Origin of the sequence: Pseudomonas germanica, assembly GCF_019614655.1 — a bacterium.
In the GTDB taxonomy this organism is placed as follows: domain Bacteria; phylum Pseudomonadota; class Gammaproteobacteria; order Pseudomonadales; family Pseudomonadaceae; genus Aquipseudomonas; species Aquipseudomonas neuropathica.
The window spans coordinates 2781926-3009834 of the sequence record NZ_CP071586.1 but is presented as its reverse complement, the minus strand read 5'-3'; the positions used below and the strand labels follow the sequence as shown (position 1 = coordinate 3009834).

Genomic DNA, 227909 nt, shown 5'->3' with positions numbered 1-227909 from the left:
ACCTTCCCACCGGATCTGAGCATTCTTCCGCGTCTGCTCGCGCCAGCGGTGGAAACCTTGCAGATCGCCATTTGGGGCACCCTGCTCGGCGTGTTGCTGGCGATTCCACTGTCGTTTCTCGCGGCACGCAATTTGAGCCGCAACCGCTGGGTATTTCACGCCACGCGTCAGGCACTGAATTTCACCCGCAGCATCAATGAACTGATCCTCGCGCTGATCTTCGTCTCGGCGGTTGGACTTGGCCCGTTCCCCGGCGTATTGGCGCTGGCGTTGCATGGCCTGGGCATGCTTGGCAAGTTCTTCGCCGAGAGCATCGAAGAGATCGACCAAGGCCCGATTGAAGCGCTGCAAGCGACCGGTGCGCGACCACTGCAGGTGATCGTGTTTGGTGTGCTGCCGCAGGTCATCACCGCATGGATTGCGGTGATTCTGTACCGCTTCGAAGTCAACCTGCGCTCGGCCACGGTGCTGGGCATGGTCGGTGCTGGTGGCTTGGGTTTCGAACTGGTGAGCAGTCTCAAATTGTTCAAATACCAGGAAACTGCGACCTGCATCATCGTCATCACCTTCATGGTGATCGTCGCCGATGCCGTTTCCGGCCGGTTGCGTGCCGCCATCCAGAGCGGTTCGGCGCACTAGCGTAAAGCTGTTATCGGCTGAGCCGATTCAAACCTGCGAATTATCGATTTGAGCCGTTGTCGACGGGCGCTGAGTATGGCGCCACACGACAACAACAAGAAGGATTCACCATGACTGCCCGCTACCAGAACCCCGTCGATACCCGTTTCGGCTGGGGCAGCCTGCAAGACCTCGCCGCCCTCACCGAACAGCAGACCGTGGCCCTCGTTACCTTTCCCGAAGCGCGAGGGCTGGGGCTGGTCGATCGCCTGCAAGCCTTGCTCGGTGAGCGTCTGGTCTATGTGTTCGAAGACGTTCAGCCCAACCCGGATGTCGCCCATCTGCGCAGCACTTACGCGCATTTCTGGCAGCATGCAGGGGCTTGCGACGTGGTGCTCGCGGTGGGTGGCGGCAGCGCCATCGATACTGCCAAAGCGTTGATCGTCGGCACCGAATCCGGCCATTTCGATGAACTGTTGAGCCTGCTGTCGAGCGGCAAGCCCTTCACGCCAGCCCGGTGCAAACAACTGATCGCCGCACCGACCACCGCCGGCACCGGCAGCGAAGTCACCCCGTGGGCGACGATCTGGGACAGCGCCAGCCAAAAGAAATATTCGCTGCACCTGGACTGCACCTGGCCAAGGGTGGCGATCATCGACCCGCAACTGATGCTCACCGTACCGGCCGGCGTCACCGTTTCCACCGGGCTCGATGCCCTGTCCCATGCGCTGGAAGCGATCTGGAACGTCAACGCCAACCCGGTCTCAGACACCTTTGCCATTTCCGCGATTGAAGACATTCTCGAATGCCTGCCGCGTTTGCACAAAGATCTGTCGAGCCAAGAGTTGCGCACGCGCATGGCCCTCGCCGCACTCAAGGCCGGGCTGGCATTTTCCAACACCAAAACCGCGCTGGCGCATTCGATTTCCTATGAGATGACGTTGCGCCACGGTTTGCCCCACGGCATCGCCTGCTCCTTCACCTTACCGCTGGTTTTGGGTTTGGCCTGGGGCCACGACGCCACGCGCGACCGTACCTTGCAACGGGTATTTGGCGCGGACCTGGGCAAAGCCCAACAGCAACTGCGCGAGTTCCTGCACAGCCTCGGGGTGAAGACCGAGTTTGCCGATTACGGCGTCTCGGCCAAGGACGCCGAAGCCATCATCCAGCTCGCGATGCAGGGTGCGCGCGGCAAGAACTTCATCGGTTCACAAGCCGCCTGACGCCTGATAACACCCGAGTCACCCAAGCACCGCCAGCGGCATGCAGCCGCGGTGATTTCCTGTCGCACCAAAAAAGAGTGCACCCCGCCGACGACACCCGGCGGGAACCGACAACAATAAGGAAAAGATCATGAATCGTGCCGAAACAATGCCTGGTCTCGCCGTCCGTTCCGCCTCGTTCCGGGTCGCCCAGTGGCGCATGCTGCTGGCGGCGATGTTCTGTTACCTGTTTTTCTACACCGGTCGGCAGACCTTCGGTTTTGCCATTCCGGGGATTCAGGCCGAGTTCGGCTTGAGCAAAGAAACCCTCGGCTGGGCCTCTGCGGCGATGCTCTGGGCCTACGCGATTGGCCAGGCGATCAACGGCAACCTCGCCGACAAATTCGGTGGCCGGCGCATCATGACCCTCGGTGCGGTGCTGTCCTGCGCGGCGAACTGGGCAACCAGTTTTGCCAGTGGTTTCACCAGCCTGATTCTGCCGTGGGGCGTCAACGGCTACTTTCAGGCCTTGGGCTGGGCGCCGGGCGGTCGGCTGATTGCCAATTGGTGGGCGGCGGGTGAGCGCGGCAAGGTTTACGGTTTCTACACTTTCGCCGCCGGCTGCGCGTCGATTCTGTCGTACGTCACCTCTATCGTCGTGCTCGAAGTGCTGCAACTGGAATGGCGCTGGATCTTCCGTTTGCCAGTGCTGCTGATGCTCGCCGGCGGGATCATTTTTTATCTGGTTGCCCGCGAACGCCCGCAGGATCTGGGCTTCGAGCCGGTGGGTGATACCGGCGTGGCCAACGCTGACGACAAACATCAGGAAGCGGCACAGGGCGAAGTCGAATCCTCGGCACATCGCTACAAAGCCGTGCTGAAGAACCCTCGCCTGCTCATCGCCGCGCTGTCACTGGGCTTTCAGAACGCGGCGCGCTACGGCTTGATCGTCTGGGTGCCGGTGCACTTTCTCGGCGCTGACTGGAAAAGTGGTGACGGCATGATCGATCCGAAATGGATCACCGTCGCCCTTCCCGTCGGCATGGCGGTCGGCGCATTGAGCAACGGCTGGGTATCGGACAAGTTGTTCGGCTCCAAGCGCTATCTGGCGATCATGCTTTATATGTTCCTCGGCGCCGCGACCAGCCTGTGGATGTGGAGCCTGCCCCCACACAGCGTCATCGGCCTGATCGCCCTGTTCCTTTGCGGCTTCTTCGTCTACGGCCCAGCCTCGAGTTTCTGGGCGCTGTGCCCGGATCTGGTCGGGGCCAAACGCGCCGGTACGGCGACCGGGATCATGAACTTTTCCTCGTACCTGTTCGCCGGATTGGCCGAGCCACTGATCGGGCGTCTGCTTGACACCACGGCAAATACGTCTCTGATCTTCATAGTGGTCACCAGCGCCTGCCTGTGCAGTGCGGCAGTGGCCTTGTTCATTCGACGCTGACGGGGCTTGCATGTACCAGTATCACAAGTGGTTGCGTTCATTTCATGCGGTGGCCAAGACCGGCAGCTTTACCCTTGCTGCCGAGTTTCTCAGCGTCGGTCAGCCGACCGTCAGCGAACAGGTCAACGCTCTGGAGAAGACCTTCTCGGTCGAGCTGTTCCATCGCCGTGGCCGCTACATCGAAATGAGCGCCGCCGGGCACAAGCTCTATGCGATCACTCAGGGCCTGTTCGGTCAGGAGGATGAAGCCGTGCAACTGTTGCAGAGCTTCAAGCAGCGCAAGACCGGCATGCTGCGCCTCGGCGCGGTGTCACCGCCAATTGCGATGAACCTGACCTATGAGCTGATGCAGCGCCACCCGGATATCGAACTGGAAACCTCGTTTTCCTCGGAAAAGGACACCCTGGCGCGGTTATTCAACTTCGATATCGACGTGGCGATTCTGGCCTTGTCGGAATTCGATGAGCGCTTCCACACGCGGCTGTATCACCGTTATCCGATCATCGCCGTGGTCCGCGATGACCATCCGTGGGCAAGTCAGGCGCAAGTTCACATCAGTGAAATCAGCGGCGAAAAATGGGTGATGCGCGAATCCAGTGCGCGCACCCGGCAACTGGTGGAAGAAAGCTGCAAGCGCCTCAATATCGATCTCAATTGCGTCATGCAACTCAACAGCCGCGAAGCCATCGTCCACGCGATCGTCAAGGGCATCGGCATCGGGTTTGTCTCGGCGGTCGAGTACGCCGAAACCCCGGGCACCAAGCCGATCACCTTTGTCGATCACCCGTTTTTCATCGAATACCACCTGTGCTGCCTCGGCATCCGCCGCAACCGACCGGTGATTGCCGAACTGTTTGATGCGAATCCACCGCTGACCTGATCAGCACTGACCCTTGAACCGCCTACCTCATTGCCGAGGGACGGCCCACGCTTACCTGAAAACGGAGATTGACCATGCAGTACCAACAACCGACTCACCTGCAAGCCGCGATCCTCGACTGGGCCGGCACCGTTGTCGATTTCGGCTCGTTTGCGCCGACGCAGATTTTTGTCGAGGCCTTTGCCGAGTTCGGCGTCGCGGTGTCGCTGGAGGAAGCGCGCGGGCCGATGGGCATGGGCAAGTGGGATCACATCCGCACGCTGTGCAACTTGCCACAGATTGCTGAACGCTATCGTGCAGCGTTTGATCGCTTGCCGAGTGATGACGATGTAACGGCAATCTACGAACGTTTCATGCCGTTGCAAATCGAGAAAATCGCCCTGCATTCGGCGCTGATTCCGGGCGCACTCGAAGCCATTGCGGCATTGCGCGACAAGGGTTTGAAAATCGGTTCGTGCTCGGGCTACCCGGCGGTGGTGATGGCCAAGGTCGTCGAACTGGCGCGGGAAAATGGCTACGTCGCCGACCATGTCGTCGCCACCGATGAAGTGCCCAATGGCCGGCCGTATCCGGCGCAGGCCTTGGCCAACGTGATTGCCCTGGGCATCGATGACGTGGCCGCCTGCGTCAAGGTCGACGACACCTGGCCGGGGATTCTCGAAGGGCGCGCAGCCGGCATGTGGACGGTGGCATTGACCTGTTCCGGCAACGCACTGGGCCTGACCTATGAGCAATACAAGGCGTTGCCGTCGGATCGACTGGCGGAAGAGCGTGCGCGAATCGGCAAGATGTTCGCCCCTTCGCGCCCGCACTACCTGATCGACACCATCGCCGAGCTGCCCGAAGTGATCGACGACATCAATGCGCGCCTGGCCCGGGGCGAAACTCCGCAGTCCTGCTAATTGATCGTCCGCACCCCGCGCTGATCGTTCCCACGCTCTGCGTGGGAATGCAGCCCGTGACGCTCCGCGTCACTGGACGCAGAGCGTCCCTAGAGGCATTCCCACGCAGAGCGTGGGAACGATCAACAGCCAGATCGCGGGCAAAAAAAAGCTGCCAAAAATGGCAGCAAAAACTTTAAGAACACGCGATGTATTGACCGCAGCATAGACGCCGGATAATGACAGTGTCATGACAGCCGAAAATTCATTCAACCGCCCCGCCCCCGTCATCAGGATGTCATCAAGATCACGGCAGAATCCTCGCAAACCGTCTTGAGCCTCGCGACGGATGCTCTGCAAGGATTCCCATGAAAGACGACGCCTCGCTGTTTGCCGCCATCGACCTGGGTTCGAACGCCTTTCGCCTGATGATCGGCCAGTCGGTGCGCAGCCGCAAAGGCTTGCAGATTCAGGAAGTGAAAACCCTGCGCGAGCCGGTGCGCCTTGCCGAAGGCTTTGACGGTGGTGCGCTGGATGCACTGGCACTGGATCGCGGCTGGCAGGCGTTGGCGCGGTTCGGCAAGAAGCTGCGTGGTTTCGAGGCCGGCCGTGTTCGTGCGGTGGCCACCAGCGCGGTGCGTGAAGCGGACAACGCGCAACTTTTTCTGGCCAGTGCCGAGCGGCATCTGGGCTTTCCCATCGACGTCATTTGCGGCCATGAAGAGGCGCGGCTGGTCTACGCCGGCGTAACTCACGCCTTGCCCAGCGCCGACGACCTGCGCCTGGTAGTCGACATCGGCGGCGGCTCCACCGAGCTGATCCTCGGCCAGGGCTCACAACCCTTGTTAACCGAAAGCATCGCCATCGGCAGCGGCACCTTGAGCACGCGATTCTTTCGCGGCGGCGATGTGTCCGCCGGCGCGCTACAGGAGGCTGAACGCTTCGCCATTCTGCAGTTTGAACATGTCGCCAAGCGCTATCGCGCGCAAGGCTGGCAGCAGACCATCGGCTCTTCCGGCACCGCGCGCATGCTCGCCAAAGTGCTCAAGACCAATCGCCTCAACGACTTCGGTCAGGACGGCATCACCTACGGCGGACTGCTGCGCCTGTCGCTGCTGTTGTTGAAGGTAAACAACGTGCAACAACTCAAGCTTGCCGGTCTGCAACCACACCGCCAGAGCATTCTGCCCGGCGGTCTGGTGTTAATGCTGGCGGCATTCAAAGTATTCGGTATCGCACAAATGCTGCCCTCCGAACCGGGCCTGCGTTTGGGCGTATTGCACGGTTTGATGAGCCAACACTAATCCTCGCCACGGCAGATTCGTCTCCCCTTCAGCGGCTCGATCGACTACCATGCCGCCGTCGGTTCCCGAACGGGACTAATAGGGAATCCGAGGTGCTTGCACAGCACTGATCGGAACTGCCCCCGCAACTGTAGGTGCCGAGCCTGCTCCACGACTGCCACTGGGTGAATCCCGGGAAGGCCGGAGCCAGGCGATGACGCATCAGTCAGGAGACCTGCCGGCACAGTAATTACTAACCGGCGGGGTGTCCGGGAAGGACATCGTGCCGTGCGCGTCTTCGTTGGCTGCCCGGCCTTGCGCTGTTTTCCTGACCGCGTTCGATGGTGTGTTTCCAGACCGTACTCTCCCGCTCCCCGTACGGTTCCCCTGGAGACTGCCCCATGCTGCTGCCCCGCGTTGCCACCCTCTTTACCGGCCTGAGCCTTGGCGCCCTGGCGCAGGCGGCACCGACTGTCTATCCACTGACGGTCGAGAACTGCGGCAGCACCCTGACCTTCCAGCACGCACCGACGCGCACCGTGACCATCGGCCAGGCCGGCACGGAAATGCTCTACGCCATGGGCCTGGGCGACAAAGTCGTCGGCACCTCGTTGTGGTTCAACAATGTGCTGGCCAAATACAAAGCGCAGGATGACAAGATCGAGCGTCTGGCTGACAACGAACCGAGTTTCGAATCGGTGATCGGCAAGCGTCCGGAACTGGTCGCCGTGGAACTGGAATGGATGGTCGGCCCGCAAGGCGCGGTGGGCACTCGCGAGCAGTTTCATGAACTGAAGATTCCGACCTATCTGCTGCCTTCCGATTGCGAAGCCAAGGACAACCTCGTCGGCGCCGATGGCACGCGACTGGCGCCGTTTCGCATCGAGACGATTTACAAAAGCGTGAGCCAACTGGCGCAGATCTTCGATGTTCAGGAGCGTGGCCAGCAGCTCAATGATCAACTCAAGGCCAGTCTCGCCAAATCGATTGCCACCGCCCAAGGCAAACAGCTCAAAGACGCCAGCGCGCTGGTGTGGTTCTCCAGCGCACAAATGGACATCGAGCCGTTCGTGGCCGGGCACAAAGGCGTTCCCGATTTCATGCTCAGCACCCTCGGCGTGCGCAACGTGGTGGCGTCCGATGAGGAGTGGCCAACCGTCGGTTGGGAAACCATCGCCAAGGCCAATCCGACCTTCCTGGTCATCGCGCGCATGGATCGTCGACGTTTCCCCGCCGACGACTATGAAAAGAAACTCGCCTTCCTGCGCAGTGATCCGGTGACGCGCAACATGGACGCGGTGAAGCACAACCGCATCATCATTCTTGATGCCATGGCCATGCAGGCCAGCCTGCGCATGTTCGAGGGCATTGAGCAATTGGCCACGGCCATCAACGGCTATGACCTGTCGCAATGAGTGCCAGCCTGATCCGCACGCTCCTGGCCCTGGCGACCCTGTTGATTGCAGTGGTCGCCGGCGTGGCCATCGGTGAAACCTCGATTGCACCGGACGTGGTGTTGCAAGTGCTAGCGAACAAATTGTGGGGCGCCGGGCATGTCCTCGACCCGATCGATGAAGGCATCGTCTGGAACTACCGCCTGACCCGGGCATTGGTCGCGGCGGCATGCGGTGCCGGCTTAGCGACCTGCGGAGTGATTTTGCAGTCGCTGCTGCGCAATCCGTTGGCCGATCCGTATCTGCTGGGCATTTCTGCCGGCGCCTCGACCGGGGCCGTGATGGTCGCGCTGCTTGGCGTAGGTGCCGGGATCATCTCACTCTCGGTCGGTGCCTTCGCCGGCGCGGTCACGGCGTTCGTGCTGGTGATTGTGCTGGCGCGGGTCAGCGGCTCCGCCAGCGGTACCGGGCAGATCATTCTCGCGGGGATCGCCGGTTCGCAGCTGTTCAATGCGCTGACGGCGTTTCTGATCACCCGCTCGGCAAGCTCCGAGCAGGCACGCGGGATCATGTTCTGGCTGCTGGGCAATCTCGGCGGCGTGCGCTGGCCGTCGGTGTGGCTGGCGGTGCCAGTGGCCGTGTTGGGGTTGGTTGTGTGCCTGTGGCATCGGCGGGCGCTGGATGCATTTACCTTTGGTGCGGATTCGGCGGCGTCGCTCGGCATTCCGGTGCGGCGTGTGCAGATTCTGCTGATCGGTTGTGCGGCGCTGGTGACGGCAGTGATGGTGTCGATTGTCGGTTCGATCGGTTTTGTCGGTCTGGTCATTCCTCATGCCGCGCGTCTGTTGCTGGGCACCGGTCATGCGCGGTTGCTGCCGGCCAGTGCGTTGGGTGGCGCGGTGTTTCTGATAGCCGCCGATGTGCTGTCGCGCACCCTGATCAAGGGCCAGGTGATTCCGGTCGGAGTGATTACCGCGCTGGTCGGCGCGCCGGTGTTCGCCTTGATTCTGGTCGGCCGCAGGTCGGCGCGATGAACAGTGTTTTGAGTTGTTCCGGCCTGAGCTTCAGGGTGCGCGGCGCCGAGTTGCTCAACGGTGTCAGCCTTGAGGTTCAGCGTGGCGAAACCCTGGGCATTGTCGGGCCGAATGGCGCGGGCAAATCCACTCTGTTGAAGTTACTGGCCGGGCTGCGTGAACCGAGCGCTGGCGAGGTGCTGCTCGATGGTCAACGCCTGGGCAAAATGGCCCGACGCAGCATTGCGCAAAAACTCGCGGTGGTTGAACAACAAGCCGACACAGATGACGGTATTCGCGTGTTCGACGCTGTCGCGCTGGGGCGCACGCCCTGGCTGTCGGCGCTGCAACCGTGGTCGGCGGCCGACGACGCCATTGTTCAGCAGGCGCTGACCGACGTCGACGCGATGCACCTGCGCACCCGTCTCTGGCGCAGCCTGTCCGGCGGTGAACGGCAGCGGGTGCACATCGCCCGGGCATTGGCGCAGCGCCCGCAGATTCTAATGTTGGACGAGCCGGCCAATCACCTCGACATTCAGCATCAACTGAGCATTCTCAACGTGGTGCAGGCGTTGCCGGTGACCACGCTGATCGCGTTGCATGATCTTAATCAGGCGTTGAAGTGTGATCGTCTGGCGGTGCTGGAACGCGGGCGGCTGGTGGCGTTGGGCAAGCCGCTGGAGGTGCTGACACCGCAGCGCTTACAGGAGACGTTCGGGGTCAGGGCGCATTACCTGACGGACCCGTTCGATGGGGCGCAGATTCTCAGATTTCACTCATGACGTTGTGCATGTGGGTTGTTTGCCAGACCGGGTCAGCGTCGACGTCGATAATCTTGAAGCCCTGCCGTTGCCAGAACGCGATGGCCCCCGGTAAAAACGGATGGGTGTGCAGGTAGATCAACTCGACGCCGTCAGCGAGTGCCAGATCCTTGAGTGATCGATACAGTGCGCCGGCCAGCCCGGATCGCCGCTGTGAAGGCACGACGAACAGGCGCACGATTTCCACCACATTGCGGTCGGGATAATCCAGGTTCGGGAATCGCCGGTCGTAAGGAAGATAGCCGATCGAGGCCACGATCTGCCCTTCGTGGCGAGCAATCAGAAAGCGCCCTGCCCCACGCAGATAAACCTCGGCAAAACGCGCCAGATCGTCGGGCATGCCCGTTGCGCTGAGCTTGGGGAAAAGCTCGGCACGGGCCTTTAGAACAAAATCCAGCACCTCGGGAATGTCTGCGTCAGACACGGTTTGGATAACGGGTTGATCACTCATGTAGCGGCAAACACCTGAACTGCGGCTGGCCACAGTAGCAACAACAGGCCCCGCGAGGCCATTCAGAATCTCATGACTTGCCCAAAACCTTGTGGGAGCGAGCCTGCTCGCAAAGGCGGCAGATCATTCAACAATGATGTTGACTGACAGGACGCTTTCGCGAGCAGGCTCGCTCCCACAGGTGTTTTATTTCATGCAACCCGAGCGTTACGCCAGCTCTTTACGCAGCTGCCGGGCGGCGGTAACCATGTGCACCAGCGCCGCCTCAGTCTCTGGCCAGCCACGGGTTTTCAAACCGCAATCCGGGTTGACCCACAGCCGCTCGGCCGGAATCCGCATGGCAGCCTTGCGCAGCAAATTAGCCATTTCCGAAGCATCCGGGATGCGTGGCGAGTGGATGTCGTAGACACCCGGGCCGATTTCGTTCGGATAAGCGAAGGCTTCGAAGGCATCCAGCAACTCCATGTCGGAACGCGAGGTTTCGATGGTGATCACGTCGGCATCCATCGCCGCGATGGACTCGATCACATCGTTGAATTCGCTGTAGCACATGTGCGTGTGGATCTGCGTTTCGTCGCGCACACCGGAGGCGCACAAACGGAACACTTCCGTCGCCCAGTCCAGATAAGGCTGCCACTGCGCCTGACGCAACGGCAGACCTTCACGGAACGCCGCTTCGTCGATCTGCACGATCTTGATGCCGGCGGCTTCCAGATCGACCACTTCATCGCGGATCGCCAGCGCCAGTTGCCGGGCCTGCACTTCACGGCTGACGTCTTCACGCGGGAACGACCACATCAGCATGGTCACCGGGCCGGTCAGCATGCCTTTCATGACCTTGTCGGTCAGACCTTGGGCGTAGCGGATCCACTCGACCGTCATGGCTTTCGGGCGGCTGAGGTCGCCGAAGATCACCGCCGGTTTCACGCAACGCGAACCGTAGCTCTGCACCCAGCCGAAACGGGTGAACACGTAGCCATCCAGTTGCTCGGCGAAGTACTCGACCATGTCGTTACGCTCGGCCTCACCGTGTACCAGTACATCGAGGCCCAGACGCTCCTGGATTTCCACTGCGTGGCGGATCTCGCTGTACATGGCTTCAGTGTATTCAGCTTCGGTCAGCTTGCCCTGTTTGAACGACTGGCGAGCGAGGCGGATCGACGCGGTTTGCGGGAACGAACCGATCGTCGTGGTCGGGAACAGTGGTAGATCAAGACCCGCGCGCTGTTTGGCGATGCGCTGGGCAAACAGCGACTGACGCTGGCTGTCCTTGGCCGTGATCGCCGCAACCCGCGCCTGAACCGCAGGTTTGTGAATGCGCGGCGAAGCAGCGCGAGCGGCCTGCACCGACCGGCTTTCAGTCAATGCTCGCAGCACTTTCGGCGCTTCCGGCTGGTTGACGGCATGCGTCAGAACAGCCACTTCTTCACACTTCTGAACGGCAAAGGCCAGCCAGCTTTTCAGCTCGGCATCGAGTTTGTCTTCACGGCCCAGATCCACCGGGCTGTGCAGCAGCGAACAGGACGGCGCGACCCACAGACGCTCACCCAGACGCTCATGAGCATGGCGCAACGTCGCCAAGGCATTTTCCAGATCGCAGCGCCAGACATTCCGCCCGTTGACCACGCCCAGGGACAACACTTTGTAGGCCGGCAGACGATCGAGAATGGTCGGGTACTGCTCCGGTGCGCGCACCAGATCAATGTGCAGACCATCGACCGGCAGGTTCGCCGCCAGACCAAGATTTTCTTCCAGACCACCAAAGTAAGTAGCGAGCAGTTTCTTCAGTGGATCACGCTGAATCTGGTTGTAGGCACGCTCGAACGCGTTCTTCCATTCCTGCGGCAGATCAAGCACCAGAATCGGCTCGTCGATCTGCACCCATTCCACGCCTTGAGCGGCGAGGCGCGCGAAGATCTGGCCGTACAGCGGCAGCAAACGATCGAGCAATTCCAGCTTGTCGAATTCCGCGCCCTTGGCCTTGCCCAGCCACAGATACGTCAGTGGGCCGATAATCACTGGTTTGACGTTGTGGCCCAGCGCACGGGCTTCTTCGACTTCTTCGAACAACTGCTCCCAACCCAGCTGGAACTGTTGATCAGCACTGAATTCCGGGACGAGGTAGTGGTAGTTGGTGTCGAACCACTTGGTCATCTCTTGGGCGTGGGCACCGCCGCAGCAACTGTCGCTGATGCCACGGGCCATGCCGAACAGGGTCTGCAGAGTGGCTTTGCCGTCGTGTGGACGGAAGCGTTCCGGGATCACACCGAACATCAGCGAGTGCGTCAGGACCTGGTCGTACCAGGCGAAATCGCCGACCGGCAGCAATTCCATACCGGCGTTTTTCTGCAAGTCCCAGTGGGCCTTGCGCAGCTCACGGCCAACATCTCGCAGGCCGGCCTCGTTCAGTTCTCCTTTCCAGAACGCCTCTTGCGCTTTCTTCAGTTCGCGGTCGCGACCGATGCGCGGAAATCCAAGGGAATGGGCCAGTGCCATAACAAACAACTCCAATGTCCTGTTGATGGCGGCCATTGTCGGCATCGGTCGCTAGTGAGACAAACTCATTTTAATCGCGATCAACACGAGTTTCCCTCATGATCAAAATATTGCTGCTTGTCACTTGTAAACACTCCGGAGCCGAGAGCGCGCGTGAAGGCTGAACGGTTTTTTGCGCCGGGGATTTTCTCGCCAATTCAAGCTGTTCGTCGCCATGAAGACGCCCTTTGAAAACTCAATGACGCCTCTGTGTAAACGCACTCGAGCCCGCCCCGGCAGGTCTCTGATTTCGATCTATCGTTAGATCGAAATGGCAGCATTTGCGGCCGACTAAAGGTTGCGACAGAGGATGTCTGAGCCTATGTTGCACGCGAGTCTTTTCCCCGCGATTGGAACGCGATCAACACCATTAAGAGGTGAAGAAATGTCAAAGGAATCACGCCCTGCCGTACTTGGGCTGATAGGCAACACTCCGCTGGTTCAAGTCACTCGTTTCGATACTGGCCCGTGCACACTGTTTCTCAAGCTCGAATCGCAGAACCCCGGTGGTTCGATCAAGGACCGTATCGGTCTGGCCATGATCGACGCTGCCGAGCGTGATGGTCGTCTGCAACCCGGCGGCACCATCGTCGAAGCCACCGCCGGCAACACCGGCCTGGGCCTGGCACTGGTTGGCCGCGCCAAAGGTTATCGCGTGGTGCTGGTGGTGCCGGACAAAATGTCCACCGAGAAAGTCCTGCACTTGAAGGCCATGGGCGCCGAAGTGCACATCACCCGCTCCGACGTCGGCAAGGGTCATCCCGAGTATTACCAGGATGTCGCCGCACGTTTGGCGAAAGATATTCCCGGCGCATTTTTCGCCGACCAGTTCAACAACCCGGCCAACCCGCTGGCCCACGAATGCAGCACCGCGCCGGAGATCTGGGCGCAGACCGAACATGACCTGGACGCAATCGTCGTCGGTGTCGGTTCGGCCGGTACGCTGACGGGCCTGAGCCGCTTCTTCAAACGCGTGCAGCCGGATCTGGAAATGGTCCTAGCCGACCCGGTCGGTTCGGTGATGGCGCAATACAGCCGCGACGGCTCTCTGCCCAAGCCCGGTTCATGGGCGGTGGAAGGCATCGGCGAGGACTTCATTCCGTCGATCACCGACCTCTCCAGCGTGCGCCACGCCTATTCGATCAGCGATGAAGAAAGCTTCGCTCACGCCCGCCAATTGCTCAAGGCCGAAGGCATTCTCGGCGGCTCGTCGACCGGCACTCTGCTCGCTGCGGCGCTGCGTTACTGCCGCGAACAGACCGAGCCGAAACGTGTGGTCAGCTTCGTTTGCGACACCGGCACGCGCTACCTGTCGAAGGTTTACAACGACCAGTGGATGACCGATCAGGGCCTGTTGCAGCGCAAGGGCTACGGCGATTTGCGCGACCTGATCGCCCGGCGTTTCGAGGACGGCCGCGTGATCAGTGTCGGCCCCGACGACACTCTGCTGACCGCGTTCCAGCGCATGCGCCTGGCGGATGTCTCACAATTGCCAGTGCTGGTGGAAGGCAAGCAACTGGTCGGCGTGATCGACGAATCGGACATCCTGCTGGCGGTGCACGAAGACGCCGCCCGCTTCAGCCAATCGGTGTCCAGCGTGATGACCGACAAACTGCAGACCCTCGCCCCTGGCGCCAGCCTTGCTGAGCTGGAAGCGGTGCTCAGCCGTGGCCTCGTCGCGATCATTGCCGATGCATCGGGCTTCCATGGCCTGATTACCCGCACCGACATGCTCAACCAATTACGGAGATCCCTCGCATGAGTCAGCACGACGATAAATCCCAAGGCTTCGCGACCCGGGTGATCCACGCCGGGCAGGAACCGGACCCGACCACCGGCGCGCTGATGCCGCCGATCTACGCCAACTCCACCTATCTGCAAGACAGCCCCGGCGTGCACAAGGGTTTCGATTACGGGCGCTCGCACAACCCGACGCGTTTTGCCCTGGAGCGTTGCGTGGCGGACCTGGAAGGCGGCACCCAGGCGTTCGCGTTCGCCTCCGGGCTGGCAACGATTTCCACGGTGCTCGAACTGATCGATGCCGGTTCGCACGTCATCTCCGGCAATGACTTGTACGGCGGCACGTTCCGCCTGTTCGACAAGGTCCGTCAGCGCAGTGCCGGACACCGTTTCAGCTACGTCGATCTGACTGACCTGGCGGCGTTCGAAGCGGCGCTGCAGGACGACACCCGCCTGGTGATTGTCGAGTCACCGACCAACCCGCTGCTGAGCCTGTCGGACCTCGCCGCTATCGCCCGTATCTGCCGCGCTCGCGGGATCATCAGCGTGGCCGACAACACCTTTGCCAGCCCGTATATCCAGCGGCCGCTGGAGCTGGGTTTCGACATCGTGCTGCACTCGACCACCAAGTACCTGAACGGTCACTCCGATGTAATCGGCGGCATCGCCGTGGTCGGCCAGAACCAAGAACTGGCCGAGAAGCTGGGCTTCTTGCAGAACGCGGTCGGTGCGATTGCCGGGCCGTTCGATGCATTTCTCACCCTGCGCGGGGTGAAGACTTTGGCCCTGCGCATGGAACGTCATTGCAGCAACGCACTGGATCTGGCGCAGTGGCTGGAGCAGCAGCCGCAGGTCAAACGCGTCTACTACCCGGGACTGGCCTCGCATCCGCAGCATGAGTTAGCCAAGCGCCAGATGCGTGGTTTTGGCGGGATGATTTCTGTTGATCTGAACAGCGATCTGGCAGGTGCGCGGCGGTTTTTGGAGAACGTGAAGATCTTTGCGTTGGCGGAAAGTCTGGGCGGTGTGGAGAGCCTGATCGAGCATCCGGCGATCATGACTCACGCGACCATTCCGGCTGATACCCGGGCGAAACTGGGGATTGGCGATGGCCTGGTGCGTCTGTCGGTTGGCGTTGAAGACGTCGAAGACCTGCGCGCCGATCTGGCGCAGGCGCTGCAATCGATCTGACCTGGCAGGAACGACAAAGCCCGCACGACGCGGGCTTTGGTGTTCGAGTAGGCGGCCAGTGCTGGTCTCTGGCTTACAAGGTTTATCGGGCTTCCCACAGTACCGGGTCAAATTGAAAGTTAGTGCCTCGGCTGCTTCACACGGCATAAGGGCTGGATCTCAGCGCGGAGATCTTTCTAACCGTGTACCTTTCGGAGCGCGCCCCACGCCCCCTTGCTATCCGATTGCGCATCAGTCTGCGTCTTCGCCTACATCTTTGAGCCTAGCAAAGGCTCGCCGACGCGGGTCAGTGTTTTTAGACTGATTCGAGCTTTGCCCGAATCGGGCAGGAAGAGAAGCGCCTAACGGCCGTCGCCCCCCCACTGCACTAGCACATTTGTGCTAATCGACCGCCCTTTCCGCTGGCGTTATATTCCTCCGCACCCCTCGATGCTCCTCAACGTTGCCTGTTCGCAGCGTACGGGATCGTTGTGCCTGGAAATCAGAACAACACCAAGGAAGAAACACCATGAAAACCCTGATCGCAACACTCACCCTCAGCGCCCTGTTCCTCACTGGCTGCGCCACGCCGAAACAATGGGAAGCCACTGGCGGCAGCAAAAACGATGGCGTCGTCCAGGTCTCCTATGAACTGGGCCAATTCGAAAGCGGCCAGACCAGCGCCGAACAAGGCCTGACCGTCGCCGCACAACGCTGCAAGACCTGGGGCTACAAAAACGCCGAAGTCACTGGCTCCGAAAAAAACATCTGCCGGACCATGGGCCAGTACAACTGCCTGCAGACCACCATCACCCAGGATTACCTGTGCAAGCGCTGAACAAGCACTAACTTTGTAAGAGCTGTCGAGTGCAACGAGGCTGCGGTCTTTTGATTTTTATCCTGAAAATGAAGAGCAAAAGATCGCAGCGTGCCGCAGCTCCTACACGGTTTGGGTTTCGCAGTCACGCAGGGCTCGTAGGGTCGCGCGCAGTTCGGCCGGGCGTACCGGTTTGGACAGAATGGCGATCTGGCGGTCTTGCAAAGCCGCCTGGATTTTTTCGACGTCGTGCCCGGTGATGATCATTGCCGGAACCGCCCAGCCTCTCCGCTTGCGGACATCGTCAATGCACTCGATGCCAGTGGCGTGGGTGCCGAGGTCATAGTCGGCGACGATGATGTCGCAGTCGGTCATCAAATCCTGCCCGCTCAGTTCCGCTTGAACTACACAGCCCCAACGCTCCAATAGCGCCGAAGTCGCGAGCAATACGTTGCGATCATCCTCCACCAGACATACCTTCAACCCGGTGAGCAAACCGACCTGACGTGCGTCATCACGATTGGCCATTACCTGCGGCGGCGCGGTGATTGGCAAGCCGTACAAAGTCACCGCCGTTCCCCGCCCGAGCCGCGAGCGCAGGGCAACACCGACTCCGATCAATTCACCCAACCGCTTGACGATCGACAACCCCAATCCCACGCCCTCAACGTCTTTATCGCGCACTTGCCGTACCCGATAAAACTCCTCGAATACCTTGGCCAGATGCTCTTCGGCAATACCGTTGCCGCGGTCATAAATCACGATGGCCAGCCCTGCCCCGCGCCGGCGCACACCGATCAACACCGGCCGGTGCGCACCGTATTTGAAGCAGTTGGAAAGCGCGTTCTGCACCATCGTCGCGAGCAACGCCGGATCGGTGCGCACCCAATATTCACAGGGGCGCAAACGCAGCTCGACCCCGGCCCAACGCGCTGCTTCAGCGTTCTGGCGAATCAGATCGGCGAGCCACTCACCTAAATTAACGGTTTGCAGTTTGGGCAGAACCCGGCCGTTATCGAGGGTGTACAGATCGAGAATCGAGCGGAACAGTTGCGAAACGTTGAGCAGCGATCGGTCGATGTTATCGACCAGACGCCGCTCCTCATCGCCCAACCGCGACTCCCGCAGGCACGCGGTAAACAGCCCAATCGAATGAATCGGCTGGCGCAGATCATGACTGGCCTGGGCGAGAAACCGCGACTTTTCCAGATTCGCCGCCACCGCTTCTTCGGAGGCCTTGCGCGTGCGTTCCAGCAACAAGTGCGCATAGAACGGAATCACCGTGCTGGTGAGCATCAGCATCAACACCATGAACGGTTGCGCTTGCCACACCGGCGTCAGGCGATACACACACAGCAGCGCGAGCAACGCCAGCCCGGTGGCAATCGCTAGATAGCGCGAGCCGTAGCGCATGCCGTTGCCAAGGTTGACCCAAATGATCACCGCATACAGTGGCAACGCCGCCTCGCCACCGACCACCAGACCGAAACAGGTGCCGGTGTAATCGTGGACCATGGAAAAAATCCGTCGCGTCGGGTAATGCCCAGGCCAGCGCGCAATCGCCTGACGCAGGGCAATCGAGGCCAACAAAAACAGAATGATGTAGGTGACAACTGGCAGATAAGTATCGAAGCGTTGGCCTGGTAAAAAACCCAGTATGAACATGTAAACCACGGCGATACTGGCAATGATAATGCGCAGGTTGGCCTGGTCGAGTTCGGTGTTTTTCTCGAACTTCATGGTAAACGTCCTTGTGCGGCAATCGTCAGATTCCGAATCAGCCTACAGGCAAGCTTCGCCCCCGGTGCTAAGGTGCAGCCTTGAATAACGCTTGACCCAGGGAGGGTCACGCCATGACATGCCGAATTATCATAGCCGACGATCACCCGCTGTTTCGCGAGGCGATGCTGCGCACGGTTCAGCGGTTGTTGCCCGAAGCCGTTATCGACGAAGCCGGTGATCTCGACGCGGTGCTGGCGCTGCTGCCTTTGGGTGACGAACCAGACACCTTGATTCTCGACCTGCGTTTCCCCGGACTCACCGGTGTCAGCCAGCTCGCCGAGCTGCGTCAGCGCTTGCCGCGCACCACGCTGATTGTGGTGTCGATGGTCGATGATGAGTCGCTGATCAGCGAAGTCATGGCCGCCGGTATCGACGGTTTTATCGGCAAAAACATCGCTCCGGACGAAATCGGTCAGGCAATTCTGGCAATTCGCGAAGGTGATGTACTGGTGAAGTTCGCGCCGTCAGGCCTGCTGCCGCTGGAAACCGGCGCCGCTCTCACGCCTCGTCAGCAAGACGTACTGCGCTTGATTGCCCAAGGCAAGACCAACAAGGAAATCGCCCGCGAACTGGAGATCTCACCGTTCACGGTACGGATTCATGTGTCTTCTTTATTACGCACGCTGAACGTGCCCTCGCGAGCAGCCGCCGCCGTGAAATACACGGGGACTCTGTAGCTGCAGCAATTCCATGGCCCCAGAGGAAAATCGGTAGGTCTTGTCACTCCCAAGCACGATCAGCCCCACTTCCCCCAGACGCTTGAGCACTTCACGCACACTGACGAACGACAGCTCGGGCGATGAAGACTCGACAAACGCATGTACACCATTCACCCCGATCCCATGTCCATCACGGCCGGCCACCACCAGTGCATTGATGACTTTGAAGCGGATCAGACTGGTGCGCAGCTCAAAGTGGCGCAGCAGTTCGCGAATATGCGCATTGGCGCTGCGATCACACTCAAAAGCCAATGGGTTGTTCGCTGTCCGAAAAGCCAACGGTGCATTTACCGCCCCCACGCCTGGGTGGTTAAACATGGCGAATACTCCTTTTCTGAAAGGTTCAGGCGGACAGCAATTGCTGCCCGCATGCCGGACCACGTCTCGGACAGCTAACGTGATCGTGAAACTATATATAGAAGGAAAATCGGTAACCGCCGTTGGCGACCGTTACGCCCTGCCCGTTCACATCAGAAATCGACCGTGGCCGACAACTGCAAGGTCCGTGGATAGCCCGGAGAGAATGCGCCGTAGGACGCCACGCCCGACCAGTACTCACGATCGAAGACGTTCTGCACGGTGGCGCGGAACGTCGTTGGCCGGCCTTCGATTTTGGTCGCATAACGCGCGCCGGCGTCGACGCGGGTCCAGGCATCCAGCTCCTGAGTATTGGCCTGGTTGACGTACTGGCTGTCGGTGTAGATCGCCCCGCCGGTGAGGGTGAAGCCTTCAAGCCATGGCGTGTCCCATTCGGCCCATACGTTGGCTTGCACGTCCGGCACGCCAACCGGTTTGTTGCCGCGGTTGGCCTGGGTCGCCGAATCGGTCAGCTCGCCGTCGAGCACGGTCACGCCGCCCATCAGGCGAGTGCCCGGCGCCACTTCGCCGAACATGCTCAACTCGACACCACGGTTGCGTTGTTCAGCCTGCACAGAGAACACGTTGTCGGCACCGACTTCACCGCTCGGCTTCTCGATCTGGAACAACGCCAGCGTGGTCATGAACGTACCGTGCTCGTACTTGACGCCAATCTCATGCTGCTTGGATTCGTACGGGGCGAAGGTTTCGCCGGCATTGGACGCCGTGCCCGGGGCGATGTCGCCCTTGCTCAAGCCTTCGACATAATTGTAGTAGAGCGAAACGTCTTCCCAAGGCTTGACCACCACGCCGACCAGCGGGCTCGTGGCGTTGTCCTTGTATTTCGAACTGACCGCACCGGCCGCGTTGTAGTTACGCGATTCGATGTCCTGACGACGCACGCCGAGGGTCAACTGGAAGCGGTCATCGAGCATCGACATTGTGTCGGTCAACGCCACGCCGGACAGCTCCGATTCGGAAACGCGCAACACCTTTGGCGAGTTGATGTACTGCTGCGGCCTGTCGATCGGGTGGTAGATATTCGACAGGATGGCCGTGCCGTTGTTGATGCCGCGTGACAGCTCATCCTGATACCGGGTCGCCATGACCGTGGTGGTGTGAGTGATCGGGCCAGTGGCAAACACACCACGCATACCGACGTCAGCCGTCGAGCGATCAACGTTGAATTTGTAGTAGCCGGGAATGTTGCTGGTATCACCGGCGTCGTTGAGGATTCTCGGCACCTGGTCGGACAGGCGTTTGACGTCGGACTTGCCGCCACCGGCATGGGCGAACACGGTGACGTTGTCGGTCAGGTCATATTCGCCACCGAGCAACGCCGACTGCTCTTTGGTATCCGACCAGCCCCAGTCCTGCGAGTGGTTGGTGCGGCCGTTCGGCGCAGACGGCACATCAACGCCCGGCGCAATGGTGAAGGGCCGCGAAGCGCCCTCCCAGCTTTCTTTCTGGCTGATGTAATCGAGGTTCAGGCGCAGACGCTCGCCGCGATAATCCAGGGCGATCGCGCCGACACCGAGGTCGCGATGCTGATCATCGACGGCGGTATCGCCACCCTGCAGGTTGCCGTTGAAACGCACGCCGAACTGGTTCTCCGAACCGAAGCGCCGGCTCAGATCCAGATGCCCACCGACCTGAGAATCCGAGGCATAGGTGCCGGTGAACCGGGTCAGGTCTTCATCCAGCGGACGCTTGGGCACGATGTTGATCACGCCGCCGACGCCGCTGTTCGGCGAGATGCCGTACATCAACGCACCCGGCCCCTTGAGCACTTCAACGCGCTCGGCGTAGTCGGTGAACACCCGATAATTCGGCGCGACACCGTAGACGCCGTCGAACGCCAGCTCACCAAGGTTGCCTTCGCCAATCGGGAAGCCACGGATGAAAAACGAGTCGACGATACCACCAGTCTGCCCGGTCGAGCGCACTGAAGGATCACGTTCCAGCGCATCGGCGACGGTCACGGTTTGCAGATCGGCGAGGGTTTTGGCGGTGTAACTGGTGACGCTGAACGGCGTGTCCATCACGTCTTTGTTGCCCAGCATGCCCAGCCGTGCGCCGCGCGCCACCTGACCACCGGCGAGGGTTTCCGGCAAGGCAGTCGCACCGTTGTAACGGGCGTTGACGTTGGTGGTGTCGAGGGTCAGCGCGTCCGGCGCGGCGTTCGCAGTCGGGTCGGCGGCAACGCCTGGTTGCTCGGGGCTGGCGGCCCAAGCGTTGGCGCTTCCTGCGACCAAAACGAAATTCAGCATGGCGGTACGCACGGCGAGTGCTAACACCCGCTCACCGCAAGGACGACTGACAACAGGCATGACGTGAGGATCCTTTTCATCGAGGGAAAATGGTAATCACTCCTATTGCCAGTCGATCTGCGAAAAAGTATCACCCGCAGTAAAGTTTTTTTCCGTCGCCCGATCAGGGTCAGGCGTAGAGGCGCTCCAGCGGAATCGCGACCAGCGGCAGCGCGGGGTCAAACGCGTGCCGGGTGGTCTTGTACGGAAAAATCTCGCCGCGAGCGATGGTGGTGAAAATCCGCGCCACCTCGAACGCTTGTCCGGTTTGCCAATGCCGCACACAGACGCGCGGATCGGAGTAGTCGAGCTGGATGCACGGCACCCGTCTCAAGCCCAACTGCAACGCGGCGGTGAAACGGTGATTGCCGTCCATCACGATGCCGCGCGAACGCTCGACGATGATCGGTTCCAGCCAATGCCCGGCACGGACAATCGACTCGCGCAGCAGCGTCACGTTTGCTGGATCAACCTGCTCCGACTGCAACACTTCGCACAGTGGCCGCAGCGCAATCTGATAACCGTGGTCCATGGTGATCTCCTGATTCGCCGGGGATTCAGCAGGCATCGGCGCGGGCCAATGGCGCATGCTGACTGGCCACATCGAGCAGGCGTTGGGCGTGTTCGATCAGCGGCAAGTCGACCATCTCGCCGTCCACCTGCACCGCGTGACTGCCCGTGGCCACCGCTCGCATCACTCGATCGGCCCACGCCAGTTGGCGCGAGTCCGGCAGGAAGGCGCGCTGCACCGTCGCCAGTTGCCCGGGATGGATGCACAGCTTGGCGCCGAAGCCCAGCGAACGCGCGTATTGCGCGTCTTGGGCAACCACCGCCAAGTCGTTGATTGCCGGCGTCACGCCGTCGATCGGCGACGGCAGATCCGCCGTGCGCGACGCCAGCACGATGCGGTTGCGGGCAAACAGAAACGCCTCGGGCACTTGGCTGCAGTTGATATCGAGCGAGAAATCCAGCGAGCCAAACGCCAGCCGCGCCACGCCCGCAATCGCAGCGATCGACTCGACCTGCTGCAGACCTTTGGCGGTCTCGATGATCGCGACGATCGCCAGCGTCGGTTGCCACTCCAGCAAGCGCTCGACCGCCCGCGCCAGCGTCTCGGGACATTCGGCCTTGGGCAGGAAAATCCCGCTGCAACGCTCGGGGTAACGCATGTCGCTGAGCCAGCTCAGGTCCTGGCGAAACAGCGAACTGCTGACGCTGTTCAGGCGAATGTAACGCTCACAAGCAACGCTCGGCGTTTTCTCCTGCCACGCCTGGATGGCGTCACGGGCGGCGGCTTTGCTGTCAGGATGAACGGCATCCTCGAGGTCGAGAATGATCGCGTCCGGCCCTGCTTCGCAGGCTTTGGAGAAACGCTCGGGACGGTTGCCCGGCACGAACAGGTAGCTGATCGCGAGTGGCGCTTTGCGGCTGAGTCGATCGGATTGCATGGCGTTGCTCCTTTGACGTGAACCCGTCGTGGTTTGTGAAAATTTTCAGGCCCGTTCAACGGCAGATTTGCCTGCCGTTCCGAGGCTTATCGCAACAGCCCTTAACGCCTTATTGATCAAGCAATTAAGAGACTTTTTAATCTAGGGACGAACGAGTCCTTGAGCGTGTAAATACACGTTCATGGATTCGCCTTGAGCAGGTCGGCATTGAAAAATATTTGAAAACCTTACTTGATAATCGTTCCTGTTCGCAATATTGTTCACGCCGCCAAGAGGAACTATTCTCGTTTCAAAGCAAGTCTTCGGTATCTGCAAAAGTACCTGTCAGTGATGTCACTTAAACATCAGCTACAGGCTGTTACAGGGCAATGGCCAGCAACTAATGGCCATTCAATACATCCGCGCAAACCTTATGGAATGGGGTTCTCATGCAATTGTTTTGTGAACCATTTATTACGATCAGGGCTACAGATCCAATAGCGGATTTCACTTGGCATCCGCCTCCAAGTTGTTTAAAGCCTCGACGCTGACGAGCAAAAAAGACGACCTGCATCGATAACGATCGGTGATCGAACTATCAATGGCGACGTAACTTTCGACGCCAGGGGTTAACTATGCCTACAACAAATAAATCTGCTGTTGAGCAGCCGTATAAAGTTCATCACCCGGAGATGTTAACGCCGCTGATCGACCCGGTTATTTCCACGTTTATCAACAAGTTCCCGAACAAACTTACAGACTTGGTGGAACAACATGGCTCGCCGTTAAATCTGGTCTGGCCCCATGCGTTTGAATTAAACACGCAAGCGCTGCTGAACGTGTTGAAGCAATACCTGGTTCCCCATGCCATTTTCTACGGGGCCAAGGCCAACAAGTCGCAAAGCATGCTCGGCGCTGCAGCGGATTCGGGGATCGGCGTCGATGTGTCGAGCATTCACGAGTTGAATGCTGCCCTGCGCGCAGGTGTGCCGGGCACCAAAATCTGCGCCACAGGACCGGCCAAAACAGCCGTTTTCCATCAAGCGCTGATCAGCGCCGGTTCATTGATTTGTGTGGATTCGCTAGAGGAATTCGATCACCTGCATAGCGTGATCCCCACACAACCGGGTCCGACGAAAACCAGAGTGCTACTGCGTTACAGACCGAAAAGCAGTCAGAACAGCCGATTCGGGATGGGCTCGCAAGACCTGTTGCAATGCCTGCAACGGTTGACAGAAAAACCTGAGCTTTTTCATTTTGAAGGTTTCCATTTTCACCTCGGCGGCTATGGATTCGAATCCCGCGCACAGGCCTTCCGTGAGGCCAGCGGATTTATCGAGGCGGCCAGGGAAATGGGCTTGAATCCGCAGATGATCGACATCGGTGGTGGCTTACCGATTCGTTATGTCGAACCTGAGACCTACGCTCAGTTCCTGCAAAATGACAATAACCCGAGCCACTATTACAACCAGAAAGTTCCCGCCACTTATTATCCTTACGGCAGTGAACTGACCGCGACACAATGGCTGACGTTATTGCTCGAAGCCGAGCATTCGCAAGGTTTGTCGATTGCCAATTACTTGCAGACTCAGAATATAACGCTCGCACTCGAACCCGGCCGAAGTCTGGTCGATCAAGCCGCCATGTCAGTATTTCGCGTCACGCGAAGCAAACAATTGGCTGACAATAAAACCGTGATCTTCGTGGAGGGCAGCAGTTTCAGCGCTTGCGAAACCTGGTTTGCCTCGGAATATCTGGTAGATCCGATACTTATCAGCACCACACACCAGCCACACCCCCCGATTCAAGCTTATATCGCCGGCCATAGTTGCCTGGACGATGACGTCATTACCCATCGCCTGATCAACTTTTCGACGGCACCGCAAGCCGGTGACTTATTGATTTATATCAATACCGCTGGTTACCAGATGGACTTGCTGGAAAACGAGTTTCATCGCCATCCCTTGCCCCGGCGGTTGACGGCGACCTGTTGTACGGAAGGTAACTATGCATTTTCACCTGACTACTAAAGGGAACAATTGCAATGATCTTGAATAAAGTCTCTGACCTTATTGGTAATACACCGATGTTGGGCATCGATGTTCCGGATACCAACGCGCGTTTGTTATTGAAGATTGAAAAGAACAATCCCGGCGGCAGTATCAAAGACCGCATGGCGCGCAACATGGTGCTGGCGGCGCTCAAGTCCGGTCGCCTGAAACCCGGCGGTGTGGTTGTCGAATCGTCGTCGGGCAATACCGGGATTGGCTTGGCCATGGCCGCAGTCGAGTTCGGCCTGCATTTCATTGCCGTGGTCGATCACCACGCCGCGCAAGACAAGATCGCCGTGATGAAGGCCCTCGGTGCCGACATTCGTTTCGTCAAAGGCACCTATCGCGAAGACGAAGTCGCGGTGGTCGAGCGCCAACAGATGGCCGCCGAACTGGCCAGCGAGATTCCCGGCGCGGTGTTCATGAACCAGTCCGACAATGCGGCCAATGCCGGCGGCTACAGCGATTTCGTCCGCGAAACCATTGTGCAGGCTGAAGGCGCGGTCGGCGCTTACGTCGGCTGCGTCGGCACCGGCGGTTCGATGACCGGCATCGCACGCGGCTTGAAAGTGCACAACCCGGACACCGTCACCGTCGCGGTGGAACCGGCCGGTTCGATTGTCTTCGGCCACCCCGGCTACCCGTACTACCAATCCGGCACCGGTACGCCGGCCGGCGACACCGTGGGTCTGGTGCTCGACTACAGCTGTATCGATCTGGGCGTGCAAGTCAGCGACTCGCAGGCGTTCGAAACCGCCCGCTACATCGCGCGTAACTTCGCCCTGCTAGTCGGCGGCTCCACTGGCGGTGCGATTTTCAAGGCACTGGAGTTGATCCACAAAGGTGTGCTGAGCGGCAACGTCGTGGTACCGATTGCCGACGGTGGCGAGAAATACCTGCACACCGTGTTCGATGACAAGTGGCTGCAGGAGCGCGATCTGATCGACCCGAGCATCGCCCCGCAACTGGACGCCTGGCTGGGCAAGACCCACTGGCTGGACAGCGTTTCCGCGCCGCTGCAACTGAGCGTCGCATGACCCACCCCTCACACAGGAACGCCTCTCGATGAATCTGTTGAAAGTCGCCATCTGTGGTGGCGGCAGGACCGGCCATCTCAACGCCATCCTGTTCAAGCAGCTACCCAATGTTCAGGTTTCGATGCACACCCATAATCAGGAGGTCATCGAACAACACGCTCGCCAGACGCCGATGCAGGCGCTGCTGCCCGACGGCTCGACCCTGAGCGCCCGGTTGGATCGGGTGACCAGCGACGCGAAAGCCGCGGTGGAAGATGCCGACATCGTCATCATCACTGTGCCGGCCCATGCGCGTCCGCAAACGTTGAAAGACATCGCGCCGCATCTGACCACCAGCAAACCAGTGTTCATCGGCGCTATTCCAGGTTTCTGCGGTTTCGACTGGCTGGCCGAAGCCACCCTGCCCGATCGACCGAATGTGGTGATCTGGGGCATGAAAGATGTGCCGCACACGGCGTTCGAATTGACCCCGGGACGCTCGATCAAAATGGGCGGCGGCAAAAGCCAGTTGTACGTCGCTACCCACGCCCGGGAGCCACAAACCGCGCGCCGCCAATTGGAAAAAATACTCACGCGGCTGTACGGCCCGTGCGTGACGATGCTCGAGCATTTTCTGGAAATCACCCTGACGCCGGGCAACCCGATCATGCACAGCTCGGTGATCTACGGCCTCATCGGCCCCTACGGCCAGTGGCACCGCAAGATCTTCCCGCAGCGCATGTGCTGGTGGACCGAATGCCCGGAACTCGGCGCGTACTTCCTTGAACGCATGGATCAGGAAAGCCAGGAACTGTGTGCGGTGATCAGTCAGCGACTGGGCATCGACCTGTCTTCGGTGAAATCGCTGAAACAGGAAATTGTCGAGGCTTACGGTGAGCAGATCCGCGACCCGAGCAGCATGCTGTCGATCCTGCGCACCAATCAGGCCTACAACGACATCCTTGCGCCGATGGTACCGGCCGCGGACAACCGCGCCGGTTACGTGATCGAGCGCGAGAGCCGTGCCTTCAACGAAGACGTCGCCTACGGCCTGGTGCTGCTGGTGGAAATGGCCAAGCGTTTCGACCTCAAGGTGCCTTACATCGAGGAAGTCCTGCAGTGGAGCGTGGCCTACATGGAAGGCCTGCGCGACTCGGCACTCGACTATTTCCCGCGCCAATGGCCGCACACGACAAGCGCCGCCGCTTGATCTTCTTATTCAATTTTCGACGAGCAGACCGCTGATATGGATGACTTCAAGACACTGATCGCCTACTCCCGCAAAAACGCCATGCGCCGTCTGGTGCGTTGCCTGTTTGCGGAAAACATCCTCGACCGAGCGGCCCTGAGCTTTTCCGTCGAGGGCCACCAGGCCACGTATCCGCTCAAGGGCGGCCGCGCCCACCTGGCTTTTTCCGACATCGCCAAAGGCCCGGCCGATACCGTGGTCAACGACGGCGACGTGGTGTTGGTCACCGATGAAGGCGTGCGCCAGGTGATCACCAGCCACCAGGACATGCTCGATGTGCTGCGCGACAGTTTCGACTTCGCCCCGACCGACGAAGGCGTGGCCGGGCTCAAGTCCGACATGGAAAACAGCCTGACCAACGACGCCCACGCCCGTCAGCATCGCCAGCACTGGAACGCCCGACTGGCACAAGCCGCCAAGGATCAAGGACTGCACAGCTTTACTGATTACTTGCGCCAGCACGCCAAAACCAAGGACGCCGCGATCCTGCTCGACCAGTGGGGTTCGCTGGAAGGCCACCCGTATTACCCGACCTGGAAAGCCCGCCCGGGCCTGACCGATGAAGAGGTCGAGCAACTGTCGCCCGAGTTCAACGCACAGGTGCCGCTGCGCATCGCCGCACTGCGCGCCGACAACGCGAAAAGCGAAAGCATGCCGCACGTGATCGATTACCGCGCCTGGTTCGCCGAGCATTTCCCGACGCAATGGGCGCAATGGAAAGCCTCGCTCAACAGCAAGGGGCTGGACGAAAACCAGTGGCTGCCCTTGCCGATCCACAGCTGGCATTTACAAGCCTACGTGCTGGAAACCTTCGCGCAGGAAATCGCCGACGGCATTCTGATCACCGATGGCCCGGACCTGCCAACCCTGCCGACCATGTCCTATCGCACGATGATGCCGCTACTGGACGAATCCGCGCCGCTGATCAAACTGCCCATCGCGGTATGGATGACCAGCGAACTGCGCAGCCTGCAAGCCAAGTCGATTCACATGGGTCCGCGCATCAGCACGGTGATCAGCAAGATTCTCGAGACGGAAAACGGCTTCGATCAGCGCCTGGAAATCTTCCCGGAAGAAATCGGTGTGCGTTACAAAAACGCGGTGACGCAGGACGATCACCCGGGCCGTCATCTGTCCGTGGTTTATCGCGCCAGTGCGCCAGCGTTTGAACGCAACGATGAATGTCTGCCGATAACCGTGGCTTCACTGTTCACCCGTTTGCCCGGCAGCGGTCGTCCGCTGTTCACTGATCTGATTGAACGCGACGGCGTGCGCGCCAATGCTGCGCAGGTCGAGAACTGGTTTCGCGAGTACGCGAAAGTGGTGACTCACCCGGTGGTGGCAATCTACTTGATGTACGGCATCGGCCTTGAGGCGCACCAGCAAAACACCATGGTGCTGTTCTCCCCGGACGGCAAAGCACGTAGTCTGCTGATCCGCGATTTCGGCGATGGCCGCACTTACGCGCCGCTGCTCGAGGGCCGTGGTTACAGCCTGCAACCGCACGTGCAGCCGGGTATTCTGCCGACGGTGTTCTCCGGTGATATCGAGCCGGTGCGCATGTTTGTGCTCGACGCGGCGTTCCTCACGCACCTGCATGAAATGGCCCTGTGGCTGACCAAGGAATACGCTTTCAACAACACGCGGCTTTGGCAAATCTTGCGCGAAGAAACCGACCTTGCCTTCGAAGCGGTGCGTGACCGGGTCGCGGCAGACGTGTGGGAAACCGAGCACAAGGCGTTCGTCGAAGAGCCATGGCCAACCCGTTCGCTGTTGCGCATGCACTTGATGCAGTACAGCAACTATCGTTTGCAACACACCCTGACCAACCCGCTCGCTAGCGTTTAACCGAGGCTGACTCATGTCCCAAGCAGGTGCCATCCAGGGTTCGAGAGTAAGAATCCTGATTTATCTTCTATTTGCGATCCAGTTGGTATCGATGGGCGCGATGGAAATGAGCGGGCCGTTCTGGCCTGTCCACCTGCGTGGGCTGACGACGTCAGAGTCGCTTTTCAGCTTCGCCAGCATCGCCGTGTACGTCGGGCCGATGCTGGGCATTATTCTCACCAGTGCATTCTGGGGCCGGATCGGTGATCGCTACGGCCACAAGTTGATGATGATCCGCGCCCTCGCCGGTTTGTCGTTGACCCAGCTTGGGCTGGCGCTCTTCAGTGATATCTGGGTGATTCTGATCCTGCGCTTTCTGCAAGGCGCGTTTGCCGGCTATATCGCGCCGGCACAGGCCTACGGTGTCAACATTGAAGCGCCGTCGCGGCGCGCACGGCTGTTCGCCATTCTGCAAATCTCGACCAACGTCGGCTCGCTGCTGGGTGCGGTGGTCGGCGGTTTGATCCTCGATTACGCGACGTTCTTCTGGATCAACATCATTGCTTCGGCGCTGTGTGCGGTGTGTACCGTGATCGCCGCCGTGACCTTGCCGGACGTGCCGCCGGTGAAGAAAGCCGTGGCCGTCGACAAAACTGCACCGGCGCGTTCCGGCAGCCTCTGGCAAGGCTCACCATTGCTGTCGCTGCTCGGTGTGATGGGCATTCTGTTGCTGGCGCGGATGCTGCCGCAGACCTCGTTTTCGCTGTATGTCAGCTCGGTGTTCGAGGTCAGCAATTCGGTGGTCGGCCTCTGCTACGGCTTGCTGGCGCTGGGCTTCATTCTGTCGGCGACGGCGTGGTCGCGTTATTTCGAACACCGTGGTCAGCAGGACACCTTGCAGCGCATGACTTACGTGGTCATCGGCTGCATCGTCCTCACTGCGGTGGCAGGCGTCACCCACAACCCGGTGGTGTTCGTCATTGCCTACTTCATCTGGGGCGTGCTGCTCGGTGCGACTACACCCGTGTTGATGGCGCTGATCTCGAAAACCGCCGACAGCTCGCGACAGGGTCATGTACTGGGCATCGCTCAGGGCACTGCGCAATTCGCTTCGATTGCGGGGATTTCCGCCGGCGGCCTGCTCAGTCAGGTCTACGGTTTGCAGTACACCTATCTGTTTGTTTGCCTGGCTTACGTCGTTGCACTGATCCCGATCGTCGCGTTGCGCTACTGGCCGGCGGTGATGCAACCGAGCCCAGCCCCAGACGGGGAATGATCAAGGAGTCTGCTTTTGAACATTGAACAACTGCGCGCCGACACCCCCGCCGTCGCGCAACTGATCCACTTCAACAATGCCGGCGCGGCGCTGATGCCCGCGCCGGTGATCGAAACCATGACCCGTCATATTCAGCTTGAAGCGAATCTGGGCGGCTATGAAGCTGCCGGACGGCAATCGGCCAACCTGGAAAACGTGTATGGCGCCATCGGCCGTTTGATCAACGCTCAGCCTGACGAAATTGCGGTGATCGAGAACGCGACCCGCGCCTGGGACATGGCGTTCTATTCGTTGCCGCTGCAACCCGGCGATGTGGTGCTGACGTCGACCACCGAATACGCCGGCAACTACATTCCCTATCTGCAAATGAAGCAGCGGCGTGGCATCGAGATTCGGGTCATCCCCAACGATGAACACGGCCAGGTTTCACTGTCGGCGCTAACGGCCATGCTCGACGATGATCGGGTCGCGCTGATCTCGCTGCCGGTGATCGCCACCAATGGCGGCCCGGTGCAACCCATCGAGCAGATCGGCGCCCTCGCCCGTTCGGCTGGCGTGCTGTTTCTGCTCGATGCCTGTCAGGGTGTCGGGCAGATGCCGATCGACGTGCAGAAAATCGGCTGCCACATGCTCGCGGCCACCAGCCGCAAATACCTGCGCGGGCCGCGCGGGATGGGTTTTTTGTATGTCGAAAAGTCTCTGTGCCAGAACCTTGAGCCAGCGTTTCTCGACTTGCATGCCGCCTCATTGCAGGACGCCCAGACTTTCAAGATCCGCGCCGATGCCCGACGTTTCGAGAACTGGGAATGCAACGTCACCGCCAAACTCGGCCTCGGTGCGGCAGTGGAATACGCGCTGGCGCAAGGCATCGAACCGATGTGGCTGCGGATTCAGCAACTGGCTGATTACCTGCGCCGACAACTGGCAGATATTCCTGGCATCACGCCGCGAGACCTCGGGGTGCAGAAGTCCGGCATCGTCACGTTTACTCATCGCGACAGCAGCGCCACGCACGTTCAGCAGTGGCTGGCCGGCCAGGAAAAGCGCATCAACGTCAGCACCTCGACGTTCCGCTCGACCCTGCTCGACATGCAGCACAGGGACTTGCTGGAGGTCAGCCGTGCGTCGGTGCATGCGTACAACACTGAGGCGGAAATCGACACAATGGTTGCTGCACTGCGCGGTTTGCAGGGCGCCTGAACAGGACACCAATCGGCGCTTGCGTCAAAGAGGGGTTGTAAACTAGCATTGGGAATACTTCTCAATTGCATGAAAATCTGCAGCCATGAGCGAAACCCTTCCCGCGAATAATGCCAATCACCTGCGCGCGATCGAAGCCCTGTACAGCGGCCATCACGGCTGGCTGTACGCGACGCTGAGAAAAAAACTGGGAAACGCCATGGATGCGGCGGATCTGGCGCAGGACACCTTCACCCGCATCCTCGCCTCGCAAGTCACCGTCATTGAGCAACCGCGTGCGTATCTGAGCTGCGTGGCCAAAGGCATTCTGGTCAACTGGTATCAACGCAAGGCGCTGGAACGTGCCTATCTGGAAGCCCTCGCCCATGTGCCGGCGCCGGAAGTGCCTTCGCCAGAATTGCGTTTCATGGTGCTGGAAACCCTGCACGAAATCGACGCGATGCTCGACGCCCTGCCGCCACTGGTCAAACGCGCCTTTCTGTTGTCGCAGATCAGCGGGCTGAAATACGACGACATCGCCGAGCAGTTGGGCGTATCGCTGATCACCGTCAAACGCTACATGAAGCAAGCCTTCGTGCAGTGCCTGTTGCTGGTGGAGTGAATGCTCAGCCGCCGCCATGAGCCGCATCTCGATCACCAGGCCTTGGAAGAAGCCGCCGACTGGTTGATCCGCATGAGTGAAGGCGAACTCAGCGACAGCGAACGCGGCGAATGGGAATACTGGAAAGCCAGCACGCCCGAGCGCGGTCGTGCCTGGGCGCGGGCGCAGTTGTTGCAGAGCAAACTCGGCGGCCTGCCACCGTCACTGGCGATGTCGGCGCTCGATCGCCCGAGCAGCCCGGAGCGCCGTGTGGCGCTGGGCAAACTGGCGATGATTCTGGCGATCCTGCCGGCCGGTTGGGGCAGCTGGAAGCTGGCAGAGTCGCAGCAATGGTCAGCCGACTATCGCACTGCCGTTGGCCAGCAACGCGAACTGACCCTGGCCGACGGCTCGAAAATCACCCTGAACACCGACACCGCCATCGACGTGCTGTTCGACGCCAATCAACGCCTCATCCACCTGCGCGAAGGCGAAATACTGGTGCAGACCGCGCCGGACATTTCACCGTTGGCGCGACCGTTTCTGGTCAGTACCCGTCAAGGTCGGATGCAGGCGCTGGGCACGCGTTTCACCGTGCGCGAACTGCAACCGCGCACCCACCTCGCCGTGCTGGAAGGCGCGGTCAAAGTCGAGCTCGCGGACAATCGCCAGACCACGCCGCTGATCGTCAACGCCGGTCAACGCACTGATTTCTCTTCCTACACCTTCGGCCAGCTCAGCGTTGCCGACCGCTACGTCGGCGCCTGGAGCCAAGGCATGTTGATGGCTGACAAGATGCGTCTGGCCGATTTTGTCGACGAACTCACGCGCTATCGCCGCGGCTTCGTGCGCCTCGACCCGGTGATTGCCGATCTGCGCATTTCCGGCGCCTACCCGATCAGCGACAGTCAACGCACCTTGAACATGCTGGCGCAAACCTACCCGATCCTCGTCAGCGGCCATTTGAATGGCTACTGGGTCATGCTCTCCCCGGCCTGAGTGAAAAAAATAATTGCCGCTGCGGTGATACTTTTTTCGATCTCGACTGGCTATTGGGGAGAAGCACATTTTCGTCCTGTTTATAGGCTCATTCATCCATGCTTGCCGCACGCCATCTGCGCCCGGAACGTCAGCTCAAACCCGTTGTTCGCAGTGCGTTGCTAAGCCTTGTCCTGATCGGTGCCGTTTGCCCGTTTGCCTTGGCCGCCGTGCCGGTGCAACTGGACGCTGTCACGGTTCGTGCCTACAACATTCCCGCCGGGCCGCTGGGTGCGACCCTGTCGAGCTTCGCCGTGGACGCCAACATTGCCCTGTCGTTCGAGCCCTCGCTGGCCGAAGGCCTGACCAGCGCGGCGCTGATCGGCAATTACTCGACGCAGGAGGCGGTCAATCGCTTGCTGGCCGGCAGTGGCCTGGACATGGTCTTGCGCAGCGACGGCAGCTACGCATTGGTGCAGCGCCGGGTGACGCTGGATGAAACATCGATCATCGGCACCGAAAAGCGCGCCGATTCCCTGCCAGAAGTGTATGCAGGTGGACAAGTGGCCAACGGCGGGCGCCTGGGCATTCTTGGCAATACGGATGTGATGGACGCGCCATTCAGCGTCAGCACCTACACCTCGGCGCTGATCAAGGATCAACAGGCCGTCACCGTCGGCGATGTGCTGGAACGTGATTCTTCGGTGCGTTCCACTGGCCAGACCGGAGGGATTGTCGACTCGTTCTTCATCCGTGGCTTTCCCGTCGGCGAAGGCAACCTCGGTGAACTGGCCTTCGACGGCGTTTACGGTGTGGCGCCCAACTATCGGGTTTTCACCGAATACGCCGAGCGCATCGAACTGGTCAAAGGCCCCGGCGCCTTGCTCTACGGCATGTCTCCCAACAACGCGGTGGGCGGCGTGATCAACGTGGTGCCGAAACGCTCCCTCGATGAAGACCTGACCCGTTTCACCGCCAGTTACGCCATGGATGCTCAGGCCGGTGGCCATCTCGATGTCAGTCGACGTTTCGGTGAAGAGCGTCGTTTTGGCGTGCGCTTCAACGGCAGTACGCAACTGGGCAACACGGCGATCGACGATCAATCGCGGCATGTCGATATTGGTGCGATCTCTCTCGATTATCAGGGTGAGCGCCTGCGCACGACCTTCGACTGGCTTAGCCAAAAAGAAAGCTTCGACGCTGCCTCGCGACCATTTCTCATTGCTTCGGGCGTGGACATTCCTTCCGCCGCCAACGGTCGCAGCAACGTCAGTCAGGATTGGGGCTGGTCGAAAACCCGTGACAAATCGGCGCTGCTCAGCGGCGAATATGACCTCAGCGACGCATTGACGGTGTTCGCCCATGCCGGCGGCGGCAAATCGGATGTGGCGCGAATGTCCGACCAGACGCCGACCATTATCAATGCCGCTGGCGACACCTCGTCGATCCCCGGCTACTACAAGTTCGAAGTCGAGCGTTACACCGTTGATGCCGGTGCGCGGCTGCGCTTCGATACCGGGCCGATCAGTCACCGCACCACCGTGCAAGTCAGTCGCTATCGCGATGTGTTGGCGCGCGGGATCATTTCCGGCGCACCGATCCTGTCGAACATTTATCACCCGATGGATCGCCCGCAACCTTACATCCCCAAGCCGGATACGCCGAAAGTCTCGCAGAGCGAGCTGACTGGCGTGGCGCTCGCCGACACGCTGTCGATTCTCGATGACCGCGCGCAGGTAACCCTGGGCTTGCGCAAACAGAACATCAAATCCGACAACTACAACGCCGCCGGCGTGGTGACCACGTCCTACGACGACGGCCGGACGACCCCGTTGTTCGGCGCGGTGATCAAGCCTTGGGATCACGTTTCGTTCTACTACAACTACCTCGAAGGGCTGAGCAAGGGCGACATCGCGCCTTCCACCGCGTCCAACGCTGGCGAGATCTTTGCCCCTTATGTTTCCCGCCAGCACGAACTCGGGGTCAAAGCTGATTACGGCACGTTCACCTCCACCATCAGCCTGTTTCAGATCACCAAACCCAGCGGCGAACTGGCCTCCGGGGTGTTCTCGGTGCAGGGCGAACAACGCAATCGCGGGCTGGAGCTGAACGTGTTCGGCGAAGTCACGCCGGGCACTCGCCTGCTCGGCGGCGTGACCCTGCTCAATGCCGAACTGACGAAAACCGGCGTGGCCGCCAACCGCGGCAACAAACCGGTCGGCGTGCCCGAGGTTCAGGCCAACCTCTGGGCCGAATGGGACACCTCTTGGGTCGAGGGGCTGACACTGACCGGAGGCGCGATCCACACCGGCAGCCAGTACGTGAACCAGGCCAACACACAAAAACTCGATGACTGGACCCGCTTCGATGTCGGCGCCCGCTACAGCACACGCATCGATGATCGACCGACCACGTTTCGCGCCACCGTGCAGAACGTGTTCGACCACGAGTACTGGTCGGGCGTCGCTTCCTACGGCGCGTTCTCCCAAGGCTCACCGCGCACCGTATTACTGTCGGCGACTGTCGATTTCTGAAACGTTCAGCCGGCCAGCGGTGTGAGCTGTTGGCCGAACTGACCTTTGCAAAGGCTTTGACCATGGTGATTTTCGATCGACGCAGCCTCGCGATGGCTGCGCTGTTACTGGCAGGACTGCTGAGCCTGTCTGCGCTGGCGCCGCGCAATGCAAACGCCAGCGAAGCGGATACGGCGCGCACCGAGGTGACCGATCTACTCGGGCGCAAGGTCAAGGTGCATCTGCCGGTCAGGCGGGTCATCCTCGGTGAAGGCCGGCAGTTGTATCTGGTCGCTGCACTGGACACACAAAACCCGATCGAACGCATCGTCGGCTGGCGCAAGGATCTGATCCAGTCGGACCCGGACACCTACAATGCCTACCTGCGAAAATTCCCCGGCATTGCCAAAATCCCCACCTTCGGCGGCTTTGAAGACGGCACCTTTGATATCGAACAAGCGATCTCGCAGCGACCGGACGTGATCATCCTCAATATCGAAGCGCAGCACGCCACCGAAGATGCGCGCTATATCGAGAAGCTCGACGCTTTGGGCATCCCGGTGGTGTACGTCGATTTTCGCAACAACCCGATGCAGAACACCGAACCGACCATGCGCCTGTTCGGCAAACTGTTCGGTAAAGAGCAACGCGCCGAAGCCTTCATTGATTTTCGCAACCAGCAGATTCACCGCGTCACCGACGTCATCGAGAAACAGCACCCACCGCGTCCAAGCGTGTTCATCGAGCGCATCGGCGGCTACACAGACGATTGCTGCCTGAGTTTCGGCAACGAGAACTTTGGTCTGTTTGTCGACATGGCCGGCGGCAACAATATCGCCCGGGGGATTATCCCGACCACGTTTGGCCAGTTGAATCCCGAGCAGGTCATCGTCGCCAATCCGGCGCACGTGGTGGTCACCACGGCCAACTGGGAAGCCTTTGCACCCGGTGGCCATTGGGTCGGTGTCGGGCCCGGCGCCGACATGAACCAGGCGCGGAAAAAACTCGCGTGGTATACGCAGCGTCCGGCCTACGCCGGGATCAAGGCTCAGGAGACACAAGCCTTCCACGCCATCTGGCATCAGTTCTACAACAGCCCTTACCAGTTCGTGGCCATTCAGCAATTGGCCAAATGGTTTCACCCGGAGCTGTTTGCCGATCTCGACCCGGACGCCTCCTTCCGCGAACTGCACGAGCGTTTTCTGCCCGTGCCGTATGAGTCGGGCTACTTCGTCAGCCTGCGCAATCCTGAGGTCAAACCATGAGTTCTTTGACCGACACCGTCGAGGTGCAGCGCGAAACCTACCGGCGACTGGTGCTGCGTAAACGCCTGATCCTCGCCGGGCTGGTCGTTCTGTTGCTGTGCAGCGTACTGCTCGATCTGGCACTGGGCCCGGCGAGTTACAGTTTCAGCGAAGTGCTCGGCGCCCTGTTTTCGCCGGACAGCGCCTCGCCACAAGTGCGCGTGGTGATGTGGGACATTCGTCTGCCGGTGGCACTGATGGCGGTGGCGGTCGGCGCGGCGTTATCGCTGGCCGGCGCGCAGATGCAGACGATCCTCAACAACCCGCTGGCGAGTCCGTTCACCTTGGGCATTTCCGCTGCCGCCAGTTTCGGCGCGGCGCTGGGCCTGGCGTTCGGTGTGGCGTTGTTCCCGCTGGCCGCGCAATTCATGGTGCCGCTCAACGCCTTCATCATGGCCATGCTCTCGGCGCTGTTGATTCACTTTCTGAGCATGCGTCGTGGCGTCACTGCCGAAACCATCGTGCTGCTCGGCATCGCGCTGGTGTTCACTTTCAATGCGCTGCTGGCGCTGGTGCAGTTCTTCGCCACCGAGCAAGCCGTCGCCGCCGTGGTGTTCTGGACCATGGGCAGCCTGACCAAAGCTACTTGGCCGAAACTCGGGGTGATCTGCCTGGTGATCCTGATCACCCTGCCGATCTTCGCCAAACGCGCCTGGGCCCTGACCGCCCTGCGCCTGGGCGACGACAAGGCTGCCAGTTTCGGCATCAACGTGCGCAGCCTGCGCTTTCAGACGCTGATCATGGTCAGCCTGCTCGCCTCGTTTCCCGTGGCCTTCGTCGGCACCATCGGCTTCATCGGTCTGGTCGGGCCGCACATCGCGCGCATGCTGATCGGTGAAGATCAGCGCTTCTTTTTGCCGGCCTCCTTGCTCACCGGCTCGTTGATTCTCTCGGCCAGTTCGGTGGTCAGCAAGACCCTGATCCCCGGTGCGATTTTCCCTATCGGCGTGGTCACCTCGCTGATCGGCGTACCGTTCTTCATTTCACTGATTCTCGGCGGGAAGAAAAACTCATGGTGACGCTGCAACTGGACAATCTGGGCGCGCGCTACGGCCAGCGCGAGATCATTCGTGGTGTCTCGACGGCAACGTTTTCTGGCGGTCAGGTGGTTGCCGTGGTCGGGCCCAATGCGGCCGGTAAATCGACCCTGTTCAAACGCATGGCCGGGCTGATCGATGGCCCCGGGCAAGTGATTTTGCAGGACTCGAAAAAAGGCCCGAGCGGCATCAGCTACATGCCTCAAGGCCTGAACGCCAGTGCGCGTTTGACGGTGTACGAATCCGTGCTGCTGGCGCGCAAGCAACTGACCCCGGGCTGGGTGGTCCACGATGATGAGCTGAAACTGGTCGACGAGATTCTCGCCGCGCTGGGCATCACCGGGCTGTCGTTCCGTAACCTTGGTGAACTCAGCGGCGGTCAGCAGCAGTTGGTCTCCATCGCCCAGACGCTGGTGCGCGAACCGGAAATCCTGCTGATGGACGAACCGACCAGCGCCCTCGACATGCATCGACAAGTGCAAGTACTGAATTTCATGCGCAGCCTCGCGCGCAAACGCGAGGTGATTGTGTTCATTGCCATCCATGATCTGAATCAGGCGTTGCGCTTCGCCGATCAGGTGCTGGTGATTGCCGATGGCACCAGTCAGGGCAGCGGCCCGAGCAATGAGGTGATCACCGAACAGATGCTGCGCGAGGTCTACAAGGTCGAAGCACGCATCGAGCAGTGCAGCAAAGGGCTATCGCATATCCTGATCGACGACATCGTCTGATCTCCCCGCCCCTGTAGGAGCTGCCGAAGGCTGCGATCTTTGTTTTTTAAAAGACAAGATCAAAAGATCGCAGCCTGCGGCAACTCCTACACGGTGGGGTGTGTTATGGATCGACTTGCGCCATCAGCTCTGGCACCGATTCCGGGCGCTTGGCGTAGCGCTGAGCGAGCACCGCACAGACCATCAACTGGATCTGATGGAACAGCATCAGCGGCAGGATCAGCACGCCAATCGTGCTGCCGGCAAACAACACCTGCGCCATCGGCACGCCAGTGGCCAGACTCTTTTTCGAGCCGCAGAACAGAATGGTGATGCGGTCTTCCTGGCTGAAGCCGAACGCCTTGCCCAACAGCGTCGACGCCAACAGCACCAGCGCCAGCAGAATGCAGCAGACCACCACCAGCCCCAGCAACTCGAACAGCGGAATCTGATGCCAGATGCCTTCGTTGACGGCCTCGCTGAACGCGCCGTAAACCACCAACAGAATCGAGCCCTGATCGACGAACTTCAGCCAGTTCTTGTTGCGTCCGACCCACGCGCCGATCCAGCGACGGGCGATCTGCCCGGCAATGAATGGCAGGAGCAATTGCACGCTGATTTTCAGGATTGCGTCCAGCGTCGAACCGCCATCACCGTGTACGTCGAGCAGCAGCGTCACCAGCAGCGGCGTGAGGAAAATCCCGAACAGACTCGATGCCGCCGCGCTGCAAATCGCCGCCGGAATATTCCCCCGCGCCAGCGAGGTGAAAGCGATAGCCGATTGCACCGTGGCCGGCAACGCGCACAGGTAAAGCATGCCCATGTACAACTTGTCGCCGATCAGCGGGGACAACAGCGGTTTCAGCGCCAGCCCGAGAATCGGGAAAAGGACAAAGGTCAGGCCAAACACCAGCAAGTGCAGACGCCAGTGACCGGCACCGGCAATGATCGACTCGCGGGAAAGCTTCGCGCCATGCAGGAAAAACAGCAGCGCGATGGCGATGTTGGTCAACCAGCCAAAGCCGACGGCGACCTGGCCGCTGGCCGGCAGGAAACTGGCCAGCAGCACGACGCCGATCAGCGTCAGGGTGAAGTTGTCGGGCAAAAAACGTGGGCGAGTCATGGTCGGTTCATCCGGGGGTTGCCAGTGCGTGCTGACGACTCTAACGTGACGGCCAATTACCGACTAACGCCGAAGGGCCACAAGATGCCGCCTAAAGGACATGAGAAAAGCGTCCGTCGCAGCATTCCCGGGCTGCCCAGCCTGCCGCGCCCACTCTACGGACGCACCGAATCGCTGCCCAATCGCGCCCTGACCCGACGCCACAGCCACCCGTGGGTACAGTTGTCCTACGCGATTCAGGGCGTGCTGGAAATCCAGACCAGCGCCGGCCGCTTTGTCGCTCCGCCGGAGCGCGCCGTGTGGATCCCGGCGGGCGTGCCGCATCGGGTGTTCAGTTCGCCGCGCACGGAAATGCGCAGTCTCTACATCGATTGCAGCGTCGCCGGATGGGCGCTTGAGCGCTGCCATGTGCTGGGCGTCAGCGACCTGCTCCGGGAACTGATTCGCGCGTTCAGTGAGGTTCCGGTGGAATACGAGCAAAGCGGCCCGCACGGACGTCTGGCCCAGGTCATCCTTGATCAATTGGCCGAGGCGCCGCAGATCGATCTGATGCTGCCGTTGCCGCAAGACGCCCGCTTGAAGCAGATCTACCAGAGCCTGGAGCAACACCCGGAACAGCAGACCACGCTGAGCCACTGGAGCGAGAAGTTCGGCGTCACCGAAAAGACCCTCACCCGCCTGTTTCAACGTGACACCGGCCTGACCTTCCGCGCCTGGCGCCAGCGTTTGCGCCTGCTCGGTGCGCTGACACCGCTGGAAAAAGGCGAACGCGTCACCGACGTTGCGCTGGCCTGTGGTTACGACTCGACCTCAGCGTTTATTGCGGCGTTTCGCCAACAGTTCGGGGAAACGCCCGGTGAGTTTTTTCGCTGATCAGCGATCCGCCAAGTCCTCCAGCAAATCCGCCGACGGCACGAAATACAGGCTCCCAGTAACAGCCGTGCTGAAATCCAGCAACTTGTCGTAGTTACCCGGTGGCTTGCCGACGAACATGTTTTCCAGCATCTGCTCGATCGGCTCGGGCGAGCGCGCGTAACCGATGAAGAAGGTGCCGAACTCCGCTGCCCCCGGCCGGCCGAACGGCATGTTGTCACGGAGGATTTTCACTTCCTCGCCGGCCGCGTTGGTAATGGTGGTCAGCGCGCTGTGCGAGTTGCTCGGTTTGGCCGCGTCGTCCAGTTCGATATCGGAGAGCTTGGTGCGACCGATAACGCGCTCCTGTGCTTCAACGCTCAGGCCGTTCCACGCGGCCATGTTGTGCAGGTATTTCTGCACCAGCACGTAGCTGCCGCCGCTGAAGTCGGGGTCTTCGTCACCGACAATGGTGAAGTTGACCGCTTTGCGCCCGACCGGGTTTTCCGTGCCGTCGACAAAACCGATGATGCTGCGCATGTCGAAATAGCGAAAACCTTGCACTTCGTCGACCACCGTCACTGCATCGCCGAGAACCGCCATGATTTGCGTGGCCAGTTCAAAACACAGGTCCATTTGATCGGCGCGAATGTGCAGCAGCAGATCGCCCGGGGTTGCCGGAGCGTGCCGCCCCTCCTCGCCAAACTCGCGAAAATCGTGCAGCGACGCCGGGCGCGGATTGCCAAACAGGCGATCCCAGGCGTTCGAGGAAAAGCCGCAGATGCAGGTCAGATTGCCGGTCGGTACGCGCTTGCCAACCGAGCGCACCAGCCCGGCGACATCGCCGCACCAGTCTTTGACGGTTTGCGCTGCTTCAGGCCCGGCATTCAGCGTCGCGACGATGAATATTGCGCTGCTGGTGATCGGACTGCACACCGCTTGAGGTTCGAGAATGTCGGTATTCATCGCTGAAAACATTGCTCCGTAAAAAATGCCCGGGCTGATAACGAGGGCAGATAGTTCGTTTTTATCGAACTGTTGTGCAGAAATAAACGATTTTTCTTTGCCGCAAACTCGTCGCTAGCATGGCCTCGTCTGACCCCAATCCAAGAATAGACAGGGAGCGTGACATGCCTGCCACAAACATCAATATCGGCGAACCATGGATGTGGGGCGCCTTCATCGTCTTCGTGCTTGCCATGCTGGCATTGGACCTGTTTGTCTTCGGTGGGCGCAAGGCGCATCGGGTGTCGGTTCGCGAAGCCTTGTCCTGGGTCATCGCCTGGTGCCTGCTGGCACTGAGTTTCGCGGCGCTGCTCTGGTGGTATCTGCACGGCGCGTTCGGCGCTGACATCGCCCGGCAGAAAACCCTCGAATTCCTCACCGGTTATCTGATCGAGCAATCGCTGTCGATCGACAACATGTTCGTCTTTGTGATGATCTTCAGCTACTTCGCCGTGCCACCCGAGTTGCAGCGCCGAGTGCTGTTGTACGGCGTGCTCGGGGCGATCGTAATGCGCGCGGTGATGATTTTTGCCGGGGTGTGGCTGGTGTCGCAGTTCGAATGGCTGCTGTATGCGTTCGGGGTGTTCCTGATCTTTACCGGGATCAAGATGCTGGTGTTTGCCGACCACCAGCCGGATCTGGACAAGAATCCGCTGCTGCGCTGGGTGCGCGGGCATATGCGCATCACCAGCAGCTTTCACGGCGAACGCTTTTTCGTCCTGCAGAACGGCGTGCGCTGGGCCACGCCGATGTTTCTGGTGCTGGTGCTGATCGAGGCCAGTGACTTGATGTTTGCGGTCGACAGCATCCCGGCGATCTTCGCCGTGACGACTGATCCGTTCATCGTCTTCACCTCGAATATCTTCGCGATCATGGGCCTGCGCGCGTTGTATTTCCTGCTGGCGGACATGGCGGACCGCTTTCATCTGCTCAAGTACGGGCTGGCGATTGTGCTGGTGTTTATCGGCGGCAAGATGGTGTTGATGCCGTGGTTGCACATCCCGGTGGAGTGGTCGTTGGCGGTGGTGGGTGGGGTGATTCTTGGCTCAGTCCTGCTGAGTCTGGTGATGACCAGAGAAACCGAACGCAGCACGGAATGACACCGCACAAAACCCTGTGGGAGCGAGCCTGCTCGCGAAGGCGTCGGACCAGTCAACATCGAAGTTGAATGACACTCCCCTTTCGCGAGCAGGCTCGCTCCCACATTTGGATTGCGGTGGTGGTTACTTATCGGACTTGATGTTGGTCCACACCCGTGTGCGCACGCGCTCAAGCTTCTGCGGCAACGGCTGCACGACGTAGAGATTTTTCAGCGCTTCAGGCGTTGGCGTCAGGTTCGGGTTGTCAGTGATTTCCTTGTTGATCAGCGGTATCGAATCCTTGTTCGCATTCGGGTAGCCGAGGAAGTCACTGATCGGCGCGATCACCTTCGGATCGAGCAGGTTGTTGAGGAACTCATGCGCTTCCTCGACGTTCTTCGCGCTCTTCGGAATGGCGAAGGTGTCGAACCAGATCGGCGCGCCCTCCTTCGGCAAGCGCCAGTCGACCACTACGCCGTTGCCCGCTTCTTTGGCGCGGTTGCCGAACTGGTAGAAGCTGCCGGAATAACCGATGGCCACGCAGATGTCACCGTTGGCGATGTCGGTCATGTATTTGGCCGAGTTGAAATAGGTCACGTACGGACGAACCTTGAGCATCAACTCCTTGGCCTTTTCATAGTCGGCGGGGTTCTGGCTATTCGGGTCGAGACCGAGGTAATGCAGGGCCAGCGGCAGGATTTCCGTCGGCGAATCAAGCATCGCTACACCGCAGGATTTGAGCTTTTCCATGTTCTCCGGTTTGAACACCAGATCCCAGCTGTCCACCGGCGCGTTGTCGCCCAGTGCCGCCTTGACCTTGGCCGGGTTGAAACCGATCAGCACGGTGCCGACCATGTAAGGCACGCCGTACTGGTTGCCCGGATCGTTCTTGCCCAGCAGTTTCAACAGTTCCGGGTCCTGGTGGCTCCAGTTCGGCAGTTTCGATTTATCCAGCTTCTGAAACACGCCGGCCTTGATCTGCGTTTCAAGGAACTGGTTCGACGGCACTACCAGGTCGTAACCGGAGTTGCCGGTCAGCAGTTTGGCTTCCAGGGATTCGTTGGTGTCGAAGGTGTCCCAAGTCACTTTGATGCCGCTTTTTGCGGCGAAATCCTTGGGCACGGACGGCAGGATGTAGTCCGCCCAGTTGTACACCCGCAGTTCGCGTTGCTCGGCCTGGACGGCGCTGGCCAACAGCGTCAGCCCACATACGGTGGCACCCAGAATGCGTTTCATCGTGACCATGGTTGTTCCCCAAAAGGCAGCGTGAGTTCGATGGTTTTTATGTTCTGTACACGGCAGCGGCTGTAAAGGTAGCCAAGGGTAAAAAAGGTTCAGCGTCTGGTTATGGTTTTGATTCTTGCTGACAGCGTAGACGGATCACAGTGGGGGATGGGCCAAAAGGGGATCGATGTGGCCAATTTGATTGACCGTCGGGATGCGGAAACAACAATGCCCGGCACTTGGCCGGGCATTGTCGAGTAACGGATCAGCTCAGTCGGTGTAACCCAATCTCGCCGCCCTGCTCTGCTGTGTCTGGCTGCGTGTGGCCAGGCAGTAATACAGCGGAACGGTGACCACCAGGCCGACCAGCCAGGACAAGTCCGCGCCCTCGACCAGATTGGCGTACGGCCCGACGTATAGCGAGGTGTTGGCGAACGGCAACTGCACAATAATGCCGATGAAGTAGGCAATGATCGCGTGCAGATTAAAGCGCCCGTAAACCCCGCCATCAGCGTGGAAGATCGAGGTGATGTCGTAGCAGCCGCGCTTGATCAGGTAGAAGTCGATCAGGTTGATCGACGCCCACGGTACCAGCACCAGCAGCAGCGCCAGAATCAAACCGATGAACTCGGAAATGAAGTCCGCCGACGCGCCCAACGCAACCACGCAGCAACCGGCCAGCACCACGCTCGACAACACCACGCGCACCTTGATGCTGGGCGTCCATTGGCTGGCAAACGTCTGAATCGAGGTAATGATCGACAGCACCGCGCCATACAGATTCAGCGCGTTATGGCTGATGATATTCAGCAGAAACAACACCATCAGAATCGGCCCGAGCCAACCGGTCGATTGCTTGACCGCGACCATCGCTTCGGTGCCTTCCGGAGTAGCCAGTACGGCAACCGCACCGAAGCTGAACGACAGAATCGTGCCCAGCGTCGCGCCCAGATAAGTCGCCCAGAACGGCTTGGCAATGCCGATATCCGCAGGCAGGTAGCGCGAGTAATCGGACACGTACGGCGAGAAACTGATCTGCCAGATAATCCCCAACGACACCGTCGCCAGCCAGCCGGACAGGTTGAAACTGCCGCGAGTGAGGAAGTCCGCCGGCAAATCATGGGCAAAGATATAGATGAAACCGGCGAGCAACGCGCCGCCCATCACCCAGGTGCCAATGCGGTTCAGCGTGTGGATGAAGTTGTAGCCGATCACGCCAATCGCCGTGGCCGCCAGTGCACCGATCAGAATGCTCAACGGCGCCGGCACCGATGGCGCGATGCCGACGATGGATTTACCCGCCAGGACGATGTTGGAAATAAAGAAACCGATGTAGATCAGCGCGGCAAAGAACACGATCAGCAGCGCGCCGTAGCGACCGAACTGGCCGCGACTCTGGACCATTTGCGGAATACCCATGCGCGGGCCTTGCGCCGAGGCCAGCGCGATCACCACGCCGCCGATCATGTGCCCCAGCGCAATCGCCAGCAGCCCCCAGAGCAAATCGAGATGGAACACCTGAACCACCATGGCGCCGGTGACGATGGGCAGTGGCGCAATGTTGGTGCTGAACCAAAGAGTGAATAGGTCGCGGGCCTTCCCGTGGCGTTCCGCGAGTGGGACGTAGTCGACCGTATGGTTCTCGATCAACGGATCTTGCCGGGACATCTGGGACATATGCATGAACTCGAGTTTGTCTGTTCTTATCGTTGTATGAAGCCAAACCGGGGGGACTCTGTGGCCGCCCCTCAGATGCAGACCATATTATGGTATTCCAAACAATTCACAAGACTGATCCGTAGTTTGCGGCGCCAACTGATACGCCATCCTCGCTGAAACCGGGGCCTGCAGACCAGCCGAAAGCCCCGTAAATACTGAGTTTCCGACGAACGCGGCACGTTTATCGGTTCAGCTTAAAAGGCCTTGCAAAGATCGAATACTGGTATACCATCAGACCAACAAACACATAAAAATAGCAGCACCACACCCGAGGACCGACCAATGATCGATGCCGCCATCTACAAACAAGTCATGGGTTCGTTCCCGTCCGGCGTAACCGTTATCACCACGCTGGACGATGACGGCCAGATCGTCGGCCTGACGGCCAGTGCGTTCAGCTCGCTGTCGATGGACCCGGCGCTGGTGCTGTTCTGCCCCAACTACAGCTCTGATTCCTACCCGGTGCTGATCAAGAACAAGCGCTTTGCCATTCACGTTCTGTCCGGCGGCCAGCAAAGCGAGGCCTACGCCTTCGCCCGCAAAGGCAAAGACAAGGCGCAGGGCATCGAGTGGACCTTGAGCGAACTGGGTAACCCGATCCTCGCCAACGCGACAGCTATCATCGAGTGTGAACTGTGGCGCGAATACGAAGGCGGCGACCACGCCATCATGGTCGGCGCGGTGAAGAACCTGATCGTCCCCGAGCAAATCGCCGGACCGCTGGTGTACTGCCACGGCAAGATGGGCGCCCTGCCCGTCCTGGCCTGATCGTCAGCCCCGCACAAATCAACTGTAGGAGTGAGCCTGCTCGCGATAGCGATTTATCCGATGTCGATATGTTTTCTGACACACCGCCATCGCGAGCAGGCTCACTCCTACAAGTTTTGTAGCCTCAACAACAAAAGATCCGAGGAAGCGTCATGAAATTTTCCCTGTTCATCCACATGGAACGCTGGGACGAAAGCGTCAGCCACCGCCAACTGTTCGAAGACCTCACCGAACTGACCCTGATGGCCGAGGCCGGTGGTTTCAGCACCGTGTGGATCGGCGAACACCACGCCATGGAATACACCATCTCGCCCAGCCCGATGCCTTTGCTCGCCTACCTCGCCGCCAAAACCACCACCATCCACCTCGGCGCCGGCACCATCATCGCGCCGTTCTGGCACCCGTTGCGCGTTGCTGGCGAATGCGCGTTGCTCGACGTCATCAGCAACGGTCGCATGGAAGTCGGCCTGGCCCGTGGCGCCTATCAGGTTGAATTCGATCGCATGGCCGGCGGTATGCCTGCCTCCAGCGGTGGCCAGGCACTGCGGGAAATGGTCCCAGTGGTCCGCGCCCTGTGGCAAGGCGACTACGCACACGACGGCGACATCTGGAAATTCCCCACCTCCACCAGCGTGCCGAAACCAATTCAAAAGCCCAACCCGCCAATGTGGATCGCCGCCCGCGACCCGGATTCGCACAACTTCGCTGTGGCCAACGGCTGCAACGTGATGGTCACGCCGCTGATGAAGGGCGACGAAGAAGTCCTCGACCTGAAGAACAAATTCCAGACCGCCCTTGATAACAATCCCGGTGTACCGCGCCCGCAACTGATGGTGCTGCGCCACACCCACGTGCACACCGCTGACAATCCTGATGGCTGGAAAGTTGGCGCAAAAGCGATCTCACGTTTCTATCGCACCTTCGATGCGTGGTTTGGCAACAAGCAAACGCCGGTCAACGGTTTCCTCGCGCCGAGCCCGGAAGAGAAGTTTGCCGGGCGTCCGGAGTTTGAGCTGGAGAGTTTGCACAAGACGGCGATGATTGGTACGCCGGAAGAGATCATTCCACGGATCAAGTACTACCAGGAATTGGGGGTGGATGAGTTCAGTTTCTGGTGTGACAACAGCTTGCCGCATGAGGAGAAGAAGAAATCGTTGGAGCTGTTTATCAAGCATGTGGTGCCGGCGTTTCGCTGAGTCACTGCTGATTGCCTGCCCCAAATAAAAAAGCCCCGAGCAGTTCGGGGCTTTTCAGTTCAGCATGCAAATATTCTTTTGGGATATTCCCACCGCAGAATCAAAACTCAAAAAATCTACCTTGTGAAATCCGCCTCTATACCTGGTCAATCATCAACTCCTGTTGTTGTTGACTCATGGCCGCCTGCGAAAAATTGGCCTTCATCGCCAGAGTCAATTTATATCCAGCAAAAATCAGGTGTAATCTCACAAGCGACCCCAGCTGATACAAGAATATTTCTAACCCGTAGGACCGACTTCGCCTGACCGCTAAACACCAGAGTAGAGCCTTGCTGGAGCATATCTCTCGACATTAAAAAATTGTGACCTGTCACCTCGGAAACCGCCCTTATCTGTGTTTGATTCCAATAGTCGCCGCGACAGCGAACCTCATACCTGCACTCATCCAGTTGGATGCCGGGCATATTGGTGGTAACTACCGACCAGCCACACAGATCGCAGCGTGTTCCCTGAGTGCTACCCTCATTGAAGACAACTAATTCGCCTCTACACTGCTCGCATGCTGTTGGATAGGATTCATTCATTATGGGTTACCACGGTCAATAATCCAAAAAAAAAAACGGGAATGGACCACATTTTCGGAGTGCTGTCTAAATGTGGTCTGTCCCCATTCCATTCCAAATGGTTCAGACTTCGATGAGGCTACGTTGACTTCGAAACGGTGGAAAACGGGGCTAGCTGACATTTCCAAATGCTCGCTAAACGTACTCTCCACCTATCAATTTCATACCACTATACGGATCAGCGATATTACTACCCAGCTCAGCAATTGCCTCTTTGATCTCGATAGCCACTTCTGACGAAAGCTCACTGACATTCTGGCTTGATATAAAGTCAAACAGTTCCGCCAATCCAAGGTGTGCCGCAACGACGATCGCCCCCTGAGCAAAATCAAAATCAAACCCATCCCACTCATTGATCAAGGTTTTTTCTATTTGAGTCTTTAGTGACTCGCACAACTGTTCATAGGTGTGCCACTGACGATCGCTGAGTTCTAACAGAGCCTGTAAAAAATCAAACTTTGATTTTCCAGAAAAAGGTTTCTCGATCAGCAGTTCATGAAACTCGTTTGCCACATCTTCTACAGGCATCGAGTCAGGAAGCGATTGATAATAGAAAAAATTCTTCATCATTTATGATCTACACGCGATAAACCCGGGATTTAACTCAATTAGCGCGAATCCCCGAGAATCTTTACCCATTTTTCCCATTTTCTCTCTATCCTTTCTCAAGAAGCCCACTGGGTTTTCTCAGGATACTCGCCTTTTACGAAAAGCTGAGCGAGCTTCATACCCGCTCTTTCCGACCATTTTCCGCTTCCATCCAACGGGCACTCTTTAATGACGCTTATAGTTTCCTTTATTTTATCTAGCTGTATCAGACCCACGTCACCGCCCCGGCCAAACGTATATTCCACATATGCTTCAGTCTCTACAACCTTATCCATCTCTATATAAATAGCCACGTACACCTCATATTCATTCACCCACTCAATCTATTGAAATTCTTGACGAACAGGGGTGAACTGGGGACAGACCACATTTTCGGAATACTATCTAAACGTGGTCTGTCCCCATTTACACCCTTTAAGATTTTCAACTCAATCGTGAACAGAGCCTGTCGAACTGAATCCAAGTTTATGAACAACGACTAAATGCCAAACGAAGTGCCGCGCCAACCTCGTTACAGGCACTAGTAGCGGAAATAACGACATAGTCTTTGTCAGTTATCCCCTTGCCACTCCAGGCCTCCAGTTTCTCATGATGACTGGGACGAATTGTTACAAGTCCATTAACGGCGTCCAGTGAGCAGATTTTCATATCCTTAAACAGTTCACGTTTGGTTTTGTAGCCAAATTCCTTCATTAGATTAGCTATCCACTCATTATATTGAGTGACCACGCGACCTCTAAAATCAAAAAACTCTGGATTTTCCTTCGGGTCAATCATTCGGCTAACGGCCAAGGCCGCCAAAACACATTCTCCCAGTTCGCTATCTTCACAGGTGTGCAACAGCAAAGACCTCTTCCCCTCAGGATCCGGCAGACAATTAAAATAGCCGGAGTAGGTCTCAATGAAAATAAAATCCTTATTAAACTTAACGTAAGCCCAAGCTTTATTATTCAACTGACTCATTTGCCTCACCGAACCTATGCTTACTTTTACGCCATGAGATCAACCATACTTTATCGCGTGATTTTTTTGAAGCCATTGCACCGAATTCTTACCTGCAGGAACAGCGACAGAAAGAAAAGAAAGAAAAGAAAGAAAAGGGGACAGACCACGTTTTCACTAAATGATCGATTTTTTTGGCCGTCCCGGGCTCCCTCGCTGCACGCGACGACCGATCTTTTCCTCGACATCAACAGCAAACTCTGAACCGCCAAAAACATTATTTCCATTGGTCGCGTCACGAATCTGGTCAACCAATTCTGATTCTAAGTCATTTTTGAACAGTTCGCGGTAAGCATCTGCCGGCTGCCCGCCCTGCCCTCCAAGCGCCAAATACTGAGCATGAGGAGTAACAGTGTGTGATCGCTCTGATTGTGCGTTAACACGGTAACTTGACCAGCGATATTCTGCCGGATGATTTACCATTTTCGCTCTGACGGGATTCATTTCGATGTATCGATAACAACACAACAAATATCGTTCACTCTCAACAAGGCATGAACGAAACCGGCCTTCCCACAAACTTCCGCTGCGACTATACGTACGATTTATATATTGGACGTATCGCTGCCCGACACCTTTCATCAGCAGGCTTGCGCTGTTGGCATTATGAGGACTGACTAACAAGTGAACATGATTGGTCATTAGGCACCACGCATGAATATCACATTCATTTTTAGAGGCCTGTTCGTCTAAAAGCTCCAGATAAAAAAGATAGTCTTCGTCGGTAAAAAAACACACAGACCTATTGTTCCCTCGCTGAATCAAGTGCAACGGAACGCCTGGTATCAAAACTCGTGGTCTACGCGGCATCGATGAATCCTTTCAATTGGTCGAACTGAAAGCTTAGCGGGCCGCAAGGCACAAATGACGGCAAATTTTTACGTATTGTTGCAGCCAACTACATTAAAGTGGTCTGACCCCATTTATCTGACCCCATTTATCTTGTGACCAGCCATGCCGCTGCCAACTCTACAACTTTTCAATACCTTCAATTACGCCACCCACTGCCCCCCGAGGCAGCAACGCCTCATGGAACATAAAAAGGGGACAGACCACGTTTTCAGAGCGCTTTCTAAACGTGGTCTGTCCCCATTTATCCTTCCCAAGTTCTTTTGCACCGCCTAAGCAACCGAGAACGATGAAAAATAAAACGATAATTTTCTATCTTCAAGATCATTCAATTGATAACGCATCCTATCAAAGCCAGAATCTAGCTTATTAACCTTCATATGCATCAACTGAGTTAATCCGCCGCCAAAATCACGGGACGTAACCTGGCTAACATCAAGGAACTTGATACGCACGACATCAGCCCCGATCTTCTCGGAGGCCGAAATCGATAGCGACAAATCATAAGCCACCCCATCCACATCCACATCCACATCCAACTCAATACTAATTGCATGTAAGCAATTGTGAGCAATAAGCAATTCATTCAACTCTGGAAGACTAATCACTGTTGACCCTCGTCTCTCTCCCATTGGAGCCATAGCCTGGACCATATTCATAGGGGTAAAAAAGGTACAGACCACGTTTTCAGAGTGCTTTCTAAACGTGGTCTGCCCCCATTTATTCGCTCCCCCATTTATTCGTTCCAACTAATAACGGGTAAAAAGGGGACAGACCACCTTTTCGGAATGTTTTCTAAACGTGGTCTGTCCCCATTTATCCCGCTCTTTTTGAGCTCAATTGGGCAGCTGTTAAGTAAACACCGTTCAGATCCGACTTTTTTATACACTAATAGCGAATCCATTTCCCTGTAGGTATCAATTCCGGGCTATTAGGATCAACCAAATAGAGCCATTCCGGATCATGCCCTAATGTACCTACCAAAACACCTAACGCATCTGGGTTCGCTGGTGTATCCGCGTAGTGCACTATTCCAATATAGCTTCCTATACCGTAGGAACTTTGCAATTGAAAACGCAAAGAGCCATCAGCATTGTAAATCGCCGCATTATTAGGACAGTCAAAAAACCAAGGAAATCCAGGCGTACTAAATTTTGAAGGTTTCTCATTAAAAACCACCAAAACCCCTCTTCTGTCTTCAAGGATATAGGGCGTCTCACCGATTTGAAGGCGTATTTCAACGCCATTTTCAAGAACCAGATATTGTTCTAAATGTACGACTGGGTGCTCTTGCGCATATAGCATATTTTTTTTTGTGTCTTCGAAGCTGGTAGAGGTTCCGTTCCAGCTGACAAACGACTCGAAGAGCGCTCCATCATCGCACTCCCACCTCGTTCTAATTTCGCTGATCAACTGATTCACTGCAATGTCCTCACCGACTTCATATTAACTTCATAAAGCTCTGGATTAGTTCGGGGCGCTTTATCCATGAAATTCACTTGATGGCCGCCACCAGGCAAGCGACTGTTATTTTTCGGAAAAAACGGGGAAAAAATGAAAGAAAAGGGGACAGACCACATTTTCAGAGCGCTTTCTAAACGTGGTCTGTCCCCATTTATCTGTCCCCATTTATCATTCCTTTTGCACCAAAGCCTGCTTACTCTTCATAGCGAGAGTCTTCTCGCATAAGCCGTAAAACCTCAGACCAGTTCCACAACACCCCTGGAATGTGACTCTCTGGAACTAACTTCCCTCGCTCACTCTCAGGAAAACCATCCATTGCTGTTTTGCAATGGCGATAGAACAGATTGAAACACTCACCTGAGACCTTATCTAAAATGATAAAGCTCTGTGCCTGCCCATCTAGCGCTTCGTATATTGCTCTCATACAGCTTTCTTGGTTTTTAGTGAAAAAATTTCTTGTGCCTTCAACAATACAATCAAAAACACCACCTGACGTTCCCCAACCCGACTTGTCATTTATCGATATATACATACCCATAATTTTCACCGCAGAATTAATATTTTATCTTGCTGTTCCGGGGTTAGCAATTTTATCCAGCCGTTAACCATACCCTGATTTCCGGGTGTAAGATTCCTATAATCAATTGGAACGATATCCGCCTTATCCAAATGGTCTATAAGTTGCCTTTGATTTTGCGATGCATTGTTTGTAAAACGGGGACAGACCACATTTTCAGAGCGCTTTCTAAACGTGGTCTGTCCCTGAGGGATCCCCACAAATCTACTCCAGGCTCTGCGCCTGATGATGCACCTCATCACGCAGAGCTTTCTCCAATGTTTCCCAGTCTCCGCTGTTTCCGAACTCCATGCATCTACGCCAATACTCCAGGCCCAGTCGCCACAATGAGAGCACGCGTCTTTCTCTGAGACTGTTGCTTTGATAGCACCGCTCAAGGTTACTTTTTCGAGCCTGAAGTCCTGTTAAAAAGAGCAGGTAATTGGCGAGAGCGGCAATCAACAGCAGTATCTCAATACGATGCAGGCAATGGCTGCGATGTAGATTCAGCCCCAATCCCAAGTGCTCACTTTTCACATCCCTGAAACCCTCCTCAATTTGCATACGGCGTTTGTAAACCGCCACAATCTTTGCCGGATTCCACTCGCCCTGAACTAAATTGCTGGCCAGCAACCACGGTTCACGCTCACGTCTTGCGGACTGTCGACTGAGCTTACTCTTGGCAATTGACCCCGTAACGCGTTGGTGTTTGCGGCCCTTGGCGCAGTGTCGTACGCAATACAAATCGATGAAGTGTGGGGCGCTTCGCGTCATCTCGACACGGCCAAGTGCCTTGGGTGAGGCGGCGGCCAATGCATACAAATTCTTCACCGGTTGCCAGTCAGTTTGATCGCGACGCTAAAGTTCGCGATTCCTTATCCGCGCGACGTAATACCAGCCCTGCGCGGCGACAGCCTTCATCCACGGTCGCCGAAAACCCGCATCGGTGACCAGAATCGGGATGCAGTCAACAGGTAGCAATTCGGCCAGCGTTTTGAGTAGGCGATTTTGATACTTGGGACAGCTCTCGCGCTCATGAACGCTTTCATAAACCGGAAATGAGCTTCCCGCCAGAGGGATCGATGCTCTTAGCAAAAAGGCTGTGCCTGAAGCGTCAATTCGAGACCAGTCGACCAGGATCAAAGGATGCTTCAACGAACCCAGCAATGCCCGAAGCATTACCCAATAGAACAATGGACGCTCTGATCTCAAGTGTTGATTGCCCAACAACCGATCCACGCGCTTGATCGAATGCTTGGGATAAGCACGCCCCGTCATGAAGCGACCAAGAGCGGTCAGTGTCAGGCGACGTCCATGCAGTAACGAACTGACACAACTCATCAGTGATGTCAGGCGGCGAGAATGGATAGAGGGCAGTGCTTGAGCGAGCGCTCTGTGCAAAAATCGGATGGCTTGCATGGGTTCGGTTTCTTGTATTTGTGTGGTGCAAACCAAGTTGCCGACTCATGCAGGTCTCTTCAATGTTCCAACTTCTTGATTTTCTGTAAGAAAAATCGGGGATCCCTCAGGGACAGACCTCGTTTTCGGAGTACTTTTTAAACGTGGTCTGCCCCCATTTATCTTGCATGCAGGCCTTTCATCCCTGAATTACACAAATAGCTGTAATAAGCTGGTTAGGCTGCTCCTCCAGAGGAACCCCCCACCCCGTAACTTCAAGGGCACCATAATCACCACCGGTATAAAACCACTCTTCGGCCTCATCAAACTCTAAGCTAGTGAATGGCAAAATATCAGATACAAGACTTCCCAAACCTATGCACTCCGACAAAAGCCCCTTGTAAACAAATCTATGCGCAGGCTCGCCTGGAAAGCTAAAGTCATAAACCTTAACTGCGTACACCCTCCCACTACGAATAAGAACAGATAATGCAGGAACTCCTTTTTTTAACTCACTGACAATTCCATCATCAAAAATTGAAAAAGAATAACCACCATTACCGCGCTCATCCAGACCATACCCACTCAAACAAAGGTCTGGCGCCCCTTCAAACCTATACCGCAAAGAATTCTTATCAGTCAAATATTTCGAAAGCACAGCCTCCAGATCGACAGCACTAGCATGCAACGGTATTCCTGCAAGTGATACACCAGGAATAATTGAAGCGTCCCAAACTATAGAAAAACTATCTAGCGGCATCATTCGGAAATCCACGCATTGGTTGCAGGGTTAAATTTCACTTTCTGACCTTGCGGATTCAAGTATGTCGTATTTGCATCATAAATGGGCTTAGAAGGCCCCTGGAATGTCGGTCTGTAGGTCGCAGGATCAATAACCTTAGCCTTACTACCATCAACGTATGTAATTTTATAGTACTCACCCACATGCACTGATTTGACCGAGACATCAACAGTAGATGGACTATATTGAATCTCTTTAATGCCAGTTGTGCCACCTTCAACTTTGTACACCTGCGCGTTACCAGATGTTCCAGTTTTCGGCGGCACATATGTGAGCTTGGCACCATCCATCTTGAACGACTGCTGAATATCATCAATGGATTTCCCCCAAACATTCGCCGGAGCTTCCACCATATTTCGAGGGATTCCGGCTTGCGCTGCAAGGTCTTCCCGCAGTCCTACCCGTGCAGTTGCAGACGTAGCCGGTACTTCAGTTGCACCAGTCGCTTTTGCACCATTAATCCGTCGCTCAGCCTCCGCCAACTCAGCAAGATTACCGCCCACCTTCGGCTTCAGTCCATTGCCAGTGTCGAAATAGAGCTGTCCATCTGGTGCAAGAACCTCAGCATTGCCCGTTCTGATATTCAATACACGTCGGTATCCATCTGGCAGGCCGTCAGTTTTATTGAAGGAGGCGCCTGCTGAGCTGTCTTCGCGGTACCAAGCGGGAAGGACCGGCTTATCAGTATTCGACGCTCCAATGACGCCGTCGGCTACTACCCCCTCCTTCTTCACACCAGATACCAAAATCGAAGACCCGGTTCCCTCCAAGTACTTCCCTGCACCTTTCAGTAGCACCATTTCCACTGCAGCTTTCGCAGCTTCCGTACCGTAATCACGAAGCGGGTTCACATCGCCCGGATAGGTTTCACTGCTGAAGGACGCGAGCACCCTGTCGCCCTGGGTGTATTCATATGGTGCAAACAGTCTTCCAGTAGCTTCCCAGCTCTCCAGAAAGGAGGCTGCACCCGCTGCCGCGGACATACCAGGCAGGGCGCAACCAACAAGAGTCACGCAGGCCGGGCTTGTGAGTATCGCGCCGCTGTAACCTGCAACAGCGCCCGCGGCTCCGAATATCGCTCGGCCGGCGTTGCCTGTGCGTTGAGCACTTTCTTCATTGCGCAGCAGGCCGTCGTTGACCTGATCCCATTTCGAATACTCGTCAAAAGCTCCGGTAGCGAACAGCGCGCTTTGAGCATCCTTGAAGCCACTGCCATCGGCTTCCAGCTTTGTGAGTGCATCATAATTTTTTTGGTCATCAGGGTGAACCGAGGCACTGCAATGAACTATCGCGCAAGCTGCCGCCTTGAGTTGGTACGCTTTTTCGGGATTCTCTTCTTGCAGCTTTTCCAACGCCAAGACTTCTTTTTGATGAAGCTGGCGGTTGTACTCGTCAGCCATCAAAGCAACCCACGATGCCTTGTTGATGTCTGCGCCGGCCAAACCAGCGGCGGTCAAACCAACTATCTGGGAGAACGCCTGGCGTAAATTCGGCTGATCGTTAAATGTCGAGTTAAGCGCGCCTGCCATGGCTTGGCTTGCGCCGGCGGCAATTGCTCCGCTTTTGAAGTCACCACCGGTAATGCTGGAGACGGCGCCCCCCATCAACGCGTGCAGAGCGGTGCGAGCGGCACCACCTTCGGCCCATATGGACATGCCGACCGAGTCACCGGCATTTTTCGCTATTTGCCAGTTTTTCTGAGCGTAACCGCCTACAAAGTTGAACGCGGTAGCGGCAACGACATTTCCTGCCTGAAAGATCAGGCCCTCTTTCAGATTCTGGCTATAGCTACCACCGCCTATGATCGTTTTAATGCCGGCCGAAGCGAACCCCTGAGCGCTCGCATGGATGGCAAAACCACCGATACCTTCAAGCGTATTAAGGTTAAAGCCCTTGGTGAGGTTGTTGAACGGCACCGTTTGGCCGCCAAGGTATGGATCGATAAAGCCTTGAGTCAAGCCGGCGGTGGCTCCGGCAATCGCGGCATTTCTCAAACTTTCTTTGCTGAAGGTGTCTTTGACGACCGCCCCAAGTTTCCCCTTGTTGCTGATTGCGCTATTAGCAGCCGTTGTTTCAAGGGACACGAACATGGTGTTGGCAATGCCTGCAAACAACGAGCCCTCGGCCGCTCCCACTAGCGCAGCACCTGCACCTCCGGTGATCGCCGCTAAAAGAATGGCCAAAACCAGTTGTGCTCCTGCGCCAAGCCCGGAGTGTTCATATTTGAAGGTCTTGTGTATTTCCTCTACCTGATGCCAGTCGATGTCGCCTCGTGCTTGTGCCTGCTTCAACCAGGCAAGATTCGGATCGGCAGCGACCATTGCATCCACGGCCTGACTGACACTTTGTTCGTTTACCCTATTGATATCGATCTTCAGTCCATCAACCGCTTTGATGGTGATCGATCCGTTGGCAATCAGGGCACTCTGACGCAACGTTTCGTCAGTCCTGCCCTCCCCCTTCATGGAAGTCCACGCCAGGTTATCGCTGCTCTTTACATGACTCTCGTCATGCAGGTCCTTCACCCCTTCAAAGGTGATGGAGCCGCCGCTGTCGAGAACGAGGTCCTTGCCGCTGTCGAGCTCCGCCACCTGATAGCGCTGGTCTCCCTCGCTGACAAGTGTGAGATTGCCCCCAGTCTTGATCTGGCTCCCCACATGAGTGATCTGGGTGACTTCGTCACGCTGCATCTTATTTGCGCCGAAACCACCCTTCTCCTTCATATCGTAAAGGGTGTAATCCTTGTTCTGCGCGGCCAGCAGGTTCAGGTCGTTGCCCGCGTAGACGTAGGCTTCGTTGCCCGCGCTGATCTTGCTCGCGACCAGTGTGGTGTCGCGGCCGGAGTTGGTTTTTACGTCGCCGCCAGCGATGAATTCAGCGGCTTTCTGGACGGTGTGGTTGTCCTCTTGGTGGACGCGTTCCCTGCCGTCCTTGCTGCGGGTTTCGACGTTGTGTTCATCGCCGGCCGAAACCAGATTCAGGTCACGTATTGCGTCGGCTATAAGATTGCCTTTGGCCTCAGCGGTACTGGCGATGACATTAATGTCACGTCCAGCGTCCATAGTCAGGTTGCCACCGCTTTTCACCGTCGACTCAAGGTTTTCCACGGTGGTGGTGATGACGGAGCGATGGCCGCCATTGAACACTTCGTGCAGTTCGTTTTCGTTGCGCGTCGCCAGCAGGTTGATGTCGCGGGTGGCGCTCAGGCTGGCGTCGCCGCCGCTGCTGATTGAGGACGAATTGACCAGATCATTGCCGGACTTAATGGTCAGGCTATCGCGCGCAGTGATGTTGCCGCCCTCATCGACGAGGGTGCGCATGCCGTTGCCATCACGCACCGCGATGGCGGTACGATCGTTGACGATGTCGCCCTTGAGGCTGGTCAGTTCGACCTGGTTGCCACGGATTTCGCCGGCCAGTGCGTTGCGAATGCTGTCGGTGGCCATCAGCTTGATGCGCTCATTGGCTTCGACCAGGCCGCCCTGATAGAGGCTGCCCTTCACATCGACAGAAACGTCTTTGCTCGCGCTCAAGGTACCGACGTTGACCAGATCGTTACCGGCCAGCAGTTCCAGATCGCGGCCCTGAATCAGGCTGCCGCCACGCACGTTGCGCGATTCGGCCTGGGCCAGGTAGAGCACAGGCACCAGCACTTTCTGACCATCGACGACGCGCTCTTCCATCCAGACGATGTCGTGGGTCAGTGCGGCAACTTGCGCGGAGGTCAGGCTGACGCCGACCGCCAGGTTCAGTTCGTTCTTGCTGGCGAGCGCGTTATCCATCAGGTAACGGAATTGCTCGTAGTCGTTCTCCAGGCCATTGGCGAGGAAACGCTGGCCCGTCTGGGCCATCACCGCATCACTGATCAGACGCGATTCGTAGCGACCATCGCCGAGGCGGCGTGCGGCTTCATCGGCGCTGAAATTGAGTTTGCCGAGCAGGTAGTCGGAACTCATGAACGCCGTGGTCTGGGTCAGCTCCGGGTTGGTTTCGATCAGGTAACGGCTCTGCGGATTGGTGCTCTGCACGAACATGCCGTATGGGCCTTTCGGCAAACGGAACGTCGAAGACGCCGTCGGATCAACCGCCGCAAACGGCACACCTTTGAAGTCGGCCGGAACAAAGCTGATCTGCTTCACGCCGTCGGCATCGACATGCTCGATGCGAGTCACGGCGGTCGGTGCCTGGACACTGGCATCGGTGCTGCGCTTGCCCAGATTGATGTTGATGCCACCGACCGCATCGGTCTGGTCGCTGGACAACGAGCCGGTCAGTTGGCCATAAGTGTTCTCGTACAACGTGCCGTTCTGAATGCTGTTGGTCACATCCAGCTTGACCTTGCCCCCGGCCTGGAGCACCGCCGCGTAAACATTGTTGCCGTTGTCATTCCAGGTGGTGACGTCGCTGGTTTGAGCAAAGCGCGAATCGCTGGAGCGGCTGACCAGTTCTTCGAAACGAGCTTCATCGAAATTGCCCGCCGCAGTCGCCGCGTTGAAGGCCGGGATATCGATGAACTCCATCTGATCCCACAGGCTGTTGTCGATGTGCCCCGGCGTGCCGATCTGCACCACGCGATGGCCCGAACGCGACACCGCGCCTTTGTTCAGCAGGCTGTCGGCCGTAATGCTCAGATCACCATTTGCTGCCAGCAGGCTGTAACGGTTTTCCACCTGATTGGCGTGAATGGTGAAGTTCTTGCCGGCGACGAAACGCGCCGCACGGGAGTCTTTGAGGACCCGGTCGTCGAAGTCGGTGGTGATGGTGATGTAGCCGCGTTTCCAGCCGTCACCGCCGCCGCAATGCTGACCGCAGACCCAGCTGAGGCTGCCGGACGACTGCCCTGAGGTTATCTCGAATTCCGCCTTTGCGTTTTCCACCGAGACCGCGTTGATGTCGATATCACCCTCGCCTTCGACGGTGCCCGACAGGTTGCTGAAGACTGCAGCACGACCACCACCGACCGCATCGAATGTCAGGTTGCCGCGGCTGTAGATGTCGCCATAGAAGTTGTTCAGGCTGTTGCCGTGCAGCTTCATCGTGCCGCCGCTGAACAGCAGCGTATCGGCGCCGTTGTAAATGCCGTTGGCGGCAGTGAATTCGAGGTTACCTTGGGCGCCGAGGGTGCCTTTGTTGTTGATCTGCGCCGCCGTCACCATGAGGCTCTGGTTGGCGATGAGGCGGCCGAGGTTGTCCAGCGTGCCGCGCAGGGTCATGACGGTATCGCCACCGCTGACCAGTCGACCGTCCTGTTGAATCACGTCGTTGGCGTTGATCGTAAGCTTTTGCTGCGTCGAGACTTTTCCGCTGTTGAGCAGGTTACCCCCCAGGTTCAGCGTCAGGTCACCATCGCTTGCCAATTGCCCGGCGTTGTTCAGGTTGGCGACATTCAGATTCAGTGTCGAAGCACTGGCGATCCGGTCGCCGGCGTTGAGCATCAGGTCCTGCGCGCTGGTGTAAGTCAGCCCGCCGTTGAGCTGCCAAGTGCCAACGCCATTGACCGCGCCGACATCCCACACGCCCTTGCCCAGACCGGTGAGGCTGCCCTGGCTGCCGATCAGTTGGCTCAGGTCCAGATCGAACAGACCCTGCGCCGCGTGGCGCACGTTGCCGCTGAGGTTATTCAGTTGCGCGCCGGACAGCACCAAGTCCTGGCTGCCGATTTCGATCACGCCGCTCTGATTGTTCAGGTTCCCGGTCAGTTTGATCTGACTTGCGGCGCCACCTAGCGCACGGATCTGGCCGCCAGCGCTGTTATCCAAGCCGCCGGCAGTGAGTTTGAGGCTGTTGGCCGATTCGATCAGGCCGCCCTGATTGAGAATCTGCCCGACCGCTTCGAGGCCCAGTTGATTGCCACTGATCTCGCCGCCGGTGTTGTCCAGGCTGGTGCCGGTGAAGATCAGCTGATCCTTGCCGAACAGTTTGCCGGCGCGGTTGGTCAGACGGGTTACGGTCAGCGTCAGGTCATCGATCAGGCTGGAAATCAGCCCGGCCTTACCGTTGACTGCGCTGTTGTCGAGGTCGGCACTGGTGATGTCCAGCGAGTCGGCTTGCAGGGTGCCGCCCTGGTTCCGCAGGCTGCCGGTGCCCAGCGCCAGTTCGGCGTGGCTGCCGTTGGCGAGGATGATGCCCTGCTGATTGAGCAGGATCTTGCCGGTGATTTTCAGGCCATCGCTGCCGGCGATGATTTGCCCGCCTGCGTTGTTGTTGATTGCGCTGCTGGTGATGTCCAGACGCTTGCCTTGCAGGGTGCCGCCACGGTTGTCCAGCGAAGTGAGCTGATCGAGCAGCAGACGCTGATCGCCGGCATCGACCACACCTGTCAGGTTGCTGAATACACCGGCAATGTTGAGGACAACATCACCGCCGTTGCCGACGATGCCGCCCTTGTCGTTGTTGCTCAGTTGCGTGGCGTGGATGTCGATGGTGTTGCCGAGCAGGACGCCGGCGCTGTTATCGACGACGTCGCTTTCGATGTGCAGGTCGGCGTCGCTCTGGATCCGGCCCTTGTGGTTGAGCAGTTGCGATTGGCCCGGCGCGGTTTGCTTGAGGATCAATCGCGCGCCATCGGCACCCGCCGCCAACAGGCCGCCGTCACTGTTATCGAGGCTGCCTGCTTGCAGCTTGAGACCGTCGGCGATCATGCGCCCGCCACGGTTGTCGACGTGGCCGTCCTTCGCCACCAGCAACAGTTGTTTCGCGGCAACCACACCTCCACGGTTGTCGACCGAACCGGCCTGAATCTCGACGTCCGCCTGACTGGATTGCAGCCGTCCCAAAGCGTTGTTCAGGTGCTGTTGGACGACCAGCGTGAGCTGGGCGGTTTCGGCGCTGATCGTGCCGTCTTTGTTGCCTGTGAGATTGCGCAGGTTTGCATCGACCACGCCACCGAGCAGTTTGCCGCTGGCGTTTTGCAGATCCTGCGCGGTCAGATTGAGGCGATCAGTACCTTGAATCAGACCCTGGCTGTTGTCCAGGTCTGCGCTGGTGATCAAAGTGTCAGCGGAGGAAATCGTGCCTTGGGCGTTGTCGAGCGCGCCAACGTTGGTCACCTCAAGGGTCTTGCCGGTCAGGCTGGCGTTGCGGTTGTTGATGCTCTGCGCGGCCACCGTCAGGCGTTCCGACGCCTGCACTTTGCCATCGTGGTTATTCAGATCCTGCGTCAGCGTCAGTTCGGCTGTACCGTTTTCGGCACTGATGACACCTTTGTCGCTGTTATCGAGGCGCGCCGCGGTGACCTTGATCTGGTCAGCCGCCAGCGTACCGCCCTGATTGAGCAATTCGCCGCCAGACACTGCCAGTGTGGTTTTCGCCTGAAGCTTGCCTTTGCCGTTGTCCAGACGCTCACGGGCGACCACTTTGGCGTCGCTCTGGCTGGCGCCGATCAGGCCGCTGCTGTTGTCGAGTTGACGGGCATCGATGTCCAGGCGCCCGGCAATGATTTTGCCGTCGGTGTTTTTCACATCTCGGGCATTGAGCTTGAGACTGCCACCAGCGATTTCAATACGCCCGTGACGGTTGTCCAGGCTGTCGACGATCAGGCTCGCCGCTTGCCCATCGGCAAAACGGATCAGGCCGTTGAGGTTGACGATGGCCGGAGCGCTCAAGGCCAGGTGGGTCTCACCGTAAATGCGTGAATTCAGCCCTTGGTTGACCAGGCGCGCAGCGTTGAGCGTGACGGTTTTTGCCTGAACGATGCCGTTCTGATTGTCGAACACGGTCGCAGCGGTGGCGTTCAGGGTGCGGCTGGCCAAGACACTACCCGTGTTGCTCACGGCGGCGCTGTTGATCGACAGATCACCGGCGGCATTGCGGCTGTTATCGGCGTTGACCCCGGCTTCAATCACACCTTGGTTGGTCAGCTTGCTGCCGCTGCTCAGGCTGACGCTGTCGCGGGCGGCCAGGCTTTGGCGGTTGATCAGTTGTTCGGCGGTTTGCACGACCAACTGCGTACCGGCGTAAACCGGCCCCTGGGCATCGAGGCTTTTCGCTTTGACGGTGATGGCATTGCTGGCCGTGACCTTGGCAATGCTCAACTGGCCATTGGCGTCGATCTGGATGTCACCGGCGCTGGCCGCCAGATCACCCGCCAGCTTCACGCCGACGCCCTGCTCGGTCCCCACCAGTTTGATCGCCCCGGCATACATCCCGCCGAGCGCCGAAGAGTCGATGGCCAGTTGCGGTTTGGCGCTGCCATCATCGGCGCGCGCGGTGGCGTTGAGGGTATCGGCGTTGACGTCGTTGCGCCCGGTGGTGATGTTCAGGCGTTTGGCGTGAATCTGCGCGTTGATTTGCGTACTGCGGGTGATGATTTCGAAGCTGTCGACAGTGCTGGCATCCAGGCCTCGGCCATCGATGGAAACGCTGCCCTGATCAACCTGAAAGTGATCGAGCCGACCGTCGTCGAGTACCGGTCTACCAGTGGTCAACGTCACTCGTGGCGCATTGATGAACCCGCAACCGTTGCAGGTGATGCCGTAAGGGTTGGCGACGATCACTCGCGCCGATTGCCCCGCCACTTCGGTATAACCGCGCAGCTGACTCGGGCTGCCGCCGTTGACTTCGTTGAGGATGGTTTGTGCAGCTGCACCGCGCAGGTTCGGGTTACCGAGAATGATCCCGCCCAGTTGCGACTGCTCTGTGCGTGCCGTGACGTTGTTGAGAATTACGCCCTGCGCGCCGACGTTGTAATCGTGAAACTGGTTATGCGACAGCCCGCTGGCGTTGGGCGTGGCAATGTTGATGATCGGCACGCCATTACCGGCGCGATCCAGCGAGGTATTCGGGTTGGCGACGACAATACCGTCAGCCTGCGCCCACATCGGTTGCCAGAACATGACGTTCGCCAACAGAAACGCCAGCCCGCGTTTCGGCATGCCGAGGAAGAGTTCGCGGTTTTTTTCGGCAGCAGCAGGCTGGCTGGCCAGAGGGGCCAGTTGACGAATGTCCATTTCAGAATCTCGGGGCGGGCGGTATTAGAGGAAGAAATCCAGGCGGAAGTAGATCGGTGCTTCACGCTCGGTCAGCGCATCCGGGCGTTCCAGGGAATGAGCAAACGTCACCCCGGCGGACAGGTATTTGCCACGGGCGAACAGGTCCAGCGAGTTGCTCGACATGCGCCCGTGCTGATCGCCGTTGTAGCGACCGTTCTGGATCACACCCTGGTCGTAACCGAGGCTGGTGCCGTATTCGGAGAACACCGGTTGCAGCCATTCGATGGTCACCGGGCGCGACCAGCGCAGATCGTTGCGCCAGTAACCACCGCTGTCGCCCGACAGCGACTGATCCTTGTAACCACGAATCGACGACGAGCCACCAAGGCTGGTGCGTTGCGGGCTGAACAACACATCTTCACTGCGCTGGCCGGTCATCAGGCTGCTGAAGCTGAACGACTCGCCCCACAACTTGAACGGCTGCAGGTAGCTCAGGGTGGCGGTGTATTTGCGGTAGCGTGCATTTGGCTCACCCGGGCCCGGATCATGACTGCCTTGAGCGTCGAAGGCGCCAATGCCTTCTTGCATGCCCGCGTCAAAGTTGACGAAAGCACTGCCGACCCGACGACCGTGGTTGAAGCCAAACTGCGCTTCGCTAATGCGGTTGCTGCTCAGTTTGAGTTTGCTGTCTTCGATGAAGTTGTTGGTGCGCAGGTACGACAGACCGGCGCTGAGCGAGGTCTTGCTGACGGCGTCGCGGTGGATCACCCGCTCGGCGCGCAACTGATGGTTTTCGCTGTCACCGGTCTGTTTGAAGTTGTAGAGGTTGGCGGCGATTTGCGAGCGGTATTCGCTCTGGCTGTAGGTGTAGCTGAACGTCCACCAGCCCCACGGCAAACTGTAATTGAGCATGGCGTTACGCGAGGTGTGCTGATGGTCAGTCATCGCATCGTGACCACCGCGTAGGCTCAACTGATCGGCCAGGCCAAGCGGGCTGTCCCAGTCAAACGTGGTGCCCCACTGCTGCTCACCGGTGCTGCGCTGGCCGTCGTTGTTGCGTGACAGCCCGACTCGCCATGGCTTCTGCGGGGTGTTGTTGACCAGCACTGCACTGCCACCGACATTCTGCCCGGGCGCCAGCTCCATTTTTGCCTGATTGGATGGCAGACGATTGAGCTGATCGACCATCTGCTCGATCTCGCGCAGATTGACCAGGTCACCGGTTTTGCCGGGGAAAGCCATGGCCAGTTCGCGCTCCGAGAGCTGGCTGTTTTCCGCGCCTTTCATGCCTTCAAGTTTGCCTTCGACCACCAGCACTTGCAGATGCCCGGTGGACAGATCCTGCTGTGGCAGGTAGGCGCGGCTGGTGACCAGGCCTTTCTCGATGTAGTGATCGGTGATGACTTTGAGCAGCTCGTTGAGCTGCGGCACACCGAGGCATTCACCGATATAGGGTTTGAGCAGACGAGTCTTGTCGCGCTCGGAAAGACTGTCGGCCCCTTTGAGTTCGATGTCTTTGATCGGGAAACAGCGGGTATCGGTGGGGGCTGCCGGTTGCGCAGGCTTGGCGTCCTTGCCGGGCAGATCCTTGAGTTCTTCGAGGCGCCGCTGCTGCTCTTCGAGCAGGCGGTTCTGGCGATCACGGATGAGGTCGGTGTCGCCGGGTGTAGGGGCGGCAACGGCAATCTGGAGTGGAGAAAGGCACAGCAACGCTACGCACAACCTCGCCACGAGGGCGGGTGAGGACATGTTCGATCCCTCGATACGAAAGTGACATCAAAATAGTGGCGCGATATTAGATGGCCATCATTTTGACGTCAAACTATCGTTTAAACCTTTTGTCGGGTTTGTATCAAGAATTGAACAAACGGGGCCATTGCAGCCCCGCGATGCTTCTGACTGGCTTACCCGCGAATACGGTGCTCATCAAAAGCATAATCTTCCTGGCAATCCGCCGAAGGGCCTTTCTCCACATTGACGTAATGCACCGTGTCAGCATCAGTAAGCTTGTAGGTGTAAACATCAGGCGCAGCGACGCCATTGGTTCTCAGCACACTCTTGCCATTGGTAGCTGTCCAGGTGCCATGCTCGGTTTGCACCTTCTGTGTCTGCTTGGCGTCGCGGAAAAAGGTTATGGAGAAAGTACCGTCGGCGTTGAACTGGTTTTTCCAGGACATGAACTGGCATTTGCCGTTTTCGTCGCGCAGACCTTTCCATGAACCGACCAGCGATGGGTCAACGACCGGCTTATTAGTGGCGCAGCCAGACAATGTGGCGGCCAGAATGATAAGTGCCAGGGAGAGATTCCGTTTCACAGGGTATTTCCTTTTTTTCGATAAATTCAGTGCGCTGTGCGTGCCGACTCAACTCTTTACGAGCGTGCGCTGCCGGGGCTGAGTAACGTCATAAACATGCTGTTCGCAATGCTCACCGCTGAACTGGAACTCCACCTGGTAGACCTTGCCACGCTCGGGAGTGAAAACAGTGGTCAGCGGCCCACAGGTATAAATCCCCCCCGTAACCCGGCTGTTCGAATACCCCGAAATTTCAAAGGGCTTGTCGGCATCCGCTTGTGCCTCCACTTGTGGGAAGCGCTTGACCGTGGCGCTGTTGGCCACTTCATTGAGCTTGGCGATCCAGCCGAAAACATGGCCCCGACCTGAATCGACGACGGTGCCAAGCACCTCCATGCGACGGTCAGGGTCATCCGCACGCCGGATGGAAAACTCCACCGGATTGGTGCCACCCGTGGCCTTCATGATGACCTTGGCGTGCTGGTCATCCGTGGCAACGGTGTTCTGGCCCAACTGAACACCGTCTTTGAGCAGGCTCGGGGAGGAATCCCGAACAGTGGAATGGCAGCCTACAAGCGTGAAAATCACAGCCAGAGGCAGTAATGCGCGTTTATTCACGGACGAAGTTTCTCGATTAAGGACTGGCGCCAAGGATGACATCAGAATAGCGGCGCGATATTAGTTGGCCATCATTTTGACGTCAAACTTTTGTTCGTCAGTGCTCAACACCCAGTCGCGTCGCGACGTCATCGGGTGCAAGCAGGCGACCATCGGCCGAGGTCAACGCCAGCTTGCGAATCGGCTGACGATCCTTTGCATCAACCATCACCGACCCCGGCTCACCCGGCGCGTACATGAATTCACCGCCCCACTGCGACAGCGCGACGATCACGGTCTGCAAGGCTTTGCCACGCTCAGTCAGCACGTATTCCTTATAAGCGCCGCCGTCGGCGGCTGGCATCGCTTGCAGAATCCCCTGCTCCACCAGCCCCTTGAGGCGCGCGCTGAGCATGTTTTTCGCGATATCCAGACTCTTCTGGAAATCATTGAAACGCCGGATGCCATCCAGCGCATCACGAATGATCAACAACGACCACCAGTCACCGATCAGATCCAGCGTGCGGGCAACCGGGCAGGCATTGCCCTGCAGACTTTTGCGTTTCACGTAAACGTACTCCCTCGATTCAGTGGGCGGCCGGGCGGCCTTGAGTTGCATCATACAACTCTGGCGCGGATCCACGACCGAGCTGACCTAAAACCAGCACCTGCATACAAGTAGCCGGATCGCTTTGCGTTGATAGTGAATGTCGCCATTTCGGCATCACTCGCGATCCCTGACGCAGGAGTTTCCATGAGCACCTTCACCACGCAAGACGGTACCGAGATTTACTACAAGGATTGGGGCAGCGGTAAACCTGTGCTGTTCAGCCACGGCTGGCCGCTGGATGCCGACATGTGGGAATACCAGATGGAATACCTGAGCAGCCGTGGCTATCGCACCATTGCCTTTGATCGTCGCGGTTTCGGCCGTTCCGATCAGCCGTGGACCGGATATGACTACGACACCTTCGCCGATGACATCGCGCAGCTGATCAACCATTTGGACCTGCGTGACGTGACGCTGGTGGGCTTTTCCATGGGCGGCGGCGACGTCAGCCGCTACATCGCCCGGCATGGCAGCGAGCGCGTTGCCGGTCTGGTGTTGTTGGGCGCGGTGACACCGCTGTTCGGCAAGAAAGCCGACTTCCCGCAAGGCGTCGATACTTCAGTGTTTGACGGCATCAAGGCCGGCCTGCTGCAGGATCGTGCGCAGTTCATCGCCGATTTCGCCGCGCCGTTCTACGGCACCAACCAAGGCCAGAAAGTCTCTGACGGCGTGCTCACGCAAACCCTGAATATCGCCCTGCTTGCCTCGCTCAAAGGCACCGTGGATTGCGTCACGGCGTTCTCGGAAACCGACTTCCGCCCGGACATGGCCAAGATCGACGTGCCGACGCTGGTGATCCATGGCGACGGCGACCAGATCGTACCGTTCGAAACCACCGGCAAGCAGGCGGCGGCGCAGATCAAGGGCGCTGAACTGAAGGTTTACGCCGGGGCGCCACACGGTTTTGCGGTGACGCATGCACAGGCCTTGAATGAGGATCTGCTGGCATTCCTCCAGCGCTGAAAAACCCCACGAACAAGTCCGTCAGATCACTTTGACGGACTTTTTGCGGCTCTGCGTCTCGACCGAGACGATCTATCGTCGGGGCATTACCGAGTAAAAGGGAGTCGGCATTTGCTTGCGTTTTGCCGATAATGGCAACCGCACGGACTGCGTGAAGGTCCGCTGCAAACGCACCCAGACGATCATTACGCCGTTTTGACATTTTTTTCCCAGTCCGCTTCGTAGGGTGCGTTATCCGGCCAAACAGGAACCTGCCCATGCCCCCTTCCGACTGCAACGAAATAGACGAAGACATCGCTAACCAAGCCGCTGACTGGTGCATGCGCCTGCACGATAACAATTGCCCGCTGGCTGAACGTCAGGCTTTCCAGCACTGGATCCAGCTCGACCCGCGCCACGCTTTTGAATACGCAAAAATGCTCGAAATCTGGGATCTCAGCGGCCAATTGCCGGATGAACCCGAAACAGCGAAAAAACTCCTGACCGGCGACAAACCAGCGCACAAAGGTTCGCGCGAAATATAGGGGCCACGCTCGCCCCTCTCTCCCTCGCTCCAACAACTGAAAGCCGCGTATTCAAAGGCTTTGGCCCTTCTGCATCAGAATTTTATCTTCACATCCCAGCTTAATAATATTTTACCGATATCCCCCTCCTCCCTAGTCTGACCTCAAGCCAAACGGACAAGCCAACAGCGGCCCGAATCCCACTGCCTTGCTAGGAAGGATGTAGAGATGACCCCTGAAATAATAAAAACAGACACGCTGATCGTGGGTGCCGGCCAGGCAGGCGTCGCCATGAGCGAGCACCTGAGCAAACTCGGCGTGCCGCACCTGGTGCTGGAGCGCAATCGCATTGCCGAACGCTGGCGCACCGGGCGCTGGGACTCGCTGGTGGCCAACGGCCCGGCGTGGCACGACCGCTTCCCGGGGCTAGAATTCGATGACGTCGATCCCGACGGTTTCGCCCCGAAAGAACGTGTGGCTGACTATTTCGAAGCCTATGCGAAGAAATTCAATGCGCCGATCCGTACCGGCGTTGAGGTGAAAAGCGTGGTGCGCAATGTCGGTCGCCCGGGTTTCACTGTCGAGACCTCCGAAGGTGTGATCGAAGCCAACCGTGTTGTCGCCGCTACCGGGCCGTTTCAGAAACCGGTGATCCCGGCGATTGCCCCGCAAGACGAACGTCTGTTGCAGATCCATTCCGCTGACTACCGCAACCCGCAGCAACTGCCGGCAGGCGCAGTGCTGGTGGTCGGTGCCGGTTCTTCCGGCGTGCAGATCGCCGATGAGCTGCAACGTTCCGGCAAACAGGTTTACCTGTCGGTCGGCGCCCATGACCGCCCGCCCCGCGCATACCGCAACCGGGATTTCTGCTGGTGGCTCGGCGTGCTCGGCGAGTGGGATCAAGCGGCGATGAAACCCGGTCGTGAGCACGTGACCATCGCAGTCAGCGGCGCCCATGGCGGTCGCACCATCGATTTCCGTGGTCTGGCCCATCGCGGCATGACCCTGGTCGGCGTCACCGAATCGTTCAATAACGGCGTGGTGACTTTCAAGCAGGACCTGGTCGGCAACCTCACTCGCGGCGACGAGAATTATCTGACGCTGCTGGATGCCGCCGATGCCTACATCGAGCGCAACGGCCTCGATCTGCCGGAAGAACCGGAGGCGCGCGAAACCTATCCGGACCCCGAGTGCGTGAAAAATCCGCTGGCCGATCTGGATCTGGCCAAGGCTGGCGTCACCGCGATCATCTGGGCCACCGGATTTGCCGTGGATTACTCGTGGTTGCAGGTCGCAGCGTTCGATAACAAGGGCAAGCCCGTGCATCAGCGCGGCGTGTCGAGCGAGCCGGGGGTGTATTTCCTTGGTTTGCCGTGGCAGTCGCGCCGTGGCTCGTCATTTATCTGGGGCGTTTGGCACGACGCCAAACACGTCGCCGACCACATCGCCACCCAGCGCAAATACCTCGACTACCGCGATGCCGAACAGCGTGAAGCCGAGCTGCACCAGAACAGCCACAGCAAAGCCGCCGACACCGTCGACGCTTGATAGCCCTTTACGCCCCGGCGCCGATTGCGTCGGGCATACCTTCTTCAGGAGCTTTCCATGAGCCAGCCCACCCACACTCGCATTCGCATGTTCAACACCAAGGACACCTACCCGAACCAGACGCTGGACAATGACCTGTGCCAGGCCGTGCGCGCCGGCAACACGGTGTATGTGCGCGGCCAGGTCGGCACGGATTTCGACGGCAATCTGATCGGCCTGGGTGATCCGCGTGCGCAGGCTGAACAAGCGATGCGCAACGTCAAGCAACTGCTCGAAGAAGCCGGCAGCGACATGAGCCATATCGTCAAGACCACCACGTACCTGATCGACCCGCGTTATCGCGAGGCGGTGTATGGCGAAGTCGGCAAGTGGCTCAAGGGTGTGTTTCCGATTTCCACCGGACTGGTGGTGTCGGCACTGGGGCAGCCGCAGTGGTTGATGGAGATTGATGTGATTGCGGTGGTTCCTGAGTAAGGCATCACACCGAGTCGCGGCTATCGCTGGCAAGCCAGCTCCCACAGGGTTTGGAGTTGTTTGAAGGTTTTTTGATCGACCCCAAACCTGTGGGAGCTGGCTTGCCAGCGATGAGGCCCTCAAGGACAACATCTTCCTAGTAAGGAGTAAGCAGATGACCTTTTCAATCACAGCCCGCTGCGCCGAAACCGGCCAGTTCGGTGTCGCCATCAGTTCCTCCAGCATCGCCGTCGGTGCCCGTTGCCCGTGGCTGCTGCCGGGTGTTGGCGCGGTGTCGAGCCAGAACATCACCCTGCCGTCTCTCGGCCCGGAAGTCCTCGCGCTGATGGAGCAAGGTTTGGCGCCGGACGATGCGCTGGATAAAGTCCTCACGCGCAACGGCTACAGCCAGTACCGCCAGATCACCGCGATCAACCACCTCGGCCAGACCGCACATTTCAGCGGTGCGCAAACCCTCGGTGTGCACAACGCCGTCAGCGGCGAACAGTGCGTCGCCGCCGGCAACATGCTTGCCGGGCGTTCGGTGATCGAAGCCATGGTCAGCGCCTTCGAGGACGGCGAAGGTCAACTCGCTGATCGTCTGCTCAAAGCCCTGCACGCCGCACAAGCGCTCGGTGGCGAAGCCGGCCCGGTGCACTCCGCCGCTGTTGTGGTGGTCGGCGAGCAGACCTGGCCGATCGTCAACCTGCGCGTCGACTGGGCTGATGAAGACCCGATCGGTCAGTTGCAAAAACTCTGGAACGCTTACGAGCCTCAGCTTCAGGACTACATCGACCGCGCCCTCGATCCGGCCAAGGCGCCGGGTTATGGCGTGGCCGGTGATGACCGATGAACAGCGTCGAGTTGCTCAAGGCGCTGGTGGCGTTCGATACCACCAGCCGTGAATCCAACCTGCAACTGATCGAATTCGTCCGCGATTACCTCGCAAGCTTCGACGTACCCTGCGTGCTGATCTACAACGATGAGCGCAGCAAAGCCAACCTGTTCGCCACGATCGGCCCGGTGGATCAACCGGGCATCGTGCTGTCCGGGCACACCGATGTGGTGCCGGTCGATGGTCAGCCGTGGACGCTGCCGCCGTTCGAACTGACGGAACGCGACGGCAAGGTGTTTGGGCGCGGTACCGCGGACATGAAGGGGTATATCGCCTGCGTGCTGGCCTTGGTGCCGTTGCTGGTTAAAACGCCGCTGCGCATGCCGGTGCACATTGCCTTGTCCTATGACGAAGAAGTCGGCTGCCTCGGCGTGCGTTCGTTGCTCAAGGTCTTGCAGCAACGCCCGATCAAACCGTTGCTGTGCATCATCGGCGAACCGACCGAATTGAAACCGGTGCTCGGCCACAAGGGCAAACTGGCAATGCGCTGCGATGTGCAGGGCCATCCTTGCCATTCGGCCTATGCGCCGCTCGGGGTCAACGCGATTGAATACGCCGCCGAACTGATCGGCGAACTGGGTCGCCTCGGCCAGCAACTGAAAGCGCCGGAGCATCACGATGCGCGCTTCGACCCGCCCTACAGCACGGTGCAGACCGGTGTGATCAGCGGCGGCAAGGCCTTGAACATCGTGCCCGCCGATTGCCGTTTCGATTTCGAGATCCGCGCCCTGCCCTCGCAGGATCCAGCGCTCGTCGCCGAAGCACTGAAAGCCTACGCCGAGCGCGAAGTGCTGCCGCGTATGCGCGCGGTCAGTGCGCAGAGTGATATTCGCTTCAGCGCCTTATCGGCGTATCCGGGGCTGGCCACCGATGCGCAAAGTCAGGCCGCTGAGTTGATCTCTGCGTTCTGCGGTTCAACGGATTTCGGCACCGTGGCCTTCGGCACTGAAGGCGGGTTGTTTGATGCGGTGGGCATTCCCACCGTGGTGTGTGGCCCCGGCAGCATGGATCAGGGTCACAAGCCCGATGAGTTTGTCAGCCTCGATCAGTTGCAGGCGTGCGATCAGATGCTTCAGCGCATGCTTGCGTTTATCAGTGATTGAACCCCGGCCCGACCGCCCTCACGGGTGCACTCGGGCCAGTTCTTCGCGGCAATGATCGACAAACAACTGCGCCGGTTTGGTCAGTTGCACCCGGCGCAGCCAGGCCGCCGACAATCCCGAACCGGTGACGTTTTCCGCCAGCGGCACGCACACCACTTGCTGGCCGTCGTAGGTGTAGTCGCTGAACGGTTTGGTCACCAGAATCGAAAAGCCGAAACCGTTGCCGACCATACCGCGCACCATCTCGATCGACGGTGAGCTGAAGACGATGTTCGGCGTCAGCCCGCGTTCCTCGAAGATGCTCACGAAGTAGGTGCGGCTCGGCACCACGTCGAGCAGGATCATCGGTTCCAGCACCAGATCATCCAGCGAGACCTTTGCCTGTTGCGCAAAGCGGTGGCTGGCCGGCAGCAACGCATAAGGCTGCTGCGGTGGCATCAGCGGCGTGGTTTCGATGGTGCTGTCCAAGTCGTGTTCAAACATCATCGCCACGTCGATGCTGCCGGCGGTCAGGGCCTGTACCAACTCTTGTTGTTCGCCATCACGAATGCGGATTTCCACCCCTGGCCAGCGCGCCTTGAAGCCGGCGATCAAGCGCGGCAAGTACAGCGGTGCGACGGTTTCGAAACAGCCGATATCGATCTGCCCCGCGACCACGTCATTATCGGCCAGCGCGTTTTGTTCAAACTCGTGAGCCACCCGCAGCAGCTCCAGCGCCTTGCGATAAAAGCGCGAGCCACTGGGCGTCAGCGAGACGCCTTGGGCGTGGTGACGGATGAATAACTGCACGCCGAAGCTTTCTTCCAGATGCTTGATCGCGGTGGAGACCGACGGCTGCGCGATGTAGAGCTTGCGCGAGGCCTCGGCGACGCTGCCGCAGTCGGCCGTGGTGACGAAGTATTTGAGCTGGCGCAGGTTATAGGCAGCCATGTGAGTCTCCCGAAGAGCGCGAGTGTTCGCCCTGTTTCCCTGGCGCACGATCAAGCTTGAACATACCGGACGCGGGCGCCAGCCGAAGCATATTTTTTTTAAGGTCTGTAGCAACAAACTTACTAATTTATCAATCCCGACGCTTTGCACATGATCACTTCAACAAGAAATGCGCCGCCCGTGCCGGCGCTTGCCGAAGTACGTCCACGTACTCATCCTTGCCTTGGAGTTCGTCATGGCTATCCCTGCAGCAACTTCCGCTCCGCTGATTGAAAAACACACGATAGGATACGTGCCCCCCGAAGATCGCCACGGAAAGGTCAGGGATCTGTTCACGCTGTGGTTCGGCGGCAATATCGCGCCGTTGCCCATCGTCACCGGTGCACTGGGCGTGCAGTTGTTTCACTTGAATCTGCTCTGGGGCATCGTCGCAATTCTCGTCGGCCATCTGGTCGGCGGCGTGTTGATGGCGCTGCACTCGGCGCAAGGCCCGCAGATGGGCATCCCGCAGATGATCCAGAGCCGTGCGCAGTTCGGCTCCCTCGGCGCGTTGCTGGTGGTGTTGATTGCCGGCGTCATGTACATCGGCTTTTTCGCCTCCAACATCGTGCTGGCCGGCAAGTCGCTGCATGGCGTGGTCGACAGCGTTCCGGTGCCGGTCGGCATCGTCATCGGCGCAGTCGGTTCTGGGATTATCGGCATCATTGGTTACCGCTTCATCCACGTGCTCAACCGCATCGGCACGTGGGTGTTGGGGATCGGCATCGTTGTCGGTTTCGGCTACATTTTCACCCATATTCAGACTGACGACTTCCTCACTCGCGGCAGCTTCAACCTGTCCGGCTGGCTGGCCACTGTGTCGTTGGCGGCGTTGTGGCAGATCGCGTTTGCGCCTTACGTGTCTGATTATTCGCGTTACTTGCCGGCGGACGTTAAAGTCTCGTCGACGTTCTGGACCACGTATCTGGGTTCAGCGCTGGGGTCGAGTCTGGCGTTCATCTTCGGTGCCGTCGCAGTGCTGGCGACACCGGTGGGCATGGACACCATGGACGCGGTGAAACTCGCCACCGGTTCCATTGGCCCGCTGATGCTGGTGCTGTTCCTGCTCAGCGTGATCAGCCACAACGCCCTCAACCTCTACGGCGCGGTGCTGTCGCTGATCACCCTGGTGCAAACCTTCGCCTACCGCTGGATTCCTACCGCCAAAAGCCGCGCGGTGATCTCGATCATCGTGTTGCTGGCCTGCTGCTTTGCCGCCGTCGGCGCCTCGAAAGACTTCATCGGCCACTTCGTCGACATGGTGCTGGTGTTGCTGGTGGTGTTGGTGCCGTGGACGGCGATCAACCTGATTGACTTCTATGCGATCCACAAAGGTCAGTACGACATCCAGTCGATCTTCCAGGTCGACGGCGGCATCTACGGCCGCTACAACCCGCAGGCGTTGCTGGCTTACGCGATCGGCATCGCCGTGCAGATCCCGTTCATGAACACGCCGCTGTACGTCGGCCCGGTGTCGGCGCACATCAACGGCGCGGACCTGTCCTGGCTGGTGGGGCTGCTGGTGACCTCGCCGTTGTACTTCTGGCTGGCTAACCGCGACACGTCCTATCGGCGGCGGATGATGGGCGGGAAACTGGCGAGCAGTCTGTGATTTTGACCTGATGAACAACCAAGGCCCGCCCAGTGCGGGCCTTGTCTATTGCGGTGTGGTATTACTTCAGGCCTGACGATTATTGGGTAAGGGAAATCCAATGCTGCGAATACTGGGTAAAGCCTCATCGATCAACGTGCGCAAAGTCCTGTGGACTTGCGCTGAACTGCAGATTCCTTTCGAGCGTGAAGACTGGGGTTCGGGATTCAGATCGACGCACGATGCGCAGTTTCTCGCGCTCAATCCCTGTGCCATGGTGCCGGTGATTCAGGACGGCGACTTCACGTTGTGGGAATCGAACACGATCATTCGTTATCTGGTGTCGCGCTACGACGGTTCGCACCTCTACCCGACTGACGCGCAAACACGGGCGCGGATTGATCAGTGGATCGACTGGCAAGCGTCGGAGCTGAATCGCTCGTGGTCGTACGCTTTTCTGTCTCTGGTGCGACAGTCGCCTGAGCATCAGGACAGCGCCGCACTGGCGGTCGGGATTGAGCAATGGTCGAAGAACATGGCAATCCTCGACCGGCAACTGGAGAAGACCGGCGCCTACGTCAGCGGCGAACAGTTTTCCCTGGCGGACATTCCCATCGGGCTGTCGGTGAACCGCTGGTTCGAAACCCCACTGGCTCACCCGGATTTTGGCGCAGTGAAAGCCTATTACAATCGCTTGAACCTGCGCCCCGGCTACGTGCTGCACGGTCGCAACGGCACGCCGTGATCGCGGTTATTTGCTTTTGAACGCCTCACGCCGCGCCTGTCGCTCGGCGGCATAGGCTGCTTGTGGCTGGCTGATCAGATCTTCCCGACGCAACGCTTCGCCGCAGTGCTCGCACAGCGGCCCGAGACCGGCGCTGTGGTTGCAGTTCTTATGGGTCATGTTCACCGCCAGCCCCTCCTCCGGAGCCTTGCACCAAGTCTCTCCCCACGCCCGCAACGCGATGATCACCGGGTAGAACGCCTCACCTTTCGCCGTGAGGTGGTACTCGTAGCGTTTCGGCCGTTCGTTGTACAACCGGCGCTCAACCAGCCCCTCCGCTTCCAGGCATTTCAGACGCGCGGCAACCATCTGCGGCGTACCGCCGGTCTGCGCCTGGATCTCGTCATAGCGATGATTGGCCATGAACAACTCGCGCAAAACCAGCACGGTCCAGCGGTCGCCGACGATCGTCTCGGCCCGGGAAATCGGGCACAGCGTATCGGGAAGACTATCGTTTACTGCCATCAGGGCTTGCCTCTTTTACAGTTACTATGATTATCATATCTACACGATGCCGGGACAAGCCCTGTGCACCGATAATCCCATTGCCGGAGCAAGCAGCCATGTCGAATACCCCCTATCCGCTGGACAGAACCGCCTACCTGTTGGTCGATCCGTACAACGATTTTCTCTCGGAGGGCGGCAAGATTTTCCCTTTGATCAAACCCATGGCCGAGCAGAACGGCCTGCTCGACAACCTGCGCAAACTCGATCGCACGGTGCGCGACCTGAACATTCCGGTGGTCATCGTACCCCATCATCGCTGGGAAAAAGGCGACTACGAAACCTGGGACCACCCGACCCCGACGCAATGCAAAATCATGCACATGCATCATTTTGCCCGGGGCGAATGGGGCGGCGAATGGCACCCGGATTTCGCCCCGAAGGATGGCGATATCGTGGTTCAGGAACATTGGGGTTCCAGTGGATTCGCCAACACCGACCTGGATTTTCGCCTGAAGCAGCAAGGCGTCACCCACGTAATCATCGTCGGCCTGCTGGCCAATACCTGCATCGAAGCCACCGCGCGCTATGCCTCGGAACTGGGCTACCACGTCACCCTGGTACGCGATGCAACAGCGGCCTTCAAAGCGGAAATGATGCACGCCGCTCACGAACTCAACGGCCCGACATTCGCTCACGTGATTGCCAGCACTGACGAACTAATTGCCAACCTCCAATCCCAGGGTGAAGCGCAATGAATCTGACCGGCCATTTGCTGATCGGCGCGGCGGATGTCGCCGCCACCGAAGGCACGATGAAAGCGCTGAACCCGGCCAGCGATCAACGGATAGAACCGGACTTCGCTTTCGGCGGTGCGGCACAGGTTGATCAGGCTGCGACACTCGCCGATGCCGCGTTCGACCACTACAGCCACACCTCGCTGGCCGAGCGTGCCGCGTTTCTCGAGAGCATCGCTGACAACCTCGATGAGGTTCGTAGCGAACTGGCGGCACGCGCGGCACTGGAAACCGGACTGCCCGAAGCACAGCTTGAGGGCGAAGCTTTGAGAGCCGCGATCCAGTTCCGCCAGTTCGCCGATGTGGTGCGCCGGGGCCGCTTTCTACAACTGGCGATCGACCCGGCACAACCCCAGCGTCAGCCACGTCCACGGATGGATCATCGCTTGCAAAAAATCGCCATCGGCCCGGTGGCGATTTTCGGCGCGAGCAACTTCCCGATTTCCTATTCGGTGGCAGGTGGCGATACCGCGTCGGCACTCGCGGCCGGGGCACCGGTGATTCTCAAGGCACACAACGCGCATCCCGGCGCCTCGGAAATCCAGGCCCGCGCCATTCGTAAAGCCGTGCAGGCGCATGGCTTGCCCGAAGGTGTTTTCTCGATGGTGCGTGGTGGCGGCAATGCCATTGGCGAAGCGCTGGTCGATCATCCGCTGATCAAGGCTGTGACGTTTACCGGATCTGAACAGGGCGGCATGGCGCTCTATCGCCGCGCGCAATTGCGCCCCGAGCCGATCCCGGTATTCACCGAAATGACCAGCGTCAACCCGACCTTCATCCTGCCCGAGGCCATGGCGGCTCGCGGCACCGAGATCGGCGACGGCTTTATCGAGCGCATGCTGGTCAACGTCGGTCAGGCCTGTTTGTGTCCGTCGATCCTGATTGCCATCCGTGGTGCCGGGTTTGAAGAGCTGCGCAGCGCCATGCGCAAACGGGTCAGCGCGGCACCGGCGCGGACGATGCTGACGCCGGGCATTCATGGCGCCTACGTCGAGGGTCTGATGGTGATGGAAGGTGCCGGCGCGCAGGTGATCGCGGCAGGCACGCCGGCCGATGCCACATTCGCCGGACGCGCTGCGTTGCTGGAAGTCGAGGGACACCAATTGCTCAGTGAACCGGGATTGGCCCACGAAGTGTTCGGCCCGTCGGCGCTGCTGGTGGCGGTCACTGATGCCGAGGAACTGCTGGCGGTCGCCCGCTCGTTCAGGGGACAGCTCAGCGCTGCCATCCACCTTGAAGAGGTGGACCTGGAACTCGCGCGGCGCCTGCTGCCGATCCTCGAACGCCGCACCGGACGCATCGTGGCCAACGCCTTCGCGCATCCACAGGAAGTGACGTACGCCACGGTGCACGGCGGGCCGTTTCCGGCGACGTCGGACAGCCGTTTCACCTCGGTCGGCATGACCTCGATCGAACGCTTCTTGCGTCCCGTGACTTATCAGGGTTTTCCGGATGAGTTGTTGCCACAGCCGTTGCGCGAGGGCAATCCGCTGCAACTGCCACGTAGCGTCGACGGGCAATAACAGCGATCCAGTGCGCGGCGGACGCGATCATGCATCTGCGCGCACCACCCCGCGCTCTTCCAGCAAGCGCACAAACATGCTCAGACTGCGCGATACCGTGCCCCGTCGCCACACCAGCCAAGTGGTCAGATAACGAAAGTCCGCGGCCAATGGCCAGACGCTGACGGTCGCGCTGCCGGGCATGCTCTGCAGCATTTTGCGCGGCATCAGCGCCAGACCTGCACCGGCGCTGACGCAGGCGAGCATGCCGTGATAGGACTCCATTTCGAAGATCTTGCCCGGTACAGCGGCGTCGGTGCTGAACCATTTTTCAAAGTGGTGACGGTAGGAACAGTTGGAACGGAAGGCATAAATATTCTCGCCGTTGACATCCGCCGCGCGCTTGACGGGCGCGTGGCTGATCGGGGCGATGATGACCATTTCTTCCTCGAACGCCGGCACGCCTTCCAGCGTCGGATGCAGCACCGGGCCGTCGACAAACGCTGCAGCCAGACGCCCGGACAGCACGCCGTCGATCATCGTGCCCGAGGGGCCGGTCGAGAGGTCGAGATCGACCTTGGGGTGCAATTGGTTGTAAGCCGCGAGCAATTCGGGAATGCGCACCGCTGCTGTACTTTCCAGCGAACCCAACGGAAATGCGCCCTGCGGTTCCTCCCCCGCCACCGTCGCCCGGGCCTCTTGCACCAGGTCGAGAATCCGTCGCGCGTATTCAAGAAAACTCCACCCGGCCGGCGACAGGCGCAAACGGCTTTTCTCGCGGATAAACAGATCAACGCCCAGATCCTGCTCAAGCTGCTTGATCCGCGTGGTCAGGTTCGACGGCACGCGATGAATCTGCGCGGCGGCGGCGCTGATGCTGCCGTGCTCGGCAACGGCTTTGAAGATTTCCAGCTGCACCAGATCCACAGTCATTCTCCAATCGTGAAAGAAACGATCTTTATTATTCAGTTTCCAGAAAACAAACACCACCCTACTCTAGGCCCATCCGACGAACATGCAGGACGATGCCATGAGCCAGATTTCCAGCCAGACCCACGCCATCTCGATCAACCCCGCCACCGGCGAGCAGATCGGTCACTACGCGTTTGAATCCGCGCAAGCGCTCGACGCCGCACTGACCCGCGCCGCTTATGGCTTCGGCAAATGGAAGCGCAAGCCGTTGCAGGATCGCTCGCGTTTGTTGACCGCCCTCGCCGGTGCGCTGCGCGAAACCAGCGAAGCCATGGCCACCATGATCACTCAGGAAATGGGCAAGCCAATTGCTCAGGCCCGTGGCGAAATCGAGAAATGCGCCAAGCTTTGCGAGTGGTACGCCGAACACGGCCCGGCCATGCTCGACGCCGAACCAACGCAAGTTGAAGGCGGCAAGGCGCGCATCGAATACCGTCCGCTCGGCCCGATCCTCGCAGTGATGCCGTGGAACTTCCCGATCTGGCAAGTGCTGCGCGGCGCTGTACCGGCGCTGATCGCCGGCAACACGTACGTGCTCAAACATGCGCCGAACGTGATGGGCAGCGCCTACCTGTTGCGCGACGCGTTTACTCGCGCCGGTTTCGCTGATGGTGTGTTTGAAGTGATCAATGTCACCCCGGAAGGCGTTTCCAGCGCGATTGCCGATTCGCGCATTGCCGCCGTGACACTGACCGGCAGCGTGCGTGCCGGCATGGCCATCGGCGCTCAGGCCGGTGCCGCGCTGAAGAAATGCGTGCTGGAACTCGGCGGTTCCGATCCGTTTATCGTGCTCAACGACGCCGATCTGGATGAAGCCGTGCAAGCGGCGGTGATCGGTCGCTACCAGAACTCCGGTCAGGTCTGCGCAGCAGCCAAACGGCTGATCATCGAAGAAGGCGTGGTTGAAGAATTCACGCGTAAATTCGTCGAAGCCACGCGCAAGTTGAAGGTCGGTGATCCGCTGTCCGCCGAGACCTACATCGGTCCGATGGCACGTTTCGACCTGCGTGATGAACTCGACCAGCAAGTGCGCGACACCCTTGAAGAAGGCGCAACGCTGTTGCTCGGCGGCGGCAAGTCTGAAGGCCCGGGCAACTACTACGAGCCGACCGTGCTGGCCGATGTCACCGACCGCATGACTTCGTTCAAACAGGAACTGTTCGGCCCGGTCGCCTCGATCATCACCGCCCGCGATTGCGCGCATGCCGTGGCCTTGGCCAACGACAGCGAGTTCGGCCTGACCGCGACCATTTACACCGCCAACGTGGCACTGGCCCAGCAACTGACCAGCGAACTGGACACCGGCGGCGTGTTCATCAACGGCTACTCCGCGAGCGATCCGCGCGTGACCTTTGGCGGCGTGAAGAAGAGCGGTTTCGGACGTGAACTGTCGCACTTCGGCGTACGCGAGTTCTGCAACGCGCAGACCGTGTGGCTGGATCGTAAATAATCCAGACACCGGAAAACCCTGTGGGAGTGAGCCTGCTCGCGATAGCGGTACATCAAGCGATGAAGATGCTGAATGCACCGGCCCCATCGCTGGCAAGCCAGCTCCCACAATGACTGCGGTGTAACCACTGATGCTGCAGACACCCTGGAACCCTGTGGGAGCTGGCTTGCCAGCGATAGCGGTGCATCAGTCGATATTTATGCCGACTCATACTCCGCTTTCGCGAGCAGGCTCGCTCCCACATTGAGTTTATGCGGCAGCCTGTTGTGGCTCCGCGACGCTGCGATCCTTGCTTAACAACCCCAGCACCACCGCCGCCGACACCAGCGTGATCACCGTCAGGATGTGCAGCAGATACTGAAACGCCGCCGCGTATCCTTGCACCAGACGTTCGTTGGCCAGACCTGGCACGGTATTGATCGCATGCGCCATATCGCCGGTGGTTACCCGGTGCGCGGTCTCGGCAATCAACGAGGCCTCGGCGCTACCCGTCACCGCGTGCACGGCACTCGACAGATCGGCGTGCAGCAATGACGCCAGCACCGCCGCGACAATCGCCAATGCAATCCCCTCACCCGCCACTCGCACAGTGCTGAAAATGCCCGCCGCCATGCCTGCGCGCTCTTTCGGCACGACACTGACCGACAAACCATCCATCAGCCCCCACGGTAAACCGGCGCCCATGCCGATCAGCAGCATCGGCACCACCAAGGCGATTTTCGGCTCACCGACGTTGTACAGACTCAGCCAATGCAAGCCCACAGCGGCCATCAGGAATCCGGCACCGGACAAGATGCCGGCGGAAACGAACCGCGCCAGCGATGCGGCCAGCATCGGCACCACCAGCATCGGCGCCGACAAGGCCAGCAACAGCAGACCGGCATCGATCTCGCTCAAGCCCTCAACGCCGATGAAGCGCAGCGGCAACATCACCACCAGCACGATGTAGCAGAAACAGGTGCCGATCGGCAGCATCTGCACGCCGATGAATCGCGGATAACGAAACAGCGTCAGATCCAGCATCGGCCGTTCGACACGCATTTCGACGATCACGAAGGCGGCCAGCAGCACCGCCGAAGCGCACAGCAAACCGAGCACAAGTGGACTGTCCCAACCACTGTCCGGCGCCTGGATCAGGCCAAACGTAAACAGCGCCAGCATTGCGCTGAACAGCAGCGTGCCCGGCCAGTCCAGCCCTTTGGCATGCGGGTCGCGGGTTTCGCGCATGCGCGGCACAGCGAAGACCATCGCGATCATGCCGATCAACGCGGTAAAGACAAAAATCGCCCGCCAGTTGAAGGCCTCGATCAGCGCACCGGCCACCAGCGGACCGAAAGCCAGACCAATGCCGAACGTAGTGCCGAGCACGCTGTACGCCCGGGTCCGGGCATGGCCTTCGAATTCTTGCGCCAGCGCCGCCGAGCCGCTGGCCAGCGCCGCCGCTCCCGCCACTCCTTGAACCGCGCGCAACACATCCAGACAGAACACCGAAGGCGCCAGACTCTGCGCAAACGACGCGGCGGTAAACAGCAACATGCCGAAGGTGAACAGGCGTTTTCGTCCGTAAACATCCGCCAACGCGCCGGCGGCCATGAGCAGGCTGCCGAACGACAACATGAACGCATTGGTGATCCAGGTCAGCGCCACCGGACTGCCGCCCAGATCGCGGCCAATGGCCGGCGTCGCCACCGCGCCTCCGGTAAAACTTAACGGCAGCACCAGCGCCGAGAGGCACACGGCCGCCAGTATGAGCAACTTGTCGCGCGTTCCGTGCGGCGGAGTCATAGCGTTCATCATTCCATCCCTTGAGCAATCACAATGCTGCATAACGCAGCGAATAAGGCGCGAAAACCGCAGAAAAATCCACCGAAGTTTGCGCACCAAAAAGATGAGAGCGAGCAACCTCGCTCTCACAGCTCCGGCGTTCAGTTGGCGAAATCGGTAGACAGCGCCAGCTCATTCCACTCGGCCAGTTCTTGCGCCACCAACCGATTCTTCGCCTCGATCCGCGCCACCGTGTCACTGCCCAGCGCCAGGCGTTGCGGCGGATTTGGCGCATTGACCAGCGCCAGCATCGCCTCGGCAAACTTCTGCGGATCACCCGGTTGCGCATGGTTGGCCGCCTCGGCGAACGCACGCATCTTGCCAACGGTTTCGTCATAGTCCGCCAGCTCAAGCCGGGTTTTGATCAGCGACTGTTCATCAAGGAAATCCGTGCGGAAGAAGCCCGGCTCGACCACCGTGGCTTGAATGCCCAGCGGCGCCAGTTCCTGGTGCAACGCCTCGGTAATGCCCTCGACGGCAAACTTGGTCGAGCCATAAACACCCCAGCCCATATAAGCCTGGTAGCCGCCGATCGACGAGATGTTGATCACCCGGCCACTGCGTTGCGCCCGCATAGGCGGCAACACCGCGCGGGTGACGTTGAGCAGGCCGAACACATTGGTGGCGAACAGGCGCTCGGTCTCGCTGGCACTGGTTTCTTCCACCGCGCCGAGTACGCCAAACCCGGCGTTGTTGATCAGCACATCGATACGGCCAAACCGCTTGATGCCTTCAGCAACCGCTTGGTGAGCTTCGTCTTCACGGGTGACGTCGAGACGCACCGCCAGCAGGTTCGGTTGCTCGCCGAGACGGTCAGTGATGTCTTGCGGGTTACGTGCAGTGGCGATCACCGCATCGCCGGCATGCAGGGCGCGTTCTGCAATGAGGCTACCAAAACCACGGGAAGCGCCAGTAATGAACCAGGTACGCATATCAACCCCTCCTGTCTGCGACCCTAGCGGTGGTGCCGGGGTCTTCTTGATGAGTTGAAGCGACTTTAAGGCCGTGTTACTGATGTGATAATCTCAACAAATTTGCATGACTTTGTGAAAGGCATTCACAGATGAAAACCCCTTCAGCGGCAGATCTTTCGGTATTCCTCTGCACCGCTCAGCAGTTGAATTTCAGCAAAGCGGCAATCGAGCTAGGCCTGACGCCGTCCGCGTTAAGCCATTCGATAAAGGCACTAGAGAATCGTCTTGGCGTGCGCCTGTTCAATCGCACCACTCGCAGCGTGGCATTGACCGAGGCTGGCGAGCGTCTGTATGCGCGGCTGAAACCGGCGTTTCGCGACATCGACGATGCGCTGGAAGACCTCAACCATTTCCGCGATAAACCCTCGGGCAACCTGCGCATCACCTGCGGACGGCAAGCCTGTGAACTGGTGCTGCTGCCGATTGCCAGCGAGTTTTTGCTGGCCTATCCAGACATCCGTCTGGAAGTGGTAGAGAGCGATGCGCTGCTGGATATCGTCGCTAATGGGTTCAATGCCGGCGTGCGCTTCGGCGATCGCCTTGAGGCTGACATGGTGTCGCTGCCGATCGGCCCGACAATGCGTTCAGTGGTCGTTGGTTCACCGGCGTTTTTTGCACGCCACGCAGCACCGCAAAAACCCGAAGACCTGCACGGACTGCCGTGCATCCGCCACCGCTTTCCCAGCGGCTCGCTGTATCGCTGGGAACTCGAACGCGGCGGCATCGCCCAGGAAATCGAAGTCAACGGCCCGTTGACCCTCGGCGATGTCAGCCTGATGGTCGGGCCCGCGCTGCAAGGGCTGGGCCTGGCCTATGTGTTCGAAGACATGGTCAGCGAACACTTGGCCAGCGGGCGTCTGCTGCAAGTGCTGGGAGACTGGTGCCCGTTCTATCCGGGCCTGCACCTGTACTACCCGAGCCGGCGCCACGTACCGGCGCCGCTAAAGGCGTTTATCGATTTCGTGCGCCACCGGCGTTAGGCATTTACAGGTATTTCAACCAGGCGATGTCGCGGCGACGCGCCTTCAATGCCGAGAACCAGCGCACGGCCGGGTACAGCGCAATCGACAGAAGCGCTGCCGCCAGCCAGATCGCCGCCACCGACGAAAAGCCGAAATAGCTGCCCTGATTCAGCCCGAACAGGGCCACACCGATCAGGTACAACACCTTCAACGCGTACAGATGCAGCAGATAGAAAAACATCGGCGCCGAACCGAACACAGTCAGCCAGCGAATCCAGCGGCGATCCTGCACACGCTCGAAGGCCAGCAGCAGCAACAGCCCGACGCTCACGGTCAGCGCGATAAACAACAACGATGGCGGGTACTTGGTGATGTTGAAAAAACTCATCAGGGTTTGCACCGACGTGTCACCCACGGCCCATGGTTTTTCGCCATAGCCGTTGATCAGCCGCAACCCGACAAAACCCAGCAGCCCCGCGCTACCCGCGATCAGCAGGTGGCACTGACGCAAACCTGCTTCAACGCCACGAGCAAACCACGGCCCGAGCGCATAACCCAGACCGATCACACCGATCCACGGCAGTAACGGATAGGAGGTGCGCAGGCGCAGATTTTCGCTGACTTCGATCCAGCCGCGATCATGCAAAATCGCCCACGGCACATGCAGCGCCGACTCCACCGGGAAATGCACCGCGTCGAGCAGGTTGTGTCCGGCGATGATCATCAGGCTCAACGCCAGCAACAACCAGCGCGGCAGCCACACCAGCAATGACAAGGCGATCATGCTCAAACCGATCGCCCAGATCACTTGCAAATAAATCACGCTCGGTGGCAGTTGGAAGGTCCACGCGAAGTTCACCAGCGTGAACTCCAGCACCACCAGAAACAGACCGCGCTTGAACAGAAACGCACTGACATCGGCCTTGCCTGCGTACTTTTCGCCGAACAACCACGCCGACAATCCCGTCAGCAGTACAAATACCGGCGCACACAGATGCGCCAGCGTGCGACTGAAAAACAACGCCGGTTCAGTGCTGGCAATGTCCATCGGGTCGGCGACCTGGCGGTGCAGCAAAAAAGTTTCGCGCACGTGGTCCAGCAGCATGAACAGAATGACCAAGCCTCTGAGGGCGTCAATGGACAGCAGCCGGCCAGTGGGCGTGGCAGAACGGGGGAGCGCAATTGTCATGAGCGTTTCGCAATCGAAGGGTTAACAGCGGGCGCCGACAAGGACTGCCCTGAAAATTTTGCGTTACCTTATAACACTAAAAAGCAAAATCCAAAGCCCAATCGATAGCAATTCTCAGAAAACCGCAGCCGATCACACCGACCAGGTTGCCCAATGGCCTCAGGCTTCTATAGTGATCAAGTCCCCCTGCCCTTGCGGCCTGTTGTCGAGCGTTGTCCATGGTCAACACCGAACACCTGATCATCTGCGAGCACTGCGACTGCGTTTACGAAAAAGCCGTGCTGGGCAAACACCAGAAAACCTCGTGCGTGCGTTGCGGCGGTGTGCTCCAGCGTTTCAACGGTTTGACCGTCGAACAGCGCCTGGCACTGACCTTCACGGCGGCGATGCTGTGGCTGTTTGCCAATTTCTATCCGGTGATGAGCATCAGCCTCAAAGGCCTGAAAAACAGTGCGACGCTGTGGGATTCGGTGCTGGCGCTGAGTCAGGGGCCGATCACCTTCATAGCGATGGTCGCGGCGATTTCGATCATTATTGCCCCGGCATTTCAACTGGTCCTGCTGACCTGGGTGCTTAGCTTCGCCCTGTCATCGCGACGCGCACCGGGCTTCAAGGTGTGCATGCGCTGGCTGGAAACCCTGCGGCCGTGGAGCATGCTCGAAGTGTGCCTGCTGGGGGCGATGGTCGCGGTGTTCAAACTGGCGGGATTGCTCGACGTGTTGCCCGGCATCGGCCTGTTCGCATTGGCCGTGCTGAGTTTGATGATGATCAGGATTGCCGGCCGCGATATCCGCGACCTATGGGACATTCCATGAACCGACCCGCGACTGCCAGCGAACTCAACCTGTGCCTGTGCCACAGCTGTGGCCTGGCCTGCGACATGACCGACGAGCCACATGAATGCCCCCGTTGCGACGCGCCGCTGCATCGGCGCAAGACTAATTCACTGGCGCGCACCTGGGCCTATATGCTCGCGGCGCTGGCGTTTTACGTGCCGGCCAATCTGCTGCCGGTGATGAACACCACCATGCTTGGCAGCGGCGCCGACAGCACGATCATGAGCGGCGTGCTGGAGTTCTGGCAGCATGGCGCGTGGGACATCGCACTGATCATCTTTATCGCCAGTATCGCCGTGCCGGGCGTCAAGTTCGTCGCCCTGTCGCTGTTGTTGATCACTGTGCAACGCGACAGTGGCTGGGCACGCCGGGAGCGCTCGAAAATGTTCCGCTTCGTCGAGCTCATCGGCTACTGGTCAATGCTCGATGTGCTGGTGGTCGCACTGGTCGCAGCGTTGGTGAAGTTCCAGACACTGGGCGATATCGAACCGCGACCGGGCATCCTGTTCTTCGGCATGGTCGTGGTGCTGACCATGCTCTCGGCAATGAGCTTCGACCCTCGGCTGATCTGGGACAACGCTCCAGACGATGAACCACTCAGCGACGCAGAGCCGTCAGCAACACCTGCAACGGATGGCGCAGTGCCTGATCCGACTGGCGCTTGACCTGACTGCGGCAGGAATACCCCGTGGCCAACGCTTCGCCCTGCTCTGCCGGCGCCGCCACCTGACGGGCCCACGACTGCTCGTAGATCACCGCTGAAGTTTCACGATTGCGCGCCTCGTGGCCATACGTGCCGGACATGCCGCAGCAACCGGTGGCTTGCGTGGCCAGTTTCAACCCTGCGCGCTCGAACACTTGCTCCCACTGCCGAGTCGCGGCCGGGGCGTTGGTTTTCTCGGTGCAATGGGCGAGCAGTCGGAACGAGGCGTTTTTATCCTGCGGCGCCTGCTCCGGCATCACCTTGAGCAACCATTCCTGCACCAGTGCCACCTCCGGGCATTGCTGCATTCCCGGGACTTTCAGGTATTCCTGGCGATACACCAGCGTCATCGCCGGATCGAGGCCCAGCAACGGCACACCGATGTCCGCCAATTCGCGCAACTGCCGGGCATTGCGCAGCGCCGCGCGGTTGAACGCCGAGAGGAAGCCCTGCACGTGCAGCGGCTTGCCGTTGGCGCTGAACGGCGCCAGATACACCTGATAACCCAGACGTGAAATCAGTTCGACCAGATCCGCCAGCAACGGCGCTTCGAAGTAACGCGTGAAGGCGTCCTGCACGATGACCACACTGCGCTCGCGTTGCGCCGGGGTCAGCGCCGACAAGGTCGAAACCGTCGCTGGCTGCACCTGCCAACGGCGCATTGCCGCGTGGAAATCGAAGCGACTGAGCAGCGGCACGTCGATCATGCCGCCGACGCGTTCCAGCAGCCCGCGAACCCATGCAGCGCCCATCAACCCGTTGTACAACGCCGGAATCCGCGCCATGTACGGGATGCTGTATTCCAGCGAGGCGATCAGGTAATCCCGCGCCGGGCGCAGATAACGGCTGTGATACAGCTCAAGAAAACGCGAACGAAACTCCGGCACATTGACCTTGACCGGGCACTGTCCCGCACAGGATTTGCACGCCAGGCAACCGGCCATGGCGTCGTAGACTTCGTGGGAGAAGTCTTCGGCCTGCGCACGACTGTTGCGCCAGCGCTGCCACAACGTGCTGAAAAACGCCGGCTTGCGAATCGCCTCGGACAACACATCGACACCCGCCTCACCCTGCAAACGCAGCCACTCGCGGATCAACGAGGCACGGCCCTTGGGCGACTGAGCGCGCTCGCGGGTGGCTTTCCACGACGGGCACATGGCGTCGTCGGGGTCAAAGTTGTAGCAGGCGCCGTTGCCGTTGCAGTGCATGGCCGCGCCGTAGCTTTGCCAGACCTTTTCGTCGATCTGCCGATCCAGTTCACCGCGCAAAGTCACTTCGTCGATTTTCAGCAGCGCCGCGCCGGTGTTCGCTGGGGTAGCGATCTTGCCTGGGTTGAACTGGTTGAACGGGTCGAACGCGGCCTTCAAGGCTTGCAGCGCCGGGTAGAGTTCACCGAAGAAGGCCGGTGCGTATTCCGAGCGCAGGCCTTTGCCGTGCTCGCCCCACAACAGGCCACCGTAACGCTGGGTCAGCGCCGCGACGCCATCGGACACCGGGCGCACCAGCGCCGCTTGCTGCGGGTCTTTCATGTCGAGGATCGGCCGCACGTGCAGCACGCCTGCATCGACGTGACCGAACATGCCGTACTGCAAGCCGTGGCTGTCGAGCAGGTCGCGTAATTCGGCGATGTACTCGGCCAAATGCTGCGGCGGCACCGCTGTGTCTTCAACAAAAGGCTGCGGCCGCGCTTCTCCGGCGACGTTGCCGAGCAGGCCTACCGCACGTTTGCGCATGCCGTAGACCTTGTTTACCGCCGCATGACCGACCGCCAGCGTATGGCCCAAACGCTCAACCGTACGGTCGCTGCTCAAGTGCTCGACGAATGCTTCGACCCGGTGCTGCAAATCCTCCGGATCGTCGCCGCAGAACTCCACCAGATTGATGCCCAAGGTCGGCCGCTCGGCGCTTTCCGGGAAATACTCGGCGACGCCGTGCCAGACAATGTCCTGCATCGCCAGCAGCAAGACTTTCGAGTCAACGGTTTCGATCGACAACGGTTTGAGCGCCATCAAGGCGCGGGCGTCGCGCAGTGCGTCCATGAACCCGGCGTAGCGGATGTTCACCAACATCGTGTGTTTGGGGATCGGCAACACATTCAACCGCGCCTCAACGACAAAACCCAACGAGCCTTCAGCACCGCACAGCACGCTGTTGAGGTTGAAACGGTTATCCGCCTCACGCAGATGCGCCAGGTCATAACCGGTCAGGCAGCGGTTGAGATCGGGGAAACGCTCTTTGATCAGATCACCCTGCTCATCAATGATCTGCCGCGCGCAGCGGTAGACTTCACCGACGCGATCTTCGCGGGCGCACTGGGCTTCGAGTTCGCTTTCCTCAAGAGGCAGACCGTGCAGACGCTCACCGCCGCGCAAGATCATGTCGAGTTCGAGCACATGGTCGCGGGTCTTGCCATAGGTGCAACTGCCCTGACCACTGGCGTCGGTATTGATCATGCCGCCGACGGTGGCGCGGTTGGAGGTCGACAGTTCCGGGGCAAAAAACAGCCCGGCGGATTTCAGCGCGGCGTTGAGCTGATCCTTGACCACTCCGGCCTGCACGCGCACCCAGCGCTGCTCGACGTTGATTTCCAGAATGCGGTTCATGTGCCGCGACAGGTCGACGACGATGCCGTCCGTCAGCGATTGGCCGTTGGTGCCGGTGCCGCCACCGCGAGGGGTGATCACCACTTGTTGATAGGCCGGTTCGGCGATCAGCCGCGCCACCCGTGCCACGTCATCAGCGTCCAGCGGAAACACCGCCGCTTGCGGCAGGCGCTGATAGATCGAGTTGTCGGTCGCCAGCACCACACGGCTGGCGTAATCGGCGCTGATTTCACCGCGAAAGCCGCTGGCTTTCAGGGCTGTGAGGAACTGCTGGTAATCGTTGGCCAGGGCTTTGGCGGGGGACAGCTGGGCAATCATCGGTCAGGGTATCTCGGTCAAATCGGGCCGTGTGGCGGTGAACAGTTGTACGCAACGAATGATTGCGTCAGGCTCCGCCATCTCATGGTGCCCATGTTCATTGCTGGCGAACGCAGGGACAACCGTAAATTCGACCCGCTATTGATGACTTTTACGAATGAATCCGCGCACGCTCACTCCTTCCATGTCGTTATTGCTGGCTTTCGAGGCCGCCGCGCGCAATGAAAGCTACACCCGCGCCGCCCACGAACTGTCGCTGACGCAGAGTGCGGTCAGCCGTCAGGTGCAGATTCTCGAGAAGATGCTCGGCATGCGTTTGTTCACGCGCGAAGGCAGGCAAGTGGTGCTGACCGATGTCGGGCGCATGTATCAGCGCGAACTCGCCGAAGCGCTTGGGCAGATTCGCAGCGCGACCTTGCAGGCCATGGCATTTGGCTCGGGCATTCACAGCTTGCGCCTGGCAACGCTGCCGACTTTCGGTTCGAAGTGGCTATTGCCGCGACTCAAGGATTTCTACACCGTGCACCCGGGTATGACCGTGCATTTACATTCGCGGATCGAAGCGATCGATTTCGATACCAGCGAAATCGATGCGGCGATCTGCGTCGGCGGCGGGGACTGGCCGGGGTTGACCGCCCTGCCCTTGCACACCGAGGAACTGGTGGTGATCGCCAGTGCGCAGTTGTCCGACGCCGAACGCGACGACGCCGAACAACACATCGCCGGGCAACTGCTGCTCAATGTCAGCAGCAATGCCCAGGCGTGGGCGGAGTGGTTCAGCCATCAAGGTCTGCCGCACCGCAGCATGCGCATCGGGCCGAGCTTTGAAATGACTTCGCACTTGATTCAGGCAGTGCGGGCCAATATTGGTGTGGGTTTGGTGCCGCGGATTCTGGTTGAGGATGAGTTGTTGAGTGGTGAGTTGTTGCAACTGGGCGAGCCGATTACCAGTCGGCGCAGCTATTACCTGGTGTATCCGCCGCGCAATGAGAATTTACCGTCGCTGAAAGCGTTTCGGGATTGGCTGGTAAAAACGTTGTGAACATGAGGACGCCAATCGCGAGCAGGCTCACTCCTACAGGGAAGCGCATTCCAACTGTAGGAGTGAGCCTGCTCGCGATGGCGTCAAATCAAACACCTCAAAACCGTGGCTTGACCGCCTTCCAGTCCGGCTTGTAGCGCTGCATCTGCCGCACATCATCACGCTGACGAATCCCGCACGTCAGATACTGATCATGCAGCTTGCCCAACTGCTCATGATCCAGCTCCAGCCCAAGCCCCGGCGCGCGGGTGATCTTCACGCAGCCATCGACAATCGGCAGTTTGCCACCCTTGATCACTTCCTCATCCGGCTCCTGCCACGGGTAATGGGTGTCGCAGGCGTAATCCAGATTCGGCACCGCCGCCGCCACATGGGCCATTGCCATGAGGCTGATACCCAGGTGCGAATTGGAATGCATCGACACGCCAACGCCGAACACATCGCACATTTTCGCCAGCGTCTGCGTGTCGCGCAGGCCGCCCCAGTAATGGTGATCGGCAAGCACGATCTGCACACTGTTCTGCGCAACGCTGCGACGGAACTCGTCGAAATCGGTGACCACCATGTTGGTCGCCAGCGGCAGACCAGTGCGCTTGTGCAGTTCGGCCATGCCGTCGAGGCCCGCGGTCGGGTCTTCGTAATACTGCAAATCATCGCCGAGCAATTCGGCCATGCGAATCGAGGTTTCCAGCGACCAGTTGCCGTTCGGATCGATGCGCAACGGGTAGCCGGGGAAGGCCTTTTTCAACGCCTTGATGCACGCCACTTCATGCTCCGGTGGCAACGTACCGGCCTTGAGCTTGATGCTCTTGAAACCGTACGCCTCGATCATCCGTGCAGCTTGGGCAACGATCTGCTGCTCGCTGAGTGCTTCGCCCCAGTTGTCCGGTTTGTAGGGCGAATCGACATGCTGCGTGTACTTGAAGAACAGATAGGCGCTGAACGGCACCTGATCGCGAATCGCGCCACCGAGCAGGTCCACCAGCGGCACATTCAGGTAATGCGCCTGCAAATCGAGGAACGCCACTTCGAACGCCGAATAAGCATTGCTCACCGCTTTGCTGGCATGAGAACCGGGCGCCAGTTCGGCACCAGCAATGCTTGCAGGTTTGTTCGCGGCAACGGTGGCCTGCACGATCGCGCGCAACTGGTTGAGGTTGAACGGGTCAAGGCCGATCAACTGCGCCTGCAACTGCTGCTGAATCGCCAGCGCCGGGGCATCGCCATAGCTTTCGCCGAGGCCGATGTAGCCGTTATCGCTTTCGATCTCGATGATCGAGCGCAGGGCAAAGGGTTCGTGGATGCCGCTGGCGTTGAGCAGCGGCGGATCGCGAAAGGCAATCGGGGTCACAGTTACGCGGGTGATTTTCAAGATAAGACTCCTGACAGATCAACAATCAATTCAATGGCTCGCGGCCGGGCTGGCCGTCACGACAACGGCGGTCTCGTCATGCGGCTTTGCCGGGGTTTTGCCTTTGGCTCCTGGCGCCGTGCGGGCGAAGAAGATCACCACCGCCGCGATCAGCGACGTCGCCGCCAGGCCATACAGACCGCCCTCGATCGAGCCGGTGGTTTCTTCGAGGAAGCCGAACGCGGTCGGCGCAACGAAACCGCCGAGGTTGCCGATGGAGTTGATCAGGGCGATCACCGCAGCGGCGATACGCGCATCCAGATAGCTTTGCGGAATTGGCCAGAACAATGCCGACGCAGCCTTGAAGCCGATGGCGGCGAAGCAGATCGCAACGAAGGCGAAGATTGGCCCGCCAGTGGTCGACATGAACATCCCGATCGCCGCGATCACCAGCGTCAGCGCGACCCAGGCTTGCTGAAACTTCCACTTGCCGGCCATCGCCGCAAAACCGTACATGGCAACAATCGAAATGATCCACGGAATCGAATTGAGCAGGCCGACCTGGAAGTCACCGAGGTTGCCCATCTTCTTGATCATGCTCGGCAGCCAGAACGTCGCGCCGTAAATGGTCAGGGCAATGGAGAAGTAGATGAAACAGAACAGCGCAATCTGCCGATCCGCCAACAACTTGAACATCGACGGTTTGGCCACTTGCACCGCTTCACGGGCACGCTGCTCCTCGGCAATCGCCGCCACCAGCGCTTCGCGCTCCTCTTCGCTCAACCACTTGGCCTGACGCGGATGCGATTGCAGCCAGAACCATACAAATGCGCAGAGCACCACCGATGCGGCACCCTCGATCAAGAACATCCACTGCCAGCCATGCAGGCCGAGGCCGCTGATGTGCAGCAACGCACCGGACACCGGGCCGGAGATCACCGAGGCAATCGCCGAACCGCTGAGAAACACCGCCATGGTCTTGCCGCGCTCGGAGGCTGGCAGCCATTGGGTGAAGTAATAAATGATCCCCGGAAAGAACCCTGCCTCGGCCGCGCCGAGAATAAAGCGCAGCACATAGAAACTGGTTTCTCCTCTAACGAACGCCATGGCCATGGCGGCCGCGCCCCAGGTGAACATGATCCGCGTCAGCCAGACCCGTGCGCCGTAACGTTGCAGGAGCATGTTGGACGGCACTTCGAACAGCGCGTAGCCAACGAAGAACAAACCGGCACCGAGGCCGTAAGCCGCCGCACCGATGCCCAGATCGGTTTCCATGTGACTGCGCACAAAACCGATGTTGACCCGATCGATGTAGTTGACGATGAACATCACCACGAACAGCGGCAGCACGTGGCGCTTGACCTTGGCGGCGGCACGGGCGAGAACCGTGACGTCCAGCGGACTCTGGAGGGTTTTCAAGGGGCGACTCCCGATCTTGTTTTTTTAGGGATGGCGTAAAGCGATGGGTCGATCATGGACGGCGATCATTGATCCCGTCTAATCTAACTTGGCATTCGATTGATACCCGGATTAGATCAATGTTCGAACTGACCCAGCTACGCTGCTTCACCACCGTCGCCACCGAACTCAACTTTCGCCGCGCCGCTGAGCGACTGAACATGACCCAGCCGCCACTGAGCAGGCAGATTCAGTTGCTTGAGCATCACCTCGGTGTCGAACTGTTTACCCGCAGCACTCGTAGCGTCGCTCTCACCGCAGCGGGCCGAGCATTCTTCATCGAAGCACAGAACCTGCTGGAGCGCGCACAGCAAGCAGCCGTCACTGCCCGACGGTTCGCAGAGGGCGACATCGGTACGGTGAACATCAGTTTTGTCGGCAGCGCGGTGTATGAATTTCTGCCTAAGGTGATTGCCGAGGCGCGCCTGAAACAACCGCAGGTGAAAATCGATCTGTCGGAGATGAACACTTACCAGCAACACGAAGCCCTGCGCGCACGACGCATTGATTTGGGCATCGCCCGCGCGCCGCTATTGGAGCCTGGCTACGCGACTGAATGTCTGGTGCGCGAGCCGTTTGTACTGGCAGTACCGAGCGGTCATCCATTGGCGAGCGCGGCTGAAGTCGCCGTAAGCGATCTGGATAAGCAGCCATTTCTGATGTATTCCCACGCCGCTTATCCGCCGTTCAACGAACTGCTGACCGGCATGCTGCGCTCGGCCCGGGTTGCACCGGATTACGTGCAGTGGCTGGGCTCATCGTTGACGATTCTGGCACTGGTGAATGCCGGGATGGGCCTGGCGCTGGTACCGCGTTGCGCCACCAGTGTGGTGTTCAAGAATGTGGTATTTCGCGATATCGATCTGGGCGAAGGGGTGCAGAGCGAGCTGCATCTGATCTGGCGCGAGAACAACGACAACCCGGCGTTTGCGATGTTGCTGGAAGCGATTCGCCGGGCGGTGGCTGAGGGTTGGGGGTGAAAGGCTGACGGTGCTGATCAGCGCTTTGGTGGAGGGGGTGCGCTCGGCCCTTTGACCAGCGGTTTTGCCAATGGCTTGCCGTCTGGGCCCACGAAGAGACGTGCCACGTGAGGTGGCATGGGATTGGGTGCTTTTGCGCTCATGAAACAACCTCCTCGACAGAATTGAATTCGACCCACTGAACTTTTGAGGAATCTATCACCATTAATTCGGCGCCAAAAGTAAACACCTCGCCACCATCGCCAAGCCATTGTGGATTCAGCAAGATAAATTGCCCCTCCGAGGGACTGGAAGGCCACTCCAAAGGCCAGCCAAACAATCGCCTCTCGTCATTCAGTTGCAAAGTGACAAGGCAATCCTGTCGTTCAAAAGCGCTGTACCACTCGCTAGGATGGGAGCTTTTGCGTGTCAGGTGTCGCTTGCGTAGCCACACATGCAACATCCCGTTTGAAGCCAAATAACAGAAAAGCCCGGCGAGACATACTGAAACAATAAATGCCCACAATGCTTCCGCCCGAGCATCCCATTTTCCTAAAGAAAAGCCTTTCGAACCCACCCACAGACAAATTGCCCCAATCCCCAATACCGCGCCCTGAATCACAAACGTAAAAATCAGCGCCTGCACAATCTGCCCGAACGTATCCGGTCGTTTGAACGCCGTCAGCGAGTAAAAAATCCACGCCGACAAAAAGCCGGGAATCAGGTACTGCAACAACGGAATAACTTCTTTGACCAGATCATCCATGATCCGAGGCTCCTTGAAAGACCGGCCGATCTGACTATCGACCGCCCAGCAAAAGCCTAGTGCACACGGAGGAAACCCTTCGTGCGCAACTGTCACCGCTCATTTCGCGAATCAGATCCCACCTTATCAGTCTCCAGGCAGGCAAAAAAAAGCAGAAACCGACGATACGGCTTCTGCTTTTTTGTCTATGCAGGCGTCGTTACAGGCAATCACGCACCGATTGGCGCAACGACCCGGACTTGGCCCAAGGCGGCCCCTGATACAACGAAACCCGGCTGCCATCCTTGTACTTGACGATGTCGAGGATCTCGTCCGCAGTGATGATGCTTGGCGCCGTGATGCGGTAGCCGTTGGAAATCGATGTCTGCGAAGTCTTGGCCACATCCTTCTGCCACAACGGTAATAAACACGCAGCATAGTCCTTGGGCGACTTGGCGCTGGTTTTGCTGATATTCGGCTCACCCGGCACCAGCGATGCCGGCAACGAGCAACCTGCCAACAGGGTCAACGCCAGACTCCCGATCCATATCCGCATGGTGTATTCCTGATCTGAAAAAAGTGAATGTAGCGTGTAAGCGGCGCTACATCCATCGTGGCACCGCGCCCTTGGCGCAATCTGCACAACTTTTCACAACCGTTCAGCGTGCTGACGAACAGGCTTTGCCCATCGACGAAAAATGCGACTACTCTTTTCTACCGAGAATGTTCTGGAGGTGATCATGCGGCTCAATGAATATGAACACGAACTTCAACGCGACCTGCAAAGCGTTGCATCGGACTTGAGATGGTCGGCGGTCGACCTCAAACGTATCGCAGAACAACTGCGCAAATCCGGCAACGAGGCAGATGCGCAAAGCGTGCTGAGATCCTGTGAGGTGCTGCAAAGCGATGAGGAACGGCTGCAACTCTATGCCAAGGAAGTGAAAGCCCGCGCCATCAGTCGAACCAAGGTCCACTGAGACCCACCCGCCTACCTCAAACAAAAGCCCCGACACATGCCGGGGCTCTTTCGTTACAGCCTGCCTGTCAGTGGGTTTTGTGACTTTGCGCGCGCGTCGAGCGTTTTTTGTAGCCAGGCAGTGCGGCGGCATAGGCCAGTGCTTCCTCCTGGCTGCCAAACGACGCCAGCCGATCGCCCTGGGTGCAAACCCGCCATGGGCCATTGTTCACGCTTAGCACGTCATAGCCGTTCATGTGCATCTTGATCAACATCGGCATGCTCATGGACACCTCCATTTTTGCTAACGGTCAGATCCAGCTTCACGCTTTTACCTTACACCCTGATCCGCCCGAAATGCCGACCGGGTGTCGCAAGCCGCGTCCGCCATGGCTCTGGCACTTTTCCCCGCCGCAAACGCTCCAAACTCCAATGAAACCTTTGTTGCTGGCTCCGGCTCAAATATTGCAGTTTTATTACCATTTCGTGACAAGCAATAAACAGGTAACAGATGAAAGTACGCGCAACCGTTATATGCGAACAGGATCGCCACGTTCTCCTGGTACGCAAACCCCGCTGCCGCTGGACATTGCCCGGCGGCAAGGTCGAGCCTGGGGAAACCCGAGCGCAGGCTGCCGTACGTGAACTGCGAGAAGAAACCGGCCTGGACGCCGACGATGTGTTGTATTTAATGGAATTGCAGAGCGGCAGCACACAGCATCATGTCTACGAGGTCTCCGTGCTGGACTTCGAGCAATTGCGGCCGCAGAACGAGATCATTGATTGCATCTGGCATCCGCTGGACGCGGTGCGCAATCTGCACACCAGCGAGGCGACGCTGCGCATCGTTGAAGCGTTTCAACGGCGTTTATGAGGTGTTAGCCCGCGAAGGCTCGACGGCCAGCGCTCATTTCGGTGCGTAATTCACCGATGAAGTTGGAAATGTCACGGATCGTGACGAGGTGTTCCGGGGAAACGCCAGTGAGCAGCAATTCGACGCGCTCGCTGTCAGCCTCATAAACCTTGATCTGCAGCAGGCCCTGCGAATTCGGAATGCACTCGCACTTGAACGCAGGAAAGCCGGATTCGACAATCCGGCAAATTTCGTTAATGGCAAGCATGAGTGCACGCCTCGCAGGCGATGGGTCGGTCGACTCGTTGAGCATAGATGAGCCAGTTGTGGCTTGCCCGATACAAAATGCCAACCCGATCACAACTTTCCACCCCGCCCTCAGTGCGCGTCGTGATCCCATATCCAGTTCCACATCCCCGGCAAGCTCACCGGCTCTGAGCTTTTTTCTACCGTACGAGCCAATGCGGCTTTCTCAAGCTCAGCGTGATCATCGTAGAAAGGCTTGTCAGCCAGCTTCACGCCCGTGGCGGCGGCGCTATCGAGCAGAATCTGCAGGTATTCGCGCGTGTGCCGCGCGGTATAGCGGTTGAGATCATGAAACGTCACCACCACCGGAATCACCCCGTCCACAGTCGGCAGCTCGCCGAGGGCAATCCGTTCACGGACTTCCGATAACTGCCGCAATAGGTTGGCCCGGCGCCTCGGGCTGGCATTGAAGCCCCAGATCTTGCCGTCGTTGGTACTTAAATCCGTGAGCAACACATGCAAGCCGTGCTGCTGATAGGCGGCAAAGGTACGTTTGTCGTAATTCCAGAACGGCGGGCGCAGCAACTTCGGCGGCGCGCCAGTGATGGCAGCGATATCAGCCGTGCCGTTGGTCAGCGATTCTTCGAGTTCTTGCGGGTCGAGCAAACGATGATTGGTGTGCCAGTGGGTGGCCGTGTGAAACGCCAGTATGTGGCCCTCCTCATGCTCACGCCGCATGATGCCGCGACCGATGTCACTGTTGCCCGCTCGCGGTGCGCGCGTCTGCACGAAGAACACCGCTTTGATATTCGGCATCAGCGAATTGTCCTTGAGGCTGTCGAGCACCGTCGCCGACGGATTCCAGAAACTGGATGCGCTGGGGCCGTCATCGAACGTCAACAGGAAGCGCACCGGTGCCTGGGCTTTCAGGCGCGTTTCGGTTTGCGCGGTCATTTCTATCGGGGCGGCGATACAACCGGCCAGCCCGAGGACGATGAGCGCTGCACAGAGAAGCTTGAATCCGGATGTCATGTTTTGCCTTGAGCACGGCGGCTGCCGTCATGTTGTCGATTGGCAAAACTCCCTCGCCCTTATCCATCCCTGCGCTCCGATACGCGAGCGGAGGTTGGATAAGGTACACAGGGTTTGGTTCCGGCGCTCGCTCAGTGAGCCAATGCCTGTTGAAAAGACGTGTCGATAATGCCAGCGGTGGCCAACGGAGCCGGCAGCGCTTTCACTTTGAACAGGAAATCAGCAGTACTTTGCAGGTCTGAAGCCGCCTGCTCGTCTACAGGTCCCACAGTCATGTGCGCCTGACGCAACCAGTGCCGAGACACCTGCTGATCGAGATTGGCTTTCTTTGCCCACAGATCGGCGTAGTCATCGGTGTGGCTGTCGACCCAGGCTCGCGCCTGTTTCAAACGGCCGAGGAAATCCGCGATGGCGGCACGCTTGCTGTCAATCGACGGCGTGGATGCCGCGATTGCACTGAGCCCCGGCATCAGATTTTTTGCGGTCAGGATCGGCCGCGCGCCGGAGAACACGATCTGCTGGGAAATGTACGGTTCCCACACCGGGAAAGCGTCAATACTGCCCTGTGGCAACGCTGCGGCGGCATCGATCGGCATTAGCTTGACGAAATCGACGTAGTTTTCCGGCAGACCGCCCTGCTCCAGTGCGCGCAAGGTCAACTGCTGGCTCCAGGCACCGGGCCAATAGGCGACTTTCTTGCCCTTCAGATCAGCGATGGTTTTTACCGGCGAGTCCTTCGGCACGAGTAACGCGATGGTGTCCGGATTCTGCCGCGATACGCCAATCAGTTTCACCGGCGCCTGCTTGGCAGCCAGAAACAGAAAACCGGAATCGCCCAGAAAGCCCAGATCCAGCGAACCGGTTTGCAAGGCTTCCGCCAAGGGTGCAGCGGCCTGGAAGTGCTTCCAGTCGACGGTATAAGGCGCGTCTTTCAACACGCCGGACGCCTCCACCGAGGCACGGATGTTGTAGTAGTTCTGATCGCCGACGTGGAGGACCAAGGGCTCGGCTGCGTAGGAAAGCGGCGAGGTAAATAATGCAGTGATTAACCCACTGCCGAGGAAACGAGAAAGCTTCATGGCGAGTCCTGCGAAAGTAATTGCATAGACCATAACGCTGTTGATTCGCGGTTTTGAAATTCGATAAATGCATAAGCTCATCACGGTTGATACTTGCTGTTTGCTTGGCAACAGTTGCGAACCACACTGTTTCCCACGCAACAGCTGAAATCCTGCACCTGGCGTTAAAACCCTTATAAACCGGCGCTCTCAAGCACATGGCACAGAGCCTGCAATATTCCATTCATGCAGGAAGCATTCGATAAAAATATCTTTTTGGACATAAGAAACCTGTGCCTTTGCCGGAGCGCCCCCATGACATCGTTCTTTCCCCGACTCAAAACCCTGCTGGCTGCCAGCGCCATGGTGCTGAGCCTGCAACCGCTCGCCCACGCGGCTGAAACCGCGCCGGCTGAAGTGCATCTCGACTACGCCTATTACTCGCCAGTCAGCCTGGTGCTTAAGCACTTCGGCTTCCTCGAAAAGGCCTTGCCGCAAACCAAAGTCAGTTGGGTATTGAGCCAGGGCAGCAACCGCTCGCTGGAATACCTGAACAGTGGGGGCGTGGATTTCGCCTCCAGCGCCAGCCTCGCCGCCGTGCTAAGCCGGGCCAATGGCAGCCCGATCAAATCGGTCTACGTCTACAGCCGCGCCGAATGGACAGCGCTGGTGGTGCGCAAGGATTCACCATATCAGACCGTCGCCGACCTCAAGGGCAAGAAGATCGCCGCCACAAAGGGCACCGACCCGTACCTGTTCACCCTACGCAGCCTGCAACAGGCCGGACTCAAAAAAGACGATGTGGAACTGGTTCATCTGCAACATCCAGATGGCCGCACCGCGCTGGAAAAAGGCGATGTCGACGCCTGGGCCGGCCTTGATCCCCACATGGCCGCCAGTCAGGTGCAGGCCGGTTCGCGCCTGCTCTACCGCAACCCGGCGTTCAACAGCTACGGCGTGGTCAGCGTCACTGAGCAATACGCCAAAGAACATCCGCAGACTATCGAAACCGTGATCAAAGCCTACGAACAGGCCCGCGACTGGGCGCTGAAAAATCCTGATGAGTTCGCCGCCCTCCTCGCCAAGGAGTCCGGCTTGCCGCTGGACGTAGCCAAGTTGCAACTGTCGCGTACCGATCTGAGCAGCCCGCAACTGACCCAACAGGACATCAGTGCCTCCAAGGCAGCGGCGCCGATTCTGGTCTCCGAGGAACTGGTGCGCCGTGGGGTGAATGTCGATCAAGTCATCGATCAATTGCTCGACAGCAGTGTGCAGCAAGCCGTCGCCCGCCAGTAACCGATCAGCCTCAGGACAAATCCGCGCCCGTCGCGGATTTGTTGTGAGCGGAGCCAAAAACCATGACCACTCACAGCAAAGACTTGCCCGCGCCACTTGCCGTATCGCGCCAGCGTCCTGCGCGTTTAAATCCGGCATGGCAGCGCCGCTGCAAGGGCCTGGCCCTGCCGCTGCTGATCATCGTTGCGCTGGAAATTATCGTACGCATCGGGTGGCTGCCGTCCTACCAGATGCCGGCACCGAGCGAGATTGCCCTGACCCTCACCGACCTCGCTGAGGGTGCGCTGTGGAAACACATCGGCGCCAGCCTGATACGCGTGCTGCTGGGGTTTGCCATTGGCGCCAGTCTGGCGCTGGTGTTTGCCGCCTGGGTCGGTTTGAGCCGCGAAGCCGAGGCCTATCTGGAACCGACTTTCGCCGCCCTGCGTTCAATCCCGAGCCTGGCCTGGGTGCCCTTGCTGTTGTTGTGGCTGGGCATCGACGAGACCTCGAAAATTGTCTTGATCGCCATTGGTGCGTTCTTTCCGGTGTACGTCAACGTCGTCGCGGCCATACGCAACATTGACCGCAAACTGGTGGAAGTCGGCCGCATCTATGGCTTCAGCCGCTTGCAACTTGTGCGACGAATATTGCTGCCGGCCGCCCTGCCCGGCCTGTTCACCGGGTTGCGCAGCGGCATGAGTCTGGCGTGGATGTTTCTCGTGGCAGCGGAACTGATCGCGGCCACCAAAGGCTTGGGTTATCTGCTCAGTGACGGCCGGGAAACCTCGCGGCCGGACATCGTGCTGGCCGCGATCATCGTGCTCGCCTTGCTCGGTAAATTCAGCGACGGCCTGCTCGCCATGCTCGAACGCCGCTGGTTGAACTGGCGCGACACATTCACCGGTCAGAGCGCCAGCGACTAAGCTGAAAACTCCAACCGGAGATCGGCCCATGTGCGGAAGACTCTCGCAGTACCGTGGCATTCACGACTTTGTCGCGGTGCTGAGCATTCCCGACGCGTTGATCAACCACGTTGGCGATGCGCCGCTTGATCGCTATAACGCGGCGCCGACCACCGCGCTGGCCGTCCTGCATCAACAAGAGCAACACCTGCAAGCCGACAATCTGCGCTGGGGCTGGCGCCCGCATTGGGCCAAGGATCGCCCACCACCGATTAATGCCCGGGTAGAGAAAGTCGCCCACGGACCGTTCTTCCGGGCGATCTGGCGACATCGCTTGATTGTGCCCGTGGACAACTGGTTTGAATGGGTTGATAGCGAAGACAAATCCCGACAACCGTGGCTGATTCGTCGGGCGGATCATGGGGCGGTTTTCTGCGCTGCCATTGGCCAATTTCCGACAGCCGAAACAGCGGCCCGAGACGACGACGGTTTCGTGATCATCACCGCCGATGCCGCCGGCGGCATGCTCGATATCCACGATCGCCGACCGGTGGTGTTCCGCGCAGAGTTGGTGCGCGAATGGCTCGACCCCGCGACACCCGTTGAACGCGCCGAGCAAATGCTGTTGTTCGAAGGTGAAGGCAGTGAAGTGTTCGAGTGGTACAAAGTCGGTAAAGCCGTCGGTAACGTGCGCAATCAGGGGGCCAGTTTGATTATCGAGGAGACTTAAACATTTACCGCCTTGACGCGTCTATCCATGTAGGAGCTGCCGAAGGCTGCGATCTTTTGACGCAGTGTTAGAAGAATAAAACTATTGCAACCTTCAGCGACTCATAAAGGCGAATCACTGCCGTTACAAACTCTGTTTCATCTTTGAAACGCTGCAAATAAAACACACGTTCGAGTGAACAAACCGCCTGTCTGACATTTCAACCGTCATACATACATTTAGATGCACTACGGCTAGCATGCGCGCCGCCTTTCCGATTGGTATACCAGTTGACCAAAGAGTCAACAAACCAGGAATCCCCACAACGTCTACAAGCCTTGCAGAGAAATAAGTTGCGCGACGATTTTGCAATCAAACAGGTCAGCGGCCTGGAGTGTATTTATCTGTCCATGACAGAACGCTTTGAACTCGACTGTTTTATCGGCCACTACATCAAGACCCGAAACCTGCGTGCCGTTCCCGATATCGAACGCATCCTGCGCACCACCCTCGAAGGGTATCCCGGCCACGCGCCGGTGATGGTCAACGAGCTGAATGCATGGATCGACCGAACATTGGGATATCGGGCTTCACACCCCGATTTCACGCAGCTGGACGATCTCTGAACCCAAAAAAAGCCCCGCATGTGCGGGGCTTTTTCGTAAAAATCTTCAAAACTTGCGGTCTGGATCTGAAAGCTCTGTGGATTCATCGCGCTTCCAGGTCTGTTCGTTGTGTTTCTCCCGCTCTATTTCTTCTTGCGTCGGTTGATCCGTGTCTTGGTCATCCGTCTCTGGCTGCTTTGGCTCAGTCGTCATGTACACCTCCCGTCATCAGTTACCCGTCATCCTTGAAGCGTAGAACAGTTTCAAACGCACAACTTACAACCACCACCGCAGCAAAAAGAAGAACGCCATGCTCAACAACATACTGAGCAAAGTACTGCGCGTGTAAATCACCAGAGCGATCGCTACCAGCGAACTAAGCAGGTACGGATTGTCCCACTGCAGATTCAGCTGTTTGTCCGGCATGAAGACAATCGGCCCGCAGATCGCGGTGAGCATCCCCGGTACTGCAAAACCGAGAAACTGCCGCGCATTACTACTCAAGCGCACCGGCAAACGCGGTTCAAGAAACACGTAGCGATTGAGAAACACCAGAATCCCCATGCCGAAAATCACCGCCCAAACCATCATGTGCGCTCCCGATACAGCTTGTTGCAGATAAACCCTGCCGTCATCCCGGCCAGACCGGACAACACCAGCGCCGAGCCCCATTGCCAGTAACTGAACAACACCGAACAAAACAGCGACACTGCCACGCAAACCACCGTCGGCACGTTGCGCACTACCGGTGTAATCAGGGCAATGAAGGTGGCGGCAATCGAGAAGTCCAGCCCCAGGTGCTCAAGCCCCGGAATGCTGCTGCCAAGGACAATGCCGGCGAGGGTGAACAGGTTCCAGGCGATGTAGAACGTCAGGCCGACGCCGAGCGCATACCAGCGATTGAATTGTTGACGATCATGTTGACTGGTCAGTGCAAACAACTCGTCGGTGAGCAAAAAGCCCAGACCGATGCGCCAGCGCCCCGGCAGTGGCGAAATCACCGAACGCATGCTCATGCCATACAGCAAGTGCTGTGAAGTCAGCAGCAGCGTGGTCAACAGAATCGAAAAAATACCCGCCCCGCCCTTGAGCATACCGATCGCCACCAATTGCGCCGCCCCGGCAAACACGATGCTCGACAAGCCTTGGCCTTGCAGCGGCGTAAGGTTGGCTTCGATCGCCATCGAGCCGGCCAACAGTCCCCACGGCGCGGTGGCCAGAGACAACGGCATGATCGCCACAGCGCCGCGAAGGAACGCACTGCGCGGCATAAGTGAATCAGACATAAACGTTCTTCAACCAGGAAAACGGTCGAAGACTGTGCCAGCCATTTCGCTTTTCTGGCTTGAACAATCTTGCGCACTTGTGGGAAATCGGCCGGATGCGCGCGCAATTCGCTGACTTTCGCACTGACCTTTAATGCCCTGAGCGGCGTAACATAGCGCCATTCACAACCGCGTCAGGGAGACGACATGCTGTACCGAATCGCAGCCGACGGGCTGGTGCTGTTTCATTTGTCCTTCATTCTGTTTGTGCTGTTTGGCGGGCTGCTGGTCCTCAAATGGCCACGGGTGATGTGGCTGCATTTGCCGGCCGCTGCTTGGGGCGTGGCGGTCGAAGTGCTGCATCTGACCTGCCCGCTGACTTACTGGGAAAATCTCATGCGCCACGCCGCCGGGCAGACCGAATATGCCGGCGGCTTCATCGAGCATTACATCTGGCCGATCATCTATCCGGCCGGGCTCACCCCGCAGATTCAACTGGCGCTCGGCAGCGTGGTGCTGGCGGTCAACCTGCTGGTGTACGGGCGGGCAATTCGCTCATGGAAACATCGTCGCGCCGCTTCGCCGCTTTAATTATCCTCGCCGACTGACTTGAAGCGGGCCTCGAAATCCGCTGCCAGGTCCGCCAGGGTGATGCCGCCCAACCGCGCCAGCAACAGCGCCTGCGCCTCATCGAAGGTTCGGGTCAGTGCGGCGTTCACCGCTTGCTCGACCAGACACTCCGGGTGATCCGTCGACAAACCGATGGAAAAAATCGACTGCGTGCCCAACGCTTGGTGGATATCCAGCAGGGTGATCTGCGCCAGCGGTTTGGCCAGCGCCCAGCCGCCCTGATGGCCCTTCTCTGACGTCACAAAACCCTGCTCCTTGAGCAAACCCATGGTGCGCCGCACCACTACCGGGTTGGTGCCAAGCATGCCGGCGATGGTTTCCGAGGTCGCGCGCTTTTCATGGCGGGCCATGTGAATCAACACATGGAGCATGCGCGATAACCGCGTGTCGTTTCTCATCGATGATCCTTTTTTCAAGCCTTTGAGAAGATGCGCCGAGTATCGCTTGCAAGGTCTGAAGTTACGAGACTATTGACAGCAATATTTCTCGTAACTTACGGTGTGCCTTGAAAACTCAAGAGGAGATTCGCTCATGGTGTACGACGTCATCATCGTTGGCGGCAGCTATGCCGGGCTGTCCGCCGGCCTGCAACTGGCCCGCGCCCGACGCAATGTGCTGGTGCTGGATTCGGGCCTGCGACGCAACCGTTTTGCCGAAACATCCCACGGTTTCCTCGGCCAGGATGGACGTGCTCCGGAGCAAATTGCTGACGAAGCACGCGCACAATTACTGGCTTACCCCAGCGTGCAATGGCTAACGGATACAGCAGTTGAAGCGACTCGGACTGACAGCGGATTCGATTTGCGCACAGAGAGCGGCCAATGGCTCAGCGCCAAGCGACTGATCCTGGCCTCGGGCGTCATCGACGAGTTGCCGGACATCGACGGTCTCAGGCAACGCTGGGGCCAAAGTGTTTTCCATTGCCCCTACTGCCACGGTTATGAACTGAATCAAGGCGCGATCGGCGTATTGGCGACGTCACCCATGTCGATTCATCACGCCCTGCTACTGCCGGATTGGGGTCCGACCACGTTCTTCACCAACGGTGTCTTCGAGCCGGATGCCGAACAATTGGCGGAACTGGATCGCCGCGGTGTAATTCTGGAAACCCGGCCGGTCAGTCACATCCGTGGCGAGCGTGCGGACGTGGTGCTCAGCGATGGTCAGGTCATCGCCGTTGCAGGCCTGTTTGCCATGCCGCGCACACGCATGGCCAGCCCGCTGGCTGAACAATTGGGATGTACATTCGAGGATGGCCCGATGGGGCCGTTTATTCAGACTGACGCGACACAACAAACCAGCGTCGCCGGCGTATTTGCCTGCGGAGATGCGGCATTGGCTGCCGGTTCAGTAGCGCTAGCAGTTGGCGATGGGGCCCGCGCCGGTGCAGGCACTCATCGCTCAATGATCTTTGGCTGAAACTTATACTGCGGACGTTTCAGCGCGAAGTTGGCTTCAACGCCTCCAGCCAGGCCGGATCCAGGCGCGTCTGCTCGGTATCGAGTCCCAGCGCCTGCATCCGCTCCTTGTGCGTTTCAACTTCTCGCCACAGTTGCCCGTGATCACTGGAGTTGCCGTCCAGTTCGTGCATTTGCGTTAACCCGAGATGGTAAAAGCGCAGAACCTTCATGGCCGTCGGATCATTCTGCTCCACGGCTGCAGTGACCTGATGCATGACGTTGGTGATGCTCATCAGATTGCGCTTGAGCCGCCAGCTGTACACCGCTGGCGCCATCCAGCTCTGATTCCAGAAGCGCCCGCGCAGTAACGCTGCGGTCAGCAGAAACGCCACAAACACGCCGCCGACATTGAAGCGCAGGTTATCGCCGCCAGGCTCGCCGAACAGCGCCACCGCCACGCTGGAAAACAACATCGCCAGCACCAGGAACAGCACGGCGATGATGATCGTGCTGCGGCGGGTCTGCTGGCGAAAAGTGGCGGCATCCATCGGCTGAATCTCGAACATCACAAATGACTTCCTTGAGCGACAAAAGGGCTAACTGAAAAAACCGGCCGGCGCATTATCGCCTCTACCGCGGATTTAGCTATGCTGGGGCTCCTTTTCATCTTTTCAGCGTCCAACGGGGACATGGCGGTACAGCGCAGATCGTGCCATCTTCATTCATGGATACACACTATTCGGATGCCATCGCCTAGTCTTGAGATGACATCGTTTTAAGGATCATTGCATGACCCAACGACACGTAATCAATGCCTCGGTCAGCCCGAAAGGCAGCCTGGAAACCCTTTCTCAACGTGAAGTTCAGCAACTGAGCGAAGCCGGATCCGGCAGCACCTACACCCTCTTCCGCCAGTGCGCCCTGGCCATCCTCAACACCGGCGCCCATGTCGATAACGCCAAGACCATCCTCGAAGCCTACAAGGACTTCGAAATCCGCATTCACCAACAGGATCGCGGCGTACGCCTGGAGCTGCTGAACGCTCCGGCCGACGCCTTCGTTGACGGCGAAATGATCGCCAGCACCCGCGAAATGTTGTTCAGCGCCCTGCGCGACATCGTCTACACCGAAAACGAACTCGACAGCCAACGCATCGACCTGAGCACCTCGCAAGGCATCAGTGATTACGTCTTCCACCTGCTGCGCAATGCGCGCACGTTGCGTCCGGGTGTCGAGCCGAAAATCGTCGTGTGCTGGGGCGGCCACTCGATCAACACCGAAGAATACAAATACACCAAGAAAGTCGGCCACGAACTGGGCCTGCGCAGCCTCGACATCTGCACCGGCTGCGGCCCCGGCGTGATGAAAGGCCCGATGAAAGGCGCGACCATTGCCCACGCCAAACAGCGTATTCATGGCGGTCGTTACCTGGGTTTGACCGAGCCGGGCATCATTGCTGCCGAAGCGCCGAACCCGATCGTCAACGAGCTGGTGATCCTGCCGGACATCGAGAAACGTCTGGAAGCCTTCGTGCGCGTTGGCCACGGCATCATCATTTTCCCAGGCGGCGCCGGTACGGCTGAAGAGTTCCTCTATCTGTTGGGCATCCTGATGCACCCGGACAACAAGGGGCTGCCGTTCCCGGTGATCCTCACCGGGCCGAAACATGCCGCGCCGTATCTGGAACAACTCGACGCCTTCGTCACCGCGACCTTGGGCGAAGCGGCCAAGCAGCACTACGAAATCATCATCGACGACCCGGCCGAGGTGGCGCGGCAGATGACTCAAGGCCTGAAAGCGGTGAAGCAGTTCCGCCGCGAGCGTAACGATGCGTTCCACTTCAACTGGCTGCTGAAAATCGACGAAGGCTTCCAGCGCCCGTTCGATCCAACCCACGAAAACATGGCCAACCTGAAACTGCACCGCGACCAGCCACCGCACGAACTGGCGGCCAACCTGCGCCGAGCGTTCTCGGGCATTGTCGCCGGCAACGTCAAGGACAAGGGCATTCGCCTGATCGAAGAACACGGGCCGTACCAGATCCGTGGTGACGCGGCGATCATGCAACCGCTCGATGCGCTGCTCAAAGCCTTCGTCGCCCAACACCGGATGAAACTGCCGGGCGGCGCGGCGTATGTGCCGTGTTATCGAGTGGTGGCGTAACTCTTTCGGTTACCACGCAACAAATGTAGGAGCGAGCCTGCTCGCGATAGCGGTATATCAGTCGCTGTGATGTCGACTGATCCACCGATTTCGCGAGCAGGCTCGCTCCCACAGGGTCTGGTGTGTAGCGCAAAGGGTGTTTACAACCCAAGTCCCCCTGTGGGAGCGAGCCTGCTCGCGAAGAGGCCCGAAAGAACACTATCAACCTTATCCCACCAACCGCGCCGCCAACGCCTTGGCCTGCAACGCCACATCCGTCACCGCCGTGCTTTCCCACCACATCCCGCGCAATGGCGGCCCCATGGCAAACAATCGGTCAGCCGCAAGCCCCTCGGCATCCAGCACCGCGCCATCCACTGCCGCTGCGATTCCCAGCGCCAATGGCCCCGGCTGCACCAGACCACGCGCCAGCACCTGCTGCGGCAACGGTCGCGCCACTCGGCGCCAGTCGTATTCGATACCGCTGGAATTGATCAACGCGGCGCCTTGCACCACGCAGGTTTGCGACTCACCGCGCCGCCGAATGCGAATACGGACGCCACCGTCCGGACTTGCCTCAAGCCCTTTGAACGAAGCTGCCTGAATACGCAATCGCCCTTCTTTATAAAGACGCTCAACCAGCGCCGCACTCAACGGCGGCGAACGGTGGTGATGACTTTCCCACCACGGACGTACATGCCGTACGAATTGTCGACGCTGCGTGTCAGTCGCCTGGCTCCATAAGCGGGCGATGTGCACGCGAACCGTGTCCAGCGGCGCTTGCCAATCGATGCCTTGTGCGATGGCTGCCTGGCATTGCCGACGCAATTCGCGCAACAGCTGCCGAGGCGTGCACAGGCTGTGATCGTCGCCAAGAAAATCCATCCAGGCCGGCGGTTGTCGGCGCACATGGGGCAACAAACCGTGCCGGGAAAACACTTCAATTGGCCCGCGATGCCCGGCTTGTTCCAGTGACACCACGGCATCGACCATGGTCAGGCCGGAGCCGATGATCAGCACGGTCGATTGCGGGTCGAGTTGACGCATAGCAGCGACGTCCCAAGGATCGAGCGCTGCGGCGTTGAGACCACTGGAGGTTTTCTGCGGGGTTCGCGCGGCCGGGAACATTCCAGTCGCCAGGACCGCGTAGCCACCGCGCAGTGCCTGACCATTGCTCAGTGTGATCTGCACTGAATCGGCCTCGACTTGCAGGTCGACGACCTCCGCGCGAAGGTGTTCAACGCTTGAGCCATTTCTCGCACCGACAAGGCGCGCTTCGGCCAAGCGCTGCTGCACATAGACCCCGAACAATCCACGCGGCGGAAACAGTTCACTGATCGGCACCTTCTGCTCGGCAGACTCTGGCCAGCCGCCAGCAGTAATGTGCTCGGTGAGCCACTGCGTCAGGTCATCGGGATTATCCGGATCAACGCTCATCCGCGCGGCGTTGCCGTTGAGCGTGTGACCCAACTCGACCGCGCTATAGGCCTCGCCTCGACCGATCTCGGCACGCGGTTCGATAATCAGGACATGGCGCCGGCCCGGCAGACGCAACAATTGCACGGCCAGCATCGTGCCGCTGAGGCCGCCGCCGATAATCAGGATGTCTGCACGCTGATTCATTCAAATCACCACATTACGAACAAACCGCGCCGGCACATCCCCATCGTTGCGATAGGAGTGCGGCTGGTTACTGGCAAACATGAAAAACTCCCCAGTGCCGATCTTTTGCGGCTGATCGCCGAGCATCAGCGTCAGGCAACCCTCAAACACAAAAATCTGCTCGCTCCAGCCCTCGGCATCCGCTTGCGACGGGTAGACTTCACCCGGTTGCAGGCACCATTCCCATTGCTCGACTTCGCGGGTAGCCGTGGCTTTGGAAAGCAACACCGCTTTGCTGCCCGGGTGGGTGCCCGCCCATGCCACCTCGTTGATGCGGCTCGGGTCGCGGGCATCCGGCGCCTGGATCAGATCGCTGAACGCCACATCAAGCGCCTCGGCGACGCGATCCAGCGTGGTCAGGCTGACATTCTTCTCGCCCGCCTCGATCGCCACCAGCATGCGCCGGCTGACCCCGGATTTTTCCGCCAGCGCAGTCTGGCTCATGTCGGCGGCATGACGTAGGCGTCGCACATTCAGGCTGACGTGTTGCAGGACGGACGCCCGTTGCGTTGAATCTTTGTGCACTATATTGCTCACTCGGTGAGGTTGGGCAGTATACTGCGCAACGTTGGGCGCATTGTGCGGCCTCCTTTTTATAGTGCGCAAGGTCATGACGTCGCAGAACAGCTCCCCCACTCCCCTTCGTTTCTCTCGTTTCAGCAAAGCCGAGTGCGTGCTGGTGCTGATCACCATGATCTGGGGCGGTACTTTCCTGCTGGTTCAGCATGCGATGACCGTCAGCGGCCCGATGTTTTTTGTCGGCCTGCGCTTCGCCGCTGCGGCGGCTATCGTCGCACTGTTCTCATGGCGTCATCTGCGCGAACTGACGCTGTTCGAACTCAAGGCTGGCGCCTTCATCGGCGTGGCGATCATGCTCGGTTACGGCCTGCAGACGGTCGGACTGCAAACGATCCCGAGCAGTCAGTCGGCGTTCATTACTGCGCTGTATGTGCCGTTCGTGCCGTTGCTGCAATGGCTGGTGCTCGGGCGTCGTCCGGGCCTGATGCCGAGTATTGGCATCATGTTGGCGTTCACCGGTTTGATGCTGCTGTCGGGGCCGTCCGGGGCTGAGCTGAATTTCAGTCCAGGTGAAATCGCCACATTGATCAGTGCGATCGCGATTGCCGCCGAAATCATTTTGATCAGTACCTACGCCGGCCAGGTGGATGTGCGTCGGGTCACCGTGGTGCAACTGGCCACGACTTCGGTGTTGTCGTTCCTGCTGGTGGTGCCGACTGGCGAATTGATACCGGATTTTTCCTGGACCCTACTGGTGACCGCGCTGGGGCTGGGCGCAGCAAGTGCGGCTATTCAAGTGGCGATGAACTGGGCGCAGAAGAGTGTTTCGCCAACCCGGGCGACGTTGATCTATGCCGGTGAGCCGGTGTGGGCCGGGATTGTCGGGCGGATTGCCGGGGAGCGGTTGCCGGCGATTGCGCTGGTGGGCGCCGGGTTGATTGTCGCGGCGGTGATTGTCAGTGAATTGAAGACCAAGGGTAAGGTTGCAGAAGCCGAAGCAGAGCTGGAGCGAGAAACTCAAGGTTAATCTGCAATATCTTTAGTGCCTGGACTATAGCTATCGCGAGCAGGCTCACTCCTACACTTGAAATGCGTTCCCCCCTGTAGGAATGAGCCTGCTCGCGATGAGGCCATTCCAAGCAACATCGATCTACCTGAAACAATGCCAAACAGAAAATTCCAGACTACTTTGTAGGATTCTGAGACATCCTGGCGTTTGGTGATCGGGGAGCTGGCACGTATGATGCTTCACAAACTTCCGCAGATTAGAAGCCTATGTCCCTGATAGTTCTACTGCTTCTGCCATTCATTGGCAGCTGTCTGGCAGCGGTGCTGCCTCACAACGCGCGTAATACCGAATCCCTGTTGGCAGGTCTGGTCGCTTTGATCGGCACCGTCCAGGTCGCGATGTTGTACCCGCAAATTGCCCACGGCGGCGTGATCCGCGAAGAGTTCATGTGGCTGCCCAGCCTCGGTATGAACTTCGTTCTGCGTATGGACGGTTTCGCCTGGCTGTTTTCGATGCTGGTACTTGGCATCGGCACGCTCGTTTCTCTCTATGCCCGTTATTACATGTCGCCGGACGATCCGGTGCCGCGTTTCTTCGCGTTTTTTCTGGCGTTCATGGGCGCCATGCTCGGTCTGGTCATCTCCGGCAATCTGATTCAGATCGTGTTTTTCTGGGAGCTGACCAGCCTCTTCTCGTTCCTGTTGATCGGTTACTGGCACCACCGCGCCGACGCCCGTCGCGGTGCTTATATGGCGTTGATGGTCACCGGTGCCGGCGGGTTATGCCTGCTGGCGGGGGTCATGATTCTCGGCCATGTCGTCGGCAGCTATGACCTCGACAAGGTCCTGGCCGCCGGCGACATGATTCGCGCACATTCCCTCTACCCTATCCTCCTTCCCCTTATTCTCATTGGCGCCCTCAGCAAAAGTGCGCAGTTCCCTTTCCACTTCTGGCTGCCCCACGCAATGGCGGCGCCGACACCGGTTTCGGCCTATCTGCATTCGGCGACCATGGTCAAGGCCGGGGTTTTCCTGCTCGCGCGTCTGTGGCCGTCGCTGTCCGGCAGCGAAGAATGGTTCTACATCGTCAGCGGCGCTGGTGCGTGTACGCTGTTGCTCGGCGCCTATTGCGCGATGTTCCAGAACGATCTCAAAGGCTTGCTGGCTTATTCGACCATCAGCCACCTCGGCCTGATCACGCTGTTGTTGGGTCTCAATAGCCCGTTGGCCGCTGTGGCGGCGGTATTCCACATCCTCAATCACGCGACATTCAAAGCCTCGCTGTTCATGGCCGCGGGCATCATCGACCATGAAAGCGGTACTCGCGATATCCGCAAACTCAGCGGCCTGATCAAACTGATTCCCTTCACAGCGACGCTGGCCATGGTTGCCAGCGCCTCGATGGCAGGCGTGCCGCTGCTTAACGGCTTCCTGTCGAAAGAGATGTTCTTCGCCGAAACCGTGTTTATCAATGCCACGGCGTGGGTTGAAGCGGCGCTGCCGATTGTCGCGACCATCGCCGGTACATTCAGCGTTGCCTACTCGTTGCGCTTCACCGTCGATGTGTTCTTCGGCCCGCCGGCCACCGACCTACCCCACACCCCGCACGAGCCACCACGCTGGATGCGCGCGCCAGTGGAACTGCTGGTATTCACTTGCTTGCTGGTGGGGATTTTCCCGGCGCAGATCGTCGGCCCATTGCTCGCGGCAGCGGCATTGCCCGTCGTCGGCGGCGAACTGCCGGAATACAGCCTGGCGATCTGGCACGGTCTGAACGCACCGATGATCATGAGCCTGATTGCCATGTCCGGCGGCATCGTCGTCTATCTGTTGTTGCGCAAACAGCTCAAGCGCGGGCGCTTTAAATACCCGCCACTGGTGGGGCGCTTCAACGGTAAGCGCCTGTTCGAGCGTAGTCTGGTCGTCATGATGCGTATGGCCCGACGCTTGGAGCGACGACTCGGCACCAAGCGCTTGCAGATGCAATTGTTCCTGATGGTAATGGCGGCGGTACTCGCCGGCCTGATCCCGATGTTGCACAGCACGCTGAGCTGGGGCGACCGGCCGAAAATCCCCGGTTCCATTGTCTTCGTGACCCTGTGGTTGCTGGCCATCGCCTGCGCGCTCGGCGCCGCGTGGCAAGCCAAGTATCACCGTCTCGCCGCCCTGACCATGGTCAGCGTCTGCGGCTTGATGACCTGCGTGACCTTCGTCTGGTTCTCCGCACCGGATCTGGCCCTGACGCAACTGGCAGTGGAAGTGGTCACCACCGTACTGATTCTGCTCGGCCTGCGCTGGTTGCCACGCCGCATCGAAGAAGTCTCGCCACTGCCGAGCAGCCTGCGCAAGGCACGCATTCGCCGCCTGCGCGACTTACTATTGTCGATTGCCGTCGGCGGTGGCATGGCGCTGCTGTCCTACGCGATGCTGACGCGGCAAACGCCGAACGACATCTCCTCGTTCTACCTCAGCCGCGCCATGCCTGAGGGCGGCGGCAGCAACGTGGTCAACGTGATGCTGGTGGATTTCCGTGGCTTCGACACCCTCGGCGAAATCACCGTGCTGGTTGCCGTGGCGCTGACCGTATTCGCCCTGCTGCGGCGCTTCCGTCCTCCAAAAGAAAGCCTGCAATTGCCAGCCCAGCAACGCTTGCTGGCACCGGACGTGGTCACCGATCTGGTCAACCCGCGTTCCGCCAGCGATACCGCGCTCGGCTTCATGATGGTGCCGGCAGTGCTGGTGCGTCTGCTGCTGCCGATTGCGCTGGTGGTGTCGTGCTACCTGTTCATGCGCGGGCACAACCAACCGGGCGGCGGTTTCGTCGCCGGCCTGGTGATGTCGGTGGCTTTCATCCTGCAATACATGGTCGCCGGTACACAGTGGGTCGAGGCACAAATGAGCCTGCGGCCGTTGCGCTGGATGGGCACCGGATTGCTATTCGCCACCGCTACAGGTCTGGGCGCGATGCTGGTCGGTTATCCGTTCCTGACCACACACACCTGGCATTTCAGCTTGCCAGTGCTGGGTGACATCCATGTCGCCAGCGCGCTGTTCTTCGACATTGGCGTGTACGGCGTGGTGGTCGGTTCGACGCTGTTGATCCTCACCGCCCTCGCCCACCAATCGGTGCGGGGTCACAAGACCGCATCGCTGCCCAAGTCCGTCGCTAGTAAAGGAGCCGTCTGATGGAAGAAGTCATCGCAATCGCCATCGGCGTGCTCGCCGCGTCCGGCGTCTGGCTGATCCTGCGGCCACGGACATTCCAGGTGGTCATGGGCCTGTGCCTGCTGTCGTATGGCGTCAACCTGTTCATCTTCAGCATGGGCAGCCTGTTCATCGGCAAGGAGCCGGTGATCAAGGACGGTGTCACCCAGGATTTGTTGCACTACACCGACCCGCTGCCACAGGCACTGGTACTCACCGCGATCGTCATCAGTTTCGCCATGACCGCGCTGTTCCTCGTCGTGCTGCTCGCTTCACGCGGTTTGACCGGCACCGACCACGTTGACGGCCGGGAGCCTAAGGAATGATGGCGATGACTCACCTGATCGCCGCACCGATCCTGCTGCCGCTGCTGACCGCCGCCATCATGCTGATGCTCGGCGAGCGGCACCGACCGTTGAAGGCAAAAATCAACCTGTTCTCCAGCCTCGTCGGCCTGTTCATTTCGGTGCTGTTGCTGCAATGGACGCAAACCACCGGCGTGCCCGGCTCCATCGGGGTTTACCTGCCGGGCAACTGGCAGGCGCCGTTCGGCATTGTGCTGGTGGTTGATCGTCTGTCGGCGCTGATGCTGGTGCTGACCGGAATCATCGGCGTCAGCGCCCTGCTGTTTGCCATGGCCCGTTGGGATGGCGCCGGTTCAAGCTTCCACGCGCTGTTCCAGATTCAGTTGATGGGCCTGTACGGCGCGTTTCTGACGGCGGATCTGTTCAACCTGTTCGTATTCTTCGAAGTCTTGCTCGCCGCGTCTTATGGCCTGTTGCTGCACGGCTCGGGTCGGGCACGGGTCTCGTCGGGGTTGCATTACATCTCGATCAACCTGCTTGCCTCGTCGCTGTTTCTGATTGGCGCGGCCCTGATCTACGGTGTCACCGGCACGCTGAACATGGCCGATCTGGCACTGAAGATTCCGCTGGTACCGGAAGCCGACCGCGGCTTGCTGCACGCCGGCGCGGGGATTCTCGCTGTCGCCTTCCTGGCCAAGGCCGGCATGTGGCCGCTGAACTTCTGGCTCGTACCCGCCTATTCTTCCGCCAGTGCACCGGTGGCGGCGATGTTCGCGATCATGACCAAGGTTGGCGTGTACACCCTGCTGCGTCTGTGGACCCTGTTGTTTTCCGGCCAGGCCGGAGCGTCGGCATTCTTTGGTGGCGACTGGCTGATCTACGGCGGCATGGCGACGATGGCCTGTGCGGCGCTGGCGATTCTGGCCGCGCAACGGCTGGAGCGCATGGCCAGCCTGAGCATTCTGGTGTCGGCGGGGATTCTGTTATCGGCCGTCGGTTTCGCCCAGCCAAACCTGATCGGCGCGGCGCTGTTCTATCTGGTCAGCTCGACCCTGGCGCTGAGTGCACTGTTCCTGCTGGCAGAACTGATCGAACGTTCGCGTTCGGCCAACGAGATCCCGCTGGAAGACGAAAGCGAACTGCTGCCACGCCCACAGGAATCCCTGCAACCGCCCAAAGGCATCAACCTCGATGACGAGCAGAAAGCCGTGGTCGGCCAGGTTATCCCGTGGACTATGGCGTTTCTCGGCCTGAGCTTCATCGCCTGCGCTTTGCTGATTATCGGCATGCCGCCGCTGTCCGGATTTATCGGCAAACTCAGCCTGATCGGCGCCTTGCTCAATCCGCTAGGCCTGGGCACCGGCGCGCCGATATCCAACGCGGCCTGGGCGTTGCTGGTACTGCTGATCCTCACCGGGCTGACGTCGTTGATGGCGTTCTCGCGCCTCGGCATCCAGCGCTTCTGGACCCCGGAGGAGCGCCCTTCGCCGCTGCTGCGCAAACTCGAATGCGCGCCGATCTTCCTGTTGCTGGGGCTGAGCATCGTCTTGACCTTCAAGGCTGAGCCGCTGCTGCGCTACACCCAGGCCACCGCCGAGGCACTGAACAACCCGCAGCAATACGTCATGGCGGTGCTCGGCACCCGCGCCGTCCCGAGCCCGGAAGCCAAATCGGCGATGCTGGAGGTGCAGCCATGAAGCGCGTGTTTCCTGCACCTTTATTGTCGTTGGCGCTGTGCGCCTTGTGGCTGACCCTGAACCTGTCGATCAGCCCGGGCAATCTGCTGCTCGGCGCGATACTGGGTTTTGCTGCACCTTTGATGATGCGCAAACTGCGCCCGAAACAAGTTCGCATTCGCCGTCCGGGAACGATTCTGCGCCTGTTTCTGCTCGTCGGTCGTGATGTGGTGATGTCCAACCTGATCGTTGCGTGGGGCGTGCTCAATGCTGGTCGGCGCCCTCCGCGCTCGGGCTTTGTCAAAGTCCCGCTGGACCTGCGCGATGCTCACGGCCTCGCAACGCTGGCGATGATCTGCACGGTGGTGCCCGGCACGGTATGGTCAGAGCTGGCGCTGGATCGCAGCATTTTGTTGTTGCACGTCTGGGATCTGGATGACGAAGCGCAGTTCATCGAGCACTTCAAGAGCACCTACGAGCGGCCGCTGATGGAGATTTTCGAATGAGCCCATTACTGTCGAACGCGATCCTGCTGACGCTGTTCCTGTTCTCGCTGGCGATGGTGCTGACCCTGGTGCGCCTGTTCAAAGGCCCTTCGGCGCAAGATCGGGTCTTGGCGCTGGACTACCTGTACATCGTCGCGATGCTGATGATGCTGACCCTGGGCATTCGGTATTCCAGTGACACTTACTTCGAAGCGGCGCTGCTGATTGCGCTGTTCGGCTTCGTCGGCTCGTTTGCCCTGGCGAAATTCCTGCTGCGTGGCGAGGTGATCGAATGAACGCTGAATTGTCGCTATGGATCGAGATTCCGGTGGCGATCCTGCTGGTGCTCAGCGGGCTTTTTGCGCTGATCGGTGCGATCGGATTATTGCGTATGAAGGATTTCTTCCAGCGCATGCATCCGCCGGCACTGGCTTCGACGCTAGGCGCATGGTGTGTGGCGCTGGCATCGATCATCTGTTTTTCGGCGCTGAAGTCCGGGCCGGTCATACATGCCTGGCTGATTCCGGTTTTGCTGGCGATTACTGTGCCGGTGACTACTTTGCTGCTGGCGCGGGCGGCGTTGTTCCGCAAGCGCATGGCTGGGGATGATGTGCCGGCAGAAGTCAGTAGCCGCCGCACCGAGAGTGGTAGCTGAAGATTTGTAGGGGCTGATATGACGCCATCGCGAGCAGGCTCACTCCTACAGGGGAACGCATTCCAAATGTAGGAGTGAGCCTGCTCGCGATAGCGATATCCGACTCACCTCAAACCCAAGCCACCGCCAACAACCCCGCCCCCAAGACCGCACACAACGGCGAATACACCCAGGTGTCCAGTCGCGCAAACCGCGAATCCTTCACGTCCTTGAAGAATCCGACCAGATTCGAATCACCAATCGCCCGGGCAAACATCAACAGCGCGATCGCGCTGATCACCCATTGCAGCGCTTTGTGTGTCACCGCCGGCACTCCCCAGCCAACCCGCATACACACCAACGCAGCAATCACCAGCAACGCCGCCGCCACGATCAACGTGAGCCAGCCTGACGGCTTGAACGCCGGCCGCACCGTTGCGACAAATCCGCGCACCGGCACCTGCGGCACCACCACCGCTGCCGCCCACTGCCCACCCAGCGCCCAATACACGTGCATCAAGGCGATCACCGCAAACGTTGTCACCAGCCATTGAGCCAATACAAAGGTCATGGTTGAAATCCTTGGAAAGGGATTTGAACAAATCAGCCTAGTCGCATTTTTTCCAAGTGCACGACCGATCAGCGGTACGGTAAAGTGCCGCCCCATGAAATTCTCCCGTTCCGATCGCTCACTACTGGCCTGGATGCTTTATTGCTGCGTCCTGTTCAACGTGTTCGCCTGCAGCATCGGTCACGGACAAATGGTCGGCATGCAGCTGAACGGTATCGGCGGCCAGTTCTGTACAGTCGACCCGGCCACTCAAGCGCCGCTCGCCAGCAACCCCACTGAAGAACAACTGCCGACCCTGTCCAAGGCATTTGGCTGCCCGCTGTGCTCGGTCGGCGGCGGCATGGGCCCGGCGTTCAACTCCAGCCTGACGCTAGCGATCCTGCCCGAACAACACAGCCCACCACTGGCGCCCATCGTCAGCGCCGACCTCCCTGCCCGCTTCACCTGGCCGTCGGCCAATCCTCGCGCCCCACCGCTCGCCTGAGTGTCTCTGCCTTTTTGATTTGTCAGCCCACTGCGCCAACGCGCGGCGTTTGCCTGTGCGCTGACTCCTAGACAAGCATTCAGGATTCAATGATGAAACAACTCACTCTGCTGGCGAGCCTGTGCGGCTGCCTGTCCGTTAACGTCTGGGCGCAATCCACCGTGGATCTGGCGCCGATCACCATCGATGGCGAGTCCGGCGCAGAACCGGGTCTGAGCCTCGACCAATCCAGCGGCATGGCCTCGCGACTGGGTTTGAGCGTGCGCGACACGCCGGCCTCGGTGGCCATCGCCAATCGCAATGACATCGAACGCCATGGCGCGCAGAACTTCCAGGACGCCGCCAACACCTTGCCTGGGGTCAACGCCAGCGCACCGCCGGGGTTCGGCGGCTTCGTCTCCTATCGTGGCTTCACCAGCAGCCAGATCACCCAGATGTTCAACGGCATCAACGTCTCCGGCGGACTCGCGCGGCCCGTCGATTCATGGATCTATGATCGTGTGGAACTGGTCGGCGGCCCGTCGTCGCTGATCAACGGCGCAGGCTCGGTGGGGGGATCGCTGAACTACGTGACCAAACTCGCCACCCGTGATGAACAAGCGGTTGAAGGCCGGGTCAGCTACGGCACCTACGACACCAGCGAAACCGCTTTCGGCCTCAACCACGCCCTCACCGACCCGAGCGCCGACGTGCAGCACTACGCGCGCCTCGACGTCAGTCACAACACCAGCAACGGCTACATCGACCGCCAGGAGCGCGATGCCTGGAGCGTGGCGTTCTCGCTGCTCAGCGATCTCACACCCGACCTGTCGCACACGTTGGCCCTGGAATATCAGGATGAACACGAAGACAGTCCGTACTGGGGCACGCCCGTGCTCAATCCCAAGGCCGGCGAGTTGAAGATCGATAAACACAACCGCTTCAATAACTACAACGTCGAGGACGGTCGCTACGAGCAGCGGACGATCTGGGTCCGTTCGATCATCGACTACCGGATCAACGACAGCACCACCCTGCGCAATACGCTGTACCACCTCGACAGCCAACGCGATTACCGCAACCTCGAAACGTACCAGTACAACGCCGACAACACCGCGGTGAATCGCTCCACTGCGTATCAGGTGCGTCATCAAGGCGAGCAGAACGGCAACCAGTTCGAGTTGCGCCATGACAACACGCTGTTCGGTCTCGATACGACGTGGTCGGGGGGCTTCGAATACAAGGTCAACCAGACCACCAACTCGCCGCTGAACGTCAAAGGCGCTAGCTCGGTTGACCCGAACAACTACCGTCCGGGGCATTTTTACGACATCCCGGGCACCAACCCCAAGCTGATCAGCGACAAAACCAACGAGGTCACCACCAAAGCATTGTTCGTGGAAAACCGTTTAGCGTTGACCGACAAACTGTCGCTGCTCACCGGCCTGCGCTATGACGACATTGACCTCGACGTGACCAACCATCGCACGGTAACCGCCACCAACCCGAAACACCTCAAGCGCAGTTGGGAACCAGTCACCGGCCGCGCCGGCCTGACTTACCAATTCATTCCGTCGGCCAACGTCTACGTGCAATACAGCACCGCCGCCGAGCAACCGAACGGCACGCAGGACTTCGACGTTTCCACCGGCAAACAATGGGAGATTGGCAGCAAATTTGATTATCTGAACGGGCGCGGCTCGGCGACGATTGCGGCCTACACCATTGAGCGAAAGGACTTCGCCGTGACCGATCCGCTGGACCCGACCAGCAGTATTCCGGTCGGTCAGCAGACGTCGAAAGGTTTAGAGATCGCCAGCTCGTTGCGGATCACCGACAAGCTGCTGGCTGAAGGCAACTTCGCTTGGGTCGATGCGCAATACGATGATTTCACCGAAAAGAATGCCGCCGGCGTGGTGGTATCACGCAAGGGCAACACGCCGACCAACGTGCCGGATCGGGTTGGCAATCTGTGGCTGACTTATGATTTTTCGCCGCAATGGCAAGGTGGGGTGGATGCACGATATGTGGCGTCGGTGTATGCCGATACTGCGAATACCATGACCGTGCCGTCGTACACATTGTTCGGCAGCTTTCTCAGCTACAAGGTTGATTCGCATACCACCGTCACCGGGCGCTTGCGTAACCTGACCAATGAGGTGTATGCCGAATTTGCGCATGTTTCGCCGGCGTATTACCTCGGAACACCGCGCACCTTCGAACTGGCCGTGCAGACGAAGTTTTAAAAGCATCGCGGGCAAGCCCGCTCCCACAGTGTTTGGTGTCGTACATAAAATTTGCATTCAACGACAATACCTGTGGGAGCGGGCTTGCCCGCGATGAGGCCGGGCGCTACAGCCTCTATTTCAGATCAGCGGATACCTTATCCGCCACATCCTTCGGCAACCAGGCCTGCCACACATCCGGGTGGGCCTTCATGAACGCCACCGCCGCATCACGCGGCGCCGTGTGCTTCTCGCTCATCTCGGCCAACGCCTTGTTCAACGGCTCGATCGGAAAGTCCACTTTGCTGAAGAATTCGGCAATTTGCGGATATTGCTTCTGGAACGGCGTAGACACACCAATCGACAGCTTCGAAGCCAGCGACCGGGTCGGTTTCGGATTGGGATTATCCGCATCGGTTAGCGTCTTCCAGGCTTCGGCATCAAATGGCGGCTCTTCCAGTTGCACCAGTTTGAACTTGCCCAGTAGCGGTGTTGGCGACCAGTAGTAAAACAGCACCGGCTTACCGCGACGAATCGAAGAACTGATCTCAGCGTCCAGTGCCGCACCGGAGCCACTGCGGAAATTGGTGTAATCGTCCTGCAGACCATAAGCCGTCAACTTCTGCTTGTTGACCACTTCCGACGTCCAGCCGATCGGACTGTTGAGGAACCGACCCTTGCTCGGATTTTCTGCATCTTTGAACACGTCCTTGTACTTTTTCAGATCACTGACGCTGCGCAGATCCGGCGCCAGCGGCTTGATGCCTTTGGCCGGATCGCCCTTGATCACGTACTCCGGCACCCACCAGCCCTCGGTAGCGCCTTTGACGGTATCGCCCAGGCTGACGACTTTGCCTTCGGCCTCAGCCTTGACCCACACCGGACTGCGCCCGGCCCACTCCTCGCCAATGACCTGAATGTCATTGTTGGCCAGTGCGGTTTCCAGCGTGATGGTGGTGCCGGGCAACGTGTCGGTCGGCAAGCCGTAGCCCTTCTCGACGATGACCCGCAGAACATCGGTAATCAGGCTGCCGCTTTCCCAGTTCAGGTCGGCAAAGTGGATCGGCGCCTGCGCGGCCATCACCGATGGCGCTGATGCCAGCAAACCAAACGTGGCCACGCTGGCGGCCAATAACCGTCGAAATCCGTTCATGCATTGCACCTCGTGCTGTTCACAGCAATGGCAGGTTGGCCTGACAGAAGACCGCAAGCCTCTGAATACTCAGTCAACTGACTGTAGCCGAGGTTCCTGCTTTTTCCGGGTCATGCTGCGGACGAGGTTATGAATCAGACTTTTCCTGCAAGCTTTGCAGCTCGCGCCTGACCATGCTGGCGTATTCCGCGGGGCGCAACTGATAGATCTGCGCAGCCAGCCAATTCAGCCAGGCACCTTGCTGCTCCGCTTTGGCGGCGAACAGCCGCTGGGCTTCCTCGCGTGCAGTGTCGAGGTTCTGCGCATGGAAATCCGCGCGGCTCACTCGCTGGCCTTGAACGTCACCAGCTCACCCTTGCGCCACTTGGCGGCTTTGGCCGTAACGGCTTTCAGGGTTTTGGTCAGGCCTTCCTGCAATTGCTCATGGGCGGCGAACACGGTCACCACGCTATGGCCTTCCTTGAACAGGATTGCGTGCCCGTCAGCGGTTTCGACGAAAGCGTAATCACCCAGTCCATAGACCGTGAGTTTGATTTCGCGAAAACGCAGATCCATCTTGCCGCCTTCGCGGCTGGGCAAGACCGATGCACTGAAATGATCGCCGACCTTGAGCTTGAGCCCCGGTTTGTCATCGACCACCAAGGCACTTTCGGTGTCGATCTCGGCCACGTAAACGCCTTCGGCGTTCTGCTCGGTGATGTAAACAAAACGCGACTGGAACAGCTTGACCAGCTTTGCACGCAAATCACCCAACACGAACAAAGCATGCATATCGAGATTACTGACTGCCAAAGAAACATCCCCACATCTGAAAAAACCGCACACGGAAAACGCGCACGGCAAAAAAACGGCCAGGCCGATGTCACTGCAAACAAATCAATAAAGCCCGAATCGAGCAGAGTGCTCATTCAACGCGAGGTTGGTAAGACTACTGGATTGTCACTCGGGAAACTCATCCCGATGTCGCCAAAACCTGAAGGAAAATTCCTCAGCGTCAGCAAGAGCAGTCTGACTACGAACTTTAGGGAAAATTCTCACGAAAAAAAGCACTTCTCCGACATATCGCTGGCGAAAAATTGCTTTAGATAAGCCTGTCGTCAACAGGTACTGGCGATTCTAGAGCAGCGATGCTCATTCCGACTACCCGAAACGGCCGGTAAATACCGGCCAACTGATGAAAAGGACTTCATATGTGCACTCGGACTCACTTTGCCATGACCGTTGACGCCCGGATCGAATCGTCGCTGATACTAAGTGCCACCACGATCAACGACGATTACCCGCGTTTCCAAGTGGTACCCGCCGGCAACGCTTTCTTCCATATAAAGGAAACATCGACCGGGCGCGTAAGAGGTTTCCGTGAAGATCACAACGAAGCCTGCGCCCTCGCCCGCTCACTTGAGTCGAAGATCGAACTCCTGGCGAATGGCTGCCTCAGATAAAGAGAGCGACCGATTGTGCCATCCCGGCGCAAATCAAAAAGGAGAACACGATGGATCTGGAAGGTTATAACTTGAAAACTCTGTTCGATCAGTTAGGTCTTCCTTCAGAAGGACCGGAGATCGACAGTTTCATCGACGCGCATCCTCTCGACGCTGACACCAAACTAGTCGATGCCCATTTCTGGTCGGACTCTCAAAGGCAAACGCTACAAGAGTGGATCAGCAAAGACGATGACAGGGCAATCGTCTTCGACGAGCTGAACGTACGCCTTCACGACGGCAAGTAACCGAACTCAGTGCAGGCTGTCACCACACTCGGCTTGCAATTGCGCGAGCCACGCAGCCTTGCACTCCTCGGCCTCGTTACGACTGGCAAACGCGGTGCCGCGACGCTCGCCATTGAGCAAAACCACCCAGCACACGCTCTGCCCCAACGCGCGCAAACCGGCCGGTACGCCACTGCCGATCATCACGGCAACATCAACTCTGCACTGCATGCAGCCCCCGAAATCATTAGCAACCTAACTAAGCGGGCAGATTAATGGTTTCTTTCGAGCGGAAACAGCAAGCTCCGTGCACAGATTCATTGCACCGCAAGTAACAATCTCTCAGCGCGGTTTCTCCGGCTTATAGCCCAGGCGCAATCCACCCCAGTGCCGGCCCTTGATCATGATCGGCACCGACAGGTCATGCATCAGTTCACCGGTGTCGCGGGTGTAAGTCTGCAACAGCACCGGTTGCTGATGGTTGCCGCAGCGAATACCGGTGCGATCCGCGAACTTGCGTTTGGTGCGATTGTTCACCGCGTCGACCTGCGCATCGCCAGTCAACGGCTGACTGAACAGCTGATTGTGCGTCGGCACATAACCTTGCTGCGTGCAGGCAATAGCGAACACCAACCCCTCGTGACGCGGCAACAATGGCTCCTGAATCGCCGGCAGCACCTGATCGGTGTAACGGTCGAAAAGGGTTTGAAACTTCGCCGGTTGGGTATTCGGGATCGGCTGATACTGGCGATCGAACAGATCCTCGAGGCTAATCTTTCCTTGTTCGACATCCGCCTCGAAACGCGCGGCAATCTGGCTCGCCCCTTCGCGGGCCAGATCGTAGATGCGCTGGTGATAGTCATCCAGACCGACTTCGGCCAGCCGCTCGCTGATGGTTTCCGCCTGCCCTTCCATTTGCACCGCCGCTTCAGCGAGGCGGCGAGTCTGTTGATCGCTGATCGCCAGATCGCTACGCATTTGCTCGATCGCCTTGAACAGGCTGTCGAGTTGCTCGCGATTGGTTTCCGCGCCCTGAGCGATTTCACAGACCTGAGTTTCCACCCCGGCTGCCAGTCGCGCGATGTTCTCCAGATGCTGACCGGTGTGTTCGACCTGCTCGACACCGATCTGCAGATCACTCGACAACTCGCGAATCTGCTCCACCACCTGCGCCGTGCGTTGTTGAATGTCGGCGACCATCTCACCCACTTCACCGGTGGCCGACGCCGTGCGCGCCGCTAATCCACGCACCTCATCCGCGACCACGGCAAAACCGCGACCATGCTCTCCGGCTCGCGCTGCCTCGATCGCCGCGTTCAATGCGAGCAGATTGGTTTGACTGGCAATCGACTGAATCACCAGGGTCACGCGCTGAATATCGTCACTGCGCAGGCTCAAGGCTTCGATCAACTCACGGCTGGTATTGGCGCGCTGACTGAGCTGATGCATGCGCGCGATCGAATCCACCAGTTCCGTGCGCCCCGCCGCGCTGCTGTGATGCGCCTGACTCGCTGCTTCAAGCGCGGCACGGCTGAGTTGTGAAGTGGCGTGTTCAGTCGCGATCATCACCTCGGCGTTGCTGACGATCTGCGCCGCCGCATCGAGTTGCGATTCAAGTTTGCTCGCCAGTTCCTTGACCGAAAATGCCACGCCAGCCGCCGACAAGGCGTTATGACTGGTGGTGTAGGAAAGGTCTCGGGTCAACTCAGAAATGGCGCTGCCGCTGTCGGCAGGCTGAACATCGGGGATGGCGCGGGAACGCAAGCGCGGTAGCCAGACAATCAGCACCGCCAGCGGCATGCCAATGTACAGCGACCATTCGGCCAGGCTCATGCCGGCCAGCAACAACATCAGGGCGATGCTTTGCAGGGTCGGTGCGATCCAGCGGTTTTTCGGCAAAAGCACTGGTGCAGGCAAAGCCCCAACCAGAGATCCGTCTCTCGTCATATCAACACCCCACGCTTGTTCTCATTATTGTGACTGCATTAAACGCCACTACAACGCCATTATCCATGGTCCGTTAGTCGTGGGGTCTGTGGCAGGTCAATGGAACGGCGCGGGCTTATTGCAGACGAGCAAAAACAAAGATCGCAGCCTTCAGCAACGCCCATGTAGGAGCTGCCGAAGGCTGCGATCTTTTCAAGGTGCCCCTGTTGAAAGGGTCACCCCACAGAATCAGGCCTGACGCTGGTGCTTGTCGATCTGCTCGTGACGCTCTTGAGCTTCGATGCAGTACTTGGTGGTCGGGCTGATCAGCAGGCGCTTCAGGCCAATGGCCTCGCCGCTATCGTCGCACCAGCCAAAGCTGTCTTCCTTGATGCGCTCAAGGGCTTGTTCCAGTTGCGGCAGCATGCGCTGGTCGCGATCGATCGCGTTCACCAGCCAAGTGCGCTCTTCTTCAACCGAAGCCGCGTCCGCCGGGTCAGCCGGGGTGTCCAGGCTTTCGATGGCGATACGGTTTTGCTCAATGCGCTCGTGGGTTTCGACTTTCATGTTCTGCAGCAGCTCAGTGAAGAAAGCGTGCTGCTCTGCATTCATGTAGTCATCTGCCGGCATGGCCAGCAACTTGTCCTTTGTCATTGATATCTCTATAAAAAAACGTGCATTAAGGCGAATTAGGGAGCGTTTCGGCGAACCGCGTGCGGTCGGCGAAAAGGCATCGTTTATTGCAAATGCCACCCGGCACTCAATTTACGAGGGGCGGCAGTCTAAGGCCCGATCGAGGCCTCAGCAACTGTAAATACAGGGAATTTGTCCGACAACGCCCGGAAACTGCTCTGACACAGGGTTCACACGGCCATCGGAGTGCGTTTATAGCAAGAAATTCAGTCGAGCGGCTGTATATAGAAGACAAACGGCTAACGACACAGCGCTCAGACGCAATTTTTTACCACGCACTGCATCGTTTCAGCAAAGCAGAACCGCAAAAGCCCCCCTAATATCAGGCCCACCGTGTGATCAATCAGCCTGAAGGATGACCTATGCCCCGCCCCGATCTGCCGGCCACCGACGAGGTTTCACTCGCCAGCCCCCCGATCAATGCCGAGCGCCTGCTGCAACTGATCACCGACGAATACGACGCCCTGCCGCGCCAGCTCAAACGCATCGCCAGCTACATCAGCCAACAGAGCGACCGGATCATGGTCGACCGCATCAGCGACATCGCCCGCGAGTGCGAAGTGCACCCGTCCGCCATCGTGCGCTTCTCGCAACGCTTCGGTTTCAGCGGCTTCAGCGAAATGCAGGCGCTGTTCCGCAGCGCCTACACGCACAAAGCCTCGCCGGTGCAAAACTACCAGCAACGCATCCGCAGCATGATCGCCGACCAGTCGCAGCAAGCCAGCGCCGGCGACCTCGCCCGCGAATGCATCGACGCCACCCGCTCCGGCATCGAACGCCTGGGCCGCGAACTCGACGACGCCGCCTTCGAAAAAGCCGTCGAGCTGATCGTCAACGCCGACAACATTTATGTCGTCGGCGTGCGCCGCTCCTTCGCCGTCGCCGACTACCTCGTTTACAACTTGCAACACACTCAGAAGCGCATTCACCTGGTTTCGGGGCTGGGCGGTAGCTATCGCGAGCAAATGCGCAGCGTGCGCGCCAACGATCTGGTCATCGCCATCAGCTTCGTGCCCTACGCCAAGGAGACCCAACACTGCCTGCGCTTCGCCCGCCAGCAACAGGCCAACACCCTGATCCTCACCGACAGCCAGCTCTCGCCGCTGGCAAAACTCGCCAACAGCGTATTGCTGGTCAACGAAGGCAGCGCCCTCGCCTTTCGTTCGCTGAGTGCGACGTTGTGTTTGTGTCAGGCGCTGTTTGTGGCAGTGGCGTATCGGCTGGAACTGAATGTTGATGAGATTCACGAACAACCCGGCTTCGACGACTGACAATTGCCTCAGCGTCGGCTAGGTTATGCCTTCCCACCGGTTTGACTTGAAGGAACGCGTCATGAAACTGATCGGCATGCTGGACTCCCCTTACGTGCGCCGCGTGGCGATCTCCGCCAAACGCCTTGGCATCGACCTCGAACACGAGTCAGTCTCGGTGTTCCGCCACTTCGAGCAATTCCAGCAGATCAACCCGGTGGTCAAAGCGCCCACGCTGATCCTCGACGACGGTATGGTCCTGATGGACTCGACCCTCATCCTCGACTACCTCGAAGCCAGTTCCGGCAAAAGCCTGCTCCCCGCCGACCTGAAACAACGCGCCCACGCCCTGCGCCTGATCGGCCTCAGCCTCGCCGCCTGCGAAAAAGCCGTGCAGCTCTACTACGAACGCAACCTGCGCCCAGCCGACATTCAATACCAGCCGTGGGTCGAACGCGTCGAAGGCCAACTCGCCGCCGCGTTCACCGCCCTCGAGCAAGAACTGGAAAAAACCGGCCTGCCCACCGACGGCACCCTCACCCAGGCCGGCATCAGCCTCGCCGTCGCCTGGAGCTTCACCGACCTCGTCGTCCCCGACCAGATCGACACCCGCCGCTACCCACACATCGCCCAATACACCGCCTACGCCGAAACCCTCGAAGCGTTCGTCAGCACCCCGATGACCTGACCATGAGCACCACCGACACCGCCGCCCCGGCGTTAAAGGAAATCTTCAACGCCGAGCGCTTGCAACACATCGCCCGCGAAATGAGCGCCGTGTACCCGGCGTTCAAGGCCAAGGCGTTTCTCAAACATGCCCAGGACGGACTCGCTGAATTATCAGTGATGCAACGCATGGCCCGTGTCAGCGAAAGCCTGCACGCCGTATTGCCGCTGGACTACGAGGATTCCCTCGATGTATTGCGTGAACTCGCGCCAAGGCTGAACAGCGGATTCGTCAGCATGTGTTTGCCGCACTACGTCGCCAGCTACGGCGGGCACGCGTTCGACACCTCCATGGACGCCCTGAAGTACTTCACCACCTTCGGCTCCTCCGAATTCGCCATCCGCCACTTTCTGCGCAGCGACCTCGAGCGCTCGCTGGAACAGATGCACGACTGGACCCGAGACGAAAACCACCACGTCCGACGCCTCGCCAGCGAAGGCAGCCGCCCTCGCCTGCCTTGGTCGTTTCGGTTGGAAGCGGTGCAGGCGGATCCGCAGTTGGCAGCGGGGATACTGGATCGGTTGAAGGCGGATGAGAGTTTGTACGTGCGCAAGTCAGTGGCGAATCATTTGAATGATGTGACGAAGGTGCATCCGGAGTGGGTGCTGGACACGATTGAAGGTTGGTCGTTGGAGAACAAGCATACGAGCTGGATTGCCAAGCATGCGTTGCGGAGTTTGATTAAGCAGGGGGATTTAAGGGCGTTGACGGTGATTGGTGCGGGAGCGAAGGCTGAGGTTGAGTTGTTGGATGTGCGGGTTGAGCCGGCGGTGGTGCGGTTGGGGGAAGCGATTACGTTGTCGTTTGTGGTGAAGTCGACGGTGGCGCATGAGCAGCGGTTGGTGATTGATTATGCGATTGACTATGTGAAGGCGAATGGTGGGGTTTCGAGGAAGGTTTTTAAGTTGAAGACGGTGGGGTTGGCGGGGTTTGGGAGTTTGGTTGTGGGGCGGAGGCAGGTGATTAAGGATTTTACGACGCGGAAGCATTTTTTGGGGCGGCATGGGGTGAGGGTTATGGTTAATGGGGAGGTTTTGGGGAGTGCTGCGTTTGACATTGTTGCTGATTGATACCGCTAATGGATTCCGCTGATCTGGCAGTACTCGGACTGATAGGGAATTACGGATGGGGCAGCTTTCGGCCAATAGCTGCCATTCATAATGAGCAGTAAACCTCCCATTGCAGCCGGTCGCGCCCGACGCAGTCGATCAAAATCATCTGCTCATTCACGGTTGTGAGGGGGCGGAAAAAATCCAGACGCCTTGAAGGTCGATGTCTCAGTCCCTGTAGAGTAACGCTTCAACTACAACGCCAAACGCTGATGAGTGTTCGCGACGATTGGGGTAGTAGAGATGGTAACCGGCAAAGGGTTGACACCAATCTTCCAACACCCGCACAAGGCTACCGTCCGCAAGTTCCTTCGCCACCATGTCCTCTGGCAGGAAAGCCAAGCCACATCCCGCCACGGCCGCACGCAGAATTGGCACGCTGCTGTTGAATGTCCATTGGCCCTCGACGCGGGCCTTGAGCTCGTGGCCATCCTTTTCGAAATCCCATTGCATCAGGCTGCCGTGAGTCGGTAGGCGCAGGTTAATGCAGTTGTGCGCCGCCAGATCTCCCGGTTCCATCGGGTAAGGCCGATGCTGGAAATACTGCGGCGAGCCGACAACGGCGATGCGCAACGATGGCCCAATCGGTACGGCAATCATGTCCTTGGCTACCTGTTCGCCCAGGCGCACCCCCGCGTCATACCGCTGCGCGACGATGTCGGAAAGGGCGTAATCGACGGTGATTTCGACCCTGATGTCCGGGTAGTCGGGCAGCACCTTCAGCAGCTTCGGCCAGAGAATATTGTTCGCCGCATGCTCGGACGCCTGAATCCGCACATTGCCGGCGGGGGTGTCGCGAAACTCGCTGACGGCGGCCAGTTCCAGTTCGATCTCATCGAACCTCGGTGCCATCGATTGATACAACCGCTGACCCGCCTCGGTCGGCGAGACGCTGCGTGTGGTGCGCGTCAGCAGGCGCACACCCAAGCGGCTTTCCAGTGCGCGCATGGTGTGGCTCAGCGCCGACTGCGAGACGCCGAGTTGTGCGGCAGCACGGGTAAAGCTGCCTTCGCGGGTGATGACCACGAAGGCTTGCAGGTCGTTGAGATTGGCGCGGGACATTGATGAGAACCTCTCATGAGGGGGCGCGTGATTATTCCATGAAAGCAGGTCGCACACAGATGCGCGACCCCCAGAGAGTTGATTACAAGGTACGGGCGTAGAACGTGGTCAGTTTGCCAATCGCGGCATCGACATAACGCGGCACCCAGTAGGTTTCAATGTGGGTGGCGCCATCGAGGATGAACACTTCCTTGTCGGTGGTGCCGGTGGCTTTGGGGAACGCATCCTGGGTCATGTACAGGCTGTCGGCCTTGCTGCCGGCGATCATCAGCAACGGTTGATTGATCAATTCGATATGGTCGGTGGCGTCGAAACGCATCAGGTCAATAAGGCTGCTGGTGGTGTATTTGAAGGTCGAGTTCGGGTGCGCGTGGGTTTTCCAGTAGTACTCATAGCCTTGGCGATACAGTTCGAAAGGCAGTTTGGCAATCTGCTCGTCGGTGAGGTTGGCATCCCCCGAATACAGCACCGCGCCCCCCGCTGCTTCTTGCGCGCGGGCAGCTGATGCCTGCTGCAAACGTTGCTGGATGCTGTCCATTTGCGAGTCGTTGTAGCCGTTGCGGCGTACTCGACCCGAGTTGAACATGCTCACCGTCGCCAGGGATTTGAAGCGTTTGTCGGTTTGCGCCGCCGCCAACGAATAACCACCGCCGCCACAAATGCCGAGCAGGCCCAGACGATTGTCATCCACGCCAGCGAACTGGCTGATGAAATCGGCCATGCCGTGAATGTCTTCGATGCGATACGCCGGTTTATCGATGCTGCGCGGCTGGCCACCGCTGGCGCCCTGATAGGCCGCATCGGCCGTGATGGTGATGTAGCCCTGTTCGGCGAGCCGCTGGGCATAGAGACCGGCGACTTGCTCTTTTACGCCGCCATTGGGATGCGCAACCACCACGGTCGGGTAGTTCTTCTTCGCGTCGTAGTTGGCAGGAGTGTAGACATTGGCGGCGATGTCCAGCCCGTTGAGCTTATAGCTGACCGGGTGGATGTTGACCTTGCCCGGCTCGTTCTTGCTGATCGCGCCGTCATAGGCGAGTGTGAACGGGTTCTTCTTGTAGTCAGCGGCTAACGCTTCGCCCGCCGAGAGACCGACCAATGCCGACATGAGCGTGGCTTTGAGAGTGTTTTTCACGTGAAGCTCCTGAGCAAAAAAAGGGCGGCAGTAGCAAAAGTATTTGGGTCAGTCCAGCTGTTTTTCTTTGAGGAACTGCGCGACCAGATCAGCGATCTGCACGTTGTTCAGATCCGACATGGGGAAATGGGTATTGCCGTGAATGCCAATCTCCGGCAGGTGTATCAGTCGCACATCACCGCCATGGCGATTGACCGCGTCACGCCAGAGCCGGGCCATTTTCAGGCGTGCGCGCCAACTGTCCTGAGCGGGCAGATCGACTGTCTGTTCCGGAATGTTGTCTCCGTACAGGATCAGGATCGGAATGCGCGTCAGTGCCATGAATTGCTCCATCGGCACCGCTGCGCCTTGCACCGTGTCGAACGCGCTGGGAATCGGCGCCGGCACTTCACCGTCAGCAAACACGAAACTGCTGCCCGGTTCGAACGCCACGATGGCTTTGACCTTGTCGTTCTTGATCGCCGTCAACCAGCCCGGCCCGCCACCCTGAGAATGCGTAAACAGGATGCCGGGGCCGATTTTGTCGAACAGCGCCGACACACCATCGGAGACCACGCCCATGTCAAACGGCCCGGTGTTCGGCGTCATTGCCCTGAAAAACTGCTCGCGGGTCTGGGCGTCCTGTGCCACTTGCACGCCGTTGAAGTAGCGGGGCCAAAGGCCGATGCGGAACTGGTTGAACCACAGTTGTTCGTCCGGCACAGGCTTGATGGTGGTCTCGACCATGCTGCGCCCGGCATCACCACGCCGGGGCTGATCGATCAGATAGACGCCGTAGTGGCGGCGCAGAAAGATGTTCTGAAAACCCTCGCGACCATCGGCGGTGGTTTCCCAGGTCTTGGAAAACTGACCCGCGCCGTGCCACATGACGATGGGCAGTTTTCGCGCGTCCGCCGGGATTTGATAGAAGGCGTAGACGTGGTCACCGTGGTAGGTCTGGCCGTTGGGTGTCATCGGTTGGCGCGGGTTGAAGGTGCCCGGTGCCGTGGTCATCGTTCCGCCGGCGGCGAAGCTGCCTTGTTTCTGGATCAGCAGCGGGCCTTCGGAGTGGTTCGCGCAGGCCGCCAACAGGCTCAGCAGCGTGACGCTCAGTAAATGCTTTGCAGATTTCATGTCATTTCCCCGCTGTTGCGAGCGCTTGGGTCAGCGCTGCGCTTGCCCGCTTGGCAGTCTGTGTATCGCCATGCTTTTCAAGCAGCTCGGTGACCTGGCGCAACTGTGCCGCACTTAGCCCGACGCGCAGGCTCGCCGCCATGTGCGAACGCAGTTGCGATTCCACGCCCGGGGACGCTGCCAGCGCCCCGACTGTCGCCAGTTCGCGGCTTTGCCAGTCGAGGTTGTCGCGCTCGAAAATGTCGCCGAACAGATGGGTTTGCAGGAACCGGTTGATCACCGGAGCGAACTCGAACACCGGGCCTTTGACCGGGGCGCCGGAGATTTTCGTTTGATTCGCCGTACCCGCTGCCAATAGCTCATCCCCGACCGGAGTCGCCCGGCTCGGCTCACGTCCCGGCGCATCGTCAAGGCCGCGTTGTTTGCGCGCCTGCACCACGGTCATCAATTCATTCAAGGCGTTGAGGCTGCGGGGGAAGCCGACGTAGGCGTAGAGCTGCACGAGAACTTCACGGGTTTCGCTAATGGTCAGGCCGGCATCAAGCCCTTGGTTGAGCGCCGTGTTGAGGTTGGGCATGTCGCTGGTCGCCATGAACGCCGCGATCAGTGGAATGGCTTGTTGCTGGCTCGACAAGCTGGCTGCGCTGGCAGGTGTGCTGGTCATGGTGGGCGAAGCCTCGGCTGCTTGAGTGGTGACGCTGAACATCGCCCCGACGCCAAGGCAGAGCGCCATGAGTGTGGGGAGTGCAGTGCTGTTGCGGGTGTCAGTGATCATCGTGAAGGGCTCCATCCATTGCGGGGCGCTGCGGTGTCGCTGAATCGTACGGAGGTTGGTTATGGCGATTAACCCTGATATTGCGCATGGGTTCCTGAGCAGAACTCATGAATCGACGGAGCAGTCATCGCAGAAATCCAGACGCAACCCCGCAGATTCGGGGCTTAGACGTCGACTAGTCGATTGCCCCCAACGTGCCGGGAGCGCAACTTCGACACATTCCGTAACTTCATTTACCGGCGTATTGCGCATCCGAGACCTGTTCCCCCCAAGTGACGGTCTTGCCGTCCTCGGCTTCAGCGATGGCGATGTGGGTCATGCCGTTGCTGGCCGTGGCGCCATGCCAGTGACGGGTGTTCGGTGGAATCCAGACACTGTCGCCCGGACGGATCTCCTGACGCGCGCCACCCTCTTGCTGCACATAGCCGACGCCGGCAGTGACGATCAGCGTTTGCCCCAGCGGATGGGTGTGCCACGCCGTGCGTGCGCCCGGCTCGAAGGTCACTGTGCCGCCGCCGATGCGCGCCGGCGGTTCACCTTTGAACAGGCCATCAACGCGCACCGTGCCGGTAAAGTTTTGCGCCGCGCCCTTGACCGAGGGCTGCGCGCCGTTTGGCGTGATGCGGATTTCGCCGGCGGCCTGGGACTCTGCCGCCATCAGTGACAAAGCAACGAGTGGCGCAATCAATCGGTTCATCGGATTGGTTCTCCGGTCAGACAAGAAAAGCGGCGCCGCCCGTGGCGCCGCGTTGGGCAGACTCAGAGTCCGGTCATTTTCAGTGCCGATTCCGGCAGGCGTTCACCGTGCACCTGAATCTGCGCGATCTGCTCGTTGATCACGCGCAGATCGTCGCCGGTCAATTGCAGTTCGACCGCGCCCAGATTCTCTTGCAGTCGATGGGGTTTGGTCGTGCCAGGGATCGGCACAATCCACGGTTTTTGTGCGAGCAACCAGGCTAGCGCGACTTGCGCAGGTGTCGCGTGCTTACGCTCAGCGACGACTTTCACCACATCGACCAGCGCCAGGTTGGCCTTGCGCGCTTCGGGGGAAAAACGCGGGACGAAGTTGCGGAAGTCGCTGGCGTCGAACTGCGTGTGCTCATCGATCTGACCGGTGAGAAAACCGGCGCCCAGCGGGCTGAACGGTACGAAGCCGATCCCCAGTTCTTCCAGCACCGCCAGCAGCTCCAGTTCCGGGCCGCGCCAGAACAGCGAGTATTCGCTCTGTACCGCCGTGACCGGTTGTACCGCGTGGGCCCGGCGGATGGTTTCCACACCTGCCTCAGACAGGCCGAAATGCTTGACCTTGCCCTCGGCGATCAATTCCTTGATGGTGCCGGCGACGTCTTCAATGGGCACCTGCGGATCAACGCGGTGCTGATAAAACAGGTCGATGTGATCGGTACGCAAGCGCTTCAACGACGCCTCGGCGACGGCGCGGATACGCTCCGGCCGGCTATTGGTGCCGCCGCCTCGTGCGCCGGTGATCGGGTCGATATCGAAGCCGAACTTGGTGGCGATGACGACCTGCTCGCGGATCGGCTGCAAGGCCTCGCCCAGCAGCTCTTCATTGGCGAACGGGCCATACGCTTCGGCGGTGTCGAACAAGGTGACGCCTTGCTCGTGGGCCGAACGAATCAGCTTGATCATGCTGGCTTGGTCGGCTGCCGGCCCGTAGGCCGACGTCATGCTCATGCAGCCAAGGCCCAATGCAGACACTTCCAGGCCATTGCCCAACGTGCGGTTTTTCATTATGTCACTCCGTACAGAATTCGATTAATGCGTGAGAGGGTGATCGTTCAGCCAGCCGTTCACGCGTTCCATGGTCTTGCGCTCCTGCTCACCCTCCATCACAAATCCTTCCAGCACTTTGGCCTTCGGCGCGTGCTTGACCAGCACACTGCGGCTGTTGCCCAAGCCGTAACCGCCGTGGGTGTTGAAGGGGATGAGGGTCTTGCCGGTCAGGTCGTGGGCGCTGAGGAATGCGCGCACGATCGGCGGCGCGGTTTCACCCCAGATCGGAAAACCGAGATAGATCGTGTCGTAGTCGCTGAGGGCATGAACCTTGTTCTGCAGCTCGGGCTCGAAGCCACTGTCACGCTCCTGGCGGGCCTGCTCCACGGTTTGCAGATAGTCCTAGGGGTAAGCGTGGGCCGGACAAATCTCGAACAGATCGGCACCCAGTCCACGCTGGATCAGCCCGGCAACCAGACGGGTATTGCCCGAGCGCGAAAAATACGCGACCAGAATGCGCGAGCCAGAACGCGGTGTTTCACCGGCACTCTGCGTGTCGGCAAGCGACAGCAGTGGCGCGCTGGCCAATGCGGCGATCACCGTGCGCCGCAGCGGATCGTGATCGTTACTCATCGGCCGACACGCGCCTTGAGGGATTCGGGGTAGCGCTCGCCTTCGATGCGGACTTGCGCCAGCGCGGTATCAATCGCTTTGAGTTCGGCCGCATCGAGCGTGATCTCCGCGCCGCCGAGGTTTTCTTCCAGGCGATGCAGTTTGGTCGTGCCCGGAATCGGCACAATCCACGGTGCCTGCGCGAGCAGCCAGGCCAGCGCGATCTGCGCCGGTGTCGCTTGTTTCTGCGCGGCTATCTGACGGACCAACACCACCAGCGCCTGATTGGCCTGGAGCGCCGATTGGCTGAAACGCGGGACGATGCTGCGGAAATCGTCGCTGCCGTAAGTGGTCTCAGCCGTCACCGTGCCAGTGAGAAACCCCTTCCCCAGCGGACTGAAGGGCACGAAGCCAATGCCCAGCTCCCAAAGCGTCGGCAGGATTTCCTGCTCGGGATCGCGCCACCACAGTGAGTACTCGCTTTGCAGCGCCGTGATCGGCTGCACCGCATGCGCACGGCGAATGGTCTGCGCACCGGCCTCCGACAGGCCGAAGTGCTTGACCTTGCCTTCGCCAATCAAGTCCTTCACTACGCCGGCGACGTCTTCGATCGGCACGTTCGGATCGACGCGGTGCTGGTAGAGCAAGTCGATGTAGTCGGTCTTCAAACGACGCAACGAGCCCTCGACGGCTATTCGAATACGTTCGGGGCGGCTGTCCAGAGTCTGCTTTGTATTGTCGGCGCCGACGGCGAAGCCGAATTTTGTGGCGATCACGACCTGGTCGCGAAATGGCGCCAGCGCCTCGCCGACTACTTGCTCATTGATATAGGGGCCGTAGAATTCGGCGGTATCAAAGAACGTGACGCCTCGCTCAACGGCTGAGCGGATCAGTGCGATGGCTTGTTCGGTGTCCGTGGCCGGGCCATAACCATGGCTCAGACCCATGCAGCCGAGGCCGAGGGCGGATACTTCGAGTGAACTGTTGCCGAGTGTGCGTTTGTACATGTTGATCTCCCGTTGGGCATGGGAAGAACAGTAAGCGCGCTAACGACTGAGGACTAGACGGGTAAATCGGCAAAGCTTGATGAGGTTTGCTCATCAGTCCCGGAAAAGGGGACGTGGCGACTGCCGAATGAAAGCCTGGGTCACGGTAGGCCATCACCGCTCGCACACAAAAAATCTGACACTCTCTTGACCGTCCGCTTTTGGCCGAAAGCGGACCTTCGCTGAGTTCAGCATTGACGCGGTGGCTGTCAAATGTGATTCACTCCTGACAACGCCACTGAAAGCAGGCAAGAGAAGTGACTCCTACCTCTTTCCTACCAACTTCCATACGGAATGCCGTACTTTTCGACGTATCGTTTAGCCTTCTCACTTACCGGATAGGCATAACGACCACCGTGCTTCCCTTGTTCCGGCCCCAGAGGCTCTATCTCTCCTTGACCGCGAGAAATCTCAACCGGATTTCGACATGAATCTCTAACCCATGTTTTGAGCACGCCGCCCGGAGCGAGACCCACATAGAGCGATGCCATAAACCGCGCGGTTTTCTCCGGTGTTTCCGGGCAACGCTGGTGTGTTGACTTCATCATCAGTTGCCTGCCCTCTTCCGGAATTTCGATGAAACCTTGATAGGTTTTTTGCTCTGTTATGGATTGCCAGCGGACAAAGATCAGTTTTGGAAGGTCGGCGCCCGTCACAGCTATCCCGCTCCCCGACACTGTCCCCCAACCACGAGCAGACTCTGTGCGGATATCGGGCTCACCGCTAGCAGCAGTGCTCTTGCCAGCGCGAAAGAAAATTCTGTTATTGATGTCCTGGACGGAGCTGTCCTCTACCCAGACCTTCATGTAATTCGGCTCAACGAACACTAACTCCCACCATGGATATTTAGGGTCATTTTCGCCGGTTTCTGGGCCTCCGATTTGGCAGCCAGACAACAATAAAGCGCCCAGCAGCGCAATCCTTGCGTTCATTACAAAAGATCCATTCAGTTAAGTGTCACGACTACCAACTTCCGTATGGAATGCCATATTTATCGATATACCGCTTTGCCTTTTCACTCACAGGATAAGCGTAACGCCCTTCGTTCTTACCTTGGCTCGGCCCCAGCGGCTCAATTTCAGCCTGCGCTCGAGCGACTTTGACAGGGTGGTGGCAAGAGTCTCTTACCCAAACCTGCACAACACCACCGGGGGCCAACCCTAAATAAACCGACGCCATAAATCTCGCTTCCTGATCAGGCGTCTGCGGGCAACGTTGATTGACGGACGCCACCATCAACTGCCTGGCTTCCTCTGGGATTTCTACCCATGCCTGCCACGTTTTCTGTTCGACAATCGATTGCCAACGGACCCAGATGCGAACAGGCAAATCTGCTCCCACTACTCTCCTTCCGCTGCCGCCTACCCCACCTGTCCAACCTCGGGCGGACTCCGTGCCATCTTCAGGCTCTCCCCCCGCAGCGGTGCCGCCGCCGGTTTTGTAGAAAATCCTGCCGTTAATGTCTTGAACAGAACTGTTCTCTACCCAGACCTTCATGTAGTCCGGCTCGGTAAACGCCAACTCCCACCACTCGGATTTCGGGTCATTTTTTGCTGAAAGTGGATCCGCAGACTGGCACCCAGTAATGAACAGCGCGCATAGCAGGGTAAAAAGTACTTTCATCACCAAAGTTTCCAGTCAGCTACATGGGGGTGTTGTACGCGTATCGAGTCCGGCGTCGGGGCATTGATGTAAACGGCACGGACGCCACTGCCATCTCTGCGCCCGAGAGGATGGTTCCAATTTGCAGACATGTGAATGTACTTCAGCTTCAGCAATTGGTCTTCTTGGATTGATGTGTCGTAACTACCCGCCAGAAATCGATCACACAGCGCTTGAAGCTCTGCGGGCACTGCCAACTCAGGCGTATCGGGAATGTCTTGAAACCGAACGCCCTTCTCTTTTGCCAATCGGTGCATCACTCGTAGATATACCCTGGAGAGCAAGCCACTCACAGGACGTTTGAGTTGCACTGCGGCATATACGCGCTTCATGCGTGGGCTGAGCCGATCCTGCGGATCAACGGGCAGTAGAAGCGCTTCAGGCGTAACGATCTCCAGCAACTCTGCTGGCCATCCTTTTGCGAGCCACTGCCCCTTCACCGTCACGGCATCACGGTAGATCGACGTAGTGGAGACATCGGTAAATTGCGACACTTCAAGCGTTTGCATCGGACTGACGAGCACGCACTCTTGGACCTCATCGCGGTAGCCACCGCCGATGTCGGAATGAACCCCGGGCAGAGTTATTTCCAAGTGATCCGCTTTAACGCGGCTCAGAGCGAAGTTAGCCCGATATTCGTCACGCGCGGATAACTGCACGACATCAGTGAAGAAGCGGCGGTCGAGGTAAAGTTTGATTCCTGTTGCGATGGGACTTTTGATGTCCCCCAGATTCGACCAGCCAGCAATGGATGGCACCGTATCAAAAAGGCCAATAAAACCCATGTTGATGCTGCTTTTGTACTCTTCGATGAAGGTCCGGCTGAGGGCATTGGCGTTGCTGCGCAACACTTCCCCGAGTGGCCCCTGCTTTCCACGTACGACCTCGTTGGCAAAGTGTCTTGCTGCAGCAGCACCACGGCTGAAGCCGAACGCATCAAAGGTCAGGGACGTAATTTCACTATTGGGATTGTTGTCCAACACGTCCTTGATACGCGTTTTGATCTCTGCGAACGACAACTGAACACGGCCCGCCACGCCTGTTTCGCCTCGGCCAGTACCACCACCTAACGTACTGTCCTTTTTGCCTGACTCAGTTCCTATTCCCTCGATGTAAATCATCCGGAACGCTTGCTTCTGCGAACTATCCCCTTCGGCCCTTTGAGGTGCGAAGTACAGTTCGCTCAGTTTCTGAACATTGGTGGTGTCGTTGGCGTAGCTGCTGTCCGGATCCCTCATGTAAGGCTGACAACTAGCAGGAATATCTTCCGGCGCAATCGGATGCTGCGCCCCACACAGCAATCCAGCCGCCGTGTTGTTCGCATTATTCCCAGTGCCATCAAAGAAAACCCCAATCCTCAACGCGATCCCGATTTTCTCAGGTTCGCGCGCAGGTTCTTTTCCGTGTTTCTCATATTCCGCCCAACGCTGGGCGTGAATATCGACGGGTTTGGCTTCTTCGTAACGATAATTTTTTGGGGGGTTGGGTACGTAGCCACTCATCCGTGATTCCTGGTTCTGATCCTTGAGAACGGCCCGAAGGTTGACAGCCGTGGCTGGGGGGGCGCAAGCCGTGGCCGTGTGCCAGCCAGGGTGTGACCGCGGGGTTCGACGAGGGTTTCCCCTCGTCGGGGTGGGGTTAGCTGGCGATTTCGACGTTATCCAGCGCTTGGTTGACGGCGATTTCGCCGAGCATTACGACTTGGGCGATGCCCAGTGCGGTTTTGCGGTGCGGGGTGTCGAGCATCGCGGCGAAGTTGAGGAGCATTTCGCTGGCGGAGCCGAGGGTTTCGCTGGCGTTGGCGAGCAGGGATTCGCTGTTGTACTTGGGGTTGGCAAGGTACATGCGTTCGGGTTGTTGGGTGCTGGCCATGATTTGGCTGGCGGGTTTGAGGTAGTGGTCGAGGGCGCGCTCGGCGGCTTCGTGGAATCGCTTGGAGTCGGGGGATTCGTAGGGGGATGTGGGGTCGGTTTCTGGTGGGTTGGGTGTTGGTTTGATCATTGATGAAGCTCCTACGTCAAAAAAAGGAGCCATCACTCTCGCTACCAAACGAGGGTGGCGGCCATGCGCAGGTTGGTAGACCGGGACGTAGAAAACCGGCGCGCCCGAAGACGCCCTGTGCATGACCACCATAAAGCCGTGTCGAACAGACACTGCGAATCATGATGCTTATGCAATCTACGAAAACTCAGGGCTACCAAACCCGATCACTGTTTTACAGCGACCGACAGACGATAGAACCCGCGACCTAGACGCACAAGCCGGCGGATTCTGGCTTAGTCGTAGGTAACGGCGCAAGGCGTTGTAGGGTTTCGGTGGTTACTTGAGGCTTCGTTTAAACAGTGGTGGTTTTTACTGTTTATTTCGGTCAGTGGTTGATGGGGTGACTGGTTGGGCGTCTTCGCGAGCAAGCTCGCTCCCACAGGGATTTGTGGTTGAGTTGGGATTGGTGGTGGCTGAGCTGGCGTTATCGCGAGCAGGCTCACTCCTACAGGGGATTGAGTCTGGCTTGGGATTTGGCTGGCGTCTTCGCGAGCAGGCTCGCTCCCACAGGTTTTGTGTTGGACTCGGGGTTCGCGGCGGCCGGGCTGGCGTCATCGCGGGCAAGCCCGGCTCCCACAGGGATTGGGGGATGGCTATGGTCGGTGGCGTGTCATGTTGATGAGGGCAGATCGTCCACCATTTGGCGCCGGGCGTTCTTCGATGGAGAACGGCACGAAGCCAAGTTTCGGGTAGAGCAGCAGGCCGGCGGTGTTTTCATTGAAGCAAGACAGTTGCACTTCCTTGGCCTGGTATTTTTCGAAACCCACAGCGGTCATGGTTTCGACGATGTACCGCGCCACACCTTGCCCACGGGCGTATGGCGCGACGATGACGTTGCCGATGCAGCAGATGCCATCGTGCTCAGCGCGGTAGAAGTTGGCGAAGCCAACGAACTCGCCGTTGGCCAGAAAAGCCGTGGAGTCGAAGCGCTGGCTGATTGCGCTGTGCATCTGCTCTTCCGTCAGCGGGAAGTTGGCTTTCGGGAACATGAAGAACAGCTCTTGTTCGCCCTGGGGAAAGCTGCAGAGGGTGTTGACGTCGTCGGCCGTCACTGGCCGGTGGGAGAAATTCATCGCTGCCCTGCCCTCACTTTTTACCCGCCAGATGATGCGCAACCAAGGCGTTGGCATGACCGTGGCCCATGCCGTGTTCTTCCTTGAGCCACGCCACCAGTTCCATGTGTTTCTTGTCGGTGATGCCGGCGAGCAGGCTCAGCCAGTGATCGATGGGCTGGCCGTATTTTTTCTCGATGGAGGGGAAGTATGACGCCGGGCCTTTTACCTTGTTGTCTTCGCTCATGCTGCAAGCTCCCTGTGGTCACGACGGAGGGTCGGCGGACGCTCCTTGTCGGCAGGTCATAGAGTGGACGCGAAGTGCGGTTCCGGCAACTGCCCCGCTCTGCCAGACACCACAAAAAACTACGGGAGCGAGCCTGCTCGCGAAGGGGCCGTGTCAGCCAACATCATCAGACGCTGACACACCGCTTTCGCGAGCAGGCTCGCTCCCACAGGGGTTGTAGTGGATCAGGGTTATTCGGTGCGGCCCGGCAGCATCCGCACCAGCGTGTTATCCCGCACCCAATAATGGTGAAACAACCCCGCCAGCGCGTGCAGACCGATCAGCCAGTAACCCGTGCTGCCAATCAGTTCATGCCAGTACTTCAGTTGCTTGGCGAGGTCCGGGTCGATGGCCACCGGCGCGGGGACGTGGAAGCCGAAATACGGGAACGGTTTGTCGGCGGCAGCGAGCATTAGCCAGGCGAGGATCGGCGTGGCGATCATCAGCCCATAAAGCGCCAGGTGCATCAGGTGCGCGATGCCGGTCTGCCACGCCGGTGGTTTGGGGGTGATCGGTGGGCGTGGGCTGAGGCGGCCGAGCAGGCGGATCCACACGAGGGCGAAGATGCTCGCGCCGAACAGGCCGTGGAAGCCCATCAGCAAGCCGCGTGCTTCGCTGCCCTTGGGCATGTAGCCCTTGATTTCGACGCATGCGTAGACGCCGACGAACAGCGCCAGCATTAGCCAGTGCAGGGTGATTGAGAGTTTTCCGTAACGGGTTACGGCGATGTCGTGGGACATAAGCTGCGCCTCTTGATTGTCGTGAGTGACGGCCGATTCGTTCGACTGCCTCGCTCCGGTTGTTGGGCGAACCGACGGCGTTACCCTGCCCGCCCAGTCTTAAGAGAGTCTGAAGACAGACCCTCACGTTAACCTTTTTTCACCTTCAGACTTCGTTAAGAAATGCCTCCGATACTCGCCTCAAACCTATTGAGGGAGGCGTTCTGCCCATGCCCGATTTTGACTGGAACATCCCCCTGCCCCTGCGCTTCGGTCAAGCCGAAACACCGCAGATGACACTAACCGGCGCGCTGCCCGACGACACTCTGCGAGCGACGTTTGAAAGCTTTATCCAGCAACGCTTTCGCAAGGCCCACGGCGCCGATATCCGCCACTTCATGCCCGAGCTGTTCGGCATGCACAACGGCGACGGCGAGTTGTGCGCCGTGGCCGGGGTGCGTCGCGCGCATCTGGAATCACTGTTCCTTGAGCGCTATCTGGATGAGCCGATCGAGCCGTTGATCAGCGCGGCGGCAGATCGTCCGGTCGAGCGCAGCGCCATCGTCGAAGTCGGCAACCTCGCCGCCAGCGACACCGGCAGCGCGCGCCTGAGCATCATCGCCATCACCTACCTGCTGGCCATGGGCGGCCTGGAATGGGTGACGTTCACCGGCAACATCGGCCTGGTCAACAGCTTCCATCGCCTGGGTTTGAAGCCAGTGACATTGTGCGCCGCTGATCCGGAACGGTTGGGTGACGAGCGTCAACACTGGGGCAGTTATTACGAAAGTAAACCTTGGGTGCACGTCGGCAACATCCGCGCCGGGTTCGTCCATTTGCGCGATATCGGCCTGTTTGCCCGCCTCGGTTTGCCCGGTTCGATTGAAGGAGCCTGTCATGTCGCTTGAACTGCAACGCTTCCAGGAAACCCTGCGCGACCATGCCCGGCGCAATGACAACGCGACGGCCCTGTGGGGCGACACGCTGAAACTCGATTACGCCACGCTGTACGCCGAGGTGTTGTATCGCCAGGAGCGCCTGCGCGATGAGCAAGCGCAGGTGATTGCGCTGGCGTTGGACAACGGCGTCGACGCGATGCTGTGGGATCTGGCCGTGCTGTTTGAAGGCCTGACCTGCGTGACGCTGCCGCCGTTTTTCAGTGCGGCGCAACGTGCTCATTGTCTGCAACAGAGCCAGGCCGAACGGGTGATTGCCGAGCCGGAGCTGGGCGCCGAACTGCTCGCGGCTGGTTATGAACAACGTGGCGAGTTCTGGTGCCGTTCGTTCAGTGGCCCGAATTGCATGCCGGCCGGCACCGCGAAACTCACCTTCACTTCCGGTACCACCGGCACGCCGAAAGGTGTATGCCTGAGCGCCGACAGCCTGCTGCGGGTGGCGCGGGAGCTGGATCAGGCCAGCGAAGCGACCGGCCCGCAGCATCATCTGGCGCTGTTGCCGTTGGCGATTCTGCTAGAGAACCTCGGCTGCTATGCCGCGCTGTATGCCGGCGCAACGCTCAGTGTGCCGAGCCAGAAAACCCTCGGCATTCAGGGCGCCAGCGGCGTCGAGATTCCGCGCCTGCTCGGTTATCTGGCCAGCCGCGCGCCGGAGAGTCTGATCCTAGTGCCGCAGTTGCTGTTGTTGCTGGTCAGCGCCGCCGAACAGAAAGCCTTCGACCCGCAAACCCTGTGCTTTGCCGCTGTCGGCGGTGCGCGGGTCTCGGAGGATCTGCTGCACCGTGCGCAACGGGTCGGGCTGCCAGTTTACGAAGGCTACGGCCTGTCCGAATGCGCCTCGGTGGTGTGCCTCAATCGCCCCGGCGCACGCCGCCCCGGCAGTGTCGGCCGACCGCTGCCACATGTTGAAGTGCGGCTGGCCGAGGACGGCGAGGTGCTGATCAAGGGGTCCACATTGCTCGGTTATCTGGGCGACGCGCCGTACGCCGATGAGTGGTGGCCGAGCGGCGATCTGGGCGAGTTCGACCCGGAAGGTTTTCTCTATCTCAAGGGCCGCAAGAAGCACCAGTTCGTCACCAGTTTCGGGCGCAACGTCAACCCGGAATGGGTCGAGTCCGAGCTGACCCAGCGCCGCCACATCGCTCAGGCGTTCGTTTACGGCGAGGCCTTGCCGCATAACCACGCACTGCTCTGGCCACATCGTCCGGACTGCACCGATGCCGAACTGGCCGCTGCCGTCGCCGAAGCCAACGAGGCTTTGCCCGATTACGCCCAGGTGCATCAGTGGACGCGCCTGCCGCAACCCTTCACCGCCGCCAATGGCTTGCTCACCGCCAATGGCCGCCCGCGCCGCGACGCCATCGTCGCGCAGTACCACGCGCAATTGACCGAATCCGCTGTTTCCGAGGAGTCCGCATCATGAGTTTTTTTGACACCCTGCAAGAAGCCACGCAACAGGAACGCCACGAACTGTTCAACCTGCCGATCATCGTCGATGCCCTGCAAGGCAAGGTCAGCCTCGACAGCTATCGGGCGTTTCTCGCGCAAGCGTATTACCACGTGCGCCACACCGTGCCGCTGATGATGGCTTGCGGTGCGCGCCTGCCGACGCGTCTGGAATGGCTGCGCAAAGCGGTGGCCGAGTACATCGAAGACGAATACGGCCACGAGCACTGGGTGCTCAACGACATCGCTGCATGTGGCGGTGATCGTGATGCGGTGCGCGACGGTCAGCCGTCGTTGTCGATCGAACTGATGGTCAGCTTTCTTTACGACCTGATCGCCCGGGGCAATCCGGTCGGTCTGTTCGGCATGGTCAACGTGCTCGAAGGCACCAGCATCGCCCTGGCCACCCACGCGGCGGGCAGCATTCGCGAGCGCCTGGCGTTGCCGGAAACGGCGTTCAGTTACCTGAGCTCCCACGGTTCGCTCGATATCGAGCACATGCAGACCTATCGGCGCCTGATGAATCAGCTGGAAGATCCTGCCGATCAAGCCGCCGTGATCCATGCCTCGAAAGTCGTCTATCGCCTGTACACCGACATGTTCCGTGGCTTGCCGCGTGACGCGGAGGCTCAACATGCAGCTGCGTGATGCGCGGGTGGTGCTGACCGGTGCTAGTGGCGGCATCGGCCTGGCCATCGCCGAAACCTTGTGCGCCGCCGGTGCCCATGTGCTCGCGGTGGCGCGGCATCAGGAGGCACTGCTGCCGTTGCTCAAGCGCTACCCCGAGTCGTTGTGCTGGGTCGGCGCCGACCTGACCTTCCTCAGCGATCGGCGCAAAGTGCTGGTCGCCGCCGAAGCCATCGGCGGCATCAACCTGCTGATCAACGCCGCCGGGGTCAATCACTTCGCCATGCTCGAACAGCTCGATGACAGCGATATCAACGCGATGCTGGCGGTGAACATCAGTGCGCCGATGTGCCTGACCAAACTGCTGTTGCCGCTGCTCAAGCAGGCCGACAGCGCCATGGTGGTCAACGTCGGTTCGACCTATGGCTCGATCGGCTACCCGGGTTACGCCAGTTATTGCGCGACCAAATTCGCTTTGCGCGGGTTTTCCGAGGCGTTGCGCCGCGAGCTCGCCGACACCCGCGTCAGCGTGCTGTACGTCGCGCCCCGCGCCACGCGCACCTCGATGAACAGCGCCGCCGCACAAGCGTTGAACGACGCACTCAAGGCCAACGTCGACGATCCGCAAACCGTGGCCTCGGCGGTGATCCATGCGATTGCCGGTGATCGTCGCGACCTCTACCTGGGCTGGCCGGAACGCTTCTTCGTCCGCCTGAACAATCTGCTCCCGCATCTGGTGGATCGAGGCCTGCGCAAGCAGTTGCCGCTGATCCGCCGTCTCAGTGAAAAACCTGACCACGAGTCGCCAAAGCCATGAAAAAACTATCCGCATGCCTGTTGCTCGCCGCCTTGAGTCAAAGTGTCTGGGCGCTGGAACCGGCCGACCAGCAACGTCTCGAGGGCATCCAGCAGAGCTGGGCGCACATCCAATATGAAGTGGCGGAAAAACAGCGCGCCGCCGCGTTCGAACAATTGGCCAGCGAAACCAACACGTTCACCACGCAGCGCCCGGCGGTGGCCGAAGCGTGGATCTGGAAAGGCATCGTCACCAGCAGTTGGGCCGGTGCCGAGGGCGGACTCGGCGCACTGGGCAAAGCCAAGGACGCCAAGGCCGATCTGGAAAAATCCCTGACCCTCGACCCCAAAGCCCTGCAAGGCTCGGCCTACACCAGCCTCGCCGCGCTGTATGACCGCGTGCCCGGCTGGCCCATCGGTTTCGGCGACAGCGACAAGGCCGAGCAACTGCTCAAGCAAGCCTTGCAACTCAACCCCAACGGCATCGACAGCCTGTACTTCTGGGGCGATCACCTCTACCGTCAGAAGCGCTACGCTGAAGCCAAAGCAGCCCTGCTCAAAGCCCAACAAGCGGCGCCGCGTCCGGGCCGGGAAAGTGCCGATGCCGGGCGTCGCAAAGAGATCGCCGCCCTTCTGGTGGACGTGAACAAGAAACTCGACTGACAGGAGTCCGCGTGCGTTTATTACTGGTTGAGGATGACGTGGCGCTGGGTGAAGGCATTCATCAGGCGCTGGGCCGCGAGGGTTACACCGTCGACTGGCTCAAGGACGGCAGCAGCGCGTTGCATGCGCTGCTCAGTGAAACCTTCGATGTCGCCGTGCTCGATCTCGGTCTGCCACGCATGGACGGCCTGCAAGTGCTGCGCCGCCTGCGCGACAGCGGTTCGAATCTGCCGGTGCTGATTCTGACTGCCCGCGACGCTACTGAAGACCGTATCGCCGGGCTCGACGCCGGGGCCGACGACTACCTGATCAAACCGTTCGACCTGGATGAACTCAAGGCACGCTTGCGCGCCTTGTTGCGGCGCAGTGCCGGGCGCGCCCAGGCGTTGATCGAGCATGCCGGCATCAGCCTTAACCCCGGCACCCAGCAAGTCAGCTATCAGGGCCAGCCTGTGGCCCTGACGCCCAAGGAATATCAGTTGCTGCACGAGCTGCTGTCGCCGCCGGGCCGGGTGATGACCCGCGATCAGTTGATGCAGCTGCTTTACGGCTGGAATGAAGAAGCCGAAAGCAACACCCTCGAAGTGCACATCCATCACTTGCGCAAGAAGTTTTCCACCGACCTGATCCGCACCATTCGCGGCGTGGGTTATCTGGTGGAGGAGCGTCGATGACCTCGATCCGCCGCCGCACGCTGACCTTGATCATCGGCCTGTTGCTGGCCGGCCTCGCGGTGCTCAGCACCTTCAACCTGCACGACAGCAACCACGAAATCGCCGAAGTCTACGACGCACAATTGGCGCAGAACGCGCGCTTGTTGCAAGGGGTGATGCGCATGCCCCTGGCCAGCAAACAGCACGCAGAGCTTTACCAGGCGTTTAACTCGGCGCTGGGCGAAGCGGTGCCGCGCGGCGAGGGTCATCCTTACGAACGCAAAATCGCCTTTCAGGTGTGGAATCCTGCCGGTGATGTGTTGGTGCACACCGCCAGCGCACCGTCCTTCAAGGCGCCGCCGACTCAGCCCGGTTTCAGCGATGTGGTGGATCTGAACAATCGGCACTGGCGCGCCTTTCTCCTTGAAGACAAACAGAACGGCCTGCGCATCTGGGTCGGTGAGCGCGACGATGTGCGCGCCGATCTGGTCGACCGCATCGTCCGTCACACGCTGTGGCCGAACGTGGTCGGCAGCCTGCTGCTGGCAGCGATGGTCTGGCTGGCGATTGGCTGGGGCCTCAAACCTTTGGCGAACATGGCCGAAACCTTGCGCGCCCGCCACAGCGGTTCGCTGGAACCGTTGCAATTGGCGCCGCTGCCCAGTGAGCTGGAACCGATGCAGGCGGCGCTCAACCGTATGCTCGCGCAGATCCAGGAAGTGCTCGGCCGCGAGCGGCGCTTTATCGCCGACGCCGCCCACGAAATGCGTACGCCGCTGGCGGTGCTGCGGGTGCATGCGCAGAACCTGCAGGAGGCCGGCACCGAACAGGAACGCCGCGAATCGCTGGCGTTTCTGATCGCCGGGGTCGACCGCACCAGTCGCCTGGTCAACCAGTTGCTAACCATGGCGCGTCTGGAGCCGAAACCCAATCCGCCGCCGCTGCAACCCATCGACCTCAGCGAAACCGTGCGCAACAGCCTGGTGCAATTGACGCCATGGTTGCTGAGCAAACACCTGGAACTGGCCTTTGAAGACAGCGCCCAGCCGTTCAACATCATGGCCAGCCCCGGCACGATCGACATTGCCCTGAACAACCTGATCACCAATGCTGCGAACTTCTCCCCGGAACACGGCGTGATCACCGTGCTGCTCAGCCAGGCTGAGGGTTTCTATCACTTGAGCGTTGAAGATCAGGGGCCGGGCATCGATGAAGCCGACCGGGCGCGCTTGTTCGAACGTTTCTACAGTCGCGGCAATGCCAACGGTGCGGGGCTGGGACTGACCATCGTCAACACCATCGCCACGCAGTTGGGCGGTCGGATCACTTTGGTCAACCGCGCTGAGGGCGGCCTGCGTGCGACCTTGTCGATCCCTGACGGGCAACCGCGCCCCGCATCGCAACGCAGCACCCGCGAGCCGTCTCAGGGCTGAGCCTGTCGCGGAGCCAGGAGCGCCACCGTCCGGTAAAACACTGGCCGCGCGTCGGAATCTGATCCAGATCAGCTTCCGGGGCTGACATCGGTGTAGAACAGACTCAGCGCACTCTCCTGCGCGTTGCTCGTTCAGCCCCGATGGAGGCTCATCTCATGCTCACTGTCAAAGACCACAATGACCGCGCGGCGCCGGCCTATGCCGCGCACCAAGGTGAATACTGGATCGAGTCGCTCAAGGATGGCCGCCACGTCTTGATCCGCGCACTGGCCGCCAAGGATCGCGAACGCGAGTACGCGTTCATCAAGCGCTTGTCGCCCGAGTCCCGACACCTGCGCTTTCTTGCGCAGATGAGTGAGCCGGGCACCGCGTTGCTCGATCAGTTGATGGACGTCGATTACAAACAACGCGCGGCCTTCATCGCACTGGTTCACGAAAATGGCGAATTGATCGAGATCGGCATCAGCCGCTACGCCGCCACGGGCGAACAGGACTGTGAATGCGCCGTCACCGTCGCCGATGAGTGGATGCACCTGGGCCTGGCCACGTTGCTGATGGAACATTTGATCAAGGCTGCCCGGCACAACGGTTTCAAGCATCTGTATTCGGTGGATTCGGCCAGCAACACGGCCATGCGCGACCTCGCCCGATCACTGGGCTTTGAAACCCACAGCGATCCTGATGATGCCCATCAGGTCATTCATCGCCTGAGTCTGTAGCGACATTCCTGCGCCCCGCACCAGTAAACAGTACGGGGCGCATTGCCAATCAAGGCGTGATCGCCACCTTCATCACCCCATCGCGCTGATGCGCGAACAGTTCATAGGCGGCTTCGATATCGTCCAGTTTGAAGTGGTGGGTCACCAGCGGCGACAGATCGACACCACCGCTTTGCACCACCGCCATCAACCGGCGCATGCGCTCCTTGCCGCCGGGGCACAGGGTGCTGACGATGCTGTAATCGCCCAGCCCCGCCGCGAAGGCATCGTAGGGAATGCGCAGGTCCGACGCGTAAACCCCAAGGCTCGACAAGCGTCCGCCCGGGCGTAACACCCGCAAGGCAGACTCGAACGTGCCTTGGGTGCCCAAGGCTTCGATGGACACATCCACGCCGCGCCCGTCGGTCAACGCCATGATTTGCTCGACCACGTCGCCATCCTTGAAGTTGACCACATGGGTCGCACCCAACTGCCGCGCGACGCTCATGCGCTCGGCCACCGCGTCGACGCCAATGATCACGCTCGCGCCCTTGAGCCGCGCCCCGGCCACCGCACACAGGCCGATCGGCCCCAGCGCGAACACCGCAACGCTGTCGCCGATACTGACTTCACCACGTTCGGCGCCGGAGAATCCGGTGGACATGATGTCCGGGCACATCAGCACTTGTTCGTCACTCAGCCCGTCGGGGATCGGACACAGGTTGGCCAAGGCATCGGGCACCAAGACGTACTCCGCCTGGCAGCCATCGATAATGTTGCCGAATTTCCAGCCGCCGGTGGCGCGAAAGCCGTGGCGAGTGTCCGGCCCGTCCTGGGAGCCGCAGCCACACAGGCAGGCGTAGCTTTGGCCGCTGGGGGTGATGGCGCCGGCAATCACCCGTTGGCCTTCGAAAAATCCGCGCACCTGTGAGCCGAGTTTCTCGATCACGCCCACCGGTTCGTGACCGACGGTCAAACCTTTGGCCACCGGATACTCGCCACGCAGGATATGCACGTCGGTGCCGCAGATCGTCGTGGTGGTGATACGCACCAGTGCGTCCAGCGGGCCAACCTCGGGGATCGGTTTGTCATCCAGCACGATGCGATTCTTTTCGACGAATATCGCCGCTTTCATCATGGCCATGATCAAGACTCCTGTGCAGGTGTTTGCAGTGAGTTCAGCACCTTTCCAAGGCTGCGCCGAACTGACCGACACAAGGTTGATAACGATCAATCAATGCAGGATTGCGCCCGCCGTTACCGCCCGTCGGGCGCGGGCGTTGCTCGGCTGCGTCATTGACAAAGATCAAGCCGCGCCCGGCGGCACGGAGCAACATGAACTGACGCCGTTGCGTCTGGCCGGCCAATGCCGCTACCCACAGGAGATTCGTCATGTCCGAGCAAGCACGTTTCATGCTGGTAGCTTCACCGCTGATGAAACACAGCCCTGCGTTCGATCGGGCCGCTGCCCTGGCCAAGGCATCGGGTGCGGCGCTGCATATCGTGGCATTCGATTACCTCGAAGGGCTGGCGACCGCCGGATTGGTCAACGAGCAGGCCCTGGAACAGATGCGCCTGGGTTATGTCGAGCGCCACCGCCAATGGCTGGAGGACCAGGCCCGGCCCATGCGCCACCTCGGCGTGACCGTGACCACGGAAGTGGTGTGGGTCGACAATCCGTTGCGTGAAATCCAGATTCACCTCAAGGAGCAGCCGATGGCCCTGCTGATCAAGGATCTGCAGCACGCCTCGTTCATGTCGCGATTGATGTTCACCCCGCTCGATGTTCATTTGCTGCGCGAATGCCGGGTGCCGCTGCACTTTGTCAGCCATGTTCAGCATGCCCGGCCTCGGCGGATCGTCGCGGCGATTGATCCGTTTCATCGCGACGAGCAATACGCTGACTTCAACGACCGCATCCTGCGCGAGGCCGCGAAACTGGCCAGCCTCTGCGATGCCGAACTGGATGTGATCTACGCCTACGACCTGTCATCGATCAGCGCCGACGAGTTCGGTTTTGGCAACGCCTCGACGTTTTTTACCCCGGGCAAGGCGAAAACCCTGTTCGATGCGCAAGGTGATGCATTCCGCGAACTGGCCGAGCGCAACGGCATCGCGCCGGAACGCCAGCACATGATCATGGGCAATCCGGCCAAAGTGCTGTGCAGCTACGCCGATGCCTATGACATCGACGTGATCGTCATGGGCCGGATCGGTCATCGCGGCCTCGGTCGGTTGATCGGTAGCACGGTGGAACAGTTGCTGTACAAAATGCCCTGCAGCGTCTGGGTGGTGTCACCGCAAGTACTGGTCGACTGAACGCAGCCGTCCCTCGCCGAGGGACGGCCTCAGATCGAGCGCTGATTGACCCGCGCCATCAATTGCTCGGCACTTTCCTTGCGCTCGGAGTAACGGTCGACCAGATGCGCCTGTTGATCACGCAGCAGCACGGTGAACTTCACCAGTTCTTCCATTACATCCACCACACGATCGTAGAACGGCGACGCTTTCATCCGCCCGGTGTCGTCGAACTCCATGTAGGCCTTCGGCACCGAGGATTGGTTGGGGATGGTGAACATGCGCATCCAGCGGCCCAACACGCGCAACTGGTTGACCACGTTAAACGACTGCGAGCCACCGCAGACTTGCATTACGGCCAGGGTTTTACCCTGAGTCGGGCGCACGGCGCCGAGTTCCAGCGGCACCCAGTCGATCTGCGCCTTGAACACGGCGGACATCGCGCCATGACGTTCGGGTGAGCACCAGACCTGGCCTTCCGACCACAGCACCAGATCGCGCAGTTCCTGCACCTTGGGATGGTCGACCGGAACGTCGTCGGGCAGTGGCAGACCGGACGGGTTGAAGATGCGCGTTTCAGCGCCGAAGTGTTCGAGCAGACGTGCGGCCTCCTCTACCAGCAAACGGCTGAAGGAGCGTTCGCGGGTCGAACCGTAGAGCAGCAGGATGCGCGGTTTGTGCGCGCCCGCTTGCGACGGTTTGGCGTTATCGAACAGATTGAGATCGAGGTTGGGCAGTTCGGACATAAATCCTCCTTAAAGCGTGCCGACGCGGTCGAGCTCAGCCTTGAGTTGATCGCGGCTGAGCGAGTGGAAAGGCAGATCGAGGAAGGCCTGACAGCGTTGGCCGATGCGCATAAGGGTGGCGTGAAAAGCCGCGTCGACAGTGGCTTCGTCGCCCTTCACTTCGGACGGATCTTCCAGCCCCCAGTGGGATTTCAGCGCCGGGCCGAAATACACCGGGCAAGTCTCGCCAGCGGCTTTGTCGCACACGGTGATGACGATATCTGGCGGGTTGCTTTCAAAAGCGTCGTTGCCTTTGCTGTGCAAACCATCAATGGCGATGCCGGCCTGTTGCAGCGTCGACAGGCTGCGCGGCAAGACCTGACCTTTGGGAAAACTGCCGGCACTCACCGCTTCGAATCCCGCTGGCGCCAGATGATTGAACATGGCTTCAGAGAGGATGCTGCGGCAGCTGTTGGCCGTGCACATGAACAAAACTCGCATGGATTGCTCCTACCGCTTTTGGCGGACATCAAAGGCTCAGGCGCAGTGCCAGGGCCGAAAGAGTGATCAACAGAACCGGAAGGGTCAGCAGAATGCCGACCTTGAAGTAGTAGCCCCAGGTGATGCGCAGACCTTTGCGTTCCAGCACATGCAGCCAGAGCAACGTGGCGAGGCTACCGATGGGGGTGATTTTCGGGCCGAGGTCGCAGCCAATGATGTTGGCGTAGATCATCGCTTCGCGAACGAGCCCTTGGGCGTCGCTGGCCTGGATCGACAGCGCACCGATCAGCACGCTGGGCATGTTGTTCATCACCGATGACAACAGCGCGGACAGCAGGCCAGTGCCGAGGGTGGCGCTCCACAAACCTTGCTCGGCCAAGCGGTCGAGGACGACGGCCAGCAGGTCAGTCAACCCGGCATTCTTCAGGCCATACACCACCAGATACATGCCCAGCGAGAACACCACGATCTGCCACGGTGCATCGCGCAAAACCCGTCGGGTAGCGATCTTGTGGCCCTTGGCAGCGACCGCAAAAAGGATCGCCGCACACACTGCCGCGACGGCACTGACAGGAATCCCCAGCGGTTCCAGTGCGAACAGTCCGACCAGCAGTATCAGCAGTGTCCAGCCGCCGACCACGAAGGTGGCGTGGTCGCGAATCGCTGCTTTGGGTTCCTGAAGCGCCTCAACCGGGTAGCGCTGTGGCACATCGCGCCGGAAGTACACAAACAGCACCAGCAACGTCGCCGCGACACTGACCAGACTCACCGGCACCATCACCGATGCGTATTCGGCAAAGCCCAAGCCGAAGTAGTCGGCGGAGACGATGTTGACCAGATTTGATACCACCAGCGGCAGGCTGGCCGTGTCGGCAATAAACCCGGCGGCCATGACGAATGCCAACGTCGCCGCCGGTGAAAAGCGCAGCGCCAGCAACATCGACATGACAATGGGTGTGAGGATCAGCGCCGCACCGTCGTTGGCGAACACCGCCGCCACCGCCGCGCCGAGCAACACGCAGAACGCGAACAATCGATAACCACTGCCCTTTGCCCATCGTGCAACGTGGAGTGCCGCCCATTCAAAGAAGCCGGCTTCATCCAGCAGCAGGCTGATGATGATCACCGCGATAAACGTGGCGGTGGCGTTCCAGACGATGGCCCACACTGTGGGAATGTCCTGCAGCGAAACGGCACCGACAGCCAGGGCGATCAGGGCACCGAACGTGGCGCTCCAACCGACGCCTAATCCTTTGGGTTGCCAGTTGACGAGTACGAGGGTGAAGACGAAAACAGCGAAAGCCAGCAACATGTCAGAACTCTCTAAATCCGGATTCAGCAGCAGGCGGCTTCGCGCACCGGACGCCCGTCCATGTTCTGCAGGCGGGCGGCGTTGTCCTTGAGCCAATCGGCGTTGGCTTTGGACGTCACTTGCAGAATCTCGCGCACCCACGCCGGCAGCTCCGGATTGAGCCGGTAATAGACCCACTGGCCCTGACGGCGATCGAGCAGCAAGCCATTGCTGCGCAGTTGCGCGAGGTGGCGGCTGATTTTCGGTTGGCTGTCGTCGAGCGCACACATCAGCTCGCAGACGCAGAGTTCACCTTGATCGGAAATGAGCAGCATGGCGCGGACACGGGTTTCGTCAGCGAGGCTCTTGAAGACTTCGGTGGGAGTGATCATGGAATGGGCTCTGCACATATGGAAATTCGAATATACGGATATCCATATATTAATCAACCCCAAGAATTTCCTTTTTGCCAAAGCGCTGTAGAAGGCACAGTCTTCAATGCCGCACGCAACGTCATTCCTGCCAGCCCTGCAAACGGGACTACAGGTGCGTGTCCACCGGCGCGACGATCTCTACTTTGATCTTGTCCGGATCCTCACAGTAGAGGGCGTAGTGCTCCGGGCCGCCGGCGTGCGGATAGGCGCTCTCGTAGAGAAGACGAAAACCGGACGTTCGCAGCCAATCCGCCATTTCATCCACTTGCGCCTGTGAACCCGCCTGGAACGCCAGATGATTCAAGCCCACGCCCCGGCGGTTAAAGCCCTGTTGCAGATCGCTTGCCTGAACGAACACCAGGTAGGTGCCGTTGAGAATAAAGCTGCGCCCGGCGGGCCAGTTTTGATGCTGCGTATAACCCAGCATCAAGAGCAACGGCTGCCAAAAGCGCAGCGAGACTTCCAGCGATGAGACGTTGATTTCAACGTGATGAAGCCTGCCGGTTTTGGGTGTACTGCCCAGATCGCTATTGGTCATCGGCGGCATTTCCTTGGGTTGCGCCAAGGGTTTTCAACAGCGTATGACGACTCCACGGGCCGCAGTACTCAGGCACGTGCGCGATCAATCGGTAGCCGCAGCGGGTGTACCAACGGGCGACGTCGTCATCCAGCGTTTCGATCAAGGCATCCACGCACGCCCTTTCAACGGCCAGCGCCTCAAGCTTGTGCAACGCCTGAGTACCCAGCCCGGTTCCGCGCCATTGCACGTCGATCCACAGGTAATTGACAAACAGGCGCCGGAATTCGGTTCTGCCGGTAGCGCCGCCGATCAGTGTTCCCTCCTCCATCAGCGCACAGGCGATGGCTTCAGCGTGCCCGCCGCGAGCCTCAGACAAGGCTCGGCCATGCCGTAAGACGCCGTCACTGATGGCCTTCAAGGTGTCCGCATTGATGTCGCGAACGCTAAGCCATTCCCTCATTGCTGCTCTCCATTGCCAAAGGCTTTGAAGCTATTCAAGCAAAAGCGGCGCCAACAGCAGCACAGCCAAAAGGATTAACGGATGCCGGCCTGCGATCTGCCCAGCAACAACCCCTGCTCCGCTTCACATAACCCCACCACATAATCCCAGACCACCCGCAGCCGCACCGACTTGTGCAACTCGCGCCGCGTACTGATCCAGTAACTACGCTCGATGCTTTCATCCGGCAGCAACGGCACCAGATCGGGATCCGACTCGGCCATGTAGCAAGGCAACACCGCAATGCCCAATCCCGACCGCGCCGCCTCCTGCTGCGCGATGACGCTGGTGCTGTGAAACACAACCCGAGGGCTGCGACAGAAACTGTTGAGAAACATCAATTCCTGGCTGAACAGCAAATCGTCGACATAACCGATCCACGCATGCCGCCCAAGGTCCTCGCGGCTGTGCAGGGGCGGGGCTTTATCGAGATAGCGCTGGCTGGCGTACAGCGCCAAGCGATAGTCCGTGAGCTTGCGCGTGACCAGCATGTCCGCCGCCGGGCGCTCCAGGTGAATGCTGATTTCCGCCTCACGGTTGAGGATGCTGACAAAGCGCGGCACCGCGACCAGTTCCACTTCCAATCCCGGATAGCGCTCGAACAAGCCGATCATCCGGCTGGCGAGAAACTTGATGCCCAGCCCTTCGGTGACGCCAACACGAATCTTGCCCAGTGGCGCAGTGGATTGGGTGATCTCTTCCTGCGCCAGCAACGCAACGTTTTCCATCGCTTCAGCATGTTTAAGCAGCGCCTCCCCCGCCGGGGTCATTTCGTAGCCTTGGGCGTGCTGGACGAACAGCGCGGTGCCGAGGCTTTTTTCGATGGCTTCGATATGGCGGGCGACGGTGGCGTGGGTGGTGTTGAGGCGGCGGGCGGCGGTGAGCAGGCGGCCGCTGCGTTGCAGCTCGAGAAAAAACCGTAGGTCGTTCCAGTCGAACATGGCGTGTCCTTGTCGGCTATGGTCAATGCACGCTGTTTGAAAACGCACAGCGGCTGCGCAAAAACTAACATTCTTTTAACGAAAGCTAACAACTAGAGTGTCCGACAATAAAAACAAAAAGCGAGGTCAGGGAATGCAGACTTCCCTCGATGAATACGACTACATCGTGGTCGGCGCCGGCCCTGCCGGGTGTTTGCTGGCCAATCGGCTGTCGGCAGATCCGCAGCAGCGTGTGCTGCTGCTTGAAGCCGGCGGGCGCGACAACTATGCGTGGATTCACATTCCTGTCGGTTACCTGTTCTGCATCGGTAACCCGCGCACCGACTGGTGCTTCAAGACCGAAGAACAACCGGGCCTCAACGGCCGCGCGCTGAGCTATCCGCGCGGTAAAGTGCTGGGCGGTTGTTCGTCCATCAACGGCATGATCTACATGCGCGGCCAGGCCAACGACTACGATGGCTGGGCGGCCGAGGGCAACCCGGGTTGGGCCTGGAACGACGTGCTGCCGCTGTTCAAACAAAGCGAAAACCACTTTGCCGGTGCGGCTGAATTTCACGGCGCCAAGGGTGAGTGGCGGGTCGAGCAGCAGCGTCTGTCGTGGCCGATTCTGGATGCCTTTCGCAGTGCGGCTGAGCAAAGCGGCATCGCCAGCATCGATGACTTCAATCAGGGCGACAACGAGGGTTGCGGCTACTTTCAGGTCAATCAGAAATCCGGCGTACGCTGGAACGCAGCGAAGGCATTTTTGAAACCGGTGCGCGACCGGGCGAATCTGACAGTGCTGACCGGGGTTGAGGTGGATCGGGTGCTGCTCGAAGACGGTCGCGCCTCGAAAGTCAGCGCGCGTCACGAAGGTCAAATCAAACAGTTCAAGGCACGCAAGGAGATCGTCCTGTGCGCCGGCGCGGTCGGTTCGCCGAGCATTCTGCAGCGCTCCGGGATTGGCCCGCGTCCGCTGCTCGAACGCTTGGGCATCGGCGTGATTCATGAGCTGCCGGGCGTCGGCGGCAATCTGCAGGATCACCTGCAACTGCGCCTGATCTACAAACTGGAAAACGCCCGAACCCTCAACCAGATCGCTGGCAGCGTGTGGGGCAAGATGGGCATGGGCCTGCGTTATCTGTATGACCGTAGCGGGCCGCTGTCGATGGCGCCGAGTCAGTTGGGCGCGTTCGCGCGGTCGGGGCCGGAGCAGACTTCGGCGAATCTGGAATATCACGTGCAGCCTCTGTCGCTCGAGCGTTTTGGCGAGCCGCTGCACAGCTTTCCCGCCTTCACCGCCTCAGTTTGCGATTTGCGTCCGCAGAGTCGGGGACGCATCGACATTCGTTCGGCAGATCCACAGGAAGCGCCGCTGATTCAACCCAACTACCTCAGTCATCCTGAAGATCTGCGCGTGGCAGCGGATGCGATTCGTCTGACCCGACGCATCGTCAGCGCCCCTGCCCTGCAAGCGTTCAAACCGGTCGAGTATCTGCCCGGCGCCAGCCTGCAAAGTGATGAAGAGTTGCAGGAAGCGGCGGCGAAGATCGGTACGACGATTTTCCATCCGGTTGGCACCTGCCGCATGGGCAACGACGCTGAGGCGGTGGTCGACGCACAGCTGCGCGTGCACGGCGTGCCCGGTTTGCGCATCGCCGATGCCTCGATCATGCCGCGCATCACCTCGGGCAACACCTGTTCGCCTACGCTGATGATTGCCGAGAAAGCGGCACAACTGATCCTCAACCCCAACACCAGGAGCAGCACCCCGAAATTGGAGCTGGCCCAAACCCTGTAGGAGCTGCCGAAGGCTGCGATCTTTTGACTTTGGATTTTCCAGATCAAAAGCAAGATCAAAAGATCGCAGCCTGCGGCAGCTCCTACAAGGGACCGCGTTTAATTCAAGGCATCACCCGGACACGCAACACCAGTGGAACAACAAAAACAATCACTGTGAGGGATACCGATATGTCAGAACACGTTCAGCCGCTGGACGCCGTGCGCAGCGCGGAAACCAGCCCGGATACACGCAAAGTCATCTTCGCTTCCTCACTGGGGACGGTGTTCGAGTGGTATGACTTCTTCCTCTATGGCGCCCTCGCGGCGGTGATCAGCAAGCAGTTTTTCGCCGGAGTCAACGACACCACGGCGTTCATCTTTGCGCTGATGGCCTTCGCCGCAGGCTTCATCGTGCGGCCGTTCGGGGCGCTGGTGTTCGGTCGGTTGGGCGATATGATCGGGCGCAAATACACCTTTCTCGCGACGATCATCCTGATGGGCGTGGCGACGTTCTGCGTCGGTCTGCTGCCGACCTACGCCAGCATCGGCATCGCCGCGCCGATCATTCTGGTGGTGCTGCGCATGCTTCAGGGCCTGGCGCTCGGCGGTGAATACGGCGGCGCTGCGACCTATGTGGCCGAGCATGCGCCAATCGGCAAACGCGGCTTCCACACCAGTTGGATTCAGTCCACCGCCACCCTCGGCCTGTTGCTGTCGCTGCTGGTGGTGCTCGGTTGCCGATACTTCACCGGCGATCAGTTTGAAGTCTGGGGCTGGCGCATTCCGTTCCTATTGTCGATCGTGTTGCTGGGCATCTCCACCTGGATTCGCCTGAGCCTGCACGAGTCGCCGGCGTACCTGAAAATGAAAGAGGAAGGCAAAACCTCGAAAGCGCCGATCCGCGAATCCTTCGGCAAATGGGAAAACCTCAAAGTCGTGTTGATCGCCCTGTTCAGCATCAACGCCGGGCAAGCGGTGACCTTTTACGCCGCGCAGTTTTACGTGCTGTTCTTCCTGACCCAGTTCCTGAAAATGGATCCGGCGGTGGCCAACACCTTGCTGATCATCAGCGTGGTGATCGGCGCGCCGTTCTTCATCTTTTTCGGCTGGCTGTCGGACAAGGTCGGCCGTAAACCAGTGCTGATGCTCGGCTTGCTGCTGGCCACGGCGCTGTACTTCCCGATCTTCAAATCCCTCGCGCACTACGCCAACCCGGCGATCGATCAGGCCAGCCGTCAGGCACCGATCACCGTACTGGCGGATCCGGCGACCTGCACCTTTCAGTTCGACCCGGTGGGCAAAGCCAAATTCGACAGCCCGTGCGACAAGGTCAAAACCTTCCTGGTCAAACAGGGCCTGCCCTACTCCAGCGCCGCCGCCCCGGCCGGCAGCGCCGTGCAAGTGAGCGTCGGCGACGTCAAACTCGATGGCTTCGACGAGGCCGCACTGCGCGGCGCGATCACCCTGGCCGGCTACCCGCAACAGGCCGATTTGCAGCAGATCAACAAGCCAATGATCGTTGCCCTGATCGTGGCGCTGATCATCATCTCGGCCATGTGCTACGGCCCGCTCGCGGCGCTGATGGTCGAACTGTTCCCGACACGCATTCGCTACACCTCGATGTCGCTGCCATACCACATCGGCAACGGCTGGTTTGGCGGGTTTCTGCCGACGGTGTCGTTTGCGCTGGTGGTGTACACCGGGGACATCTTTTATGGGCTGTGGTATCCAGTGCTGATTACCGGGGTGAGCCTGGTGGTGGGGATGATCTGTTTGCGTGAGACGAAGAATATAGATCTCGACAAGAACTGAAACTCAACCTGACAACTCAATCGGCGAGGGCTTTGACCCTCGCCGTTTTTTTTGCTCAGGCATCAGCCTTGATCACTTCGAACTTCACCTGATCCGGATAAAACGCCACGTAGTCCTTGATCGGACCAACCGAGATTTTCGGTTTCTCATAAGTCCACACCGCATTCGCCCCTTCATGCCCCGGCACTTGCAGACTGAAGTAATTGGCGTCGCCCTTGTACGGGCAATAACTGGTGTGATCGGTGCGGGCGAAATACTTTTCGTCGATGTCTTCGCGGGGGACGTAATAGACCGGCGGGTAGTTGGCTTCGTTGAGGATCAGTACGTGGGACGAGGCCGCGACCTGAATGCCGTGGAATTTCACTATCAGGCAGCCGGGAAGTTGTTCGAGGGCAATGACGGGACTAGGGCCGGAGCTTTTCATGGGGTTCTCCTGGATACGGCGAAGAGACCGGTTCAGGTATAGCTCATTGGTTCTGGTTGGGGTGGGTTTGCAGCCGAACGGCCCTTCAACATCAAAAGCCCCTCACCCCAGCCCTCTCCCCGAGGGAGAGGGAGCCTACGGGGGTGTCTTTCGTTCTACATCGACCTGATATTGCAGTGTCGATTATGGATTCGGCATCGCGCTATCAGGTCGATGTATTTCTGTAGCATCCCCCAATCAGTCCCCTCTCCCACTGGGAGAGGGTTAGGGTGAGGGCCGCTCTCCAGGCATCACGCCACAATATCAGCCGCCACCGCCTGCCCAACCACACCCACAGCAAAGTCCACCGAACCCTGCCCCGTCAGATCAACCATCAGGCTGGTCTGATTGGTCTGCGCGAAGTAAGTCAGGATCGCATCGCCGGCATGCCCGGTGAAACCGCTGACAAAATTCAGCGACGCCGCGCCCGTGGCGAAACCGGCGATCCCCGACAGGTCGATCTTGTCCAGGCCGCTGGTGAAATCCATGATCCAGTCCGGCGCAGTCATAGTTGAATCGCTGGCAGCACCGAACACGAAAGTATCCGCACCTTCACCACCCCACAAGGTGTCGCCACCGCCACCACCGTAAATGATGTCATTACCGGCACCGCCGACCAGCTCGTTGGCAACGGCGTTGCCGATCAGCAGGTCATTGCCTGAGCCACTGATGGCATTTTCCACGGTCACGCCGTGAGCGATGGAAACGTTGCCCACCAAGCCACCAACATCGGAGAACGAACCTTCATTGAGGTTGATCTTCTGGTTCTGGCTGAAGCCGGAGAAGTCCAGCGTATCGTTGCCGCCGCCGTCCCACACCGAAAACACCACTTTGGAAGATGTCGAAGTGGCACTGTAAAAGTCGCGCTCGGCATTGGAATTGAAACCATACGTGGTGTCATCGGCGCGGGTCGCGTAGTTGGCGCCGTAGAGTTTTTGCACCGCAACGATATCGTCCAGCAACGGCGCCGAGGCGTATGCGCCGCTGCCGTCCTTGCTGAAATTCTGATCGGTATTGGCTTCGTTCCAATAGCTCATCAGGCTGTAGCCACGGGTGTCTTCAGCGTACTTGGCATCGTTGTAAGTCGGGTTGCCGTTGCCGGCGTTGTACGCACCCGGGTGCGACAGGCCGAGGGTGTGACCGATCTCGTGGGTCAGGGTCTGGCGCCCGTAGTTGTTGGTGTCCGGAGTTTTGTTGACCTGATATTGATCGTTGATCAGGTACCACGACTGGCCGTCATAGCCACCGCCGCTGGGCAGATAAGCGAATGCCGCACCACCGGTGCTGACGTCGTAGTTGCCGAACGTCATGTGGCCATCGCCGCCCTTGCCTTCGCTAAAGGTGACGTTGGCGACGTCGGCCCAGGATTGCATGGCCAGCACAGCCTGGGCTTTTTGCTGGGCGCTGAACTCGCTGAAGTTGCCCAGCTTGACGTTGTAGTTCGCCGGTTTGTCGGTCAGAAAGCTGTAGCTGAGGTCGATCTTGCCATCAGCATTCTTGTCGCCCCACGACAGGCCTTTACGCAGGATTTCATCAGCGGCCTGGTCAGCGGTAAATGAGGGTTTGCCATTGACCAGCCCGACACCACGGTCATACAGGTGGCTGAACGTATCGATTTCGTCGAAGGCGCTGGTGGTTTTGGATTTGGCTTGAGCCATGGTGGACTTCCTTGTTTCTGAGTAGTCAGTGTCGACAGACCACGGCGATCTTCTGGCGAGATCGTCCTGTCACTCGCGTGTTTGAATCGCTGAAAAACCTGACACAGGTGTAAACCGCAGGCTAATCAATTTCTCGATAGCCCGGGCTGCGTCCCTGTATTACCCGTCATGTGCTGCAATGCTTTTTATCTGTATATCCATACAGATAAAAGTTGCTGCTGACGCCAAGTCCGGCCATTCTGTGCACCTGTGCGGACCTTGATCGACGTGGGTGGTTATGCGGTTGTACCTCTGTGAAAAACCTTCTCAGGCCAAAGACATTGCGGCCGTGCTCGGCGCCAGGCGTCGGGGTGACGGCTGCTGGCTGGGAACAGACGTCACGGTGACCTGGTGCATCGGCCACTTGCTCGAAACCGCCCCGCCGGACGCCTACGACCCCCGCTACAAGCGCTGGGTCCTGGCCGATCTGCCGATCATCCCGGACAAGTGGAAAATGACCGTCAAACCGCGCACCGCCAGCCAGTACAAAGCGGTCAAACGCCTGCTCGGTGAAGCCAGCGAGCTGATCATCGCCACCGACGCCGACCGTGAGGGCGAGATGATCGCCCGGGAACTGGTCGAGCACTGTCGCTATCGCGGGCCGATCCGGCGTTTGTGGCTGTCGGCGCTGGACGAAGCTTCGATCCGCAAAGCCCTGGCGGCATTGAAGCCGGGGGCCGAAACCTTCAGCCTGTATCACTCGGCGCTGGGCCGCTCGCGGGCGGACTGGCTGATCGGCATGAACATGAGCCGGCTATTCACGCTGCTGGGTCGGCAATCGGGTTATCAGGGCGTGTTGCCGGTGGGCCGGGTGCAGACGCCGACCTTGCGCCTGGTGGTGGATCGTGACCGCAGCATCGCCGATTTCGTGCCAGTGCCGTTCTGGGCGATTGATGTCGATCTGCTGCACAACGGCATACCGTTTACTGCGCAGTGGCGTGCGCCGTCGGATACCTGTGACGATCAGGATCGCTGCCTGAATCAGGCGTTGGCCCAGCAAGCGGCGGCTGCGATCAGCAGCGCTGCGAGTGCCCGGGTGGTCAAACTGAAAACCGAGCGCCTGCGCGAGGTGGCGCCCCTGCCCTTCGATCTCGGCACTTTGCAGGAAGTCTGCTCGAAGAAACTCGGCCTCGGCGCGCAGGAAACCCTCGACATCGCCCAGGCTCTCTACGAAACCTACAAAGTCGTCACGTATCCACGCAGTGATTGCGGTTATTTGCCGCTGAGCCAGCACAGTGAGGCGCCGGGGATTCTCGCCGCGCTGCGTCAGGCCGATCCGGGCCTTGAGGCGCTCAACGGGTTTCTGGAGCCGCAACGCAAATCCCGCGCGTGGAACGACGCCAAGGTCAGCGCGCACCACGGCATCATTCCCACCGCTGCAGCGAAGAATCTAGAGCGCCTGACCGGCAAACACCGCGCGGTCTACACACTGATACGTGCGCGCTATCTGGCGCAGTTCCTGCCCAATCACGAATACGATCGCACCCAGGCCGATTTCGATTGCGCTGGTGAAGCGTTGCGTGCGGTCGGCAAGCAGATCATCGAACCGGGCTGGAAACGCGCACTGCCCGAGGCGCTGGCAGCGGCCAAGGGCCGCGAGGCACCGGTACCGCAAACCTTGCCGGCACTTACGCAAGGCGTTGAGTGCGCGGTGGCTGACGTCAAGTTCAAGGATCTGTGGACGCAACCGCCCAAACCCTACACCGAAGGCGATCTGATCAAGGCGATGAAAAACGTCGCCAAACTGGTGGAAGATCCGCTGCTCAAACAGAAGCTCAAGGACACCACCGGGATCGGCACAGAAGCGACCCGCGCCTCGATCATTCAGGGCTTGCTTGACCGTGGCTATCTGGTGAAAAACGGCAAGGCCCTCGCCGCTACCCCGGCGGCGTTCAGCCTGATCGACGCGGTGCCCCGCGCAATTGCCGACCCCGGCACCACGGCCATCTGGGAGCAGGCGCTGGACATGGTGCAAAGTGGCGAAATGAGTCTGGAAGAGTTCGTCACCAAACAGGCAGCGTGGATGAGCAAACAGGTGACGCGCTGTTCCAGTCTCAGCCTGACCATCAGCGGCCCGCCACCAGCCGGTAAAGCGGCGGCCCCGTGGAAGAAAAAACGCAAATCGACCCGCAGCAAAACCACGGGTACGACAAAACGCACAGCGAAACCGTCAGGCAAATAAAACCCGCTAGTGTTTCTGCAAGGCTCAGCACTTTCAGGAACCCTGCGCATGGCCAATATCGAACTGCACCCCGCTCAGCGCGATGAGCTGGATATCATCGAAAACCTCATGCAGTTCTACATGTACGACTTCAGCGAATGGCTGCCGCTGAAGCTCGCCGAGCACGGCTTTTTCTCGATCCAGCCGAAAATCGGCTATTGGCGTCACCCGACCACCCAACCGTTCCTGATTCACGTCAATGGCGAACTCGCCGGTTTCGTGACCGTCGATAACGAAATCCACATCGCCGGGGCCGAACACAACATCGGCTACTTCTTCATCGCCCGACGCTTTCGTGGCCAAGGCGTCGCGCAGTTTGTCGTCTCTGCCCTCTTGAGCCGCATCCCCGGTCAATGGCAGATTTTCCATATCGACGCCAACCTGCCGGCACAGCGCTTCTGGGCCAGGCTGATTCCTTTATTGAGCGACGGCCACTTCACCCTGCAGCAGCGTGAAGTGGACGGCTATCCGTGCACCTTCTACGTGCTGCGAACGCCTTTTTCCGTTGCCTGAACGGATTCTTTCTCATTCCAAAACAGCTTTGTCCGACAATATGTAGTGAGCAAAAATAATCACTACAAAACCGTTGACGGCGTCGTTTTGCTTTTGCATGATGAAGACGTTCCCCGATCGGGAACACCAGTAACACGCTTGAGCAAACTCGTCTGACCGCCGAGTTGTTTTTTCCGGATACACGCTGCCCACAAGGCAGATTGAAGAAGCTGACCTGGCCTGAACGTCCAGTACAAGGACGAGAAGCGCTGGCGAAAATTCTCAAGACGCTTGTGGTCGACACGGTAAATGTCGTCAAGGAGCCTCCCGGTTTTCGCTGCTTCTCCTCGTTGTGACGCTATTGCGTAGCAGTTATTCAACACGACTACATGCAACAGATGCACGACCCCGTACTTCACACGGGCGAGCGCTGACGTCCTGGTTTCGGTGCCAGGGATCAACTAACCGATGGGCTACCTGTATTAGCGAATCAACTTTGAAAGATCACCAGACTGGTCAAGGGGCAATATCATGAATCTGAACAATCAACCTACTATCGAAGAACTGGCTCGTATGTTCGCTGCGCAGAAAGACAGCCATGACAGCCATATTCTCTGGATCAGCAAGTCGGGTCAGGTGCATATCGACTGCCTGGCGACCCATGCTGACGAAGACGAGTTCGACCGCAATCATCAGAACCTGCTGGCCCGCTTGAAGATGTACCGCCGCGGCCACGGTTATGTTGGCAAGAAAGCCGCGGCCGACAAGGACTTCATCGGGAATGTTCTGCAAACGCTGAAACAGGCGTGGGATTCGATGCAGAATAAGAATGAAGTTCGGGTGATTGATCGGTTCTGCTGAGCTAGTAATTAAATAATTGAAAGGCCTGCTTCCTTAAAGGAAGCAGGCCTTTTTTTGTTCGCTTGCATTGATTTGGCGTGACTGGAATTGTAGCCCCTCACCCCAGCCCTCTCCCGAGGGAGAGGGAGCCGATCGAGTGATCTCAAGTCATCCGTCAACCCGGAACACCGAGTTGATTATGGATTCAGCAAAACACTTTCAGGTCGGCGTATTACTCCAACATCTCTCGGTCAGTCCCCTCTCCCCTTGGGAGAGGGTTAGGGTGAGGGCATCCCCCAGCCCAACACCATTTCAGCAAACGCCACCGCCGCCGCACTGTGATAATTATTGCGCCGCCGCAACAACGCCGCTCCACGCTGCGGCGCCTCGCTCTCCACGCGCAACCGGCGCAATGCCCGATCCTCCGTCGCAATCGCCTGCGGCAGCATCGTCGCCAGCGGTGAGTGCCGCACCACTTCCAGCAACGTACTCACCGAATTCACCTCAATCCGCACCTGCGGCGTAATTGCGTGCTGACGGAAATATTCATCCACCGATAACCGCGTGATGAAGTCCGGCGCCAACAAGGCGAAATCCAGTGAAGCAATATCTTCCGGCGTCAGTAACGAGTGGCTGTCATACAGCGGGTGCTCACGCCCGACCATGATCCCCAACGTTTCGGTAAACGCCGGAATGCATTCGATATCAGCATTGCGCACCGGCGTAAACGCAATCGCAATATCCAGCGAATCATCCGCTAACCCCGCCTCGATGTCGTCCATCGACAGCTCGAAAATCTGCAAATGAATCCCCGGATAGCGCGCGGCAAAGTCGCGCACCAACGGTCCGACCAGGTACGCCATGAACGTCGGTGTCATCGCCAGACGCAACGTCCCGCGAGACAAATCCTTCACGTCATGCAACGCGCGCTTGCCCGCCTCCAGCTCCACCAGCACCCGTCGCGCGCATTCGATGTAGGCCTCGCCAGCATCGGTGGGTTTGACCGTCCGCGAGGTGCGATCAAACAGATTGACCCCCAGTGTCTCTTCCAGTTGGCGAATCTGCTGCGACAAGGTCGGCTGTGAAACATGCAATGCCTCGGCGGCACGGGTAAAGCCGCCGTGATCGGCAACGGCCAGCAGGTAACGCAAATGTCGCAGCAGCATGGGAACACCATCTATAGGCAGGACTTATGCCAAGCATTGTATATCGGTCTTGGACGCTATGGATGAATCGGCAGAAGATCAATCCCACACAGCAAGCCAACCCCTGAAAGGAGTGACACCATGCAACAGTCCCACGCCTACAACGACACCAGCCTGGCCCTGACCACCCGCATTCTCGACGCCAAGGCACGCAAAGATCTGTCGTGGCAGGATCTCGCCGACGACACCGGCCTGAGCCTGGCGTACGTCACCGCTGCCCTGCTCGGTCAGCACCCGCTGCCGGAAAACGCCGCCCAAGTGGTCGGTGACAAGCTGGAACTGAGCGCTGAAGACGTCGCGGCGATGCAGATCATCCCGCTGCGTGGCAGCCTCAGCGGCGTGCCGACCGACCCGACCATCTACCGCTTCCACGAGATGATCCAGATCTACGGCACCACCCTCAAGGCCCTGGTTCACGAACAGTTCGGCGACGGCATCATCAGCGCGATCAACTTCAAGCTCGACATCAAGAAAGTTGAAGACCCGGAAGGCGGCTCCCGCGCTGTGGTCACCCTCGACGGCAAGTTCCTGCCCCTGCGTCCGTTCTGATCCGCACCGGCCCGCACCCTGCGTGCGGGCCAACCCACCCCAAATGGTTACCCGTCACCACTGCGTCTGGAGGCTGCCCCATGCAAAAAATTCTACTGATCCTGGCCCTGCTCGGCGGCTTTTCCGTCCAGGCATCTGCCGCTGACGAGGCCGTTGCCTACCGCTATGGCATGCAGATGGATATCGCCCAAGTGCTGAACATTACCCCGGTTGCCGATGTGTGTGGCGTGGTGCCGGTGGAGATGACGTATCTGGACAGCCACGGTGGCAAACACGTTCTTCAATACAGCGAATTCGGCAGCGGTTGCTCGAACTAAGAGGACAACACCATGAAAAACCTGATTGATGGCTTCCTGAAATTCCAGAACGAAGCGTTTCCGCAACGCACCGAACTGTTCAAACACCTGGCGACCACGCAACAGCCCGGCACCTTGTTCATCACCTGTTCCGACAGCCGTGTAGTGCCAGAATTATTGACTCAACAAGAACCCGGCGAGCTGTTCGTGATCCGTAATGCCGGCAATATCGTGCCGTCCTACAGCCCGCATCCGGGCGGGGTTTCGGCAACGGTGGAATATGCGGTGGCGGTGCTCGGCGTGACCGACATTGTGATCTGCGGCCATTCGGACTGCGGCGCGATGACCGCGATTGCCCAGTGCAAATGCATGGATCACCTGCCCGCCGTCAGTGGCTGGCTGCAGCATGCCGAGTCGGCAAAAGTGGTGAATGAAGCGCGGCCGCATGCCAATGACGCGGCGAAGTTGAGTTCGATGGTGCGCGAAAACGTGATCGCGCAACTGGCAAACATTCAGACCCACCCGAGCGTACGTCTGGCTCAGGAGAAAGGCCTGCTGAATCTGCATGGCTGGGTGTATGACATCGAGACCGGCTCGATCGATGCGCTGTCCGCCGACCGCCGCACGTTTGTGCCGCTGGCTGAACAGCCGGCGACTTGCGCGATCCACGCACAAACCACCCACGCCGCCTGAGCATCTGTTCGTGCCCACGCTCTGCGTGGGAATGCCTCAGGGGACGCTCTGCGTCCAGTGACGCGGAGCGTCACGGGCTGCGTTCCCACGCTGGAGCGTGGGAACGATCATTGTCCGCCAGATCAGCGTTTTACCGTGAGGTCTACTTGGGTCATGCGGCTACGAACAGTGAACACGCCATCCCCCGAAAGAATCGCACTGCGCGCAAACAAGCGCCCACTCTCCCAGTTCGAAAGCCCCAACTCTGGTTTGTTGAGCGCGTACTGCCCATCGACCCAACGAGTAATGCCGTTGCCCACGAACGGCGCGTTGACCGCGTTGTAAAAGCGCTCCTGAACCTGCGCATCCTCGCTGATCAACGACACGGTAAATTGCGGGCTGTAGCGGTTGAACAGCGCAATCGCATGATCCAGATCGTCAACGATCATCAGGCTGACTTCCGGGGTTTCTTCCCACTCCCACTCGCGGCCCAACTCGGACTCTGCCAAGGGTTCGGCCAGTGCTTCGGTCTGATAGCCCTCGGCGCGATAGACCTCGACCGTCGCGTTCTGCCACTCGCTCGGCAAGCAACTTTCGCTGCCTTCGACGATGTGCAGTTTGCAACCCTGACCACGCGCGGTGCCGGCCTGTTGCAATGCCTCAAGAAACAACGGCACCAGTTCCGCCGCGCGATCACGCTGGATCAGGCAGACGTTCAACGTATTGCAGACTTTGCGATCCAGCGAGTTGCGCACCACGGCGGCGAAACGTTGGGCATCCGCATCACGATCAGCGATCAACCACGCACCTCCCGTGCCGTGCAGGCTGACGGCGGTGCCGGCCTGCTGGGCAATGCTGCCCAGTTGACTGACCGCACGCCCCGAACCGCGCGCCACCGCCAGCGACAAACGCCGGTCAGCGAACATCGCCCAACCGGCGGCATGATTGACGCTTTCCACCAACGACACCGCGCCGGCCGGAAGACCGGCATCGGCCAGCGCCGGGTTCAACGCATGAGTGACGATGGCCTGCGCGGTGCCCAACGCATCGCTGCCAATGCGCAAAACGGCGGTGTTGCCAGTGCGCAAGACACCGGCTGCGTCGGCGAACACGTTCGGCCGGCCTTCAAAGACAAACGCGACGATGCCCAACGGCGAAACCACTTGCTCGACCTTCCAGCCATCATGCTCAACGCTGCTGATGACTTTACCGCGCGTGGCTGCGGCATCCCGCCAGGCGCGCAGACCGGCGATCATGTCGCCACGCATGCGCTCATCGGCGAGCAATCGGGTGGTGGAACGACCGCGCGCCTTGGCCCGTTCGATGTCCGCGCGGTTGGCGGTTTCGATGTGTGCCCAGCACGCAGGGGTTTCCAGACGTTGCGCAAACAGGTCGAAAAACTGGCTGATGGCCTCATCGGACACCGCCGACAACGCAGTGAATGCCGCTGCCGCACGTTCGATCGCCACGGACGCCGCTTGCTGATCCGCCACGGGAATCAACAGCAACTCGCCACTGACCTGCTCCACCAGCAGATGGTCACCGGGCTGAAAGCGCGCGGCCAGTTCGGGGCTGACCACGGTGACGCGGTTACCAGCGAAAGGGATCGGCGTGCCAGCGACTAGACGTTCGAGCGCGAGAGACATGAAGCGGATTCACCATGCAGGGAGCGGCCGGAAAATGTAGCGGATTACTCGATGAAATACACCTCTTCAAACACTTAAGAAACCTGTGGGAGCTGGCTTGCCAGCGATAGCGGTGGTTCAGTCAATTTATAGTGACTGACAGACCCTCATCGCTGGCAAGCCAGCTCCCACAGGGTTTTGTGGTGTCTGTGTGATCGGGTCAGAAGACTGACCAGCCAATCCGCGCGCTAAGCATCTCCAGCGCCGCCATGCCCGCCAACGAATTCCCCGCCGCATTCAATTCTGGCGACCACACGCACACCGTGAACTGCCCCGGCACCACCGCGACAATCCCGCCGCCGACACCGCTCTTGCCCGGCAAGCCAACGCGATAAGCGAAGTTGCCCGCTTCGTCATACAAGCCGCTGGTAGCCATGATCGAGTTGACCTGTTGGGTTTGCCGACGCGTGAGGATCTGTTCGCCGCTGTGTTTGCAGAAACCGTCGTTGGCCAGAAAGCAGAAAGCCCGCGCCAGATCAATGCAGTTCATGCGCAACGCGCAGTGGCTGAAATAGCTGCGCAACACCGCTTCGACGTCGTTGTGAAAGTTGCCGAACGACTGCATCAGATACGCCATCGCTGCATTGCGCGCACGGTGTTGATATTCGGAGTCGGCGACTTTGCCGTCGATCATGATCTGCGGATTGCCTGACAGTCGGCGGACGAAATCACGCATCGACAGGGTTGGTGCAGCAAAGCGCGACTGGTTGATGTCGCATATCACCAGCGCGCCGGCATTGATGAACGGGTTGCGTGGCCGACCGCGCTCGAATTCCAGCTGCACCAGCGAGTTGAACGGTTGCCCGGACGGCTCGTGTCCGAGGCGTTCCCAGATCGCTTCGCCGGAATGATCGATCGCCTGCACCAGGCTGAACACCTTGGAAATGCTCTGCACCGAGAACGGCGTCTCGGCGTCACCGGCGCAATACATCTCGCCGTCGTTGCCGTACACGGCGATGCCCAGCTGATTGGCCGGCACGGTGCCGAGGGCAGGAATGTAGTCAGCCACCTTGCCCTGCCCGATCAACGGGCGGACAGCGTCAAGAATCTCGTTCAACAGCGCTTGCATGCCGGGTTCCGAAGTCTCGCCCCATGGGATTGCGGGGACACTGGGGCTAGACGCTGCGCCCGCCCGTCGAATCACACCGGCCGCCATCGCACTGAATGTTCTAGGCTCAACCGCACATTCAAAAACGGGAGAGCAACCATGCAACTCGAAGGCTCCTGCCATTGTGGCGAGGTCACGTTCAGTCTCACCAGCGCCCATCCCTACCCTTATCAACGCTGCTATTGCTCGATCTGTCGCAAGACTCAGGGCGGTGGCGGTTGTGCGATCAACCTTGGCGGCGACGCGACCAGCCTCAAGGTGCGCGGGCGCAAACACATCAGCATTTACCACGCGAAGATGAAAGACGAAGGCGACCAGCGCGCCCATCGCAGCAGCGCCGAACGACATTTCTGTTCACTGTGCGGCAGCGGCTTGTGGCTGTTCAGCCCGGAATGGCCGGAACTGATCCACCCGTTTGCCTCGGCCATCGACACGCCGTTGCCGGTGCCGCCGGAACATACGCATCTGATGCTCGGTTCGAAAGCAACCTGGGTGGAAGTCGAGGTGAAACCCAAGGACCAGCAATTTGACGAATATCCCGAAGAATCGATTGCCCAGTGGCATGAGCGCCTCGGCTTGACCCGCTGAACAGTGCCCCTATAGGAGTGAGTCTGCTCGCGATAGCGGTGGATAGGCACACCCATGCTGACTGACCCGACGCTTTCGCGAGCAGGCTCGCTCCCACAGGAGAACGCATTCCATTTGTGGGAGCGAGCCTGCTCGCGAAGGGGTCGGCACAGGCCACAGCATTAATCCAGATGCGCCCAGGTCATCCGGAACGACGCCCCACCCCAAGGCGAATCGCCCACCTCAACCTGCCCGCCATGGGACTGCGAGACCCGTCGCACCAACGCCAGGCCCAAACCAAACCCGCCGGTGCGGCGATCGCGACTGGCATCCAGCCGCGAAAACGGTTCAAAGATTTTCTCGCGCCCGTCCACCGGCACCCCCGGCCCATCGTCGTTAACCCGCACCTGGTAATAATCGCCCGTGCGTTCCAGCGTCACTTCCACCCGCTGTTCGGCATAACGAATCGCGTTGCGCAGCAGATTGATCACCGCCCGCGCCATGAATCGCGGTTCGATGCGCACTGTGTCGATCCGGCAATCCGCGATCAGCAACTGCACCCCCGCCGCTTCGGCCTCCAGCGCCACGCTGCCAACCACGCTATCAAGCCAATTGGCAGCCTGGATGTTTTCGCGCTTGATCACCGTCGCGCCGCGCTCAAGGCTGGCGTAGGTCAGCAGCTCGGACACCATCTCCTCCAGTTCACCAAGGTCGGCGTACATGTCGGCAATCAGCTCGCGGTTCTGGCTGGCGTCCGGCTGTTGCTTAAGCTGGTCGAGTTCAAACGACAGCCGCGCAATCGGCGTGCGCAGTTCGTGAGACACGGCATTGGTCAGCTCACGCTGATTGGCGATCAGCCCTTCGATGCGCGCCGCCATCAGATTGAAGTGTTCGGCCAGATCGCGAATGTTCGAGCGTTTCGACAATTGAATGCGCACCGACAGGTCGTTATCGCCGAAACGCTCGGCGGCCAGGCGCAGTTTTTCCAGATCGCGCCAGTGCGGGCGCACCCAGAAAAACAGGACGATGCCGATCAACACGGCAATCATCAGGTAGGCACTGGCGATGTAGAACGGCATCAGGCTCGGCTCGGCCGGCAATCGGATGCTGAGCAACTGCGGCCCCTCGTCAATCGCAGAAATGTACTGGTTGTACTTGTCGCGGATCACCAGCAGCCCTTTGGCCAGCTCGGCTTTTTCCTCGTTGCTCAGGGCCAGTTCAGAGGCGTCGACCAGCGTCAGCCCCAAACCGTAATGCGGGCGGATCGTTTCCAGCTGTTGTTCCCGGGCCGGTCTGTCGAGGTCGCGCAGCTGCTGGCCCAACGTCCAGGCCTGGCCGCGCACGGCCTCACGGTTGTAGTCCTGCATCTGATAATCGAGCAAGGCATCAAAAGTACGCTCGACCGTTTGCAGCGCCAGCACCAGACCTATCGTCATGACCAGAAACAGCCCGAGAAATAACCGCAGCATCTACAGCTCCCACGCGAACGGATTGAACAGATACCCCTTGCCCCACACGGTTTTGATGCACATCGGCTCGCGGGGATTGTCTTTGAGCTTGTTGCGCAATTTGCTGATGTACACGTCGACGCTGCGATTGAGCCCGTCGAAGGCAATCCCGCGCATGCGATTGAGAATGTCATCCCGCGACAGCACCTTGCCCGCCGCGCTGGCCAGCAACCACAGCAGCTCGAATTCCATGGTGGTCATTTCAATGACCTCGCCCGCCAGCCGCACTTCACGGCAACTGCGGTCGACGCTCAACTGGCCGAACTCCAGAAAACTGACGACATTGCTATCCGGCACCTGCCGCCGCTGCAGCGCTCGCAGCCGGGCCAGCAATACCGGTGGTTTGATCGGTTTGATCACGTAGTCATCGGCGCCGGACTCCAGACCGAGGATATGGTCGAGGTCATCTTCCTTGGCCGTCAGAATCACGATCGGCGTGTCCGATACACTGCGAATCTCGCGGCACACGTGCAAACCGCTCTGCCCCGGCAACATCAGGTCGAGCACCACGACTTTCGGTTTGAACTCGAGAAAGGCAGCCACGGCCAGATCACCGCGATGCACCGTGCGCACCTCGTAGCCGTGTTGTTCGAGAAAGTGGGCGATCAGCGCGGCGAGGCGCTCATCGTCTTCCACCAGCAGGAGTTTGCCAAAACCCAGGTTTTCCATAACGACCGTGTGCCGCCCATGTGTGAAGTGGTCGGCATTATGGCGGCAATCGCAGGCGGAGGTCCGTTATCGGTAATGTTTCATACTCTTAAGAGTTTTTAACATTCAAACGCAAAAGATCGCAGCCTTCGGCAGCTCCTACAGGGAAACGCATTCCAAATGTAGGAGCTGCCGAAGGCTGCGATATTTTGACGTTGTTTTTTCGAACAGGGTTATGCCGCGACAGGCACACCGCTGTGGAAGCGGAATTCTTCATCCGGCGACTCGATCAGTTCCTGCTCGGCGGCGCGGACTTTCTCGATGACCTGAGCAATATCCTTCGCATCGCCGTATTGATAGGCCAGTTTCAGATAACCCTGAAAATGCCGCGCCTCGCTTTTCAGCAGGCCAAAGTAGAACTTGCCGAGTTCTTCGTCCAAATGCGGTACCAGTGCTTCGAAACGCTCGCAACTGCGCGCTTCGATAAACGCGCCGACCACCAGCGTATCCACCAGTTTCACCGGCTCGTGGCTGCGCACTACCTTGCGCAAGCCCGAAGCGTAACGACCGGCGTGGAGCTGGCGCAGTTCGATCTTGCGCCGCTTCATGATGCGCATGACCTGCTCGTGGTGCACCAGTTCTTCCCGGGCCAGACGCGACATCATGTTGATCAGGTCGACGTGGGAATGGTACTTGGCAATCAGGCTCAGGGCGGTGCTGGCAGCCTTGAACTCACAGTTCTTGTGGTCGATCAGCAGGGTTTCCTGATCGGCCAGTGCAGCCTGAACCCAGGCGTCGGGGGTGCGGCAGCCAAGGAATTCGTGGATTTCGGGAAGGATCATGGGGCTCACGGTAAAAGGTGTTCGAGCGAAGGGCGCCGATTATACCGGCCTGTCCGCAGACCACCAGCGGCTGGCGTTGATATGCATCAAGTCGCGCACGATCGGACAGCAACTATAGTTGTGCAACGCCGTGCCTTTTCTTTGCTGGAGACTCCGCTCATGCAAGCCATTCGCAGCATTCTGGTGGTCATCGAACCCGAACATTCGGAAAGCTTGGCGCTCAAGCGCGCCAAATTGATCGCCGGCGTAACCCAGGCCCATCTGCACCTGCTGGTGTGCGACAAGAAGCACGACCACGCCGGCATGCTCGGTGTGCTCAAAGCCGCACTAGTGGCCGACGGCTACAGCGTGACCACCGAACAGGCGTGGAACGAGAGCCTGCACGAAACCATCATCGATGTGCAGCAGGCCGAGGGCTGCGGTTTGGTGATCAAGCAGCACTTCCCCGACAGCTCACTGAAAAAAGCCCTGCTGACCCCGGCGGACTGGAAGCTCCTGCGCCACTGCCCTACCCCGGTGCTGCTGGTGAAAACCGCCGGTTCGTGGAAGGACAAGGTGATTCTGGCAGCCGTGGACGTGGGCAATGCCGATGGTGAACATCGGCATTTGCACACGACGATCATTGATCATGGCTACGACATCGCCAGCCTGGCCAAGGCGCATCTGCATGTGATCGCTGCGCATCCATCACCGATGCTGTCGGCTGCAGACCCGACGCTGCAACTGAGCGAAACCATCGAGGCGCGTTATCGCGAGCAATGTCGAGCGTTTCAGGCGGAATTCGATGTCGATGATGAGCATCTGCACATCGAGGAAGGCCCGGCGGACGTTTTGATTCCGTTCATGGCGCACAAGCTGCAAGCGGCGGTGACCGTGATTGGCACGGTGGCGCGCACCGGGTTATCAGGGGCACTGATCGGCAATACCGCGGAAGTGGTGCTGGATGCGCTGGAAAGTGATGTGTTGGTGCTCAAACCGCAGGAGGTTGAGGATCATCTGGTGGAGTTGGCGGTGAAACATTAAAGATCAAAAGATCGCAGCCTTCGGCAGCTCCTACAGGTAGAACGCATTCCCATGTAGGAGCTGCGGCACGCTGCGATCTTTTGACCTTCAGGCGCCAAAGGCGTCTTTGAGAAATCCGGGGGCGATGTAACGCTGATAGTGCGCTTCCGACAGCAGGAAGAATTCCCGATCAATGGCATCGCGCAATTCCGGCAGGTTCCAGTCGCGAAACTCCGGCAGCAACACCATCCCGTACGCTTCCAGATTAATGATCACCCGCGCCCCACGGGCAATCAGCTGATACGCCCAGCAATATTCCGACTGATGCGGCACGAAGCGGATCTTGCGCTGCTCGAGTTGCTCGCGCAGGCGCGCCGAATCGAAAATCTCGACCTTGGCCGCCATCACTTGTGACAGCAATTGCTCCAGACGCAACCATACCGCACGTTTTTCTTCCTCGTTGTAGCCATTCCAGTGGATCACTTCGTGGTGGAAACGCTTACAGCCACGGCACACCAGATCACCGTAAACAGTGGAGCAGAGGCCGACGCAGGGGGTCTTGATGGTCTGATTGGGCATAAGATAGGTAAAACACTGAAACGCGGAACAGGTCGGCATGTTAGCCCTTTGTCGGGCATTGATCACCCCTCAAACTTCAGGGTCACAGCCACGCGCGGCGTTTGCCCTGGCCACGCGCATTGCCACGAAAGTCCAATAGAGCCCGACTTACCTTTAAATTTTTTTTGCCGTAGAATCAGCCAGCCTTTTAAGGCGCCAATGTCCGTTAGAAGCTGTTTTCAAAGCGTCACGAGCACAGTCGTTCCTTCAGAGCGGTGTTGGCGAGGGATTTTTCCAGCGGGGAAAAATCCAGCGCCAACCCTCATCAGCTCCCCGTTCTGCAGGCGTAAAACTTTGAAAGCAGCTTCTGTAAGGAATTGCCGGTAATTCTGGCCGAACGACCCACAACGTCGTGAGGAGCATGAGTACGGCAGTTTCGGGATGAGCGTCCCGGACACCCATTTGGGACCACTGATGAGGGTAATAACTGTGCTTGAAGCCTACCGCAAACATATCGAAGAGCGTGCAGCCCTGGGTATCGTTCCCCAGCCGCTTAACGCCGAACAAACAGCAGGCCTGGTCGAGCTGCTGAAAAACCCTCCGGCTGGCGAAGAAGAATTTCTCGTTGACCTGATCACCAATCGCATTCCACCAGGCGTGGACGAAGCGGCCTATGTCAAAGCCGGCTTCCTGTCTGCACTGGCCAAGGGCGAAGTTTCCTCCCCTCTGCTGGACAAAAAACGCGCTGTAGAACTGCTCGGCACCATGCAGGGCGGCTACAACATCGTCACTCTGGTTGACCTGCTGGACGACGCCGAGCTGGCGCCGGTCGCTGCCGCGCAACTCAAGCACACCCTGCTGATGTTCGATGCGTTCCACGACGTCGCGGAAAAAGCCAAGAACGGTAACGCTCACGCTAAAGCCGTGCTGCAATCCTGGGCTGACGGCGAGTGGTTCAAAAACCGTCCGACCCTGGCCGACAAGATCAGCCTGCGCGTGTTCAAGGTTACCGGCGAAACCAACACCGACGACCTCTCCCCTGCTCCTGATGCCTGGTCGCGTCCAGACATCCCGCTGCACGCCCTGGCCATGCTGAAAATGGCCCGCGACGGCATCGTTCCTGATCAGCAGGGCGCCATCGGCCCGATGAAGCAGATCGAAGAAATGCGCGGTCAAGGCTTCCCGATCGCCTACGTCGGTGACGTGGTCGGTACCGGTTCGTCGCGTAAATCGGCCACCAACTCGGTGCTGTGGTTCTTCGGCGACGACGTTCCTTACGTGCCGAACAAGCGTGCTGGCGGTTTCTGCTTCGGCAGCAAAATCGCTCCGATCTTCTACAACACCATGGAAGATGCCGGCGCACTGCCAATCGAGTTCGACGTTTCCAACATGAACATGGGCGACGTGATCGACCTGTACCCGCATGCTGGCAAAGTCTGCAAACACGGCACCGACGAAGTCCTGACCACCTTCGAAATGAAGACTCCGGTGCTGTTGGACGAAGTCCGTGCTGGCGGCCGTATCCCGCTGATCATCGGCCGTGGCCTGACCGAGAAGGCTCGCGCCGAACTGGGTCTGCCACCGTTCGACCTGTTCAAGAAGCCAGAAGCACCAGCTGAAAGCACCAAGGGTTTCACCCTGGCGCAGAAAATGGTCGGCAAGGCTTGCGGTCTGGCAGAAGGCCAAGGCGTTCGTCCTGGCACCTACTGCGAACCGAAGATGACCACCGTGGGATCTCAGGACACCACCGGTCCAATGACCCGTGACGAACTGAAAGACCTGGCGTGCCTGGGCTTCTCGGCTGACCTGGTGATGCAGTCCTTCTGCCACACCGCGGCGTATCCAAAGCCGATCGACGTGACCACCCACCACACCCTGCCTGACTTCATCATGACCCGCGGCGGCGTTTCCCTGCGTCCGGGCGACGGCATCATCCACTCGTGGCTGAACCGCATGCTGCTGCCAGACACCGTGGGTACCGGTGGTGACTCGCACACCCGTTTCCCGATGGGCATCTCGTTCCCGGCCGGTTCCGGTCTGGTTGCGTTTGCTGCGGCCACCGGCGTTATGCCGCTGGACATGCCGGAATCGATCCTGGTGCGCTTCAAAGGCAAAATGAAACCTGGCATCACCCTGCGTGACCTGGTTCATGCCATTCCTTACTTCGCTATCCAGAACGGTCTGCTGACCGTCGAGAAGAAAGGCAAGAAAAACGCCTTCTCCGGCCGCATCCTGGAAATCGAAGGTCTGGAAGGTCTGACCCTGGAGCAGGCGTTCGAACTGTCCGACGCCTCGGCCGAACGTTCGGCTGCCGGTTGCACCATCAAGCTGTCGAAAGAGTCGATCACCGAGTACCTGAACTCCAACATCACCCTGCTGCGCTGGATGATCGGTGAAGGTTACGGCGATGCGCGCACCCTGGAACGTCGCGCCCAAGCGATGGAAGCCTGGGTTGCCAACCCGGAACTGATGGAAGCCGATGCCGACGCCGAATACGCCGAAGTCATCGAAATCGATCTGGCCGACATCAACGAGCCGGTACTGTGCGCGCCGAACGATCCGGACGATGCCCGTCTGCTGTCCAGCGTTGCTGGCGAGAAGATCGACGAAGTGTTCATCGGTTCGTGCATGACCAACATCGGTCACTTCCGCGCTGCCGGTAAACTGCTGGATCAGGTCAAGGGTCAGCTGCCAACCCGTCTGTGGCTGTCGCCGCCGACCAAAATGGACGCTCACCAACTGACCGAAGAAGGCTACTACGGCATCTACGGCAAGGCTGGCGCGCGCATGGAAATGCCAGGCTGCTCGCTGTGCATGGGTAACCAGGCACGCGTTGAGCCGAACAGCACCGTGGTGTCGACGTCGACCCGTAACTTCCCGAACCGTCTGGGCGACGGCGCGAACGTCTACCTGGCTTCGGCCGAGCTGGCGTCCGTGGCTTCGATCCTGGGTCGCCTGCCGACCGTCGAGGAGTACATGGAATACGCTGGCAAGATCGACAGCATGGCGGCTGATATCTACCGCTACCTGTCCTTCGACCAGATCGCCGAGTTCCGTGAAGCTGCTGCGAACGCCAATATCCCGGTCGTTCAAGCCTAACGTTACAACGCACTGAAAAACGCCGCCCATCGTGAGATGAGCGGCGTTTTTTTATGCCTCACACATAGACCCTGTGGAAGCGAGCCTGCTCGCGAAAGCGGTGTGTCAGTCGATGTAACTATTGGATGATGAATCGCTTTCGCGAGCAGGCTCGCTCCCACGTTTGATTCTTACCAGACAAGAGACCTGCATTTCCCGATAGGGTTACGGGTTGAGCTTGAGGGCTTTCTGCACGGCGCCATCGACGCTCAAACCGCTGAGGATCACAGCGTTGGCTTGCACTTCGGGCAACGCCTCCAGCACCGCCAGCGCCTCATGCTTGAGCCGCGCCAGAATCAAACGCTTGCCTTCCTGATGCACCCGCACAAAGAACTCCTGCATCGCCTCAATGCTGGTGCCATCCAGATCCGGCGTCTCCTCGAGACTCAGAATCACCGTATGCACCGGCATTTCTGCATGGCGGATCAGCCGTAACGCCGCGCCCAGAATCCGCTCAACGTTGGCAAAGAACAACGCCTCACTGGGCCGAATGATCAGTACGCCAGGCTCCGTTCGCGCAACGGGATGACGCTGCACATCGACAAAATCGTGCCCGCCATCAATCCGCCCGAGCACTTGAATGTCCGCGGCTGACATCTGCTTGAGCATCAGCAGCACACTGATCGCCACCGAAACCAGCAGACCGTCCAGCACGCCCAATACCAACACGGCCGAAACCGCGCAGATCACCAGCACACGATCCCGCCGCCAGATGAAGTAGCGGCCCAGCGGCTGCAGACTCACACCGCGACCTAGCGCATGCATGACAATCGCGGCGAGGATCGGCTCCGGGGTCAGGGCGATCCACGGCAACACCGTCAGCACGATGATTAACACCACCAACGCCGCCACACCGCCGGCCCAGCGTGACGTCGCACCTGCTGCTTCATTCGCCGAGGTCGCCGAGTACCCTGCCCCGGCCGGCATGCCATGAAACAATCCGGAGAGCAGATTCGATGCGCCTAACGCCAACAGATCACGGTTTGAGGTGACGCGATCGCCATGCTTGAGCGCATACGCACTGATCGACCCGTAAGACTCCGCATACAGAATCATCACCAGCGCAAAACCCACCTCCCCCAGCCGTAGCCAGTCGGCGAATGGCAGCACCGGCAGGTTAGGAACTTCCAGGCTCAGGTCGATAATGCCGATCATCTGCACGCCGTACGCCGACAGATTCAACCATTGCCCGGCGGCGATGCCGATCACTACAACCAGCAAGCCACCAGGCACCCGCGGGAATCGTGAAAACACCGCGAGCAACACCAGCGCGACGGCCGCAACAGCCGCGGCCATCCAGTTCCAATGCGGCAGTTGTTCTAGCAGTTGCGGGGCGAAGCGCACCAGATTGGCCTCGGTCAGATGCACGCCCACCACAGTGGCGACCTGCTTGAGAATGATGGTCAACGCCAGGCCGAAGGCGAATCCGCGCAGAACCGGTTTGGCGATGAAGGACGTGACACTGCCCAGACGAAACACCCCGGCCAGCAAAAACAGCGCACCGGTGATGAGCACCAGACCGGCCGCCAAAGCGGAGCGCAATTGCGGATCACCATTGGCCAGTGTCGCCGTCGCCGCCGCCAGCACAGCCGCCGAAGAAGACGTCGCCGAGACAATCGCAAAGCGACTCGTACCGAACACCCCGTAGCAGAACAGCCCGGCAAACAGCGCGATTACCCCGGCCTGTGGCGCCAGCGCGGCAATGGTCGAATACGCCACCGCTTCGGGCAGCAAGAGACCGGCTATCGATAGACCGGCGAGTACATCCCGCCAGCGATTGCGTTGCTCTACAGGTTGCGGGGCGCTCGACAATCCACTGTCTCCAGACGAAAAAAAGCCGCTGCATACGTCGTATGCAGCGGCCACTGTAGCTGAGTATCTGGAGTTGTAGCTTACGCGGTCAGCGAATAAATCAACGCCGAAATCGCTACCAGGCCGACAGCCGTTACAAACACGTTCGACGCCTGGCCGCGATAGCGGGCCATCGCTGGCACTTTACGGATTGCGTACATCGGCATCAGGAACAGAATCGCCGCGATCACCGGGCCGCCGATGGTTTCGATCATGCCCAGAATGCTCGGGTTCAGGGTTGCCACGATCCAGCAAACCACCAACATGAAGGCCGCCACGATGCGATCCAGCGCCTTGGCGCCCGGGCGTTTGCCGCTCTTGATAATCAGGCCTTTAAGACCTTCGCTGGCACCGATGTAGTGACCGAGGAACGACTTGGAGATCGCCACAAACGCAATCAACGGTGCTGCGAAAGCGATGGTCGGATTGCTGAAATGATTGGCCAGGTACGACAGGATCGACAGATTCTGCGCTTTGGCCTCGGCCAGTTGTGCCGGCGACAGGGTCAGCACACAGCTGAAGACGAAGAACAGCACCATCGCCACCATCAACAGGTGTGCGCGGGACAGGATCTGCGAGCTGCGCTGTTCAGCGTGGACGCCGTAACGACGCTTCTGATCGACCGCAAACGCCGAGATGATCGGCGAGTGGTTGAAGGAGAACACCATCACCGGAATCGCCAGCCACAGCGTGTGCAGCAACGCAGACGGTGCCGGCACCTGCGAAGCCGTGGCGAGAATGCCGCCGTTCCAGTGTGGAATCAGGTAAACGGCGAGGAACAGCAGCGCAACGATAAACGGATACACCATCAGGCTCATCGCCTTGACGATCGCCTGCTCACCGCAACGCACCACGGCCAGCAGACCGAGGATCAGCACGAACGACAGCAGAGCGCGCGGTGGCGGCGTGATGTGCAGTTGATGTTCGAGAAAACTGGCGACCGTGTTGGTCAGACCGACGCTATAGATCAGCAGGATCGGGAAGATCGCGAAAAAGTACAGCAAGGTGATCAGCGCGCCGGCCTTGATGCCGAAATGCTGCTCGACCACTTCAGTGATGTCGGCGCCTTCACGACCGGAAAGCACAAAGCGGGTCAGACCACGGTGCGCGTAGAACGTCATCGGGAAGGCCAGCAGCGCAAGGACCACCAGCGGCCAGAAGCCACCCAGTCCTGCGTTGATCGGCAAAAACAGGGTACCGGCGCCGATGGCCGTCCCAAACAGTCCCAACATCCAGGTGGTGTCCTGGCGATTCCAGCTCGAAAGTTCAGCGGGTGCTGCTGCATCAAAGCGCTCTTCGACGCTATTGGCCTGATCATTCATCCGGTCGGATCTCCGCATTCCGGTCACTTGCCACTCGGTCAGACGCGTCGGAAAAAACCGACAGACATGCTCCGGCCGAAACAGGGGCGCGATTCTCCGCGATAAATGAGCAGAAGCAAAGACTTAGCTGAGGAATGGTTGTGCGGAGCAGTTTAGAGGCGTGTCGTTTTTGAGAAAATAACTGTCGGCTTCAGGTAGGCGTCGTGTCGTTTTCTGGCAAGCTCCAACGTTTGATGCAGTCGCGAGGAATCGATCAGATTGATCGTGCCAGGATGAATCCGAGCGACATACAAAAAATGCCGAACGCCAGCATCCCCCAGATTGGATACATATCGTCCTTGTCCTTGATACGCATTCTTTCGACCGACTCATCGTACTCACGATCCGATAGTTCAATCATAGCCTTGCGGTCAAATGTGCTCATCTTGATTTCCTTTTGGGTCATGGGTCTGATTGTTGTGAAGCGTGAACACTCAAACCTTGAAAAAAACGCCTACTACTGCAGTGATTGCGGTCACCACTCCAGCCAATACCGCGAGTGGATAAAAACTCGTCTCTCTCTTTAGCTTTTTTGCTTCAGCCAGAAGCTTTTGTCTTTCCGCCACGAGTTTCCGTGTTTCATTCAGGAGCCTTTGGAGCTCCAGGTTTTCGCGATCGTCCTGAAGCATACGCCTTCCTTGGCTATTGGCAGTGACTGGCCGGACTGCTTTGTGCCCTCATGATTTCCTAAATCATCTCGCGCCAGATAGCGGATGAATCCGGCGTTTTCGTAGGCAAAATCCGCGAGTCAGGTAGGCAGCCTCATACAGAGACCTTTCAGAAAACACCTCGCGATCAAGTACCCGTGCCTTTCAATTTGGCCCACATGATCTAGCGTGAAATGAGTCCCCCTGCCCTGCGGAGCCTTCCCATGCCATTGGTTCGCGTCGACATCAGACAAAACCCCGACCCCAACTTCGCCAAGCGCATCGGCGAGCAGATCTACGCCGCCCTGCGCAGTTGTATCGATGTGCCCGAGCACGACAACTTTCAGATCCTGACCGAGCACGATGGCCAGCACCTGGTCTACGATCCGCAATACCTGGGGATCCAGCGCAGCGACGGCGTGGTATTCATTCAGATCACCATCAGCGAAGGGCGCACAGTGGAGAAAAAGCAATTGCTGTTCAAAACCATCGCCGAGCGCCTGCACGCGCAGTTGGCGGTGCGCCTGGAAGACGTGTTCATTAATCTGGTCGAGGTGAAAAAAGAGAACTGGTCATTCGGCAATGGCATTGCCCAGTACGTCACCTGACCCCGCAATTGACAGCCAGCTACCGGCCGAAGCGATCATCAAACATCACAACGCAACCCTCGGCGCTGCCTTCGCACGAGTAATCGACAGTGCTCATTTCAGGTTTTAAAAGAAACGCTCCTTCAAATTGACGCAACTTCGCTGTCTGCGGTTGCGTCAATCACGAATTTGTAACCTTATCCTCAGTCCTACAACTGCGTGTACTTCTCTAATGTCATCTGCGCTATGAATTACAGAAAACACCAATAAAAAGCCCTTCGCTTATCGATACTTCAGAATACTCCTACAACCAAAAACACCTAATAAAACCACGACGAAATATTACCGAAATCCGAATAACAGTCATTTGTTACAAGCAACTACGCAGCCATTGAACATTCCTCTTTTTCAGGCCTATATTTTTCACGCCCTGAATGACGAAAGACCAATCGCAAACGACCTTCGAAGTTTGATAAAGAGGAAAAAGCATGCAAAAGCGCACGATCACCGGCCTGCTGTTGACCGGACTGCTTTTCACACCGCTTGCCAGCGCTGATGTCCGCGAGCTGGCTTCTTCGCCGCGATGGCTGACTACCAAGGTCTACATCGATGGCGCTCCTGAAACAGACGTCAAGGCGAAGTATCCCGGCGTCGTAGGTATATCGACCTGGGATCCCGAGAGTAATCGATACGAGTTCTTTTACACCGACACGGGCGAGTCAAAGTACAACAAAGGCGGAGGCGGTTATTTCTTTGTCACCGGCAACCAGAAACAGCACATTCTGGTACCCGATGTCGGTCCGACCAAAACAATTGTCAGGCGCCTGGAAACACTGAACAACAGTGAATTCACTTACTCTCGGGAAGTCCCCCGCGACATGATCGACAACAATCCACTTGTACGTATTCATGTCGTTCACGCGCCGTATACCGGCACCGTAGAAACCAAATCCGCCATCAAACAATAAAACCAGGAGTTCAACATGCAAAAGACAGTCAAAACCCTGCTGATGTCGACGTTGCTGGCCTCCACGGTGTATTGCGCCGGAGTCAGTGCGCAAGCCGCCACCCAACCCGCCACAACTACTGTTGCCACCGCCGACAATGCAATGATGCTGACCGTATTTCTGAAACATGATCAGACCCGCCCGCTGAGCGAACTCAAGGCCCAGCTCACACAACAAGGCTTCTACAAGACCTTCCCCCCTGCCGGGGTCGAAGTGGTGAGCTGGAACATCATGATGGGCATTGGCCAAGTGGTGACCGTACGCTTCCCCGCCTCACGGCTGGCAGAAGTGAACCTTGCCCTGGAAAACACCGCATGGGGCAGTTACCGAACCGAGTTTTATCCAACCTATGATTTCAAGCCGATTGCCCTCGCAGAACAAACCAAAGCCCAAGCAGCCCAATGATGCCGACAGCACACCGGATCACCGGTGTGCTGCCTACCCTTGCTTCTTGCCCGAAGCCGTCCAGAATCAAAGCACCACTGCGCGAATGACAACGATTGCCAAGCCGCTGCGGATTCAGCACTCTGAAACGACTTTCGCGACCGACCCGCCGACGTTCACAGGAGCCGCGCAATGCCCGCAACCGTTCTGGTACTGGTTGAAACCATCAATGACTATTTGCCGATCCTCGAACATCAGGGTTTTCACCTGATCCTCGCCCCCACGCCGGCCGAGCGTGCGCAAGCCATCGCCACTCACGGCAGCCGCATCGACGCGGTGCTGACCCGCGGCCCGCTGGGCCTGACCTCCGATGAAATCACCGCCCTGCCGGCGCTGAAAATCATCACGGTAATCGGCGCCGGTTACGAGCAGGTCGACCTGCAAGCCGCCAGTAACCGTGGCATTACCGTCACCAACGGCGCCGGGGTCAATGCCTCGTCGGTGGCCGACCATGCGATGGCGATGCTGCTGGCGCTGGTCCGGGATATACCCCGTTGTGACGCGGCGGTACGCCGCGGTGAATGGCCGAAGATCATGCGCCCGTCGCTGGCCGGCAAACGCCTGGGGATTCTCGGACTGGGCGCCGTGGGCATGGCGATAGCCAAACGCGCCCACCTTGGCTTCGACATGGAGATCAGCTATCACAGCCGCCAGATGCGCAGCGATGTGCCTTACACATTCTGCTCGACGCCAACCGAACTGGCACGGGCCTCGGATTTCCTGATCATCGCCACGCCCGGCGGCATCGGTACACAGCATCTGGTGACTCGCCCGGTGCTCGATGCGCTTGGGCCGAAAGGCTTTATCGTCAACATCGCCCGCGCCAGTGTGATCGCCACGGCGGATCTGATCACGGCGCTTGAGCAACGCAAAATTGCCGGCGCCGCACTGGATGTGTTCGACCACGAGCCGCAAGTGCCGGATGCGCTGAAAACCCTGAGCAACGTGCTTCTGACGCCACACGTCGCCGGTCTGTCACCGGAAGCCACTCAAGGCACGGTGGAGTTGGTGGGCAAAAATCTCGTGGCGTTTTTTTCGGGCGAACCGGTACTGACGCCCATTGCCTTGCCTCCGAAACTCAACAACCAGCGCGTGCACTGAAGCACACCGGACGACGTGGCGAGCGCTCGTCCCAGCCCTCCTTTTCGGCCACGGCATATCCGCTAAACCTTGGTTCACCGCGACCTTTCGCGCACATTCCCAAAGGTGATTATCGGGCAACACGCTAGCCTATAAGACCGACTCGCGCTTGTGGCGACCCGAGCGCGCTATTAGATTAGCCAATGATGTCTGGCCTCCAAAATAAGCAGAAGGGATAAGCATGGCGCTTACTGACCAGTCCACCCGTATCCGCTCTGGCGAAGAACTTGATGCCAGCCTGATCGATCCGTACCTCAAGGTGCACATTCCCGGCCTGAGCGGCACACCTGCGATCAGCCAGTTTCCTGGCGGTGCGTCGAACCTGACCTACCTGCTGGAATACCCGGAACAGGAATTCGTCCTGCGCCGTCCGCCGTTCGGCCACAAGGCCAAGTCCGCCCACGACATGGGCCGTGAATTCCGCATCCTCAATCAATTGCGCGACGGTTTTCCGTATTGCCCGAAAGCCTACGTGCACTGCACCGACGAATCGGTGATCGGCGCCGAGTTCTACGTCATGGAACGAGTCAAAGGGATCATCCTGCGCTCGGATCTGCCGCCAGAGCTGGGCCTTGATTCGGCAAAGACCGAAGCCCTGTGCAAAAGCTTTATCGAGCGCTTCGTCGAACTGCACCGCGTCGACTACAACGCCTGCGGCCTGGGCGATCTGGGCAAACCGGAAGGCTACGTCGCCCGTCAGATCAAAGGCTGGAGCGAGCGCTACGAAAAAGCCCTGACCCCGGATGCGCCGCATTGGGAAGCAGTGAAAGCCTGGCTCAACGACAAGATGCCGGCCGACCACCCGACCTCAAGTATCGTCCACAACGACTACCGCTTCGACAACGTCATCCTCGACCCGCACAACCCGATGCAGATCATTGGCGTGCTCGACTGGGAACTGACCACCCTCGGCGATCCGTTAATGGATCTGGGCAACACCCTTGCCTATTGGATTCAGGCGGACGATCCGGCGCCGGTGCAACTGATGCGCCGCCAGCCAAGCCACGCGCCGGGCATGCTCACCCGCCGCGAGTTCGTCGATTACTACGCCGAACGTTCGGGCATCCAGATCGACAATTTCGACTTTTACTACACCTACGGCCTGTTCCGTCTGGCCGGCATCGTGCAGCAGATCTACTACCGCTTCTACCACGGCCAGACCCAGGACAAACGCTTCGCGCAGTTCATTCACATGAACAAACTGCTGGAGCAGATGAGCTTGCAGGTCATTGCGAAATCGAGCCTCTGACGGCCCACACCCAGGAACCCTTATGTCCAAGACTCAGTTGTTCGACCTCGACGGTAAAATTGCTTTCGTTTCCGGCGCCAGCCGTGGCATCGGTGAAGCCATCGCTAAACTGCTGGCCCAGCAAGGCGCCCATGTGATCGTGTCGAGCCGCAAGCTCGACGGCTGCCAGCACGTCGCCGACGCGATCATCGCCGCCGGCGGCAAAGCCACGGCCGTGGCCTGCCACATCGGTGAAATGGAACAGATCAGCCAGGTGTTCGCCGGGATCAAGGAACAGTTCGGCCGCCTCGATATTCTGGTCAACAACGCCGCGACCAACCCGCAATTCTGCAATGTGCTGGACACCGATCTGAGTGCGTTCCAGAAAACCGTTGACGTGAACATCCGTGGCTACTTCTTCATGTCGGTCGAAGCCGGCAAGCTGATGCGCGAAAACGGTGGCGGCAGCATCATCAACGTCGCGTCGATCAACGGCATTTCGCCGGGGATCTTCCAGGGCATCTACTCGGTGACCAAAGCGGCGGTGATCAACATGACCAAGGTCTTCGCCAAGGAGTGCGCGCAGTTCGGCATCCGCTGCAACGCGCTGCTGCCGGGTTTGACCGACACCAAATTTGCCTCGGCGCTGGTGAAGAATGATGCGATTCTCAAGCAAGCGCTGACGCAGATCCCGCTCAAGCGTGTGGCTGATCCAAGCGAAATGGCCGGTGCGGTGCTGTACCTGGCGAGCGATGCGTCGAGCTACACCACCGGGGTTGCGCTGAATGTGGACGGTGGGTTTCTGTCCTGATTCCACTCGGGACTTGAACTGATCTTGTCCCTGTAGGAGCTGCCGAAGGCTGCGATCTTTTGATCTTATTTGTAAAAAAATCAAAATCAAAAGATCGCAGCCTTCGGCAGCTCCTACAGGGTTTTGTGTATCAGGCAATGACTTTCGGTAACTGCCAGCCGAAATGCACCGACAGCAAACGCAACAGCAAACACGCCGCCCCCGCCAGCAACGCCGCCGCTACCGGTGAAACGCCCAGCCTGCGGCCGATGATCAACACCGCCGCACCGACAAACGCCGAACTCGCATACAAATCCGCCTGCAACACCACCGGTATCCGCGCCAGCACAATGTCGCGTATCACCCCGCCACCGACGCCGGTAATGGTGCCCATCAGCATCGCCACAAACGGCGTAATCCCGAAATTCAACGCTTTCTGCGCACCGGCCACGGCAAACAGCGCCAAGCCTGCAGCATCCAGCACAATCAAGGTTGAACCGGACCAGCCCAGCACCTGCTCATGAAAGGCAAACGCCAGCCCGCCCATGAAAAACGCCAGTGCCGGGTAGCGCCAATCGGCCACGGCATTGGGTGGCGTCGCACCGATCAACAAGTCACGAGTCACCCCGCCACCGAGGGCGACGATAAACGCAATCACCATCACACCGAGCAAGTCGAGCTGACTGCGCATCGCCGCAATAGCGCCTTCCACGGCAAACACCGCAGTGCCGGCCAGGTCGGCTACCAGCACAATCCGCTCAACCCGGGACTGCCGCCCCGCCGGCGCTATTGCGTGACGCAACGGGTGGTCGTGATGTGTCGAGTAACCTGCCCGTCGGCGTACACGTCACCGGCGACCTCAGTGTTTTCGAGCACCTGACACGTACGCTCCGGCGGTGGCGGCGGCGCTGCCGGTGGAGGGGGTGGAGGACTGGCGCAACCCGCCAACAACACTGTAAAGAAAGCCAACGGCAACACGCGTTTCCCAAGATTGTTCATAGGACGACCCGCGACAAATGGAAGAGCAACTCCCGCGACCGAACCGACCACGGAAGACCTGACCACTCATTCTTTATAGCCGAGCCCCCCGCAAGCGCCAGTGAATCGGCCGGATCGGGAGGAAGTGGCTGTCGATTTTGCGTTCGGATTCGAGAGGATTGGCAAATTGAAATGTGCTTTGCCTGATAGAGCCTCATCGCGAGCAGGCTCACTCCTACAATTGAACAGAGTACATCTGGCAGAGATTGGTCGGCTTCAGGCCGCCTTCGCGAGCAGGCTCACTCCTACAATTGAACAGAGTACATCTGGCAGAGATTGGTCGGCTGTCAGGCCGCCTTCGCGAGCAGGCTCGCTCCCACAGTTGAAAAGAGTACACCTGGCAGAGATTGGTCGGCTTCAGGCCGCCTTCGCAAGCAGGCTCGCTCCTACAATTGAACAGAGTACATCTGGCAGAGATTGGTCGGCTGTCAGGCCGCCTTCGCGAGCAGGCTCGCTCCTACAATTGAACAGAGTACATCTGGCAGAGATTGGTCGGCTGTCAGGCCGCCTTCGCGAGCAGGCTCACTCCTACAATTGAACAGAGTACATCTGGCAGAGATTGGTCGGCTTCAGGCCGCCTTCGCAAGCAGGCTCGCTCCTACAATTGAACAGAGTACATCTGGCAGAGATTGGTCGGCTTCAGGCCGCCTTCGCGAGCAGGCTCGCTCCTACAATTGAACAGAGTACATCTGGCAGAGATTGGTCGGCTGTCAGGCCGCCTTCGCGAGCAAGCTCGCTCCCACAGAACAGCCAAAGCAAAACAGCACAAATCGCGCATCGCTTGTGCTTCTCACCACTCAGCTCCTACAATTGAACAGAGTACATCTGGCAGAGATTGGTCGGCTGTCAGGCCGCCTTCGCGAGCAGGCTCACTCCTACAATTGAACAGAGTACATCTGGCAGAGATTGGTCGGCTTCAGGCCGCCTTCGCAAGCAGGCTCGCTCCTACAATTGAACAGAGTACATCTGGCAGAGATTGGTCGGCTTCAGGCCGCCTTCGCGAGCAGGCTCGCTCCTACAATTGAACAGAGTACATCTGGCAGAGATTGGTCGGCTGTCAGGCCGCCTTCGCGAGCAAGCTCGCTCCCACAGAACAGCCAAAGCAAAACAGCACAAATCGCGCATCGCTTGTGCTTCTCACCACTCAACAGGATGAGCGTTAGCTCGGCTGCAGCTCTTGATCTTGCCGTGCTGGCCCCTTCGGCAGGCTGAGTGGAGGGATTGATCCGGGGGTGGGAGCGCAGCGACCGTTTGGCGAAGCCAAACACAGCGAGAGGAGGTGCAGCGAAGCAAACCGTAGGCGCTGCCCCCGGATCGATCCCGGAGCGAAGGAACCCCGAGCTTTAGCGAGTGGGCCGAACGCCGGGGCCCAGCGTTTTGGTTACTTTTGGGCGTCTGCAAAAGTGACCCGCTGTAAGAGCGGAACCGCCAGCCGCAGCACCCAAAGAAACGGATATACACCCACCCCCCAAGAGCATGGTCGGCCCAAAGGCCGCCAAGCCTAAAAGCCCTAAGCCAAATCAGGATCCCGAAAAGAACGCAAAGTGTTGCTCTCCAACTCATACCGCAATTCTTCAATCAAAGCCTCAACCGACTCCGGCGTCCGTAGCGCATCAAGCTTCAACCCACTGATCACCAGATCCACCTGCCCCGACACCGGGTGATAAAGCTTCACCGTCAGCGAATGATCGCCATCCACCAGACACTCACACGCCAGCGGCGAAAAACTGCGTTCAAGCTGCGTGCGCAACTGCGCAAGATTCATCATCAGACTGTTCCTATAACGACTGCGAAGGGCCGCGATCCCGAGCCAGAAAAAACTCGTATCGCACCCCGCCAGACTAAGAACAGCCGTCGACCGCCAACACCTCAATATGCACCTGATGAACTAGTGCATTTGCACCTCAGCGCTGGCCCTTGGCGCCCCACTCCCCGGAAAACAATCCACGCTCGCGCGCCCAGACAATCGCCTCGCTGCGACTGTGCACATCGAGCTTGGAATACACCGTGGCGACATGATTACGCACCGTGTTCGGCGCCAGTTTCAGCCGCGCCGCGATCTCCTTGTCCGCCAGCCCTTCGCAGATCAACCCCAGCACATCGCGCTCACGCGCCGTCAGATCGGTGAACGAAACGCTAGGCAGTTGCGGCGAGTTGACCTTTTTCACATTGGCCAGTTTCTCGATCAACGTACGACTGAACCAGGAAGCATCTTTCATCACCTCCTCAATCGCCGCCACCAACTCAAGCTCGGTACGCTTGCGCTCGGTGATGTCCATCAACACCAGTAAATAACACGGTGTGTCCTGAATATTCACGGTGTCAGCGGACAGCGCGCACTCGAGCAGATCCGCATCTTTCTTGCGCACCCGCACATCCACCCGATCCACCCGCCCGTTTTTCGCCAGCGCCGCCAGCAACCGCGTGCGCGCGCCGCTGTCATCGATAAAGTCCAGCTGCGGCACGGTTTTGCCGAGCACGTCGTCGCTGTCATAAGCCAGGGTTTCGAGGAACGCCTGATTGACGTCGATCACCTGCTGTTCGTCGGCACTGCAAATCAGGATCGGCACCGGCGTCAGGCGAAACGCCTTGGCAAAACGCTCCTCACTCTGACGCAGCGCCACCTCGGCCTTGTGCCGCAGCTCCATGTCGACAAAGGAGAACAGCATGCAATCCTCATCGTTGAGCGTAAGCGGCTGGCCGGCCACGATCACCTGCTTGCTGCTGCCATCGGGCAGGCGCAGCTCGGCTTGCATCTGCGGGATGGTCGCAACGTCGCGCAGGCGCTGAATAGCCAGGTCGCGGTGTTCGGCCTGCTCGAAAATGTCGATTTCATAAGAGGTCGTGCCAATCACCTGCTCGCGGGTGTACCCGGTCATTTCCAGAAACCCCGGATTGACCTTGATGTAACGCAGATCACTGAGCCGGCAGATCACCGCCGGTGCCGGGTTGGCATTAAACGTCCTTTCGAAGCGCTGCTCGGCGTTGGCCCAATCGGTGACATCGCTCATGATCAGCACCAGCGACTCGGGCTGCCCTTCGCGGTCCGTGAGAATCATACTGCGTACGCTGTGCACCCAGATGCGTTCCGGGTCGTCGCTCGGCGACACTTCGATCAGTACGTCATTGAAACTCTCACAGCGCGCTACTCGGCTGATCGGGTAGTTTTCGGCGGTGATCGAGTGATTATTGCGATAGCGCAGGTTGAATTTCTTGGCGTATTCGTCGGCATTGTGGCCCAGATCGGTGATCCGCTTGACACCGTGCATGGCCAGCGCGGCTTCGTTGGCCCAGAGAATGCTCTGATCCAGCTCCAACAGGATCACCCCGTCGGACAGCCCGGCGATGATCTGCTGCAACTGGCGGCGGTTGGTTTCGGTGGTCAGGACTTCCTGGCTCATTGGATCTCCACAAGTGATACGCCCATGTGAAGAGTACGACCGCAGCCACCTCTGATCGTGCCGAGCATAAATGTTCGCAACGGCACAAATCCCTTTGTAGGCCTTCGCCTGCTCGCGATAGCGGTGTGTCAGCCAGCAGATCCGTTGAATGACACATCACTATCGCGAGCAGGCGAAGGCCTACAGGGGATTGGATTTCAGTTCGAATTTTGCGTCTTGAGTTCCCGGAGGGTGTCGAGAAACAGCTTGAGCACCGGCGAAGCATCATCCGCCCGATAAGTGGCATACAGCGGCACCTCCGGCAACGCCGGGGTCAGGCGCCGGAACACCAACCCCGCCGGGGCCAGTTGCTCAATGGACGCCGGCAACAGCGCCACGCCAAACCCGGCGCGCACCAGACTCAGCAAGGTCTGCACCTCGATCACTTGTTGACGAATCTGCGGCGTGAACCCGGCCTGAATGCAGCACTGAAACAGAAAATGAGCAAACCGCGACTGTTTCAATTCCAGCGCCACAAACGGCTCCTGCGCCAGATCCGCCGGCGCCAGCACCTCGCGGCCAGCCAGCGGATGATCCGCCGGCATTACCACGTTGATCGGCTCGTAGATCAGCAGTTCATTGCGCAACTGCGGATCGTCATAGCCGACGCGAAACACACAAGCGTCGATGCGTTTCTCCTTCAACGCCTTGACCTGCGCCGCCGGGGTCATTTCATGCAAACGCCAGTTGACCTGCGGATAACGCTCGCGAAACAGGTGCAAGGCCTTGGGCAGCACGCCAACCATCACCGAACTGATCATGCCGATTTCCAGCTCACCAAGTTGTCCGCGCCCGGTCTGCCGCGTCAGGTCCAGCGCCCGCTCAAGCTGTTCGAACACCAGCGGCGCCTGCTCCTTGAGCATCTGCCCCGCCGCCGTGAGTTCGACCCGATGATGGCTGCGCTCGAACAGCGGCGTACCGAGTTCCTCTTCCAGCAAACGAATCTGCTGGCTCAGCGGCGGCTGGCAGATGTGCAGGCGTTCGGCGGCGCGACCGAAGTGCAGCTCATCGGCCAACGCCATGAAGTAACGCAACAGGCGCAAGTCCATGGCGGCTTACCCCAGACTCAGCGGCGTCGAACGCTGGCGTACGCCGGTCAGCGCGAACAAGGCATTGGCGATGGCCGGCACTACCGAAGGGCTGCCCAACTCGCCGACGCCACCGGGTTTACTCGGCTCGCCATTCAACACGACGATGTCGGTGGCCGGCATGTCGGACATGCGCATCACCCGATAATCGTGGAAATTGCTCTGCACCACCCGGCCCTGTTTGATGTCGAGCCGATCGAACAACGCATGGCCAAGTCCCCACATCAGACCGCCGTAGATCTGCTCCTCGACACCGCCCGGCGAAACCGCCAGACCGCAATCGACCACACAGGTGAGCTTCTCGACCTGGGCCTTGCCATCAACCGTTGCCAGTCGCGCAACCACCGCAATAAAACTGGTGTAACCCTGATTGGTCGCGATCCCCAGCGCCGTGTCCGGCGGCAACGGTTTGCCCCAACCGGCGCGCTCGGCAGCCTGCTTGAGCACGGCCACATGCCGTGGCCGCTCCTGCATATTGGCCAACCGGAATGCCAATGGATCTTCGCCTGCGGCGTGGGCCAGTTCATCCATGAAGCTTTCCACGGCGAACACGTTGGGGATGAAGCTCACCGAGCGATACCAGCCGCTGGGCACGTTGCTTTCGTGCTTGACCCAGTTCAGCTCCAGGTGCGGCGGACGGTAAGCGAAGTCCCACGCGGTGATCGCCTCGGTGGTGCTGTAATCCATATGGTCCGGCCGTTCGAAGTAACCCGGTTCCCACTGCTCCGGCGAGGCCGGCGACACCGCGTGCAGTTGCAGCGCGGTGAGTTTGCCCTGGGCGTCGAGCGCGCCTTTGACTCGATGCAAGGTCGCTGGGTGATTGAACAGCGCGTGCATTTCGTCCTCGCGACTGTTGAGCAGTTTCACCGGCACGCCGGTTTTCTGCGCCAGATACGCGACTTCGAACAACCAGTACTTAGCCTCCCGCGCGCCGAAACTGCCGCCGGAGACCAATTCATGAATGGTCACGTTGGCCTTGTCGATGCCGCACACGGTTTGCGCCGCTTCCAGTGCCGAGGACGGCACCTGCACACCGCCCCAGTAAGTGATCGCTTTGTCCTTGACGTGTGCGGTGATGCAGATCGGTTCCAGCGGGTTTTGCACCTTGTAGGGCATGGTGTAATCGGCTTCGATCAGCTTCGCCGCGCCTGACCATTGCCCGGTGACATCACCCTGGGCCATGGCTTTGACGGTTTGTGCTTGCGGGTCGCCGATGGCCTTGGCTTGCGCGCTGGACAGTTGCTCGCTGTAGAACCCGGCCAACGGCGAATCGCTCCACTTGATCGCCAGCAGATTGCGCCCCTGCTGCGCGGCCCAGAACGTATCCGCCAACACAGCGACGCCTTCCTGATTGCCGCCGAGCACATCAGGGCGCCCCGCAATCGCCAGCACTTTGCGCACGCCCGGCACCTGCAATGCGGCCGCTGAGTCGACGCTGAGCACTGTCGATCCAACCACCGGCGCGCGCTGAATCACGGCGACCAGCATGTCTGGCAGTTGCACGTCGATGCTGTACTTGAATTGCCCGCAGACCTTGGCCGCCGCATCACGTTTGTGGCGCAGTTTGCCAATGTATTTGAACTGCGCCGGATCCTTCAGCTTGACGTTTGTCGGGGCTGGCAGATTCGCCGCAACGCCGACCAGTTCGCCGTAACCGAGGCTTCGTTTGTTCGCAATGTGAACGACCCGACCTTCTTCCGTGGTGCAACTGTCAGGGCTGACTTTCCACTGCTTGGCGGCTGCCGTGATCAGTAGCGCCCGCGCCATGGCACCGGCCATGCGCAGGCGCTCGTATTCCAGGGAAACACTGGTGCTGCCGCCAGTGGAAAAGACCTTCCAGACCGGATGAATGTAGGTCTCGAAGAACGGATCTTCCGGGGTGATGACCTGCACGGTCATCGGATTGACGTCCAGTTCTTCCGCCACGCACGCGGCCAGCGCTGTTTGCGTGCCGGTGCCGGAATCGTGCTTGTGCACCACCAGTTTCACCGTGCCGTCGGGAAAGATGCGCACCCAGGCATTCGGCTCGAATTCACTCGCCGGTGCTGGCGCTTTTGGGTCAGTAGCCGCCATGCCACTCGGCAGATAAAGGGCAATCGCCAGGCCCGAAGCAACCGTCGCCGCTTGCTTGAGAAACACTCGGCGCGGCAATTCTGTGCGACTGTCGTCGATAAGGCTCATCACGCCTCCTTCGGCGCATTCGCCGCGCGTTTGATCGCTTTGTTGATGCGCCCGTAAGTGCCGCAGCGGCAGATATTCCCGGACATCGCATTGCGGATCGAGTCATCGGTCACCGCCGCACCGGTGTTGAGCAACGCGGCGGCGGACATGATCTGCCCGGATTGACAGTAACCGCATTGCGGCACATCTTCGGCGATCCAGGCCAATTGCAACGGGTGGTTTTGCGTCGGTGACAAGCCTTCGATGGTGGTGATGCGGTGGCCCGCGACGGCGGCCGCCGGCAATTGGCAGGAACGCACCGCGACGCCGTCCAGGTGCACGGTGCAGGCACCGCACAGGCCCATGCCGCAACCGAACTTGGTGCCGGTGAGTTTCAGTTGATCACGCAGTACCCATAACAAGGGCATGGAGGAGGACGCTTCATCCAGCTCGCGTCGTTCGCCGTTAACCGTGAATGCAATCATTGTCAGGCTCCAAAAGAGCGGCCCGTCTTTGTGCGGGCCTGGTGACCGATTATTGGAACCCCGGGCAAAACGCGGCCAGCGACGATTTCTGCCAACCGCTGTAAGCAGGACTAACAACATGTACAAGCGATACCCGTCGGTGCAGTCCATGAGCGCGTTTATACACGCGGCGCGCAGCGGCAGTTTCTCCAGTGCTGCGCGTAAGCTCGACCTCACGCACAGTGCGATCAGTCAGCAGATCCGCGCGCTGGAAGATTTCATCGGCCAGCCGCTGTTCGTGCGTGAAGGTGGCGGCAGCAATCTGACCGACGCCGGGCAGTTGTTTGCCAGTGTGCTGTCGGACGGTCTGGCGCAGATTGATCGGGCGATTTCGTCGGTGAAAAACCGCAGCATGGCGCAACGTTTGACCCTGGATGTCGACAGTGAACTGGCACAGAGCTGGCTCAATCCGCGCCTGCCGCAGCTGCTCGATGAGCTGCCGGATTACGAGGTGACGCTGCTGTCGATGCCGCGCAGTGATCGCAGTACGTTTGAGCGAGTGGATCTGGCGTTGCGTTATGGCTATGGCGATTGGGACGACTGCGAGATGACGCAGATTTGTGGCGATCGGGTGTTGGCGGTGGCTTCGCCCGAATTGCTGGAACGCTATGGTTTGCAGGCGCCGTTGAGTCCCGCGCAGATTCTTCAATTGCCTTTGTTGGGGTATACGCGGCGCTCGTGGATTCCATGGCTGGATGCCGCTGGGATGACACCGACCGAACCGTCGGCGCGGGTGATTTTTGATAATGCGGCGAATTTGATTGCGGCGGCTGAGGCTGGCGTTGGTGCGGGGTTGGTGCGTGGACTATTGGCTGCCGATGCCTTGCGCAGTGGGCGGTTGGTGGCGTTGAACGAGGCGCAGATTGCCGCGCATTACAATCTTTACGCGGTGTGGCCGCATGGGCAGGCTGAGCGCGTGGCGCCGGTGGTTGAAGTGATCAAGCAGTTGGCTTTGCGTACGCTTGAAATCCAGCCCTCACCCTAGCCCTCCCGAAACGTCGGACCGCCCAGAGGTAGAGGGGACTGATTGGGGGATATTGACGAATTACGCCGACTTGAAAGATCAGCCTTGAATCCATAATCGACTCGATCTTTCAGGTCGATGCATCGCGAAAAACACCTCGGTCGGCCCCCTCTCCCTACGGGCGGTCCGACGTTTCGGGAGGGCTGGGGTGAGGGTAGCTCTTGATCTGCCCATATCGCCCAAGTATCACCACCGCGCCCAATTAATATTGTACGAACCCAACCCCGCCTTCCAATACTCGCCCTCAGCAACCACCCACCCGGGCCGGATGCGAACAGGCGAGGGAATGCGCGTGTCTTGCGCATAGCAACGGCCGATTGCCCGGGACGTGGATGCCGAGAGCCGCAAGGCTCCCTTCCCCGCTATCAGGAGATCGACTGCAATGATCATCGATATCAGCTGCTATCCCACGGATCTCGTGGACCTCGCCTGGAGGCATGACGGTGACCCGTTCACCGGCGAGCGTCTGCTGGAGATGATGGATGGCCCGTACATGGTCAACGGCAAGCCGCGCCGTATCGACAAAGCCTTCATCCAGCCACCGCAGGGCAACACGATTTACACCTGGACCGACGGCGAACTCTCGGGCCGCGAATCCATCGACGCCTACATGGCCTACACCCTGAAAATGGTCCAGACCTACCCGGACCGCTTCATCGGCTGCTTCGTCTACAACCCGCGCTGCGGTGTGGAAAACGGCGTCGAGGCGATCGAGCGCTACGTCAAGGAACACGGCTTCAAGATGGTCCAGATGCAGGCCAACATGCATGCCTACCGGCCTGACCGTGCACTTGACTGGGTGCGCCCATGCTTCGAGAAATGCGCCGAGCTGGGCATTCCGGTCAAGCTGCACACGGGCGACGGGCCGTACAGCATCCCGTCGGAATGGGTGCCAATGATCAAGGAATTTCCCAACGTCAATTTCATCATGGCCCACTTCGGCGTGCAGACCGGCGGCGTCTATGTGTTCGAACCGATGCAATGGGCGATGGAGTTGCCCAACGTCTACTGCGAATCCGGCTGGTGCCTGCAATCGCGGATCGTCGAATTCGCCAAGGTCTTGCCGACGCACAAGATCCTCTTCGGCACCGACACCCCGCCGAACGAACCGGGCATGTGGCTGCGCCTGCTCGAAGTGCTTTGCCACGAGCCGCCGCAAGGCCTGAACCTCGACGAGGACACCCTCGAAGAGTATCTGGGCAACAACACCGCGCGGATGATCGGCCTTGAGCCAACCCCGCCACCGCGTTCCGTTTCCGAAGCAGAGGCGCAACTCAAGCGTCCCGTCACCACTCAACTGGCCAGGAGCTGAACCGATGATCATCGACACCCATCTGCACCCCACCAATCTGGTCGACGAGGCCTGGCGCCACACCGGCGAACCGTTCACCGGTGAGCGCATGCTCAAGTTGATGGACGGCCCGTACATGATCAACGGCAAACCGCGCCGCATCGACATGGGTTTCATCCAGCCGCCACCGGGCAACACCGGTTATCGCGACGGCAACCGCCGGGGCCGCGAGGGCGTGCGCGACTACATGTCCTACGTCGCTGAACTCTGCGTGAAGTACCCAGATCGCTTCATCGGCAACTTCAATTTCAACCCGCGCTGGGGACCGGAAAACGGTGCGGCGGAGCTGGAATTCCACATCAAGGAATACGGCTTCAAGATGCTCAAGCTGCACGCCAACATGCACGGCTATCGCCCGGATCGCGCACTCGACTGGTTGCGCCCGGCGATGAAGGTTTGCGCCAAGTACAACATCGTTGTGCTGATCCACACTGGCGACGGCCCGTACACGATTCCGACGATGTTCTACCCGATCATCCGCGAGTTCCCGATGGTCAATTTCATCATCGGCCACTTCGGCATCCAGACCGGCGGCAACTACTCGTTCGAGGCGTTCTGGATGGCCATGGACACGCCGAACGTGTACTGCGAATCGGGCTGGTGCTTCCAGTCGCGGATCGTCGAATTCGCCAAGGAACTGCCGCGCAACAAGATCGTGTTCGGCACGGATTCGCCGCCGAACGAACCGGGTATGTGGCTGCGCGAACTTGAGGTGTTGTGCTCACCGGCGCCGCAGGGTTTGGGCATCGATGAGGATCATCTCGAGGACTACTTGGGCAACAACATCGCCCGGTTGTGCGGGATCGAACCGACGCCACCGCCCAAGGATCTGGTCGAGGCCGACATACGCCTGACCACCACGTACTTGTAGCCACACACATATCCCACTGTAGGAGTGAGCCTGCTCGCAATAGCGGAGTGTCATTTAGCGGTGATAGTGACTGATACACCGCTATCGCGAGCAGGCTCACTCCTACAGGGGATCAGTGTTCAACCCAGGCACACAGCGACTTTACAGGCACGAAGATGACCCGGCGTTCGTTCGACCGGCAGGCCAACGGCTGGCCGCGCGATCGCCCTCTCACCCCTGCGTGCCTGCTTTTTACGAGGTGACACCATGACCCGTTCGACGCTCGGCGATTCTCAGGACTTTCACGTGTTCATCGACACCTATCGCCGTGAGTACCCGGACGATGTGCTGACTGTCACCCCAGCGATTTCCGCCGATCAGGACGTCACCGCCCTGGTCGATGCCCTCGCCGCCCAAGGCCGCGATCCACTGCTGATCTGCGAACACGTCGGCAACCTCGGTGTGCCGGTGGCGACCAATCTGTTTGCATCCCGTACCCGCATTGCCCGGCTGTTCGGCGTCAATGCGGCGCAACTGCACGAAACCTTCCAGACCCGCGCCAACCAGCCCATCGCACCACGCTATGTGGAGAGCGGTCCGATCCTCGATGAGGTCTTCGAAGGCGAAGCGCTGGACCTGGCGCTGCTGCCGATGCTCAAGCATTTCGCCAGCGATCGCGGCCCATACATCACTAACGCAATCATCATCGCCGAAGACCCGCTGACCGGCATCGCCAACATGAGCTATCACCGCTCGATGCGCCACGCCCGCCAAGCGCTTGCGACCAGTCTGCATTCACGCGGGCACCTGTGGCGAATGTTGCAGACCGCTCGCGAGCGTGGCGAAGAGTTGCGCGTGGCAATGGTCGTCGGTGCGCATCCGTTGTTCATGCTCGCCGCTGCTGCGCGCTTGCCTTATGGCGCCGATGAGCGTGCCGTCGCTGGCGGGCTGTTCGGCGCGCCGCTGGAACTGGTGAAAACCCCACGCTACGGCATCGGTGTGCCGGCGTATGCCGAGTTTGTTCTGGAAGGCGCGATTGACCCGGCGGCGTATGCCGAGGAAGGTCCGTTCGGTGAATTCAGCGGTTACTCCTCGGATCGTTCGACCAACAACGTGCTGCGCGTGGATACGCTGTTAAAGCGCAAAGACGCTTGGCTGGTCGACGTCATGGGCGGCCGCTACGCCGAACACCTGACCCTTGCCCGCCTGCCGCGCGAAGCGGAAATGAGCGAGAAGCTGAAAGCGCGGTTCCCCGCGGTCACTGCCGTGCATTACCCCAATTCCGGCACGCATTTTCACTGCTACGTCGCGCTGGACCAAAGCCGTGACGGCGAGGCGCGGCAGATCATGCTGGCGCTGCTCGGCTGGGATCCGTACCTGAAAACAGTGATCGCAGTGGACAGCGATATCGACATCAGCGATGACAGCCAGGTGTTGTGGGCACTGGCCACGCACTTCCAGCCGCACCTGGATATTTTCACTATTGATGGTTTGCCGGGCAGTCCGCTCGATCCTTCATCGTCGGTCAATGGCACCACGTCGCGGATGGGCCTGGATGCCACACGCGGTTCGGGTTTTGACGGGATCAAGGCGCAGCTCGATCAGGAAGTTCTGGAGCGCGCGCGGGTTTTGCTCAAAGGTCTGCAATCGTGAACCGGCAACGGCTGGTGGTCGGCATCAGCGGTGCGTCCGGGTTTATCTATGGCGTGCGACTCCTGCAATTGCTCGCCGAGTTGAACATCGAAAGCCACCTGATCGTCAGCCGCGCCGCGCTGCTGACCATGGCCCACGAAACCGACTACAAACTCGCCGACGTCACTGCGCTGGCCAGTCATTACCACCGCGCCGATGACGTCGCCGCCGGGATCGCCAGCGGATCGTTTCGCTGCCTCGGGATGGTGGTTGCGCCGTGCTCGATGAGGACGTTGGCGGAGATTGCCACCGGCACGTCCTCGGGGCTGATCGGTCGTGCCGCTGACGTCACGCTGAAGGAGCGCCGCACGCTGGTGTTGATGGCCCGGGAAACGCCGCTGACCCTCGCCCATTTGCGCAACATGACCGCCGTCACCGAGATGGGCGGGATCATCGCCCCGCCGGTGCCCGCCTTCTACGCCCGCCCGGAGAACCTGGCGCAAATGGTCGACCACAGCCTCGGCCGCGTGCTCGACCTGTTTGGTCTCGATGCGGGCGTTGCCACCCGCTGGCAAGAACACCAAAAACCCTGTGGGAGCGAGCTTGCTCGCGAATGCGATGGATCAGTCGCCATCACTGCTAAATGACACACCGCCTTCGCGAGCAGGCTCGCTCCCACAATGAAGCAGCATCACCCGAATTCAGTGTGCACCGGTCAATCAAAGGAGCCTCACCATGAACACCCCATTCAACGCCCCAACCCGCAACACGAAAATCCCCGTGACCATCCTCACCGGCTTCCTCGGCGCGGGTAAAACCACCCTGCTCAATTACATCCTCAAGGAAAACCACGGCCGCAAGATCGCCGTGATCGAAAACGAGTTCGGCGAAGTCGGTATCGACGGCGACCTCGTCCTCAGCTCCGAGACCGAAGAAATCTACGAGATGGTCAACGGCTGCGTGTGCTGCACTGCCGAGGTTCGTGAGGACCTGGTGCGCATCGTCCGCGAACTGGTGGCGCGGCCGGTGCGCCTCGATCACATCCTCATCGAAACCAGTGGCCTGGCCGATCCGTATCCGGTGGCACAGAGCTTCTTCATCAATGACCCGATCGCCGAAGAAGTCGAACTCGACGCGATCGTAACCATGGTCGACGCCAAACACATCGCTCAGCATCTGGAGGATCTGCAACTCGATGGCGTCGACAATCAGGCGGTGGATCAGATTGTCTGCGCCGACCGGATCGTCATCAACAAGGTCGATCTGGTCAGCAGCGACGAGGTGGACGTTCTGCGCGGCAAGATCCGTGGCTTGAACGCCACAGCGGATCTGGTGACCTCGACCCATGCACAAATCGACCTGACAAAAATCCTCGGCATCGGCGCATTCGAATGCACGCAGAAGCTCATGGAAATCGGTGCTGAACCTGAGCACCACGACCACCACGATCATCATCACGAAGCGCCCGATCACGAACACGATCCAAGCGTGTCATCGGTGGGCATCGCCGTGGACGGCGAGGTCAATCTGATGGCGTTCCACCGCTGGATCAGCGGACTGCGCTCTTCCCAGGCCGACAACCTGTACCGCATGAAAGGCGTGCTCGCCGTCGCCAACGAAGACCAGCGCTACGTGCTGCAAGGCGTGCACAGCCTGGTGGAATTCCGCGCCTCGACCGCGTGGGGCACGGAGCCCCGCTCGAGCAAGATCGTATTCATCGGCCGCGACCTCGACCGCGCGGCGCTGAACCAGGGCTTCGCCGCCTGCCTAGCAGGCTGAAACAAGGCATCGGAGCCGGTGGATGGCGGCTTCGGGCACATGTGTACGAATGACTGATGCCAGTTTTTACACAACACAAAACTTGTGGGAGCTGGCTTGCCAGCGATAGCGGACTGTCAGTTTATAAAAATGATGACTGCTAAATCGCCATCGCTGGCAAGCCAGCTCCCACAGGGTTCCACTGTGTTCTTGAGCTGATCGGCATCAGACGAATACCCCTCTCTACCGCATAAAAACAGCCAGAGGTGTTTCCCCATGTCGTCAGCCCCATCTCCAACGCAATCCGCCGCCACCGTGCATCCCGTGGACCGCATTTTACCGGTGCGACAGATGCTCACCCTCGGCCTGCAACACATGGCCGTGTCGTACATCGGCGCCATTGCCGTGCCGTTGATTGTCGCCAGTGCCTTGAAAATGTCCCATGCCGACACGGTGGTGCTGATCAGCACCACGCTGTTCTGTTCAGGCATTGCCACCCTGTTGCAAACCGTCGGTTTCTGGAAATTCGGCGTGCGCCTGCCAATTCTGCAAGGCGTGGCGTTCAGTAGCGTCGGCCCCGTGATCGCCATCGGCAGCAACCCGGAGGTGGGCTTTGCCGGGGTCTGCGGGGCGGTGATCGGCGCGGGGATTTTCACCATGCTGATAGCGCCGTTCGTGGGTCGATTGCGGCGATTTTTTCCGCCGGTGGTGACCGGTTGCATCGTCACCGTGATCGGCTTGCAGCTGTTCCCGATTGCCTATGAATGGGTCGGAGGTGGGCGCAACGCGAGCAACTTCGGCGCCCCGGCGTTTCTCGGTGTGGCGGTGGTGGTGTTGCTGACGATTCTGCTGGTCAACCGCTACGGCAGCCCGCTACTGCGCAACATGGCGGTGTTGATCGGCATGCTGATCGGTGCAGGCCTCGCGTATGGCCTCGGCATGGGCAGCTTTCACAGCGTCGAAGAGGCGCCGTGGCTAACCGTTCCCTATCCGTTCTATTTCGGTCTGCCGACTTTCAGCCTGATCCCCATCGCGACCATGGTGGTGGTGATGATCGTGCAGATGGTCGAGTCGATGGGGCTGTTCGTGGCCATCGGCGACATCGTCGAAAAACCGGTGGAAGACAAACAGGTCATCAATGGCCTGCGCGCCAACGGCCTGGCCAGCACCATCGCCGGGATGTTCGCCGCGTTTCCGTTTATCGCCTTCATGGAAAACGTCGGCCTGGTGATCCTCACCGGCGTGCGCAGCCGTTGGGTGGTCGCGGTCAGCGGTTTGCTGATGTGCTCGATTGCCTTGGTGCCAAAGGCCGGCGCGATCATCGCCTCGATGCCGACCGCTGCCCTCGGTGGCGCTGGCATCGCCATGTTCGGCGTGGTCGCAGCGGCAGGCATTCAGACCCTCGCCAAAGTCGACTACGAGCGCAATCGCTACAACGTGCTGATCGTCGGTTTCACCATCGCCGCCGCGCTGGTACCGGTGCTCGCGCCAACCCTGTTCAAACAACTTCCCGAGTGGTCGCAGCCGTTCCTACACAGCAGCGTGGTCATCGCCTGCCTGGTGTCGGTGCTGCTCAACGCCGCGCTGAATGGCGTCAGCGTGCCGGAAACCACCGCCAACAAATCCGCCTCGCACATCCTTTAGTTTGGAGCTGCCCATGACTCAACTTCAGAACATCCTGATCAAGAACCCGGTTGCGGTGATGACCGGCCTGCGCGGCCCCAGCGCGCGGGCCGGCGCCGTGGACATCCGCGTGGTCAACGGGCGCATCGCCGCGATGGCCGCCGACCTGCAAGCACAACCCGGTGAACGGGTGATCGACGCGCGAAACTGCGTGGTCTATCCGGGCTGGATCAACACTCACCACCATCTGTTCCAGAACCTGCTCAAAGCCGTACCCGCAGGCTTGAATCAGGATCTGCAAGGCTGGCTGGCCAGCGTGCCCTACCCGCGTCTGAACCGGTTTACCCCGCAACTGGCGCGAATCGCTGCACGGCTGGGCATGGTCGAATTGTTGCTGTCTGGCGTGACGACGTGCGCTGATCACCATTATCTCTACCACGCCCACGGCAGCACCGAGACCGGTGATCTGCTGTTCGATCTGGCGGATGAGTTTGGCCTGCGCTTTGTCCTGTGCCGTGGCGGCGCGCTGGAATCGGCCAGCGCCCATCCGGGCTTCTCGAAAACCGCGCTGCAACCGGAAAGCCTTGAGCAAATGGTCGGCGATATAGAACGGTTGAAATCGCTGTACCACCAGGACACCCCGGACGCGATGCGCCGCGTGGTGGTCGCCCCGACTACACCGACGTTCTCGCTGCCACCGACGCTGCTGCGCGAACTGGCGCACACCGCCCGTGGCCTCGGCTTGCGCCTGCACACGCACTTGTCGGAGACACAGAACTACGTGAATTTCTGCCGCGACAAGTACAACTGCCTGCCGGTGGAATTCGTCGCTGAACACGAGTGGCTCGGCCCGGACGTCTGGTTCGCCCACGCCGTACACCTGCAACCCGGCGAAATCCGCATGCTCGCGCAGACCGGCACTGGCGTCTCCCACTGCCCGGTGAGCAACGCTCGGCTGGGCAGCGGCGTGGCGCCTGTGCCGCAGATGTATGAGGCCGGCGTGCCGGTTTCCCTGGGGGTGGATGGCGTAGCCTCGAACGAGTCCGGAAGCATGGTCGGCGAAGCCAACACCGCATGGCTGATCCACCGCGCTGAACAAGGCGCCTCGGCGACCACGGCGGAAGATGTCATCCACTGGGGCACGGCAGGCGGCGCGCAAGTCCTCGGACTCGACGCAGTTGGCACACTTGAAGTCGGTCAGGCGGCAGATCTGGTGATCTACAGCCTCGACCACCCGCGGTTCTATGGCTTCCACGACAGCGCCGTCGCGCCCGTGGTGGCGGGTGAGCCGATTAGCGTCAAATACAGTCTGGTCGGCGGCCGCGTGGTCGTGGAGAACGGCGTGATTCCGGGCCTGGACATTGAACGCATGCGCGCCGAAGCGTGGGAAGGTGTGCAGCAACTGATGGACGTCGACGACTAACCTCGCCCCCCCTGTAGGAGCTGCCGCAGGCTGCGATCTTTTGATCTTGTCTTTTAAAAAACAAAGTCAAAAGATCGCAGCCTGCGGCAGCTCCTACATCCGGCGTGTGGATTAGCGCGTCTTGGCTTTCTCGACTAACGTTATTACCTCATCGGATAGAGTCCCTGCCCCCAACACCCGGCTCTTTTTCAAGGAGAGACTGATGACGTCGCGTCGCAACATCGAACAGACCTACCGTACTTGGTCCAGCCCGATTCTGCTGGAGCTGAAAAAGCGTGAGCACCAAATGGCGCCGGTCGAGCGCCAGGCACTTGAGAATGTTCTGGTGGAAAGAAGGTTGCTGGACATCGGCGGCCCGGAGGGTATTGAACGTCGTCGCAACAGCGGTGGCTGATACTGCGCTTTCGCGAGCAGGCTCGCTCCTACAGGGTTTTGGGTAACTCACAAAGCTTGTGTTCACCCGCAATCACTGTGGGAGCGAGCCTGCTCGCGAAGAGGCCCATGTAGACGCCTCCATCATTTGGGCCGACGCACCGCCCTCACCCGGCCACTGTCGCCACCACCGCAATAGAATCGATCGGCCCCGTCGGCTTCCAGCCCCGAAACACCCGAGCCCTCGGGCATCTTCAACGCCGCGATGACTTCACCGTTCTGCGCATCGATATGCCGCAGTTCACTCTCATCCCCTTCCCAAGTGCCATGCCACAACCCGCCATCCACCCAGGTCACCCCGGTGACAAAACGGTTCGACTCCAGCGTGCGCAGGATCTTGCCGGTCTGCGGATTGATCTGATGAATCTTGCGCTCGCGATACTGCCCCACCCATAACGAGCCGTCCGCCCAGGCCATGCCTGAATCACCGCCATTGCCCGGTGCCGGGATGGTATGGAGCACGCGGCCGGTGGCTGGATCGATCTTGTGGATGTGGCGATCGGCGATCTGATACAGATGTTGGCCATCGAACGCGGTGCCACCATCAGCGCCAACCTTGATCGTGCGCACGGTTTCGCCGCTGACCGGGTCGAGTGCATTGAGCTGGCCGTCGCTGGCGAACCAGACCTGCTGGCCATCGAAGGTCACGCCGTGAACGCCTTTGATGTCGTCAAAAGGACCGTACTCGCGAAGGATTTCTGCGTTTGCCTGTTTCATGTCGGCTTCCTCATGGATGTGTGGGTCCAGCCTAACCATTGCCCAACGACACCGGGAGTAACAAGATCGTCGCGAAACCCGTTAGCGGTGGCGTCATCCAGCGCCGCGCCCGGCCCACGCCAAAAGCCTGCACCTTGTCCTCCACTGCCAGCGCCTCCAGTGCCCGCTGCACCTGTCGCTGGCTGCGCCCCAACGCCAGCGCCAAGGCTGAACTCGACCAGGCCTCACCGTCAGCCAGCAAGGCCAACAACTGTGCCTGTCTGTCTTCAATCGGCAGCGTGAGCAACGCCACATCGGCCGCTACCAGTGCAAAGCCGCGCGAAGTGGCGGTGATATTCGCCAACGGTTGCAACGCTGATCGCAGCCGACCGATTTCGACACGCAACCGAGCGCGGTGGCTTTCATCACTGAGCTGCAGGCGGAATGCCGTCGCAATCAGTTGCTCCCGAGACACATCGCCCGGCCAGGCTTGCGCAAGCAATCGGGCAAGGTTGAACAGCACCGGCCGGGTTGCCAGTGCCACGGTCATCCCGGCTCCGCGCACGCTGTAGCGCGTGGCATCGATCACCAGGCTTGACGACGCGAACAACGCTTCAACCTGCGCCAGATTCACCGCTTGCGCGTGCCCCGCGCTGGTCAACCGCGCGGCCGGCGCATTGAGGACTCGTATGGCATGATCGACCTCTGCCATCAGGCTCGCGATGCCCGCTTGTTGTGCCGCTAGCTGCGCCCGGGCAAGTGCGGCGCTGGCCTTGTGCGCCTGTACCCGGCGCAGGGCAATCCCGGCGGCCGTCAGTTCATGGGCGGCATGCAGCGCCGGCGGCAATGGTGCGCGGTCCACTTCGGCAAGCAGCGCTTCGGCCGCATCCAGTTCACCAATCAGCAGCAGGCGGCGAATCTGCAAGTATCGCGCGTGCGCTGCGTTCAACCGGTCACCGTGGCTGAGCAGTAATTGCCGGGCGGTCTCCAGCGCCTTCACCGGCCAGCCCAGGTTCCGCGTCGCCAGCGCCACTTCCGCCTCGGCCACCACGCAACGCGCCCGCGACAGCGGTTCGTTGCTGCCAAAGGCTTTCACCGCGCGCTGCAACAACGCTTTGGCGCGGGGCAGATCACCGAGCTGGGCCATGGCAATGCCACGTAACGCCAGCGCAGGCGGGTCTTCACGCAAAGCAACGTAGTTCAACGCACCCAGCGGATCACCAGCGCTCAGCGCCCGACCAGCGGCAGTAATCAACGAGTCCATGGTGAATTCATCCCGGCAGACACCTCGGTACAGTGCTTTGAGATCGAGTTTAATGCAGGGGTTCAAGCGTGTTTAAAATCCCTTGATAGCACTTTGGTATTGCTGCACCATCAGCCAAGCTTTTCCACGGAAGGAGTCAGGCATGCTGGACGCAAACGCTACCCACATTACCTTTTCCCTTGAAGGCAGTTCCAGCGACCTGCAGGTGCTGAGCTTTGTTGGTCGTGAAGCCATCAACCAGCCCTTCCGTTTCGACCTCGAAATGATCAGCGCGCGCCCCGACCTCAAACTCGAAGAGCTGCTGCACAAGCCCGGCGTCCTGACCTTCGGCCCCACCGGTGCAGGCAAGATCCACGGCCTGGTCTATCGCATCGAGCAAGGCGATTCCGGCAAGACCCTGACCCGTTACAGCCTCAGCCTGGTACCACAACTGGCCTACCTGCGGCACAACCATGATCAGCAGATCTTCCAGCAACTGACCGTGCCGAAGATCATCGCCCAGGTCCTGGAAGATCGCGGCATTCTTGCCGACGCCTACAGCTTCCAGCTCAACGCCGAGTACCCTCAACGCGACTACTGCGTGCAGTACGACGAATCCGACCTGCATTTCATCCAGCGCCTTTGCGAGGAAGAAGGCATTCACTTCCACTTCCAGCACAGCAGCAGCGGCCACAAACTGGTGTTCGGCGACGACCAGACCGTGTTCCGTAAGCTGAAACCGGTGAGCTACCAGCAAGACTCCGGCATGGCCGCCGACAAACCGGTGATCAAGCGTTTCAACCTGCGTCTGGAAACCCGCACCACCCGCGTCAGCCGCCGCGACTACGACTTCGAAAAACCGCAGATCCTCCCCGAAGGCACGGCGAAAAGCACCTTTGCCCCGGACCTCGAAGACTACGACTACCCCGGCCGCTTCACCACCCGCGAGCGCGGCAAGTTCCTTTCCACCCGCGCCCTCGAACGCCATCGCAGCGACTACAAACTCGCCGAAGGCAAAGGTGACGAACCGACGCTGACCAGTGGCCATTTCCTCACGCTCGCCGAACACCCGCGCCCCGAATGGAACGACCTGTGGCTGCTGCTGGAAGTCTTCCACGAAGGCAAACAACCGCAAGTCCTCGGCGAAAACGTCACCAGCGACGTCACCGACAACAAAAGCGATTTCCACCAGGGCTACCGCAACAGCTTCCTAGCCACCCCGTGGGATGCGCACTACCGCCCTGCCCTTGAACACCCGAAACCAAAAGTCCTCGGCAGCCAGACCGCCGTCGTCACCGGCCCTTCAGGCGAAGAAATCCACTGCGACCAGTACGGCCGCATCAAGGTGCAATTCCACTGGGACCGCGACGGTCAGTCCAACGACAAAACCACCTGCTGGATGCGCGTCGCCAGCGGCTGGGCCGGCGCGGCTTACGGCGGCATCGCCATCCCGCGCATCGGCATGGAAGTCCTTGTCACCTTCCTCGAAGGCGATCCCGACCAGCCGCTGGTCACCGGTTGCCTGTACCACAAGGAAAACGTCGTCCCCTACGACCTGCCGGCAAACAAGACCCGCAGCACCTTCAAAACCCTGAGTTCACCGGGCGGCAAGGGCTACAACGAATTCCGTATCGAAGACAAGAAAGGCGTCGAGCAGATCTACATCCACGCCCAACGCGATTTGGACGAGAACATTGAGCACGATCAGAAGATTCGCGTCGGCAATGAACGGCACGACACCGTTGAAACCAACGCCCTCAGCGAGTTCAAAGTTGAAGAACACCGGATCACCAGTCTCGATCGCAAGACCGAAGCGCGGGCCGATGACCATTTGACCGTCGGTGCCACCCGGCACTTGAAGGTCGGCACTGCACTGTTTGTTGAAGCCGGGTCCGAAATCCACTATTACGCCGGTGACAAAGTGGTAGTCGAGGGAGGCATGGAACTTACCGCCAAGGCTGGCGGCAGTTTTGTCAAAGTCGATGTCGGTGGCGTGACCATCAGCGGTACGCAAGTGAAAACCAACTCCGGCGGATCTCCGGGATCAGGAACCGGCATCGCAATCAAACTGCCGATCGCATTGACACCCGCAGATGCCGACACGGCCGGCAAAACCCTCAGTGCAGCCCCCATCAATGCACCACCAACAGCGGCACCGCTTGCAGCACCAACATCGGCGACCACTGCAGACTTCCGGCTCGTACAGCAAAACATGCAGGCGCAAACATTGGTGACCGCCTCAGAAACCGGCAAGGCCTTCTGCCAGATCTGCAACCAATGAGCCAGTTTCGTCCCAGCCTTAACGAATGGTTGACCGCCGAACTCTGGCCCCTGGGTTCGCGCCCGGGCGCCGCCAAGGTCTACGCCTTGCTCGACGGCGCCCGCGACCCACGCATCGAACCGCTGGTGCGGACCAGCGGCGCTGAATTCTCCTGCCTGTACGCAGGCGAACTCGCCCCTAACCTGTCGGCGGCCGCACCTTATCTGCTGCACCTGGATCCGCAGCAGGCCTACACCTGGCGATTATTGGAAGACAGTTGGGGACAGAGTTGGGGCATTTTCGTCATCGCCCCTGCGCAGGTTTCCCTGGACGAATTACGCGGCCACTTTCGCACGTTGCTGCGTGTAAGTGACCCGGATGGCAACCTGCTGGTGTTCCGCTTCTACGACCCCAGAGTCCTGCGCGTTTACCTGCCGACCTGCACGCCCCCGGAGCGCGCTGCAATATTCGGCCCGGCGAGCAAGCTGATCGCCGAAACCAGAACTGGCCAGTCATTGATTGTTTACCCGGCAGATCCTGCGGGCGGCCCGGCGGCGCGGGTCAGTGGCTGGCCCTCGGCGCAAGCGCTGGGCTGAGTCTGCGGTTCTTCAGACTGGAGAAATCGTTGCCAGCAAGCCGATCAAAATAGTGAGAACCAGAAAACCACCCAGGAAAATCGCCATCTTGTTCATGTTGCTCTCCTCAATGCTCAGCTTGCGGTGCACCGGATGCTTCGGGATGAAGGCTTGTCGCGAGTGACCGAACTGTGGGGCTATTTTGAGCGGATGACTGAACCGGTAACAGAGGCAGATCCAGCGAAAAAATACGGATCAGATGCGCATCTGATCCGCTTGAGCCATTGGCCGACATTCAGATCGCCGCACAAGGGTTCACTTTCCGAGCGATTGAACTAGAGTCATTGCCGTCGCGAGTACAACAACAAAAATCCCGGAGTGAACATGACTGACCTGAACCTGCAACCCAGCGTCGCCGAATCCCTGAAGCAGTGGCACGAAATGATCCGCACCGGCAACCTCAGCGCCCTGCCCGGTCTGCTTGATCCGCAAGCCGTGTTCCGCTCGCCGATGGCCCACACGCCTTATCCGGGCGCACCGGTGGTGTCGATGATTCTCAACACCGTATTCGAGGTGTTTGAGGATTTCCGCTATCACCGTGAACTGGCGACTGCCGATGGCCTGAATGTGATTCTGGAGTTCAGCGCCAAGGTGGGTTCGAAGGAGCTGAAAGGTATCGACATGATTCGCTTTGATGAAAGAGGGAAGATTGTCGAGTTTGAAGTGATGGTGCGGCCACTTAGTGGATTGCAGGCCTTGGGCGAAGAGATGGGGCGGCGACTCGGCGCTTATCTGGCGTCCGCCAAAGCCATGTAGGAGCTGCCGCAGGCTGCGATCTGTTGATCTTGATCTTTCAAAAGCAAGATCAAAAGATCGCAGCCTCGTTTCACTCGACAGCTCCTACAAAACGCTTTGCCACAAAAAAGCCCACTGACCGTCGCCGGTTCAGTGGGCTTTGTGCGTCTGGCGTCTAGTTACAGCGCCATGTCACGTGCAGCGTTTTCCTTCGGAGCTTCAGCTTTTTCAGCTGCAGGTGCGGCCGGGGCAGCAGCCTGACCGATCACTGGAGGTGTCGGCAGTTCGAGGATCTTGGCGGTGTAAGCCCACTCTGCAGCCACTTTGGCTGGATCGTTGTTCAGCTGAGTGCCGTAGCTTGGAACGATCTGGTGCAGCTTGGTTTGCCACTCTGGGGTCGCGACTTTGTCTTTGAAGACTTTCTGCAGCACGCTCAGCATGATCGGTGCAGCGGTCGACGCGCCTGGCGATGCGCCCAACAGGCCGGCGATGGAGCCGTCTTGTGCAGCAACGATTTCGGTGCCCAGTTTCAGCACGCCACCAGCGGCTTCATCACGCTTGATGATTTGCACGCGTTGGCCGGCTTGCCACAGGCGCCAGTCTTCGGCTTTGGCGTTCGGGAAGTATTCCTTCAGCGCGTTCAGACGGTCTTCATCCGACAGCATCAGTTGGCCAGCCAGGTACTCGACCAGCGGGTATTCCTTGATGCCGACCTTGGTCATAGGCCAGATGTTGTGGGTGGTGGTGCTGGTCAGCAGGTCCAGGTACGAGCCTTCCTTCAGGAACTTGGTGCTGAAGGTCGCGAACGGGCCAAACAGGATGACGCGCTTGCCGTCCAGGACACGGGTGTCCAGGTGCGGAACGGACATCGGTGGTGCGCCAACCGATGCTTTACCGTAGGCCTTGGCCAAGTGCTGTTCAGCGATGGCCGGGTTATCGGTCACCAGGAACGAACCACCAACCGGGAAGCCAGCGTATTCCTTGGCTTCAGGAATACCCGACTTCTGCAGCAGGTGCAGTGCACCGCCGCCCGCGCCGATGAAGACGAACTTGGCGTCGGTTTCGGTTTTGGTGCCGTCTTTCAGGTTTTTGTAGCTGACGCGCCAAGTGCCGTCGGCATTCTTGGTGATGTCCTGGACTTCGCTCGACAGTTTCAGATCGAAGTTAGGCTTGGTCTGCAGGTACGTCGCGAACTGGCGGGTGATTTCGCCGAAGTTCATGTCGGTACCCAGCGGGCTCCAGGTGGCCGCGATTTTCTGGTTCGGGTCACGCCCTTCCATCATCAGCGGGACCCACTTCTTGATCACAGCCGGATCTTCGGAGTACTGCATGCCGGCGAACAGCGGGCTCGCTTGCAGGGCTTCGTAGCGCTTTTTCAGGAACTTGATGTTGTCATCGCCCCACACGAAGCTCATGTGCGGCGTGGTGTTGATGAACGAGCGAGGGTTCTTCAGAACGCCTTGCTGAACCTGCCAGGCCCAGAACTGACGGGAGACCTGGAACGCTTCGTTGATCTCGACGGCTTTCGGGATCGTCACGTTGCCTTTGTCGTCTTCCGGGGTGTAGTTCAGCTCAGCGAGCGCCGAGTGACCGGTACCGGCGTTGTTCCAGCCGTTGGAGCTTTCCAGGGCGACGCCGTCGAGGCGCTCGACCATTTCCATCGACCAGCTTGGCTCCAGCTCATTGATCCACACACCGAGGGTGGTGCTCATGATGCCGCCGCCGATCAGCAGGACGTCGACTTTCTTTGCTTCGTCAGCATTGGCGGATGTCATCCCCATCGCCAAAGCCAGACCCAGCAGGGCTGTGTTCACTTTCTTAAACATCTGTTGCACCTATGATAAAACGCCTTCCGCCCGCCGCTGTTATCTGTATGCGATCCGCTTTGATGACGCTCAGGCTAGCGTCGCAGATTCCGGCACACTTCAATTTTGACGGGTGGGCACACAAGGCCGACATGCTGCATCGACCTCAGTTAATGTCCCTTCTGAACTGACTTCTTATCATTATTGGCTCAGCTACTTGAGCGACAGGGATTCCGTCGGCCCGCCCGAAGGCAGGCAAACCGAATAAGGTCAAACCAAGTTGGCGCGAAGAATATCACGTCAGGGCAAACCCGCGCGTCTGTTCCCGACTTGAGAGTCTTTTTCCACTCAGGGACTTATCGGCCGCCAGTCGCTGAACATGACCCTCTGATGAGTGCGTCGACGCAAACCATCCTGCATTCAAGTGTAGTTGCCCAGAGATTGAGCACTTTTGGGCAGTGCCTTGCTCAAGCATTATCTGCTACGTTGTACGACGACTGACAAATTAGTCGTCAACCCCATAACAACAAGGAAACAACCTCAATGACCAAGACCCGACTCCTGATCGGCTTTCTCTGTGCCTTCAACGGTTACGCGATGGCCGCCTCTGCCCCGGCGGAAAAAGACGTTGCCCAAGCGGTGGACCATCTGACCCAGGCGATGCTGCACAAGGACATCGCCGAACTGAACGCGCTCACCGCGCCCAACCTGACTTATGGCCATTCCAGCGGCAAGATCCAGGACAAGAAGGAGTTCATCGCCGACATCGAAACCGGCAAGAGCGCGTTCAAGACCCTGGAAATGCAGAACCAGACCATCACCCTGTCCGGCGACACCGCGCTGGTCCGCCACCACTTTTCCGCGCAGGCGTTGAAGGGAACCGAGGTGGTGCCGACCGAGATCGAAAACTTTCAGATCTGGCAGAAGCAGGACGGCAAGTGGTTGTTGGTGGGGCGGCAGGCGTTCAAGTTTTGATCGGGGTTAATTGACTCTGAATAGATGTTGACTGGGCTGACGTCTTCGCGAGCAGGCTCGCTCCCACAAGGGAACGCACTCCAAAGGTGGGAGCGAGCCTGCTCGCGAAAGCGGCAGCCCAGGCACTACAAATCTTCCTGGTCACAACCGAAACCGATCCACCGACTGCGCCAACTGCCCCGCCAGGCTCGACAACTCATCGGTGGTATTCGCCGTTTGCCCGATCACCCGGCTGTTGCCTTCGGACATCCCGGCAATCATTTCCACCTGATGGGCGATCTCGTTACTGGCCTGGCTTTGCTCGCCAATCGTGCGAGTGATGTCGTTGACCAGTTGCGTCGTGCTCAACGTCGCCTCGAGAATTTCGCGGATGGCCCGCTCGACATCCGCCGTCACCGCCATGCCCTTGTCGACCTGCGCGACACCCGCCTCCATGCTGCTGACCGCCTCGCGGGTGCTGTGCTGAATGCGCGCGACCATCGCGGCGATTTCCTGGGTAGAAGCGCTGGTGCGTGCCGCCAGACTACGCACTTCATCCGCCACCACCGCAAACCCCCTTCCCTGCTCGCCGGCCCGAGCCGCTTCAATGGCGGCGTTGAGCGCCAGCAGATTGGTCTGGTCGGCAATGCTCTTGATCACCTGAATGATGTTGAAAATGGCTTCGGATTCCTGATCCAGCGTGCGGATCACCTGCGCCGACTGTTGTGCTGATCGGGCGATATCGTCCATGTCGCTGACCACTTGATGAATGACACCGCCGCCCTCCTTGGCCAGGGTTTCGGCCTGACTGGCCATGCTCAGGGCTCGTTCGGCGTGGCGGGTGATTTCCTCGATGCTCGCGGTCATCTGGCTGGCGGCAGCGGCCATGGTGCCGGCAGCGACGCTTTGTTGCTGACTGCTGTCGGCGACCTGATGGCAGCCGTGGCTGAGTTGTTCGCTCATGCCACTGACGCCGTGAGCATTGCGCCGCACCACATCGATCATGTTGCGCAAGTCGCGCTGCATGGTTGCCAGTGTGCGTATCAGAGTACTGGCTTCGTCCTTGCCGGATGGCTCGGCGATCGGCTCGCTGAGGTTGCCGTGGGCGATGCTTTCGGCGATGCGGCTGGCAGTCTTCAACGGCGCCATGATGCTCAGAATGACCCAGCGCCCCTGTATCAAGAGCAACACAAGACTGGCGATCAACACCACGCCGAGCGCGATGTTGGCGCTGCGGATGGCTGACTCGGTGCCTGCGCTGGTCTGCCGCGTATTGGACTCGATCAACTCGCTCAACGCGGCCATTTGTTCTTCAAGCTGGCCAAACGCTGTGTTGAAGGTGCCCAGTTCCTGTTGAGCCGTATCAGGGTTTTCCAGCGCCAGCCCGACAATCCGTTCACCCGCGTTGATGTAGGTATCGAGGCTCGGTTTTATCTGCTCCAGCGCCGTGCGCAATGCCGGATTGATCGGCAATTTGAGGTTTTCCTCGAGCACCTCATGAAAATGCCCGGCATGCTCGTTGATCGAATCGCGTACCTCGCTTGCCGTGCTGGTGCTTTTGCCCAGCCCGACCAGCATCGCCGAGTAGACATCGGCGCGCAGGGCGTCGTGCATCATGTCGGCTTCCATGTGGTTGCGCAGCGCGCTCATGCTGACCGCGTTATCGCTGACCGCCGAGGCCATCCGCTGATTGCCGACATAACTGACCAGACTCACTATCAAGGCTGTCAGCAGACTTGTCACAATCAGCAACACTAAACGCAGTTTGATCGACACCGGATTTTCCTCTCTCGTTACGCCCGTAAGCGCTTGTCAGCCTTCAGTTAAGCCTATTTGCGCAGGTCTGCCGCGCCAGAGCGTGTCAGCCGGTGTCGGCGTGCTGGCCAAAGGCAGCAAAACTTTCGGATTGCGCGGCAAGTCTCACTTTTCAACGCGCACGGCCAACGCCTTCATCACCGGTTAATGCCGGCAGGCTATTGAGTCCGTCGTTCTGAATTCTCATGCAGCAAAAGGAAACGCTATGAAACGCGCATTGTGGTTGGGTTTGCTCGGCACGTTCGCCATCGGTACCGCACACGCGGCGACGGAAAAAGTCGCGATCAATCTGGTCAGCGCTGACGGCGCGCCGCAGGCGATCGGCTCGGTCACCATCAGTGAAACGGCGTATGGCCTGTTGTTCACGCCTGACTTGAAATCTCTGCCGGCCGGCGTGCACGGTTTCCACGTGCATGAAAACGCCAGCTGCGAGGCCGGCATGAAGGATGGCGTGAAAGGCGCCGCACTGGCGGCGGGCGGGCATTTCGATCCGCAAAAAACCGCCAAGCACCTCGGCCCTTACGCCGACGGCCATTTGGGTGATCTTCCGGCGGTTTACGTGACGGCGAACGGCATCGCCAACTACCCGGTATTGGCGCCGCGCCTGAAAAAGATCTCCGAGATCAAGGGCCACGCCCTGATGATCCACGCCGGCGGCGACAACCACGCCGATATGCCCAAACCACTGGGCGGTGGCGGTGATCGTATGGCCTGCGGGGTGATCTGACTCATTCCAGCGTGAAAGACGGGCAACCCGCCATGGCGTTGCCCGCGTCTGTTTTGCAATAACGCAGACTTTGCTGCGCCACGGAACTCCCGCCGCGCGCGCCCCTCTCACATTATGTAATCCTTCCCTTTTTGCTTCGCGCTTGTGGAGGAACACCGTCATGCGCAAGTTAGTGCTCGTTTCTTCTTTACTCCTATGCCTGCCCGTTGGTTCCGCTCTGGCCAAAGTCGATGCCGGAGATGTCGCCACTTCGGCCGGTGTCTCCGCGTCGCTGTACTCGACCTTCAAGGATCACAAAATGGTGATTCCGGCCCGTGACGACTTGTCTGCATTTGTCGCCAGTGGCGGGGCCATTCGTGGGGTTTATCTTGAATCGGTGCTGCAACAGGCTCGCCAGGAAAATCCTGGACTCAATGCCAGTGATGAAGATCTGGCCAACGCGATTCTGGTGCATTACGAAGGCTTGAATCAGTAGCCGTCACGGAAAACGCAGCCGATGGATGGCTGCTGAAGGCGCATAGGCAAAACTGTCCGACGGCCTCTATGATGGAGGCCATGACGACTTCTGTGCCCTTGCGCTCCCCCTGCCCGCCCGGCGCCTGCATTTGCGGGCGCGATCCGTTGCTGGAGACGCCCGGCGCGGATTTGCGCATCCTGCGTCTGACCCGAGAGGAAGAAAAACGCCTGCTCGCTCGCCTCGAAATGCTCAAAGACCTGAATGACCTCAAACACCTGCAACAGCGCATGTTCGAGCAACTGGGCGTTCGCGTCGACGTCGCCCCCGGTTTCAACGAAGTGCGCACCATGCGCGGCATTGCCATTCAGATCGACGAGTTGCCGGGCCTGTGCCGCAAGACCCGCGCAGCGATTCCGGCGGCCATTCGCCGCGGACTGGAAAATCGCCCGGAGATCGCTTTCGAACTGCTCAACGCCCACGACTTGCTGCGCGACACCTGATCACTTTTTCAACCCCAAGCGTTTGCGCATCTCGACGGTAATGCTTTGCCGGGTTTTCTTCATGTCGGCCCACGGTTCGTCACCGACTTCAACCAGTCGCTGGTGAACGTTATGCACATTCCACTGATTGCCGCCCTTGATCTCGGCGACTTCCTCGCGAAACAGCGGCACCGACACCGGCAGACCTTCGCGGGTGCGCGCGGCGTAAGCGCAGATGGTGGTGGCGCCCAGACCGTTGCGCAGGTAATCGATAAAGATCCGCCCGACGCGGTTTTTCGGCCCGGACACCGCAGAAAAGCGCTCCGGCAACAGCTTGGCGATATGACTGACGATGGCGTGGCTAAAGTCCTTGACCTCGTCCCAGCCAAGTTTGCGGGTCAGCGGCACCACCAGATGAATCCCCTTGCCGCCACTGGTTTTCAGGAATGCTTTCAACCCCAATTCATCAAGCACGGTCAATGTCAGCGCCGTCGCTTCGACCATGCTTTTCCACGGCAGCGCCGGATCCGGGTCAAGGTCGAGGACGAAGCGATCGGGCTTGTCCAGATCGACCGTGGTGGCGTTCCAGGTGTGCAGTTCGACCGTGCTCATCTGCACCGCGCCGATCAGCGCTTCGGCGTTATTGATCAGCATCACCGGTTGCCCGGTGAGATCTTTGTCCAGCGTGGTGATGCCGGGTATTGCCAGGCGCTCGGCGTTTTTCTGGAAGAACAACTCGCCGGCAATACCGTCTGGAGCGCGCACCAGAGCCACCGGGCGATCCTTGAGCTGCGGCAGGATCCATTCGGCGACGCTGGCGTAATACTCGGCCAGCTGCATCTTGGTGGTGCCGCTGACCGCGTCGATCACCCGATCCGGATGCGTGATGCGCACCTTGCCGTTGGCCAGTCCGAGCTGTGACGGCGCGGTATCCGGATTGCTCGCCGGGGCTTTTTGCGGCGGTTTTTTCGTGGCTGGTTTCTTCGCTGCAGCCTTCACCGGTTTCGCTCGCTCCTCTGTGATGCCCTTGGCCGGTTTGTCGTCGCGCAAGCCATGGAACACGGCGTGGCGTACCGAACCGTCCTTGGTCATTTCGGCGAATGCGACTTCCGCCAGCAGTTTCGGCTTGAGCCAGTGCACGCCTTTGACCTCGAAGCCGCTGGGTGGATTGACCACCGCCGCCTTCTTCACCTGCAAGGGCTTGAGTTGGGCCAGAATGCTTTTCAACGTCGATTCGTTGAAACCGGTGCCGACCTTGCCGGCATAGCGCAATTCACCGCTGTCGCGATCGTGCAGCGCCAGCAACAAGGCACCGAAAGCACTGCGCGAACCTTTCGGATCGGTGTAACCGACGATCACAAACTCCTGACGGTGTTTGCACTTGAGCTTGATCCAGTCGCCGCTGCGCCGCGACACATAGGGCGAACCAAGGCGTTTGCCGATCAGGCCTTCCATCTGCATCTGGCAGGCGCTGTTGAGCAGGGCGTCCGGGGTTTCGTCGAAGGCCTCGGAGAAGCGCAACAACGGTTGCTCATGACTGCCGAGCACCGTGGCCAGCGCGGCGCGCCGCTCTTCAACTGGCACTTCACGCAGGTCGACACCGTTGAGATAAGGCAGGTCGAACAAGTAGTAGAGAATGTTGCCGCTGCGTCCGGCTTCGAAAGCATTTTGCAGGGCCTGAAAGTCCGGCACACCCTGTTCGTTGGCGACGACCATTTCACCGTCCAGCCATGCGGATTCCAGCCCCAGCGCGGCCACTGCTTTGGCTTGTTGCGGCAACTTGTGCGTCCAGTCATGTCCGTTGCGGGTGAACAGTTGCACCTGATCATGATCGATGCGCGCCATGATCCGGTAGCCGTCGAACTTGATCTCGTAGCTCCACTGCCCTTCCGGCGCGCTGTCGACCAGCGTGGCCAGTTCCGGCTTGAGTTGCGTCGGCAATTTGGCCTTGTGCGCGCCGGTGAGCTTGCCGCTCGCGGGCTTGCGGGTTTTCGCCGCAGGTTTCTTCAGCGGTTTGCTTTGCTCGGCGGCCAGTTTGGGTTTGCCCACTATCGTGCGTTCGCTCAGGACACTGTCCGGCTCGGCCAGCAGCACGTCGTAATCATCCTGCGGCCGCGCGGCATCGTCCTGATGCTTGATCAGAAACCATTGTTCCTTCTTGCCCGGCATGTGCGTGCGCACCAGATTCCAGACACCGCCGAGCTTTTCGCCTTGCAGCTCGAACTTGAGTTTGCCCTTTTCGTAGGCCTTGTGCGGATCCTCCAGCGGAATCCACACGCCACGATCCCAGACGATCACATCCCCGGCGCCGTAATGCCCTTCGGGAATGCTGCCTTCAAATGTCGCGTAATCGAGCGGATGATCCTCGACATGCACCGCCAGCCGCTTGACCTTGGGGTCGAGTGACGGCCCTTTCGGCACCGCCCAGCTTTTCAGTGCGCCATCGAGTTCCAGGCGAAAGTCGTAATGCAGGTGTGAAGCGTCGTGCTTCTGGATGCAGAACTGCAAAGCATGCTCGGCAGCGGTTTTACGTCCCGAGCGCTTGACGGCAGCCGGTTCCGAGGTCGCCGAAAAATCGCGCATGCGGTTGTAGTCGTCGAGGTTCCTGTTCATCGTGCACCTGCCTTGTTTCAGCCCATTCGGGTCACGGTCAGCGCCACCACTGCGATGCGGTCGACCCGTTGATAGCCGGGGTTGAGCAGTTCTTCGCCAAAAACATCCGGGTCGAGTTCGCGGTACGTCCAGCCGAAGCGTTTTTCATCGAGGCGCGGCAGCACGGTGTCGAGAAACGGATCACGACCATCGACCATCGCCACACCGGTGTAGAGCAGCAGCGAGCCACCAGGCGCCAATCGATTCAAGGCCTGTTCGACGATGCGCAGTGACAGTCCTGCCCCCAGCGTCCCGCCACCGTGGCGATAGGCGCGCTCCGCCGGGTCGGCCATGTACGGCGGGTTGGCGACGATCAGGTCGAACTCGCCGTCGACGCCCTGCAACAGATCACTGGCGCGCACTTCAACGTTGGCGACTTCCGCCAGTGCCGCATTGATCGCAGTCAGACGCAACGCCGCAGGGTTGATGTCCAGCGCCAGCACCTCTGCCTCGCGACGGGCGCGGCCGATCAGAATCGCACCGACGCCAGCGCCACAGCCGATGTCCACCGCGCGATGAATCGGCGCGAAGTTCTGCTGCAGGTGGGCGTGGATCAGTTGCGCAAAGCGGTAGGTGTCGGGGCCGAAAAACACCGCGTCAGCGGCCTCGGTGGGAAATGCCGAATGGACGAACAGCAAATCATCCAGGCTCGACCAGCGCACCCGACTCTTCAGCTCACCTTCGTAGGTATCAATGATCTGTGCGTCTTGCAGTTGTCGCTGTTCATCGGCGGACAACAATCCCGGCGCGAACGGACGCGACCAGCCGAACACATCACGCAAAGAGTCGGCCATCTGGCCTTCGTCACGCTGGTTGACCCGTTGATGGGTCAACGGCGTCGGCGTGGTGAACCGATATCCGTCTGCCAACAAGCGCCGGCCCAATTGCAGCAGCACGAGGTCGTTGGGGCAGAGTTGTTCTTCCTGAGTCATCGGCGGTGTCCTTAAGGCAAGCGGGATTTGAGTTCGATAAAACGCCGGGTGGCGAGCAGCCCGGCCGGATGTGCATGGCGGGCCGGGGCGAGCCAGGGGAGCAAAATCGCCATTTGCGCCGAGGCATCCTGACCTTGCAGCGCGGTGTTGAGCGCCTGTACGTCGGGGTCCTGTTCAAGCCCTTCGATGGGCGCTGCGGTCTGACTGTGCCGCCGAACGGGTTTCGCTTTATCCGACGGCGTCCAATCGCCGGCGATCCAGTCGTGCACCAGTTGTTTTTCGTAGGCATTGAACACACCAAACATCGCCGCACCGTCGCCCGCGATCAGTTGCCAAAAACGGCTGGCCTGCGGGTCTTCGTGGCGCTTGATCCAGCCCTTGTTCTGCAACGCTTGGAGGAAACCGGGTAATTGCTCGGGTGCAGCCAGCCACTGATTGACGGTCTGCCCTTCGAAACGGCAGTAATCAGAATGCATGTGTTGGGCGAATGGGCACTTGCGCTCGAGCATCGCCAGCAATTGCTGCTCAAGGTCGAAGCCTTCAATGATTGCGCGGCTGCCCTGCCCCAGATCGTTGAGCCGATAGCCCAGCGCTACCCGGCGCAGAAACTCAGCGCGATCGGCCTCAAGCGGCAGCAGGTCAAGCGCCGCCTGCACGGCTTTTTGCGCATGGCCGGTGCTGGCGTTGTCGATGGTCACATGGAGGGTGAAATAGTACGGATCGATCCCCAGTTCACTGAGTTCGTAACTGCTGATCAACAGGTGCAAGGGCAGTTGTTCATAGCCGAGGTTGTAGCCGATCACCTCGGGCAGATAGTCAGCACCACAGACACCGAGGGCCAGTTGTATCGCGCCTTGCAGGTAGCGTTCATCGTCGATGGCGCTGCTGTCCTGCAGATCGTGCTCGGCGAGCAATTTCTGGTAAATCACCACGTGGTTCTGCGCCGGATTGCCTTCGCCCAGCTCTTCCAGAAAGGTTCGCAGCAGCCCTTGGAAACGCGGGTCTTGCCAGCGCGGCAATAGACCATAGAGCCAAGCGCCGTCGACCAGTTTGGTCGGTGCCACCGCTTGCAGGAAATACAGCGCCTGCGCCTTGCCACGGAAGAATTGCCGAGGCCCGCCGGCCTTGCGCTGCTGGAGATAGTCGGCGTATTGCCGGGCGACATCGGCGCAATGTTCGGCCACCCAGGCGTGCCACGTTGCCGGGTCTTCAGGCAACGAATCGGTAAGTTGCGCGGCGTGTTGCAGTTGCTCCTGCAAAAACGCCTGCGCAAGGTCCTGGGAATCGTCATTGCGCAACAACGCTTCATAGACCTGCCGCATGTTCCCAGCGGCGTTCATCAGGTGCGGTTGGGCAGGCGCGGCTTGCAGAGGTGTCAGGACAGTCATGGCAAAATTCTCGGTCGGTTGGCAGGGCGCTGTTCCACACGCCTCTACAGCAGCAGAGAGGCGGCGCCTGCGAAAAATTCAATCGACGTGAAAAATGCCCGGACGGACGGCGAAGCAGCTCCTTGACGGAGCTGCGGGTGGTTATGATTTTTTGCCGTTACATCAGGCCTGGCCTTTGGCCCGCTGTTCCAGATGCACCTGCAAACCCGGGTCGATCCGCAAGGCTGCTGCCAGTTCATCCAGATAGCTGCGCTCGGCGTCCTGCTGGTCATCTACCAGCATCACGCTGGCCAGGTACATTTCGGCGGCAACAGCTGGGTCACCGTTCGCCGACTGCGCCACTTCGGCGGGATCCAGCGGCTTGGCAACTTCATCGTCAAGCCATTGCTGTAACTGTGGATCATCGGTGTGTTTGCCGATTTCGCTGCTGATCAGGTGTTTCTCGGCATCATCGATACGCCCATCAGCCCTGGCAGCGGCGATCAAAGCGCGCAGCACCGCGTGGCTGTGTTCTTCAATCTCCGGGCCGGCCAGGAGGTTAGCTGTTTGCGGCGTTTGTTGCGGTGCCGAACTCGCCTGGCTGCGTTGCCACGCCTGATACGCCTGGAACGCCATCATGCCCAGCGACGCCAGCGCCGCATAATTGGTCCCGCCGGAACGACTTTGCGTACTGCCCGCGCCGCCCAGCGCCCCACCCAAAGCGCCGCCAAGACCACCACCGGCACCGCCGCCGAGCAAACCACCGAGCAAGCCGCCCAAGCCGCCAAGTCCACCGGCAGATCCGCCGCCGCTGGCCGCGCCCGAGCCGCCACCGAGCAGTCCACCCAGCAACCCACCCAAACCACCCAAACCATCGCCGGCAGACGCTGAAGATTGTTGGCCGGTCGAGGCCTGGCCTCGCAGCAGTTTTTCGAGCAAATCGCTGGTGTTCATGACGTTATCCTCAGGCATTGGCAGTGACTGCGTCTGGCAACGATAGACCCCTTAAGCCATAGCGCCAGCACCGTTTGGCTGACGCTCGAAGCCCTGACGGATTTCGCCCGCGTATTTTTTCGCCGGCCAGCTAAGATTGATCAGTGGTGAACCTTATCCCGGCCAGACCGGTCGATAGCTGCAACCCCGACCCGGTTTGCCGGCGCCCTGCTACTCAAGGGTGATACCCGGCTTGCTTCACTTTCTGGAGAACGCCCCCGTGATATCGACCGTACACATCGCCAGGCTCAAAGCATGGGGCGCCCATGGTTTTACCGCGACTGGCGTGGTCACAGCCTTCCTGGCCACCCTCGCCCTGCTGGAAAACCAGCCGACCCATTGCCTGATGTGGCTGGGCGTGGCGCTGATTGTCGACGGCCTCGACGGCGCACTGGCGCGCAAGGTCAACGTGCAGTCGGTGCTGCCAAGCTTCGATGGCTCGATCCTTGATCTGGTGATCGATTACCTGACGTATGTGTTCATTCCGGCGCTGTTCATCTATCGCTACATTCCGCTGCCGGATTACACCCTGCTGCTGACCGTGTCGCTGATTCTGGTGTCGTCGTTGTTCTGCTTCTGCAACGTCAATATGAAGAGCAAGGACAACTACTTTGTCGGGTTTCCGGCGGCGTGGAATGTGGTCGCCCTGTGCCTGTACATCATCGGACCGGGACCGTGGATCACTTTTCTGACGGTTATCGGTTTGGCGCTGTTGACCGTGACGCGGATGAAGTTCCTGCACCCGTTTCGGGTACGCCGGTTCATGCCGATCAACATTGCAGTGACGGCGATCTGGCTGCTATGCAGTCTGTCGCTGGTGCTCAACCATCCGGTGATCAACCCGTTGGTGATGGGGTTGTGGTTGCTGATGTCGGCGTACTTTCTGGGGATCTGCATCTGGCGCACGGCGCTGGAGTGGTTTGATCGGCCGCAGGTGAAATAGACTCAACTACCAAAATACCTACCCCTGTGGGAGCGAGCCTGCTCGCGAAGACGGAGTGTCAGACAACATTTTTGTTGAATGACACAGCGCTTTCGCGAGCAGGCTCACTCCTACAGGGGTCGCAATAGATTCGAAAGTCGGGGGTGAATCAGCGCTTGGTGATCACCACCTCCAGATACTCGCTCGGCACCACCAGCGAACCCTCTCCCGCCCGATTCAACCGATTTAGCAAATCCGCCAGATCACTCTCCAGCGCCTGCCCGCTCTCCGGCGGTAATGCCGCAAAGGCCTTATGCACCGGCCCATACCAATGGCGGAAAATATCAATAAAATGCGCGGCCGAGCGATAGCGAAAATTGAAATCGCGCCGTGTCACACGCAGCAGAAAATTACGGTCATCGAAATGTTTGTGCA

The 227909-nt window shown here is 59.3% G+C and carries 218 protein-coding genes, 4 pseudogenes and 1 riboswitch (2 of these 223 running past the window's edge); of the genes and pseudogenes, 113 read left to right on the top strand and 109 right to left on the bottom strand.

The genetic code is table 11. The features are described from left to right. From phnE to phnX, 5 genes are all read left to right on the top strand, one after another. On the top strand, nt 1-639 hold the 3' portion of the coding sequence (gene phnE, locus J0G10_RS13505) for a phosphonate ABC transporter, permease protein PhnE (RefSeq protein ID WP_095050087.1). The gene continues 180 nt to the left of window position 1, outside the view; only the last 639 of its 819 coding nucleotides appear in the window; the start codon falls outside the window, past its left edge; its stop codon occupies nt 637-639. A 110-nt stretch (nt 640-749) separates the two neighbouring features. Next, a complete protein-coding gene (gene psrA / locus J0G10_RS13500) occupies nt 750-1841 on the top strand; it encodes an iron-containing alcohol dehydrogenase PsrA (RefSeq protein ID WP_220558664.1) in 1092 nt (363 codons plus the stop codon). Nucleotides 1842-1971: 130 nt separating this feature from the next. Next, nucleotides 1972-3267: an MFS transporter gene (locus tag J0G10_RS13495; RefSeq protein WP_220558663.1), complete on the top strand. Its 1296-nt coding sequence runs from the start codon at nt 1972-1974 to the stop codon at nt 3265-3267. Between the two features lie 10 nt (nt 3268-3277). Next, nucleotides 3278-4147, top strand: coding sequence for a LysR substrate-binding domain-containing protein (locus tag J0G10_RS13490; protein ID WP_095050084.1), 870 nt, complete (start codon nt 3278-3280; stop codon nt 4145-4147). A 74-nt stretch (nt 4148-4221) separates the two neighbouring features. Further along, on the top strand, nt 4222-5049 hold the full coding sequence (gene phnX / locus J0G10_RS13485; RefSeq protein WP_095050083.1) for a phosphonoacetaldehyde hydrolase: 828 nt from the start codon (nt 4222-4224) through the stop codon (nt 5047-5049). 69 nt (nt 5050-5118) lie between these two features. Here the strand turns inward: phnX and J0G10_RS13480 are convergent, their stop codons facing one another. After that, complete coding sequence (locus J0G10_RS13480) at nt 5119-5388, bottom strand: hypothetical protein (protein WP_141231800.1); 270 nt, start codon at nt 5386-5388, stop codon at nt 5119-5121. 8 nt (nt 5389-5396) lie between these two features. Here J0G10_RS13480 and J0G10_RS13475 point away from each other — a divergent pair, with 8 nt between their 5' ends. The 4 genes from J0G10_RS13475 to J0G10_RS13460 all read left to right on the top strand — a co-directional run bounded on the left by J0G10_RS13475 (nt 5397) and on the right by J0G10_RS13460 (nt 9500). Beyond that, nucleotides 5397-6332, top strand: a complete 936-nt coding sequence (locus J0G10_RS13475) for a Ppx/GppA family phosphatase (protein ID WP_095050081.1) — start codon at nt 5397-5399, stop codon at nt 6330-6332. Nucleotides 6333-6374: 42 nt separating this feature from the next. Then, nucleotides 6375-6568, top strand: a riboswitch (cobalamin riboswitch). A 144-nt stretch (nt 6569-6712) separates the two neighbouring features. Beyond that, entirely contained in the window at nt 6713-7726 is a 1014-nt protein-coding gene (locus J0G10_RS13470) for an ABC transporter substrate-binding protein (protein WP_095125678.1), read from the top strand. An 8-nt stretch (nt 7727-7734) separates the two neighbouring features. After that, entirely contained in the window at nt 7735-8739 is a 1005-nt protein-coding gene (locus tag J0G10_RS13465) for a FecCD family ABC transporter permease (protein WP_175559651.1), read from the top strand. Further along, complete coding sequence (locus J0G10_RS13460; RefSeq protein ID WP_220558662.1) at nt 8736-9500, top strand: ABC transporter ATP-binding protein; 765 nt, start codon at nt 8736-8738, stop codon at nt 9498-9500. Before J0G10_RS13465 ends, J0G10_RS13460 begins: the two co-directional genes overlap by 4 nt. Here J0G10_RS13460 and J0G10_RS13455 read toward each other — a convergent pair. Together J0G10_RS13455 and metE are read right to left on the bottom strand one after the other, a co-directional pair. Next, nucleotides 9484-9990: a GNAT family N-acetyltransferase gene (locus tag J0G10_RS13455; RefSeq protein WP_177409278.1), complete on the bottom strand. Its 507-nt coding sequence runs from the start codon at nt 9988-9990 to the stop codon at nt 9484-9486. The genes J0G10_RS13460 and J0G10_RS13455 overlap by 17 nt on opposite strands. Before the next feature lie 207 nt (nt 9991-10197). Then, a complete protein-coding gene (gene metE, locus J0G10_RS13450; RefSeq protein ID WP_220558661.1) occupies nt 10198-12486 on the bottom strand; it encodes a 5-methyltetrahydropteroyltriglutamate--homocysteine S-methyltransferase in 2289 nt (762 codons plus the stop codon). A gap of 424 nt (nt 12487-12910) precedes the next feature. On the opposite strand from metE, the gene J0G10_RS13445 reads away from it, so the two are divergent. The 3 genes from J0G10_RS13445 (at nt 12911) to yecR (ending at nt 16273) form a co-directional block, all read left to right on the top strand. Continuing rightward, the gene (locus J0G10_RS13445) at nt 12911-14287 is read left to right on the top strand and encodes a pyridoxal-phosphate dependent enzyme (RefSeq protein ID WP_093437711.1); all 1377 of its coding nucleotides are present in this window, start codon (nt 12911-12913) and stop codon (nt 14285-14287) included. Then, entirely contained in the window at nt 14284-15456 is a 1173-nt protein-coding gene (locus J0G10_RS13440) for a cystathionine gamma-synthase (RefSeq protein WP_220558660.1), read from the top strand. The genes J0G10_RS13445 and J0G10_RS13440 overlap by 4 nt, the downstream gene beginning before the upstream one ends. 508 nt (nt 15457-15964) lie before the next feature. After that, nucleotides 15965-16273, top strand: coding sequence for a YecR family lipoprotein (gene yecR / locus J0G10_RS13435; RefSeq protein ID WP_007918065.1), 309 nt, complete (start codon nt 15965-15967; stop codon nt 16271-16273). Nucleotides 16274-16375: 102 nt separating this feature from the next. Here yecR and J0G10_RS13430 read toward each other — a convergent pair whose 3' ends face one another. Then, nucleotides 16376-17992, bottom strand: coding sequence for an ATP-binding response regulator (locus J0G10_RS13430; protein WP_220558659.1), 1617 nt, complete (start codon nt 17990-17992; stop codon nt 16376-16378). Between the two features lie 113 nt (nt 17993-18105). Here J0G10_RS13430 and J0G10_RS13425 point away from each other — a divergent pair, with 113 nt between their 5' ends. Further along, nucleotides 18106-18711: a LuxR C-terminal-related transcriptional regulator gene (locus tag J0G10_RS13425; protein ID WP_220558658.1), complete on the top strand. Its 606-nt coding sequence runs from the start codon at nt 18106-18108 to the stop codon at nt 18709-18711. On the opposite strand, the gene J0G10_RS13420 is transcribed toward J0G10_RS13425, so the two are convergent. The 4 genes from J0G10_RS13420 to J0G10_RS13405 all read right to left on the bottom strand — a co-directional run bounded on the left by J0G10_RS13420 (nt 18649) and on the right by J0G10_RS13405 (nt 22867). Next, a complete protein-coding gene (locus tag J0G10_RS13420; RefSeq protein ID WP_220558657.1) occupies nt 18649-19071 on the bottom strand; it encodes a fe2+ zn2+ uptake regulation protein in 423 nt (140 codons plus the stop codon). The genes J0G10_RS13425 and J0G10_RS13420 overlap by 63 nt on opposite strands. 152 nt (nt 19072-19223) lie before the next feature. Beyond that, nucleotides 19224-21440, bottom strand: coding sequence for a TonB-dependent receptor (locus J0G10_RS13415; RefSeq protein WP_220558656.1), 2217 nt, complete (start codon nt 21438-21440; stop codon nt 19224-19226). A 109-nt stretch (nt 21441-21549) separates the two neighbouring features. Continuing rightward, nucleotides 21550-21951 (bottom strand): ParB N-terminal domain-containing protein, encoded by a 402-nt coding sequence (locus tag J0G10_RS13410; protein ID WP_220558655.1) that lies wholly within the window; start codon nt 21949-21951, stop codon nt 21550-21552. A gap of 25 nt (nt 21952-21976) precedes the next feature. After that, the gene (locus J0G10_RS13405; protein ID WP_220558654.1) at nt 21977-22867 is read right to left on the bottom strand and encodes an HpcH/HpaI aldolase/citrate lyase family protein; all 891 of its coding nucleotides are present in this window, start codon (nt 22865-22867) and stop codon (nt 21977-21979) included. 614 nt (nt 22868-23481) lie between these two features. Here J0G10_RS13405 and J0G10_RS13400 point away from each other — a divergent pair. The 12 genes from J0G10_RS13400 (at nt 23482) to J0G10_RS13345 (ending at nt 38608) form a co-directional block, all read left to right on the top strand. After that, the gene (locus tag J0G10_RS13400) at nt 23482-24876 is read left to right on the top strand and encodes a Y4yA family PLP-dependent enzyme (RefSeq protein ID WP_220558653.1); all 1395 of its coding nucleotides are present in this window, start codon (nt 23482-23484) and stop codon (nt 24874-24876) included. 14 nt (nt 24877-24890) lie between these two features. Further along, nucleotides 24891-25934 carry a PLP-dependent cysteine synthase family protein gene (locus J0G10_RS13395; protein WP_093437669.1) on the top strand — a complete coding sequence of 348 codons (1044 nt, stop codon included), beginning with the start codon at nt 24891-24893 and terminating at the stop codon, nt 25932-25934. Nucleotides 25935-25962: 28 nt separating this feature from the next. Further along, complete coding sequence (locus J0G10_RS13390; RefSeq protein ID WP_093437664.1) at nt 25963-27123, top strand: NAD/NADP-dependent octopine/nopaline dehydrogenase family protein; 1161 nt, start codon at nt 25963-25965, stop codon at nt 27121-27123. Between the two features lie 36 nt (nt 27124-27159). Then, nucleotides 27160-29010 carry an IucA/IucC family protein gene (locus J0G10_RS13385; protein ID WP_220558652.1) on the top strand — a complete coding sequence of 617 codons (1851 nt, stop codon included), beginning with the start codon at nt 27160-27162 and terminating at the stop codon, nt 29008-29010. 13 nt (nt 29011-29023) lie between these two features. Further along, the gene (locus J0G10_RS13380) at nt 29024-30265 is read left to right on the top strand and encodes an MFS transporter (RefSeq protein WP_220558651.1); all 1242 of its coding nucleotides are present in this window, start codon (nt 29024-29026) and stop codon (nt 30263-30265) included. 15 nt (nt 30266-30280) lie between these two features. Continuing rightward, nucleotides 30281-31465, top strand: a complete 1185-nt coding sequence (locus J0G10_RS13375) for an aminotransferase class V-fold PLP-dependent enzyme (RefSeq protein ID WP_220558650.1) — start codon at nt 30281-30283, stop codon at nt 31463-31465. Nucleotides 31466-31550: 85 nt separating this feature from the next. Further along, nucleotides 31551-32066 carry a sigma-70 family RNA polymerase sigma factor gene (locus J0G10_RS13370; protein ID WP_093437645.1) on the top strand — a complete coding sequence of 172 codons (516 nt, stop codon included), beginning with the start codon at nt 31551-31553 and terminating at the stop codon, nt 32064-32066. Beyond that, complete coding sequence (locus tag J0G10_RS13365; RefSeq protein ID WP_220558649.1) at nt 32067-33044, top strand: FecR domain-containing protein; 978 nt, start codon at nt 32067-32069, stop codon at nt 33042-33044. 98 nt (nt 33045-33142) lie between these two features. Beyond that, on the top strand, nt 33143-35557 hold the full coding sequence (locus tag J0G10_RS13360) for a TonB-dependent receptor (protein ID WP_220558648.1): 2415 nt from the start codon (nt 33143-33145) through the stop codon (nt 35555-35557). 62 nt (nt 35558-35619) lie between these two features. Then, on the top strand, nt 35620-36801 hold the full coding sequence (locus J0G10_RS13355) for an ABC transporter substrate-binding protein (protein ID WP_220558853.1): 1182 nt from the start codon (nt 35620-35622) through the stop codon (nt 36799-36801). Further along, entirely contained in the window at nt 36798-37859 is a 1062-nt protein-coding gene (locus J0G10_RS13350; protein WP_077573294.1) for a FecCD family ABC transporter permease, read from the top strand. Before J0G10_RS13355 ends, J0G10_RS13350 begins: the two co-directional genes overlap by 4 nt. Further along, nucleotides 37853-38608, top strand: coding sequence for an ABC transporter ATP-binding protein (locus J0G10_RS13345; RefSeq protein WP_220558647.1), 756 nt, complete (start codon nt 37853-37855; stop codon nt 38606-38608). The genes J0G10_RS13350 and J0G10_RS13345 overlap by 7 nt, the downstream gene beginning before the upstream one ends. 103 nt (nt 38609-38711) lie before the next feature. Here the strand turns inward: J0G10_RS13345 and J0G10_RS13340 are convergent, their stop codons facing one another. Next, nucleotides 38712-39710: a bile acid:sodium symporter family protein gene (locus tag J0G10_RS13340; RefSeq protein ID WP_220558646.1), complete on the bottom strand. Its 999-nt coding sequence runs from the start codon at nt 39708-39710 to the stop codon at nt 38712-38714. Between the two features lie 84 nt (nt 39711-39794). Between J0G10_RS13340 and J0G10_RS13335 the strand changes: the two genes are divergently transcribed. Continuing rightward, the gene (locus J0G10_RS13335) at nt 39795-40583 is read left to right on the top strand and encodes an AraC family transcriptional regulator (protein ID WP_095125686.1); all 789 of its coding nucleotides are present in this window, start codon (nt 39795-39797) and stop codon (nt 40581-40583) included. Here J0G10_RS13335 and J0G10_RS13330 read toward each other — a convergent pair whose 3' ends face one another. Next, nucleotides 40584-41528 carry a Dyp-type peroxidase gene (locus J0G10_RS13330; protein WP_220558645.1) on the bottom strand — a complete coding sequence of 315 codons (945 nt, stop codon included), beginning with the start codon at nt 41526-41528 and terminating at the stop codon, nt 40584-40586. Nucleotides 41529-41692: 164 nt separating this feature from the next. Between J0G10_RS13330 and J0G10_RS13325 the strand changes: the two genes are divergently transcribed. Beyond that, the gene (locus tag J0G10_RS13325; protein WP_220558644.1) at nt 41693-42667 is read left to right on the top strand and encodes a TerC family protein; all 975 of its coding nucleotides are present in this window, start codon (nt 41693-41695) and stop codon (nt 42665-42667) included. Nucleotides 42668-42683: 16 nt separating this feature from the next. Then, nucleotides 42684-42767, top strand: a pseudogene (locus tag J0G10_RS29970) (metal ABC transporter ATP-binding protein); the annotation flags it as partial. Between the two features lie 23 nt (nt 42768-42790). Here J0G10_RS29970 and J0G10_RS13320 read toward each other — a convergent pair. Further along, on the bottom strand, nt 42791-43891 hold the full coding sequence (locus J0G10_RS13320) for a polyamine ABC transporter substrate-binding protein (protein WP_220558643.1): 1101 nt from the start codon (nt 43889-43891) through the stop codon (nt 42791-42793). A gap of 249 nt (nt 43892-44140) precedes the next feature. Next, a complete protein-coding gene (locus J0G10_RS13315) occupies nt 44141-45547 on the bottom strand; it encodes a purine-cytosine permease family protein (protein WP_220558642.1) in 1407 nt (468 codons plus the stop codon). A gap of 324 nt (nt 45548-45871) precedes the next feature. Between J0G10_RS13315 and J0G10_RS13310 the strand changes: the two genes are divergently transcribed. Both J0G10_RS13310 and J0G10_RS13305 read left to right on the top strand, forming a co-directional pair. Further along, nucleotides 45872-46357: a flavin reductase family protein gene (locus J0G10_RS13310; protein ID WP_016987069.1), complete on the top strand. Its 486-nt coding sequence runs from the start codon at nt 45872-45874 to the stop codon at nt 46355-46357. Nucleotides 46358-46509: 152 nt separating this feature from the next. After that, complete coding sequence (locus J0G10_RS13305) at nt 46510-47553, top strand: LLM class flavin-dependent oxidoreductase (RefSeq protein ID WP_220558641.1); 1044 nt, start codon at nt 46510-46512, stop codon at nt 47551-47553. A 758-nt stretch (nt 47554-48311) separates the two neighbouring features. On the opposite strand, the gene J0G10_RS13300 is transcribed toward J0G10_RS13305, so the two are convergent. The 15 genes and pseudogenes from J0G10_RS13300 to J0G10_RS13230 all read right to left on the bottom strand — a co-directional run bounded on the left by J0G10_RS13300 (nt 48312) and on the right by J0G10_RS13230 (nt 67245). Beyond that, on the bottom strand, nt 48312-48746 hold the full coding sequence (locus tag J0G10_RS13300; protein ID WP_220558640.1) for a hypothetical protein: 435 nt from the start codon (nt 48744-48746) through the stop codon (nt 48312-48314). 95 nt (nt 48747-48841) lie between these two features. Next, nucleotides 48842-49099, bottom strand: coding sequence for a hypothetical protein (locus J0G10_RS13295; RefSeq protein WP_220558639.1), 258 nt, complete (start codon nt 49097-49099; stop codon nt 48842-48844). A gap of 151 nt (nt 49100-49250) precedes the next feature. Continuing rightward, complete coding sequence (locus tag J0G10_RS13290) at nt 49251-49748, bottom strand: contact-dependent growth inhibition system immunity protein (protein WP_220558638.1); 498 nt, start codon at nt 49746-49748, stop codon at nt 49251-49253. A 156-nt stretch (nt 49749-49904) separates the two neighbouring features. Then, on the bottom strand, nt 49905-50597 hold the full coding sequence (locus J0G10_RS13285) for a transposase (RefSeq protein WP_220558637.1): 693 nt from the start codon (nt 50595-50597) through the stop codon (nt 49905-49907). A gap of 311 nt (nt 50598-50908) precedes the next feature. Next, nucleotides 50909-51244: a hypothetical protein gene (locus J0G10_RS13280; RefSeq protein WP_245398043.1), complete on the bottom strand. Its 336-nt coding sequence runs from the start codon at nt 51242-51244 to the stop codon at nt 50909-50911. 280 nt (nt 51245-51524) lie between these two features. Further along, nucleotides 51525-52058, bottom strand: coding sequence for a hypothetical protein (locus tag J0G10_RS13275; RefSeq protein WP_220558636.1), 534 nt, complete (start codon nt 52056-52058; stop codon nt 51525-51527). A 235-nt stretch (nt 52059-52293) separates the two neighbouring features. Then, nucleotides 52294-52638 (bottom strand): hypothetical protein, encoded by a 345-nt coding sequence (locus tag J0G10_RS13270; RefSeq protein ID WP_220558635.1) that lies wholly within the window; start codon nt 52636-52638, stop codon nt 52294-52296. 5 nt (nt 52639-52643) lie between these two features. Beyond that, complete coding sequence (locus tag J0G10_RS30300) at nt 52644-52916, bottom strand: hypothetical protein (protein WP_425355399.1); 273 nt, start codon at nt 52914-52916, stop codon at nt 52644-52646. Further along, nucleotides 52882-54075, bottom strand: a pseudogene (locus J0G10_RS13260) (IS4 family transposase). The gene J0G10_RS30300 and the pseudogene J0G10_RS13260 overlap by 35 nt, the downstream one beginning before the upstream one ends. Nucleotides 54076-54253: 178 nt before the next feature. Continuing rightward, nucleotides 54254-54817 (bottom strand): hypothetical protein, encoded by a 564-nt coding sequence (locus tag J0G10_RS13255; RefSeq protein WP_245398042.1) that lies wholly within the window; start codon nt 54815-54817, stop codon nt 54254-54256. Then, nucleotides 54814-63804: a two-partner secretion domain-containing protein gene (locus tag J0G10_RS13250; RefSeq protein WP_245398041.1), complete on the bottom strand. Its 8991-nt coding sequence runs from the start codon at nt 63802-63804 to the stop codon at nt 54814-54816. Before J0G10_RS13250 ends, J0G10_RS13255 begins: the two co-directional genes overlap by 4 nt. A 24-nt stretch (nt 63805-63828) precedes the next feature. Next, nucleotides 63829-65535, bottom strand: coding sequence for a ShlB/FhaC/HecB family hemolysin secretion/activation protein (locus J0G10_RS13245; protein ID WP_220558633.1), 1707 nt, complete (start codon nt 65533-65535; stop codon nt 63829-63831). Nucleotides 65536-65690: 155 nt separating this feature from the next. Next, the gene (locus J0G10_RS13240; RefSeq protein ID WP_220558632.1) at nt 65691-66101 is read right to left on the bottom strand and encodes a lipocalin-like domain-containing protein; all 411 of its coding nucleotides are present in this window, start codon (nt 66099-66101) and stop codon (nt 65691-65693) included. Between the two features lie 48 nt (nt 66102-66149). Continuing rightward, nucleotides 66150-66698: a hypothetical protein gene (locus J0G10_RS13235; protein ID WP_095050131.1), complete on the bottom strand. Its 549-nt coding sequence runs from the start codon at nt 66696-66698 to the stop codon at nt 66150-66152. A 97-nt stretch (nt 66699-66795) separates the two neighbouring features. After that, on the bottom strand, nt 66796-67245 hold the full coding sequence (locus tag J0G10_RS13230) for a winged helix-turn-helix transcriptional regulator (protein ID WP_220558631.1): 450 nt from the start codon (nt 67243-67245) through the stop codon (nt 66796-66798). A 186-nt stretch (nt 67246-67431) separates the two neighbouring features. Between J0G10_RS13230 and J0G10_RS13225 the strand changes: the two genes are divergently transcribed. From J0G10_RS13225 to argE, 6 genes are all read left to right on the top strand, one after another. Further along, complete coding sequence (locus J0G10_RS13225; protein WP_220558630.1) at nt 67432-68250, top strand: alpha/beta fold hydrolase; 819 nt, start codon at nt 67432-67434, stop codon at nt 68248-68250. Nucleotides 68251-68507: 257 nt separating this feature from the next. Next, nucleotides 68508-68774 (top strand): FecR/PupR family sigma factor regulator, encoded by a 267-nt coding sequence (locus J0G10_RS13220; RefSeq protein ID WP_095050054.1) that lies wholly within the window; start codon nt 68508-68510, stop codon nt 68772-68774. Nucleotides 68775-68981: 207 nt separating this feature from the next. Then, a complete protein-coding gene (locus tag J0G10_RS13215) occupies nt 68982-70301 on the top strand; it encodes a flavin-containing monooxygenase (RefSeq protein WP_220558629.1) in 1320 nt (439 codons plus the stop codon). 57 nt (nt 70302-70358) lie between these two features. After that, nucleotides 70359-70775, top strand: coding sequence for a RidA family protein (locus J0G10_RS13210; RefSeq protein WP_220558628.1), 417 nt, complete (start codon nt 70359-70361; stop codon nt 70773-70775). Between the two features lie 154 nt (nt 70776-70929). Beyond that, nucleotides 70930-71607, top strand: coding sequence for a DUF1028 domain-containing protein (locus J0G10_RS13205; RefSeq protein ID WP_095050052.1), 678 nt, complete (start codon nt 70930-70932; stop codon nt 71605-71607). Beyond that, on the top strand, nt 71604-72752 hold the full coding sequence (argE, locus tag J0G10_RS13200) for an acetylornithine deacetylase (protein WP_220558627.1): 1149 nt from the start codon (nt 71604-71606) through the stop codon (nt 72750-72752). Before J0G10_RS13205 ends, argE begins: the two co-directional genes overlap by 4 nt. A gap of 18 nt (nt 72753-72770) precedes the next feature. Here the strand turns inward: argE and J0G10_RS13195 are convergent, their stop codons facing one another. Continuing rightward, complete coding sequence (locus J0G10_RS13195) at nt 72771-73682, bottom strand: LysR family transcriptional regulator (RefSeq protein WP_095125698.1); 912 nt, start codon at nt 73680-73682, stop codon at nt 72771-72773. Nucleotides 73683-73917: 235 nt separating this feature from the next. Between J0G10_RS13195 and J0G10_RS13190 the strand changes: the two genes are divergently transcribed. Beyond that, the gene (locus tag J0G10_RS13190) at nt 73918-75333 is read left to right on the top strand and encodes a purine-cytosine permease family protein (protein WP_095050049.1); all 1416 of its coding nucleotides are present in this window, start codon (nt 73918-73920) and stop codon (nt 75331-75333) included. 100 nt (nt 75334-75433) lie between these two features. Next, nucleotides 75434-76057: a glutathione S-transferase family protein gene (locus J0G10_RS13185; protein ID WP_220558626.1), complete on the top strand. Its 624-nt coding sequence runs from the start codon at nt 75434-75436 to the stop codon at nt 76055-76057. 6 nt (nt 76058-76063) lie between these two features. Here the strand turns inward: J0G10_RS13185 and J0G10_RS13180 are convergent, their stop codons facing one another. After that, nucleotides 76064-76561: a winged helix-turn-helix transcriptional regulator gene (locus J0G10_RS13180; protein WP_220558625.1), complete on the bottom strand. Its 498-nt coding sequence runs from the start codon at nt 76559-76561 to the stop codon at nt 76064-76066. A 98-nt stretch (nt 76562-76659) separates the two neighbouring features. Here J0G10_RS13180 and J0G10_RS13175 point away from each other — a divergent pair, with 98 nt between their 5' ends. Both J0G10_RS13175 and J0G10_RS13170 read left to right on the top strand, forming a co-directional pair. Continuing rightward, nucleotides 76660-77298 (top strand): cysteine hydrolase family protein, encoded by a 639-nt coding sequence (locus J0G10_RS13175; RefSeq protein WP_095050046.1) that lies wholly within the window; start codon nt 76660-76662, stop codon nt 77296-77298. Next, nucleotides 77295-78860, top strand: a complete 1566-nt coding sequence (locus tag J0G10_RS13170) for an aldehyde dehydrogenase (NADP(+)) (protein WP_220558624.1) — start codon at nt 77295-77297, stop codon at nt 78858-78860. The genes J0G10_RS13175 and J0G10_RS13170 overlap by 4 nt, the downstream gene beginning before the upstream one ends. A gap of 27 nt (nt 78861-78887) precedes the next feature. Here the strand turns inward: J0G10_RS13170 and ptrR are convergent, their stop codons facing one another. After that, complete coding sequence (ptrR, locus tag J0G10_RS13165) at nt 78888-79766, bottom strand: putrescine utilization regulator PtrR (RefSeq protein ID WP_095050129.1); 879 nt, start codon at nt 79764-79766, stop codon at nt 78888-78890. 103 nt (nt 79767-79869) lie between these two features. Here ptrR and J0G10_RS13160 point away from each other — a divergent pair, with 103 nt between their 5' ends. Beyond that, nucleotides 79870-81261, top strand: a complete 1392-nt coding sequence (locus tag J0G10_RS13160; protein WP_220558623.1) for an aldehyde dehydrogenase family protein — start codon at nt 79870-79872, stop codon at nt 81259-81261. Nucleotides 81262-81510: 249 nt separating this feature from the next. On the opposite strand, the gene J0G10_RS13155 is transcribed toward J0G10_RS13160, so the two are convergent. Both J0G10_RS13155 and J0G10_RS13150 read right to left on the bottom strand, forming a co-directional pair. Beyond that, nucleotides 81511-83055 (bottom strand): MFS transporter, encoded by a 1545-nt coding sequence (locus J0G10_RS13155; protein WP_220558622.1) that lies wholly within the window; start codon nt 83053-83055, stop codon nt 81511-81513. A gap of 131 nt (nt 83056-83186) precedes the next feature. Continuing rightward, on the bottom strand, nt 83187-84017 hold the full coding sequence (locus tag J0G10_RS13150; RefSeq protein ID WP_095125704.1) for an oxidoreductase: 831 nt from the start codon (nt 84015-84017) through the stop codon (nt 83187-83189). Between the two features lie 131 nt (nt 84018-84148). Here J0G10_RS13150 and J0G10_RS13145 point away from each other — a divergent pair, with 131 nt between their 5' ends. Continuing rightward, on the top strand, nt 84149-85039 hold the full coding sequence (locus tag J0G10_RS13145; RefSeq protein WP_220558621.1) for a LysR family transcriptional regulator: 891 nt from the start codon (nt 84149-84151) through the stop codon (nt 85037-85039). 4 nt (nt 85040-85043) lie between these two features. Here the strand turns inward: J0G10_RS13145 and J0G10_RS13140 are convergent, their stop codons facing one another. Continuing rightward, complete coding sequence (locus J0G10_RS13140; RefSeq protein ID WP_220558620.1) at nt 85044-86210, bottom strand: DUF1624 domain-containing protein; 1167 nt, start codon at nt 86208-86210, stop codon at nt 85044-85046. Between the two features lie 218 nt (nt 86211-86428). Here J0G10_RS13140 and J0G10_RS13135 point away from each other — a divergent pair, with 218 nt between their 5' ends. After that, on the top strand, nt 86429-87025 hold the full coding sequence (locus J0G10_RS13135; protein WP_095050039.1) for a paraquat-inducible protein A: 597 nt from the start codon (nt 86429-86431) through the stop codon (nt 87023-87025). Beyond that, nucleotides 87022-87711, top strand: a complete 690-nt coding sequence (locus J0G10_RS13130; RefSeq protein WP_095125707.1) for a paraquat-inducible protein A — start codon at nt 87022-87024, stop codon at nt 87709-87711. The genes J0G10_RS13135 and J0G10_RS13130 overlap by 4 nt, the downstream gene beginning before the upstream one ends. On the opposite strand, the gene ydiJ is transcribed toward J0G10_RS13130, so the two are convergent. Continuing rightward, complete coding sequence (gene ydiJ / locus J0G10_RS13125) at nt 87644-90670, bottom strand: D-2-hydroxyglutarate dehydrogenase YdiJ (protein WP_220558619.1); 3027 nt, start codon at nt 90668-90670, stop codon at nt 87644-87646. The two genes, J0G10_RS13130 and ydiJ, sit on opposite strands and share 68 nt — an antisense overlap. A gap of 157 nt (nt 90671-90827) precedes the next feature. Between ydiJ and J0G10_RS13120 the strand changes: the two genes are divergently transcribed. Continuing rightward, nucleotides 90828-91712, top strand: coding sequence for a LysR substrate-binding domain-containing protein (locus J0G10_RS13120; protein WP_220558618.1), 885 nt, complete (start codon nt 90828-90830; stop codon nt 91710-91712). 97 nt (nt 91713-91809) lie between these two features. Here J0G10_RS13120 and J0G10_RS13115 read toward each other — a convergent pair whose 3' ends face one another. Both J0G10_RS13115 and J0G10_RS13110 read right to left on the bottom strand, forming a co-directional pair. After that, nucleotides 91810-93084 carry a glucarate dehydratase family protein gene (locus J0G10_RS13115; RefSeq protein WP_220558617.1) on the bottom strand — a complete coding sequence of 425 codons (1275 nt, stop codon included), beginning with the start codon at nt 93082-93084 and terminating at the stop codon, nt 91810-91812. A 30-nt stretch (nt 93085-93114) separates the two neighbouring features. Then, nucleotides 93115-94482 (bottom strand): MFS transporter, encoded by a 1368-nt coding sequence (locus J0G10_RS13110; RefSeq protein WP_220558616.1) that lies wholly within the window; start codon nt 94480-94482, stop codon nt 93115-93117. 119 nt (nt 94483-94601) lie between these two features. On the opposite strand from J0G10_RS13110, the gene J0G10_RS13105 reads away from it, so the two are divergent. Further along, on the top strand, nt 94602-95501 hold the full coding sequence (locus tag J0G10_RS13105; RefSeq protein WP_220558615.1) for a LysR family transcriptional regulator: 900 nt from the start codon (nt 94602-94604) through the stop codon (nt 95499-95501). A 139-nt stretch (nt 95502-95640) separates the two neighbouring features. Here J0G10_RS13105 and J0G10_RS13100 read toward each other — a convergent pair whose 3' ends face one another. After that, nucleotides 95641-96246, bottom strand: a complete 606-nt coding sequence (locus J0G10_RS13100; RefSeq protein WP_220558614.1) for a DUF6338 family protein — start codon at nt 96244-96246, stop codon at nt 95641-95643. A gap of 199 nt (nt 96247-96445) precedes the next feature. Further along, nucleotides 96446-96781, bottom strand: a complete 336-nt coding sequence (locus tag J0G10_RS13095; protein ID WP_186623575.1) for a hypothetical protein — start codon at nt 96779-96781, stop codon at nt 96446-96448. 184 nt (nt 96782-96965) lie between these two features. On the opposite strand from J0G10_RS13095, the gene J0G10_RS13090 reads away from it, so the two are divergent. After that, nucleotides 96966-97205, top strand: coding sequence for a hypothetical protein (locus tag J0G10_RS13090; protein WP_016983018.1), 240 nt, complete (start codon nt 96966-96968; stop codon nt 97203-97205). Nucleotides 97206-97272: 67 nt separating this feature from the next. Here J0G10_RS13090 and J0G10_RS13085 read toward each other — a convergent pair whose 3' ends face one another. After that, on the bottom strand, nt 97273-97470 hold the full coding sequence (locus J0G10_RS13085; RefSeq protein ID WP_220558613.1) for a DUF2188 domain-containing protein: 198 nt from the start codon (nt 97468-97470) through the stop codon (nt 97273-97275). A 224-nt stretch (nt 97471-97694) separates the two neighbouring features. On the opposite strand from J0G10_RS13085, the gene J0G10_RS13080 reads away from it, so the two are divergent. Beyond that, nucleotides 97695-98057, top strand: a complete 363-nt coding sequence (locus tag J0G10_RS13080) for an NUDIX hydrolase (protein ID WP_220558612.1) — start codon at nt 97695-97697, stop codon at nt 98055-98057. A gap of 4 nt (nt 98058-98061) precedes the next feature. Here the strand turns inward: J0G10_RS13080 and J0G10_RS13075 are convergent, their stop codons facing one another. The 3 genes from J0G10_RS13075 to J0G10_RS13065 all read right to left on the bottom strand — a co-directional run bounded on the left by J0G10_RS13075 (nt 98062) and on the right by J0G10_RS13065 (nt 100393). Beyond that, complete coding sequence (locus J0G10_RS13075; protein WP_095050019.1) at nt 98062-98304, bottom strand: DUF1652 domain-containing protein; 243 nt, start codon at nt 98302-98304, stop codon at nt 98062-98064. A gap of 110 nt (nt 98305-98414) precedes the next feature. Continuing rightward, the gene (locus tag J0G10_RS13070; RefSeq protein ID WP_220558611.1) at nt 98415-99314 is read right to left on the bottom strand and encodes a polysaccharide deacetylase family protein; all 900 of its coding nucleotides are present in this window, start codon (nt 99312-99314) and stop codon (nt 98415-98417) included. A 131-nt stretch (nt 99315-99445) separates the two neighbouring features. Then, nucleotides 99446-100393 carry an ABC transporter substrate-binding protein gene (locus tag J0G10_RS13065; RefSeq protein ID WP_220558610.1) on the bottom strand — a complete coding sequence of 316 codons (948 nt, stop codon included), beginning with the start codon at nt 100391-100393 and terminating at the stop codon, nt 99446-99448. 294 nt (nt 100394-100687) lie between these two features. On the opposite strand from J0G10_RS13065, the gene J0G10_RS13060 reads away from it, so the two are divergent. The 4 genes from J0G10_RS13060 to J0G10_RS13045 all read left to right on the top strand — a co-directional run bounded on the left by J0G10_RS13060 (nt 100688) and on the right by J0G10_RS13045 (nt 103887). Next, complete coding sequence (locus J0G10_RS13060; RefSeq protein WP_220558609.1) at nt 100688-101668, top strand: aliphatic sulfonate ABC transporter substrate-binding protein; 981 nt, start codon at nt 100688-100690, stop codon at nt 101666-101668. Nucleotides 101669-101730: 62 nt separating this feature from the next. Next, on the top strand, nt 101731-102573 hold the full coding sequence (locus J0G10_RS13055) for an ABC transporter permease (protein ID WP_095050015.1): 843 nt from the start codon (nt 101731-101733) through the stop codon (nt 102571-102573). Nucleotides 102574-102601: 28 nt separating this feature from the next. After that, entirely contained in the window at nt 102602-103282 is a 681-nt protein-coding gene (locus tag J0G10_RS13050) for an SOS response-associated peptidase (RefSeq protein ID WP_095050014.1), read from the top strand. Nucleotides 103283-103614: 332 nt separating this feature from the next. Continuing rightward, entirely contained in the window at nt 103615-103887 is a 273-nt protein-coding gene (locus tag J0G10_RS13045) for a hypothetical protein (protein ID WP_093437355.1), read from the top strand. 45 nt (nt 103888-103932) lie between these two features. Here J0G10_RS13045 and J0G10_RS13040 read toward each other — a convergent pair whose 3' ends face one another. The 3 genes from J0G10_RS13040 to J0G10_RS13030 all read right to left on the bottom strand — a co-directional run bounded on the left by J0G10_RS13040 (nt 103933) and on the right by J0G10_RS13030 (nt 105152). After that, nucleotides 103933-104079 (bottom strand): hypothetical protein, encoded by a 147-nt coding sequence (locus J0G10_RS13040; RefSeq protein WP_175559648.1) that lies wholly within the window; start codon nt 104077-104079, stop codon nt 103933-103935. 63 nt (nt 104080-104142) lie between these two features. After that, nucleotides 104143-104454 (bottom strand): AzlD domain-containing protein, encoded by a 312-nt coding sequence (locus tag J0G10_RS13035; protein WP_174244501.1) that lies wholly within the window; start codon nt 104452-104454, stop codon nt 104143-104145. Next, nucleotides 104454-105152, bottom strand: a complete 699-nt coding sequence (locus tag J0G10_RS13030) for an AzlC family ABC transporter permease (protein WP_186623563.1) — start codon at nt 105150-105152, stop codon at nt 104454-104456. Before J0G10_RS13030 ends, J0G10_RS13035 begins: the two co-directional genes overlap by 1 nt. A 186-nt stretch (nt 105153-105338) precedes the next feature. Between J0G10_RS13030 and J0G10_RS13025 the strand changes: the two genes are divergently transcribed. Further along, on the top strand, nt 105339-105722 hold the full coding sequence (locus tag J0G10_RS13025) for a DUF2784 domain-containing protein (protein WP_095125725.1): 384 nt from the start codon (nt 105339-105341) through the stop codon (nt 105720-105722). Here the strand turns inward: J0G10_RS13025 and J0G10_RS13020 are convergent. Next, nucleotides 105719-106159: an Rrf2 family transcriptional regulator gene (locus tag J0G10_RS13020; RefSeq protein ID WP_095050011.1), complete on the bottom strand. Its 441-nt coding sequence runs from the start codon at nt 106157-106159 to the stop codon at nt 105719-105721. The two genes, J0G10_RS13025 and J0G10_RS13020, sit on opposite strands and share 4 nt — an antisense overlap. 133 nt (nt 106160-106292) lie before the next feature. Between J0G10_RS13020 and J0G10_RS13015 the strand changes: the two genes are divergently transcribed. Then, nucleotides 106293-107180, top strand: coding sequence for an NAD(P)/FAD-dependent oxidoreductase (locus J0G10_RS13015; RefSeq protein ID WP_095050010.1), 888 nt, complete (start codon nt 106293-106295; stop codon nt 107178-107180). Between the two features lie 19 nt (nt 107181-107199). On the opposite strand, the gene J0G10_RS13010 is transcribed toward J0G10_RS13015, so the two are convergent. Then, nucleotides 107200-107727: a DUF3087 domain-containing protein gene (locus J0G10_RS13010; RefSeq protein ID WP_095050009.1), complete on the bottom strand. Its 528-nt coding sequence runs from the start codon at nt 107725-107727 to the stop codon at nt 107200-107202. 223 nt (nt 107728-107950) lie between these two features. Here J0G10_RS13010 and ppnN point away from each other — a divergent pair, with 223 nt between their 5' ends. Further along, nucleotides 107951-109324 carry a nucleotide 5'-monophosphate nucleosidase PpnN gene (gene ppnN / locus J0G10_RS13005; RefSeq protein WP_034152412.1) on the top strand — a complete coding sequence of 458 codons (1374 nt, stop codon included), beginning with the start codon at nt 107951-107953 and terminating at the stop codon, nt 109322-109324. 207 nt (nt 109325-109531) lie between these two features. On the opposite strand, the gene J0G10_RS13000 is transcribed toward ppnN, so the two are convergent. Together J0G10_RS13000 and J0G10_RS12995 are read right to left on the bottom strand one after the other, a co-directional pair. Beyond that, a complete protein-coding gene (locus J0G10_RS13000; RefSeq protein ID WP_220558608.1) occupies nt 109532-110926 on the bottom strand; it encodes an FAD/NAD(P)-binding protein in 1395 nt (464 codons plus the stop codon). Next, nucleotides 110927-111490, bottom strand: a complete 564-nt coding sequence (locus tag J0G10_RS12995) for a helix-turn-helix domain-containing protein (RefSeq protein WP_220558607.1) — start codon at nt 111488-111490, stop codon at nt 110927-110929. Nucleotides 111491-111575: 85 nt separating this feature from the next. Between J0G10_RS12995 and J0G10_RS12990 the strand changes: the two genes are divergently transcribed. From J0G10_RS12990 to J0G10_RS12960, 7 genes are all read left to right on the top strand, one after another. Next, a complete protein-coding gene (locus tag J0G10_RS12990; RefSeq protein WP_220558606.1) occupies nt 111576-112511 on the top strand; it encodes a DMT family transporter in 936 nt (311 codons plus the stop codon). A 248-nt stretch (nt 112512-112759) separates the two neighbouring features. Next, on the top strand, nt 112760-115678 hold the full coding sequence (locus tag J0G10_RS12985) for a monovalent cation/H+ antiporter subunit A (RefSeq protein WP_220558605.1): 2919 nt from the start codon (nt 112760-112762) through the stop codon (nt 115676-115678). Then, nucleotides 115678-116022, top strand: coding sequence for a Na+/H+ antiporter subunit C (locus tag J0G10_RS12980; protein WP_007910763.1), 345 nt, complete (start codon nt 115678-115680; stop codon nt 116020-116022). Before J0G10_RS12985 ends, J0G10_RS12980 begins: the two co-directional genes overlap by 1 nt. Next, on the top strand, nt 116019-117698 hold the full coding sequence (locus J0G10_RS12975; protein WP_220558604.1) for a monovalent cation/H+ antiporter subunit D: 1680 nt from the start codon (nt 116019-116021) through the stop codon (nt 117696-117698). Before J0G10_RS12980 ends, J0G10_RS12975 begins: the two co-directional genes overlap by 4 nt. Then, nucleotides 117695-118183: a Na+/H+ antiporter subunit E gene (locus tag J0G10_RS12970; RefSeq protein WP_095050004.1), complete on the top strand. Its 489-nt coding sequence runs from the start codon at nt 117695-117697 to the stop codon at nt 118181-118183. The genes J0G10_RS12975 and J0G10_RS12970 overlap by 4 nt, the downstream gene beginning before the upstream one ends. Beyond that, on the top strand, nt 118180-118458 hold the full coding sequence (locus J0G10_RS12965) for a K+/H+ antiporter subunit F (protein ID WP_007910754.1): 279 nt from the start codon (nt 118180-118182) through the stop codon (nt 118456-118458). The genes J0G10_RS12970 and J0G10_RS12965 overlap by 4 nt, the downstream gene beginning before the upstream one ends. Next, nucleotides 118455-118817 carry a Na+/H+ antiporter subunit G gene (locus J0G10_RS12960; protein WP_093437301.1) on the top strand — a complete coding sequence of 121 codons (363 nt, stop codon included), beginning with the start codon at nt 118455-118457 and terminating at the stop codon, nt 118815-118817. The genes J0G10_RS12965 and J0G10_RS12960 overlap by 4 nt, the downstream gene beginning before the upstream one ends. 109 nt (nt 118818-118926) lie before the next feature. Here the strand turns inward: J0G10_RS12960 and J0G10_RS12955 are convergent, their stop codons facing one another. Continuing rightward, on the bottom strand, nt 118927-119367 hold the full coding sequence (locus J0G10_RS12955; protein ID WP_093437296.1) for a DUF3995 domain-containing protein: 441 nt from the start codon (nt 119365-119367) through the stop codon (nt 118927-118929). A 94-nt stretch (nt 119368-119461) separates the two neighbouring features. Between J0G10_RS12955 and J0G10_RS12950 the strand changes: the two genes are divergently transcribed. After that, nucleotides 119462-119851, top strand: a complete 390-nt coding sequence (locus J0G10_RS12950) for a DUF2946 domain-containing protein (RefSeq protein WP_016982997.1) — start codon at nt 119462-119464, stop codon at nt 119849-119851. 92 nt (nt 119852-119943) lie between these two features. After that, nucleotides 119944-122076 carry a TonB-dependent receptor gene (locus tag J0G10_RS12945; RefSeq protein WP_220558603.1) on the top strand — a complete coding sequence of 711 codons (2133 nt, stop codon included), beginning with the start codon at nt 119944-119946 and terminating at the stop codon, nt 122074-122076. A gap of 115 nt (nt 122077-122191) precedes the next feature. Here the strand turns inward: J0G10_RS12945 and J0G10_RS12940 are convergent, their stop codons facing one another. From J0G10_RS12940 to J0G10_RS12930, 3 genes are all read right to left on the bottom strand, one after another. Then, a complete protein-coding gene (locus J0G10_RS12940) occupies nt 122192-123208 on the bottom strand; it encodes an ABC transporter substrate-binding protein (protein WP_220558602.1) in 1017 nt (338 codons plus the stop codon). Between the two features lie 127 nt (nt 123209-123335). After that, complete coding sequence (locus J0G10_RS12935) at nt 123336-123533, bottom strand: hypothetical protein (protein WP_220558601.1); 198 nt, start codon at nt 123531-123533, stop codon at nt 123336-123338. Then, nucleotides 123530-123979, bottom strand: coding sequence for a hypothetical protein (locus J0G10_RS12930; RefSeq protein ID WP_220558600.1), 450 nt, complete (start codon nt 123977-123979; stop codon nt 123530-123532). Before J0G10_RS12930 ends, J0G10_RS12935 begins: the two co-directional genes overlap by 4 nt. Between J0G10_RS12930 and J0G10_RS12925 the strand changes: the two genes are divergently transcribed. The 3 genes from J0G10_RS12925 (at nt 123974) to J0G10_RS12915 (ending at nt 124937) form a co-directional block, all read left to right on the top strand. Next, complete coding sequence (locus J0G10_RS12925) at nt 123974-124297, top strand: hypothetical protein (protein ID WP_141231802.1); 324 nt, start codon at nt 123974-123976, stop codon at nt 124295-124297. The genes J0G10_RS12930 and J0G10_RS12925 overlap by 6 nt on opposite strands. 101 nt (nt 124298-124398) lie before the next feature. After that, nucleotides 124399-124650 carry a hypothetical protein gene (locus J0G10_RS12920; protein ID WP_095049997.1) on the top strand — a complete coding sequence of 84 codons (252 nt, stop codon included), beginning with the start codon at nt 124399-124401 and terminating at the stop codon, nt 124648-124650. A 50-nt stretch (nt 124651-124700) separates the two neighbouring features. Continuing rightward, nucleotides 124701-124937 carry a DUF2789 family protein gene (locus tag J0G10_RS12915; RefSeq protein ID WP_095049996.1) on the top strand — a complete coding sequence of 79 codons (237 nt, stop codon included), beginning with the start codon at nt 124701-124703 and terminating at the stop codon, nt 124935-124937. A gap of 6 nt (nt 124938-124943) precedes the next feature. Here the strand turns inward: J0G10_RS12915 and J0G10_RS12910 are convergent, their stop codons facing one another. The 3 genes from J0G10_RS12910 to J0G10_RS12900 all read right to left on the bottom strand — a co-directional run bounded on the left by J0G10_RS12910 (nt 124944) and on the right by J0G10_RS12900 (nt 127496). Further along, on the bottom strand, nt 124944-125147 hold the full coding sequence (locus tag J0G10_RS12910; RefSeq protein ID WP_095049995.1) for a hypothetical protein: 204 nt from the start codon (nt 125145-125147) through the stop codon (nt 124944-124946). Nucleotides 125148-125258: 111 nt separating this feature from the next. Beyond that, nucleotides 125259-126482 (bottom strand): methyl-accepting chemotaxis protein, encoded by a 1224-nt coding sequence (locus tag J0G10_RS12905; RefSeq protein WP_425355401.1) that lies wholly within the window; start codon nt 126480-126482, stop codon nt 125259-125261. A 609-nt stretch (nt 126483-127091) separates the two neighbouring features. Beyond that, nucleotides 127092-127496, bottom strand: coding sequence for a TraR/DksA family transcriptional regulator (locus J0G10_RS12900; RefSeq protein WP_003225981.1), 405 nt, complete (start codon nt 127494-127496; stop codon nt 127092-127094). Nucleotides 127497-127897: 401 nt separating this feature from the next. Between J0G10_RS12900 and J0G10_RS12895 the strand changes: the two genes are divergently transcribed. From J0G10_RS12895 to J0G10_RS12885, 3 genes are all read left to right on the top strand, one after another. Further along, the gene (locus J0G10_RS12895) at nt 127898-128806 is read left to right on the top strand and encodes a MurR/RpiR family transcriptional regulator (RefSeq protein ID WP_095049993.1); all 909 of its coding nucleotides are present in this window, start codon (nt 127898-127900) and stop codon (nt 128804-128806) included. Between the two features lie 61 nt (nt 128807-128867). After that, nucleotides 128868-129473 (top strand): glutathione S-transferase, encoded by a 606-nt coding sequence (locus J0G10_RS12890; protein WP_220558598.1) that lies wholly within the window; start codon nt 128868-128870, stop codon nt 129471-129473. Between the two features lie 2 nt (nt 129474-129475). Continuing rightward, nucleotides 129476-130582, top strand: coding sequence for a DNA alkylation repair protein (locus J0G10_RS12885; RefSeq protein WP_220558597.1), 1107 nt, complete (start codon nt 129476-129478; stop codon nt 130580-130582). 207 nt (nt 130583-130789) lie between these two features. Here J0G10_RS12885 and J0G10_RS12880 read toward each other — a convergent pair whose 3' ends face one another. The 15 genes and pseudogenes from J0G10_RS12880 to J0G10_RS12810 form a co-directional block, all read right to left on the bottom strand. Then, entirely contained in the window at nt 130790-131683 is an 894-nt protein-coding gene (locus tag J0G10_RS12880; protein WP_007913030.1) for a LysR family transcriptional regulator, read from the bottom strand. Nucleotides 131684-131765: 82 nt separating this feature from the next. After that, nucleotides 131766-132818 carry an alpha/beta hydrolase gene (locus J0G10_RS12875; RefSeq protein ID WP_007913032.1) on the bottom strand — a complete coding sequence of 351 codons (1053 nt, stop codon included), beginning with the start codon at nt 132816-132818 and terminating at the stop codon, nt 131766-131768. A gap of 48 nt (nt 132819-132866) precedes the next feature. After that, complete coding sequence (locus J0G10_RS12870) at nt 132867-133811, bottom strand: alpha/beta hydrolase (protein ID WP_177321049.1); 945 nt, start codon at nt 133809-133811, stop codon at nt 132867-132869. A gap of 121 nt (nt 133812-133932) precedes the next feature. Beyond that, nucleotides 133933-134706 (bottom strand): carboxymuconolactone decarboxylase family protein, encoded by a 774-nt coding sequence (locus J0G10_RS12865; protein ID WP_007913034.1) that lies wholly within the window; start codon nt 134704-134706, stop codon nt 133933-133935. Nucleotides 134707-134935: 229 nt separating this feature from the next. Then, a complete protein-coding gene (locus J0G10_RS12860) occupies nt 134936-135403 on the bottom strand; it encodes a (R)-mandelonitrile lyase (RefSeq protein ID WP_007913035.1) in 468 nt (155 codons plus the stop codon). A 62-nt stretch (nt 135404-135465) separates the two neighbouring features. Next, nucleotides 135466-136458 (bottom strand): aldo/keto reductase, encoded by a 993-nt coding sequence (locus J0G10_RS12855; RefSeq protein WP_007913036.1) that lies wholly within the window; start codon nt 136456-136458, stop codon nt 135466-135468. A 24-nt stretch (nt 136459-136482) separates the two neighbouring features. Continuing rightward, nucleotides 136483-137073 (bottom strand): annotated as a pseudogene (locus J0G10_RS12850) (flavodoxin). After that, entirely contained in the window at nt 137070-138059 is a 990-nt protein-coding gene (locus J0G10_RS12845; protein ID WP_220558596.1) for an aldo/keto reductase, read from the bottom strand. The pseudogene J0G10_RS12850 and the gene J0G10_RS12845 overlap by 4 nt, the downstream one beginning before the upstream one ends. A gap of 314 nt (nt 138060-138373) precedes the next feature. After that, on the bottom strand, nt 138374-139030 hold the full coding sequence (locus J0G10_RS12840) for a DUF2931 family protein (protein WP_220558595.1): 657 nt from the start codon (nt 139028-139030) through the stop codon (nt 138374-138376). A 31-nt stretch (nt 139031-139061) separates the two neighbouring features. Continuing rightward, the gene (locus tag J0G10_RS12835; RefSeq protein ID WP_095111524.1) at nt 139062-139721 is read right to left on the bottom strand and encodes a DUF2931 family protein; all 660 of its coding nucleotides are present in this window, start codon (nt 139719-139721) and stop codon (nt 139062-139064) included. Then, nucleotides 139721-141262, bottom strand: coding sequence for a DUF2235 domain-containing protein (locus tag J0G10_RS12830; RefSeq protein ID WP_220558594.1), 1542 nt, complete (start codon nt 141260-141262; stop codon nt 139721-139723). Before J0G10_RS12830 ends, J0G10_RS12835 begins: the two co-directional genes overlap by 1 nt. Before the next feature lie 136 nt (nt 141263-141398). Further along, on the bottom strand, nt 141399-141761 hold the full coding sequence (locus J0G10_RS12825) for a DUF6124 family protein (protein ID WP_016982978.1): 363 nt from the start codon (nt 141759-141761) through the stop codon (nt 141399-141401). Between the two features lie 635 nt (nt 141762-142396). After that, on the bottom strand, nt 142397-142876 hold the full coding sequence (locus tag J0G10_RS12820; protein ID WP_123467769.1) for a GNAT family N-acetyltransferase: 480 nt from the start codon (nt 142874-142876) through the stop codon (nt 142397-142399). A gap of 13 nt (nt 142877-142889) precedes the next feature. After that, nucleotides 142890-143102, bottom strand: coding sequence for a DUF4287 domain-containing protein (locus J0G10_RS12815; protein WP_123374929.1), 213 nt, complete (start codon nt 143100-143102; stop codon nt 142890-142892). Between the two features lie 230 nt (nt 143103-143332). Then, nucleotides 143333-143881 carry a cytochrome b gene (locus J0G10_RS12810; protein WP_220558593.1) on the bottom strand — a complete coding sequence of 183 codons (549 nt, stop codon included), beginning with the start codon at nt 143879-143881 and terminating at the stop codon, nt 143333-143335. A 209-nt stretch (nt 143882-144090) separates the two neighbouring features. On the opposite strand from J0G10_RS12810, the gene J0G10_RS12805 reads away from it, so the two are divergent. From J0G10_RS12805 to J0G10_RS12770, 8 genes are all read left to right on the top strand, one after another. Beyond that, nucleotides 144091-144768, top strand: coding sequence for a thermostable hemolysin (locus tag J0G10_RS12805; RefSeq protein WP_220558592.1), 678 nt, complete (start codon nt 144091-144093; stop codon nt 144766-144768). Further along, nucleotides 144758-146239: an AMP-binding protein gene (locus J0G10_RS12800; protein WP_220558591.1), complete on the top strand. Its 1482-nt coding sequence runs from the start codon at nt 144758-144760 to the stop codon at nt 146237-146239. Before J0G10_RS12805 ends, J0G10_RS12800 begins: the two co-directional genes overlap by 11 nt. Further along, nucleotides 146236-146910, top strand: a complete 675-nt coding sequence (locus J0G10_RS12795; protein WP_095047431.1) for a TenA family transcriptional regulator — start codon at nt 146236-146238, stop codon at nt 146908-146910. The genes J0G10_RS12800 and J0G10_RS12795 overlap by 4 nt, the downstream gene beginning before the upstream one ends. After that, a complete protein-coding gene (locus J0G10_RS12790; RefSeq protein WP_007910689.1) occupies nt 146897-147706 on the top strand; it encodes an SDR family oxidoreductase in 810 nt (269 codons plus the stop codon). The genes J0G10_RS12795 and J0G10_RS12790 overlap by 14 nt, the downstream gene beginning before the upstream one ends. Further along, complete coding sequence (locus J0G10_RS12785) at nt 147703-148347, top strand: tetratricopeptide repeat protein (protein ID WP_095125749.1); 645 nt, start codon at nt 147703-147705, stop codon at nt 148345-148347. The genes J0G10_RS12790 and J0G10_RS12785 overlap by 4 nt, the downstream gene beginning before the upstream one ends. Nucleotides 148348-148358: 11 nt before the next feature. After that, the gene (locus J0G10_RS12780) at nt 148359-149021 is read left to right on the top strand and encodes a response regulator (protein WP_007910671.1); all 663 of its coding nucleotides are present in this window, start codon (nt 148359-148361) and stop codon (nt 149019-149021) included. Then, nucleotides 149018-150433 carry an ATP-binding protein gene (locus tag J0G10_RS12775; RefSeq protein ID WP_220558590.1) on the top strand — a complete coding sequence of 472 codons (1416 nt, stop codon included), beginning with the start codon at nt 149018-149020 and terminating at the stop codon, nt 150431-150433. Before J0G10_RS12780 ends, J0G10_RS12775 begins: the two co-directional genes overlap by 4 nt. Nucleotides 150434-150588: 155 nt before the next feature. Further along, nucleotides 150589-151152: a GNAT family N-acetyltransferase gene (locus tag J0G10_RS12770; RefSeq protein ID WP_220558589.1), complete on the top strand. Its 564-nt coding sequence runs from the start codon at nt 150589-150591 to the stop codon at nt 151150-151152. A gap of 49 nt (nt 151153-151201) precedes the next feature. On the opposite strand, the gene J0G10_RS12765 is transcribed toward J0G10_RS12770, so the two are convergent. Together J0G10_RS12765 and J0G10_RS12760 are read right to left on the bottom strand one after the other, a co-directional pair. Next, nucleotides 151202-152275 carry an NAD(P)-dependent alcohol dehydrogenase gene (locus J0G10_RS12765; protein ID WP_134173893.1) on the bottom strand — a complete coding sequence of 358 codons (1074 nt, stop codon included), beginning with the start codon at nt 152273-152275 and terminating at the stop codon, nt 151202-151204. A 34-nt stretch (nt 152276-152309) separates the two neighbouring features. After that, nucleotides 152310-152525, bottom strand: coding sequence for a hypothetical protein (locus tag J0G10_RS12760; protein WP_095125752.1), 216 nt, complete (start codon nt 152523-152525; stop codon nt 152310-152312). Between J0G10_RS12760 and J0G10_RS12755 the strand changes: the two genes are divergently transcribed. Further along, nucleotides 152524-153450: a universal stress protein gene (locus tag J0G10_RS12755; protein WP_095047438.1), complete on the top strand. Its 927-nt coding sequence runs from the start codon at nt 152524-152526 to the stop codon at nt 153448-153450. The genes J0G10_RS12760 and J0G10_RS12755 overlap by 2 nt on opposite strands. Nucleotides 153451-153479: 29 nt before the next feature. On the opposite strand, the gene arsH is transcribed toward J0G10_RS12755, so the two are convergent. The 7 genes from arsH to J0G10_RS12720 all read right to left on the bottom strand — a co-directional run bounded on the left by arsH (nt 153480) and on the right by J0G10_RS12720 (nt 158340). Further along, nucleotides 153480-154175, bottom strand: a complete 696-nt coding sequence (gene arsH / locus J0G10_RS12750; protein ID WP_220558588.1) for an arsenical resistance protein ArsH — start codon at nt 154173-154175, stop codon at nt 153480-153482. A gap of 9 nt (nt 154176-154184) precedes the next feature. After that, complete coding sequence (locus J0G10_RS12745; RefSeq protein ID WP_095047440.1) at nt 154185-154655, bottom strand: arsenate reductase ArsC; 471 nt, start codon at nt 154653-154655, stop codon at nt 154185-154187. 28 nt (nt 154656-154683) lie between these two features. Next, a complete protein-coding gene (locus J0G10_RS12740; protein WP_220558587.1) occupies nt 154684-155967 on the bottom strand; it encodes an arsenic transporter in 1284 nt (427 codons plus the stop codon). Nucleotides 155968-155990: 23 nt separating this feature from the next. Continuing rightward, a complete protein-coding gene (locus J0G10_RS12735; RefSeq protein ID WP_095047442.1) occupies nt 155991-156338 on the bottom strand; it encodes a metalloregulator ArsR/SmtB family transcription factor in 348 nt (115 codons plus the stop codon). Between the two features lie 148 nt (nt 156339-156486). Further along, the gene (locus J0G10_RS12730; RefSeq protein ID WP_095047443.1) at nt 156487-156918 is read right to left on the bottom strand and encodes a VOC family protein; all 432 of its coding nucleotides are present in this window, start codon (nt 156916-156918) and stop codon (nt 156487-156489) included. After that, nucleotides 156908-157360, bottom strand: coding sequence for a GNAT family N-acetyltransferase (locus J0G10_RS12725; protein WP_095125754.1), 453 nt, complete (start codon nt 157358-157360; stop codon nt 156908-156910). Before J0G10_RS12725 ends, J0G10_RS12730 begins: the two co-directional genes overlap by 11 nt. A gap of 74 nt (nt 157361-157434) precedes the next feature. Beyond that, a complete protein-coding gene (locus J0G10_RS12720; protein ID WP_095047445.1) occupies nt 157435-158340 on the bottom strand; it encodes a LysR family transcriptional regulator in 906 nt (301 codons plus the stop codon). Nucleotides 158341-158473: 133 nt separating this feature from the next. On the opposite strand from J0G10_RS12720, the gene J0G10_RS12715 reads away from it, so the two are divergent. Both J0G10_RS12715 and J0G10_RS12710 read left to right on the top strand, forming a co-directional pair. After that, nucleotides 158474-160120, top strand: a complete 1647-nt coding sequence (locus tag J0G10_RS12715) for a GMC family oxidoreductase (protein ID WP_220558586.1) — start codon at nt 158474-158476, stop codon at nt 160118-160120. 170 nt (nt 160121-160290) lie between these two features. Continuing rightward, on the top strand, nt 160291-161913 hold the full coding sequence (locus tag J0G10_RS12710) for an MFS transporter (protein WP_095047447.1): 1623 nt from the start codon (nt 160291-160293) through the stop codon (nt 161911-161913). A gap of 55 nt (nt 161914-161968) precedes the next feature. Here J0G10_RS12710 and J0G10_RS12705 read toward each other — a convergent pair whose 3' ends face one another. Further along, complete coding sequence (locus tag J0G10_RS12705) at nt 161969-162337, bottom strand: DUF427 domain-containing protein (RefSeq protein WP_093437143.1); 369 nt, start codon at nt 162335-162337, stop codon at nt 161969-161971. 290 nt (nt 162338-162627) lie between these two features. Further along, the gene (locus J0G10_RS12700; RefSeq protein ID WP_220558585.1) at nt 162628-164034 is read right to left on the bottom strand and encodes a serralysin family metalloprotease; all 1407 of its coding nucleotides are present in this window, start codon (nt 164032-164034) and stop codon (nt 162628-162630) included. A 277-nt stretch (nt 164035-164311) separates the two neighbouring features. On the opposite strand from J0G10_RS12700, the gene J0G10_RS12695 reads away from it, so the two are divergent. The 3 genes from J0G10_RS12695 to J0G10_RS12685 all read left to right on the top strand — a co-directional run bounded on the left by J0G10_RS12695 (nt 164312) and on the right by J0G10_RS12685 (nt 167647). Continuing rightward, a complete protein-coding gene (locus J0G10_RS12695; protein ID WP_095125758.1) occupies nt 164312-166255 on the top strand; it encodes a DNA topoisomerase III in 1944 nt (647 codons plus the stop codon). 48 nt (nt 166256-166303) lie between these two features. Beyond that, on the top strand, nt 166304-166807 hold the full coding sequence (locus J0G10_RS12690; RefSeq protein ID WP_220558584.1) for a GNAT family N-acetyltransferase: 504 nt from the start codon (nt 166304-166306) through the stop codon (nt 166805-166807). A gap of 510 nt (nt 166808-167317) precedes the next feature. Next, complete coding sequence (locus J0G10_RS12685) at nt 167318-167647, top strand: hypothetical protein (protein ID WP_093437124.1); 330 nt, start codon at nt 167318-167320, stop codon at nt 167645-167647. A 257-nt stretch (nt 167648-167904) separates the two neighbouring features. Here J0G10_RS12685 and cynR read toward each other — a convergent pair whose 3' ends face one another. Continuing rightward, nucleotides 167905-168792, bottom strand: a complete 888-nt coding sequence (gene cynR / locus J0G10_RS12680) for a transcriptional regulator CynR (protein WP_220558583.1) — start codon at nt 168790-168792, stop codon at nt 167905-167907. A 120-nt stretch (nt 168793-168912) separates the two neighbouring features. Between cynR and cynS the strand changes: the two genes are divergently transcribed. The 3 genes from cynS (at nt 168913) to J0G10_RS12665 (ending at nt 170369) form a co-directional block, all read left to right on the top strand. Further along, a complete protein-coding gene (gene cynS, locus J0G10_RS12675; RefSeq protein ID WP_093437115.1) occupies nt 168913-169380 on the top strand; it encodes a cyanase in 468 nt (155 codons plus the stop codon). An 80-nt stretch (nt 169381-169460) separates the two neighbouring features. Continuing rightward, nucleotides 169461-169697: a DUF2790 domain-containing protein gene (locus tag J0G10_RS12670; protein WP_095047452.1), complete on the top strand. Its 237-nt coding sequence runs from the start codon at nt 169461-169463 to the stop codon at nt 169695-169697. A 12-nt stretch (nt 169698-169709) separates the two neighbouring features. Continuing rightward, nucleotides 169710-170369, top strand: coding sequence for a carbonic anhydrase (locus J0G10_RS12665; protein ID WP_077573391.1), 660 nt, complete (start codon nt 169710-169712; stop codon nt 170367-170369). Nucleotides 170370-170491: 122 nt separating this feature from the next. On the opposite strand, the gene J0G10_RS12660 is transcribed toward J0G10_RS12665, so the two are convergent. Both J0G10_RS12660 and glsB read right to left on the bottom strand, forming a co-directional pair. Beyond that, nucleotides 170492-171994: an aldehyde dehydrogenase family protein gene (locus tag J0G10_RS12660; RefSeq protein ID WP_095047453.1), complete on the bottom strand. Its 1503-nt coding sequence runs from the start codon at nt 171992-171994 to the stop codon at nt 170492-170494. A 199-nt stretch (nt 171995-172193) separates the two neighbouring features. Beyond that, nucleotides 172194-173102, bottom strand: coding sequence for a glutaminase B (glsB, locus tag J0G10_RS12655; RefSeq protein ID WP_007911001.1), 909 nt, complete (start codon nt 173100-173102; stop codon nt 172194-172196). A 138-nt stretch (nt 173103-173240) separates the two neighbouring features. Here glsB and J0G10_RS12650 point away from each other — a divergent pair, with 138 nt between their 5' ends. Beyond that, complete coding sequence (locus tag J0G10_RS12650; protein ID WP_095047454.1) at nt 173241-173729, top strand: GFA family protein; 489 nt, start codon at nt 173241-173243, stop codon at nt 173727-173729. Nucleotides 173730-173890: 161 nt separating this feature from the next. Here the strand turns inward: J0G10_RS12650 and J0G10_RS12645 are convergent, their stop codons facing one another. The 3 genes from J0G10_RS12645 to miaE all read right to left on the bottom strand — a co-directional run bounded on the left by J0G10_RS12645 (nt 173891) and on the right by miaE (nt 176706). After that, a complete protein-coding gene (locus tag J0G10_RS12645; protein ID WP_095047455.1) occupies nt 173891-175177 on the bottom strand; it encodes an ATP-binding protein in 1287 nt (428 codons plus the stop codon). Then, the gene (locus J0G10_RS12640) at nt 175178-175885 is read right to left on the bottom strand and encodes a winged helix-turn-helix domain-containing protein (protein WP_095125763.1); all 708 of its coding nucleotides are present in this window, start codon (nt 175883-175885) and stop codon (nt 175178-175180) included. Between the two features lie 212 nt (nt 175886-176097). Continuing rightward, a complete protein-coding gene (gene miaE, locus J0G10_RS12635; RefSeq protein ID WP_095047457.1) occupies nt 176098-176706 on the bottom strand; it encodes a tRNA-(ms[2]io[6]A)-hydroxylase in 609 nt (202 codons plus the stop codon). 159 nt (nt 176707-176865) lie between these two features. Here miaE and J0G10_RS12630 point away from each other — a divergent pair, with 159 nt between their 5' ends. Next, entirely contained in the window at nt 176866-177729 is an 864-nt protein-coding gene (locus J0G10_RS12630) for a universal stress protein (protein WP_038366282.1), read from the top strand. An 87-nt stretch (nt 177730-177816) separates the two neighbouring features. Here the strand turns inward: J0G10_RS12630 and J0G10_RS12625 are convergent, their stop codons facing one another. Then, nucleotides 177817-178287: a DUF1289 domain-containing protein gene (locus J0G10_RS12625; protein ID WP_064117650.1), complete on the bottom strand. Its 471-nt coding sequence runs from the start codon at nt 178285-178287 to the stop codon at nt 177817-177819. A gap of 468 nt (nt 178288-178755) precedes the next feature. Here J0G10_RS12625 and acnB point away from each other — a divergent pair, with 468 nt between their 5' ends. Then, on the top strand, nt 178756-181365 hold the full coding sequence (gene acnB, locus J0G10_RS12620) for a bifunctional aconitate hydratase 2/2-methylisocitrate dehydratase (RefSeq protein ID WP_095047459.1): 2610 nt from the start codon (nt 178756-178758) through the stop codon (nt 181363-181365). A 204-nt stretch (nt 181366-181569) separates the two neighbouring features. Here the strand turns inward: acnB and J0G10_RS12615 are convergent, their stop codons facing one another. The 4 genes from J0G10_RS12615 to J0G10_RS12600 form a co-directional block, all read right to left on the bottom strand. Continuing rightward, nucleotides 181570-183216, bottom strand: coding sequence for a SulP family inorganic anion transporter (locus J0G10_RS12615; RefSeq protein ID WP_220558582.1), 1647 nt, complete (start codon nt 183214-183216; stop codon nt 181570-181572). Nucleotides 183217-183296: 80 nt separating this feature from the next. After that, nucleotides 183297-184577, bottom strand: coding sequence for an HAAAP family serine/threonine permease (locus J0G10_RS12610; RefSeq protein ID WP_220558581.1), 1281 nt, complete (start codon nt 184575-184577; stop codon nt 183297-183299). Between the two features lie 253 nt (nt 184578-184830). After that, a complete protein-coding gene (locus J0G10_RS12605) occupies nt 184831-185001 on the bottom strand; it encodes a hypothetical protein (protein WP_016982944.1) in 171 nt (56 codons plus the stop codon). A gap of 49 nt (nt 185002-185050) precedes the next feature. After that, entirely contained in the window at nt 185051-185245 is a 195-nt protein-coding gene (locus J0G10_RS12600) for a hypothetical protein (RefSeq protein ID WP_016982943.1), read from the bottom strand. Between the two features lie 242 nt (nt 185246-185487). On the opposite strand from J0G10_RS12600, the gene J0G10_RS12595 reads away from it, so the two are divergent. The 6 genes from J0G10_RS12595 (at nt 185488) to J0G10_RS12570 (ending at nt 190480) form a co-directional block, all read left to right on the top strand. Beyond that, nucleotides 185488-185871, top strand: a complete 384-nt coding sequence (locus tag J0G10_RS12595; protein ID WP_095047464.1) for a tautomerase family protein — start codon at nt 185488-185490, stop codon at nt 185869-185871. Nucleotides 185872-186338: 467 nt separating this feature from the next. Next, nucleotides 186339-186818, top strand: a complete 480-nt coding sequence (locus J0G10_RS12590) for a DUF4822 domain-containing protein (RefSeq protein WP_095047465.1) — start codon at nt 186339-186341, stop codon at nt 186816-186818. A 15-nt stretch (nt 186819-186833) separates the two neighbouring features. Then, on the top strand, nt 186834-187262 hold the full coding sequence (locus J0G10_RS12585) for a hypothetical protein (RefSeq protein ID WP_095047466.1): 429 nt from the start codon (nt 186834-186836) through the stop codon (nt 187260-187262). A gap of 171 nt (nt 187263-187433) precedes the next feature. After that, nucleotides 187434-188402, top strand: a complete 969-nt coding sequence (locus J0G10_RS12580) for a 2-hydroxyacid dehydrogenase (RefSeq protein WP_095047467.1) — start codon at nt 187434-187436, stop codon at nt 188400-188402. Between the two features lie 220 nt (nt 188403-188622). Continuing rightward, a complete protein-coding gene (locus J0G10_RS12575) occupies nt 188623-189690 on the top strand; it encodes a phosphotransferase family protein (protein WP_220558580.1) in 1068 nt (355 codons plus the stop codon). A gap of 22 nt (nt 189691-189712) precedes the next feature. Continuing rightward, the gene (locus J0G10_RS12570; protein WP_034152479.1) at nt 189713-190480 is read left to right on the top strand and encodes an SDR family oxidoreductase; all 768 of its coding nucleotides are present in this window, start codon (nt 189713-189715) and stop codon (nt 190478-190480) included. A 130-nt stretch (nt 190481-190610) separates the two neighbouring features. On the opposite strand, the gene J0G10_RS12565 is transcribed toward J0G10_RS12570, so the two are convergent. From J0G10_RS12565 to J0G10_RS12540, 6 genes are all read right to left on the bottom strand, one after another. Next, nucleotides 190611-191261 (bottom strand): trimeric intracellular cation channel family protein, encoded by a 651-nt coding sequence (locus tag J0G10_RS12565; RefSeq protein WP_228759220.1) that lies wholly within the window; start codon nt 191259-191261, stop codon nt 190611-190613. A gap of 1746 nt (nt 191262-193007) precedes the next feature. Further along, entirely contained in the window at nt 193008-193265 is a 258-nt protein-coding gene (locus J0G10_RS12560) for a DUF1652 domain-containing protein (RefSeq protein WP_093438847.1), read from the bottom strand. Between the two features lie 136 nt (nt 193266-193401). Further along, entirely contained in the window at nt 193402-194898 is a 1497-nt protein-coding gene (locus J0G10_RS12555; RefSeq protein WP_095047470.1) for a helix-turn-helix transcriptional regulator, read from the bottom strand. Nucleotides 194899-195095: 197 nt separating this feature from the next. After that, nucleotides 195096-195986 (bottom strand): LysR substrate-binding domain-containing protein, encoded by an 891-nt coding sequence (locus J0G10_RS12550; RefSeq protein WP_095047471.1) that lies wholly within the window; start codon nt 195984-195986, stop codon nt 195096-195098. A gap of 6 nt (nt 195987-195992) precedes the next feature. Next, entirely contained in the window at nt 195993-198206 is a 2214-nt protein-coding gene (locus J0G10_RS12545; protein WP_095126647.1) for a xanthine dehydrogenase family protein molybdopterin-binding subunit, read from the bottom strand. Continuing rightward, nucleotides 198206-198670 (bottom strand): (2Fe-2S)-binding protein, encoded by a 465-nt coding sequence (locus tag J0G10_RS12540; protein ID WP_095047473.1) that lies wholly within the window; start codon nt 198668-198670, stop codon nt 198206-198208. Before J0G10_RS12540 ends, J0G10_RS12545 begins: the two co-directional genes overlap by 1 nt. A 118-nt stretch (nt 198671-198788) precedes the next feature. Here J0G10_RS12540 and J0G10_RS12535 point away from each other — a divergent pair, with 118 nt between their 5' ends. The 9 genes from J0G10_RS12535 (at nt 198789) to J0G10_RS12495 (ending at nt 208764) form a co-directional block, all read left to right on the top strand. Continuing rightward, entirely contained in the window at nt 198789-199694 is a 906-nt protein-coding gene (locus J0G10_RS12535) for a LysR substrate-binding domain-containing protein (RefSeq protein WP_095126646.1), read from the top strand. Nucleotides 199695-200115: 421 nt separating this feature from the next. After that, nucleotides 200116-201045: an amidohydrolase family protein gene (locus J0G10_RS12530; protein WP_007965237.1), complete on the top strand. Its 930-nt coding sequence runs from the start codon at nt 200116-200118 to the stop codon at nt 201043-201045. 4 nt (nt 201046-201049) lie between these two features. Then, complete coding sequence (locus J0G10_RS12525) at nt 201050-201955, top strand: amidohydrolase family protein (protein WP_003224037.1); 906 nt, start codon at nt 201050-201052, stop codon at nt 201953-201955. Between the two features lie 246 nt (nt 201956-202201). Beyond that, the gene (locus tag J0G10_RS12520) at nt 202202-203587 is read left to right on the top strand and encodes a UbiD family decarboxylase (RefSeq protein ID WP_220558579.1); all 1386 of its coding nucleotides are present in this window, start codon (nt 202202-202204) and stop codon (nt 203585-203587) included. Further along, nucleotides 203584-204213 carry a UbiX family flavin prenyltransferase gene (locus J0G10_RS12515; protein ID WP_095047477.1) on the top strand — a complete coding sequence of 210 codons (630 nt, stop codon included), beginning with the start codon at nt 203584-203586 and terminating at the stop codon, nt 204211-204213. Before J0G10_RS12520 ends, J0G10_RS12515 begins: the two co-directional genes overlap by 4 nt. 88 nt (nt 204214-204301) lie before the next feature. Then, on the top strand, nt 204302-205345 hold the full coding sequence (locus J0G10_RS12510; RefSeq protein WP_095047478.1) for a CobW family GTP-binding protein: 1044 nt from the start codon (nt 204302-204304) through the stop codon (nt 205343-205345). A 255-nt stretch (nt 205346-205600) separates the two neighbouring features. Continuing rightward, nucleotides 205601-206968, top strand: coding sequence for a nucleobase:cation symporter-2 family protein (locus tag J0G10_RS12505; protein ID WP_095126642.1), 1368 nt, complete (start codon nt 205601-205603; stop codon nt 206966-206968). Between the two features lie 13 nt (nt 206969-206981). Then, complete coding sequence (locus J0G10_RS12500; RefSeq protein ID WP_220558578.1) at nt 206982-208370, top strand: amidohydrolase family protein; 1389 nt, start codon at nt 206982-206984, stop codon at nt 208368-208370. A gap of 202 nt (nt 208371-208572) precedes the next feature. Further along, nucleotides 208573-208764, top strand: a complete 192-nt coding sequence (locus tag J0G10_RS12495) for a hypothetical protein (RefSeq protein ID WP_095047481.1) — start codon at nt 208573-208575, stop codon at nt 208762-208764. Nucleotides 208765-208886: 122 nt separating this feature from the next. Here the strand turns inward: J0G10_RS12495 and J0G10_RS12490 are convergent, their stop codons facing one another. Continuing rightward, a complete protein-coding gene (locus tag J0G10_RS12490) occupies nt 208887-209519 on the bottom strand; it encodes a Vgb family protein (protein WP_095047482.1) in 633 nt (210 codons plus the stop codon). 31 nt (nt 209520-209550) lie between these two features. After that, complete coding sequence (locus tag J0G10_RS12485) at nt 209551-210762, bottom strand: helix-turn-helix domain-containing protein (RefSeq protein ID WP_095047483.1); 1212 nt, start codon at nt 210760-210762, stop codon at nt 209551-209553. A 142-nt stretch (nt 210763-210904) separates the two neighbouring features. On the opposite strand from J0G10_RS12485, the gene J0G10_RS12480 reads away from it, so the two are divergent. From J0G10_RS12480 to J0G10_RS12470, 3 genes are all read left to right on the top strand, one after another. Beyond that, nucleotides 210905-213022, top strand: coding sequence for a type VI secretion system Vgr family protein (locus tag J0G10_RS12480; RefSeq protein ID WP_245398040.1), 2118 nt, complete (start codon nt 210905-210907; stop codon nt 213020-213022). Beyond that, entirely contained in the window at nt 213019-213597 is a 579-nt protein-coding gene (locus J0G10_RS12475) for a DUF4123 domain-containing protein (RefSeq protein WP_220558577.1), read from the top strand. The genes J0G10_RS12480 and J0G10_RS12475 overlap by 4 nt, the downstream gene beginning before the upstream one ends. Nucleotides 213598-213960: 363 nt before the next feature. Continuing rightward, the gene (locus tag J0G10_RS12470; protein ID WP_095047485.1) at nt 213961-214392 is read left to right on the top strand and encodes a nuclear transport factor 2 family protein; all 432 of its coding nucleotides are present in this window, start codon (nt 213961-213963) and stop codon (nt 214390-214392) included. Between the two features lie 158 nt (nt 214393-214550). On the opposite strand, the gene mqo is transcribed toward J0G10_RS12470, so the two are convergent. After that, nucleotides 214551-216197 (bottom strand): malate dehydrogenase (quinone), encoded by a 1647-nt coding sequence (mqo, locus tag J0G10_RS12465; protein WP_095047486.1) that lies wholly within the window; start codon nt 216195-216197, stop codon nt 214551-214553. 522 nt (nt 216198-216719) lie between these two features. On the opposite strand from mqo, the gene J0G10_RS12460 reads away from it, so the two are divergent. Beyond that, nucleotides 216720-217151, top strand: a complete 432-nt coding sequence (locus tag J0G10_RS12460; RefSeq protein WP_038369331.1) for a nuclear transport factor 2 family protein — start codon at nt 216720-216722, stop codon at nt 217149-217151. A gap of 141 nt (nt 217152-217292) precedes the next feature. Here J0G10_RS12460 and J0G10_RS30295 read toward each other — a convergent pair whose 3' ends face one another. Together J0G10_RS30295 and J0G10_RS30290 are read right to left on the bottom strand one after the other, a co-directional pair. Next, nucleotides 217293-218018 (bottom strand): methyl-accepting chemotaxis protein, encoded by a 726-nt coding sequence (locus J0G10_RS30295; RefSeq protein ID WP_371850956.1) that lies wholly within the window; start codon nt 218016-218018, stop codon nt 217293-217295. A gap of 132 nt (nt 218019-218150) precedes the next feature. Then, nucleotides 218151-218906: pseudogene (locus tag J0G10_RS30290) on the bottom strand (MCP four helix bundle domain-containing protein); the annotation flags it as partial. Between the two features lie 244 nt (nt 218907-219150). Between J0G10_RS30290 and sodC the strand changes: the two are divergent. From sodC to J0G10_RS12440, 3 genes are all read left to right on the top strand, one after another. Further along, the gene (sodC, locus tag J0G10_RS12450) at nt 219151-219672 is read left to right on the top strand and encodes a superoxide dismutase family protein (protein ID WP_220558575.1); all 522 of its coding nucleotides are present in this window, start codon (nt 219151-219153) and stop codon (nt 219670-219672) included. Nucleotides 219673-219832: 160 nt separating this feature from the next. After that, nucleotides 219833-220147 (top strand): DUF2388 domain-containing protein, encoded by a 315-nt coding sequence (locus tag J0G10_RS12445; RefSeq protein WP_095047491.1) that lies wholly within the window; start codon nt 219833-219835, stop codon nt 220145-220147. A gap of 80 nt (nt 220148-220227) precedes the next feature. Then, on the top strand, nt 220228-220629 hold the full coding sequence (locus J0G10_RS12440; RefSeq protein ID WP_176471250.1) for a hypothetical protein: 402 nt from the start codon (nt 220228-220230) through the stop codon (nt 220627-220629). On the opposite strand, the gene ligD is transcribed toward J0G10_RS12440, so the two are convergent. The 4 genes from ligD to J0G10_RS12420 all read right to left on the bottom strand — a co-directional run bounded on the left by ligD (nt 220630) and on the right by J0G10_RS12420 (nt 226513). Further along, complete coding sequence (gene ligD / locus J0G10_RS12435; RefSeq protein WP_220558574.1) at nt 220630-223221, bottom strand: DNA ligase D; 2592 nt, start codon at nt 223219-223221, stop codon at nt 220630-220632. It lies immediately after the preceding gene. A gap of 17 nt (nt 223222-223238) precedes the next feature. Next, a complete protein-coding gene (locus tag J0G10_RS12430) occupies nt 223239-224192 on the bottom strand; it encodes a methyltransferase (RefSeq protein WP_095047493.1) in 954 nt (317 codons plus the stop codon). A gap of 11 nt (nt 224193-224203) precedes the next feature. Next, a complete protein-coding gene (locus J0G10_RS12425) occupies nt 224204-225580 on the bottom strand; it encodes an iron-containing redox enzyme family protein (RefSeq protein WP_095047494.1) in 1377 nt (458 codons plus the stop codon). Nucleotides 225581-225742: 162 nt separating this feature from the next. After that, nucleotides 225743-226513 (bottom strand): tellurite resistance TerB family protein, encoded by a 771-nt coding sequence (locus J0G10_RS12420; protein WP_220558573.1) that lies wholly within the window; start codon nt 226511-226513, stop codon nt 225743-225745. Between the two features lie 259 nt (nt 226514-226772). Between J0G10_RS12420 and pcsA the strand changes: the two genes are divergently transcribed. Next, nucleotides 226773-227495: a phosphatidylcholine synthase gene (gene pcsA, locus J0G10_RS12415; RefSeq protein WP_007919592.1), complete on the top strand. Its 723-nt coding sequence runs from the start codon at nt 226773-226775 to the stop codon at nt 227493-227495. Between the two features lie 148 nt (nt 227496-227643). Here the strand turns inward: pcsA and J0G10_RS12410 are convergent, their stop codons facing one another. After that, nucleotides 227644-227909, bottom strand: the 3' portion of a protein-coding gene (locus J0G10_RS12410) for a class I SAM-dependent methyltransferase (protein ID WP_220558572.1). It continues 547 nt past the right edge of the window; only the last 266 of its 813 coding nucleotides appear in the window; its start codon lies beyond the right edge, outside the window — the gene reads right to left on this strand; its stop codon occupies nt 227644-227646.

Excerpts from the sequence above, each read along its gene's own strand:
- psrA (WP_220558664.1), top strand. The coding sequence starts at position 750 with ATGACTGCCCGCTACCAGAACCCCGTCGATACCCGTTTCGGCTGGGGC.
- J0G10_RS13495 (WP_220558663.1), top strand. The coding sequence starts at position 1,972 with ATGAATCGTGCCGAAACAATGCCTGGTCTCGCCGTCCGTTCCGCCTCG.
- J0G10_RS13490 (WP_095050084.1), top strand. The coding sequence starts at position 3,278 with ATGTACCAGTATCACAAGTGGTTGCGTTCATTTCATGCGGTGGCCAAG.
- phnX (WP_095050083.1), top strand. The coding sequence starts at position 4,222 with ATGCAGTACCAACAACCGACTCACCTGCAAGCCGCGATCCTCGACTGG.
- J0G10_RS13475 (WP_095050081.1), top strand. The coding sequence starts at position 5,397 with ATGAAAGACGACGCCTCGCTGTTTGCCGCCATCGACCTGGGTTCGAAC.
- J0G10_RS13470 (WP_095125678.1), top strand. The coding sequence starts at position 6,713 with ATGCTGCTGCCCCGCGTTGCCACCCTCTTTACCGGCCTGAGCCTTGGC.
- J0G10_RS13460 (WP_220558662.1), top strand. The coding sequence starts at position 8,736 with ATGAACAGTGTTTTGAGTTGTTCCGGCCTGAGCTTCAGGGTGCGCGGC.
- J0G10_RS13455 (WP_177409278.1), bottom strand. The coding sequence starts at position 9,990 with ATGAGTGATCAACCCGTTATCCAAACCGTGTCTGACGCAGACATTCCC.
- metE (WP_220558661.1), bottom strand. The coding sequence starts at position 12,486 with ATGGCACTGGCCCATTCCCTTGGATTTCCGCGCATCGGTCGCGACCGC.
- J0G10_RS13445 (WP_093437711.1), top strand. The coding sequence starts at position 12,911 with ATGTCAAAGGAATCACGCCCTGCCGTACTTGGGCTGATAGGCAACACT.
- J0G10_RS13440 (WP_220558660.1), top strand. The coding sequence starts at position 14,284 with ATGAGTCAGCACGACGATAAATCCCAAGGCTTCGCGACCCGGGTGATC.
- yecR (WP_007918065.1), top strand. The coding sequence starts at position 15,965 with ATGAAAACCCTGATCGCAACACTCACCCTCAGCGCCCTGTTCCTCACT.
- J0G10_RS13430 (WP_220558659.1), bottom strand. The coding sequence starts at position 17,992 with ATGAAGTTCGAGAAAAACACCGAACTCGACCAGGCCAACCTGCGCATT.
- J0G10_RS13425 (WP_220558658.1), top strand. The coding sequence starts at position 18,106 with ATGACATGCCGAATTATCATAGCCGACGATCACCCGCTGTTTCGCGAG.
- J0G10_RS13420 (WP_220558657.1), bottom strand. The coding sequence starts at position 19,071 with ATGTTTAACCACCCAGGCGTGGGGGCGGTAAATGCACCGTTGGCTTTT.
- J0G10_RS13415 (WP_220558656.1), bottom strand. The coding sequence starts at position 21,440 with ATGCCTGTTGTCAGTCGTCCTTGCGGTGAGCGGGTGTTAGCACTCGCC.
- J0G10_RS13410 (WP_220558655.1), bottom strand. The coding sequence starts at position 21,951 with ATGGACCACGGTTATCAGATTGCGCTGCGGCCACTGTGCGAAGTGTTG.
- J0G10_RS13405 (WP_220558654.1), bottom strand. The coding sequence starts at position 22,867 with ATGCAATCCGATCGACTCAGCCGCAAAGCGCCACTCGCGATCAGCTAC.
- J0G10_RS13400 (WP_220558653.1), top strand. The coding sequence starts at position 23,482 with ATGCCTACAACAAATAAATCTGCTGTTGAGCAGCCGTATAAAGTTCAT.
- J0G10_RS13395 (WP_093437669.1), top strand. The coding sequence starts at position 24,891 with ATGATCTTGAATAAAGTCTCTGACCTTATTGGTAATACACCGATGTTG.
- J0G10_RS13390 (WP_093437664.1), top strand. The coding sequence starts at position 25,963 with ATGAATCTGTTGAAAGTCGCCATCTGTGGTGGCGGCAGGACCGGCCAT.
- J0G10_RS13385 (WP_220558652.1), top strand. The coding sequence starts at position 27,160 with ATGGATGACTTCAAGACACTGATCGCCTACTCCCGCAAAAACGCCATG.
- J0G10_RS13380 (WP_220558651.1), top strand. The coding sequence starts at position 29,024 with ATGTCCCAAGCAGGTGCCATCCAGGGTTCGAGAGTAAGAATCCTGATT.
- J0G10_RS13370 (WP_093437645.1), top strand. The coding sequence starts at position 31,551 with ATGAGCGAAACCCTTCCCGCGAATAATGCCAATCACCTGCGCGCGATC.
- J0G10_RS13365 (WP_220558649.1), top strand. The coding sequence starts at position 32,067 with ATGCTCAGCCGCCGCCATGAGCCGCATCTCGATCACCAGGCCTTGGAA.
- J0G10_RS13360 (WP_220558648.1), top strand. The coding sequence starts at position 33,143 with ATGCTTGCCGCACGCCATCTGCGCCCGGAACGTCAGCTCAAACCCGTT.
- J0G10_RS13355 (WP_220558853.1), top strand. The coding sequence starts at position 35,620 with ATGGTGATTTTCGATCGACGCAGCCTCGCGATGGCTGCGCTGTTACTG.
- J0G10_RS13350 (WP_077573294.1), top strand. The coding sequence starts at position 36,798 with ATGAGTTCTTTGACCGACACCGTCGAGGTGCAGCGCGAAACCTACCGG.
- J0G10_RS13345 (WP_220558647.1), top strand. The coding sequence starts at position 37,853 with ATGGTGACGCTGCAACTGGACAATCTGGGCGCGCGCTACGGCCAGCGC.
- J0G10_RS13340 (WP_220558646.1), bottom strand. The coding sequence starts at position 39,710 with ATGACTCGCCCACGTTTTTTGCCCGACAACTTCACCCTGACGCTGATC.
- J0G10_RS13335 (WP_095125686.1), top strand. The coding sequence starts at position 39,795 with ATGCCGCCTAAAGGACATGAGAAAAGCGTCCGTCGCAGCATTCCCGGG.
- J0G10_RS13330 (WP_220558645.1), bottom strand. The coding sequence starts at position 41,528 with ATGAATACCGACATTCTCGAACCTCAAGCGGTGTGCAGTCCGATCACC.
- J0G10_RS13325 (WP_220558644.1), top strand. The coding sequence starts at position 41,693 with ATGCCTGCCACAAACATCAATATCGGCGAACCATGGATGTGGGGCGCC.
- J0G10_RS13320 (WP_220558643.1), bottom strand. The coding sequence starts at position 43,891 with ATGGTCACGATGAAACGCATTCTGGGTGCCACCGTATGTGGGCTGACG.
- J0G10_RS13315 (WP_220558642.1), bottom strand. The coding sequence starts at position 45,547 with ATGTCCCAGATGTCCCGGCAAGATCCGTTGATCGAGAACCATACGGTC.
- J0G10_RS13310 (WP_016987069.1), top strand. The coding sequence starts at position 45,872 with ATGATCGATGCCGCCATCTACAAACAAGTCATGGGTTCGTTCCCGTCC.
- J0G10_RS13305 (WP_220558641.1), top strand. The coding sequence starts at position 46,510 with ATGAAATTTTCCCTGTTCATCCACATGGAACGCTGGGACGAAAGCGTC.
- J0G10_RS13300 (WP_220558640.1), bottom strand. The coding sequence starts at position 48,746 with ATGATGAAGAATTTTTTCTATTATCAATCGCTTCCTGACTCGATGCCT.
- J0G10_RS13290 (WP_220558638.1), bottom strand. The coding sequence starts at position 49,748 with ATGAGTCAGTTGAATAATAAAGCTTGGGCTTACGTTAAGTTTAATAAG.
- J0G10_RS13285 (WP_220558637.1), bottom strand. The coding sequence starts at position 50,597 with ATGCCGCGTAGACCACGAGTTTTGATACCAGGCGTTCCGTTGCACTTG.
- J0G10_RS13270 (WP_220558635.1), bottom strand. The coding sequence starts at position 52,638 with ATGGGTATGTATATATCGATAAATGACAAGTCGGGTTGGGGAACGTCA.
- J0G10_RS30300 (WP_425355399.1), bottom strand. The coding sequence starts at position 52,916 with ATGAGGTGCATCATCAGGCGCAGAGCCTGGAGTAGATTTGTGGGGATC.
- J0G10_RS13255 (WP_245398042.1), bottom strand. The coding sequence starts at position 54,817 with ATGATGCCGCTAGATAGTTTTTCTATAGTTTGGGACGCTTCAATTATT.
- J0G10_RS13250 (WP_245398041.1), bottom strand. The coding sequence starts at position 63,804 with ATGGACATTCGTCAACTGGCCCCTCTGGCCAGCCAGCCTGCTGCTGCC.
- J0G10_RS13245 (WP_220558633.1), bottom strand. The coding sequence starts at position 65,535 with ATGTCCTCACCCGCCCTCGTGGCGAGGTTGTGCGTAGCGTTGCTGTGC.
- J0G10_RS13225 (WP_220558630.1), top strand. The coding sequence starts at position 67,432 with ATGAGCACCTTCACCACGCAAGACGGTACCGAGATTTACTACAAGGAT.
- J0G10_RS13220 (WP_095050054.1), top strand. The coding sequence starts at position 68,508 with ATGCCCCCTTCCGACTGCAACGAAATAGACGAAGACATCGCTAACCAA.
- J0G10_RS13215 (WP_220558629.1), top strand. The coding sequence starts at position 68,982 with ATGACCCCTGAAATAATAAAAACAGACACGCTGATCGTGGGTGCCGGC.
- J0G10_RS13210 (WP_220558628.1), top strand. The coding sequence starts at position 70,359 with ATGAGCCAGCCCACCCACACTCGCATTCGCATGTTCAACACCAAGGAC.
- J0G10_RS13205 (WP_095050052.1), top strand. The coding sequence starts at position 70,930 with ATGACCTTTTCAATCACAGCCCGCTGCGCCGAAACCGGCCAGTTCGGT.
- argE (WP_220558627.1), top strand. The coding sequence starts at position 71,604 with ATGAACAGCGTCGAGTTGCTCAAGGCGCTGGTGGCGTTCGATACCACC.
- J0G10_RS13195 (WP_095125698.1), bottom strand. The coding sequence starts at position 73,682 with ATGGCTGCCTATAACCTGCGCCAGCTCAAATACTTCGTCACCACGGCC.
- J0G10_RS13190 (WP_095050049.1), top strand. The coding sequence starts at position 73,918 with ATGGCTATCCCTGCAGCAACTTCCGCTCCGCTGATTGAAAAACACACG.
- J0G10_RS13185 (WP_220558626.1), top strand. The coding sequence starts at position 75,434 with ATGCTGCGAATACTGGGTAAAGCCTCATCGATCAACGTGCGCAAAGTC.
- J0G10_RS13180 (WP_220558625.1), bottom strand. The coding sequence starts at position 76,561 with ATGGCAGTAAACGATAGTCTTCCCGATACGCTGTGCCCGATTTCCCGG.
- J0G10_RS13175 (WP_095050046.1), top strand. The coding sequence starts at position 76,660 with ATGTCGAATACCCCCTATCCGCTGGACAGAACCGCCTACCTGTTGGTC.
- J0G10_RS13170 (WP_220558624.1), top strand. The coding sequence starts at position 77,295 with ATGAATCTGACCGGCCATTTGCTGATCGGCGCGGCGGATGTCGCCGCC.
- J0G10_RS13160 (WP_220558623.1), top strand. The coding sequence starts at position 79,870 with ATGAGCCAGATTTCCAGCCAGACCCACGCCATCTCGATCAACCCCGCC.
- J0G10_RS13155 (WP_220558622.1), bottom strand. The coding sequence starts at position 83,055 with ATGAACGCTATGACTCCGCCGCACGGAACGCGCGACAAGTTGCTCATA.
- J0G10_RS13150 (WP_095125704.1), bottom strand. The coding sequence starts at position 84,017 with ATGCGTACCTGGTTCATTACTGGCGCTTCCCGTGGTTTTGGTAGCCTC.
- J0G10_RS13145 (WP_220558621.1), top strand. The coding sequence starts at position 84,149 with ATGAAAACCCCTTCAGCGGCAGATCTTTCGGTATTCCTCTGCACCGCT.
- J0G10_RS13140 (WP_220558620.1), bottom strand. The coding sequence starts at position 86,210 with ATGACAATTGCGCTCCCCCGTTCTGCCACGCCCACTGGCCGGCTGCTG.
- J0G10_RS13135 (WP_095050039.1), top strand. The coding sequence starts at position 86,429 with ATGGTCAACACCGAACACCTGATCATCTGCGAGCACTGCGACTGCGTT.
- J0G10_RS13130 (WP_095125707.1), top strand. The coding sequence starts at position 87,022 with ATGAACCGACCCGCGACTGCCAGCGAACTCAACCTGTGCCTGTGCCAC.
- ydiJ (WP_220558619.1), bottom strand. The coding sequence starts at position 90,670 with ATGATTGCCCAGCTGTCCCCCGCCAAAGCCCTGGCCAACGATTACCAG.
- J0G10_RS13120 (WP_220558618.1), top strand. The coding sequence starts at position 90,828 with ATGAATCCGCGCACGCTCACTCCTTCCATGTCGTTATTGCTGGCTTTC.
- J0G10_RS13105 (WP_220558615.1), top strand. The coding sequence starts at position 94,602 with ATGTTCGAACTGACCCAGCTACGCTGCTTCACCACCGTCGCCACCGAA.
- J0G10_RS13100 (WP_220558614.1), bottom strand. The coding sequence starts at position 96,246 with ATGGATGATCTGGTCAAAGAAGTTATTCCGTTGTTGCAGTACCTGATT.
- J0G10_RS13095 (WP_186623575.1), bottom strand. The coding sequence starts at position 96,781 with ATGCGGATATGGATCGGGAGTCTGGCGTTGACCCTGTTGGCAGGTTGC.
- J0G10_RS13090 (WP_016983018.1), top strand. The coding sequence starts at position 96,966 with ATGCGGCTCAATGAATATGAACACGAACTTCAACGCGACCTGCAAAGC.
- J0G10_RS13085 (WP_220558613.1), bottom strand. The coding sequence starts at position 97,470 with ATGAGCATGCCGATGTTGATCAAGATGCACATGAACGGCTATGACGTG.
- J0G10_RS13080 (WP_220558612.1), top strand. The coding sequence starts at position 97,695 with ATGAAAGTACGCGCAACCGTTATATGCGAACAGGATCGCCACGTTCTC.
- J0G10_RS13075 (WP_095050019.1), bottom strand. The coding sequence starts at position 98,304 with ATGCTTGCCATTAACGAAATTTGCCGGATTGTCGAATCCGGCTTTCCT.
- J0G10_RS13070 (WP_220558611.1), bottom strand. The coding sequence starts at position 99,314 with ATGACATCCGGATTCAAGCTTCTCTGTGCAGCGCTCATCGTCCTCGGG.
- J0G10_RS13065 (WP_220558610.1), bottom strand. The coding sequence starts at position 100,393 with ATGAAGCTTTCTCGTTTCCTCGGCAGTGGGTTAATCACTGCATTATTT.
- J0G10_RS13060 (WP_220558609.1), top strand. The coding sequence starts at position 100,688 with ATGACATCGTTCTTTCCCCGACTCAAAACCCTGCTGGCTGCCAGCGCC.
- J0G10_RS13055 (WP_095050015.1), top strand. The coding sequence starts at position 101,731 with ATGACCACTCACAGCAAAGACTTGCCCGCGCCACTTGCCGTATCGCGC.
- J0G10_RS13050 (WP_095050014.1), top strand. The coding sequence starts at position 102,602 with ATGTGCGGAAGACTCTCGCAGTACCGTGGCATTCACGACTTTGTCGCG.
- J0G10_RS13040 (WP_175559648.1), bottom strand. The coding sequence starts at position 104,079 with ATGACGACTGAGCCAAAGCAGCCAGAGACGGATGACCAAGACACGGAT.
- J0G10_RS13035 (WP_174244501.1), bottom strand. The coding sequence starts at position 104,454 with ATGGTTTGGGCGGTGATTTTCGGCATGGGGATTCTGGTGTTTCTCAAT.
- J0G10_RS13030 (WP_186623563.1), bottom strand. The coding sequence starts at position 105,152 with ATGTCTGATTCACTTATGCCGCGCAGTGCGTTCCTTCGCGGCGCTGTG.
- J0G10_RS13025 (WP_095125725.1), top strand. The coding sequence starts at position 105,339 with ATGCTGTACCGAATCGCAGCCGACGGGCTGGTGCTGTTTCATTTGTCC.
- J0G10_RS13020 (WP_095050011.1), bottom strand. The coding sequence starts at position 106,159 with ATGAGAAACGACACGCGGTTATCGCGCATGCTCCATGTGTTGATTCAC.
- J0G10_RS13015 (WP_095050010.1), top strand. The coding sequence starts at position 106,293 with ATGGTGTACGACGTCATCATCGTTGGCGGCAGCTATGCCGGGCTGTCC.
- J0G10_RS13010 (WP_095050009.1), bottom strand. The coding sequence starts at position 107,727 with ATGTTCGAGATTCAGCCGATGGATGCCGCCACTTTTCGCCAGCAGACC.
- ppnN (WP_034152412.1), top strand. The coding sequence starts at position 107,951 with ATGACCCAACGACACGTAATCAATGCCTCGGTCAGCCCGAAAGGCAGC.
- J0G10_RS13000 (WP_220558608.1), bottom strand. The coding sequence starts at position 110,926 with ATGAATCAGCGTGCAGACATCCTGATTATCGGCGGCGGCCTCAGCGGC.
- J0G10_RS12990 (WP_220558606.1), top strand. The coding sequence starts at position 111,576 with ATGACGTCGCAGAACAGCTCCCCCACTCCCCTTCGTTTCTCTCGTTTC.
- J0G10_RS12985 (WP_220558605.1), top strand. The coding sequence starts at position 112,760 with ATGTCCCTGATAGTTCTACTGCTTCTGCCATTCATTGGCAGCTGTCTG.
- J0G10_RS12980 (WP_007910763.1), top strand. The coding sequence starts at position 115,678 with ATGGAAGAAGTCATCGCAATCGCCATCGGCGTGCTCGCCGCGTCCGGC.
- J0G10_RS12975 (WP_220558604.1), top strand. The coding sequence starts at position 116,019 with ATGATGGCGATGACTCACCTGATCGCCGCACCGATCCTGCTGCCGCTG.
- J0G10_RS12970 (WP_095050004.1), top strand. The coding sequence starts at position 117,695 with ATGAAGCGCGTGTTTCCTGCACCTTTATTGTCGTTGGCGCTGTGCGCC.
- J0G10_RS12965 (WP_007910754.1), top strand. The coding sequence starts at position 118,180 with ATGAGCCCATTACTGTCGAACGCGATCCTGCTGACGCTGTTCCTGTTC.
- J0G10_RS12960 (WP_093437301.1), top strand. The coding sequence starts at position 118,455 with ATGAACGCTGAATTGTCGCTATGGATCGAGATTCCGGTGGCGATCCTG.
- J0G10_RS12955 (WP_093437296.1), bottom strand. The coding sequence starts at position 119,367 with ATGACCTTTGTATTGGCTCAATGGCTGGTGACAACGTTTGCGGTGATC.
- J0G10_RS12950 (WP_016982997.1), top strand. The coding sequence starts at position 119,462 with ATGAAATTCTCCCGTTCCGATCGCTCACTACTGGCCTGGATGCTTTAT.
- J0G10_RS12945 (WP_220558603.1), top strand. The coding sequence starts at position 119,944 with ATGAAACAACTCACTCTGCTGGCGAGCCTGTGCGGCTGCCTGTCCGTT.
- J0G10_RS12940 (WP_220558602.1), bottom strand. The coding sequence starts at position 123,208 with ATGAACGGATTTCGACGGTTATTGGCCGCCAGCGTGGCCACGTTTGGT.
- J0G10_RS12925 (WP_141231802.1), top strand. The coding sequence starts at position 123,974 with ATGCATATCGAGATTACTGACTGCCAAAGAAACATCCCCACATCTGAA.
- J0G10_RS12930 (WP_220558600.1), bottom strand. The coding sequence starts at position 123,979 with ATGCATGCTTTGTTCGTGTTGGGTGATTTGCGTGCAAAGCTGGTCAAG.
- J0G10_RS12920 (WP_095049997.1), top strand. The coding sequence starts at position 124,399 with ATGTGCACTCGGACTCACTTTGCCATGACCGTTGACGCCCGGATCGAA.
- J0G10_RS12915 (WP_095049996.1), top strand. The coding sequence starts at position 124,701 with ATGGATCTGGAAGGTTATAACTTGAAAACTCTGTTCGATCAGTTAGGT.
- J0G10_RS12910 (WP_095049995.1), bottom strand. The coding sequence starts at position 125,147 with ATGCAGTGCAGAGTTGATGTTGCCGTGATGATCGGCAGTGGCGTACCG.
- J0G10_RS12905 (WP_425355401.1), bottom strand. The coding sequence starts at position 126,482 with ATGATCGCGACTGAACACGCCACTTCACAACTCAGCCGTGCCGCGCTT.
- J0G10_RS12900 (WP_003225981.1), bottom strand. The coding sequence starts at position 127,496 with ATGACAAAGGACAAGTTGCTGGCCATGCCGGCAGATGACTACATGAAT.
- J0G10_RS12895 (WP_095049993.1), top strand. The coding sequence starts at position 127,898 with ATGCCCCGCCCCGATCTGCCGGCCACCGACGAGGTTTCACTCGCCAGC.
- J0G10_RS12890 (WP_220558598.1), top strand. The coding sequence starts at position 128,868 with ATGAAACTGATCGGCATGCTGGACTCCCCTTACGTGCGCCGCGTGGCG.
- J0G10_RS12885 (WP_220558597.1), top strand. The coding sequence starts at position 129,476 with ATGAGCACCACCGACACCGCCGCCCCGGCGTTAAAGGAAATCTTCAAC.
- J0G10_RS12880 (WP_007913030.1), bottom strand. The coding sequence starts at position 131,683 with ATGTCCCGCGCCAATCTCAACGACCTGCAAGCCTTCGTGGTCATCACC.
- J0G10_RS12870 (WP_177321049.1), bottom strand. The coding sequence starts at position 133,811 with ATGACCACGGCACCGGGCACCTTCAACCCGCGCCAACCGATGACACCC.
- J0G10_RS12865 (WP_007913034.1), bottom strand. The coding sequence starts at position 134,706 with ATGATCACTGACACCCGCAACAGCACTGCACTCCCCACACTCATGGCG.
- J0G10_RS12860 (WP_007913035.1), bottom strand. The coding sequence starts at position 135,403 with ATGAACCGATTGATTGCGCCACTCGTTGCTTTGTCACTGATGGCGGCA.
- J0G10_RS12855 (WP_007913036.1), bottom strand. The coding sequence starts at position 136,458 with ATGAAAAACCGCACGTTGGGCAATGGCCTGGAAGTGTCTGCATTGGGC.
- J0G10_RS12845 (WP_220558596.1), bottom strand. The coding sequence starts at position 138,059 with ATGTACAAACGCACACTCGGCAACAGTTCACTCGAAGTATCCGCCCTC.
- J0G10_RS12840 (WP_220558595.1), bottom strand. The coding sequence starts at position 139,030 with ATGAACGCAAGGATTGCGCTGCTGGGCGCTTTATTGTTGTCTGGCTGC.
- J0G10_RS12835 (WP_095111524.1), bottom strand. The coding sequence starts at position 139,721 with ATGAAAGTACTTTTTACCCTGCTATGCGCGCTGTTCATTACTGGGTGC.
- J0G10_RS12830 (WP_220558594.1), bottom strand. The coding sequence starts at position 141,262 with ATGAGTGGCTACGTACCCAACCCCCCAAAAAATTATCGTTACGAAGAA.
- J0G10_RS12825 (WP_016982978.1), bottom strand. The coding sequence starts at position 141,761 with ATGATCAAACCAACACCCAACCCACCAGAAACCGACCCCACATCCCCC.
- J0G10_RS12820 (WP_123467769.1), bottom strand. The coding sequence starts at position 142,876 with ATGAATTTCTCCCACCGGCCAGTGACGGCCGACGACGTCAACACCCTC.
- J0G10_RS12815 (WP_123374929.1), bottom strand. The coding sequence starts at position 143,102 with ATGAGCGAAGACAACAAGGTAAAAGGCCCGGCGTCATACTTCCCCTCC.
- J0G10_RS12810 (WP_220558593.1), bottom strand. The coding sequence starts at position 143,881 with ATGTCCCACGACATCGCCGTAACCCGTTACGGAAAACTCTCAATCACC.
- J0G10_RS12805 (WP_220558592.1), top strand. The coding sequence starts at position 144,091 with ATGCCCGATTTTGACTGGAACATCCCCCTGCCCCTGCGCTTCGGTCAA.
- J0G10_RS12800 (WP_220558591.1), top strand. The coding sequence starts at position 144,758 with ATGTCGCTTGAACTGCAACGCTTCCAGGAAACCCTGCGCGACCATGCC.
- J0G10_RS12795 (WP_095047431.1), top strand. The coding sequence starts at position 146,236 with ATGAGTTTTTTTGACACCCTGCAAGAAGCCACGCAACAGGAACGCCAC.
- J0G10_RS12790 (WP_007910689.1), top strand. The coding sequence starts at position 146,897 with ATGCAGCTGCGTGATGCGCGGGTGGTGCTGACCGGTGCTAGTGGCGGC.
- J0G10_RS12785 (WP_095125749.1), top strand. The coding sequence starts at position 147,703 with ATGAAAAAACTATCCGCATGCCTGTTGCTCGCCGCCTTGAGTCAAAGT.
- J0G10_RS12775 (WP_220558590.1), top strand. The coding sequence starts at position 149,018 with ATGACCTCGATCCGCCGCCGCACGCTGACCTTGATCATCGGCCTGTTG.
- J0G10_RS12770 (WP_220558589.1), top strand. The coding sequence starts at position 150,589 with ATGCTCACTGTCAAAGACCACAATGACCGCGCGGCGCCGGCCTATGCC.
- J0G10_RS12765 (WP_134173893.1), bottom strand. The coding sequence starts at position 152,275 with ATGGCCATGATGAAAGCGGCGATATTCGTCGAAAAGAATCGCATCGTG.
- J0G10_RS12755 (WP_095047438.1), top strand. The coding sequence starts at position 152,524 with ATGTCCGAGCAAGCACGTTTCATGCTGGTAGCTTCACCGCTGATGAAA.
- J0G10_RS12760 (WP_095125752.1), bottom strand. The coding sequence starts at position 152,525 with ATGACGAATCTCCTGTGGGTAGCGGCATTGGCCGGCCAGACGCAACGG.
- arsH (WP_220558588.1), bottom strand. The coding sequence starts at position 154,175 with ATGTCCGAACTGCCCAACCTCGATCTCAATCTGTTCGATAACGCCAAA.
- J0G10_RS12745 (WP_095047440.1), bottom strand. The coding sequence starts at position 154,655 with ATGCGAGTTTTGTTCATGTGCACGGCCAACAGCTGCCGCAGCATCCTC.
- J0G10_RS12740 (WP_220558587.1), bottom strand. The coding sequence starts at position 155,967 with ATGTTGCTGGCTTTCGCTGTTTTCGTCTTCACCCTCGTACTCGTCAAC.
- J0G10_RS12735 (WP_095047442.1), bottom strand. The coding sequence starts at position 156,338 with ATGATCACTCCCACCGAAGTCTTCAAGAGCCTCGCTGACGAAACCCGT.
- J0G10_RS12730 (WP_095047443.1), bottom strand. The coding sequence starts at position 156,918 with ATGACCAATAGCGATCTGGGCAGTACACCCAAAACCGGCAGGCTTCAT.
- J0G10_RS12725 (WP_095125754.1), bottom strand. The coding sequence starts at position 157,360 with ATGAGGGAATGGCTTAGCGTTCGCGACATCAATGCGGACACCTTGAAG.
- J0G10_RS12720 (WP_095047445.1), bottom strand. The coding sequence starts at position 158,340 with ATGTTCGACTGGAACGACCTACGGTTTTTTCTCGAGCTGCAACGCAGC.
- J0G10_RS12715 (WP_220558586.1), top strand. The coding sequence starts at position 158,474 with ATGCAGACTTCCCTCGATGAATACGACTACATCGTGGTCGGCGCCGGC.
- J0G10_RS12710 (WP_095047447.1), top strand. The coding sequence starts at position 160,291 with ATGTCAGAACACGTTCAGCCGCTGGACGCCGTGCGCAGCGCGGAAACC.
- J0G10_RS12705 (WP_093437143.1), bottom strand. The coding sequence starts at position 162,337 with ATGAAAAGCTCCGGCCCTAGTCCCGTCATTGCCCTCGAACAACTTCCC.
- J0G10_RS12700 (WP_220558585.1), bottom strand. The coding sequence starts at position 164,034 with ATGGCTCAAGCCAAATCCAAAACCACCAGCGCCTTCGACGAAATCGAT.
- J0G10_RS12695 (WP_095125758.1), top strand. The coding sequence starts at position 164,312 with ATGCGGTTGTACCTCTGTGAAAAACCTTCTCAGGCCAAAGACATTGCG.
- J0G10_RS12690 (WP_220558584.1), top strand. The coding sequence starts at position 166,304 with ATGGCCAATATCGAACTGCACCCCGCTCAGCGCGATGAGCTGGATATC.
- J0G10_RS12685 (WP_093437124.1), top strand. The coding sequence starts at position 167,318 with ATGAATCTGAACAATCAACCTACTATCGAAGAACTGGCTCGTATGTTC.
- cynR (WP_220558583.1), bottom strand. The coding sequence starts at position 168,792 with ATGCTGCTGCGACATTTGCGTTACCTGCTGGCCGTTGCCGATCACGGC.
- cynS (WP_093437115.1), top strand. The coding sequence starts at position 168,913 with ATGCAACAGTCCCACGCCTACAACGACACCAGCCTGGCCCTGACCACC.
- J0G10_RS12670 (WP_095047452.1), top strand. The coding sequence starts at position 169,461 with ATGCAAAAAATTCTACTGATCCTGGCCCTGCTCGGCGGCTTTTCCGTC.
- J0G10_RS12665 (WP_077573391.1), top strand. The coding sequence starts at position 169,710 with ATGAAAAACCTGATTGATGGCTTCCTGAAATTCCAGAACGAAGCGTTT.
- J0G10_RS12660 (WP_095047453.1), bottom strand. The coding sequence starts at position 171,994 with ATGTCTCTCGCGCTCGAACGTCTAGTCGCTGGCACGCCGATCCCTTTC.
- glsB (WP_007911001.1), bottom strand. The coding sequence starts at position 173,102 with ATGCAAGCGCTGTTGAACGAGATTCTTGACGCTGTCCGCCCGTTGATC.
- J0G10_RS12650 (WP_095047454.1), top strand. The coding sequence starts at position 173,241 with ATGCAACTCGAAGGCTCCTGCCATTGTGGCGAGGTCACGTTCAGTCTC.
- J0G10_RS12645 (WP_095047455.1), bottom strand. The coding sequence starts at position 175,177 with ATGCTGCGGTTATTTCTCGGGCTGTTTCTGGTCATGACGATAGGTCTG.
- J0G10_RS12640 (WP_095125763.1), bottom strand. The coding sequence starts at position 175,885 with ATGGAAAACCTGGGTTTTGGCAAACTCCTGCTGGTGGAAGACGATGAG.
- miaE (WP_095047457.1), bottom strand. The coding sequence starts at position 176,706 with ATGATCCTTCCCGAAATCCACGAATTCCTTGGCTGCCGCACCCCCGAC.
- J0G10_RS12630 (WP_038366282.1), top strand. The coding sequence starts at position 176,866 with ATGCAAGCCATTCGCAGCATTCTGGTGGTCATCGAACCCGAACATTCG.
- J0G10_RS12625 (WP_064117650.1), bottom strand. The coding sequence starts at position 178,287 with ATGCCCAATCAGACCATCAAGACCCCCTGCGTCGGCCTCTGCTCCACT.
- J0G10_RS12610 (WP_220558581.1), bottom strand. The coding sequence starts at position 184,577 with ATGAATGATCAGGCCAATAGCGTCGAAGAGCGCTTTGATGCAGCAGCA.
- J0G10_RS12605 (WP_016982944.1), bottom strand. The coding sequence starts at position 185,001 with ATGAGCACATTTGACCGCAAGGCTATGATTGAACTATCGGATCGTGAG.
- J0G10_RS12600 (WP_016982943.1), bottom strand. The coding sequence starts at position 185,245 with ATGCTTCAGGACGATCGCGAAAACCTGGAGCTCCAAAGGCTCCTGAAT.
- J0G10_RS12595 (WP_095047464.1), top strand. The coding sequence starts at position 185,488 with ATGCCATTGGTTCGCGTCGACATCAGACAAAACCCCGACCCCAACTTC.
- J0G10_RS12590 (WP_095047465.1), top strand. The coding sequence starts at position 186,339 with ATGCAAAAGCGCACGATCACCGGCCTGCTGTTGACCGGACTGCTTTTC.
- J0G10_RS12585 (WP_095047466.1), top strand. The coding sequence starts at position 186,834 with ATGCAAAAGACAGTCAAAACCCTGCTGATGTCGACGTTGCTGGCCTCC.
- J0G10_RS12580 (WP_095047467.1), top strand. The coding sequence starts at position 187,434 with ATGCCCGCAACCGTTCTGGTACTGGTTGAAACCATCAATGACTATTTG.
- J0G10_RS12575 (WP_220558580.1), top strand. The coding sequence starts at position 188,623 with ATGGCGCTTACTGACCAGTCCACCCGTATCCGCTCTGGCGAAGAACTT.
- J0G10_RS12570 (WP_034152479.1), top strand. The coding sequence starts at position 189,713 with ATGTCCAAGACTCAGTTGTTCGACCTCGACGGTAAAATTGCTTTCGTT.
- J0G10_RS12560 (WP_093438847.1), bottom strand. The coding sequence starts at position 193,265 with ATGATGAATCTTGCGCAGTTGCGCACGCAGCTTGAACGCAGTTTTTCG.
- J0G10_RS12555 (WP_095047470.1), bottom strand. The coding sequence starts at position 194,898 with ATGAGCCAGGAAGTCCTGACCACCGAAACCAACCGCCGCCAGTTGCAG.
- J0G10_RS12550 (WP_095047471.1), bottom strand. The coding sequence starts at position 195,986 with ATGGACTTGCGCCTGTTGCGTTACTTCATGGCGTTGGCCGATGAGCTG.
- J0G10_RS12545 (WP_095126647.1), bottom strand. The coding sequence starts at position 198,206 with ATGAGCCTTATCGACGACAGTCGCACAGAATTGCCGCGCCGAGTGTTT.
- J0G10_RS12540 (WP_095047473.1), bottom strand. The coding sequence starts at position 198,670 with ATGATTGCATTCACGGTTAACGGCGAACGACGCGAGCTGGATGAAGCG.
- J0G10_RS12535 (WP_095126646.1), top strand. The coding sequence starts at position 198,789 with ATGTACAAGCGATACCCGTCGGTGCAGTCCATGAGCGCGTTTATACAC.
- J0G10_RS12530 (WP_007965237.1), top strand. The coding sequence starts at position 200,116 with ATGATCATCGATATCAGCTGCTATCCCACGGATCTCGTGGACCTCGCC.
- J0G10_RS12525 (WP_003224037.1), top strand. The coding sequence starts at position 201,050 with ATGATCATCGACACCCATCTGCACCCCACCAATCTGGTCGACGAGGCC.
- J0G10_RS12520 (WP_220558579.1), top strand. The coding sequence starts at position 202,202 with ATGACCCGTTCGACGCTCGGCGATTCTCAGGACTTTCACGTGTTCATC.
- J0G10_RS12510 (WP_095047478.1), top strand. The coding sequence starts at position 204,302 with ATGAACACCCCATTCAACGCCCCAACCCGCAACACGAAAATCCCCGTG.
- J0G10_RS12505 (WP_095126642.1), top strand. The coding sequence starts at position 205,601 with ATGTCGTCAGCCCCATCTCCAACGCAATCCGCCGCCACCGTGCATCCC.
- J0G10_RS12500 (WP_220558578.1), top strand. The coding sequence starts at position 206,982 with ATGACTCAACTTCAGAACATCCTGATCAAGAACCCGGTTGCGGTGATG.
- J0G10_RS12495 (WP_095047481.1), top strand. The coding sequence starts at position 208,573 with ATGACGTCGCGTCGCAACATCGAACAGACCTACCGTACTTGGTCCAGC.
- J0G10_RS12490 (WP_095047482.1), bottom strand. The coding sequence starts at position 209,519 with ATGAAACAGGCAAACGCAGAAATCCTTCGCGAGTACGGTCCTTTTGAC.
- J0G10_RS12485 (WP_095047483.1), bottom strand. The coding sequence starts at position 210,762 with ATGGACTCGTTGATTACTGCCGCTGGTCGGGCGCTGAGCGCTGGTGAT.
- J0G10_RS12480 (WP_245398040.1), top strand. The coding sequence starts at position 210,905 with ATGCTGGACGCAAACGCTACCCACATTACCTTTTCCCTTGAAGGCAGT.
- J0G10_RS12475 (WP_220558577.1), top strand. The coding sequence starts at position 213,019 with ATGAGCCAGTTTCGTCCCAGCCTTAACGAATGGTTGACCGCCGAACTC.
- J0G10_RS12470 (WP_095047485.1), top strand. The coding sequence starts at position 213,961 with ATGACTGACCTGAACCTGCAACCCAGCGTCGCCGAATCCCTGAAGCAG.
- mqo (WP_095047486.1), bottom strand. The coding sequence starts at position 216,197 with ATGTTTAAGAAAGTGAACACAGCCCTGCTGGGTCTGGCTTTGGCGATG.
- J0G10_RS12460 (WP_038369331.1), top strand. The coding sequence starts at position 216,720 with ATGACCAAGACCCGACTCCTGATCGGCTTTCTCTGTGCCTTCAACGGT.
- J0G10_RS30295 (WP_371850956.1), bottom strand. The coding sequence starts at position 218,018 with ATGGCCGCTGCCGCCAGCCAGATGACCGCGAGCATCGAGGAAATCACC.
- sodC (WP_220558575.1), top strand. The coding sequence starts at position 219,151 with ATGAAACGCGCATTGTGGTTGGGTTTGCTCGGCACGTTCGCCATCGGT.
- J0G10_RS12445 (WP_095047491.1), top strand. The coding sequence starts at position 219,833 with ATGCGCAAGTTAGTGCTCGTTTCTTCTTTACTCCTATGCCTGCCCGTT.
- J0G10_RS12440 (WP_176471250.1), top strand. The coding sequence starts at position 220,228 with ATGACGACTTCTGTGCCCTTGCGCTCCCCCTGCCCGCCCGGCGCCTGC.
- ligD (WP_220558574.1), bottom strand. The coding sequence starts at position 223,221 with ATGAACAGGAACCTCGACGACTACAACCGCATGCGCGATTTTTCGGCG.
- J0G10_RS12430 (WP_095047493.1), bottom strand. The coding sequence starts at position 224,192 with ATGACTCAGGAAGAACAACTCTGCCCCAACGACCTCGTGCTGCTGCAA.
- J0G10_RS12425 (WP_095047494.1), bottom strand. The coding sequence starts at position 225,580 with ATGACTGTCCTGACACCTCTGCAAGCCGCGCCTGCCCAACCGCACCTG.
- J0G10_RS12420 (WP_220558573.1), bottom strand. The coding sequence starts at position 226,513 with ATGAACACCAGCGATTTGCTCGAAAAACTGCTGCGAGGCCAGGCCTCG.